General features: G+C 62.6%; 196 protein-coding genes, 3 tRNA genes and 3 pseudogenes (1 of these 202 cut by a window edge). 87 read left to right on the top strand and 115 right to left on the bottom strand.

Translation table 11 applies throughout. The annotated features are described in order from the left end of the window. Positions 1–33 precede the first annotated feature (33 nt). Together pntB and L8V00_RS03665 are read right to left on the bottom strand one after the other, a co-directional pair. Positions 34–1,527 carry a Re/Si-specific NAD(P)(+) transhydrogenase subunit beta gene (pntB, locus tag L8V00_RS03660; protein ID WP_035003435.1) on the bottom strand — a complete coding sequence of 498 codons (1,494 nt, stop codon included), beginning with the start codon at positions 1,525–1,527 and terminating at the stop codon, positions 34–36. Positions 1,528–1,530: 3 nt separating this feature from the next. Further along, a complete protein-coding gene (locus L8V00_RS03665) occupies positions 1,531–3,156 on the bottom strand; it encodes a Re/Si-specific NAD(P)(+) transhydrogenase subunit alpha (RefSeq protein WP_269944243.1) in 1,626 nt (541 codons plus the stop codon). Positions 3,157–3,446: 290 nt separating this feature from the next. Between L8V00_RS03665 and L8V00_RS03670 the strand changes: the two genes are divergently transcribed. Next, positions 3,447–4,310, top strand: coding sequence for a hypothetical protein (locus L8V00_RS03670; RefSeq protein WP_237746240.1), 864 nt, complete (start codon positions 3,447–3,449; stop codon positions 4,308–4,310). 103 nt (positions 4,311–4,413) lie between these two features. Here L8V00_RS03670 and L8V00_RS03675 read toward each other — a convergent pair. The 6 genes from L8V00_RS03675 to L8V00_RS03700 form a co-directional block, all read right to left on the bottom strand. Continuing rightward, positions 4,414–4,486: transfer RNA gene (locus L8V00_RS03675), tRNA-Glu, on the bottom strand. A 1-nt stretch (position 4,487) separates the two neighbouring features. Then, positions 4,488–4,559: transfer RNA gene (locus tag L8V00_RS03680), tRNA-Gln, on the bottom strand. 237 nt (positions 4,560–4,796) lie between these two features. Next, complete coding sequence (gltX, locus tag L8V00_RS03685; RefSeq protein WP_269944244.1) at positions 4,797–6,299, bottom strand: glutamate--tRNA ligase; 1,503 nt, start codon at positions 6,297–6,299, stop codon at positions 4,797–4,799. A 120-nt stretch (positions 6,300–6,419) separates the two neighbouring features. Further along, entirely contained in the window at positions 6,420–7,508 is a 1,089-nt protein-coding gene (locus L8V00_RS03690) for a CE1 family esterase (RefSeq protein ID WP_269944245.1), read from the bottom strand. Between the two features lie 116 nt (positions 7,509–7,624). After that, positions 7,625–8,593, bottom strand: a complete 969-nt coding sequence (locus tag L8V00_RS03695; protein WP_269944246.1) for a CE1 family esterase — start codon at positions 8,591–8,593, stop codon at positions 7,625–7,627. A gap of 209 nt (positions 8,594–8,802) precedes the next feature. After that, positions 8,803–9,678 (bottom strand): TIM barrel protein, encoded by an 876-nt coding sequence (locus L8V00_RS03700; protein WP_269944247.1) that lies wholly within the window; start codon positions 9,676–9,678, stop codon positions 8,803–8,805. 147 nt (positions 9,679–9,825) lie between these two features. On the opposite strand from L8V00_RS03700, the gene L8V00_RS03705 reads away from it, so the two are divergent. Beyond that, on the top strand, positions 9,826–10,968 hold the full coding sequence (locus tag L8V00_RS03705) for an isochorismate synthase (protein ID WP_269944248.1): 1,143 nt from the start codon (positions 9,826–9,828) through the stop codon (positions 10,966–10,968). Positions 10,969–11,023: 55 nt separating this feature from the next. On the opposite strand, the gene L8V00_RS03710 is transcribed toward L8V00_RS03705, so the two are convergent. Further along, the gene (locus tag L8V00_RS03710; protein WP_034985515.1) at positions 11,024–11,836 is read right to left on the bottom strand and encodes a fumarylacetoacetate hydrolase family protein; all 813 of its coding nucleotides are present in this window, start codon (positions 11,834–11,836) and stop codon (positions 11,024–11,026) included. Between the two features lie 184 nt (positions 11,837–12,020). On the opposite strand from L8V00_RS03710, the gene L8V00_RS03715 reads away from it, so the two are divergent. Beyond that, complete coding sequence (locus L8V00_RS03715; protein WP_269944249.1) at positions 12,021–13,727, top strand: alkaline phosphatase D family protein; 1,707 nt, start codon at positions 12,021–12,023, stop codon at positions 13,725–13,727. A 70-nt stretch (positions 13,728–13,797) separates the two neighbouring features. Here L8V00_RS03715 and L8V00_RS03720 read toward each other — a convergent pair whose 3' ends face one another. Then, positions 13,798–14,814, bottom strand: a complete 1,017-nt coding sequence (locus L8V00_RS03720) for a 3-isopropylmalate dehydrogenase (RefSeq protein WP_049048803.1) — start codon at positions 14,812–14,814, stop codon at positions 13,798–13,800. A gap of 81 nt (positions 14,815–14,895) precedes the next feature. Between L8V00_RS03720 and L8V00_RS03725 the strand changes: the two genes are divergently transcribed. Both L8V00_RS03725 and L8V00_RS03730 read left to right on the top strand, forming a co-directional pair. Beyond that, positions 14,896–15,786, top strand: coding sequence for an ABC transporter ATP-binding protein (locus L8V00_RS03725; protein ID WP_269944250.1), 891 nt, complete (start codon positions 14,896–14,898; stop codon positions 15,784–15,786). Continuing rightward, the gene (locus L8V00_RS03730; RefSeq protein WP_269944251.1) at positions 15,773–17,431 is read left to right on the top strand and encodes an ABC transporter permease; all 1,659 of its coding nucleotides are present in this window, start codon (positions 15,773–15,775) and stop codon (positions 17,429–17,431) included. The genes L8V00_RS03725 and L8V00_RS03730 overlap by 14 nt, the downstream gene beginning before the upstream one ends. A 114-nt stretch (positions 17,432–17,545) precedes the next feature. Here the strand turns inward: L8V00_RS03730 and serA are convergent, their stop codons facing one another. From serA to L8V00_RS03780, 10 genes are all read right to left on the bottom strand, one after another. Further along, a complete protein-coding gene (gene serA, locus L8V00_RS03735; RefSeq protein WP_269944252.1) occupies positions 17,546–19,135 on the bottom strand; it encodes a phosphoglycerate dehydrogenase in 1,590 nt (529 codons plus the stop codon). A 98-nt stretch (positions 19,136–19,233) separates the two neighbouring features. Further along, a complete protein-coding gene (locus tag L8V00_RS03740; RefSeq protein WP_274707082.1) occupies positions 19,234–20,589 on the bottom strand; it encodes a GTP-binding protein in 1,356 nt (451 codons plus the stop codon). A gap of 112 nt (positions 20,590–20,701) precedes the next feature. Next, complete coding sequence (locus tag L8V00_RS03745; protein ID WP_269944253.1) at positions 20,702–21,481, bottom strand: ABC transporter ATP-binding protein; 780 nt, start codon at positions 21,479–21,481, stop codon at positions 20,702–20,704. After that, positions 21,478–22,644: an iron ABC transporter permease gene (locus L8V00_RS03750; protein ID WP_269944254.1), complete on the bottom strand. Its 1,167-nt coding sequence runs from the start codon at positions 22,642–22,644 to the stop codon at positions 21,478–21,480. The genes L8V00_RS03745 and L8V00_RS03750 overlap by 4 nt, the downstream gene beginning before the upstream one ends. Next, complete coding sequence (locus tag L8V00_RS03755) at positions 22,644–23,552, bottom strand: FecCD family ABC transporter permease (RefSeq protein ID WP_269944398.1); 909 nt, start codon at positions 23,550–23,552, stop codon at positions 22,644–22,646. Before L8V00_RS03755 ends, L8V00_RS03750 begins: the two co-directional genes overlap by 1 nt. A gap of 126 nt (positions 23,553–23,678) precedes the next feature. Then, positions 23,679–24,575 (bottom strand): ABC transporter substrate-binding protein, encoded by an 897-nt coding sequence (locus L8V00_RS03760; RefSeq protein ID WP_269944255.1) that lies wholly within the window; start codon positions 24,573–24,575, stop codon positions 23,679–23,681. Between the two features lie 187 nt (positions 24,576–24,762). Beyond that, on the bottom strand, positions 24,763–25,620 hold the full coding sequence (locus L8V00_RS03765) for a cation diffusion facilitator family transporter (protein WP_172457308.1): 858 nt from the start codon (positions 25,618–25,620) through the stop codon (positions 24,763–24,765). 555 nt (positions 25,621–26,175) lie between these two features. Next, on the bottom strand, positions 26,176–27,192 hold the full coding sequence (ilvC, locus tag L8V00_RS03770) for a ketol-acid reductoisomerase (protein ID WP_269944256.1): 1,017 nt from the start codon (positions 27,190–27,192) through the stop codon (positions 26,176–26,178). A 156-nt stretch (positions 27,193–27,348) separates the two neighbouring features. Next, a complete protein-coding gene (gene ilvN, locus L8V00_RS03775) occupies positions 27,349–27,867 on the bottom strand; it encodes an acetolactate synthase small subunit (protein ID WP_034973946.1) in 519 nt (172 codons plus the stop codon). After that, a complete protein-coding gene (locus L8V00_RS03780) occupies positions 27,867–29,729 on the bottom strand; it encodes an acetolactate synthase large subunit (RefSeq protein ID WP_269944257.1) in 1,863 nt (620 codons plus the stop codon). The genes ilvN and L8V00_RS03780 overlap by 1 nt, the downstream gene beginning before the upstream one ends. A gap of 964 nt (positions 29,730–30,693) precedes the next feature. Here L8V00_RS03780 and L8V00_RS03785 point away from each other — a divergent pair. The 4 genes from L8V00_RS03785 to L8V00_RS03800 all read left to right on the top strand — a co-directional run bounded on the left by L8V00_RS03785 (position 30,694) and on the right by L8V00_RS03800 (position 38,605). After that, positions 30,694–32,889: a mechanosensitive ion channel family protein gene (locus L8V00_RS03785; RefSeq protein WP_269944258.1), complete on the top strand. Its 2,196-nt coding sequence runs from the start codon at positions 30,694–30,696 to the stop codon at positions 32,887–32,889. Between the two features lie 13 nt (positions 32,890–32,902). Continuing rightward, a complete protein-coding gene (locus L8V00_RS03790; protein ID WP_239317687.1) occupies positions 32,903–33,472 on the top strand; it encodes a PH domain-containing protein in 570 nt (189 codons plus the stop codon). 126 nt (positions 33,473–33,598) lie between these two features. After that, complete coding sequence (gene ilvD / locus L8V00_RS03795; RefSeq protein WP_035003479.1) at positions 33,599–35,446, top strand: dihydroxy-acid dehydratase; 1,848 nt, start codon at positions 33,599–33,601, stop codon at positions 35,444–35,446. A gap of 393 nt (positions 35,447–35,839) precedes the next feature. After that, the gene (locus tag L8V00_RS03800; protein WP_269944399.1) at positions 35,840–38,605 is read left to right on the top strand and encodes an excinuclease ABC subunit UvrA; all 2,766 of its coding nucleotides are present in this window, start codon (positions 35,840–35,842) and stop codon (positions 38,603–38,605) included. Here the strand turns inward: L8V00_RS03800 and L8V00_RS03805 are convergent, their stop codons facing one another. From L8V00_RS03805 to gatC, 8 genes are all read right to left on the bottom strand, one after another. Next, positions 38,606–40,138, bottom strand: a complete 1,533-nt coding sequence (locus L8V00_RS03805) for a DoxX family protein (protein WP_269944259.1) — start codon at positions 40,136–40,138, stop codon at positions 38,606–38,608. Between the two features lie 184 nt (positions 40,139–40,322). Then, the gene (gene gatB / locus L8V00_RS03810; protein ID WP_420840023.1) at positions 40,323–41,849 is read right to left on the bottom strand and encodes an Asp-tRNA(Asn)/Glu-tRNA(Gln) amidotransferase subunit GatB; all 1,527 of its coding nucleotides are present in this window, start codon (positions 41,847–41,849) and stop codon (positions 40,323–40,325) included. Between the two features lie 230 nt (positions 41,850–42,079). Then, positions 42,080–43,516 (bottom strand): HNH endonuclease signature motif containing protein, encoded by a 1,437-nt coding sequence (locus L8V00_RS03815; RefSeq protein ID WP_269944261.1) that lies wholly within the window; start codon positions 43,514–43,516, stop codon positions 42,080–42,082. Between the two features lie 312 nt (positions 43,517–43,828). Continuing rightward, complete coding sequence (locus L8V00_RS03820; RefSeq protein ID WP_035003488.1) at positions 43,829–44,857, bottom strand: ATP-dependent 6-phosphofructokinase; 1,029 nt, start codon at positions 44,855–44,857, stop codon at positions 43,829–43,831. Between the two features lie 121 nt (positions 44,858–44,978). Then, positions 44,979–46,412, bottom strand: a complete 1,434-nt coding sequence (locus L8V00_RS03825; protein WP_269944400.1) for a DHA2 family efflux MFS transporter permease subunit — start codon at positions 46,410–46,412, stop codon at positions 44,979–44,981. 32 nt (positions 46,413–46,444) lie between these two features. Continuing rightward, a complete protein-coding gene (locus tag L8V00_RS03830; protein WP_239317677.1) occupies positions 46,445–47,128 on the bottom strand; it encodes an NUDIX domain-containing protein in 684 nt (227 codons plus the stop codon). Positions 47,129–47,347: 219 nt separating this feature from the next. Beyond that, a complete protein-coding gene (gene gatA, locus L8V00_RS03835; RefSeq protein ID WP_269944262.1) occupies positions 47,348–48,850 on the bottom strand; it encodes an Asp-tRNA(Asn)/Glu-tRNA(Gln) amidotransferase subunit GatA in 1,503 nt (500 codons plus the stop codon). 157 nt (positions 48,851–49,007) lie between these two features. Continuing rightward, on the bottom strand, positions 49,008–49,313 hold the full coding sequence (gatC, locus tag L8V00_RS03840; RefSeq protein WP_035003499.1) for an Asp-tRNA(Asn)/Glu-tRNA(Gln) amidotransferase subunit GatC: 306 nt from the start codon (positions 49,311–49,313) through the stop codon (positions 49,008–49,010). A gap of 63 nt (positions 49,314–49,376) precedes the next feature. Between gatC and L8V00_RS03845 the strand changes: the two genes are divergently transcribed. Beyond that, positions 49,377–50,048: an ACT domain-containing protein gene (locus L8V00_RS03845; RefSeq protein ID WP_269944263.1), complete on the top strand. Its 672-nt coding sequence runs from the start codon at positions 49,377–49,379 to the stop codon at positions 50,046–50,048. A 97-nt stretch (positions 50,049–50,145) separates the two neighbouring features. Here L8V00_RS03845 and ilvA read toward each other — a convergent pair whose 3' ends face one another. From ilvA to L8V00_RS03860, 3 genes are all read right to left on the bottom strand, one after another. Further along, a complete protein-coding gene (gene ilvA / locus L8V00_RS03850; protein WP_269944264.1) occupies positions 50,146–51,849 on the bottom strand; it encodes a threonine ammonia-lyase, biosynthetic in 1,704 nt (567 codons plus the stop codon). 183 nt (positions 51,850–52,032) lie between these two features. Beyond that, entirely contained in the window at positions 52,033–53,631 is a 1,599-nt protein-coding gene (locus L8V00_RS03855) for a cation:dicarboxylate symporter family transporter (protein ID WP_269944265.1), read from the bottom strand. Positions 53,632–53,917: 286 nt separating this feature from the next. Next, entirely contained in the window at positions 53,918–54,592 is a 675-nt protein-coding gene (locus L8V00_RS03860; protein ID WP_049049745.1) for a 3'-5' exonuclease, read from the bottom strand. Between the two features lie 213 nt (positions 54,593–54,805). Between L8V00_RS03860 and L8V00_RS03865 the strand changes: the two genes are divergently transcribed. From L8V00_RS03865 to L8V00_RS03885, 5 genes are all read left to right on the top strand, one after another. Beyond that, positions 54,806–56,785, top strand: a complete 1,980-nt coding sequence (locus L8V00_RS03865; RefSeq protein ID WP_269944266.1) for a vWA domain-containing protein — start codon at positions 54,806–54,808, stop codon at positions 56,783–56,785. Positions 56,786–57,116: 331 nt separating this feature from the next. Next, positions 57,117–59,099 (top strand): vWA domain-containing protein, encoded by a 1,983-nt coding sequence (locus L8V00_RS03870; protein WP_269944267.1) that lies wholly within the window; start codon positions 57,117–57,119, stop codon positions 59,097–59,099. A gap of 112 nt (positions 59,100–59,211) precedes the next feature. Then, on the top strand, positions 59,212–61,104 hold the full coding sequence (locus tag L8V00_RS03875) for a vWA domain-containing protein (protein WP_269944268.1): 1,893 nt from the start codon (positions 59,212–59,214) through the stop codon (positions 61,102–61,104). 25 nt (positions 61,105–61,129) lie between these two features. Continuing rightward, entirely contained in the window at positions 61,130–63,187 is a 2,058-nt protein-coding gene (gene ligA / locus L8V00_RS03880; RefSeq protein ID WP_269944269.1) for an NAD-dependent DNA ligase LigA, read from the top strand. 23 nt (positions 63,188–63,210) lie between these two features. Further along, a complete protein-coding gene (locus tag L8V00_RS03885; RefSeq protein ID WP_269944270.1) occupies positions 63,211–64,041 on the top strand; it encodes an aldo/keto reductase in 831 nt (276 codons plus the stop codon). Between the two features lie 7 nt (positions 64,042–64,048). Here L8V00_RS03885 and L8V00_RS03890 read toward each other — a convergent pair whose 3' ends face one another. The 3 genes from L8V00_RS03890 to L8V00_RS03900 all read right to left on the bottom strand — a co-directional run bounded on the left by L8V00_RS03890 (position 64,049) and on the right by L8V00_RS03900 (position 67,756). Next, complete coding sequence (locus L8V00_RS03890) at positions 64,049–65,164, bottom strand: uroporphyrinogen decarboxylase/cobalamine-independent methonine synthase family protein (protein WP_269944271.1); 1,116 nt, start codon at positions 65,162–65,164, stop codon at positions 64,049–64,051. A gap of 7 nt (positions 65,165–65,171) precedes the next feature. Next, positions 65,172–66,422 carry a tRNA 2-thiouridine(34) synthase MnmA gene (gene mnmA / locus L8V00_RS03895; RefSeq protein WP_269944272.1) on the bottom strand — a complete coding sequence of 417 codons (1,251 nt, stop codon included), beginning with the start codon at positions 66,420–66,422 and terminating at the stop codon, positions 65,172–65,174. A 68-nt stretch (positions 66,423–66,490) separates the two neighbouring features. After that, positions 66,491–67,756, bottom strand: coding sequence for a cysteine desulfurase family protein (locus L8V00_RS03900; protein WP_420840024.1), 1,266 nt, complete (start codon positions 67,754–67,756; stop codon positions 66,491–66,493). Between the two features lie 302 nt (positions 67,757–68,058). On the opposite strand from L8V00_RS03900, the gene L8V00_RS03905 reads away from it, so the two are divergent. After that, entirely contained in the window at positions 68,059–69,258 is a 1,200-nt protein-coding gene (locus L8V00_RS03905) for an ATP-binding protein (RefSeq protein ID WP_269944273.1), read from the top strand. A 90-nt stretch (positions 69,259–69,348) separates the two neighbouring features. On the opposite strand, the gene L8V00_RS03910 is transcribed toward L8V00_RS03905, so the two are convergent. The 5 genes from L8V00_RS03910 to L8V00_RS03930 form a co-directional block, all read right to left on the bottom strand. Next, the gene (locus L8V00_RS03910) at positions 69,349–70,302 is read right to left on the bottom strand and encodes an electron transfer flavoprotein subunit alpha/FixB family protein (protein ID WP_269944274.1); all 954 of its coding nucleotides are present in this window, start codon (positions 70,300–70,302) and stop codon (positions 69,349–69,351) included. A gap of 21 nt (positions 70,303–70,323) precedes the next feature. Continuing rightward, on the bottom strand, positions 70,324–71,112 hold the full coding sequence (locus L8V00_RS03915) for an electron transfer flavoprotein subunit beta/FixA family protein (protein WP_034985575.1): 789 nt from the start codon (positions 71,110–71,112) through the stop codon (positions 70,324–70,326). Between the two features lie 92 nt (positions 71,113–71,204). Beyond that, positions 71,205–72,431, bottom strand: a complete 1,227-nt coding sequence (locus L8V00_RS03920) for a THUMP-like domain-containing protein (protein WP_035003526.1) — start codon at positions 72,429–72,431, stop codon at positions 71,205–71,207. Between the two features lie 9 nt (positions 72,432–72,440). Continuing rightward, the gene (locus L8V00_RS03925) at positions 72,441–73,352 is read right to left on the bottom strand and encodes an NUDIX hydrolase (RefSeq protein ID WP_005292956.1); all 912 of its coding nucleotides are present in this window, start codon (positions 73,350–73,352) and stop codon (positions 72,441–72,443) included. A 41-nt stretch (positions 73,353–73,393) separates the two neighbouring features. Then, on the bottom strand, positions 73,394–74,335 hold the full coding sequence (locus L8V00_RS03930; protein ID WP_141741141.1) for an ABC transporter ATP-binding protein: 942 nt from the start codon (positions 74,333–74,335) through the stop codon (positions 73,394–73,396). A gap of 68 nt (positions 74,336–74,403) precedes the next feature. Here L8V00_RS03930 and L8V00_RS03935 point away from each other — a divergent pair, with 68 nt between their 5' ends. Continuing rightward, positions 74,404–76,428, top strand: coding sequence for an alpha-1,4-glucan--maltose-1-phosphate maltosyltransferase (locus L8V00_RS03935; protein WP_269944275.1), 2,025 nt, complete (start codon positions 74,404–74,406; stop codon positions 76,426–76,428). An 11-nt stretch (positions 76,429–76,439) separates the two neighbouring features. Then, positions 76,440–78,575, top strand: coding sequence for a 1,4-alpha-glucan branching protein GlgB (glgB, locus tag L8V00_RS03940; protein ID WP_269944276.1), 2,136 nt, complete (start codon positions 76,440–76,442; stop codon positions 78,573–78,575). A 6-nt stretch (positions 78,576–78,581) separates the two neighbouring features. Here glgB and L8V00_RS03945 read toward each other — a convergent pair whose 3' ends face one another. From L8V00_RS03945 to rho, 17 genes are all read right to left on the bottom strand, one after another. After that, entirely contained in the window at positions 78,582–79,622 is a 1,041-nt protein-coding gene (locus L8V00_RS03945) for a tetratricopeptide repeat protein (RefSeq protein WP_269944277.1), read from the bottom strand. A gap of 98 nt (positions 79,623–79,720) precedes the next feature. After that, on the bottom strand, positions 79,721–80,446 hold the full coding sequence (gene nucS / locus L8V00_RS03950; protein WP_034985584.1) for an endonuclease NucS: 726 nt from the start codon (positions 80,444–80,446) through the stop codon (positions 79,721–79,723). 36 nt (positions 80,447–80,482) lie between these two features. Then, positions 80,483–80,902: a DUF2550 domain-containing protein gene (locus L8V00_RS03955; RefSeq protein WP_049049867.1), complete on the bottom strand. Its 420-nt coding sequence runs from the start codon at positions 80,900–80,902 to the stop codon at positions 80,483–80,485. Positions 80,903–81,005: 103 nt separating this feature from the next. Continuing rightward, on the bottom strand, positions 81,006–81,377 hold the full coding sequence (locus L8V00_RS03960; protein WP_034985587.1) for a F0F1 ATP synthase subunit epsilon: 372 nt from the start codon (positions 81,375–81,377) through the stop codon (positions 81,006–81,008). A 12-nt stretch (positions 81,378–81,389) separates the two neighbouring features. Next, a complete protein-coding gene (gene atpD / locus L8V00_RS03965) occupies positions 81,390–82,835 on the bottom strand; it encodes a F0F1 ATP synthase subunit beta (RefSeq protein ID WP_035003546.1) in 1,446 nt (481 codons plus the stop codon). A gap of 2 nt (positions 82,836–82,837) precedes the next feature. Then, the gene (locus L8V00_RS03970) at positions 82,838–83,818 is read right to left on the bottom strand and encodes a F0F1 ATP synthase subunit gamma (RefSeq protein WP_034985590.1); all 981 of its coding nucleotides are present in this window, start codon (positions 83,816–83,818) and stop codon (positions 82,838–82,840) included. 66 nt (positions 83,819–83,884) lie between these two features. After that, positions 83,885–85,522, bottom strand: coding sequence for a F0F1 ATP synthase subunit alpha (atpA, locus tag L8V00_RS03975; protein ID WP_034985862.1), 1,638 nt, complete (start codon positions 85,520–85,522; stop codon positions 83,885–83,887). A gap of 86 nt (positions 85,523–85,608) precedes the next feature. Further along, on the bottom strand, positions 85,609–86,427 hold the full coding sequence (locus L8V00_RS03980; RefSeq protein WP_034985591.1) for a F0F1 ATP synthase subunit delta: 819 nt from the start codon (positions 86,425–86,427) through the stop codon (positions 85,609–85,611). Positions 86,428–86,432: 5 nt separating this feature from the next. Next, entirely contained in the window at positions 86,433–86,993 is a 561-nt protein-coding gene (locus L8V00_RS03985) for a F0F1 ATP synthase subunit B (RefSeq protein ID WP_034985593.1), read from the bottom strand. 69 nt (positions 86,994–87,062) lie between these two features. After that, positions 87,063–87,305 carry an ATP synthase F0 subunit C gene (locus L8V00_RS03990; RefSeq protein WP_005292984.1) on the bottom strand — a complete coding sequence of 81 codons (243 nt, stop codon included), beginning with the start codon at positions 87,303–87,305 and terminating at the stop codon, positions 87,063–87,065. A gap of 93 nt (positions 87,306–87,398) precedes the next feature. Further along, positions 87,399–88,199 carry a F0F1 ATP synthase subunit A gene (atpB, locus tag L8V00_RS03995; protein ID WP_070488303.1) on the bottom strand — a complete coding sequence of 267 codons (801 nt, stop codon included), beginning with the start codon at positions 88,197–88,199 and terminating at the stop codon, positions 87,399–87,401. Positions 88,200–88,700: 501 nt separating this feature from the next. Further along, positions 88,701–89,171, bottom strand: coding sequence for a Cg1360 family ATP-synthase-associated protein (locus L8V00_RS04000; RefSeq protein ID WP_049049868.1), 471 nt, complete (start codon positions 89,169–89,171; stop codon positions 88,701–88,703). Positions 89,172–89,176: 5 nt separating this feature from the next. Continuing rightward, a complete protein-coding gene (locus L8V00_RS04005) occupies positions 89,177–90,349 on the bottom strand; it encodes an MraY family glycosyltransferase (protein WP_269944278.1) in 1,173 nt (390 codons plus the stop codon). Next, on the bottom strand, positions 90,349–91,008 hold the full coding sequence (locus L8V00_RS04010) for an L-threonylcarbamoyladenylate synthase (RefSeq protein ID WP_034985601.1): 660 nt from the start codon (positions 91,006–91,008) through the stop codon (positions 90,349–90,351). Before L8V00_RS04010 ends, L8V00_RS04005 begins: the two co-directional genes overlap by 1 nt. A 55-nt stretch (positions 91,009–91,063) precedes the next feature. Continuing rightward, positions 91,064–92,029, bottom strand: coding sequence for a N5-glutamine methyltransferase family protein (locus tag L8V00_RS04015; protein WP_269944279.1), 966 nt, complete (start codon positions 92,027–92,029; stop codon positions 91,064–91,066). 19 nt (positions 92,030–92,048) lie between these two features. Then, positions 92,049–93,125 carry a peptide chain release factor 1 gene (gene prfA, locus L8V00_RS04020; RefSeq protein WP_034985602.1) on the bottom strand — a complete coding sequence of 359 codons (1,077 nt, stop codon included), beginning with the start codon at positions 93,123–93,125 and terminating at the stop codon, positions 92,049–92,051. A gap of 3 nt (positions 93,126–93,128) precedes the next feature. Further along, a complete protein-coding gene (gene rho / locus L8V00_RS04025; RefSeq protein WP_269944280.1) occupies positions 93,129–94,877 on the bottom strand; it encodes a transcription termination factor Rho in 1,749 nt (582 codons plus the stop codon). Between the two features lie 270 nt (positions 94,878–95,147). On the opposite strand from rho, the gene L8V00_RS04030 reads away from it, so the two are divergent. Continuing rightward, the gene (locus tag L8V00_RS04030; protein WP_035003550.1) at positions 95,148–96,845 is read left to right on the top strand and encodes a long-chain fatty-acid--CoA ligase; all 1,698 of its coding nucleotides are present in this window, start codon (positions 95,148–95,150) and stop codon (positions 96,843–96,845) included. A gap of 151 nt (positions 96,846–96,996) precedes the next feature. Then, complete coding sequence (locus L8V00_RS04035) at positions 96,997–97,677, top strand: DedA family protein (RefSeq protein ID WP_269944281.1); 681 nt, start codon at positions 96,997–96,999, stop codon at positions 97,675–97,677. 23 nt (positions 97,678–97,700) lie between these two features. On the opposite strand, the gene thrB is transcribed toward L8V00_RS04035, so the two are convergent. The 5 genes from thrB to argS form a co-directional block, all read right to left on the bottom strand. Beyond that, positions 97,701–98,627: a homoserine kinase gene (gene thrB / locus L8V00_RS04040; RefSeq protein ID WP_269944282.1), complete on the bottom strand. Its 927-nt coding sequence runs from the start codon at positions 98,625–98,627 to the stop codon at positions 97,701–97,703. Continuing rightward, the gene (gene thrC / locus L8V00_RS04045) at positions 98,627–99,700 is read right to left on the bottom strand and encodes a threonine synthase (RefSeq protein WP_049049872.1); all 1,074 of its coding nucleotides are present in this window, start codon (positions 99,698–99,700) and stop codon (positions 98,627–98,629) included. Before thrC ends, thrB begins: the two co-directional genes overlap by 1 nt. Before the next feature lie 56 nt (positions 99,701–99,756). Next, positions 99,757–101,082 carry a homoserine dehydrogenase gene (locus L8V00_RS04050; protein WP_034985613.1) on the bottom strand — a complete coding sequence of 442 codons (1,326 nt, stop codon included), beginning with the start codon at positions 101,080–101,082 and terminating at the stop codon, positions 99,757–99,759. A 136-nt stretch (positions 101,083–101,218) separates the two neighbouring features. Then, a complete protein-coding gene (gene lysA / locus L8V00_RS04055) occupies positions 101,219–102,631 on the bottom strand; it encodes a diaminopimelate decarboxylase (protein ID WP_420840025.1) in 1,413 nt (470 codons plus the stop codon). A gap of 70 nt (positions 102,632–102,701) precedes the next feature. After that, a complete protein-coding gene (gene argS / locus L8V00_RS04060; protein ID WP_269944283.1) occupies positions 102,702–104,372 on the bottom strand; it encodes an arginine--tRNA ligase in 1,671 nt (556 codons plus the stop codon). Positions 104,373–104,499: 127 nt separating this feature from the next. On the opposite strand from argS, the gene L8V00_RS04065 reads away from it, so the two are divergent. Beyond that, a tRNA-Arg gene (locus tag L8V00_RS04065) sits at positions 104,500–104,572 on the top strand. Between the two features lie 32 nt (positions 104,573–104,604). Here the strand turns inward: L8V00_RS04065 and L8V00_RS04070 are convergent. After that, positions 104,605–105,237 carry a hypothetical protein gene (locus L8V00_RS04070; protein WP_034985619.1) on the bottom strand — a complete coding sequence of 211 codons (633 nt, stop codon included), beginning with the start codon at positions 105,235–105,237 and terminating at the stop codon, positions 104,605–104,607. Between the two features lie 83 nt (positions 105,238–105,320). Here L8V00_RS04070 and L8V00_RS04075 point away from each other — a divergent pair, with 83 nt between their 5' ends. Further along, positions 105,321–105,692 (top strand): hypothetical protein, encoded by a 372-nt coding sequence (locus L8V00_RS04075; protein ID WP_246816876.1) that lies wholly within the window; start codon positions 105,321–105,323, stop codon positions 105,690–105,692. On the opposite strand, the gene L8V00_RS04080 is transcribed toward L8V00_RS04075, so the two are convergent. From L8V00_RS04080 to L8V00_RS04095, 4 genes are read right to left on the bottom strand one after another with little or no spacing between them, the layout of a single operon-like run. Further along, complete coding sequence (locus tag L8V00_RS04080) at positions 105,689–108,451, bottom strand: AAA family ATPase (RefSeq protein ID WP_269944284.1); 2,763 nt, start codon at positions 108,449–108,451, stop codon at positions 105,689–105,691. The two genes, L8V00_RS04075 and L8V00_RS04080, sit on opposite strands and share 4 nt — an antisense overlap. A 20-nt stretch (positions 108,452–108,471) precedes the next feature. Further along, on the bottom strand, positions 108,472–109,728 hold the full coding sequence (locus L8V00_RS04085) for a metallophosphoesterase family protein (RefSeq protein ID WP_051876238.1): 1,257 nt from the start codon (positions 109,726–109,728) through the stop codon (positions 108,472–108,474). Between the two features lie 15 nt (positions 109,729–109,743). Next, on the bottom strand, positions 109,744–110,763 hold the full coding sequence (locus tag L8V00_RS04090; protein ID WP_070487172.1) for an SWIM zinc finger family protein: 1,020 nt from the start codon (positions 110,761–110,763) through the stop codon (positions 109,744–109,746). Next, a complete protein-coding gene (locus L8V00_RS04095) occupies positions 110,756–113,572 on the bottom strand; it encodes a DEAD/DEAH box helicase (protein ID WP_269944285.1) in 2,817 nt (938 codons plus the stop codon). The genes L8V00_RS04090 and L8V00_RS04095 overlap by 8 nt, the downstream gene beginning before the upstream one ends. A 445-nt stretch (positions 113,573–114,017) precedes the next feature. Between L8V00_RS04095 and putP the strand changes: the two genes are divergently transcribed. The 3 genes from putP to L8V00_RS04110 all read left to right on the top strand — a co-directional run bounded on the left by putP (position 114,018) and on the right by L8V00_RS04110 (position 116,855). After that, positions 114,018–115,607, top strand: coding sequence for a sodium/proline symporter PutP (putP, locus tag L8V00_RS04100; protein ID WP_269944286.1), 1,590 nt, complete (start codon positions 114,018–114,020; stop codon positions 115,605–115,607). A gap of 131 nt (positions 115,608–115,738) precedes the next feature. Next, on the top strand, positions 115,739–116,314 hold the full coding sequence (locus L8V00_RS04105) for an HNH endonuclease family protein (protein ID WP_269944287.1): 576 nt from the start codon (positions 115,739–115,741) through the stop codon (positions 116,312–116,314). A gap of 55 nt (positions 116,315–116,369) precedes the next feature. Next, positions 116,370–116,855 (top strand): hypothetical protein, encoded by a 486-nt coding sequence (locus L8V00_RS04110; protein WP_034985635.1) that lies wholly within the window; start codon positions 116,370–116,372, stop codon positions 116,853–116,855. A 275-nt stretch (positions 116,856–117,130) separates the two neighbouring features. On the opposite strand, the gene L8V00_RS04115 is transcribed toward L8V00_RS04110, so the two are convergent. After that, the gene (locus tag L8V00_RS04115; protein WP_269944288.1) at positions 117,131–119,206 is read right to left on the bottom strand and encodes a DEAD/DEAH box helicase; all 2,076 of its coding nucleotides are present in this window, start codon (positions 119,204–119,206) and stop codon (positions 117,131–117,133) included. A gap of 115 nt (positions 119,207–119,321) precedes the next feature. Next, a complete protein-coding gene (locus L8V00_RS04120; protein ID WP_269944289.1) occupies positions 119,322–120,638 on the bottom strand; it encodes an NAD(P)/FAD-dependent oxidoreductase in 1,317 nt (438 codons plus the stop codon). Positions 120,639–120,949: 311 nt separating this feature from the next. On the opposite strand from L8V00_RS04120, the gene L8V00_RS04125 reads away from it, so the two are divergent. Then, positions 120,950–121,468 carry a hypothetical protein gene (locus tag L8V00_RS04125; protein ID WP_035005625.1) on the top strand — a complete coding sequence of 173 codons (519 nt, stop codon included), beginning with the start codon at positions 120,950–120,952 and terminating at the stop codon, positions 121,466–121,468. 1 nt (position 121,469) lies between these two features. Here the strand turns inward: L8V00_RS04125 and L8V00_RS04130 are convergent, their stop codons facing one another. After that, a complete protein-coding gene (locus tag L8V00_RS04130; protein WP_035005623.1) occupies positions 121,470–122,258 on the bottom strand; it encodes a hypothetical protein in 789 nt (262 codons plus the stop codon). 188 nt (positions 122,259–122,446) lie between these two features. Further along, positions 122,447–123,961, bottom strand: coding sequence for a carboxylesterase/lipase family protein (locus tag L8V00_RS04135; protein ID WP_269944290.1), 1,515 nt, complete (start codon positions 123,959–123,961; stop codon positions 122,447–122,449). An 87-nt stretch (positions 123,962–124,048) separates the two neighbouring features. On the opposite strand from L8V00_RS04135, the gene L8V00_RS04140 reads away from it, so the two are divergent. Genes L8V00_RS04140 through L8V00_RS04150 form a run of 3 tightly spaced genes read left to right on the top strand, consistent with a single transcriptional unit; the run spans position 124,049 to position 132,071 of the window. Then, positions 124,049–124,816, top strand: coding sequence for a hypothetical protein (locus L8V00_RS04140; RefSeq protein ID WP_239317577.1), 768 nt, complete (start codon positions 124,049–124,051; stop codon positions 124,814–124,816). A 41-nt stretch (positions 124,817–124,857) separates the two neighbouring features. Next, on the top strand, positions 124,858–128,322 hold the full coding sequence (locus L8V00_RS04145) for an ABC transporter ATP-binding protein (RefSeq protein WP_269944291.1): 3,465 nt from the start codon (positions 124,858–124,860) through the stop codon (positions 128,320–128,322). Positions 128,323–128,375: 53 nt separating this feature from the next. Next, positions 128,376–132,071: a multifunctional oxoglutarate decarboxylase/oxoglutarate dehydrogenase thiamine pyrophosphate-binding subunit/dihydrolipoyllysine-residue succinyltransferase subunit gene (locus L8V00_RS04150; RefSeq protein ID WP_269944292.1), complete on the top strand. Its 3,696-nt coding sequence runs from the start codon at positions 128,376–128,378 to the stop codon at positions 132,069–132,071. Between the two features lie 97 nt (positions 132,072–132,168). On the opposite strand, the gene L8V00_RS04155 is transcribed toward L8V00_RS04150, so the two are convergent. Next, positions 132,169–132,768, bottom strand: coding sequence for a hypothetical protein (locus L8V00_RS04155; protein WP_269944293.1), 600 nt, complete (start codon positions 132,766–132,768; stop codon positions 132,169–132,171). Between the two features lie 101 nt (positions 132,769–132,869). Here L8V00_RS04155 and L8V00_RS04160 point away from each other — a divergent pair, with 101 nt between their 5' ends. The 3 genes from L8V00_RS04160 to L8V00_RS04170 all read left to right on the top strand — a co-directional run bounded on the left by L8V00_RS04160 (position 132,870) and on the right by L8V00_RS04170 (position 135,935). Beyond that, positions 132,870–134,195: a magnesium transporter MgtE N-terminal domain-containing protein gene (locus tag L8V00_RS04160; RefSeq protein WP_035005609.1), complete on the top strand. Its 1,326-nt coding sequence runs from the start codon at positions 132,870–132,872 to the stop codon at positions 134,193–134,195. A gap of 7 nt (positions 134,196–134,202) precedes the next feature. Continuing rightward, positions 134,203–134,739 carry a DUF1003 domain-containing protein gene (locus L8V00_RS04165; protein ID WP_070488151.1) on the top strand — a complete coding sequence of 179 codons (537 nt, stop codon included), beginning with the start codon at positions 134,203–134,205 and terminating at the stop codon, positions 134,737–134,739. 65 nt (positions 134,740–134,804) lie between these two features. After that, complete coding sequence (locus tag L8V00_RS04170; protein WP_070488153.1) at positions 134,805–135,935, top strand: Mrp/NBP35 family ATP-binding protein; 1,131 nt, start codon at positions 134,805–134,807, stop codon at positions 135,933–135,935. A 45-nt stretch (positions 135,936–135,980) separates the two neighbouring features. On the opposite strand, the gene tatB is transcribed toward L8V00_RS04170, so the two are convergent. The 3 genes from tatB to sigE form a co-directional block, all read right to left on the bottom strand. Further along, positions 135,981–136,568, bottom strand: coding sequence for a Sec-independent protein translocase subunit TatB (gene tatB, locus L8V00_RS04175; protein ID WP_269944294.1), 588 nt, complete (start codon positions 136,566–136,568; stop codon positions 135,981–135,983). A 36-nt stretch (positions 136,569–136,604) separates the two neighbouring features. Next, positions 136,605–136,973: a zf-HC2 domain-containing protein gene (locus tag L8V00_RS04180; RefSeq protein ID WP_035005604.1), complete on the bottom strand. Its 369-nt coding sequence runs from the start codon at positions 136,971–136,973 to the stop codon at positions 136,605–136,607. A 90-nt stretch (positions 136,974–137,063) separates the two neighbouring features. After that, positions 137,064–137,648, bottom strand: coding sequence for an RNA polymerase sigma factor SigE (gene sigE / locus L8V00_RS04185; protein WP_269944295.1), 585 nt, complete (start codon positions 137,646–137,648; stop codon positions 137,064–137,066). 205 nt (positions 137,649–137,853) lie between these two features. Between sigE and L8V00_RS04190 the strand changes: the two genes are divergently transcribed. Then, complete coding sequence (locus L8V00_RS04190) at positions 137,854–138,534, top strand: O-methyltransferase (protein ID WP_035005599.1); 681 nt, start codon at positions 137,854–137,856, stop codon at positions 138,532–138,534. A 112-nt stretch (positions 138,535–138,646) separates the two neighbouring features. Here the strand turns inward: L8V00_RS04190 and glgC are convergent, their stop codons facing one another. Next, complete coding sequence (gene glgC / locus L8V00_RS04195) at positions 138,647–139,864, bottom strand: glucose-1-phosphate adenylyltransferase (protein ID WP_035005597.1); 1,218 nt, start codon at positions 139,862–139,864, stop codon at positions 138,647–138,649. A gap of 146 nt (positions 139,865–140,010) precedes the next feature. On the opposite strand from glgC, the gene glgA reads away from it, so the two are divergent. Together glgA and L8V00_RS04205 are read left to right on the top strand one after the other, a co-directional pair. Further along, positions 140,011–141,195: a glycogen synthase gene (gene glgA, locus L8V00_RS04200; protein WP_049050332.1), complete on the top strand. Its 1,185-nt coding sequence runs from the start codon at positions 140,011–140,013 to the stop codon at positions 141,193–141,195. 27 nt (positions 141,196–141,222) lie between these two features. Then, a complete protein-coding gene (locus L8V00_RS04205) occupies positions 141,223–142,788 on the top strand; it encodes a GH32 C-terminal domain-containing protein (protein ID WP_269944296.1) in 1,566 nt (521 codons plus the stop codon). A gap of 43 nt (positions 142,789–142,831) precedes the next feature. On the opposite strand, the gene L8V00_RS04210 is transcribed toward L8V00_RS04205, so the two are convergent. The 5 genes from L8V00_RS04210 to dapE all read right to left on the bottom strand — a co-directional run bounded on the left by L8V00_RS04210 (position 142,832) and on the right by dapE (position 148,007). Continuing rightward, positions 142,832–143,707, bottom strand: coding sequence for a methyltransferase domain-containing protein (locus L8V00_RS04210; protein ID WP_035005593.1), 876 nt, complete (start codon positions 143,705–143,707; stop codon positions 142,832–142,834). A gap of 159 nt (positions 143,708–143,866) precedes the next feature. Beyond that, positions 143,867–145,345 carry a leucyl aminopeptidase family protein gene (locus tag L8V00_RS04215; RefSeq protein WP_269944297.1) on the bottom strand — a complete coding sequence of 493 codons (1,479 nt, stop codon included), beginning with the start codon at positions 145,343–145,345 and terminating at the stop codon, positions 143,867–143,869. A gap of 3 nt (positions 145,346–145,348) precedes the next feature. After that, positions 145,349–145,759 carry a DivIVA domain-containing protein gene (locus L8V00_RS04220; protein ID WP_080722714.1) on the bottom strand — a complete coding sequence of 137 codons (411 nt, stop codon included), beginning with the start codon at positions 145,757–145,759 and terminating at the stop codon, positions 145,349–145,351. A 49-nt stretch (positions 145,760–145,808) separates the two neighbouring features. Beyond that, positions 145,809–146,690: an LOG family protein gene (locus L8V00_RS04225; RefSeq protein ID WP_070488164.1), complete on the bottom strand. Its 882-nt coding sequence runs from the start codon at positions 146,688–146,690 to the stop codon at positions 145,809–145,811. Between the two features lie 162 nt (positions 146,691–146,852). Next, entirely contained in the window at positions 146,853–148,007 is a 1,155-nt protein-coding gene (dapE, locus tag L8V00_RS04230) for a succinyl-diaminopimelate desuccinylase (RefSeq protein ID WP_070488166.1), read from the bottom strand. A gap of 137 nt (positions 148,008–148,144) precedes the next feature. Here dapE and L8V00_RS04235 point away from each other — a divergent pair, with 137 nt between their 5' ends. Together L8V00_RS04235 and dapD are read left to right on the top strand one after the other, a co-directional pair. Then, the gene (locus L8V00_RS04235; RefSeq protein WP_070488168.1) at positions 148,145–149,614 is read left to right on the top strand and encodes an amino acid permease; all 1,470 of its coding nucleotides are present in this window, start codon (positions 148,145–148,147) and stop codon (positions 149,612–149,614) included. Between the two features lie 29 nt (positions 149,615–149,643). Continuing rightward, a complete protein-coding gene (gene dapD, locus L8V00_RS04240; RefSeq protein ID WP_049050337.1) occupies positions 149,644–150,666 on the top strand; it encodes a 2,3,4,5-tetrahydropyridine-2,6-dicarboxylate N-succinyltransferase in 1,023 nt (340 codons plus the stop codon). Positions 150,667–150,689: 23 nt separating this feature from the next. Here dapD and L8V00_RS04245 read toward each other — a convergent pair whose 3' ends face one another. From L8V00_RS04245 to typA, 7 genes are all read right to left on the bottom strand, one after another. Then, positions 150,690–151,565: a pseudouridine synthase gene (locus tag L8V00_RS04245; RefSeq protein WP_269944403.1), complete on the bottom strand. Its 876-nt coding sequence runs from the start codon at positions 151,563–151,565 to the stop codon at positions 150,690–150,692. A 78-nt stretch (positions 151,566–151,643) separates the two neighbouring features. Further along, entirely contained in the window at positions 151,644–152,780 is a 1,137-nt protein-coding gene (gene dapC, locus L8V00_RS04250) for a succinyldiaminopimelate transaminase (RefSeq protein WP_269944298.1), read from the bottom strand. A gap of 92 nt (positions 152,781–152,872) precedes the next feature. Beyond that, positions 152,873–153,190 carry a ferredoxin gene (gene fdxA / locus L8V00_RS04255; RefSeq protein ID WP_011273859.1) on the bottom strand — a complete coding sequence of 106 codons (318 nt, stop codon included), beginning with the start codon at positions 153,188–153,190 and terminating at the stop codon, positions 152,873–152,875. Positions 153,191–153,259: 69 nt separating this feature from the next. Continuing rightward, positions 153,260–153,709 carry a hypothetical protein gene (locus L8V00_RS04260; RefSeq protein WP_237746326.1) on the bottom strand — a complete coding sequence of 150 codons (450 nt, stop codon included), beginning with the start codon at positions 153,707–153,709 and terminating at the stop codon, positions 153,260–153,262. Positions 153,710–153,783: 74 nt separating this feature from the next. Further along, entirely contained in the window at positions 153,784–154,788 is a 1,005-nt protein-coding gene (gene mshB, locus L8V00_RS04265; RefSeq protein WP_269944299.1) for an N-acetyl-1-D-myo-inositol-2-amino-2-deoxy-alpha-D-glucopyranoside deacetylase, read from the bottom strand. 3 nt (positions 154,789–154,791) lie between these two features. Next, positions 154,792–156,537: an ABC transporter family substrate-binding protein gene (locus tag L8V00_RS04270; RefSeq protein WP_269944300.1), complete on the bottom strand. Its 1,746-nt coding sequence runs from the start codon at positions 156,535–156,537 to the stop codon at positions 154,792–154,794. A gap of 83 nt (positions 156,538–156,620) precedes the next feature. Then, the gene (gene typA / locus L8V00_RS04275; RefSeq protein WP_035005573.1) at positions 156,621–158,537 is read right to left on the bottom strand and encodes a translational GTPase TypA; all 1,917 of its coding nucleotides are present in this window, start codon (positions 158,535–158,537) and stop codon (positions 156,621–156,623) included. Positions 158,538–158,836: 299 nt separating this feature from the next. Here typA and L8V00_RS04280 point away from each other — a divergent pair, with 299 nt between their 5' ends. From L8V00_RS04280 to L8V00_RS04290, 3 genes are all read left to right on the top strand, one after another. Then, positions 158,837–159,523 carry an Rv1157c family protein gene (locus L8V00_RS04280; RefSeq protein WP_035005571.1) on the top strand — a complete coding sequence of 229 codons (687 nt, stop codon included), beginning with the start codon at positions 158,837–158,839 and terminating at the stop codon, positions 159,521–159,523. 137 nt (positions 159,524–159,660) lie between these two features. Further along, positions 159,661–160,281: a DUF402 domain-containing protein gene (locus tag L8V00_RS04285; RefSeq protein WP_269944301.1), complete on the top strand. Its 621-nt coding sequence runs from the start codon at positions 159,661–159,663 to the stop codon at positions 160,279–160,281. A gap of 282 nt (positions 160,282–160,563) precedes the next feature. Continuing rightward, complete coding sequence (locus L8V00_RS04290; protein ID WP_269944302.1) at positions 160,564–161,418, top strand: DUF3800 domain-containing protein; 855 nt, start codon at positions 160,564–160,566, stop codon at positions 161,416–161,418. A gap of 85 nt (positions 161,419–161,503) precedes the next feature. Here the strand turns inward: L8V00_RS04290 and L8V00_RS04295 are convergent, their stop codons facing one another. Together L8V00_RS04295 and L8V00_RS04300 are read right to left on the bottom strand one after the other, a co-directional pair. Continuing rightward, the gene (locus L8V00_RS04295) at positions 161,504–161,803 is read right to left on the bottom strand and encodes a hypothetical protein (RefSeq protein WP_269944303.1); all 300 of its coding nucleotides are present in this window, start codon (positions 161,801–161,803) and stop codon (positions 161,504–161,506) included. An 87-nt stretch (positions 161,804–161,890) separates the two neighbouring features. Continuing rightward, positions 161,891–163,060, bottom strand: a complete 1,170-nt coding sequence (locus L8V00_RS04300; protein WP_035005567.1) for an acyl-CoA dehydrogenase family protein — start codon at positions 163,058–163,060, stop codon at positions 161,891–161,893. A 222-nt stretch (positions 163,061–163,282) separates the two neighbouring features. On the opposite strand from L8V00_RS04300, the gene L8V00_RS04305 reads away from it, so the two are divergent. From L8V00_RS04305 to L8V00_RS04325, 5 genes are all read left to right on the top strand, one after another. Continuing rightward, complete coding sequence (locus L8V00_RS04305) at positions 163,283–164,011, top strand: DUF4232 domain-containing protein (protein ID WP_269944304.1); 729 nt, start codon at positions 163,283–163,285, stop codon at positions 164,009–164,011. Between the two features lie 31 nt (positions 164,012–164,042). Next, entirely contained in the window at positions 164,043–165,848 is a 1,806-nt protein-coding gene (locus L8V00_RS04310; RefSeq protein WP_269944305.1) for a hypothetical protein, read from the top strand. Between the two features lie 79 nt (positions 165,849–165,927). Then, the gene (locus L8V00_RS04315; RefSeq protein WP_269944306.1) at positions 165,928–166,644 is read left to right on the top strand and encodes an SDR family oxidoreductase; all 717 of its coding nucleotides are present in this window, start codon (positions 165,928–165,930) and stop codon (positions 166,642–166,644) included. 15 nt (positions 166,645–166,659) lie between these two features. Then, on the top strand, positions 166,660–167,610 hold the full coding sequence (locus tag L8V00_RS04320) for a DUF808 domain-containing protein (RefSeq protein WP_269944307.1): 951 nt from the start codon (positions 166,660–166,662) through the stop codon (positions 167,608–167,610). Positions 167,611–167,675: 65 nt separating this feature from the next. Next, positions 167,676–168,554, top strand: coding sequence for a patatin-like phospholipase family protein (locus tag L8V00_RS04325; RefSeq protein ID WP_269944308.1), 879 nt, complete (start codon positions 167,676–167,678; stop codon positions 168,552–168,554). On the opposite strand, the gene L8V00_RS04330 is transcribed toward L8V00_RS04325, so the two are convergent. The 4 genes from L8V00_RS04330 to L8V00_RS04345 all read right to left on the bottom strand — a co-directional run bounded on the left by L8V00_RS04330 (position 168,547) and on the right by L8V00_RS04345 (position 172,424). Beyond that, on the bottom strand, positions 168,547–169,203 hold the full coding sequence (locus L8V00_RS04330) for a hypothetical protein (protein WP_035005559.1): 657 nt from the start codon (positions 169,201–169,203) through the stop codon (positions 168,547–168,549). The two genes, L8V00_RS04325 and L8V00_RS04330, sit on opposite strands and share 8 nt — an antisense overlap. A gap of 100 nt (positions 169,204–169,303) precedes the next feature. Beyond that, entirely contained in the window at positions 169,304–170,497 is a 1,194-nt protein-coding gene (locus tag L8V00_RS04335) for an MFS transporter (protein ID WP_269944309.1), read from the bottom strand. 45 nt (positions 170,498–170,542) lie between these two features. After that, the gene (locus tag L8V00_RS04340) at positions 170,543–171,046 is read right to left on the bottom strand and encodes a 2'-5' RNA ligase family protein (protein WP_269944310.1); all 504 of its coding nucleotides are present in this window, start codon (positions 171,044–171,046) and stop codon (positions 170,543–170,545) included. Positions 171,047–171,089: 43 nt separating this feature from the next. Further along, positions 171,090–172,424, bottom strand: a complete 1,335-nt coding sequence (locus L8V00_RS04345) for a metallophosphoesterase family protein (RefSeq protein WP_269944311.1) — start codon at positions 172,422–172,424, stop codon at positions 171,090–171,092. Positions 172,425–172,585: 161 nt separating this feature from the next. On the opposite strand from L8V00_RS04345, the gene L8V00_RS04350 reads away from it, so the two are divergent. From L8V00_RS04350 to L8V00_RS04375, 6 genes are all read left to right on the top strand, one after another. After that, complete coding sequence (locus tag L8V00_RS04350) at positions 172,586–173,362, top strand: MerR family transcriptional regulator (RefSeq protein WP_269944312.1); 777 nt, start codon at positions 172,586–172,588, stop codon at positions 173,360–173,362. 62 nt (positions 173,363–173,424) lie between these two features. Beyond that, complete coding sequence (locus L8V00_RS04355) at positions 173,425–174,102, top strand: YoaK family protein (protein ID WP_269944313.1); 678 nt, start codon at positions 173,425–173,427, stop codon at positions 174,100–174,102. Positions 174,103–174,238: 136 nt separating this feature from the next. Further along, entirely contained in the window at positions 174,239–175,387 is a 1,149-nt protein-coding gene (locus L8V00_RS04360) for an ABC transporter permease (RefSeq protein ID WP_269944314.1), read from the top strand. After that, a complete protein-coding gene (locus L8V00_RS04365) occupies positions 175,384–176,091 on the top strand; it encodes an ABC transporter ATP-binding protein (protein WP_269944315.1) in 708 nt (235 codons plus the stop codon). The genes L8V00_RS04360 and L8V00_RS04365 overlap by 4 nt, the downstream gene beginning before the upstream one ends. Before the next feature lie 54 nt (positions 176,092–176,145). After that, positions 176,146–176,712 carry a TetR/AcrR family transcriptional regulator gene (locus L8V00_RS04370; protein WP_269944316.1) on the top strand — a complete coding sequence of 189 codons (567 nt, stop codon included), beginning with the start codon at positions 176,146–176,148 and terminating at the stop codon, positions 176,710–176,712. Positions 176,713–176,783: 71 nt separating this feature from the next. Next, positions 176,784–177,410, top strand: coding sequence for a hypothetical protein (locus tag L8V00_RS04375; RefSeq protein ID WP_269944317.1), 627 nt, complete (start codon positions 176,784–176,786; stop codon positions 177,408–177,410). A 13-nt stretch (positions 177,411–177,423) separates the two neighbouring features. Here L8V00_RS04375 and L8V00_RS04380 read toward each other — a convergent pair whose 3' ends face one another. Next, the gene (locus L8V00_RS04380; protein WP_269944404.1) at positions 177,424–178,074 is read right to left on the bottom strand and encodes a response regulator transcription factor; all 651 of its coding nucleotides are present in this window, start codon (positions 178,072–178,074) and stop codon (positions 177,424–177,426) included. A gap of 11 nt (positions 178,075–178,085) precedes the next feature. Then, a complete protein-coding gene (locus L8V00_RS04385) occupies positions 178,086–179,243 on the bottom strand; it encodes a sensor histidine kinase (protein WP_035012383.1) in 1,158 nt (385 codons plus the stop codon). A 74-nt stretch (positions 179,244–179,317) separates the two neighbouring features. On the opposite strand from L8V00_RS04385, the gene L8V00_RS04390 reads away from it, so the two are divergent. The 9 genes from L8V00_RS04390 to L8V00_RS04430 all read left to right on the top strand — a co-directional run bounded on the left by L8V00_RS04390 (position 179,318) and on the right by L8V00_RS04430 (position 186,266). Further along, positions 179,318–180,037 carry an ABC transporter ATP-binding protein gene (locus L8V00_RS04390; RefSeq protein WP_237746514.1) on the top strand — a complete coding sequence of 240 codons (720 nt, stop codon included), beginning with the start codon at positions 179,318–179,320 and terminating at the stop codon, positions 180,035–180,037. Continuing rightward, positions 180,034–181,242, top strand: a complete 1,209-nt coding sequence (locus L8V00_RS04395) for an ABC transporter permease (RefSeq protein WP_269944318.1) — start codon at positions 180,034–180,036, stop codon at positions 181,240–181,242. Before L8V00_RS04390 ends, L8V00_RS04395 begins: the two co-directional genes overlap by 4 nt. A 146-nt stretch (positions 181,243–181,388) precedes the next feature. Continuing rightward, positions 181,389–182,081: a class I SAM-dependent methyltransferase gene (locus L8V00_RS04400; RefSeq protein WP_070488206.1), complete on the top strand. Its 693-nt coding sequence runs from the start codon at positions 181,389–181,391 to the stop codon at positions 182,079–182,081. A gap of 10 nt (positions 182,082–182,091) precedes the next feature. Continuing rightward, positions 182,092–182,865 (top strand): class I SAM-dependent methyltransferase, encoded by a 774-nt coding sequence (locus L8V00_RS04405; protein ID WP_051876240.1) that lies wholly within the window; start codon positions 182,092–182,094, stop codon positions 182,863–182,865. Between the two features lie 152 nt (positions 182,866–183,017). Next, a complete protein-coding gene (locus L8V00_RS04410; protein WP_269944319.1) occupies positions 183,018–183,740 on the top strand; it encodes an ASCH domain-containing protein in 723 nt (240 codons plus the stop codon). 272 nt (positions 183,741–184,012) lie between these two features. Continuing rightward, positions 184,013–185,229 (top strand): IS3 family transposase gene (locus L8V00_RS04415; RefSeq protein ID WP_155270867.1). Its coding sequence is split into 2 segments (ribosomal slippage): positions 184,013–184,274 and positions 184,274–185,229, totalling 1,218 coding nucleotides; the frame shifts between segments, so codons are not numbered across the junction. Positions 185,230–185,306: 77 nt separating this feature from the next. Further along, positions 185,307–185,552: a CopG family ribbon-helix-helix protein gene (locus L8V00_RS04420; RefSeq protein ID WP_034985727.1), complete on the top strand. Its 246-nt coding sequence runs from the start codon at positions 185,307–185,309 to the stop codon at positions 185,550–185,552. An 18-nt stretch (positions 185,553–185,570) separates the two neighbouring features. Beyond that, positions 185,571–185,813: a hypothetical protein gene (locus L8V00_RS04425; protein ID WP_034978290.1), complete on the top strand. Its 243-nt coding sequence runs from the start codon at positions 185,571–185,573 to the stop codon at positions 185,811–185,813. Positions 185,814–185,915: 102 nt separating this feature from the next. After that, entirely contained in the window at positions 185,916–186,266 is a 351-nt protein-coding gene (locus L8V00_RS04430) for a VOC family protein (protein WP_034985729.1), read from the top strand. Positions 186,267–186,578: 312 nt separating this feature from the next. Here L8V00_RS04430 and L8V00_RS10015 read toward each other — a convergent pair. The 5 genes and pseudogenes from L8V00_RS10015 to L8V00_RS04460 all read right to left on the bottom strand — a co-directional run bounded on the left by L8V00_RS10015 (position 186,579) and on the right by L8V00_RS04460 (position 191,909). Then, positions 186,579–187,259, bottom strand: a pseudogene (locus L8V00_RS10015) (DUF305 domain-containing protein). 88 nt (positions 187,260–187,347) lie between these two features. Continuing rightward, positions 187,348–189,543: a copper-translocating P-type ATPase gene (locus tag L8V00_RS04445; protein WP_269944321.1), complete on the bottom strand. Its 2,196-nt coding sequence runs from the start codon at positions 189,541–189,543 to the stop codon at positions 187,348–187,350. Positions 189,544–189,594: 51 nt separating this feature from the next. Next, positions 189,595–189,921, bottom strand: a complete 327-nt coding sequence (locus L8V00_RS04450) for a heavy-metal-associated domain-containing protein (RefSeq protein WP_035005531.1) — start codon at positions 189,919–189,921, stop codon at positions 189,595–189,597. A 140-nt stretch (positions 189,922–190,061) separates the two neighbouring features. After that, positions 190,062–191,190 (bottom strand): annotated as a pseudogene (locus L8V00_RS04455) (sensor histidine kinase). Further along, entirely contained in the window at positions 191,187–191,909 is a 723-nt protein-coding gene (locus L8V00_RS04460; RefSeq protein WP_141747080.1) for a response regulator transcription factor, read from the bottom strand. The pseudogene L8V00_RS04455 and the gene L8V00_RS04460 overlap by 4 nt, the downstream one beginning before the upstream one ends. 405 nt (positions 191,910–192,314) lie before the next feature. Here L8V00_RS04460 and L8V00_RS04465 point away from each other — a divergent pair, with 405 nt between their 5' ends. The 3 genes from L8V00_RS04465 (at position 192,315) to L8V00_RS04475 (ending at position 195,209) form a co-directional block, all read left to right on the top strand. Next, positions 192,315–192,890 (top strand): CueP family metal-binding protein, encoded by a 576-nt coding sequence (locus L8V00_RS04465; RefSeq protein WP_269944405.1) that lies wholly within the window; start codon positions 192,315–192,317, stop codon positions 192,888–192,890. Positions 192,891–192,961: 71 nt separating this feature from the next. Beyond that, positions 192,962–194,437: a multicopper oxidase family protein gene (locus L8V00_RS04470; protein WP_269944322.1), complete on the top strand. Its 1,476-nt coding sequence runs from the start codon at positions 192,962–192,964 to the stop codon at positions 194,435–194,437. A 397-nt stretch (positions 194,438–194,834) separates the two neighbouring features. Beyond that, positions 194,835–195,209: a type IIL restriction-modification enzyme MmeI gene (locus L8V00_RS04475; RefSeq protein ID WP_332253768.1), complete on the top strand. Its 375-nt coding sequence runs from the start codon at positions 194,835–194,837 to the stop codon at positions 195,207–195,209. A gap of 102 nt (positions 195,210–195,311) precedes the next feature. Here L8V00_RS04475 and erm read toward each other — a convergent pair whose 3' ends face one another. Then, positions 195,312–196,166 (bottom strand): 23S ribosomal RNA methyltransferase Erm, encoded by an 855-nt coding sequence (erm, locus tag L8V00_RS04480; RefSeq protein WP_065422277.1) that lies wholly within the window; start codon positions 196,164–196,166, stop codon positions 195,312–195,314. 349 nt (positions 196,167–196,515) lie between these two features. After that, positions 196,516–196,749, bottom strand: coding sequence for a recombinase family protein (locus L8V00_RS04485; RefSeq protein ID WP_230580688.1), 234 nt, complete (start codon positions 196,747–196,749; stop codon positions 196,516–196,518). Between the two features lie 323 nt (positions 196,750–197,072). Here L8V00_RS04485 and cmtR point away from each other — a divergent pair, with 323 nt between their 5' ends. The 7 genes from cmtR (at position 197,073) to arfB (ending at position 201,263) form a co-directional block, all read left to right on the top strand. After that, complete coding sequence (gene cmtR, locus L8V00_RS04490; RefSeq protein ID WP_269944323.1) at positions 197,073–197,432, top strand: Cd(II)/Pb(II)-sensing metalloregulatory transcriptional regulator CmtR; 360 nt, start codon at positions 197,073–197,075, stop codon at positions 197,430–197,432. Then, a complete protein-coding gene (locus L8V00_RS04495; RefSeq protein WP_269944324.1) occupies positions 197,429–199,321 on the top strand; it encodes a heavy metal translocating P-type ATPase in 1,893 nt (630 codons plus the stop codon). The genes cmtR and L8V00_RS04495 overlap by 4 nt, the downstream gene beginning before the upstream one ends. A gap of 204 nt (positions 199,322–199,525) precedes the next feature. Next, entirely contained in the window at positions 199,526–199,690 is a 165-nt protein-coding gene (locus L8V00_RS04500; RefSeq protein WP_005293242.1) for a hypothetical protein, read from the top strand. Positions 199,691–199,852: 162 nt separating this feature from the next. Beyond that, a complete protein-coding gene (locus L8V00_RS04505) occupies positions 199,853–200,098 on the top strand; it encodes a CopG family ribbon-helix-helix protein (protein WP_080716819.1) in 246 nt (81 codons plus the stop codon). A 45-nt stretch (positions 200,099–200,143) separates the two neighbouring features. Then, positions 200,144–200,494: a VOC family protein gene (locus tag L8V00_RS04510; protein WP_035005743.1), complete on the top strand. Its 351-nt coding sequence runs from the start codon at positions 200,144–200,146 to the stop codon at positions 200,492–200,494. A 141-nt stretch (positions 200,495–200,635) separates the two neighbouring features. Then, complete coding sequence (locus L8V00_RS04515) at positions 200,636–200,800, top strand: hypothetical protein (RefSeq protein WP_237746330.1); 165 nt, start codon at positions 200,636–200,638, stop codon at positions 200,798–200,800. 19 nt (positions 200,801–200,819) lie between these two features. Further along, positions 200,820–201,263 carry an alternative ribosome rescue aminoacyl-tRNA hydrolase ArfB gene (gene arfB, locus L8V00_RS04520; RefSeq protein WP_035005746.1) on the top strand — a complete coding sequence of 148 codons (444 nt, stop codon included), beginning with the start codon at positions 200,820–200,822 and terminating at the stop codon, positions 201,261–201,263. Between the two features lie 7 nt (positions 201,264–201,270). Here arfB and L8V00_RS04525 read toward each other — a convergent pair whose 3' ends face one another. Together L8V00_RS04525 and L8V00_RS04530 are read right to left on the bottom strand one after the other, a co-directional pair. After that, the gene (locus L8V00_RS04525) at positions 201,271–201,531 is read right to left on the bottom strand and encodes a HigA family addiction module antitoxin (protein WP_070462086.1); all 261 of its coding nucleotides are present in this window, start codon (positions 201,529–201,531) and stop codon (positions 201,271–201,273) included. A 34-nt stretch (positions 201,532–201,565) separates the two neighbouring features. Further along, complete coding sequence (locus L8V00_RS04530; RefSeq protein WP_005290974.1) at positions 201,566–201,847, bottom strand: type II toxin-antitoxin system RelE/ParE family toxin; 282 nt, start codon at positions 201,845–201,847, stop codon at positions 201,566–201,568. Between the two features lie 121 nt (positions 201,848–201,968). Here L8V00_RS04530 and L8V00_RS10020 point away from each other — a divergent pair. Then, a pseudogene (locus L8V00_RS10020) lies at positions 201,969–202,214 on the top strand (LLM class flavin-dependent oxidoreductase); the annotation flags it as partial. Between the two features lie 46 nt (positions 202,215–202,260). Here L8V00_RS10020 and L8V00_RS04540 read toward each other — a convergent pair. Continuing rightward, positions 202,261–202,650, bottom strand: coding sequence for a heavy metal-responsive transcriptional regulator (locus L8V00_RS04540; protein ID WP_005290994.1), 390 nt, complete (start codon positions 202,648–202,650; stop codon positions 202,261–202,263). Between the two features lie 98 nt (positions 202,651–202,748). Between L8V00_RS04540 and merA the strand changes: the two genes are divergently transcribed. The 3 genes from merA (at position 202,749) to L8V00_RS10050 (ending at position 205,098) form a co-directional block, all read left to right on the top strand. Further along, positions 202,749–204,170, top strand: a complete 1,422-nt coding sequence (gene merA / locus L8V00_RS04545; protein WP_071057146.1) for a mercury(II) reductase — start codon at positions 202,749–202,751, stop codon at positions 204,168–204,170. Then, on the top strand, positions 204,167–204,517 hold the full coding sequence (locus L8V00_RS04550) for a hypothetical protein (RefSeq protein ID WP_034970986.1): 351 nt from the start codon (positions 204,167–204,169) through the stop codon (positions 204,515–204,517). The genes merA and L8V00_RS04550 overlap by 4 nt, the downstream gene beginning before the upstream one ends. Positions 204,518–204,708: 191 nt before the next feature. Beyond that, positions 204,709–205,098: a peptide chain release factor I gene (locus L8V00_RS10050; RefSeq protein WP_338027529.1), complete on the top strand. Its 390-nt coding sequence runs from the start codon at positions 204,709–204,711 to the stop codon at positions 205,096–205,098. Between the two features lie 3 nt (positions 205,099–205,101). Here L8V00_RS10050 and ychF read toward each other — a convergent pair whose 3' ends face one another. Next, positions 205,102–206,187 carry a redox-regulated ATPase YchF gene (ychF, locus tag L8V00_RS04560; RefSeq protein WP_269944326.1) on the bottom strand — a complete coding sequence of 362 codons (1,086 nt, stop codon included), beginning with the start codon at positions 206,185–206,187 and terminating at the stop codon, positions 205,102–205,104. A 320-nt stretch (positions 206,188–206,507) separates the two neighbouring features. On the opposite strand from ychF, the gene L8V00_RS04565 reads away from it, so the two are divergent. The 4 genes from L8V00_RS04565 (at position 206,508) to L8V00_RS04580 (ending at position 211,207) form a co-directional block, all read left to right on the top strand. Beyond that, positions 206,508–208,172: a sodium-dependent transporter gene (locus L8V00_RS04565; RefSeq protein WP_070488222.1), complete on the top strand. Its 1,665-nt coding sequence runs from the start codon at positions 206,508–206,510 to the stop codon at positions 208,170–208,172. Beyond that, positions 208,169–208,348, top strand: a complete 180-nt coding sequence (gene metS, locus L8V00_RS04570; RefSeq protein ID WP_035005767.1) for a methionine/alanine import NSS transporter subunit MetS — start codon at positions 208,169–208,171, stop codon at positions 208,346–208,348. The genes L8V00_RS04565 and metS overlap by 4 nt, the downstream gene beginning before the upstream one ends. Positions 208,349–208,420: 72 nt before the next feature. After that, positions 208,421–210,247: an AI-2E family transporter gene (locus L8V00_RS04575; protein WP_269944327.1), complete on the top strand. Its 1,827-nt coding sequence runs from the start codon at positions 208,421–208,423 to the stop codon at positions 210,245–210,247. Between the two features lie 27 nt (positions 210,248–210,274). Further along, entirely contained in the window at positions 210,275–211,207 is a 933-nt protein-coding gene (locus tag L8V00_RS04580; protein WP_035005771.1) for a DUF6542 domain-containing protein, read from the top strand. 47 nt (positions 211,208–211,254) lie between these two features. Here L8V00_RS04580 and L8V00_RS04585 read toward each other — a convergent pair whose 3' ends face one another. Next, on the bottom strand, positions 211,255–212,241 hold the full coding sequence (locus tag L8V00_RS04585; RefSeq protein ID WP_049049122.1) for a 4-hydroxy-3-methylbut-2-enyl diphosphate reductase: 987 nt from the start codon (positions 212,239–212,241) through the stop codon (positions 211,255–211,257). A 98-nt stretch (positions 212,242–212,339) separates the two neighbouring features. On the opposite strand from L8V00_RS04585, the gene xseA reads away from it, so the two are divergent. Next, positions 212,340–213,632 carry an exodeoxyribonuclease VII large subunit gene (xseA, locus tag L8V00_RS04590; protein WP_049049123.1) on the top strand — a complete coding sequence of 431 codons (1,293 nt, stop codon included), beginning with the start codon at positions 212,340–212,342 and terminating at the stop codon, positions 213,630–213,632. 4 nt (positions 213,633–213,636) lie between these two features. Further along, complete coding sequence (locus L8V00_RS04595; protein ID WP_049049124.1) at positions 213,637–213,924, top strand: exodeoxyribonuclease VII small subunit; 288 nt, start codon at positions 213,637–213,639, stop codon at positions 213,922–213,924. Here the strand turns inward: L8V00_RS04595 and L8V00_RS04600 are convergent. Next, the gene (locus L8V00_RS04600) at positions 213,921–214,502 is read right to left on the bottom strand and encodes a DUF4245 domain-containing protein (RefSeq protein ID WP_269944328.1); all 582 of its coding nucleotides are present in this window, start codon (positions 214,500–214,502) and stop codon (positions 213,921–213,923) included. The genes L8V00_RS04595 and L8V00_RS04600 overlap by 4 nt on opposite strands. Positions 214,503–214,693: 191 nt before the next feature. Between L8V00_RS04600 and glpX the strand changes: the two genes are divergently transcribed. From glpX to L8V00_RS04620, 4 genes are all read left to right on the top strand, one after another. Beyond that, on the top strand, positions 214,694–215,725 hold the full coding sequence (gene glpX / locus L8V00_RS04605) for a class II fructose-bisphosphatase (protein ID WP_034964419.1): 1,032 nt from the start codon (positions 214,694–214,696) through the stop codon (positions 215,723–215,725). A gap of 176 nt (positions 215,726–215,901) precedes the next feature. Continuing rightward, entirely contained in the window at positions 215,902–217,305 is a 1,404-nt protein-coding gene (locus L8V00_RS04610; RefSeq protein WP_049049125.1) for a class II fumarate hydratase, read from the top strand. Positions 217,306–218,391: 1,086 nt separating this feature from the next. Further along, positions 218,392–219,123 (top strand): TetR/AcrR family transcriptional regulator, encoded by a 732-nt coding sequence (locus L8V00_RS04615; RefSeq protein ID WP_269944329.1) that lies wholly within the window; start codon positions 218,392–218,394, stop codon positions 219,121–219,123. Beyond that, on the top strand, positions 219,120–220,709 hold the full coding sequence (locus L8V00_RS04620) for an MDR family MFS transporter (RefSeq protein WP_269944330.1): 1,590 nt from the start codon (positions 219,120–219,122) through the stop codon (positions 220,707–220,709). Before L8V00_RS04615 ends, L8V00_RS04620 begins: the two co-directional genes overlap by 4 nt. Positions 220,710–220,737: 28 nt before the next feature. On the opposite strand, the gene L8V00_RS04625 is transcribed toward L8V00_RS04620, so the two are convergent. The 4 genes from L8V00_RS04625 to L8V00_RS04640 form a co-directional block, all read right to left on the bottom strand. Continuing rightward, positions 220,738–221,475, bottom strand: coding sequence for a GNAT family N-acetyltransferase (locus L8V00_RS04625; RefSeq protein ID WP_269944331.1), 738 nt, complete (start codon positions 221,473–221,475; stop codon positions 220,738–220,740). 63 nt (positions 221,476–221,538) lie between these two features. Then, positions 221,539–222,930, bottom strand: coding sequence for a PhoH family protein (locus L8V00_RS04630; protein ID WP_035005789.1), 1,392 nt, complete (start codon positions 222,928–222,930; stop codon positions 221,539–221,541). A 254-nt stretch (positions 222,931–223,184) separates the two neighbouring features. Continuing rightward, positions 223,185–223,835 carry an LGFP repeat-containing protein gene (locus L8V00_RS04635; protein WP_269944332.1) on the bottom strand — a complete coding sequence of 217 codons (651 nt, stop codon included), beginning with the start codon at positions 223,833–223,835 and terminating at the stop codon, positions 223,185–223,187. Between the two features lie 132 nt (positions 223,836–223,967). Further along, on the bottom strand, positions 223,968–224,675 hold the full coding sequence (locus L8V00_RS04640; RefSeq protein ID WP_269944333.1) for a LysR substrate-binding domain-containing protein: 708 nt from the start codon (positions 224,673–224,675) through the stop codon (positions 223,968–223,970). Positions 224,676–224,712: 37 nt separating this feature from the next. Between L8V00_RS04640 and L8V00_RS04645 the strand changes: the two genes are divergently transcribed. Both L8V00_RS04645 and L8V00_RS04650 read left to right on the top strand, forming a co-directional pair. Further along, a complete protein-coding gene (locus L8V00_RS04645) occupies positions 224,713–225,081 on the top strand; it encodes a DUF5997 family protein (protein WP_035005793.1) in 369 nt (122 codons plus the stop codon). Positions 225,082–225,809: 728 nt separating this feature from the next. Next, positions 225,810–226,985 (top strand): acyl-CoA dehydrogenase family protein, encoded by a 1,176-nt coding sequence (locus L8V00_RS04650; RefSeq protein ID WP_035004419.1) that lies wholly within the window; start codon positions 225,810–225,812, stop codon positions 226,983–226,985. 9 nt (positions 226,986–226,994) lie between these two features. Here the strand turns inward: L8V00_RS04650 and L8V00_RS04655 are convergent, their stop codons facing one another. From L8V00_RS04655 to glyA, 3 genes are all read right to left on the bottom strand, one after another. Then, a complete protein-coding gene (locus L8V00_RS04655; protein WP_269944334.1) occupies positions 226,995–227,795 on the bottom strand; it encodes an enoyl-CoA hydratase/isomerase family protein in 801 nt (266 codons plus the stop codon). A gap of 123 nt (positions 227,796–227,918) precedes the next feature. Further along, complete coding sequence (locus tag L8V00_RS04660; protein ID WP_269944335.1) at positions 227,919–228,557, bottom strand: isochorismatase family protein; 639 nt, start codon at positions 228,555–228,557, stop codon at positions 227,919–227,921. Positions 228,558–228,593: 36 nt separating this feature from the next. After that, positions 228,594–229,904 carry a serine hydroxymethyltransferase gene (glyA, locus tag L8V00_RS04665; RefSeq protein ID WP_034985784.1) on the bottom strand — a complete coding sequence of 437 codons (1,311 nt, stop codon included), beginning with the start codon at positions 229,902–229,904 and terminating at the stop codon, positions 228,594–228,596. 176 nt (positions 229,905–230,080) lie between these two features. Here glyA and coaA point away from each other — a divergent pair, with 176 nt between their 5' ends. Then, on the top strand, positions 230,081–230,686 hold the 5' portion of the coding sequence (gene coaA / locus L8V00_RS04670; protein ID WP_239200284.1) for a type I pantothenate kinase. Its footprint extends 321 nt past the window's final position; the window shows 606 of its 927 coding nt (coding positions 1–606); it begins with the start codon at positions 230,081–230,083; its stop codon lies beyond the right edge, outside the window.

Genomic DNA, 230,686 nt, shown 5'->3' on the forward strand with positions numbered 1-230,686 from the left:
TAGCTCAGGCCCCTAACTCCTGCAAGGAAACCCCTACAGGTTCGCGATGATGTCCTCGACGGTCTTCTTCGCGTCCCCCAGCAGCATGTCCGTGTTCTCGTTGAAGAACAGCGGGTTCTGCACGCCCGCGTAGCCGGAGCCCATGGAGCGCTTGAAGACGATGACCTTCTCCGCCTCCCAGACCTTCAGCACGGGCATGCCCGCGATCGGGGAACCTGGCTCCTCGGCGATCGGGTTGACGGTATCGTTTGCACCGATGACCAGCACCACGTCGATGCCCTCGAAGTCATCGTTGACCTCGTCGAGTTCGAGGACAATCTCATACGGCACCTTGGCCTCAGCCAGCAGCACGTTCATGTGTCCTGGCAGGCGGCCTGCCACAGGGTGGATGCCGAAGGTGACGTCCACGCCTTGTTCCTTCAGACGCTCGACCAGCGTGGCCACCGGGTACTGCGCCTGCGCCACGGCCATGCCGTAGCCCGGGGTGATCATGACCTTCTTCACGCCCTTGAGCAGCTCCGCAGTCTCAGCCGCGGTGACCTCGGTGTGCTCGCCGTATTCTCGGTCGTCGGAAGCTGCAGCCTCGCCGCCGAAACCGCCGAGGATAACGGAGACGAAGCTACGGTTCATTGCCTGGCACATCACATAGGACAGGTAGGCACCGGAGGAGCCGACCAGCGCGCCCACGATAATGAGCAGCGGGTTGGCCAGCATGAAGCCCGCCGCTGCGGCCGCCCAGCCGGAGTAGGAGTTCAGCATGGACACAACCACCGGCATATCGCCACCGCCGATCGCCGCCACCAGGTGGTAGCCCAGGAACAGCGCCAGCGCAAGCATTACGCCCAGCGCAATCCACGCCAGGGTCAGGTTCTCGTGGCCGGCGGAGATGAACAGCACCATGCCCACGAGGGACACCACAATGACAGCCAGGTTCAGCAGATGGCGGCCCGGCAGCATCAGCGGCTTGCCGTCCATCTTTCCGGACAGCTTGAGGTACGCCACGATGGAGCCCGTGAGCGTCACTGCACCGATGAACACGCCCAGGTAAACCTCGCCCAGGTGGAAAGCCTCGATGGACTTCGTGCGCTCGTCCGGCTGGATAAAGGAGTTCACGCCGATAAGCACGGCGGCCAAGCCCACGAAGCTGTGCAGCATCGCAATGAGCTCCGGCATTTCGGTCATTTCGACCTTCTTGGCGCGCGGGATGCCAATCGCGGCACCGAGCAGCATCGCCACGGCGATCAACAGCACGGTCACGAGCGGGCCTGTGGAGGCATCTCCCCCGTTGATGGAGTTGACTACGGCCTTGACGATGGTTGCGATGAGCGCGATGGTCATGCCGGCGATGCCGAAGCGGTTGCCGCGCGATGCGGTCTGCTGCTTCGCCAGACCTGCCAGCGCCAGGATGAACAGAAGTGCGGCGACCAGGTAGGCCAGGTTGGTGATCTTGTCCGTCCACTCGAGGACGGTCGGGTTGACGAGGTTCTGCGCGCCCGTCTCGGCAGCGCTGAGAAGTTGTTGTTTCATGGCTTAGTTACCTCCGTCGAACATGGTCAGCATGCGACGGGTCACGAAGAATCCGCCGAAGATATTGATAGAGGCCACGACAATCGCCACAAAGCTCAGACCCGCGACAACCAGGTTGGAGCTGCCCACTTGCAGGATTGCGCCGACCAGGATGATGCCGGAGATCGCGTTCGTCTCACTCATCAGCGGCGTGTGCAGTTTGTGCGTCACCGCGGTGATCACGTAGAAGCCCACGACGATGGCCAGCATGAGCAGCATGTATTCGCCGGCGACCTGCATCGGGCTGGCGAGAATCAGCGCGATGCCGAGCAGCGCAGCAAGGATCTTCCATCCCGCACCCTTGTTCTTTGCCTCGCCTTCTTGGTTTGACGCCGACTGCTCCGCAGCAACCGCATCCGTATCGGCCTTAGAACCCGCACCTTGCGCGGCGGGGGCTGCAGAGACCTTCACGGGTGGAGGCGGCCAGAGGATCTCAGCGACCTCCCCGGCGGGCTGGGACGTGGCGTCATTAGAAGGAGCGCCGGAAGAAGCGACAGCAGACGGCGCAGCGGCGGTGGAGTGCGTGACGGTGATGCCGCGAACGATCTCGTCTTCCAGGTCGAAGGTCAGCTGGCCGTCCTTTCCCGGAGTCATGAGCTTGAGCAGGTTGACCACGTTCTGGCCGTAGAGCTGCGAGGCCTGGGCGGGCAGGCGGCCGGCGAGATCCGTGTAGCCGATGATGCTCACACCGTTGTCGGTGACAGTGATCTCGCCGGGGACGGTGAGCTCGCAGTTGCCGCCGTTGGCAGCGGCCATGTCGACGATGACGGAGCCGGGCTTCATCGCAGCCACGTCGGCGGCGGTGAGCAGCACCGGGGACTTGCGGCCCGGGATGTTCGCGGTGGTGATGACGATGTCGGCGGCGGCGGACTGCTCTGCGTAGAGCTTCGCGGCGGCCTGTGCCTGGTCGGCGGTCATCTCTTTGGCGTAGCCGTCTTCAGACTTCTCGGTCTCCGCCTGGATGGCGACGAACTCGGCGCCCATGGACTCGACTTGCTCGGCGGTCTCGGGGCGCAGGTCCGTGGCCTTGACGATCGCGCCCATGGAGTTCGCGGTGCCGATCGCGGCCAGACCGGCCACGCCCGCGCCGATGACGTAGACGACGGCAGGCGGAACCTTGCCGGCGGCAGTGACCTGGCCAGTGAACAGGCGACCGAAGGTATTGGCCGCCTCGATGACCGCGCGATAGCCGGCGATATTGGCCTGGGAGCTAAGCACGTCCATGGACTGTGCGCGGGAGATGCGCGGAACGGTGTCCATGGCCACGGAGGTCACGTTTTGGTTCGCAAGCTCTTGGATGAGCTGTTCGTTACGACCCGGTGCCAGGCGAGCGATAAGGGTGGCGCCGGGCTTAAGCTGTGCGCGCTGCTCGTCAGTTGGCGCGTCGAGGGCGGTGATGATGTCCGCGTGCCAAACATCGTCTCCGACGATGCGGGCGCCGGCCTCTTCATACAGGTTGTCAGGGTAATTGGACTGGTCGCCTGCGCCGGACTGGACCGCGACCTCGTAGCCAAGCTTGATGAGCTTGCCCACGGTGTCCGGTGTGGCTGAGACCAGGGCTTCTGGTTCTCTGGGGATACCGATTAGCAAGGGAGGCTCCTCACTGGTGTGTCTCTTGCATACTTACTTCTGCTCGCGTTTCTTAAGGCTGTTATGCCTGGTGAAGTCCTGGTTAGGACGGTGGTTACGAGCTCATTAACTACGTTTGGGTAGTTCTAAAACCATAGGTGATTATTTGGGCTCATATCACGATTTGAGAGAAATACCCCCGTACCTCTCATAATTTGGGAGTTGACGCCCTCAGCCTCGGCGCTGGGGAGGTGGCGACAATTAAAGCCATTCAGAGTTTCCGAGGCAAAGCCATGCGAAGCCTCCAAAACGTGCGTACTCTCACAGCCATGTTTGGACTATTCGGCAAGAAGAAGAACAACGACACCACCCCACAACAATCAGCAGCGCAGGAAGCTGCTGGTCAGCAGCAAACAGCGCAGCAGCCAGCAGCTCAGCACGGCCACTTGAAGTTTCAGCACAGCAGCGACGGTGACGCGACCTTAACCACTCCGAATGGAGAGCTTGTCTACGGCATCATCTCCCCTGCCCCGAAGGATGCCAGCAACTACTCATACGCAAAGGAGATCCTGCCGGGCGTCTACCGCTTCCTCGCCACCGTAGATTCCGGTTTCAAGCCACTCTCCGACGCTGATCTTCCGCAGGGCTTTGACCTTGACCTGCAAGTTCTGGGCGACGCAACCTTCCCGGGCCTGGACATGCCCGGGAGCAACCACACATTTTGGTCAGCGGCTTCTATGGCCACCACGCGTAAGTCTCTCGAAACGTTGAAGGTTGCAAGCGCTGGCGATGTCTTCTTCCAGGTTAAGTCCGACTTCCCATTCGGGGCGACGCTCGCCATCACGTTCGATCTCTTCCTGCAGATCACCAAGATTCCTGACCATGGCCACGGACACGTGGTCTCCATGCCCGGTGGCAGCACGGTTCTGGTTCACCCAGTGGTTCCGGATCAGCCAGCGGACAACATCATGCAGCAGATGGCCCAGACCCGCCACGAGCTGCGGCAGCACCCGGTGAACATCTCTCCCCTGACGTTCTGGGTGCACGATAACCACTGGGATGTTCTCACCGCCAAGGATGGCGTATCCCTCTTCCTGCCAGAAAGCTTCCCCGTGAAGCGCAATGCTGACGGCGCGCCTCTCATGTCCGACGGCAACGCGGGCACCCGCCCTTAGCGCTCGCGCATCTTCTTCCGGCACATATCCAGCGCGAAAGCGAAAACCTCCGGCCCGCTTCTGAAAAGTGAAGCTGACCGGAGGTCACCGTATTCAGTATTTGTACCCCGTACGGGATTTGAACCCGTGTTACCGGCGTGAGAGGCCGGCGTCCTAGGCCGCTAGACGAACGGGGCGCTGGCCTACCAGGACTCGAACCTAGAATGACGGTACCAGAAACCGTAGTGTTGCCAATTACACCATAGGCCATCGTTCGTCGAACAAAACCCGCAAGTGACACTCCCTAGATACCTAGGTCGTTGAACACTGCGAACCTCGCTCGCAACGAGGAATACTATAACCAGAACAGTGAATTACAAGCAAATCAGCTGGTAAACGCGCATTTTTCCGGCCATAGTATGCTCACTTCGCCGCCCCTCTCTCGCAGGAGGGCACGCGCAAGCGCACCTCCCCCCGCTGCTTCTACCGCCGCGCCCACCGCTGCCTCTACTGCTGTGTAGGCGCGAACGGCGTCTGCTCGCGGGCGGCCCGCAGGCGTGCCAGCGTGGACTCCTTGCCCAGCAGCTCCATGGACTCAAACAGCGGCGGGGACACAGCCGCACCACTGATGGCCACACGCAGAGCGCCGTAGGCCTTGCGCGGTTTCAGCTCCATCTCCTCGATCAGCTTCGACTGCAGCGCCTTCTCAATGACGTCGGTCTTGAACTCCCCGTCCGCGATTGCCTCCAGCTGAGCGATGGCAACCTCGAGAACCTCCACCGCGTCCTCCTTCAAGTTCTTCCTCGCGGCCTTCTCATCCAGGGACAAGTCGGCGTCAGAAGTAATCAGGAAGCGCAGCAGACCATCAGCGTCCGAGAGCGTCTTGATGCGCGTCTGCACCAGCTCCGCAGCGAAAGCGAACTTATCCGCGGGGTAATCCGCCGGGAAGCCCTTGTGCTCCTCCAGGTAGGCGCGCAGGCGCTCGGTGAAGTCGCCCAGCTCCAGCATGCGGATGTGGTCGGCGTTGATGGCCTCCAACTTCTTCTGGTCGAAGCGTGCCGGGTTGGGCTTCACGTCCGCCACATCGAAGTTGTCGATGAGCTGCTGCATCGTGAAGATGTCCTCATCGGCGGACAGCGACCAGCCAAGCAGCGACAGGTAATTCAGCATGCCCTCGGGGATGATGCCGTTGTCGCGGTGGTTGAACAGGTTCGATTCCGGGTCGCGCTTGGAGAGCTTCTTGTTGCCCTCGCCCATCACGAACGGTAGGTGGCCGAATGTAGGTACCTGTTTAGCGACGCCCACCCGTACCAGCGCCTCGTAGAGTGCGATCTGTCGCGGTGTGGACGGCAGCAGGTCTTCGCCTCGCAGGACGTGCGTGATCTCCATCAGAGCATCATCCACTGGGTTAACGAGGGTGTACAGCGGCTGGCCGTTCGAGCGAGCGACCACGAAGTCCGGCACGGTCTTGCCGTCCACGCTCATGTCGCCGCGGACGAGGTCGTGCCACTCGTAGATTCGATCGTCGGGCATGTGCAGGCGCCAGACCGGCTCGCGGCCTTCGGCCTTGAACTGCGCGATCTGCTCTTCAGTGAGGTCGCGGTCGTAGTTGTCGTACCCCAACTGCGGGTCGCGGCCTGCAGCCTTGTGGCGAGCCTGAACCTCCTCGTTGGTGGAATACGCCGGGTAGACGTCGCCGGATTCCTTCAGCTTCTCCAGGACGTCTGCGTAGATGTCCATGCGCTGGGACTGGCGGTAAGGCTCGTGCGGGCCGCCGACCTCGATGCCTTCGTCCCAGCCGAGGTTCAGCCACTTCAGGGAATCGATGATGGCCTGGTAGGACTCTTCGGAGTCTCGCTTCGCATCGGTGTCCTCGATACGGAAGACGAGCTTGCCGCCAGTGTGGCGGGCATAAGCCCAGTTGAACAGGGCCGTGCGCACCATGCCGACGTGCGGGGTGCCGGTGGGCGACGGGCAGAATCGAACGCGAACTTCGCTTACTTCACTCATGGTATTTAACTGTACCTTCCCGCGTGCTGGCCTTCGCGTTTGCTCTGTGCCGGCTCTGTGCGGGCAGAGCAACCCCCCCGCGCGGTGGCGCGGGGGGTTTGGGTGCCGTTAGGTCACCGTTTAGGCATGACGGTGGCGCGACAGGAAGTGCCACGCAGCCTTCGGAGCGTCCGGGGCGAAGGCGTGCCAGTTGTGGCCGCCGAAGTCCGCACGCCACAGGACGGTGGAAGCGCGGCAACCGTTATAGGTGAATCCGCTGGTAAGGGCGTGGGCGCGAACTCCATGCAGGGTACGCATGTCGCAGGAATTACGGCGTGCTGCGTTGTCGAAAGCAGCGCGGGCGCCGTAGTAACGCATGCCGTGGCGCTCGCCGCCACCGTAGTGCATCAAGGTGTCGTGCACACCGTGGATCAGCATGGTCGGTACGTTGCGCCCACGGCAGTTGTTCATGGTGGCGTCATAGTAAGCACCAGAAACAGACACGACAGCGGCGACCAGATCCGGAGCCTGGCAGGCCAGGTTCATCGCCATGCCGCCACCGTTCGACAGCCCGGCTGCGTACACGCGGCGGGTGTCGACGTTGTAGCGCTTAGACAGGGAGCGGACCATCTCGCGGACGAAAGCTACGTCCTCGCCGCGGCGGGTCTTGGAATACGGGGCGCCTTCCCAGGAGCGGCCGATGCCCTCCGCGTGGACTACGACGGCATCGCGGCCGGCCACCGCATTGAGGCGGGACGTGTTCTTCATGTCCGCCGCAGATTGGCCGCGACCGCCGAACACAAAGAGGATCGGCTTCTTGCGGCTACCGGAGTTCACCGGAACATCGACGATAGCCGTGCGGGTCTTCCCCTTGACGTTGAAGGTCTGGTAGTTGTTCCCCGGGCGCGGGCTCAGAGAGCCAGCGAGGCCGGTCAGACTACCGGAGAGGCTGCCCACCAGGTTGCTTGGGGCGGCGCTGGCCTGCGGAGTCGCGGACTCGTTGCCGGCAGCAGTATCCAGAGCCGGGCCAGCCAGGGTACTTGCGCCGATACCGAGGGCTACAGCCAGGGAGAGCGTGAGCTTGCGGAAGCGGCCGCCGCGGCGAGCCGAGCGGGAAGCGCCGGAGGCTGCAGAGACTACGGAACCTACGGAATCAGTGTGATCAGCCGCGGAAAGAGAGTGAGTGTTCGCGGCCTTCGTGTGAGTAAAACGTGACGAAAACTTTTGCACCGCTTTAACATACACCGGGCAGTAAAATTTAGGTACTTTTTCTTACAAAATCCTAAAAGCCGCCACAGTGGTGGCTCTAGCTAGCTCTGGCCGGTTTTAGCTAGATCTAGCTAGCCCTAGCTGGCCGCGCCCGGCAGCGTCTTGTTCTGGCGGGCCAGGAAGTTCCAGGCCTCGTTGGCTACGTCGGGCGCAAAGTGCCAGTTGTGTCCCTGGTCGTTGATCCGCCAAAAGACAGCCTCGTCGCGGCAGCCAGGGTAGCCGAACTGGGTGACGTTGTTGGGCTTCTGCTCCACCACAGGCTGTGGCGCGCAGCCGTTGCGCAGCGCACGCGAGTGGATCAGGCGGGGCGCCGGAAGGTAAGGCGCGTTGTGCAGCGTGCCGCCGTTGTAGTGGGTGAGCTCGTCCTGCTGGCCGTGGATCACGAACGTCGGCACGGACTCCGGCGCGCAGCCCTCGTTGACCGGGTTGTAGAAGGCGCCGGAGACGCTCACCACGCCAGCGATCAGGTCAGGAGCCTGACACGCTAGGTTCATCACAAACCCGCCGCCGTTGGACATGCCGACGGCGTAGATGCGGTTGCGGTCGACGTTGAACTTCCTGTCCAGCTCATTGACGATCTGTCGCACGAAGTCGACGTCCTGGCCGCGCTTGCTGGTGGCGTACGGTGCGCCCTCCCAGGCGTTATCAATGCCACGCGGGTAGACCACGATCGCTTCGCTGGCCGCGCCGGTGTTCGAGAAGCGGGAGTAACTGCGGTAATTCTCGGGCGTATCGTCGCGCCCGCCGAACCCAAACAGCACGGGCGTGGGCTTGTGCGGGTCGTAGTTGGAGGTCACGCTGACGATTGCGCTGCGGGTGCTGCCGTCGGGTCGGGTGAACTCGATGTTCTCCGGTTGTCCGGGGTGCGCCCTATCTATTGTTGACGCCGGCTTCGGCGCCGGTGCCGGTTTCGGTGCAGGCTTGGGCGCGGGAGCCGGTGCAGGCGCGGGCGCAGGGGCAGGCGCCTCCTGCGCGCTGGCCACGCCAGCTCCGCCGACGAGCACGGTGGCAAGCATTGCCAGCGTCATAGCAACGGATACCGCCATGAGCAGGGCAAAGCTCAGAGCACGGTTGCCAAGGTGGCGCCCGGCACCCGCAGCGTTTCCGGCAATTACAGAACTAACGGCTTTAACATTCTTAACAGCAGTCACATGAGTCACAAACGTAACATTAGACACAAGTTTCGCTGCGCATGTGCTGTAACACGCCGGAATGTGCGCAAATTCTTCAGCTTTTACTCAGCTGACCTCACGCACTAGATGTGCTCGAGGACTACTTCCCCCTCATAGCCAGACGCGCGCAGCTGGTTAATCCACTCCTCCAGCGGCGCTTCTCCAGTCCCCGGCGCCCCGCGGCCTGGAAAGTCCGCGATCTGCACGTGCTCCGGCCACAGCTCATTCCCCGGTCCCCGGTCGGCGAGCCAGGTCCAGTCTTCACCGTTAGCGGCGAGGTGGTAGGCGTCAAGAAGAAGGCGACCACCGGCAGCGACCAGGGGCGCAGCCTCCTTAATGCTGGTCACAGGGTAGTTTTCAATGCCGCTCAGCGGCTCGATCAGGGCCACGCCACCGAAGCGCGCCAGGCGCTTAGCCACTGCGGCGAACGCGCGCACCTGACGTCGCTGCAGCGCGCGACCACCGCGGCCGACCAGCACGTTGAAGCGACGCACGCCCGTCAGCCGGTGCAGGTATTCGACGGCGTTGAGGTGTTCAATTAGCTCCTCGGTGATCGCTGGATCGCCGTCGACAAATACGTCGTCGACCGCACTCCCGGCATCCTCAGCGTTCCCGACGCCAGCGTTACCAGCGTTCTTAGTGCTACCAGCATTCTCAGCACCGCCTTCTGGGCCGACCAGGTGCAGCACTCCCCGATCACCAGCCGCCAGGTCACCGGCCCACAGGTTCAGTGCCACGAGCTGGCGCGGGTTCTCCTGGCGCCCCTTGGCCAGCGCATCCACCAGCTGGCGCATCTGCTGCTCGGAGGGGTGGGGCGTATCCCACGGCCACCACAGCTCCACCTTGTCGTAGGGAGAATTCGCAACGGCCTCAAGGGCATCCGCGCCGGTCGGCGCGCCGAGGGAATGGTTTTTCGCGGTGGCGAAACTCACCTGATGTGCACCTGATTCTGTATTCATAGGCATCATCATTCCACGTAGAGGCACTAATCCAGAATTGAAGTCAGTTTCTTGCCGTGCACAGCCCAGGGCTTCTTGCCGCGCACAACCCGCGCGCAACCCAGGGCGAGGCAGCCCGCGGTCTTGCCGGGAAGTAAAATGGCACCCATGACCCACGAGCAGCGACCGGCCACCGCCCCGGATTTCCTGCTTTCCCGCCCAGATCGCAGCATCCGCACCCAGGGGCGCAAGGCGACCTTCCCGGACCCGTTCGAAGCATCCACTGCGCTTCGAAACAAGGAAGCAGACTTGATTGTCGGCGCTTTCCCCTTCGACACATCCCTCCGCGCGGCTCTCATGGAGCCCGAGACCGTCGTCCGCGCCGAAGGCCCGCTGGAGCCGCCGGCTTTCTTCCGTGGCAAGGATGCCGCCCGCACCCTGACGGTCGAGTCCGTCGAAGCGCAGACCACCGTCGAGGAGCACACCGCGATGGTCGCAGCCGCCGTCGCCACGATCCAGCAGTCCCGCCTGGAAAAGGTGGTGCTGGCCCGCGCCGTGGACATTACTTACGCCGAAACCGTAGACCCGCTGTTGATTGCCGCACGCCTGATCGACCTGTCCGCCTACCGCGACGGGTTCGCCGTGGACCTCTCCGCCACGGGCCGCTCTGAGTACCAGGGGGCGATGTTCGTCGGCAGTTCGCCAGAGATGCTGATTCGTCGCGATGGCCGCGAGATCTCGGCCTTCCCCCTGGCCGGTTCCGCGCCGCGCACCGGCAGCCTTTCTATTGATGACGCCACAGCTCGCGAACTCGGAAGCTCCGACAAGGATCTACGCGAGCACCGCTTTGTGGTGGAGCACTACCGCCGTGTGCTGGAGCCGTTGTGCGAGACGCTGGACATCCCGGCTACCCCGGAGATCCACGAGACAAACGAGATGATCCACCTGGGGACCCAGATCGCGGGCACACTAAAGGACGACGAGTATTCCGCGCTAGATCTGGCCTTGATGCTGCACCCCACCCCGGCTATCGGCGGCACCCCGACGGACGATGCGCTGGGGGTTATTGCGCAGGAGAAGTCTCCGCGGGAGTTTTACTCCGGCGCCGTGGGATGGTGCGATTCCAGCGGCGACGGGGAGTTTATGCTCTCTATCCGCTGCGCCATCGTGGAGGACAACACCGCCCGCGCCTGGGCCGGCGGCGGCATTGTCGTGGACTCGATTCCCGCCATGGAGGCGGAGGAAACGTCCGCAAAGCTGCAAACAGCGCTGCGGGCACTTAACGTGCCTGCAGCGCTGCGGGAAGTGTAGCGCCCGGGGCCAGCCATAGCCGGCCGGTGCTGAACACGCGGCTGGCGAGCTCCGCCTACTTGCCGTAGGCCTGCACCGGGTTGGCCAGCTTACCCAAGCCCGGGATCTCCACCTCAATGCGGTCGCCCGGAACCATCTCTGCGGTGCCTGCGGGCGAGCCCGTGCAGATCACGTCGCCCGGCAGCAGCGTGAATGCGGAGGAAACCCACTCCACAATCTCCGGGATGGACTTGATCATCTGGTTGGAGTTGGAATCCTGCTTGGTTTCCGTCTTCCCCTCGTGGGTGAGGTGCGCCAGGATCGGCTGGTTGTCGATGTCGATGCTATCCACAGCCGTTTCGATCCACGGGCCCAACGGGCAGAAGGAATCCAGGCCCTTCGCACGGGACCACTGACCGTCCTGGAACTGCAGGTCGCGAGAAGAAACGTCGTTGACGACGGTGAACCCCAGCACCACGTCCTTCCAGTTGTTCCGGTTGACGTCCTTGCACGGACGGCCAATAACGATCGCCATCTCGCCTTCGAACTCCACGCGCGTGGCCCACTCGGGGATACGGATAGGCGCCTCGGGGCCTACGACGGCTGTCGGGGGCTTCAGGAAGATCGTCGGCGGCAGGTGCTCGGCGCTCTTGTTGAACACCTCCTCGACGTGGTCAGCGTAGTTGCGCCCGACGGCAATAACCTTCGACGGCAGGATCGGGGCCAGCAGTCGAACGTCTTCGATAGGCCAGGATTTTCCGGTGAATTCGGGCTGTCCGAACGGGTGGCCTGCGATCTCGCGGAGGGTAGCGCCGGTGCCGTCCGGCTGGCCGCCCTCCACGATCGCGAAGGCCATGCCCTCGGGGTGTGCAATTCGAGCAATACGCATGTTTCCATACCCTACTCCACTGCCCCTTCTACCTCTTGCTATGCCCCTTCTTTGCGGTCTTGTCCTTGTATTTCTTTATGACGCCCCCTTCTCCCCGACCATTAACCATGAATTTAGTTTCACGTAATCCGCGATTAACGCGCTTGCCACGGCTCCGACAGGTTTGGCCGTTAGCTTGGCCGCTATGACGAATCGCAGCGTTAATCCACAACTCCCCAATCCCTCAACTCCTTCGAATTCCGCAGCTCCTTCCAACTCCCACACCACCATCCGCAGCACCACCCGCCGCACCTTCCTGGCCGGCGCCAGCGCCACCGGCGCCGCCCTACTGGGCACGGGCGTGGCGCACGCTCTCGGCTCGCAGGCCGGCAGCGTGGCTGGCTCCGCCGCCGGATCCTCAGTTGGTTCCAGCGGGGCGATCGGCTCGATTGATTTGCAGCGCGCCCGGCCGGTGATCACTCATGGCGTCGCTACCGGCGATGTGCGACCCGACGGTGGCCTGGTGTGGGCACGCGTCGATCGACCGGCTCGCATGGTCGTAGAGGCATCGACGGACCCGGCATTCCCGCGACACAAAACCAAGACCTTCCGCGGCGCCACCCTCACTCCGGATAGCGACGGCACCGGGCGGCTGCGCCTGGTTGGCATGGAGCCCGGCCAGAAGATCCACTACCGAGTGACCATGGAGGACCAGCACACCGCCGCGCGCTCCGTGCCGGTGATCGGTAGCTTCACCACCGCGCCTTCCACCAGCCAGGCGCCGAAGAACATCCGACTGCACTGGTCCGGCGACGTGGCGGGCCAGGGCTACGGCATCAACCCGGACATCGGCGGCATGTACTGCTGGAAGACGATGGCAGACCGCAACCCGGACCTGTTTATCCACTCCGGCGACACGGTCTACGCCGACGGGCCGATCGAGGAAAACCACAAGATGGACGACGGACGGGTATTCAAGAACCTCCCCAGCCCGTACAAGAACAAGGTGGCCGAAACCCTGGAGGAGTTCCGCGGACAGCACGCCTACAACCTGCTGGACGAAAACTACAAGCGCTTCAACTCTCAGGTCGCGCAGGTGGTGCAGTGGGACGACCACGAGACGACGAACAACTGGTACCCGGGCGAGATCCTGGAGGACGACAAGTACCAGGTCAAGGACGTGAACCTGCTGGCCCAGCGCGGCTTCCAGGCGTTCCACGAGTGGCAGCCGCTAGACCGGAAGATGGCCGTGGATGGCCGCGTGTACCGCAAGATTTCCTACGGCTCCCTGCTAGATATCTTTGTGCTGGATATGCGCAGCTACAAGGATCGCAACCCGGATAGCGGAGCTTCCGCCACCAAGCCGGGGCACATCCTGGGCGCCAAGCAGGAAAAGTGGCTCATCGAGGCCGTGAAGAACTCCACCGCCACGTGGAAGATCATTGCCAACGACCTGCCGCTGGGCATCGTGGTTCCGGATGGGGACGACCAGGAAGGTGTGTCCAACGGAGCGGGCGGCAAGGCCGTCGGCCGCGAGGCGGAGATTGGGCGCGTGCTTAGCGGAATCAAGGACGTGCGCAACGTGGTGTGGCTGACCGCCGACGTGCACTACACCGCCGCCCACCACTACTCGCCGGATCGTGCGGACTTCCAGGATTTCGCGCCGTTCTGGGAGTTCGTCACCGGGCCGCTGAACGCCGGTGGCTTCGGCCCGAACGACATGGACGGCACCTTCGGCCCGGAGGTCGTGTACGTGCACGCCCCGGCGAAGGATAAGCAAAACTCCTCGCCGCTGGATGATTTCCAGCACTTCGGAGAGGTGGACATCGACGGCGGGTCGAAGGACCTCACCGTCCGGCTGTTCACCACCCGCGGCAAGGAGCTGTGGTCGAAGACGCTGCGCGCGCAGTAGTCACAAGCTACAGGCGTGGCAGCAGGGCGCACCGCGAGCGGGCGCGGGCTGCCACCAGCTAGTTGTCGGCCTACTTAAGGTTTGCGACCACGCGGTCGCCGACCTCCGCGGTCTTCACCGGGCCGCCGTCGCGCGAGCCGGCCTCGGCCAGCACGGCGGCCTCGATGCGCTCAGCGTTGGCATCGTCACCCAGGTGGCGCAGCATCAGCGCCACCGACAGGATCGCCGCGCACGGGTCGGCAATTCCCTGACCCGCGATGTCCGGCGCGGAGCCGTGCACCGGCTCGAACATGGAGGGGTTCTTCCGCGAAGGATCAATGTTGCCGGAAGCCGCCAGGCCAATGCCGCCGGTGACAGCACCCGCCAGGTCGGTCAGGATGTCGCCGAACAGGTTGTCCGTGACGATCACGTCGTATTCCTGCGGCTTGGTGACCATGTAGATCGTCGCTGCGTCGATGTGGTTGTAGTCCACCTGCACCTCGGGGTACTCCTGCCCCACCGTCTCGATGGCACGCTGCCACAGGGAGCCGGCGTTCACCAACACGTTCGTCTTGTGCACCCAGGTCAGCTTCTTACGCCTGCTTTGCGCACGCTCGAACGCATCGCGCACCACGCGCTCCACGCCGTAGTAGGTGTTTTGGGATACTTCGGACGCCACCTCGTGGTCAGTGCCCGCGCGCAGTGTGCCGCCGTTGCCGCAGTAGAGGCCTTCGGTCCCCTCTCGCACGACGACGAAGTCAATGTCGCCCGGGTTGGCCAGCGGGCTGGAGGAGCCCGGGTACAACTTCGACGGGCGGAGGTTCACCGCGTGGTCCAGCTTGAAGCGCAGCGGCAGCAGCAGGCCGCGCTCCAGCACTCCGGCAGGCACGGTGCGGGGGTCGCCGATGGCGCCCAGCAGGATAGCGTCGTGCTCGCGCAGGGAGTCCAGGTCCTCGTCGGTCAGGAGTTCACCATTGCGCAGGTAGCGGCGGGCGCCGAGGTCGTAATCGGTGGTCTCCACGTCGTCACGCAGAGCGTACAGAACCTTCAGGGCCTCGGCGGATACTTCGGTGCCGATGCCATCACCGGCAATCACTGCGAGTTTCACTGTATGAACTCCTTTGTCTCACTAGTTGGTCACCTAGAACAATAGCATGTCGCCCGGACACCGCTCACGAACCAACATAAAATGGCGCGCATGACTTTTCAGCCATATCCCTCACACTCATCCCCCAACGCGGAGGTCGGCGACGCAGCGCTGGTCATCCGCAACCTAGTGAAGACATTCGCCGACAAAGTCGCGGTGAACAACCTGAACCTGACCGTCCCGAAGGGCAGCTTCTACGGCATCGTCGGCCCCAACGGAGCGGGCAAGACCACCGCCATCCTCGCAGCAACGGGCATCATTCGCCCCGATAGTGGCAACTCCTGGGTCGCCGGCCACCCACTGTGGGCAAACCCCGCCGAAGGCACCCGGGTGGAAGAGGAAGTTCTGGCAGCCAAGCGCAGCTACGGGCTGCTGGTCGACGGCCTCCCCGTCTTCGAACGCCTCAGCGGCAAGGAGTATCTGGAGTACCTGGGCTACCTGCGCGACATCCCCGGCGAGGAATTACAGCAGCGCATCGCAGACCTGCTGCAGGCACTCGACCTGGCGGATGCCGGCAAGAAGTACATCGCCGACTACTCCGCGGGCATGAAGAAGAAGATTCTGCTGGCCGGTGCCCTGCTGCACAGCCCGGAGGTTCTGATCCTGGACGAACCCTTCGAGGCCGTGGATCCGGTATCCGGCGAAGTGATCCGTACGATCCTGCGACGCTACGTGGAAGCCGGCGGCACCGTAATCCTCAGCTCCCACGTGATGGAGCTGGTCGAGGGGCTGTGCGACCACGTGGCGATCATCAATCAGGGCACCGTCGTCGCCGCTGGAACCACCGAGCAGGTACGTGCGGGCAAGTCGCTATCCGAGCGCTTCGTCGAGGCCGTGGGTGGCAAGCAGCTGGATACGGAATCCTTCGGCTGGCTCCGCGGCGGCGAGCAGCCGAGCGCGCGACACGAGGGGCAGGCCGGTGTCGAAGACTAAAACCCTCCTCAAACTCCACTGCAAGCTGTGGGCGCACGCCTTCTTGGGCAACCTGCAGATGATCATCGCTTCGGTGGCAGTAACCATCACTGCAGTGATGGGCTGTATCGGGCTAGGCTTCAGCAGCTACGGGGTGCTTGTCAACGATGGGGACCCATCGATGTTCGTGCTGACGATGGGGCTCGGCAGCGTGCTCTACCTGGCACTATCGGCCATCTTCCCCAGCGAGGAACGGATGCTGGACCCGCGCATGTTCAGCTCCCTGCCGCTGACCGACCGCGATATTCTGCCGGGCATGGTCACGGCGATGTTCATCAACTCGCGGGCGGCGATCTCGCTGGTGAACACCATCATCATGGCCGCCCTCGGATACCTCGCGTTCGCGGAGGTAGCCTCCGCGGGCGCGGGTGCCCTGTGGGTGCTGGCGTGCGTACTGCAGCTGGTGATCACCCTGCTGGCGGGTGAGGCGTTAGCCGCCGCGCTCAGCAGCATTGCCACCAAGTTCAGCGAACTGTGGGGCAACGTCGCCGGGATCATCGTCACCTTCGGCTTCCTGGCACTGTACCTCTTGCCGCAGTTGCTCACCGACGGAACCGACCCCACCGCGGCCATCAAAACCAGCGCCGACATCCTGTCCTGGACGCCCTTCGCCGCTGCGGCCGGAGCGGCTGCTGACATGGCCAACATCGGAGGCGACGGCGTCAATAATGGTGGCGGCGGCACCGACCTCGGTACCGGCCTCGCCAAGGGCGCGATCTGCCTCGCGGCGATACTCGCCGTGGCTTATGTGATGCGCGTGGCCGTCAAGCACGATCTCAACAATCCACTGCCGACTCAGCACGCCGCCCGCGCCGCGAAGGGCGACAGCCTACTGCTGCCGCGCGTTCCCGGCTCCCCCATCGGCGCCCTCTACTCCCGCGAGATCCGCTTCTGGCGCCGCGACAATCGCTTCATGATGAGCCTGATGGTCGTGGTCGTCCTCTGCGGACTGTACCTACTGATGGGAATGCTCGACGCGGCCAACCGCTGGATGCTGTGGTTCGCACTGTTTTTCGTATCCCTTGGTCCACAGCAGGTCGCGGGCAACTCCCTGGGCATGGACGGCCCATCCAACTGGGTGCACATGGTCGCCGGAGTGCGCGGCAAGCAGATCGTCGCCAGCCGCAGCCTCTCCACCGTGACGGTACTGGTACCGATCTGGCTGATCGTCTGCATCGCCGCCGGAGCCATCGACGGCTTTAGCGCCACCTGGCTGCTGGTTAGCCTTTTGACCCTGGGTTGCATCCTCCTCGCCTCCGCGATGGCGAACTTCAGCGCCACCCGCTTCCCCGCTCAAACCACCGCGCCGGGCACCAACTCCTTCAAGCAGCGCAACGGCGGCAGCAACGCAATAGTCTCCGCGCTGGTGACGATGCTGATTCTCACCGTCTCTTTCCTGCCGGGCGGGCTGCTCGCGCTGATCCCGCTGGCCATGGCGGACGGAGCAAACAACAGCATTGCAGACATTCCCCTGCTCAGCTGGGTGGGCGTGCTACTGCACTGGGTGATCGTCGTCGGCGCCGCCTGGATCATGAACCGCCGCGCCTCCCGCCGGCTCGACCTCGAATGGCCGGACATCGCGCAGAAGGTGCAGCAGTACCTCTAACCGCGCGGCCGGGGGGCGTCCATAAAAGATCAATCCATAAAAGAACGCAAGAAAAAGGCCGGGCAACGACTGCCCGGCCTCACACGTACTGGGCGTGAAGCCCAGCCTCGCGGTTTAGAGGTTCAGAACGAACGCGTTGGAGGCGTTCAGCTCTGCCTTGACCTCTTCGACTAGCTGCTGGTCCAGTTCCTCACTCACGCGCAGAACCAGAGTTGCCGTCTGCTCATCGTCCGTCGGGGACAGTGCAGCGGCGTCGATGTTGATGCCCTTATTGCCCAGCAGCGTACCGACCTTGCCCAGCGCGCCCGGCTGATCCGGGTATGCCAGGAACAGGTTCGTGCCGGTGGCGCGCAGGTCCAGGCCGCGGTGGTTGATGCGGACGATCTTCTCCACGTGCTCCAGGCCGGTCAGCGCGCCAGCGACGGTGGCGGTGGTGCCATCGGCTGCGACAACCTGAACCTCCAGGATGGAGCGGTGGCTGACGGACTCGTCCTGGGTCTGTACGTCCAGCTCCACGCCGCGCTCTTCAGCGATCTGCGGGGCGTTGACGAAGGTGACCTGCTCATCAATCACGCCGGAGAACACGCCACGCAGGCCAGCTAGACCCAGCGCGTCGACGGACTCGGTGGACAGCTCGCCGCGGGCGGTGACGGTCACGGTGTTCGGAGCGCTGTTCAGCAGCTCGGAGGCAACGCGGCCCAGGTTGGTGGCCAGGTTCAGCCACAGGGCAACTTCCTCGGAAACCTTGCCGCCGGAGACGTTTACGGCGTCCGGTACGAAGTCGCCGGCCAGAGCCTTCAGCACGGATGCGGCAACGTCGGTGCCCGCGCGGTCCTGTGCCTCCACGGTGGAAGCGCCCAGGTGCGGGGTAACGACGACCTCTTCCAGCTCAAACAGCGGGGAGTCGGTGCACGGCTCGGAGGCGTACACGTCGAAGCCGGCGCCGCGGATGTGGCCGGACTTGATGGCCTCCGCCAGGGCGGCCTCGTCCACCAGGCCGCCGCGGGCGGCGTTGATGATGATCTGCCCCTTCTTGGACTTTGCCAGCAGATCCGCGTCGAACATGCCCGCGGTTTCCTTAGTCTTCGGCAAGTGGATGGTCACGAAGTCGGAGCGGCTCATCAGCTCTTCCAGTTCCACCAGCTCCACGCCCAGCTGTGCGGCACGGGCAGGGTTGGCGTACGGGTCGTAAGCGATGATGTCCGTCTCGAAAGCGGCCAGGCGCTGTGCGAACAGCTGACCGATGTGGCCGAAGCCGACGATGCCGACGGTCTTGCCCAGGATCTCCACGCCCTTGAAGGAGGAGCGCTTCCACTCGCCGTCGCGCAGGGTCTTATCGGCGGCGGGGATCTGGCGGGCGGTGGACAGCAGCAGGCTGATTGCGTGCTCGCAGGCAGAGTGGATGTTGGAGGTCGGAGCGTTGGCGACCATCACACCGCGGGAGGTGGCGGTGTCGATGTCAACGTTGTCCAGGCCCACGCCTGCGCGGCCGACGATCTGCAGCTTCGGTGCTGCCTCGAGCACCTCGGCGTCGACTGTGGTTGCAGAGCGGACCAGCAGCGCGTCTGCGTCTGCGACTGCCTTCAGCAGCTCGGGGCGGTTGGGGCCGTCGACCCAGCGAACCTCGACGGAATCGCCGAGGGCATCGACGGTGGACTGGGACAGTTTGTCGGCGATGAGGACTACCGGACGGGTGTTACTCACGAATGTTTCTCCCTAAAGTGCGACATTGCCTCGCCCACGCCGAAACGACCGCGCCGACGCGGGAAGGGACCACGCCATCCAAATGTGACGTGCGACCCTTACAGCATAACTCTTACCTCTGCGTCACTCAGCATTGCCTTAAGGAATTGTTGTACCGCTCTGTCTGCATCGAAATTGACGCCAATCAGTACCACCTCACTGGAGGGGGTTAGCCCCACCTGGCTCCACCCGCCCGCCGGCTGTATCCGCAGGTCGGGACCAGCTTGGTGCCAGACGTGAGCAAGCTCCGGGCGGTCGGCGATCCAGCAGTATCCCTTGGAGCGCACCAGCCCGGTTGTGGAGCGCAAAGCCTTAATCAGGCGCTCCCTATCGAAGGGACGGTCCCCGCGGAAAACAACGGAGCTGATGCCGTACTCTTCCGTCTCTGGAGTGTGCGGGTTCTCCAACTCGTCGAGGTAGCCCTCGTAGGCGCGCGCCGTCGCTTCGTCGTAGAGGTGTGCGCCGAGAATGTCGTCGACCGCCGGCCGACCTGCGCTCGCAACACCAGGAGCTTCAACATTGCCAGGCTCACATGCGTTAGTCGCTGCGTTGCGCGCTGCATTACTCGCCGCACCGCTTGCCACTCCGCTTGCCACTCCGCTTGCCGAACTTCCGGACTGGTCGGTGACTATGCGGCCGTGAATGAGTTTTTCGGTGCGCGCCCGCGGGTTCATTCGGCGCAGCAGCGCTACCGTCGCGCGGTAGCGCTGCTCGCTGACGAGGTCCGCTTTGGTGACGTAGATGACGTCCGCGAACTCAACCTGATCGACTAGCAGATCAGCGATGGTGCGTTCGTCGTCCGCAGTCGCCTGCAGGTCCGCTTCTGTAAGCAGCTTCTTCTGCCCTATTTGCGACAGGAACTGGGCGGCGTCAACAAGAGTAACCATAGTGTCGATCGGCGCAACGTCGGCGAGGCGAGTGCCGTCCTCCCAACGCCATTCGAAAGTTGCGGCGACGGGCATGGGCTCGGAGATTCCCGTGGATTCGATGACGATGTGGTCGAAGCTGCCGCTGCGCGCGAGCGTGCCGACGGATTCCACCGGGTCTTCACGCAGTGTGCAGCAGATGCAGCCGTTAGTGAGTTCGACGAAGCGGTCTTCGCCGCGCGTGAGGTGGCCTTCGCCGGCGATGAGGGCGGCGTCGATGTTGATTTCCGAGAAGTCGTTGACGATCACCGCGATGCGGCGGCCGCCTCGGTTGGCGAGCAAGTCGTTCAGCAGTGTTGTCTTGCCCGATCCGAGGAAGCCGGAGAGCACCGTCACGGGCGTGGCGCTCGCGGCGGGCGCAGGCGCCACGGAGGAGGCAGGCGCGGCGCTGGCGACGGGCGCGGGCGCACTCCCCCGCCGTGGAGCATCGGCAGTGGGCGTGGCTTCAGAGGGCGTGCGGGCGGATGAATGACTATGTGCGTGTCTCATAGACCGCAACCCTACACGCTATTGCAACCTGTTTTCATTAGTGACGCTGGGAGTGCACTTCGAAATACCTCTAACGGCCCTATCTTTAGCACTTTTAGCGTCTTTAACGTCTTTAGCGATACGGAATCGGCAAGACTCTCCCCGTTTCCGGATCCTTAACCTCCAGGCAGGAAATTCCGAAAAGATCCTCAACGAGCTTCGCAGACATAACGTCTTCCGTCTCCCCCGCCGCTAGCACCTGACCGTCACGCATAGCGACGATGGAGTCGGCGAAACGGGCCGCGTGCGTCATGTCGTGCACGACCATCACGACAGTCCGGCCAGCAGTGTTGAGATCCCGCACCAAATCCAGAATCGCGATCTGATGGGCGGGATCCAGGTACGTCGTTGGTTCGTCAAGGAGCAGCACGGGAGTCTGCTGAGCCACGGTCATTGCTACCCACACTCGCTGGCGCTGACCGCCGGACAGATCCGTCGCTGGAACGTCGAGCAGGGCAGTAACCCCGGCGCGTTCCGCCGCCTCCTCCACCGCGCGGTGGTCCTCCGCTCCCAACGACGCAAACGCCCCGGTATACGGGTACCGACCGTACGCGATAACTTCCCGCACGCTCACCCCTTCGGGAGTAACGGGCTGTTGCGGCAAGAACGCAACGTGCCGGGCAAACTCACGCGCGCTCATCCTGCGGATGGAGCGATCGCCTAGGTAGACCTGTCCCTTCGAGATTGGTTGTTGACGCCCCAACGCTCGCAGCAGCGTAGATTTTCCGCAGCCATTCGGGCCTATGAGGGCGGTAATCTTCCCCTCCGGAACCTGGAGAGAAACGTCTCGCAAGACATCCGGGCCGCCGTAGCCTACCGTGATGGCCTCGGCGTGCAAGGCAGGTTCACTCATCGGGAGCTCCTTTCATCTGTCGTGGGCACCGCAGGCGCTCCCGCAGGGGTGCGAGACATACGCAGCAGAAGATAAATGAAGTACGGGGCGCCGACAACGGAGATCAACGCACCCACAGGGATTTCGGTGGGTGCAAATGCCCAGCGGCCAAGGGCGTCACAGAAAACGACCAACCCCGCGCCAGCCAGCGCAGACACTGGCAACACTCGCCTGGCAGCACCACCAACCAGCAGTCGAGCAGCATGCGGCACGATTAATCCTGCAAATCCCAACACTCCCGCCGCAGCCACTGCGGCGGCTCCCAACAGGATCGCGAACAGCACCGCCACAGTGCGCCACGCTCGCTCACTCACGCCTACTCCCGCCATGGCAGAAGAGTCCAGGTTCAGCATGTCCAAGTGCCTCGAGAGCACGATGGCTACCACTATGACCACCAACACCACTGGCCCAACGACTTGCGCATCCGCGAGAGTGCGGGCGTAAAGCGACCCCTTAAGCCAGGTCATCGCTGCGCCGGCTTCCGGCGCAGCCTTGACCAACAACAGTTGAGTCAGCGCACCGAGACCTACAGAAACCGCTACTCCAGTGAGGGTGAGCCGCACCGGATCCGTTGCTCCTCGGCCCGCGAGCACCAGCACCAGGCCTGCACCCACCAGTGCACCGATAAAAGCCACGGGAGTCAGTGCCTGCGCCGGCAAGGAACCGACACTCAACAGAGCTGCCACGGCTGCCAAGCCCCCTCCTGCGGTGACGCCCACAGTGTCCGGAGCCGCCAGCGGATTACGCAAGGCTAGCTGCAGCAACGCGCCGGAGACCGCCATCGCTGCACCAGCGAGGATCCCCACGAGCACACGGGGCATCCGGTAGCGCCATATGAGTTTCCCACCGGTGAAGATATCGTGGATGGTCTCTGCCGGGGGCTTCATGACAGCACCGACACTTAAGCCCAGGACGATCGCGAACGCCAGCAAAGCCAGCAGCGCTGCATACACCGCTACAACGCGGGCCACGCCGAAACCACTGCTTCGTCGCGGCGCCGCAGTATCACGCCGCGGCGCTGCAGTATTACCCTGCGGCGCTGGAGTGTCATTCTGCGGCGCCGCAGTTCCGGGCTGGGAAACGCCTCTCCGGAAGGTTCGTTTACGATTCAGCCTGCGGTTCATCAGCGCTCACCTCCCGGCTGCAAACGATTAATTCCCCACAGCAGCAAAGGCACGCCTGCAATGGCAGTAACCACGCCCACTGGAGTCTCCGCCGGCGCCCACAGAGCCTGCGCAACGGAATCCGCCACCAGCAGAACCACCGCGCCCACCACTGGGGCGATCACTAAGCTCAATCGGTGACGCGGGCCTGCCACCCGATACGAGACGACCGCCGCCATCAAGCCAAGGAAACCAATGGGTCCAGCAGCCGCAACTGCCGGCGCGATCAACAGCACTGCGCCCACCACTGCCAAAATGCGCAGCCGGTGGGGGTTCGCGCCGACGGAAGACGAGAGGGCGTCACCAGCAAAAAGCGTATCCAGCCCCCGACCAGCAGCAATGGTAAACGGCAGAACCACCGCCACCGCAATAATGCAGGGCATTATGTCTGGGAGACGAACCCCACCCAAGCGCCCCGAAAGCCAGGACAGCACGGTCGAAAGCTGAGCCTCATCGATGACCAAAATGATCGCGGTACACGCCGAGAACAATGCAGAAACGGCTATGCCGAGCAAAATCATCCGCTGCACCGACTGAGCACCAGTCGGATCCCCCACCGTCACACGCATCCCGATACCTACCGTGATCGCAGCTCCAAGCGCTGCACCACACAACGCCCCCGGCAACACAGCTGCGCCCGACACAGATCCCGTGATCGTCGTGCACAGCACAGCGCCGAAAGCCGCACCGGAATTCACGCCGGTGATTTCCGGATCCGCCAGCGGGTTGCCTGTAGCCGTGCGCAGCAACACGCCTGCCGCACCCAAAGCCATGCCGATCACCGTCGCCGCCAAGAGCCGGTCGCGCATAACGGAGTGCATCTCCCCCGCGAGTTCTGGCGCGTTAGTCGGCACCTCCACGCTGTTCATGCGCCAGACCCATACCGCAAGAATGACAGCCAATCCCAGCGCCAGCAGAATCGCTAGTTGTGTAAGGCGTGGTTTTAGCCCTCGTTGCACTTAAATTCCTTCGGTCGTAAAAGCACGAGGGTGCGCCTACTTACGAGCGTTCTCCGTTTCAATGATCTGATCCAGCATTGCCTCTGCGGCCAGCGGACCACGAGAACGAGACCAGGTGTCCTGCTCCACGTCCACGATATCCTTCACCACATCCTTATATGGGCTGGACTTAAAGCCCTCGATGTCGTTGTACAAGTACATCCGATCCAGCTTCATTGAGGGGAGCTTATCACCCGTCATTTCGGCAACGTCAGTCTTGGACTCGATAGCGGTACGGGAACCGTCGTAGCCGTAGACGTAGCCGGCGTCAGAAAGAAGAGAGCCTGCGAAAGAATCCTTGATCCAGGTGTAGAGAGTGCCCTTCGACCATCCGACCAGCGCTGCACGAGTGTTCGGCTTGACGAGCTTCTTTGCCTCTTCGACCTTGTCTTCGATACGCTCACGCAGTTCCTTAGCTTTATCCTCCTTGCCCAGCTTCTTTGCGATGTCATCCATGGAGTCAAGGACGTCGGTGTAGCTGGCGTCGCTGTAGGACTTCGTCTCTGCAATTTCCTCCAGCTGCGGCATGATCGATTCCTGTCGCGTTGGGCTAGCGAGGATCAGGTCGGGTTCAAGAGACTGAATGACCTCCAGGTTTGGCTGTTTTGCCTGGCCAACCGATTCGATGCCCTCGAGCTTGCCCTCCAGAGTTTTCGGCCCGGCGGACTTGCCGATCTCTACAATGCCGACAGGCTTTACGCCCAGCGCCTCAAGGATTTCCTCATATCGCCAGTCCAGCGCGACCACCCGTGGCTCGCCGTCTTTACCGCCTCCGCCGTTGTCACCGTCACCGGAGCCACAGGCAACGAGGGCCGTGGCTCCGAGAATCGTCGCGACGAGGAGAGCCAGGGCGCGACGTAAAGAGCCGCGCTGAGAGTTTCGAGAATTCATCATTCCGCAGACACTACCAGACTTAGGTTCACCTAAGCAAGGTAAACCTACCTTGCCAGGTCTAGGGCGATTGCCGAGATTCTTCCCACCTGTTAGCGAATGTTGCTGCCCCACCGTTGGCGCACGTTGCTTTCTCGGCCACTAGCAGACGTTGTTCCCCCACCGTTAGTGCACATTGCTGTCCCAACCGCTAGCAGACGTTCTGCGGGCCCTCGTGGTCGGCGTGGCTGGCGCGCTCCACCTGAATCGTGGCGTGCGCGATCCCCCGCTCCTGCAGAGCGGCCTGTGCCGCGCACAGCACCGCGGCCGGGTCGCGGCCTTCCGGAACCACCAAATGCACCGACGCCAACGCGCTCGTACCATCCAGCGACCACAGGTGGAGATCGTGCACGTCCAGCACACCGTCGACTTGTCGCAGCAGAGCATCGACCTCAGCGGGCTGGTAACCCGGAGGCGCCTGCTCGAGCAGAATGCGCAAGGCCTGCATCATCAGCTGCCAGGCGCGCGGCAACACCAGTGCGGCAATCACCAGCGAGGCGATAACATCCGCATACTGCCAGCCGGTCAGAATGATCACGCCACCCGCCACTAGCACCGCGACGGAACCCAACATATCCGCCAGCACGTGCAGGAATGCACCCTGGACATTGACGGAATGCTCCCGCTGGCGGTTCAAGATCCACGCGGAAATGATGTTGGCTAGCAGGCCGATCACCGCGACGATCATCATCGGGCCGGCCATAATCTCCACCGGCTCGCTGAGGCGCTGGAACGCCTCGACCACGATCCAAGCGGAGATTCCCAACACGGTGACCGCATTAACAAGCGCGGCGAGCACCTCCACCCGCCGATAGCCGAATGTCGCTTGCGCGGTTGCGGACCTGCGGCCGATGAAAATGGCGACGACCGCAATGATTAGGCCGGCGGCGTCCGAAAGCATGTGCATCGCATCGGCGAGCAACGCGACGGAGCCGGTGATCAGACCGCCGATCAGCTCTGCAAAGAAAACTGTGCCAGTGACGCCCAGCACGATGAGCAGCGCGCGCAGCGGAGCATCCGTCGGCGCGTGGGAGTGCGAATGCCCGTGCGAATGCCCGTGGCCAGAGTCGTGGGAATGTGCATGGCCGGAATCGTGCGAATGTGCATAGCCACCCTCAGATACGCCGGCGGGCGCGGGCGCGCCGCCAGCGGTCGACGCGGGCGCGCCGCCAGCGGTCGACGCGGGCGCGCCGCCAGCCGCGGACGCGCTGGAACGCAAAGAACCGTGGCGGTGCACGTCGGCACCACCACGGTCCTGTGGTTGTTGCTGAGCTGCACTTGCGGGGTCGTTCATACCCTCACTTTAGGCAGCCACATCCCTTATTGGCAACTTACTGAAAACAAAGACGGGGGCCAGAACGGCTCGCCATTGGCGGCCGGAACATGGGCTCCCCGCTAAACAGATTCCAAATTCAGAATCCCTAAACTTGGAAATCTAGAGCATTCAGTTATTCAGCCAGACCGCTTTACGCAGGCCGTTTCGGCCGAGCCGTTTCGACCGAGCCGTATCGGTCGGGTAGCTTCGGTCGGGCAGTTTCGACCGAGCCGCTTCAGCCGGGCCACTTTAGGCAGTCTCGGCGCGAGCGTCGACCTTGACCCAGCTCATCAGGTCGCGCAGCTTGGCGCCGGTCTTCTCGATCTCGTGATCGTTGTAGGAAGCGCGCAGCTCCTCCAGCTCCTTGTTGCCACCCTCAACGTTGGCAACCAGGCGCTTGGTGAAGGTGCCGTCCTGAATGTCGGTCAGGATGTCCTTCATGCGCTTCTTGGTGTCCGCATCGATGACGCGCGGGCCGGACAGGTAGCCACCGAACTCTGCCGTGTCAGACACGGAGTAGTTCATGTTGCCGATGCCACCCTCGAACATCAGATCCACGATCAGCTTCATCTCGTGCAGGCACTCGAAGTAGGCCATCTCCGGCTCGTAGCCAGCCTCGACCAGAACTTCGAAACCGGTCTTGATCAGTTCTTCGGTGCCACCACACAGAACGGCCTGCTCGCCGAACAGGTCGGTAACGGTCTCCGCTTCGAAGGTCGTCGGGATCACGCCGGCGCGTGCACCACCGATGGCGGCTGCATAGGACAGAGCCAGGTCGCGGCCGTTGTTCTTCGGGTTCTGCTCAACGGCGATCAGGCACGGAACGCCCTTGCCGTCGACGAACTGGCGGCGAACCAGGTGGCCCGGACCCTTCGGGGCAACCATGCCGATGATGATGTTGTCGGCCGGCTCGATCAGCTTGAAGTGGATGTTCAGGCCGTGGCCGAAGAACAGTGCGTCGCCGTCGTTCAGGTTCGGCTCGATGTCCTCGGCGAAGATCTTCGCCTGGGAGGTGTCCGGAGCCAGCAGCATGATCACGTCTGCCCACTCCGCAGCCTCTGCGTTGGTCTTCACGGTAAAGCCGGCTTCCTCAGCCTTGGCGCGGGACTTGGAGCCCTCACGCAGGCCGATGACGACCTCCACGCCAGACTCGCGCAGGTTCTGGGCGTGTGCGTGACCCTGAGAGCCGTAGCCGATGATGGCTACCTTGCGGCCCTGAATGATGGACAGATCAGCGTCGTCGTCGTAAAAAACATCAATTGCCATGGGGAGCTTCCTTTCGTTGACTGTCTACCTTTATAGCAGATTCTATTTCATTTAGTGAGACTTTTGCGTCCACATAGTGAACTGTTGCGGGCTGTTGCCCTCTTTCGTAGGTAGTGACGCCCACCCGGCTGCAAGCTGAAGGCGTCACCAAAGAACCTAGAGATTCGCCGGGTACATGGCGCGGGGACCGCGACTAATCGCAGTCGGAGACGCCTCGACAAGCTCGCGAATCCCGAACGGCTCCAAAACGTCCAGCAGAGCCTGCAGCTTCGACGGCGTGCCGGTGCACTCGATGATCACCGACTCCGGACCGACGTCCACCACGTGCGCGCGGAACAGCTTCGCGGACTCCACCACCTGCGTGCGGTTCGCGTTGTCAGCGGAAACCTTCACCATCATCAGGCCGCGGGAGACGATGGTCTCCGGGTCGTGGCGCGTGACCTTAATAACGGGGATCAGTTTGTTCAGCTGCTTCGTGATCTGCTCCACCACGTGATCCTCGCCCTCGACGATGATGGTGATGCGATTAATCCCCTCGACCTCCGTGCGACCAGAGCTGATCGACAGGATATTAAACGCGCGGCGGGTAAACATGCCGGAGATTCGCGAGATGATGCCGTCGACGTCCTCACACAGGACGGACAGGGTGTGGACCTGTACCTTGTTCGTGCTCATTAGTCTTCTTCACCTTCCTGGGTGACCTCGTGGATCTCCGCGGGCGATTCTGCCGCCGAGGATTCCTCGTCGAACAGCGGCCGCAGGTTGCGTGCGTACTGGATTTCCTCGTTGGACGTGCCGGCGGCGACCATCGGCCACACCTGCGCGTCCTCGCCGACGATGAAGTCGATGACGACGGGGCGGTCGTTGATCTCTTCAGCCTTGCGGATGGTCGGCTCTACATCCTCTGGCTTAGTGACGCGGAACGCCGCGCAGCCCATGGACTCAGCCAACATCAGGAAGTCCGGCAGGTAAGTCTCCCCCGGCTTCAGGTTGGTGTGGGAGTACCGCTGGTCGTAGAACAGCGTCTGCCACTGGCGGACCATGCCGAGGTTTCCGTTGTTAATGAGGGCGACCTTGATCGGCAGCTTTTCCACCGCGCAAGTGACGAGCTCCTGGTTAGTCATTTGGAAGCAGCCGTCGCCGTCGATGGCCCAGACGGAAGTGTCCGGCTTGCCGGCCTTTGCACCCATGGCAGCGGGCACAGAGTAGCCCATCGTGCCGAGACCACCGGAGTTCAGCCAGGTGCGCGGGTTTTCGTAGTCCACGAACTGCGCCGCCCACATCTGGTGCTGCCCCACGCCGGCGACGTAGATGGCATCCGGGCCGACGGTCTTGGACAGGGTCTCGATGACGTACTGCGGGGCGAGCTTGCCGTTGGGCTGCTCGTCGTAGCCGCGGGGGAAGTCCTGCTTCAGCTTGTTGAGGTAGTTCAGCCAGCCGGCGGTGGCGGGCTTCTTCAGGTCCAGGTTCCGCATCGCCTGGTGGAGTGCGGAGAGTACCTCGCGGGCGTCGCCGACGATAGGCACGTTGGCTTCGCGGATCTTGCCGATCTCCGCCGGGTCGATGTCGGCGTGGATGACCTTCGCGTCCGGGGCGAAACTATCCACGTGGCCGGTGACGCGGTCGTCGAAGCGGGCGCCGATGGTGATCAGCAGGTCGGAGCGCTGCAGGGCTGCGACCGCCGGGACACTTCCGTGCATGCCGGGCATGCCCATGTACAGCGGGTGGGAGGCCGGGAAGCTGCCCAGTGCCATGAGGGTGGTGACGACTGGGATGTCGTTGGCTTCTGCGAATTCCAGCAGTTCTGCGTGCGCTTCTGCCTTGATCGCGCCGCCGCCGACGTACAGCGTCGGGCGCTTCGCCGCGCTGATCATGCGCACGGCTTCCTCTACCTGGCGCGGGTGCGGGCTGGTGACCGGACGGTAGCCGGGCAGCTCGTACTTCGGCGGCCAGTTGAATTCCAGCTCTGCGTTCTGAACGTCCTTCGGGATGTCCACCAGCACCGCGCCGGGGCGGCCGGTGGAAGCCACATGGAAAGCCTCGGCGATAGCGCCGGGGATGTCCTCGGGGCGGGTCACCATGAAGTTGTGCTTGGTGATCGGCATGGTCACGCCGCGAATGTCCGCCTCCTGGAAGGCGTCAGTACCTAAAAGACCCTTACCGACCTGGCCAGTGATGGCGACCAGAGGCACCGAGTCCATGTTGGCATCGGCGATGGGGGTTACCAGGTTCGTTGCACCCGGGCCGGAAGTTGCGATGCACACGCCGACGCGGCCGGTGGCCTGGGCGTAGCCGGTGGCGGCGTGGCCGGCGCCCTGCTCGTGGCGGACAAGGATGTGGTTCAGCTTCTCGGAGTCGTACAGCGCCTCGTAGAGCGGCAGCACAGCACCTCCGGGCAGGCCGAATACGACATCGGTGCCTAGCTCTTCTAGGGAGCGGACTACGGCCTGTGCGCCGTTAATTCGCTCTGGCCGCTTGCCGCGGGGGTTGTTCGCCAAGGTGGCGGGGCTGGGTTGCGAGCGTGATGTGTGTGTCACGTTTTCCTTCGCTCCTTGAGTCCTGGAATCCGTCCTGCCTTCAATTCTCTGTCTCTTTCGCTTCCCGTTTGACCGCCACGCGCCGCGCCGTACGGCGCGCGCCACGCGCCTCAACGTCTGCCTCAGCAAGCGCTGCGCAGTTTGCGCCTCAGCGCTGCGCATCAACGCAGCGCCAAGCAGCGCTCTGCAGTGCCCCGCAGTGCCACGCGCATCAGCGCCACGCATTGCCACGCGGCGCACGCCGCAGCGTTCGCGCTTCGGCGAGCTGGCGTCACCAGGAAGCGATAGAGCCGAAAATCTTCGGTGTGGAATCGCTTGTTCGGTTAGGTGCATGTCCTCCACACAACAAAAGCCCCCAACTTGCCGACGCTGCTGCGTCAGTTGTCGGGGGCGCCGTGTCGAGCTCGACGAGGTAGCTATTGGCGCCCCTCGATAATGAGTACTCGTACTAGTTGCGTGAATTCCATGGCTCTAAATTTAGCGGCTTTCGCGAAAGTAGTCAAGCCGTTGACCACTCGTTTCCCAAAGTATGATGCCCCCGTCTCACCTACTGGACAGCCCAAAACGCCCCCGACCTGTACTTCATCCCTCCCGCACCCCCGGCCTCCCTCCGGTTTCTCTCTCCCCGATCTCCCCGGCTCCCCTGAGCTTCCCCCTCCAGTTCCCATCCGCGGCTTCCCTCCGGTTCCCCTCTGGCACTCAGCCTCAGCGCAACCGAAACTCCAATGTCCTCCCGGTCGCCACGCACCCGGCGGCGCGGTTACCCCGGTTGCTCCGGCGCAGAAGCCACGGTCGCCCCGGCGCGCAGTGCGCGCGTCTGAACGCGACCCGTGAATCCGACTGGGAACCCCGTCTGGAAACGAATCAGAATCGGGTCAGAATCTGGTCAAAACTTGGTCAGAATCCCGTCCGAATCCTGGCGGAGCACTCTCCCCGATCGTTTCCGGGACTACGGTGGGGAAGCATGTTGAAGTTCTATGCTTTCCAGCTCTGGGAATGGGTGGTCGTCCACGGCCTTCCCTTGACTGCACTGGTCATTATCGCAATTTTGATCCCCCGCGTGGGGCGTTTGGCGATTCGCATTGTCAGCAACCGCTTCGATGAGAGCGAGGAGGCCACCAAATCCCGCCTCGCCCTGGTCGGAGCGTTGGTGTACGTGCTGCAAGCGATTGCGTACTTCGCCATCATCATGCTGGGTCTGACGAACCTGGGCGTCCCCGCTATGGGTGCCGCCCTGCCCGCAACCGTCGTCTCAGCTGCTATTGGTTTCGGCGCACAGAACGTGATCGGCGATTTCCTCGCGGGGTTCTTCATCATCTCGGAGCGTCAGTTCGGCGTGGGCGACTTTGTTGCCTTCGACGGCACGTCCAGTGACATTTCGGGCACGGTAGTGGGGCTGACGTTGCGCGCGACGAAGGTCCGTACGGCCTCCGGCGAGGTGGTGACGATCCCGAACGGTTCCGCGGGTGTGATCACGAACTATTCCCAGGATTGGTCGCGGGCGGTGGTGGACTTGGCGGTTCCTCTGCAGCCGGGCGAGTCCATGTCGCAGCTGACGGATCGCGTGGAGGCCACGGCTGCGAAGGCTCTGGGGGATCCGACTATCGCCGGGGACGTCACCGGCGAGCTGGAGGTTCTGCCAGCTACGGATATCGTCGCCCCCACTGCGGCGGGTCAGTCGTGGCAGGTGAACTTCCGAGTGATGGTCGTGGTGAACCCGGCGCGCCAGTGGGCTGTGGAGCGTGTTTTGCGCTCGGCGCTGGTGAATGTGTTCTGGGATCGTTACGACATGCCGCGGGTCTTTCTCGAGGGTTCTGACGCCCACTCCTCCCCCGTCGCCGATCCCAGGAAGGCTGTGGCGGCGGAGTCCGCGCTGGCGCCTACGGAGGTCCTTCCCGCCCAGCACGCGTCGAGCGACCGGTCGGCCTCAACCACTGCTGCTTTGCAGAGCGGCTCCGCAGGAACCGCCGCTTCAGTGACCGGTGACGGCGACGGAGACAAGGAGCGCAGGGCCGCTTCTGCTAGCAGTTCTGCACCAGTAGGCCGATCCGCACCCGTGGACAAAGCTTTAGCGACACGCGGAACCGCGTCGGCGCACGAAACTGCCACCGTGGATACTGCCGCCATGGATGCGGTGCAGGCGGAAGGAGCTGACCGAGCCAGCCAGCTCGCGCAGCCCGGCCAGACTGCACAGGGTGAAAAAACTGGTCAGCCCACGGAGGCTCCCACGACTGACGGCCCTGGCCAGACTGAACCGGCTGACGGACCCGGCCAGGCGGCACCGGCCGACGGCCCCGGAGTCCGTCCCCTCGACAGCGATGGAACCATCGGGCGGACGCATTCGGTTCCCTCGCAGGACTCCCACTCCGCCGCAAGCCCCAACACCACCTCCAGGTCTGACGGCGATGCCGGCGCGGCAGCCGGCACTGACGGTGCAGGCCGCGCTGGCGATGGAAGCGGCGTGAATGACCGTGAAGAGAATGCAGGTGAAGAGGATGCCGACGAAGAGAAGGAGAAGTTCCAAGGCATCTGGCGCAACGAGGAACACTCCTCCAAGTTCAAGAGGATCATGAGCGTCGGTGGCCGCACCCGCCCCTCCACCACCGGGCTGATCCTGGCGCTGCTGCTAGTCGGCGGCCTGGCGCTAGCCTCCTCGAACCCAGAGGGGGGAGACACCGGCTGGCTCTCCCCCGACTACTGGCGCGACCGCCCCTCTAACAGTGCATCCACCGAAGACTCCGAGAACTCCGAAGCAAACGATCCATCCGGCGAAAACGCCACCGGCCAGAACAACCCCACCGCTGACCCGAACTCCGACCCGAACTCCAGCGGAAACACTGACGGCAACACCGACGGAAACGCCAACTCAAACCCTGGCGGCAACGCTGGCGGCAACACCGACGGAAACGCTGGCTCAAACTCAGGTGCAAACTCCGATCAAAGCGCCAACTCGAACCCCGGCGGAAACGACGGATCACCCAACGGGACAGCAAATGAGCCAAACAGCAACTCCAGTGGCAACAATCCCAACAGCGGAAATGGTGGCGTCCAGAATAATTCCAACAACAGCGGCACCGGCGGCAACAGCATGAACGGCGCTGCGCCCCGCGCTATGGGTGCGATGGGTGCGCCCAATGCGACCGACACCACCCATGGCTGATTAAATGAACACCATGAACTCGAAGGTTTTCCACCCCAGCCGCGAACACATCCTCGGCGGGTTCGTCATGTTCCTGATCTGCCTGCTATTCACGGGCTATAAGGTCGCCTGGTTTTTCTGGGTTCCGCTAGTGCCGCTAGTGTTTATCCTGTGGACTTTGTGGGTACGGACCACCGTGTCCGACAAAGCCATCACCACGCGCTACCTCTTCCGCGCAGGCAAAACCATGCAGTGGGAAGACTTCCGCGCGCTCCGCTTCAACCGAGCCGGACGCGCCTACGCCGTAGACAACCAGGAGAACAGCATCTGGCTGCCGGGCGTGACCTTTAACTCCCTGATCGACCTGCACAAGGTCAGCAGCGGACGAATCCCCGACCCCGTCAGCCCAGCCCGCGCAGCCACGGACGACAAGGTGCAAGTCGTCAACAAGGAGGGCTACGCCGTACTCATGGACAAGGACGAGTACAAGGAATACGAAAAGCAGCGCCGCCGCGAAGCGGGAGTCGATGCGCCGGACGCCGCCGCACCGGACGCCGACGCGCAAAACACAAGCGCCCCAGAAAGGGACAACACCAGCAGCTGACCGCCCGGCTCGTGCTTAAGCTTTGCCGCGCTAACCAGCAAACGGCAAAACAAGAAATCACAGGAAAAGACTTTTCCGGAATAAGAACTCCAGAGTAGGAACAACAAGAAGAGAGCCGTGAACAGTATGAACGCCATCCCATTGAGATCCGCCGTCACCACCCAGGGCCGCAACGCCGCCGGCGCCCGCGCCCTGTGGCGTGCTACAGGCATGACGGACCAGGACTTCGAGAAGCCCATCATCGCCATCGCGAACTCGTACACGCAGTTTGTGCCGGGTCACGTGCACCTGAAGGACGTGGGAGACATCGTCGCTGACGCCATCCGCGAAGCCGGCGGCGTACCCCGCGAGTTCAACACCATCGCCGTCGACGACGGTATCGCTATGGGGCACGCAGGCATGCTCTACTCGCTGCCCAGCCGCGAGGTTATTTCTGACGCCGTCGAATACATGGTCAACGGCCACGCCGCCGATGCGCTGGTGTGCATCTCCAACTGCGACAAGATCACGCCCGGCATGCTGAACGCCGCCATGCGTCTGAACATCCCGGTGGTGTTCGTCTCCGGCGGGCCGATGGAGGCTGGCAAAACGGTGGCAGTTGATGGTGTCGTACAGGCTCCGACGGATCTGATTACCGCCATCTCCGCCTCCGCGTCCGACAAAGTCGACGCGCAGGCGCTGCTGGAGGTTGAGTCCGCCGCCTGCCCGACGTGTGGCTCCTGCTCCGGCATGTTCACCGCCAACTCGATGAACTGTCTGACCGAGGCGCTTGGCCTGTCCCTGCCGGGCAATGGTTCCACCTTGGCGACTCACGCCAAACGGCGCGACCTGTTCACCAAGGCTGGCACCACCATCGTTGAACTGTGCCACCGCTACTACGGCGAGGGAGACGCCTCCGTCCTGCCGCGGAACATCGCCACCCGCGAGGCCTTCGAGAACGCAATGGCACTGGACATGGCCATGGGCGGATCCTCCAACACCGTGCTGCACATCCTCGCGGCCGCCCAGGAGGGTGAGATCGACTTCGACCTGCACTCCATCGACCAACTGTCCCGCGAAGTGCCGTGCCTGTCGAAGGTGTCCCCGAACTCCGACTACCACATGGAAGACGTTCACCGCGGAGGCGGCATCCCCGCCATCCTCGGCGAGCTCTACCGCGCCGGCAAGCTGAACGAAGGCGTTCACTCCGTTCACTCCGCCACGCTGAAGGAATGGCTGCTGTCCTGGGACATCCGCTCCGGGGCTGCAACTGAGGAAGCCATCGAACTGTTCCACGCCGCCCCCGGCGGAGTCCGCACGACCGAGCCGTTCAGCACTGAGAACCGTTGGTCCAGCCTGGACACCGATGCAGAGGGTGGCGTCATTCGCGATGTAGAGCATGCGTACACCGCCGATGGCGGCCTGGTTGTCCTCCGCGGCAACCTCGCCGAAGACGGCGCCGTAATCAAGGCCGCGGGTGTTGATCCGTCTATCTGGCACTTCGAAGGCAAGGCACTAGTCGTCGAATCCCAAGAAGAAGCCGTGCGAGTGATCCTGGACAAGAAGGTCAAGCCGGGTCACGTCGTGGTCGTGCGCTACGAAGGCCCCGCCGGCGGCCCGGGAATGCAGGAAATGTTGCACCCGACCGCCTTCCTCAAGGGTGCGGGGCTCGGCAAGGAGTGCGCGCTGATCACCGACGGTCGCTTCTCCGGCGGCACGTCCGGGCTGTCCGTCGGACACATCTCCCCCGAAGCCGCGCACGGCGGCCTGATCGGCCTGGTCCGCGACGGCGATCCGATCACCATCGACGTGCACGAGCGCCGATTGGAGCTGAACGTCTCCGACGAGGAGATCGTGCGCCGCCGCTCCGAGATGGAGGCTTCCGACAAGCCGTGGACTCCCACCACTCGCCAGCGGAAGGTCACCAAGGCGCTGCGCGCTTATGCCGCGATGGCAACCTCCGCTGACCGCGGAGCCGTCCGCGAGGTGAAGTAACCCCAGCGGGCGCGTGCCCTCCACACATCCAGCCGTACGCTGCAGCCAGCACGCCCCCTTAACGGTGGCGCTGCCGCCCCGCCCCGGCCACAAGATCTGGCTTCGAGCGCCCGGCCGACTTCTCCGGCGGCGCTGCCGCCCCGCCCCGGCCTACATCTCCGGAACACGGCCTTCCGCCCGGCCGGCAGCGCTGACGTCCCGCACAGCCGGTATCCCCGGGGTCGCGGCCTCCTGGACGGCCGTAGGCTGGAGGGCATGCATGATTCACACATCCAGCCCGAGGCAGAACGCGCAGAGACCAATGCAGTCGAGGCTGACAGCGCCCGCGGCGACAGCGCCCGCGGCGGCCGCGCTCGCGGCGACAGCGCTCGCGGCAGCGCTGGCGACGACGGGATGATCCACGTCCGCGACGCACACTTGCGCAACCTCAAGCACCAGGACGTCTCGCTGCCCCGTAACGCCCTGGTGGCGGTGACGGGCGTATCCGGCTCGGGGAAATCTTCGCTGGCGTTTGGCACGCTGCATGGGGAGGCTCAGCGGCGGTACCTGGAATCCGTCGCGCCGTTCGCGCGCCGGCTCATTGGCGGAGCCGTCGACCCACGCGTGGGGTCCGTGGAGGGGCTGCCGCCGACTGTCGCGCTGCAGCAGGGGGCGCAGGCGGGCGGGGCGCGCTCGACGGTGGGGACAGTTTCAAATCTGTCGAACACGATCCGCCTGCTGTATTCCCGCTGCGGCGATTACCCGGCGGAAGTGCGCGAACGCCACGGCGGGCGTCTGGACTCGGACAGCTTCTCCCCTAATACGACGGCGGGGATGTGCCCGGAGTGTCAGGGCACGGCAGTGGTGCATGAGCCGACGGAGGAGTCCATGGTTCCGGACCCGTCGCTTTCCATCGACGAGGGCGCTATCGCCGCTTGGCCCGGCGCGTGGTTGGGGAAGAACTTCCACGATATTGTCGCGGAGCTCGGCTTCCCTATGGACATTCCGTGGCGAGACATCCCGCGGGCCGACCGGGATTGGATCCTTTTCACGGACGAGCGGCCGGTGGTGACGATCCACCCCCACCGGGGTGCGGATCAGATTCAGCGGACGTATGAGGGCACTTGGCGTTCGGTGGCCTCTTATCTGCGGAAGACGTTGGCGGAGACGGGTTCCGATTCCACGCGACGCCGCGTCCTGTCGTTTATGAAGTCTTCCCGCTGTGGGGTGTGTGATGGTCGTCGCCTTATTGTCGACGCCCTTTCCGTGGAATACCTCGACCTTCCCATCGATCGCCTTGGGGCGCTTCCTTTGGAAGACGTTCTCTCTCGCTTCGCCGAGCGCCGCGGCTCTATGCTCGCAGACACTGCCCGCGGTCAGGCCGATCTCTACGCCACAACTGGGCGAAGAATAGCGCAGCACGCCCCAGCACAGCAAGAGGCCACGAGGCGAGAGGCAACCGAAACTTCAGTAACTTCAGACACTGAAGCCACAGAGGATGCTGCGGAATCCCCCGCCAGCGCGGAGGCCGAGCGGATTCTGCTGGAACAGGCGATCCCTACGCTGGAGTCTGTGGTGGATCTCGGTTTGGGGCACCTGAGCCTGGATCGTGCCACTTCCACCCTGTCGGCGGGTGAGCTGCAGCGGCTGCGGTTGGCGTCCCAGCTGCGGTCGGGACTTTTCGGAGTGGCATACGTTCTGGACGAGCCGTCCGCGGGTCTGCACCCCGAGGAGCGCCGCGCAGTGATGCGGCTAGTCCGAGGTTTCCTGGACGCGGGCAACAGTGTCCTACTGGTCGAACACGACATGCACCTGGTTGCGGAGGCCGACTGGATCGTCGACGTCGGCCCCGGCGCAGGCGAACTCGGCGGGGAGATCCTCTACTCCGGCCCGGCTAAGTCCCAAAACCCGACCAAACTCCGGGACCCGAACGCCTACCAGGCTGAGAGTTGCTGCCCGGCCCCATCCCAAGGCTCAGCGACCACTGCCGCTGCTGTCGGGGATCCCAGCCAGGGCACATTCCAGATCCCGTCCGAAAGCGCGGGCCTGGCGGGGCTGGACTGCCCCACCGGACGAGCCCTCGCCGCCGGGCCGCTGAAACTGACCACCGACGCCGAAGCGCGCACCCCCTCCGGCACACTCAGCCTCACGGACATCAACGAGCGCACCCTGAACAGCCTCGACGTGGAATTCGGCCTCGGCACGTTTACCGCTATCACGGGAGTCTCGGGCTCCGGCAAGTCCACGCTCCTGTACACGCTGGCCAACTCACTGCGCGAACGGGTGAAGACATCGGTCGACGACGGAGACGTGGCGTCCAAAAGTAAAGGCCCCGAAGAAGAAACAGACTCCGCAAGAGCAGCAACGGCCAAACTCAGCGCAGACCTTAACTCAGACATTGCCATCAACCGGTTGGTGCAAATCTCACAGAAGCCCATCGGCCGAACCCCCAGATCCTGCCTCGCAACGTACACCGGACTATTCGACCGCGTGCGGAAACTCTTCGCACAGACCGACGAAGCGAAGCGGCGCGGCTGGACCGTTTCCCGGTTCTCGTACAACGTCACCCAAGGACGCTGCCCCACCTGCAGCGGCGAAGGGCAGATTGAAGTCGAGCTAGTGTTCCTGCCCGGCAGCTACACTCCCTGCCCCGACTGTCACGGCGCGCGCTATAACGCTGAAACGCTGGAAGTCACCTGGAACGGCCGGACAATCGCGGACGTGCTGGAGCTCACCATCGCTGAAGCACGGGAGGTCTTCGCCGACGAAGAGGCAATCGCCCGAGCTCTGCGGGCTCTGTCGGCTGTGGGGTTGGATTACCTCCGGCTCGGCCAGCCGGCCACGGAGCTTTCCGGCGGCGAAGCCCAGCGGATCAAGTTGGCTACAGAGCTGCAGCGGGCTCAGCGGGGGCATACCGTGTACCTCATGGATGAGCCGACCACCGGCCTGCACCCGGCGGATGTGGATTTGCTTGTGACGGAACTCCAGCGGTTGGTCGACAACGGGAACACTGTGGTGGTTGTGGAGCATGACATGCGAGTTGCCGCGCAGGCGGACCGGGTGCTCGAAATGGGGCCGGGGGCCGGCGCGCGGGGCGGCCGGGTTGTCGCAGACGGAAGCCCCGCCACGGTGGCTCAGACGGACACCGCGACGGGGCGAGTATTGGCGGAAAGAAGCTAGCTAATTGAACGGGTTTCCTCCGCCGACGCCGAGCCATAGTCCGGCGGTGGCCGCCGCTGCGACTACGAAGAAAATCCAAGCGGACGCCAACGGTCGGGTTGCCCATCCCCTGCTGCGGTCGAGGCTGATCCGGCCGGGGCCGAGGAAGATGAGGCTTATTGACGCCACCGTCAGCGCCGCCCACAGTTGGATGTGAGGGCTCAGGCCGTATGGCCATAGGGTTCCCTGGAAGCTGTCGAGATTGTGGAATGCCATGAAACCGCCGACGACTGTGGCGAGTGCCGCGCCGAAAGGCGTGACGAGGCCGAGGAGCAGTAGCCCGCCGGCAACAACCTCCGCGACCGGGATGCCGATGGCGAGGATATCGGTGAAGTTGTAGTTGCCCAGTTGGCTCTGGAATACGTCGACGCCCGGGTCTCCGCCGAAGGCGAACAGCGTCTGCAGGCCGCGTACCAAGAGGTACGCGCCCAGCACTGCGCGCAGGATGAACAGTCCGAAGCTGGTGGTGCCGCGCTTAACTTCCGCGCCCGCGCCGGCACCCGCCGCGTCGCGGTCTGCGCTCACCGCGTCGTGATCTACCCCAGTCACGCCAGCATCAACAGCCGTGTCAGCGCTGCCAGCCGCGCCCGCGCCAACCACTCCAGCACTAGCAGCCCCAGCGGCCGTATCAGCGCCGCCAGCCGCGCCTGCACCGCCAATCTCAGAACCATCAGACGCGCCGGCAACACCCGCGCCCGCCGCACCCGCGGCAGCGTTGCCATTTTCAGAGCCATCGGTCGTGCCTGCAGCTCCCGCGCCAGCAGCCGCGCCGGTCACACCAGCGCTCGCGGCAGGGGTCGCGCCGTTCTTCGCCTGTCGGATGAAGGCCTGATCGTTGGTTGAAGTGGTGGGCCGCTCCGCCGGGTTGGCGTCATCAACCTTGCCCCAACGATCGGACGCGCCGTTGGCAGCGCCCACATCAGCACCAGCCCCAGCGGGCTGGGAGGCGTCCAGCTTCGACAGATCCACTTCCGGCTCCGGCGGGCGGCTTTCAATGCGCTGCGGACGCGCCCGGCCCAGAACCGCATAAATATCCCGCTTGGCCGGCTTCTCCTCTACAGGAGTTTCAGCCTCTGGAGCCTCTGTCCCTGGAATTTCAGCCGAAGCCTCGGCCGACGTGTCAGTCGACGCACGCTCCGATCCAGTGTTCTTGTTCGGTGCGCTCTCAGCCGTCACAGCGGCCGCAGCGTCCGACTCGGCCGGCTCTGACGTTTTCGCCGACTTCGCCCCTCCCCCGGAAGCCTTCCCCCTCTCTGGAGCTTCGGGCTTAGCATCCCCTGCTGCTGACGCTTCCGCAGTTTCTTCGCCGGCAGTCTCTTCGCCGGGCTTGTCAATCTTGGTCGCCTTGGCGGGAGGTGTGGCGTCCGTGGGCTTCTGCGCGTCCCGACGGTAGACGGGCACGTCGATGTCGTTGTTCAGGTCATCCGCCAGATCATCCGCGGAGTTGCCGAACAAAGCGTCGTCTGGACTGTTGGGCTTCGCGTTGTTATTCACGCACCCCAGACTATTCTGACCAGCGCGATTTCCGCGGGAGGTCGCTCGGCATGTCTTCGATGGCATACTCCATCGGCTGTGTGCCTGCCGAGTTTCCGCGCACCTTTCGACTCCGACGGTCCGGCATTCCGGCCCCCGGCTACGGCAGCGCTTCGCCTCCGCCGCCCATTGGGCTCGGGCGCTGCTAGCTGAGCTTCTTAGCGATCAGCTGGTTGACCTGCGCGGGGTCTGCCTTGCCCTTGGTGGCCTTCATGACGGCGCCGACAATCGCACCGGTGACCTTCTTGTTGCCCGCGCGGTACTTTTCGACGATGTCCGGGTTTGCAGCCAGGGCCTCGTCGACTGCCGCTTCGATGGCGCCGTCATCGCGCACAACTTCCAGGCCGCGCGCTGCGACGACCTCGTCGACGTCGCCTTCGCCCGCCAAGACTCCGTCGACTGCTTGACGTGCAAGCTTGGTGGTGAGCTTGCCTTCGTTTACTAGTGACGCCACCCGCGCCACCTGAGTCGGCGTGATGTCGAGACCGGTAAGTTCCACGCCTTGTTCGTTTGCCTTGCCTGCGAGGTAGGAGACCCACCAGGAGCGAGCTTCGTCGGGCTTGGCGCCTGCTTCGACGGTGTCGACCACTAGATCCAGGGCGCCGGCGTTGACGAGGTCGCGCATTTCCTCGTCCTTCAGGCCCCACTCCTCCTGGATGCGGGCGCGGCGGATCCACGGCATTTCCGGCAGGGTGGAGCGGATCTCTTCGACCCACTCGGCGGGTGCGAGTACGGGCGGCAGGTCCGGGTCGTTGAAGTAGCGGTAGTCCGCCATGGTTTCCTTCGGGCGTCCCTTGGAGGTGGTGCCGTCAGTTTCCTGGTAGTGGCGAGTTTCCTGAACGATCTCCACGTCGTTGACGAGGCAAGCTGCCTGGCGCTGCATTTCAAATCGCACGGCTTGCTCGACGGACTTCAGAGAGTTGATGTTCTTCGTTTCGGTGCGCGTGCCGTATTCGGTGGTGCCGACGGGGCGCAGGGACAGGTTGGAGTCCACGCGCATGGAGCCTTGGTCCATGCGTGCGTCGGATACTCCGAGTGCCTTGACGAGGTCACGCAGTGCGGAGACGTATGCCTTCGCAACTTCTGGTGCGCGTTCGCCGGCGCCCTCGATGGGCTTGGTAACGATCTCGATCAGTGGCACGCCTGCGCGGTTGCAGTCCACCAGGGATGCGGTGGCTCCGTGGATGCGGCCGTCTGCACCGCCGAGGTGGGTCAGCTTGCCGGTGTCTTCTTCCATGTGCGCGCGCTCAATCTCCACGCGCCATTCGGTGCCGTCCTCCAGCACGACGTCCAGGTATCCGTCGTAGGCGATGGGCTCGTCGTACTGGGAGATCTGGTAGTTCTTCGGCTGGTCTGGGTAGAAGTAGTTCTTGCGTGCGAAGCGGGACTTCGGAGCAATCTCGCAGTTCAGTGCCAGGCCGATCTTGATGGCCCATTCCACGCCCAGCTTGTTTACGACTGGCAGCGCGCCTGGCAGGCCGAGGCTGCATGGGTCGACGTTGCTGTTTGGTGCGTCGCCGAATTCCGCGGAAGACGTGGAGAACATTTTCGTCTTCGTGGCGAGTTCGACGTGAACTTCCATGCCCATTACCGGGTCGAAGCGCTCCAGCACTTCGTCGAAGTCCATCACATCATCGGAGTAATCGTAGACAGGCGCAGTCATGCCAGCCATCTTAATACGTCCCCGTATTCGTGTGGCGTTAGGGTCGCTGGGCGTCCACGATCGCCCGCTCACGCCGCGCGCCTGCGGCCGCCCGCTCACGCCGCGCGCCCGCCACGCCCTGCCTTTGGGTGCCCGGCAGCTCCCAACGCGTCCGCACCGCCACCGCGCCAACGCAGCAGCACGTCAACGCAGCCGCACCTCCGCGCACCTCTCTCGCATTTCAGCGCGCCAATGTCCACCTACGGCCCTTCTTTGGCCACTCCAACGTCTCCCAGGGCGGTCGCGCGCCTGAGCGGTTCCCCGTGTCCCGGCGCCCCCGGCGGTTCCCCGTGTCCCGGCGCCCCCGGCGGCAGCCAGGTGACGCGCCCGCCTTCGCGCGCCATCCGCCCGCGGCCGCGTTGCCCGTTCACGCCATTGTGATACGGACACAAAAGTGTCATGTTCTCGAGGTTTGTTTCTCCGCCTTTCGCAAATTCCTGCAGGTGGTGAACTTGGCATTCACTCGCCGGACGCCCACATCCCGGCCAGGCGCACCGCGTCGTTTCGGCTTCCAGCATTCGGCGCTGTTTTGATGACGCCAACCGCTTCACCCTGTACAAATTCACCGGTCCTCGCTCCGGGGCTATCAGCGTGATGCAATCTCCATCATTCAGCATCACGCCTGCCGCCCCGGCCGCCTCCGCAACAACTGCCACACCGACTGAACTCGCAGTAAGCGCCGCTTCCGCCGTAGCGGCCGCACCGGCCGCGCCCTCCGCGCGGGCCGCGTCGGCTGGACTCGCATTAAGCGCCGGCCCCGCCATAGTGGGCACACCGGCCACGCCTGCTACCTCGGCCGCACCAGCTGCCTCCGCCGTAGCGGCCGCACCGGCCGCGCCCTGCGCGCCGGCCGAGCCTGCCGAGGCGCTGCCGGCCACCCCGGCCGAGCCTGCCGAGGTGCTATCTGCCCCGGCCGCGTCGGCGATTGAAGCGTCGGCAATTGGCGTGGATAGCTGGCGGGGAAACACAGCGTCTTCTAAACGGCGGGCGACGTATTCCGCCCCGGTGAAGACGGCACCGTTGGTGGCCCGCAGCTCAATCTCATCCCCTTGGCCGCTGAGTACCTGAATGTAGTCATCCAGGCTGACCACGACATTGGTGGTCAGCGTGCTGCGTTGAATGGTTCGATTCTCCGTGAGCCACGCCAGTGGATCCAGGCGTGCGGACTCCCAAATCTCCGACATGCGGTGCGACGGCCCCGTGAACTGGATGGTGGTCTTCGTGCCGTGCATGATCCGGCGTCCTCCGTCGTCGGGCACCCGCGGCCCCTGCATTTCGCGCCGCAGTTGCGTCGCCCGGCGCGAAATGGCCGCATAATCTCCAGCGGTATTGCATAGCGCTTCGGTAAACACGTAACGCTGTTTGATCCCCAGCGTCCGTGCCCGCTCGGCGATCAGTATCAGCACATCCAGACCGTGCCCGTTGCGCTGGGCGGCTTCCAGCGCCCGCTTTTTATAGCGCGAGTACGCCGCCCCGGAGAAGTGTTCCGCGGCCCGCGCCACGCTCCGCGCATACTCGCGTTCCAACGGCAGCTGCTCGGCGGGCTTGCCCATGGCTTCTGTCAGCAGCTCCACGCCGTGGCGCTGCGCGTCCGCCACTTGACGCTTGAGCTCCGCGAGCTGCTGCAACTTATCCATGCCCCGAACGCTAAACCATGCGCAAAATTTCTGCCCCGCCCCACGCGACCACCTGTGGATAACTCGCCCTCTTCGCAAGCGTTCTCCACAGGCTTTTCAATTCCCTCTTGACAATTCTCCGCCAGGCATGCTGTACCGCATTTCAGCACCGCCCGGCGCTGGCTTAACGTCAGCCACACAGCGCGCCCTGCCTGTGGCGCTTGGCTCTCTCGCCAGTGCGCCGCGCCAGGCTGCTCGCGCGTCTCCGCCGCCCTGCACCTTTGCTGCGCCGCCTCACGGCGTCCGCGGCGTCCTCGGCGTCCGCGGCGTCCGCTAGCCGAACAGCGAGCGCGCCGTTTCGTAGCGCCTCTCAGGAACTTCCTTCAGCGTGCCGACGGCCTCTTCAAAGTCGATCAGCTCGATGCTGCCGCCCTTCAGTGCAACGACCTTGCCGAACTCTCCCCGGATGGCGGCCTTGGTGGCATTCACGGCAAAGCGAGTTGCCAGCACGCGGTCAAACGCCGTGGGAGTTCCGCCGCGCTGGATGTGCCCCAGCACGGTGGAACGCACGTCGGTGTCCAGGCGGTTTTCGATCTCCTTGGCAATCAGCGCGGACATGTCTTGGAATTTCTCGTGGCCGAACTGGTCCACTTCGCGTTCGGCAACATCCAGGGTCCCTTCCTTCGGCAGTGCGCCTTCGGCAACGACGATGATGCCGTACTTCTCCCCCAGCTGGAATCGGCGGGCCATCCGGCGGCAGACATCGTCGATGTCGAACGGGAACTCCGGGATCAGGATTTCGTGCGCGCCGCCGGCCATGCCCGCGTGTAGAGCGATCCAACCGACGTGGCGGCCCATGACTTCCACGATCATCACGCGGTCGTGCGATTCGGCGGTGGTGTGCAGGCGATCGATGGCGTCGGTGGCGACGGCGACGGCGGTGTCAAAGCCGAAGGTGTAGTCGGTTCCGTTGACGTCATTGTCAATGGTCTTCGGCACGCCGACAACCGGCACGCCGTTGTCGTGCAGGAAGCGCGCGCCCTTAAGGGTGCCTTCGCCGCCGATTGGGATCAGGGCGTCAATGCCTGCATCCGCGAGATTGGCTTTGACGCGGTCGATGCCGGCCATGAAGTCGTCGGGGTGTAGGCGTCCGGTGCCGAGGATGGTGCCTCCGCGGCGCAGGATCCGGTCGATGAAGTCGTCGTCGTACAGTTGCACGCGGCGGTCTTCCAGCAGTCCCTGCCAGCCGTCTTCAAATCCGACGACGGTATGGCCTTCCCCGGCCGCTGTCCGCACGATGCCTCGGATGACGGCGTTCAATCCTGGGCAGTCTCCACCACTGGTCAAGGTCGCAATACGCATGTTTTAAAGTTTAGCGATACCCCGCGGGATCTGCCGGGCGGGATGTTTTCGCGACGGTTTCGGGGGTTTTGCTGGTCTCTACTGGTCTTTTTTCCGGTCTTTTTGTCTTTATTATTGACGCCTACTCGTCTCCGCGGCTGCCCTGTGGCCGAGCCATGGCGGAGGCCACTGCGCCTAGCATCAGCATGATCACCGCGGGCAGCAGGGAGTCGCCGAAGGCCTGGGGGCCGACGGCGCTGACGCGCGCTTGGACGACGGCGGCGATAACGGCGGCTCCGGTGACGGCGCCGAGTTGGCGGGTGGCGTTGTACATTCCAGAGCCGGCGCCGGCGAACTGGGGCGGCAGGTCGCGCAGGGTCGTGGTGGAGTTCGGAGCCCAGACGAAGGAGTTTCCGAATCCGAGGATCACGAAAGCCCCGATCATCATCCACAATGGCCGCTCTGGCCGCATGGAGAACACCAGCGCGGCCACGCCCACAGCCATCAGGCAGAACCCGAGGACAGCGAAGCGCCTGGGTTCGTAGCGGTCGACCAGCCGGCCGACGAACGGCGCCATAATTCCAGCGATGATGGCCATGGGCGTCACTACGAAGGAGGCTTTCATCGGGCTGAAGAGGTGGACTTCCTGCAGGTACATCATCACTGGCACCATCATGCCGGCGACGGTGAAGCCCATGGTGAAGATGGATGCGTTGCCGAATGCGAAATGGTGGCGTGCGAACAGCGCAATCGGCACGAGCGCGCTGCCTGCGGGCAGGCGGGATTGCAGCCAGACGAAGGCCACCAGCAGCGCCACGCCTCCGAACAGCAGTCCCCAGATCCACGGCGCCCAGCCGGCGGGGTCGCCTTCTTGGATGCCGTAGATCACCATCGTCATCGCCACCATGGAAAGCAGGATCGACGGCACGTTGATGCGTTCCTCGGTCGGCTGGAACCGCGGTACCCAGCGGGCGACCATCACCACGGATAGCACACCGATGGGTACGTTGATGAAGAACACCCACTGCCAGGTTGCGTATTGGGTGATGAGGCCTCCGAGCAGTGGCCCGGCGAGCGTGGAGATTCCCGCCGTGGCACCCCAGATGCCCAGTGCTGCCCCGCGCTTGTCGCGCGGGAAGATGCGGTTGATCACGCTCATGGTCTGGGGCGTCAATAAAGATCCGCCAATACCTTGCACGGCGCGGGCGGCGATCAGCGTTTCGATGCTGCCGGCCAGTCCGCAGGCAAGCGACGAGAGCGTGAAGATCGTCATGCCCGCGATATAGAGGTTCTTCGGGCCGAAACGGTCGCCGAGCCGGCCGGTGACCATCAGAGGCACCGCGAACGCCAGCAGGTAGGCGCTGGTGACCCACAGCACTTGGCCGTAGTCGGCGTGCAGGTCGGCTTGGAATGCGGGCGTGGCGACGGCGACGATCGTTTGATCCAGCAGGATCATGAAAAAGCCGATGCACAGCGCCACGAGGGCGCGCCATGCCTGCGGCAGCGGGAGCGGCAGCGCGGGGTAACGCCCGTCGCTCAGCTGATCCCGACGGCCCTGCTGGCTCTGCCGGCGCATTTGCGCACGGCTCTGGGGCTGAGCTGAATTCATTAGAGGGAGTCTACTGCCGCCCGGATGGCGGGCAAACTGGCCTTAAATTCCGGCATCAGTGGTAGTTCTTCCAGCTGGTCGATGGGTTGCCACAGTAGCTCCAGTGATTCAGCGGTCGGGTGCAGTTCCAGGTGTTCGGAGCAGGTGGCCAGGACGGTGGTGTACGTCCACTCGTTGATTTCCGGGTTTTCGTATTGCCACCAGAATGTGCCGCCGAGTCCGAAGATTCCGTGGGCGTTCAGCGAGGCGTCGAGGCTAGGGTGTCGGACGGGGAAATCCTGCAGGGCCTTGCGGGGGTCTCCGCTGCGTTCGACCATTGTCTCGATGTCGGCGAAGAGGTGCCACTCATCGTCGCGGACGGGCAGGCGACAGTACGCAACCTTGACGGGCACGGTGGAGGTGACGATTTCTCGGTGTACCTTTACCGATGACGCCCCCACGCCCGTCTCTTCCCACGTTTCGCGGAGGGCGCCGTCGGTGGGTGATTCGCCGACGTCGATGGCGCCGCCGGGCAGAGCCCAGGTGCCGCCGCGGTTGGTCCACTTGGCGCGGTGCTGCATCAGGACGTGGCGGTCGTCGGTGACGAGGAACAGTCCTGCCGCGCCGAGGACTCCCCAGCGTCGGGACCCGTCGGGGTCTTCGACGAAACCGTCGCCTGTGTAAAGTTCGGGAATTTTACCCATATCCCCCACCATACGCGGATCCCCGGCCTCCGCCGCCGGCCGCCCGGGCCTGAACATTTCAGCGCCCCGACCTCGGCAAAACTATGCGGCTGGGTAACCGCAAGGCCAGACCGACCGCCTTGCCCGCCAACTCTGGGGACGCCAGACCGGCTGCGGGTGAGCCGGCCGAGGGGCTCCCCTACCCCGCCAGTTCAGGGTCAGCCAGCTATGTGTGGCCGATTAGTCGCGGCCGGCTTCGAAGGCCGCGCCTACGCGGTACAGGCGGTCGTCGCCGTGCGCCGGCCCCATGATCTGCAGGCCGGTCGGCAGGCCGGAGTCGCTAGCGAAGCCACCCGGCACGGACATGCCGCACACGCCAGCCAGGTTCAGCGGCAGGGTGAACAGGTCAAACATGTACATTGCCAGCGGGTCGTCGACCTTCTCGCCCAGCTTGAAGGCGGTGGACGGCGTCACTGGCGCGACGATCGCGTCGACCTGCTCGTAGGCCTTGGCGAAGTCCTGAGAGATCAGGTTGCGCACGCGTTGAGCCTGCAAGTAGTAGGCGTCGTAGTAGCCGACGGACAGGGCGTAGGTGCCCAGCATGATGCGGCGCTTGACCTCCGGGCCGAAGCCTTCGGCGCGGGTCATGCTCATCACCTGGTCGGCGGAGCGGGTGCCGTCGTCTCCGCGGCGCTGGCCGTAGCGCATGCCGTCAAAGCGGGCCAGGTTGGAGCTGACCTCACAGGGCAGAATCAGGTAGTAGGCGTTCAGCGCGTGGTCGAAGTTCGGGCAGTCGACCTCCACCAGCTCAGCGCCCTGGGACTTCAGCTGCTCCAGGTTGGCGTGGTAGGTCTCCAGCACGCCCGGCTGGAAGGCCTCGGCCCGCTCGAACTGCTTAACCACACCCAGCTTCACGCCGCTCAAGTCTCCAGAGGCGCCCTGCTTCGCAGCGTCGACAACCGGCGCGACGGCGTGGGAGGAGGAGGTCGAGTCGTTGGCGTCATGCCCCGCAATAACCTCGTGCAGCAGCGCGGTATCCAGAACCGTGCGCGCCGTCGGGCCACCCTGGTCCAGCGAGGAGGCGCAAGCCACCAGGCCGTAGCGGGAAACGGTGCCGTAGGTCGGCTTCACGCCAACGGTGTTGGTCAGTGCGGCGGGCTGGCGGATGGAGCCACCCGTGTCCGTGCCGATGGCCAGCGGAGCCATGCCGGCGGCCAGCGCTGCAGAGGAGCCACCGCCGGAGCCGCCTGGCGTGCGCTCCAGGTCGTAGGGGTTCTTCGTCGGGCCGTAGGCGGAGTTCTCGGTGGAGGAGCCCATGGCGAACTCGTCCATGTTCGTCTTGCCCAGGATCGGGATGCCAGCGGCGCGCAGACGCATGGTGACGGTCGCGTCGTAGGGGCTCATGTAACCCTCCAGCATCTTGGAGGCACACGTGGTCGGCGCGTCGGTGGTGGTGAAGACGTCCTTCAGCGCCAGCGGCACGCCGGCCAGCTTGCTGGTCGGCTGATCGCCGGCGGCCAGTGCGTCGTCAACGTTGGAGGCCGCCGCCAACGCTTCGTCGGCGCCGACGTGGAGGAATGCGTGGATGTCGCCGTCAACCTCACCGATGCGGTCCAGGTGGGCCTGCGTAACTTCCTGGGAGCTGATCTCGCGCGCGTGGATCTTCTCCGCCAGTTCGGCGGCGGTCCAGGTGGTGAAGTCCGAGTCGTCCCGGGAACCGACGATGTACTTGTTCTCAGCCATGAGTGTTCCTACAGTTCCTTTGGTTCTTTAAGTTCTTTAGTTCTTTAAAGCTTGGAGTTCTAAACGTTCGTTGCTCTAGCGGTCTTTTAGCTTTGTGACGCCACCCGCGACAGCTGTGCCGCAGCCCCAGTGACGCTAGCGTTCCTCTGAGGCTGGCCTAGTCAGCGAGGATCTGCGGCACCTCGAAGCGCTGCTCGCTCTGCTTCGGCGCCTGATCCAGAGCCTGCTCTGCGGTGAGGCTCGGAACGACCACATCTTCACGCATCACGGCGACATCACCGTCAACGTTCTGAGTGGGGTGGCTCAACGGCTCAACACCTTCGGTGTCTACCTTCCCGATCGCGGCCACGTGATCGACGATCCCGTCGATCTGAACTGCGTATTCATCCAATTCCTGCTCCCCCAGGTCCAGGCGAGCCAGGCGGGCCAGGTGGGCAACATCTTCGCGCGAAATCTCAGACATGGGTTCTACTCTAGCCAAGGCAAGTAGCCCCCGTGGACTTCAGGTGGCGCTAGTATCGGTGCCATGTCTTTCCTTATGCGTGTGCGTATGCCCGATACCCCCGGCTCCCTCGGCCTGCTGGCCATGGCACTGGGGACTGTCGGCGGTGACATTCGCGGTGTGGATATTGTCGGACGCCCAGAGCAGGATGAGCCCGACTTCGTCATGGACGACATTGTCGTCTCCTTGCCGTCTGGGCATCTGCCCGACAGCCTGATCACGGCCACGCAGGAGCTCGAGGGTTTCTATGTCGACTCGATTCGACCCTTTTCAGGTTCTATCGACCGACGCGGCCAGATTCAGATGCTGTCCGGGGTGGCGGAGAAGCGGCGTCACAAAGAAAAGGCGCTAGAGATCATGATGCAGGACCTGCCGCGCTCCATGACGGCAGGCTGGGCGGTCGTGCTGGATACGTTGCCGCGGACTCACCGGGTGGCGGCCTCCCCTGCCGCGCCGGAAGACAACGGGAAGGAGCTGGATCACCCGCCGCTGGACGAGGCGCGCGTGCTGAACCCAGAGCGCGAGGATTGGATCCCCGAGAACTGGGCGGTCATGGATTCTGCGCTGGCGGGCACGCTGATCGAGGGCACGAGCCTGCTGCTGATCATCGGGCGCCCGGGTGGGCCGGACTTTCTGCTCAGTGAGGTTGAGCATTTGCGCCAGCTCGGAGCGATCTTCGGCGCATTCTTCAGCTAACGCTGCGTTATGCCACACGCCAGTGCGCCGCAGCTCCGCGCGTACAGCATCGGCCCGGTGCGCCGCCCCGCGGCCGGCATTCCCGGCGCCCCGCTACTTATTCGGCGCTGATGAAAAAGTCGTAGGCCGGGCTGTCCGTCACGTCCGTGGCGTGATAGCCGAGCTGCTGCAGGTGCTCCTGGAATTCCGCGTCGCCGGAGACGTCCTCGAAAGCCGCCAGCACGCGACCGTGGTCCATGCCGAAACTGCGGTAGTGGAAGCCCGTGATGTTCCAGCGGGTTCCCAGGACTTCCAGGAAGTGCAGCAGGGCTCCCGGGTTTTCGGGGAACTCGAAGCTGTAGGCGGTTTCGTCGACGTGCTGGCCGGGGGTGCCGCCGATCATGTAGCGGACGTGTTCCTTCGCCACGTCGTCGTCGGACAGGTCGACCACGCCGTAGCCTGCCTCGCGGAGGTCTTCGGCGATGGCCTTGCGCTCGTCTTCGCCGTTTTTGAGCTTGACGCCCACGAAAATGCGGGCGGGCTTTTCCCCGTCGCGCTGGCCGACTCGGTAGCTGAATTCTGTGACGGCACGGTGGCCGAGGATTTTGCAGAACTCGAGGAAGGCTCCCTCGCGTTCGGGGATGCTCACGCCGAAGATGCCTTCGCCGCCCTCGCCGATCTCCGCGCGTTCGGAGACATAGCGCAGGGAGTGGAAGTTCACGTTCGCGCCGGACAGTACGTGTGCCAGGGTCTCCCCTTCGACCTGGTGGGTGGCGGCGTAGCGCTTCAAGCCTGCCAGGGCGACAGCGCCGGCTGGCTCGGCGATGGCGCGTGTGTCGTCGAAGATGTCCTTGATGGCGGCACTGATCTCGTCGGAGCTGACGGTGATGACGTCGTCGAGGTACTCGCGGCAGACTCGGAAGGTTTCGCTGCCGATCTGCTTGACGGCCACGCCTTCTGCGAAGAGGCTGACGTGGTCGAGGGCCACGGGGTGTCCGGCGGCGAGTGCGTGGGTGAGGCAGGCGGATTCTTCGGGCTCCACTCCGATGACCTGGATGTTGGGGTCTAGTTCTTTGAGAAGCACGGAGACTCCGGCGGCCAGTCCGCCGCCGCCGACCTGCACGAAAACGCGGTCTACGTCGGGGCGGGATTGGAAGATTTCCAGCCCGGCGGTGCCTTGGCCGGCGATGACGGCTTCGTCGTCGAAGGGGGCGACCCACACCATGCCCTCAACCTCGGAGAGTTCCATGGCCTTGGCTTTGGCTTCGTCGAAGTTTGCGCCGTGCAGCAGCACTTCCCCGCCGAAGCTGCGGACGGCGTCGATTTTGATGCTGGGTGTCACTTCCGGCATGACGATGACGGTACGGACGCCGAGTTCCGTGCCGGAGAGCGCTACGCCCTGGGCGTGGTTTCCAGCGGAGGCGGCGACGACTCCGCGGGCGCGCTCGTCGTCCGTGAGCTGGGACATGCGGTTGAACGCGCCGCGGATCTTGAAGCTGTGCACGGGCTGCAGGTCTTCGCGCTTGACCAACACTTCGTTGCCGATGCGCTTGGACAGCGTTTCCATGTTTTCGAGTGGCGTGTTCGTGGCCACGCGGTAGACGGGGGCGGAGACGATCTTCTTCAGATATTCCGCGCCGGAGATGGCCTCCGTGCCTGCGGTGGAATCAGCACCGGCGGTGGCTCCTGCACCAAACGTGGTTCCAGCACCGGCGGTGGTTGCAGCTGCGGTGGTCTCCGTGCCGGCGTTTTCTTCCGTGTTTGGGACTTGCCCTGCCGGGGCGTTCTCCTCGCTTACGGGACGTGAAGCTTCGTGTGACATGCGCTTCAGTATAGTCCTGCCGGTGATCCCCCTTACGCGGCAGTCCCCCGCTGCCGCGCCGGGCTCGACGCGCACTCGCCCGGGCCGCGGTCTCCGCCGCCGCCCGGCGGCCACCGTCAGCGGCCGGACATGCCCAGCGGCCACTGCGCGCTTGCCCGGGCCACGATCCCGCCACCCGCCGGGCTATTGCTGACGGTAATCGTCCAGGTTTACCTGCGGGGTGGGCTGCAGGTGTGCCGTAGCGGGGTTCTTCACCGACGGGTACTTGAGGTCGACGTTGTGGTCGTCCCCGGCATCCACGTACGGATCTTCACCGTTCAGCACGCGCTTGACCTGCTCCTTGTCGACGGTGTGTGTCCACTTGCCGACCAGCAGGGTGGCCACTGCGTTGCCGGAGAAGTTGGTCAGCGCACGAGCTTCGGACATGAAGCGGTCGATGCCGACGATGATGTCCACGCCGCCCAACAGCTCCGGGCGGTGGGACTGCAGGCCAGCGGCCAGCGTGGCGATACCCGCACCGGACACGCCCGCCGCTCCCTTGGAGGCGATGATCATGAACACCAGCAGGCTGATCTGGTCGCCGAGTCCCATGTGGACGTTCATGGCGTCCGAGATGAAGATGGCGGCCATAGTCAGGTAGATGGCAGTACCGTCCAGGTTGAAGGAGTAACCCGTCGGCACGACGATGCCGACCGTGGACTTGTCCACACCGATGTGCTCCATCTTGCGCATCAGGTTCGGCAGTGCAGACTCCGAGGAGCTGGTGGCGAAGATCAGCAGGTACTCGCGGCCCAAGTACTTCACCAGCTTGAAGATGTTGAACCCCGTGAATACCCGCAGGATCAGACCCAGGATGCCGAACACGAAGATCACACAGGTGATGTAGAAGCCGAGGATCAGCACGCCCAGCTGCAGAACGGCCTTGATGCCCGTGCCGCCGACTACACCTGCCATGGCGCCGAAGGCGCCGATCGGTGCAAGCCACAGGATCCAGGACAGGATCTTGAATACCAGCTTCTGCAGCGTGGCTACGAAGCTGAGGATCGGCTCGCCGGCCTTACCCATCGATTGCGTGGCGAAGCCCACCAGTAGGGCAATGAAAAGCACCTGCAGAATCTGGCCGCTGGTAAAGGCGCTGAAGAAGGTGTCCGGGACAATCCCCTGGACGAAGCCCACCAGGCCTTCGGCCTCCTGCTCTTCGCCGTTTCCGAAGGTGTTGCTTCCGCCGGTGCTCAGGTTCAGGCCATCGCCTGGCTGCAGGATGTTGCCGACAACCAGGCCCACTGCGAGGGCGAAGGTGGACATCGTAACGAAGTATGTCAGTGCCAGGCCGCCTGCTTTACCTACTGACGCCGCAGACCTCACCGAGCCAATTCCCAGCACGATCGTGCAGAAGATCACCGGTGCGATGATCATCTTGATCAGGCTGACATAGGTGGTGCCCAGCTCTTTAAACCCCTTGGCTGTATCTGGCGCCACGAGGCCAAAGATGATGCCGGCGATCACGGCGATGATCACGCCGATGTATAGCCAGTGGGTGTTGTCTTTCTTCTCCCTTTTAGACTCCGCGATCTGCGGAGCAGAAGCGACGGCGTAACCAGGAGCGGCCTGCTTCTCCTGGGAGCTCTGTCCGGCTGGAGCTTGTCCTGCCGAATGCTGTTCAGAGCCGTGCTGCCCACTTGTGTGTTGTGCAGCTGAGCGCTCGTCAGCTGAGTGTTGCCCAGCTCCGCTGAGTTCAGCGCCATTGTGCCCTGCGCCCTGGGGATTGCTTTTATCGTCCATGATCCCTAGTGCCCCATTTCGGTGTATTCAGATGTTTTCTGTACTCAGCTGTCTTCTTCAGGCGTCTGCCTTCTTCAGGGGTCGGCCTTGTTGAAGCATCTACTTTCTGGAAGCGTTGGCTCCCATCCCCTGCTGCGCCAGTGAATTCCCTTCGAGCTCGGTTGGAGACCCAGTGGGCGTCAATAAAAACGTCAGTGAGCAGCAGAGGGGAAGAACCTCTACACCTTTATTCTGCTCCTAGGGGGAGATAAGAAACAAATGGGCGCTGCGATAGGTTTTCTTAAAACTATTCGGCGAGCGGCCACGCGGTGTTGACCTGCACGTTCTTGCCTTTTTTCTGAAACCACTCTTGCAGTCCCTTCTGGGACTCGTAGAACCACGTGGCCTGCGAAAGCATCAGTTCATCTGCTGACATCTGTGTCACCTCGGGATACTTGCGCGCCAGCATCCACGCCACACGGGCGGCAGCCACCGCATCTGCCGTCGCCTCGTGGGCGTTGTCCAAATTCACGCCGTAGTGCTGGCACACGCTTTCCAAGGTGCGCTTGCCCTTGCGGTACTGATCCTTTGCCCTATCAACCACATAGGGATCGAATACGGGGCCGTCGACAGTGAAGCTAGGCTCCAAGGCGCGCAGAACGCTGAGGTCATAGGCGGCGTTGTAGACGATCAGCGTGGCGCCGGAGCGCCATGCCTCCCGGATGCCCTCGATGGTTTTGGCCAGCACTTCTCCATGATCCTGGCCGTGCTCGCGGGCGTATTCAGTAGTGATGCCGTGGACGTCGGAGGCCTGCTGGGGAATCTCCACGCCGGGATCGGCGAGCATCTCGATGTCGTTCCGCTCGCGCCCCTTGATGGTCACGAGTGCGCTGGTGACGATGCGGGCGGTCTTCGGGTCTACTCCAGTGGTTTCCAGGTCGAAGCTCAGCATGTGTGCCGGGTCAAAATGCGGTGCAGTCATGCTGACTACTTTATAGGCGCCCCCGGACACCCCTCGTTATCGTTCAAAACAGTACGTTCTTCATGCGGGTCAGGGCTTTGTTTCCTAGTATTTTCTACACAACAAAATTCTTTTATCGGGAACTTTTTCCGCGCTGGGAACATTACGCGCCCGCGTTGCGTCCCACCCTTGTAAAACAAAACCTCGCAGTACTTAGAAAGGCGCTGATCCCCCTTGCACCCCGCTAGCCACGCCCCCAAGGCCAGAGCGAAACAAACAAAACCCTGGCGCCTCACCCTCGCGCTACTCGCCTTCCTCACCATCATCACCCTCCTGCCCATCCTCGCCGTCAACGCCAACGCCGAAGACGACAACAACGGAGACGAACAAGGCAGCGGGAATAACGACGACAGCAAAGTAGCCGTCGTCCTCGACGCCTCCGACTCCATGGCCGAAAAAGACACCGGCGACGGCGGCACTCGCATGGACGCCGCCAAAAAAGCAGCCAACGACACCATCGACACCCTCGCCGATTCAGCCCAAACCGCAGTCATCGCCTACGGCTCCGAAGAATCCAACGCCCCCGACAACCGCGACAAAGGCTGCCAAGACATCACCACCCTCGCCTCCCTCGGCAACAACAAGCCCGAAGACCTCAAGGACAAAATCAACGGTCTAGAACCCAAGGGCTACACCCCCATCGGCAACGCCATCAAAAAGGCCGCCGAGGAACTCGGCAGTTCCGGCAAGCGCAACATCATCCTCGTCTCCGACGGCATCGACACCTGCGCCCCACCACCAGTCTGCGACGTCGCCGAAGACATCGCCGGCGACGGCATCGACCTAGCCATCCACACCGTCGGATTCAAAGTCGACGACAAAGCCCAAAAAGAACTCGAATGCATCTCCGACGTCTCCGGCGGCACCTACACCTCCGCAGACGACACCGAAGCACTCACCGAAGCCCTCACCGACGCCGCCCAACGCGTCGCCGGCAACTACGAATCCGCAGGCACCCCAGTCCAACTAGCAGACAACGCCACCGACGGGTTCTACCTCGGCGAAGGCCTCTACCAAAGCACCCTGCCCATTAACCAAGAAAGCGGAGAAGACGGCGACGACAAGTGGTTCAGCATCAGCGTCCCCGAAGGCAAGAAGGCTAGAATTTCCGCTAACCTCGTACCAACTGGGTTCGAGGGCGGTGATGACGTTTATTACGGCATCCGGGTGGAATACAAGAACGACAGCTGCAGCGACGAGGGCGGTGGCTACTCCTCGAGCACAAACTGGCCGGATCCGCCTGAAGGCCAATCAACGACGATCGAACCCGCCGAAGACTGCGATCCCACCAAATACCGAGTGAAGCTCAACAGTGTTGGTTCACCATCCACCGGTGAGCTTCCAGTCGAAATCATGATCGGGTTTGAGCCCCAAGTCGATGGCTCTGAAGCCGGTCCGGAAAACGATCGCGAAATTCCGGAAGGCGACGACAAGGATAAAGTCAAGGTGCCGAGCACCTCCCCGAAGCCGACTCCCGGCGGCAACTCCTACAACGATGCAACCGAAATCACTCCGGGCACTGTATCCGACACACTCGTCCCCGGTGAGACGAAGTTCTACCGCATGAACGTCGACTGGGGCCAGCGCCCCCTCGCAGAAGTCGAGTTCGACAAGAAAAACACGGATAAATACCGCGGTGGTGAAATCCACATCGCTTCCCCTCGCCGCACAATAACCTCGAACCCTTGGTCCGAATCTCTGGACGAAGACGTTCCCGTCACCGCACGTGCTGTGGGAACGCCGTACGTTTTCTACCGCAACCGCGAACAAAATGCGGCGCATCAGGAAGCTGCGGATGCTGGCCAATGGTACGTCATGGTCACCCTCGATGGAGGCAAAGACAACGGAATGCAAGCTAAAGACATCGAGTTCCGTCTGTCCACCGCTTTGGAAGGCAACAAGGTCGATGGACCGGAGTGGCGTCAGCCTCTAGAGCCCGGACCGGCACCCACCCCCGAGCCGCCAGGAACCAACGACGACGGCAACGGCGACGCGAAGGGCAGCAACTCTAGCGACGACGAGTCCGACGCCCAGGCCAAGGACATCGACAATGCCTCCCAGAGCAACACGATTCTGTACATCGGCCTGGGAATCCTGGCCCTCATTCTGATCGCAGCAGTGGCGGTTTACTTCACCGCCGTCCGCCGTAAGTAGCACCAGCTGTTACGGCTGCGGCTGCAACCACAGCGGCAGCAGCCGCAGAGACAGCCTCCAACGGCACAAAGCGCAGAGCCTCGCCACACTATTGGCGAGGCTCTGTTCGTGTTTCGGGGCTTGTGTCCCCACACCGGGGGGATGCCGTCCCGCATTTGTACGAAAAAGAGAATGCTTTTCATGCGGGTCAGAGCTTTGTTTCCTAATATTCTCTTCACCACAATTTTTCTCAGCGGGGAACTTTTTCCGCGCTGGGAACATTACGCGCCCGCGTTGCGTCCCACCCTTGTAAAACAAAACCTCGCAGTACTTAGAAAGGCGCTGATCCCCCTTGCACCCCGCTAGCCACGCCCCCAAGGCCAGAGCGAAACAAACAAAACCCTGGCGCCTCACCCTCGCGCTACTCGCCTTCCTCACCATCATCACCCTCCTGCCCATCCTCGCCGTCAACGCCAACGCCGAAGACGACAACAACGGAGACGAACAAGGCAGCGGGAATAACGACGACAGCAAAGTAGCCGTCGTCCTCGACGCCTCCGACTCCATGGCCGAAAAAGACACCGGCGACGGCGGCACTCGCATGGACGCCGCCAAAAAAGCAGCCAACGACACCATCGACACCCTCGCCGATTCAGCCCAAACCGCAGTCATCGCCTACGGCTCCGAAGAATCCAACGCCCCCGACAACCGCGACAAAGGCTGCCAAGACATCACCACCCTCGCTTCCCTCGGCAACAACAAGCCCGAAGACCTCGAGGACAAGATCAACGGTCTAGAACCCAAGGGCTACACCCCCATCGGCAACGCCATCAAAAAGGCCGCTGATGAACTCGGCAGTTCCGGCAAGCGCAACATCATCCTCGTCTCCGACGGCATCGACACCTGCGCCCCACCACCAGTCTGCGACGTCGCCGAAGACATCGCCGGCGACGGCATCGACCTAGCCATCCACACCGTCGGATTCAAAGTCGACGACAAAGCCCAAAAAGAACTCGAATGCATCTCCGACGTCTCCGGCGGCACCTACACCTCCGCAGACGACACCGAAGCACTCACCGAAGCCCTCACCGACGCCGCCCAACGCGTCGCCGGCAACTACGAATCCGCAGGCACCCCAGTCCAACTCGCCGACAACGCCACCGACGGGTTCTACCTCGGCGAAGGCCTCTACCAAAGCACCCTGCCTTCCCCTAAGGGATCCAACAAGGACGGCGACGATAGATGGTTCAGCATCAGCGTCCCCGAAGGCAAGAAGGCGCAGGTAACTGCAAACCTGGTTCCCGTTGGCTTCGAGGGCGGCGACCACATCTACTACAACGTCGACGTCGAATATAAGAACGACAGCTGCAGCGACAAGGGCTCCGGCCACTACAACGGCTCCAATTGGCCCGGCCCGCCAGAAGCGGAGACCGTCACTATCGAACCGGATGAGGACTGCGACCCGACGAAGTATCGCGTGAAGCTGAACCACTCCGGCACCGAAATTGACCACGACCTGCCGGTTGAAATCATGGTCGGGTTCGCGCCTCAGGTCGACGGCGCCGATGCCGGTCCGGAAAACGATCGCGAAACCCCGAAGGGCAAGGACAAAGACGAGGTCAAGGTGCCGAGCACCTCCCCGAAGCCGACTCCCGGCGGCACGTCCTACAACAACGCAACCGAGATCACCCCGGGCACGGTATCCGACACCCTGGTCCCCGGCGAAACGAAGTTCTACCGCATGAACGTCGACTGGGGCCAGCGCCCCCTCGCAGAAGTCGAGTTCGACAAGAAGAACACGGACGATTCCCGTAACGGCGACATTTACGTGGCGTCGCCGCGCCGCGAAGTCACGTCAGAGCAGACAATTCGGACCCTCGACAAGGATGTCCCCACCACCGCACGTGCTGTGGGTACGCCGTACGTTTTCTACCGCAACCGCGAAGAAAGCGCGGCCCATCAGGAAGCTGCGGACGCTGGCCAGTGGTACGTCATGGTCACTCTCGAGGGCTACAAGGACAACGGAAAGCAAGCTAAGGACATCGAGTTCCGCCTGTCCACTGCGGTGGAAGGCAACAAGGTCGATGGACCGGAGTGGCGTCAAACTCTAGAGCCCGGACCGGCACCCACCCCCGAGCCGCCAGGAACCAGTGACGACGGCAACGACGGACTGGAGAACAACGGAAACTCCAACGACGACGAGTCCGACGCCCAAGCCAAGGACATCGACAACGCCTCCCAGAGCAACACGATCCTATACATCGGCTTGGGTGTCCTAGTCCTCATCCTGCTCGCCGCCGTAGCCGTCTACTTCACCGCAGTCCGCCGCAAGTAGCGGCTCAGCCTCCGCGAAGTCCGGAACTAGAAAGGGCTGATTCCCCTTGCTCCCCGCCCATTCGGTGCCCAAGGCTCACGCCACTCAACCGCCACGAACTCGGCGAGCCGCTATGGCGCTGCTGGCTTTCCTCACTGTCCTCGCTCTTGTGCCGACCTTGGCAGTCGACGCACAAGCGCAGGATAAGGACAGTGCCGGCCAGCATGGCGGTTCTGGTCAGCGCCGCGGTGACGGTACCGATAGCCAGGTCGCCATTATTGTTGACGCCTCACGCCACATGACCGAGAAAAGCAGCGGAAGCGGTAGCGAAACCCGGATGGACGTGGCGAAGAAGGCCGCGAACGAAACAGCCAAAGCGGTGGCCGACAGGTCAGAGACCATGGTCTTGGGATATGGCTCCGAGGTAGCAAAAGCTCCCGAAAACGAAAACAGTGGCTGCCTCGATATCACTTCCCTTTCGCCTCTGGGGGACAACAAAGCTTCCGACCTCGAAGGTGACATCAACAAGCTGCAGCCCAAGGGCTATGCACCGATCACTAATGCCCTTAAGCAGGCCCAAAGGGAAATGGATTTCAGCAAAAAGCGCAGCATTGTTCTCATTTCCTCTGGCATCGACACGTGCCCGCATCCACCTGCGTGCGAACACGCCGAGACTTCATACAATGATCCAATGGAGACCATTCACACCATCGGTGTGGACGCTGATGACAAGGGGAAAAAGGTACTCGAGTGCATCGCCAAAGCCTCCGGCGGCACCTACTCCGACGCCGATAACATTCAAGACCTCCTGGTGGAACTCATCGACGTGAAAGGGCGCGTGCCGAACTACGGCACGCCCTCGGGCACGCCCGTCCAATTAGCCGACAACCCCGACAACGGGTTCTACCTCGGCGAAGGCCTCTACCAAAGCAGCCTGCCTTCTCCACCCAAGGGAAAAGAAAAAGGCGACGAGAAGTGGTTCAGCATCAGCGTCCCGGACAACACCCAAGGCCGGATCGCGATCACCCCAATCCCATTAGGATTCGAGGGCGGCAACTGGATCAAATACGGCACTGAAGCAGAGGTCAGGAACGACTCTTGTGAATATAGGGAGACCTACGAAGACTATTACATTTGGCCAGCCCCACCTTCAGCAGAGAACATCACAATCACTCCCGATCAGTCATGTGACTCGACGAAATATCGAATCAAGATTTCCGGCATTGGCGATTTACACGACACTGAACTCCCGGTCGAAATCCTCGTCGGCTTTGAACCCATAGCTAGCGAGTCCGAAGCCGGGCCAAAGTACGGCAGCGGGGTCCCTGAAGACGGGGACAAAATCGAAATCCCCGACACTTCTCCGCAGCCAACCCCCGGTGGCACGTCCTACGCCACTGCACCTGAAATCACTAAAAGCACGGTCTCCGACACCCTCGTCCCAGGCGAGATGAAGTTCTACCGCATGAACGTCGACTGGGGTCAGCGCCCCGTCGCGGAAGTCGAGTTCGACAAGAACGAGGAACCGGGAAGCCGTACCCGCAGGGGGAATCTGTACATTGCATCCCCACGCCGGGCGATTACGTCGAGACCTTTGTCGGACGAGCTAGAAGAGAATGCTCCCGTTACCGTTCAAGCTGTCAACACGCCATACGTGTACTACCTCAACCGCGAAGGAGCCGAGCAGGACTGGAGAACAGCGGATGCCGGCCAGTGGTACTTCGTGGTCTCCCTCGAGGGATACAACGACAACGGCAAGCCGAACAAAGAAGTCGAGTTCCGCCTGTCCGCCGCTGTAGAAGGCGAGCGAGCTGACGGGCCGGCGTGGCGCCAACCCCTCGAGCCTGGTCCGGCTCCTTCCCCCGAACCCCCAAGCAGCACCGGCGCGGACGGATCCGCCCCGCAGGCAAAGGACATCGACAACGCCCCCCAGAGCCAAACGATCATGTACGCCGGCCTGGGATTGCTGGCCATCGTCCTGATCGCAGGCGGCGCCGTCTACTTCACCACCGTCCGCCGCAAGTAGATCCCCCGCAAGTAGACTAGCGGGGGTGAGTACTCAATCCCGCTGGCAAGAACTCGCTGACCAGGTGCGCCACCACCGGCAGCTCTACTACTACGGCGAACCGGAGATCTCGGACGCGGACTTCGACGCCCTGCTGCAGGAACTCAAAGACCTAGAGCGGGCCCACCCGGAGGTCGTCACCGGCGCGTCCCCCACCGAGGAGGTCGCCCCCGCTCCGCCCACCAGCAGTCCGTTCCGCAACGTCGACCACCGCGAGCAGATGCTCAGCCTGGATAATGTCTTTGATACCGAGCAACTCGCCGGCTGGCTGGACCGCACCCCCGCGAAGACATACCTGACGGAGTTGAAGATCGACGGGGCGTCAATAAACCTCCTTTACATCGACGGCCAGCTGGAACTCGCGCTGACCCGCGGCGACGGTACGACGGGCGAGGACATCACCCACAACGCGCGGACCCTCGACGACATCCCGGATACCCTCCACGGCACCGACGAGTTCCCCGTCCCGGCTCTGGTGGAAATCCGTGGCGAAGTGTTCATCGACGTCGAGGATTTCGCCGCCATGAACGCCCAGCGCCAAGCCGAGGGGCTGAAGATGTTCGCCAACCCTCGCAACGCCGCCGCGGGCGCGATGCGGCAGAAGAATTCCGCGGACACGGCCAAGCGCCCACTGAAGTTGATTTGCCACGGGATCGGCGCGCGCGAGGGCTTCTCCCCCGCGTCCCAGCACGATGCGTATCGCGCGATTGCCGCGTGGGGGCTGCCGGTCAGTCCGTACACGAAGCAGGTTCACTCCGCCAAGGAGGTCCAGCAGCAGGTCGAGTACTGGGGTGAGCACCGCCACGACGCTGCGCACGAGATGGACGGGCTGGTCGTCAAGGTCGATTCCCTGGAAGAGCAGCTGGAGCTGGGCCACACCAGCCGTGCCCCACGCTGGGCGATCGCCTACAAGTACCCGCCGGAGGAGGCGATGACCACGCTGCACAACATCCGCGTCGGCATTGGCCGCACGGGTCGCGCCACGCCTTATGCCGTCATGGCGCCGAAGTACGTCGCGGGCTCCACGGTCTCGATGGCCACGCTGCACAACCCGACGGAGGCGCACCGCAAGGGCGTGATGCTGGGCGATACGATCACCATCCGCAAGGCCGGCGAGGTCATCCCGGAGGTGCTGGGCCCGGTTGAGGACAAGCGCACGGGTGCGGAGCGGCCTTTCCTGTTCTCGACGTTCTGCCCCGAGTGCGGCACCCGTTTGGCTCCTTCGAAGGTTGGTGACGCCGACTGGCGTTGCCCCAACACGCAATACTGTCCTGGCCAGTTGCATACCCGGTTGACGTACCTGGCTTCCCGCAAGGCTTTTGATATCGACGCCTTGGGGGAAAAGGGCGCTTATGATCTGATCCATTCCGGTGTGCTGGCCGACGAGTCGGAGCTATTCGACTTGAGCGCCGAGGATCTGGAAAAGACCAGTTCCTATGCGACGAAGGCCGGGAAACTGAATAAGTCCGGTGAGACATTGCTGGAGAAGCTGCAGACTGCGAAGGAGGCGGACCTGTGGCGGGTGCTGGTGGCTCTGTCCATCCGGCACGTGGGGCCGACTGCGGCGAAGGCTTTGGCGAAGCATTTCGAGTCCGTGGAGGACATCGCCTCGGCCTCAGTCGAGGAGATGGCCGGCATCGACGGTGTAGCAGAGACGATCGCGGAGTCGATCTCGGATTGGTTCACGGTGGATTGGCACCGCCGGATCGTGGACCGCTGGGCGGCGGCTGGCGTGCGGATGCGCCGGGAGGCCGAGGATGCTTCCGGCGAGGCGTCTGGCGTGGACTCTGCACTGTTGGAGGGCCTGACGATCGTGGTCACCGGCTCGTTGGAGGACTTCGACCGCACGGCTGCGAAGGAGGCTATCGAGGCTCGCGGCGGCAAGGCGGCGGGCAGCGTGTCGAAGAAGACGGACTTCCTGGTGGCAGGCGAAAAGGCTGGTTCCAAGCTGAAGAAGGCCGAGGACCTGGGTGTGCCGGTGCTGGACGAGGCAGGCTTTAAGGAGCTGCTGGAAAACGGCGCAAACCGAACGGCGCAAGACTGAACTGAGTAGAGAGGCAGGAACGAATGACTGAAACTACAGCTCTTTCCCTCCCGGAGATCGGGCTCGGCACATACAAGCTGCAGGGCCAGGCTGGCGCGGACTCCGTGTCCGCGGGCATCCGTGCGGGTTACCGTCTGATCGACACGGCCTACAACTACGAAAACGAGGGCGCGGTGGGCGCGGGTGTCCGCGCTGCGACCGGCGCCAGCGGAATCCGCCGCGACCAGGTGATCGTCACCTCCAAGCTGCCCGGCCGCTACCAGCGGCACGACGACGCTGTCGCCTCCGTCGAGGAATCCCTCTTCCGCTTAGGCGTGGACCGCATCGACCTGCACCTCATCCACTGGCCGAATCCCAATCAGGGCCACTACGTCGAAGCCTTCGAAACGCTGCTGGAGCTGCGCGAACGCGGGCTGATCCGCCACGTGGGCGTGTGCAACTTCCTGCCCGAGCACTTGGAGGCCGTCCACGCCGCCACCGGCGAGTACCCGGTGGTCAACCAGATCGAGCTGCACCCGCACTTCCCGCAGGCCGAGGCCGTCGCGGCACACCGCGAGCTCGGCATCGTGACGCAGGCCTGGTCGCCGCTGTTGCGCGGCGCGGTTCTGGAGGAGCCGGTCATTGCCGAGATTGCTGACGCCCACTCCGCATCCCCCGGGCAGGTCGTCCTAGCGTGGCACCGCGGCCGCGGGGTGCTGGCGATCCCGAAGGCTGCCTCTGAGGAGCGGCAGCGCGAAAACTTGGACTCGCTGAACGTGACGCTGACTGACGCGGAGATCGAGGCGATCACCGCGCTGGGGCGCCCGGACGGGCGCCGGAAGAACCAGGACCCGGCGGTCTACGAGGAGTTTTAGCGCGAAATCAGTTGCGCCAGAGCAGGGCCGCCGCGTGGCGCGCCCGAGCTGCCGCCACGGAGGCCTGCGCGGCGCTGCGCTTGCCCTCGGGCACCACAATGTCCACCAGCCCCGGCAGTTCGTCGGCGGGCAGGGTCCACTGCTCCCACTGGCGCAGAACGGCGCGGGCGATGTCGCCCGCGGCGGCCTCCACGTCGGCCCCACTGACGTCCTCGGCAGGGGCGCCGACACTCTCCCCACCGGCTGGCCCCGGATGCACAGCAGTATCCCCTGGGGCGCCGGGAGTCTCCCCGCCCACCGACGGCGCCGCCTGGGGCACCGCCCAGCCAATCCCCTGGCCGCGTCCGATCATCCCGCCAACCAGGTCCTTGCCGCTGGTTGTCTGCAACTGATCCGCGAGCACCACGATGCGGTGGAAGCCCGGCGCGTGCGAGAGGGCGTCATCGATGAAAGACCCCGGATCCAGCACCACCGGGCGCGCGACCTGCTGCTGGAAGCGCTGCCACACCCCGTAGATGAACTCGCGGTCGACGGCGGGGATGGTGTCGAAGCGGGTGGCGCCGGGCAGGCCGCCCATGACCTCGCGGACGCGCGGCTCGTGAAGTGCGATGACGACCTCGCAGCCGAGCGCCGCTGACAGCGCACCGGCGATCTGCTCCACGCCGAAACCCAGGTGCAGGGCGCAGTCCTTAAACGCCGGGCGGTCGCGCAGCACGGGGTGGCCGCGGAACTCCACCTCCGCACCAAAGGTCCACGGGCCGGTGACGTGCAGCATCAGCCGCTCGACCTTGCCCGTCAGCAGCTCCTCGGCGGCATCCGTGGCCTCGCGTACCCAGCCGTCCATGCGCCGGGATTCCAGGCTCGGGTGGGCAGTCAGCTCCCACCCGCGGGGATTAGCGCGGATCGGCAGCTGCGCGAAGCTGGCCGTCAGCGCAGTGAGATCTCCCGCCCGCCCGCAGCGGGGAAACGACATAACCGGCGGCACGCCTGTGTCCTCGTCCACGTCGCACGTGCGGGTCAGCGCGGACTGCATCGCGGCGCGCACCTCCGCATGGTCCGTGACGGTGCTCTCCCACCAGCCCAGGCGCCCGATCGGCTCCGACTGCTCGGTGTTGTCTGCCATCGCCGCGCTACGCCTCTGCCGGCGTTGCGCGCTCACCCGCGCTGCCAGCGGCTTCGGCGTCCGCAGTGCTATCCCGCGGCGCAGGCTCATCCGCGTCGTTCCGCGGCGCAGACTCACCCGCGTCGTTCCACGGCGCGGTGGCGCGGATGGTGCCGCTGCCCAGCAGGATGTCGCCGTCGGCGTCCGGCTGGTAGACCACAGCGGCCTGACCGCGCGCCACGCCCTGCAACGGCTCGTGCAGGTCTAGCTCCAGGCGCCACGGGCTCTCGCCCTCCTTCTTGACGCGCCCCGCCGGCGTGGTCCCCTCCGGGTCGTCCACCAGCCGTGCGGTGGCGGGCACTACCCCACCGTGGGCGCGCACCTGCACCTCACACTCAAACTCGCGGCCATGCACGGAAGGGTCCAGGCGCTTCAGCCGATCGGCCGTAATCCCACCGACCCGTAGATCGTCGCGCTGACCGATGGTCACGGTGCCCGTGGCGGCGTCAATATCCGTCACATAGCGCGGCTTGCCGTCCAGGCCCTCGCGCGGCAGCCCCAATCCCTTGCGCTGGCCGATGGTGAAGCCGTACACGCCGTCGTGTTCGGCAACAGTCGAGCCGTCCTGGTCCTTCATGAGCCCCGGCCGCAGACCGATCTTCTTCCCAAGAAATGCCTGCGTCTGCCCGTCGGGGATGAAGCAGATGTCGTGGGAATCCGGCTTGGAAGCCACGCCGAAGCCGCGGTCCTTCGCCTCCTCGCGGATCTCCGGCTTGATCGTGTCGCCGACCGGGAACATGCAGTGCGCCAACTGCTCGTCGGTCAGCACGCCCAGCACGTAGGACTGGTCCTTATTCGCGTCCACGCCGCGGCGCATCACGCCGTCGTGCAGGCGGGCGTAGTGGCCGGTCACCACGGCATCGAATCCCAACGCGATGGAACGGTCCAGCAGCGCCTCGAACTTGATCTTCTCGTTGCAGCGCAGGCACGGATTCGGGGTCTCGCCGATGGCGTAGGAATCCACGAAATCGTCGATCACGTCGGCCTTGAAGCGGTCGGAGAAGTCCCACACGTAGAAAGGGATCCCCAGCTTGTCGGCCACGCGCCGCGCGTCCGCAGAGTCTTCCAGGGAGCAGCACCCTCGCGACCCCGCCCGCACGGCCTCGGGAGACTGGGATAGCGCCAGGTGTACGCCGATCACTTCGTGCCCGGCCTCGAGCGCTCGGGAGGCCGCCACGGCGGAATCCACACCGCCACTCATTGCTGCTACTACTCGCATGTTTGGCACCCTACTCGGGTATCGGCCTCTTAGGCCATTCTGCTGCCCCGCCCAACTAGGCCGCCCAGCTAGGCCATTCCGGCGGCGCGGGCCTGCTCGACCACGCGCGGCAGGATGTCCGCCAGGTACTCGACCTGTTTTTCGGTGATGTCCGCACCCAGGGTTAGCCGCAGCGCTCCCCTTGCCACGTCCACTGGCACGCCCATGGCGGTCAGCACGTGGCTGGCGCGGTTCACCCCGGCGCTGCAGGCGGAGCCCGTCGATGCGTCCACCCCGGCGGCGTCCAAAAGCATGATCAGTGAGTCGCCCTCCGCGCCGGGGAAGCTCATGTGCAGGTGCCCGGGCAGTGCGCCGACCTCGGGGGTCCAGATCCGCACGCCGTCGATGCTCTGCGCCGCCGCCCGTAGCCTCTCGCGCGCCACGCGCATTCTGGCGGTTGCTTGTTCTAGTTCTTTAATTGATGACGCCAGCGCCGCCGCACATCCCACCGCACCCTGCACGTTCACTGTGCCGGAGCGGAGCTTTCGCTCCTGGCCGCCTCCGCGCACGGGGCTTAAGATGTCCGCGTCCCGGCGGGCGAGCAGCAGGCCCGTGTTCTTCGGGCCGCCGAACTTGTGGGCGCTGGCGGCCAGCGTGGTGGCGCCGAGGGCGTGGAAGTCGACGGGGATGTGGCCGACAGCTTGCACCGCGTCGGTGTGGAAGGGTACGCCGTTGTCGCGGGCGAAGCTGGCGAGACTCTCCAACGGCTGGATTGCGCCGGTTTCGTTGTTGGCCCACATGCAGGTCAGCAGCGCCAGGTCGCTGGGCGCGCCCGCGCTATCTTCTAGACCGGCAATCCAGTCTTCGGCGCGGATGCGGCCGGCGGCGTCCACAGGAAGGACCACACGGTCAAAGCCCAGATCGAGCGGCCCGGCCGTGAGCCAGTCGACGGACTCGACCACGGCGGGGTGTTCGATGTCGGAGCTGGCGATCACGTGTGCGCCACGGTGAGCCTTCGAACCAAACGCTAGCCCCTGGATGGCGATGTTGTCGGCCTCCGTGCCGGAGCCGGTGAAGATCACCTCTGCTGCATCCGCACCGAGGAGTTCGGCGATCTGTTCGCGGGCGTCCTCGAGGCTGCGGCGGGCATCGCGACCTGTCTTGTACTGGCCAGCAGGGTTTAGCAGCCCTGCAGCACGCTCCATCGCCTCCTGCGCTTCGGGCCGCAGGGCCTGGGACGCCGCGTTGTCCACGTACAGGCGCCCCCGCGCGCTCGCTGCACTACCTCCCGCGGCACCAGCTCCCGCGCCGCTAGTTCCCGCACCGTCGGTTTCTGCGCTGTTGGTCTTGTTCACGCCCCTACCCTACTTCTTGGGCACCGCACACCGCTCACGGGACCGTTGCCTCTTGATACTATTGAGGTAGCCAGAGTCGATAGCTACAAGAGCGATAACAATGGGTCTTGTCCTTGCAGTTCCTGGGATGCTCATCGCGATCATCTATTTGCTTCGGAAGAACAATAAGGGCAAGGACACGGACAGGGACACAGACAAGGACACAGCCGGATCGAAAGATCCCGGATCTAACACTTCTAACAAGCCCACTGAGATCTAACAGATCTAACAGAATCTAGCAAAGCTCCACTATGCTGTGAAGCATGACCGACTCCTCACGCCAGGCCGCCGAAAACGGCCAGCGCAACCCCTTCCGCCCCAGCTTCGGCACGTCGCCGTACTACCTGGCCGGCAGGGCCGAGCTGCTGCAGGATTTCGAGCTCAGTCTCGCCGAGGGTCCCGGCTCCCCGCACCGCACGATCTTAGCCAGCGGTCTACGTGGCGTGGGCAAAACGGTGCTGCTTAACGAGATCGAGGACAAAGCCCGCGCCCAGGGTTGGATCGTCCTGCGCGCCTACCCCAATAGCGACATGATCGCGGAGCTGGTTGAAACGACCATTCCCACCGCCATCACCAGCATCGAGCAGCCACCAGAGCGCAAGCTTTCCGGGGCCTCCATCACCGGCGTGGGCAGCTTCCGCACGGAAGCGCACTCGCGGGCCGAAGAACTCCGTAGCGTACCGACGCTCATCACCCGCCTGCGCGAACTCTCCGACGCAATCACCGGCACTGGCATCCTCATCACCCTCGACGAGCTGCAATCCGCCGACCTCGACCAGCTCCACCGCCTGGCCACAGCGGTCCAGGACCTCATGCGCGACGAGCGCGACATCGCCTTCGTCTGCGCAGGTCTGCCCCACGGCGTGGACACGCTACTGCAGCACGAGGGCACCACGTTCCTCCGCCGCGCCTTCCGCGTAGACCTCCACGCTGTGCCGACTGAGGAAGTCTCGAAGACCCTCGCCATCACCGCCGCGGATTCTGGCCGCCCTTTTACTGATGACGCCCTAGTCCGCGCCACCGACATTTGCCGCGGATACCCATACCTCATCCAAGTGGTTGGCGCACTGTCCTGGGCGGCCGCCGGGATCGACAGTTCGAACACCATCGAAGCCACACACGTGGAGACGGCCTCCCAGCGGGCTATCGACCGCATGACTAGCCACGTCCACCGGCCCGCACTCAGCCGCCTGCCGGAGGGCGAAATGAACTTCCTCCGCGCGATGGCTGCGATTAGTGCCAACGAAGGGGCGTCCGAACCAGAATCGGTGAGCGCAGCAGCACCGGCAACGAGAGCTGTCAAGACTGGCGACATCGCCACTCACCTGGGCGTGGAGCCGAGGGGCCTGTCCACGTGGCGGAGCCGCCTGATTACCCGCGATCTGATCGAGTCAGCGGGATTCGGTCGCGTGCGATTCACGCTGCCGTACATGGAGGACTACATCCGACAGCAGGACGCATAGCGCCGAACAGGGCACAAGAAAAACCGGCGCCCTCCCGCCTGCGAAAAGCTAAGCGAAAGGGCGCCGGCTGTTAAAGCCTAGGGCGAAGAACTACTTGCGGTTCTTCAGCTCCTCGGTAGCCTGCGGAGCAACCTTGAACAGGTCGCCGACAACACCGAAGTCTGCGATCTCGAAGATGGAAGCCTCTTCGTCCTTGTTCACAGCAACGATGGTCTTGGAGGTCTGCATACCAGCCTTGTGCTGGATAGCGCCGGAGATACCCAGTGCGATGTACAGGTTCGGGGAGACCGTAACACCGGTCTGACCAACCTGGAACTTGCCCGGGTAGTAGTCGGCGTCCACAGCCGCACGGGAAGCACCAACAGCGGCACCCATGACGTCGGCCAGCGGCTCGACAACGTCGGTGAAGCCCTCGGAGCCACCCACGCCACGGCCACCAGAGACCACGATGTTGGCCTCGGTCAGGTCCGGACGGTCGCCAGCCTCAGCCGGAGCGAAGGAGGTGATGGTGACGGCGGTCGGGCCAGCACCCGGCAGCTCAACCTGCTGGACGTTGCCAGCGGCAGCCTGCGGCTCCGGATCCAGGGAGCCCGGAGCCAGGGTGAAGACCGGGGATGCGCCAGCGGCGGAAGCGGTAACGGTGTAAGCGCCACCGAAGATGCTGATCTCAGCGGACTTCTCGGCGGTGATGCTGCTGGTGTTGTACAGAACACCGGAAGCAACGCGAGCGCCTACGCGGCCTGCAACCTCGTTGCCGGTTGCGGTAGCGGAGACGATAACCGGAACCTGCAGCTGAGCTGCCAGGCCGGACAGTGCGTCGACCTCCGGGGTAACCAGCAGGAACTCTGCCTGGTCGGACTCTGCGGCGTAGATGGTCTCTGCGCCAGCCTCGGCCAGTGCGCCCTGCAGCTTCTCGGTGGTGCCGGGAGCGCCAACAACGACGGCGCCGACGGTGCCAAACACACGTGCAGCGGTGATCAGCTCGACGGTGGAGTTCTTCAGCTGACCCTCACCGTGCTCAACCAGTACTAGTACGTTGGTCATGTCCTTAAATCCCTACTTCCCTTAAACCAGCTTTTCCTTGACCAGGAACTCGACCAGCTGCTTGCCGCCCTCGCCCTCGTCGTTGACGATCTCACCAGCCGACTTCGGCGGCTTCGGGGTGGAAGCGGAAACGGAGGTGGTGGCGTTTGCCAGGCCAACGTTCGCAGCGTCCACGCCAATCTCTTCCAGAGACAGCTCTTCGATGGTCTTCTTCTTGGCAGCCATGATGCCCTTGAAGGCAGCGAAGCGCGGGGTGTTGGACTTCTCAGTCACAGACACGATGGCCGGGGTCGGAGCCTCCAGGCCGAACACGCCCTCTTCGGTAACGCGCTTACCGGTGACCTTGCCGCCCTCAACGCTCAGCTCTTCCATGTGAGTCAGAGCCGGGATCTGGCGGTACTCAGCCAGCAGGCCCGGGATGGAGCCAGCGCCACCGTCGGTGGAGGCGTTACCGGCGATAATCAGCTCGATGTCCTCGATCTGGTTCAGAGCGTTGGACAGGGTCCATGCCGTGCCCAGTGCGTCGGAGCCAGCCAGGTTCTCGTCGACAACCAGCTTGGCCTCGTCGCAGCCCAGGGACAGTGCCTTACGCAGCGCCTCGGTTGCGCGCTCCGGGCCGACGGACAGAACGATGACGTTGCGGGAGCTGTCTGCTTCCTTCAGCTGCAGTGCAGCCTCAACAGCGTTTTCGTTAATTTCGTCCAGGACAGCGTCTGCGCTGTCGCGGTCGAGGGTGAAGTCATCGTCGGTGAGCTTGCGCTCGGAGTAGGTGTCCGGCACCTGCTTAACCAGAACAACGATGTTCGACATTCGTTGACCTTCCTGCTTGGGTATTGTGATTTGGCACCATAGTACCTACCACCAGGTGACCACCGCCACAAATTTCTTATATTGTTTTAGAACTACCCCCGCGAGCTGCGACGAGCCCGGCAAATAAATGCCACAGCCTTGGCAGCGCCGCCCTCGCCGATGCGCGTAACCACCACGGAGTAAGCAGTATCAGCCGCTCCGGCACCGCTTGCGCCACCGTTTCCGCCTGCGTTGCCCTTCTTCAGCTTCCACTTCTTCCGCAGCTCATCGGGGTCCACATCCACACCGCGCACGAGGATCTCCACGCTCTTCGCACCCAACCCCACCAACGCAGAACGCGCCTTTTTCAGCGGCACTTCTTCCACAACCTCAAAGCCTCGCACGCCCGCGGGCAGCTCGTCGCCGGTTAGGTACGCGATGTGGGGGTCCAGCTGCCACAGCCCATGCCGCGCCGCGTATTGGCGCACCAGCCCGGCGCGCACGATGGCACCATCGGGGTCCACGATGTAGCGCCCTACCCCGCCCACGCGGTCGGTCTCGGGCTCGTCGCTTGTCACTGTTTCTTTAACTGATGACGCCCCCATCACCACCGCCCGGCGCCCCCGCCCGAGGATCGCGGGTGAATACAGGCACGTCTCCTTTACTCCTCCGTCGACGGAAACGACCTCCACGTGGCCGTCGAACTCGGAGTAGTCGATACCCGGCGCGCATTTGACCACCAGTTTGTCGTAGCAGTCCATAAGTTCCGGCAGTGGCGGCTGCAGGTCGTCCAGCTTGGTGATGCGCCCCGAGGAGTTCCGGCGTGCGGGGTCCGCCACCACCACGCCGGATTTCAGTGCGCCGGATTTCAGGTCACCGGCGAACGCGGGTCGCAGCGCATCCATCCGCACGACCGGAACTTCCGGCACATTGAAGCGAGCCATCCGCAGGCGCTGGTGGTCCAGGTCCCCGCCCAGTGCCCGCAGCCCTGCATTGGCCAGCGCGTGCAGCTCGGTGCCGATGCTGCAGGTGACATCCACGGCAGCCTCCACCCCGGCGCCCTTCAACACCTCCGCGCGCCATGCGGCGACTACCGGCGGGGTGGCCTGCTGAACCGATTCGCTATCCATCAGCCAATTCTCCAGCAGCTTGCCTGCCCGGCGGGCCTGTACCAGTTCCACCAGGGCACGAGCGTGCTCGCCGTGTGCCTTTCGCAGGTGAGAAAGGTCCTGCACGAGAGATTTCTTGGTCAGCTGGTACGTGGTGGCGTCATTAATAAGGGGCGAGCCAGCGGCGCAATCGGCGAGCAGAAAATCCAGCTCGGCGGCAGAAAAGGCCATCTTTGCGCGCTACTGCTCGTAGGAGTGGGGACGAATGGCGAAAGGGTTCTCCGGCATCTCGGCGGGGTCTACGACGAACTTCATGCCCGGCGCGAACTGGCGAGCGGGCGCGCCGTACATCTGCTGTTCCATCAGGTAGTACTCGGCCATGTACGGCTCGTCGACGGGCTCCTCGAGCACCGGGTCGACGGAGAGACTGGAGGAAAAATCCAACACTTCCTCGACGGTGCGGAAGGTATCCAGCAACTTCAGCTGCGCCCACGTCGGCGGCATCAGGGAGATCTTGCGGGAGCGCCAGCCATCCAACAGCGTGGAGGGGCGGAACCAGCCCGTCGAGGTGGCCTCCGGAGTATCGGCCCTGGTCTCCTGCCCCTCCGGCATGGCGGCCACGAAGAAGGCCGTGTCGTAGCGGATCGGCTGCTCCACCGGAGTGACCCAGTTAGCCCAGGGGCGCAGCAGGTCGGAGCGCAAGACGAGATTGTTGTTGCTCATGAAGTCGGAGAAGCTCAGCTGGTGGTTTTCCAGCAGCTTGCGTTCTTCCTGGTAGGGAGTGGTGTCCACCACTGGGGAGCCATCGCGGTGGGTGGCCAGCAGCGTGCCGCACTCCTCGAAGGTCTCGCGCACCGCGGCGCAGACCAGGGCGCGGGCCATGGATTCTGGTTTCTGCAGGCGCTTGGCCCACCATTTGACCTCTGCGCCCTGCCAATTGATGGCCGGCGACATGTGGCCATCGCCGTCGACGTCTCCCGGCATATCTCGGGAATCCACCCCGCCGCCTGGGAAAACCGTCATCTCCGCGCAGAATTTCATGGTCGAGGCACGCTCCTGGACGTACACCTCGATCCCCGACAACGTGTCGCGCAACAGAATCACCGTTGACGCGTGACGTGGCTGCACTGGGCCCAAACGGTTTTCCTTCATGGATCAGAGTCTACCGATCTTCCTAGCGGCGGTCGCTGTCTTCACCGGGCTCCACTGGCTCCACCGGCCCCACCGGAACGGTGGCTACCCCGGCGCTGGCGGCTGCGGCGGGCGAACCAGCGGCCGTCTTCGTGCTTAACCTCGATCGGCTGGTGGAAGGTGCGGGTGAGGTTCTCGCTGGTCATTACGTCTTCCAGGATGCCCTGGGCAACAACCTCGCCCTCGTCCAGCAGCAGGGCGTGGGTGAACCCCGGCGGGATCTCCTCTACGTGGTGGGTAATCATCACGATCGCCGGCGAGTCCGCATCCGCCGCCAGGTCCGACAGCAGCGCCACCAGGTCCTCGCGGCTGCCGAGGTCCAGGCCGGCGCCCGGCTCGTCCAGCAGTAGCAGCTCGGGGTCGTTCATCAGGGCGCGGGCGATCAGCACGCGCTTGCGCTCACCTTCGCTTAGGGTCCTCCAGGTCTGCTCGGCCAGGTGGTAGGCGCCGACGCTTTCCAGGATCTCAATGGCGCGCTCGTAGTCCAGCTCGTCGTAATCCTCGCGCCAGCGGCCCAGCACGTCATAGCCGGCGGAAATCACGATGTCCGCGACCTTCTCATCCCCCGGCACGCGCTGCGCCAGCGCCGAGGAGCTCATGCCGATGGCGGTGCGCAGCTCGCGCAGGTCCACCTTGCCCACTTGCTCGCCGATGAGCTTCACGGTGCCAGTGGTCGGGAACATCTGCGCGGATGCCAGGCGCATCAGGGTGGTCTTGCCCGCCCCGTTGGGGCCGACGATGATCCAGCGTTCGTCCAGCTCCACCTGCCAATCCATCGGCGCCAGGATGGCTCGTCCGTCGCGCACGACGGAGACGTTGCGCATGTTTACGATCAGGTCGTCCTCGTCAACCTGCGCGGTGGCCGGGGTGGAAATCAAGTTCGTCACGTTCTCGCTCACTCCCCCATGGTGCCTCAAGATCCGCGCGAAGTGTGCCAACAACATAGGCTTGCTGTGTAAGCACCAACGCGAACTGCCAACGGATCCCCACTGCCATTTAAAGGAGCTTCCCCATGACCGGCCGCCTCGGCATCGACTGCATCTCCCCCGTCATCTCCCACGGAGCCACCCCCGCCAAGGCCATCGTCGGCCAGGTGTTTCCGGTCAGCGCGAGCGTCTGGCGCGAGGGGCACGACGCCATCTCCGCCACCCTCGTCGTCCGTCGCCCCGCCGGTGCCGAGGGTGGCCGCGCGAAGATCACGATGTCGCCTGACCCCGATGACGTCGACCGTCGCCATGCCGTGTTCGTTCCGGATGTGCCGGGTATGTGGACCTTTCGTGTTGACGCCTGGTCGGATCCAGCAGCCACATGGTTCAACGCAATCACCAAGAAGGTAGCCGCAGGACAGGATGCCCAGGCGCTGGCCAATGATTTTGAGCTCGGCGCGCGCCTGTTCGAGCGGGCGGCGGAGAAGGCCTCCCGTAAGCACCGGGAGCTGGTGGCTTCCGTGCCAGGCCAGCTGCGCGATGAATCCTTGAGCATCGACGAGCGCCTGGCCACCGCCCTGTCTCCGGAAATCAAGGAGGCCCTGGACAAGCGCCCGCTGCGCGACCTGCTGACCCGCGGCCCGGAGTTCCACGTGCTGGTGGAGGAAAAGACCGCCGGCGTGGGCGCCTGGTACGAGATGTTCCCCCGCTCCACTGGCGGTTGGGATGCCAACGGCAACCCGGTGCACGGCACCTTCGCCACCGCTGCCGCGGACCTGCCGCGCATCGCGGACATGGGCTTCGACGTGCTGTACCTGCCGCCGATTCACCCGATCGGCGAGATCAACCGCAAGGGTAAGAACAACACTCTGACCCCCACCCCGGAGGACGTCGGCTCCCCGTGGGCCATCGGCTCCAAGGACGGCGGCCACGAGGCCGTACACCCACGCCTCGGTACCGTCGAGGACTTCGAGAACTTCGTCGCCGCCGCCAACAAGCAGGGTCTGAAGGTCGCCCTGGACCTTGCGCTGCAGTGCGCCCCCGACCACCCGTGGGCCAAGGAGCACCCGGAGTGGTTCACCGTGCTGCCGGACGGCACCATCGCCTACGCCGAGAACCCTCCGAAGAAGTACCAGGACATCTACCCGCTGAACTTCGACAACGACCCGGAGGGTCTGTACCGCGAGGTGCTGAAGGTTGTGCGCCTGTGGATCGGCCGCGGCGTGCGCATCTTCCGCGTGGATAACCCACACACCAAGCCCACGAACTTCTGGCAGTGGCTGATCGCCGAGGTCCACGCCACCGACCCGGACGTGGTCTTCCTCTCCGAGGCCTTCACCCGACCGCCACGCCTCTACGGCCTGGCCAAGGCGGGTTTCACGCAGTCCTACAGCTACTTCACTTGGAAGACCACCAAGGAGGAGCTGGAGGAGTTCGCCGGGGACATCGCCAACTACGCCGATGTCTTCCGCCCGAACCTGTTCGTCAATACCCCGGACATCCTGCACGAATCCCTGCAGACCGGCGGCAAGGCCATGTTCGCTATCCGCGCCGCTCTGGCCTCCACCCTCTCCCCGCTGTGGGGCGTGTACTCCGGCTTTGAGATCTACGAATCCACGCCGGTTCACGCGGGCTCGGAGGAATACCTGGACTCCGAGAAGTACGAGCTGCGTCCGCGCGACTACTCAGTGGACAACTGCGCTGAATGGATCAGGGATCTGAACCTGTGGCGTCAAGAAAACCCGGCGCTGCAGCAGCAGCGCACCCTGCGCTTGCACGAGACCACGAGCGACGACCTCCTCGCGTACTCGAAGGTCGACGGTGTTACCGGCAACGCGGTGCTCGTGGTGGTAAACCTGAACCCCAACGCGATTGTCGAGGGCTCTGTGTACCTGGATACCGAAGCGCTAGGCCTGGGCGCGCCGGAGGAGGCGCACTTCGAGGTCACCGACCTGCCGACGAACCAGACCTACACCTGGGGCGCCAGCAACTACGTGCGCCTGGACCCGGACTTCCAGGTTGCGCACATCTTCCGGCTGCCCACCCTTGGTGAGGGTGAGCGCGAGCGCGTTTGCATGCGAGCCCAGGAAGAATACGATCCCCGCAGGTAGAATCGGCGGGTATGAACCACGATTACCACCGGCTCGCAGAACGTAGGCACCACGCCCCGCACGACGTGCTTGGGGCACACGAAAACGGAGACGGAACCACCACCATTCGCACGGTTCAGTGCGGGGCGGAGTCCGTCGCCGTGCGCATCAACGGCGGCGAGCCGGTGCCGATGGCGGCGGCCGAAGAATACCCGGCGCTGTTCACCGCAACCGTGGATTACTTCGTAGACACCTACGTCTTCGAAGTCACCTGGGCCGGCGGCACCACCGCCACCCTGGAAGACCCCTACCGGCGTCTGCCTACCGTCGGCGACCTGGATCGCTACCTCATCGGAGAGGGGCGGCACGAGGAGCTGTGGAAGGTGCTCGGCTCGCACGTGCTGGACGGCGGCGTGTCCTTTTCCGTGTGGGCGCCGCATGCCGCGGGTGTTTCCGTGATCGGCGACTTCAACGGCTGGAACGCTAACCAACACCCCATGCGCGCGCTGGGTAGCAGCGGCATCTGGGAACTGTGGATCCCCAGCGTGGGTGCCGGGGCGCACTACAAGTTCTCCATCACCACCGGCGACGGCGTACGCCTGGACAAGGCCGACCCGATGGCGCGCCTGGCAGAGCCCGCCCCCGCGACCGCTTCCATCGTCGTGGCGGACAGCGACTATGCCTGGGGCGACGACGAGTGGCTGGCTCACCGCGCCGCCGTGGGCGTGGACGAGACCATGAGCATCTACGAGATGCACCTAGGCAGCTGGCGCAAGGGGCGCAACTACCGGGAGCTGGCCGCGGAGCTGGTGGAGTACGTGCAGAAGCTGGGCTACACCCACGTAGAGCTCATGGGCGTCTCCGAGCACCCCTTCGAGCCCTCCTGGGGCTACCAGGTGACCAGCTACTACGCGCCGAACAACCGCTACGGCGGCCCGGACGACCTGCGCTACCTGATCGATTCGCTGCACCGCGCCGGCATCGGCGTGATTATGGACTGGGTTCCCGGCCACTTCCCCAAGGACGGCTGGGCTCTGGGCCGCTTCGACGGCGAGGCCTGCTACGAGCACCCGGATCCGCGCCGCGGCGAGCAGCCGGACTGGGGCACCTATGTGTTCGACTTCGGGCGCAACGAGGTACGCAACTTCCTGGTGGCGAACGCTTTGTACTGGTGCAAGGAGTTCCACATCGACGGCCTGCGCGTCGATGCCGTGGCCTCGATGCTGTACCTGGATTACTCCCGCGATGACTGGCTGCCCAACGAGTTCGGCGGGCGCGAGAACCTGGATGCGGTGGAGTTCCTGAAGGAAATGAACGCCACCGTGCACCGCGAGTGCCCGGGCTCGCTGACCATCGCCGAGGAGTCGACCTCCTGGCCGGGTGTGACCGCCCCCACCAGCGAGGGCGGCCTGGGGTTCAGCCTGAAGTGGAACATGGGCTGGATGCACGACAGCCTGGAGTACATCCAGCGCGATCCCGCCTACCGCAGCTACCACCACAACGAAATCACGTTCTCGATGGTCTACGCCTACTCCGAGAAGTACGTGCTGCCGATCAGCCACGACGAGGTCGTGCACGGCAAGGGAACCCTGTGGTCGCGTATGCCCGCCGGTTCCGCCTGGGACAAGGCGGCGATGGTGCGCAGCTACCTGGCGTTCATGTGGGCGCACCCGGGCAAGAAGCTGCTCTTCCAGGGCCAGGAATGGGGCCAGACCGAGGAGTGGAACGAGTCCCGCGGCCTGGACTGGCACGACCTCGAGGGCTGGGAGGGCGAGTTCCACCGCGGCATCAGCGCCCTGACCAGCCAGCTGAACAAGCTCTACCACTCCGAGCTCGCTCTGGGGCAGGATCACGCGCCGGAGGGCTTCCAGTGGATCGCCAGCGACGACTCGACGAATAACGTTCTTTCCTTTATTCGACGCCACCGTGGGCGCGAGCTGGCGTGTGTTATTAACTTCTCGGGCACCACCCAAGAGAACTACCGCATCGGCCTGCCGCAGGCCGGCACGTGGCGCGAGGTGCTGAACACCGACGACGTGCAGTACGAGGGCGCCGGCCGCGTGAACGGCGACCTGCACACGGAGCCCGCCGGCTCCCACGGTATGGAGGCCTCCGCCGTACTGCAGATCCCGGCGCACACCGCGCGCTGGTTCGTACTGGAGAGCTAAGCCCGGCTAGAACAGCGCCGAGGCCATGCGGGTGCGGCCCGCGATGACCTCCGGGTCCGCCGGGTCGAACAGGCTGAACAGCTCCAGCAGGCGAGCCTTCGCCTGCTTCTTGTGATCCGCGTTGCCCTCGGCGGACGGACGCAGCTCCTCGATCAGCAGGTCGAAGGCCTTAGGCTTGTCGTCCGCCAGCAGCAGGCGGTCGGATTCCGCGAACTCGTCCCCACCCGTGGACAGGCGCTGCACCAGCAGCGCGTTAGCACGCGCCGCGCGGGCCTCCCCTACGAGCTCTTCATCGGCCTGCGCGGGGTTGGCAAGGATGGCGTCATACTCCGCAATTGCGCCCGCGTAATCCTCCGCCTCGAGCTTCTCGGCAGCGGCAGCCAGGCGTGGGTCGCCCGCATCCTGGTTCGCATCAGCACTATCCGAGTCGGCACCCGCGCCACCGCCAGCCGCATTAGCCGGATCCTCCTCCGGGGCCAGGCCTCGCAGTTTGCCGTCTACCGCCTGCACGACAGCATCTACCCAGCCGTGCAGCTGTGCGGCGGGCTGGCCGCCTTCGAAGTTGGTTAGCGGGCGCCCGGCTGCCAGCGCGATGACGGTGGGGATTGCCTGTACGCCGAAGGCCTGGGCGACCTCCGGGGTGGCATCCACATCCACGTAACGGAAGAGCCACTTGGTCGGCGCCTGCTGGGACTCAGCCAGCTTGGTGAAGTCCTGGCGCATCTGCTCCGAGGCTTCCGAGCGGGCGGAACCCAACAGCGTAACCACCGGCACCTGAGTGGAACGAACGACGAGGTCCAGCTCGAAGTTCTCCGGGGTAATGGTACTTACGAAAGCTACGGAAGCTCCGGTGCCTCCTGCGCCGGTTCCACCGGCCGCACCCGGCTGACCTGCCTCGCCAGCACCTCCTGCGACTCCAGCGGCTGCGCCAGCCTGGGCAGCGCGAGCCTGCGCCTGTGCCCGCTGCTCCGCCTGCTGCTTCACCGCGCCCAGGTCCACCGCCCCGGCCACGAAACGGGACGGAGGAGTATTAGAAGGATTCGTCACCTTGAAAGTGTCCTTTCTCACTTGCCCTCCCACGCGCTGGCCGCGCGGGAGAAAATAATCGCCTTGAGGGCTAAAACCGACTAAGAGAGCTGAGTCTTCTAGAAAAGCCGCAGCTCCGAGGAGTCGGTTCCTCGCATTGCTTCATAGTCCAGGGTAACGCAACGGAAACCGCGGTCCTCCGCCAGTGTGCGAGCCTGTGGCTTGATCTCCTGGGCGGCAAACACGCCCGTTACCGGAGCCAGCAGCTCGTCCCGATTCAGCAGTTCCACATAGCGGGTAAGCTGCTCCACACCGTCGATACCACCACGGCGCTTGATCTCCACGGCCACCGTCGCGCCAGTCGAGTCCTTAGACAGAATGTCCACCGGCCCGATAGCCGTCGGGTACTCCCGGCGGATCAAGGAGTACCCCTCACCCAAAATCTCAATCTGCTCAGCCAGCAGCTCCTGCAGGTGTGCCTCCACGCCATCCTTCACCAGGCCTGGGTCCTCCCCGAGGTCGTGCTCCGTATCGGAGTAGATCTCGAAAATCTGGATCCGCAGCTGCTCCCCCTTTGGATTCGTGACGATCCACAACTGCTCGACCCCCTCATTTCCAAGCTCCGAATACTCCGTAGGGGCGTCATCAGCATCAAAAGAGCTAGCCTCGACGACCTCGAGGGAACACGGCGGCATCATCCAATTGAGCGGCTTATACGCACGATCGTCGGCGTGGATAGAGACCGAACCATCGGCCTTCACCAAGATCAGACGGTCGGCGGGCGGCAGGTGGGCCTCCAGGCGTCCGACGTAATCGACACAGCAGCGGGCAATGACTAAGCGCATGGTTGTTCAGCCTACGCTACGCAAGCCGGCGACGACTCAATGACGGGGTATGCGGCGTTCCGAAGGGGCGGATTCCAGCCAAGACACCAACGCGGTATCCCCTGCACTATCCAGGGCGATCTCCCAATGCGTCTTGCGGTGAACCACCTCGACGATGTGCACGTCGTCCTCCAAGAAGGCGGACTCTCGTAGGGTGATCTCGCGGCGAGAAACAATTGCGGTGCCCAGGCGCGTAAGCACTACATCCGAAGCGGGGCGCAGGCTACGCAGCTTGTAGAACTTGGCGGATTGGCCCGAATACTTCAAAATCCCGTGGCGCCAGTGCCTGCCATCAGAATTTGGCAGGCGCCGGACGACCACGGGATACCCCTGGGAACGCAGCGCAAAAAAGCGCCACACAACGGCGATGACGACGAACAGCGCCACCGCCGCAAGAAAATACAACAACCACGCCATATACCTAACTTACAGGCATGAAGTGGGTTTCGAAAAAGCAAAACGGGCCCCACCGTGAAAACAGTGGAACCCGTTTGTCGGGAAGTTTAAAGCTAGATAGCTCTTAAGCTTCCATACGCTTCACAGCGCGCAACTCGGACTCTGCGACGGCCTTGTCGTGCTCAGTCTCTGCAGACTGCTTGCGGGACTCGGCATCCGCAACGTTGACCTCGCTGGCCCACGTTGCAGAATCCGCCAGAATGGTGATCTTCTTGGAGGACACGGACAGGAACCCGCCCTGCACCGCGGCCACCAGCTTCTCACCGGTGTTCGTCCGAATGGTAACGACGCCGTTCTCGACCAGCTGGCCGAGCAGAGGCTCGTGACCAGGGAGCACGCCGATCTCGCCCTCAGTGGTCTGCGCGGTAACGGACGTTGCGGTACCAACCCACAGCGGACGTTCCACGGAGACCAGTTGTGCGGCAATCTCAGCCATGTGCTTAACCCCTTACTTTTCGGTCATCTTCTTGTAAGCAGCCTCGACATCGTCCAGGCCACCCAGACCGTTGAAGGCCTGCTCCGGGTAAGCGTCGAACTCGCCGTCGCAGATGCGCTCGAAGGCATCGATCGTGTCCTTCAGCGGCACGTAGGAGCCCGGCAGGCCGGTGAACTTCTCCGCAACGAAGAAGTTCTGGCCCAGGAAGCGCTCCAGGCGACGTGCACGCTGAACGGTGATCTTATCCTCTTCCGAGAGCTCGTCCATACCCAGGATGGCGATGATGTCCTGCAGCTCCTTGTTCTTCTGCAGGATGTGGATCACGCGCTGGGCAACCTCGTAGTGACGCTCGCCGACGATACCCGGCTCGAGGATACGAGAGGTAGAGGTCAGCGGGTTCACTGCGGGGTAAATACCCTTCGAGGCGATGGAACGATCCAGCTCGGTCGTCGCATCCAGGTGGGCGAAGGTCGTAGCCGGTGCCGGGTCGGTGTAGTCATCGGCCGGCACGTAAACGGCCTGCAGGGAGGTAATGGAACGACCCTTGGTCGAGGTAATACGCTCCTGCAAAACACCCATCTCGTCAGCCAGGGTGGGCTGGTAGCCCACGGCAGAAGGCATACGACCCAGCAGGGTCGAAACCTCAGAACCAGCCTGGGTGAAACGGAAGATGTTGTCGATGAACAGCAGCACGTCCTGGTTCTGAACATCGCGGAAGTACTCCGCCATGGTCAGACCGGACAGAGCCACGCGCATACGGACTCCCGGCGGCTCGTCCATCTGGCCGAACACAAGCGCGGTATCCTGCAGCACGCCCATCTCTTCCATTTCCAGGAAGAGGTCGGTGCCCTCACGGGTACGCTCACCAACACCGGCGAACACGGAGGTACCGGAGAACTCGCGGGCAATACGGGTAATCATCTCCTGGATGAGCACCGTCTTACCCACACCTGCACCACCGAACAGGCCGATCTTGCCGCCCTTCACGTACGGGGTCAGCAGGTCGATGACCTTAATACCGGTCTCCAGGATCTCGGTCTTGCCCTCGAGCTGGTCGAATGCCGGTGGCTCGCGGTGGATGCCCCACTGCTCGCCGTCGCGGCCCAGGCCCGGCTCGTCCAGGCAGTCGCCCAGAGCGTTGAAGACGTGGCCCTTGACAACGTCGCCGACCGGTACGGAAATCGGCTTGCCGGTGTCGGTAACCTCAGCGCCACGGATCAGGCCGTCGGTCGGCGCCATGGACACGGCGCGCACGAGGTTGTCCCCGAGGTGCTGTGCAACCTCCAGGGTGATGGTCTTTGCCACTGCCTCGAGGTCAACCTCGACGGTCAGTGCGTTGAACAGTGCTGGCTGCTGGCCGCGCGGAAACTCCACGTCGACGACCGGGCCGATAACTCGCACGACGCGGCCCGCAACAGCCGATTCAGCAGAAGGCTGAACCTGGTTTGCTGTAGTCATACTTAATCACTTTCTCCGCTATCGGCGAGCGCGGATGCGCCACCGACGATCTCTGTAATTTCCTGGGTAATCTGGGCCTGACGAGCCTGGTTGGCAACTCGGGAAAGCTGCTTGACCAGGTCGGTCGCATTGTCGGTTGCGGCGCTCATCGCGGTACGACGCGCTGCGGACTCCGACGCCGCAGACTCCAGCATTGCTGCGAAGATGCCTCGGGAGACATACTGCGGCAGCAAGGCCTTCAACAGGGTGTCTGGGTCGGGCTCGAAGTCGTAGTCGGCAGAAACCTGGTCAACCTTGTCGGAGACCAGATCCTCGCCGAGCTCGAACTTCTCTTCCTCAACCACAGTCTCGATCGGCAACAGTCGGTGTGCCTCTGGCTTCTGGCTCAGCATGGACTCGAAGCGGGTGTACACGATGTGCACCTCGTCGAATCCCTGTACAGCCTGCCCCTCTTCCGCGTTGAGGCCCTCGCGCCACTTAGCGGTTCCTTCGGAACCGGCGACGAAGCCGTCAATCAGGTGGCGGCGCACATCGTGGGTAGCCGCGTAGTCGGGGTCCTGAGAGTAGCCCGACCAGGCACCTGCGATGTCCTCGCCACGGAAGTTGTAGTAGGAGATGCCCTTGTTACCAGAGACGTACAGAACAACGTCCTTGCCTTCGTTCTCCAGGCGCTTGCGCAGCTCTGCAGTCTTTTTGAAGACGTTGTTGTTGTAGCCACCGCACATGCCACGGTCACTTGAAACCACGAGGATTGCGGCGCGGGAAGCATCCGTCGGCTCCTGCAGGATCTTGTGATCCAGGGTGCTGGCGGAGGCCAGGCGCTGAACCACGCGGGTGATTTCATCCGCGTAAGGCTCCGCATCGTCAACACGTGCCTGAGCCTTCGTGATCCTCGAGGTGGCGATGAGCTCCTGGGCCTTCGTGATCTTCTTAGTCGAGTTCACGGACTTGATGCGTGTCCTCAGTTCGCGAAGACTAGCCATAACTATCGCCTCCCTTCTGTTTCATTAATGGTCTTGGTGGTCACTGTGCTCACTTACCTTCCGCGCCTACTGGGTTTTGCGGGAGACAGTGATCTGAGACTTGGTGACCTCGTCGTCGCCAAGCGGGCGAGCTTCCGGCTCGTTGATGACGGGGGTGCCGTCGGTGGTCTGGAAGCCCTGCTTGAAGTCCTGGACTGCGCCAGCCAGCTCGGCCTTGGACTCGTCGCTGAACGGGGTGCCACCCTTGATCTGCTCGAACACGCCACCGTGGGAAGCGTGCAGGTTCTCCAGCAGCTCGGACTCGAAGCGGCGAACGTCCTCAACCGGAACGTCGTCGAACTCGCCCTCGCCTGCCAGGTAGATGGAAACCATCTGGTCCTCGACGGACTGCGGCTCGGTCTCCTTCTGCTTCAGCAGCTCGACCAGGCGCTTACCGCGCTCCAGCTGTGCCTTGGAAGCCGGGTCCAGGTCGGATGCGAAGGCAGCGAATGCCTCCAGGTCGCGGTATGCGGCCAGGTCCAGACGCAGGGAGCCGGACACCTTCTTCATGCCCTTGGTCTGTGCGGCACCACCAACACGGGAGACGGACACACCAACGTTGATAGCCGGTCGGACACCCTGGTTGAACAGATCGGACTCCAGGAATACCTGACCGTCGGTAATGGAAATAACGTTGGTCGGAATGAAGGCAGATACGTCGTTTGCCTTGGTCTCAATGATCGGCAGTGCCGTCAGGGAACCGCCGCCCAGCTCGTCGTTCAGCTTCGCTGCGCGCTCCAGCAGACGGGAGTGCAGGTAGAAGACGTCACCGGGGTAAGCCTCGCGGCCCGGCGGACGACGCAGCAGCAGGGAGATCGCACGGTAAGCCTCAGCCTGCTTGGTCAGATCATCGTAGATAACCAGGACGTGCTTGCCTTGGTACATCCAGTGCTGGCCCAGTGCGGCGCCGGTGAACGGTGCCAGCCACTTGAAGCCGGCGGAGTCGGATGCCGGTGCTGCCACGATGGTGGTGTACTCCAGCGCGCCGTGATCTTCCAGGGTCTTACGGATCGAAGCGATCGTGGAACCCTTCTGGCCAACCGCAACGTAGATGCAGCGAACCTGCTGCTTCGGGTCGCCGGTTGCCCAGTTGTCGCGCTGGTTCAGGATGGTATCGATGCAGACCGAGGTCTTACCGGTCTTGCGGTCGCCAATGATCAGCTGACGCTGACCACGGCCAATCGGGGTCATTGCGTCGATAGCCTTGATGCCGGTCTGCATCGGCTCCTCGACGGGCTGACGCATCAGAACGGAGGGCGCCTGGAGCTCGAGGGCACGTTCTTCCTCGGACTCGATGTCGCCCAGACCGTCGATGGCCTGACCCAGTGGGTTGATAACGCGGCCGAGGAACTTCTCCCCAACCGGAATGGACAGGACCTCGCCGGTCCTCTTGACCTCGTCGCCCTCCTTGAGGGTCTCGAAGTTACCCAGGATCACGACGCCGACGCTGTCGGTGTCGAGGTTCTGTGCGACGCCAATCACGCCGCCTGGGAACTCGAGTAGCTCGTTAGCCATCACAGAGGGCATGCCGCTTACCTGGGCAATACCGTCTGCAGCCGCCGTGACCACGCCGACCTCCTCACGGGAGGCCTCCGGGGAGTAGCTCGAGGTGTAGTTCGCAATCGCGCTACGGATCTCATCGGAGGAGATCGTCAGCTCCGCCATGTTCTTCCTGCTCTCGGTTTCGTCTTCCAGCATCTATTTTCTTGCTTGGTCTTTGTCGGTTCCTTGGGGCGCCTTTATATGACGCCCTAAGCGATCGACGCGCGGAGGCGCCGCAGGTTACCTGCAGTGCTGCCGTCGATAATCTCGTGTCCGACGCGGATCACGGCACCGCCGAGGAGGCTGGTATCAACCTCGGAGTGGACCGCAATCTTGCGACCGTAAATCTTTTCCAGCTTGTCCGACAGAGTCGACTTCTGCTGTTCACCCAGGGCAGCTGCGGCACGGACACGCGCTACGGTGCGTCCCTCCAGTGCAGCTACCTCGTCAACCAACGAGTCAAGTTCCTCGACTGGACGCTGGCGCAGACGGCCAATTGCCTGCAGCGCCAGTGCCTCGGTCGTGGAAGTGACCTTGCCATACAGGACCTTTGCCAGCAGGTCGCGGCGAGCATCCGGGGATGCGGCGCGGTCGGCCAGCTTCAGCTCCAGCTCCGGCTCACGTTCGATGATGCGAGCCAGCTGGAACAGTTCGTCTTCAACGCGGTCCTGCTGACCTTGAGCGTCGGCGGCGCGCAGCAGGGCCAGGCGGCCCAGCTTCACCAGTCCGTCGCGCAGGTCGCGAGTGTTGGACCACGACTGGGATACAGCAGCAGACACGATTTCTTCCGTCGAGGCAGATACCTTGCCGCCGAACAGGCTCTTGGCCAGTTCCACGCGGGTGTTGGCATCCCTCGCCGGGTCGATCAGCGCGACACGCAGGCCGCGGTCACTGTCGAGCAGCTCGACAACGTCGAACAGCTCGGTGCCGGTGGTTACACCGGTGCCCACTTTGTCGGAGGTCTCGTTAAGACCCTGATCCAGGGTCTGCTCGAGGCGCTCAATTGCCTCTCGGCTCGCTGCGTGCATACCGATCACTTCCCGGATGCGCCGACGTTGTCCAGTCCGGCGAGGAAGTTATCGATGGTGCCCGAGCGCTTCACGTCGTCCGACAGCTGCTCGCCCAACAGGCGCTCAGCCAAGTTGATGGAGTTTTCACCCATCTCCTTGCGCAGGTCGGTGACAACGGCGGAACGCTGTGCCTCGAGCTGCTTGTGGCCCGACTCGACGATACGGTTGGACTCTTCGGTTGCCTGAGCCTTCATGTCCGCGATGATCTTCTGCCCCTGAGAACGGGCGTCATCACGAATCTGCGCAGCCTCAGTGCGTGCCTCAGCAAGCTGAGCGTTGTACTTCTCCAAGGCAGCCTTAGCCTCTGCCTGAGCGGACTCGGCGCGCCGAATGCCGCCCTCGATCTGGTCCTCGCGCTGATTCAGCACTTCCTGGAACTTCGGAAGCACGAACTTCCAGAAGACAAACAGGATGACTGCAAAAGGAATGATGGACCAGACGATGTCGTACAGCGGAGGAAGCAGCGGGTTTACCGACTCCTCCATCGGCAGCTTCTCAGCTGCTAACAAAAAGGTGTTCGTCATAGTCTCCAGCTTTCGATTCTGGTGCGGTGGTTAGAAAGTGCTCTTAACGAGCGGCCAATCGCACTGAAATTAGAACAGGAAGCCGGCGACGAAGCCGATCAGAGCCAGTGCCTCGGCGAAAGCGATACCCAGGAACATGGTGGTGCGCAGCTGGCCGGCCATCTCGGGCTGGCGAGCCATTGCCTCAGCGGTCTTACCTGCAACGTTACCCACACCGATAGCGGAGCCGATAGCAGCCAGGCCGTAGCCGATGGTGCCGAAGCCCTGGAACTTGGTGGTGGTGTCCTGCGCGATGAGGAAGATGTCGTTCATTTGGTTTCCATTACCTTTCTGAGAACCAGCCGGTTGCAGCTTTTCGTTTGTCGTTGTCCGGCTTGGTCATTTGAGTACTTAAAAAGGGGCGAATTAGTGCTCGTCTGCGTGGAGGGACAGCTCGATGTACACGGCGGTCAGCAGGGAGAAGATGTATGCCTGCAGGAAGATCACCATGAGCTCGAACAGGGTGAAGGCGATCGCGAAGAGGATCGTGCCGCCAGCAGCCACAGTCCAACCGCTCATCTGCCAGAAGAAGAAGTTCGTGGCACTGAACAGCATGACGAGGATGATGTGTCCAGCCAACATATTCGCCATAAGACGAATCGTCAGCGTTACCGGACGGAGGACGAATGTGGAGAATGCCTCAATCGGCGCCACGATAAAGTGGAGCCAAGAAGGCAAACCAGGAATGATCAGCGAGGACTTGATGTACTTGCCGAAGCCATAGCGCTTCACACCCGCGTAAATGAATGCGATATACGCAACAACAGCCAGCACCAGTGGCAGACCCACTCGAGCGCTGGCTGAAATGTTCATGAACGGGATGATCGTCGACATGTTGACAGCAAGGACGGTGAAGAAGATAGCGGCGATGATCGGCAGGAACCGGCGCCCCTCCTTCTTGCCCAAGATATCCTCCGCGATGTGAATCCGAACGAAGTCCAAGAAGTACTCAGCAACGTTCTGTACGCCGCTCGGAATCAGCTTCGGCTTCCGCATTGCAAAGAAGAAGAATGCGGTAACCAGAAGAATCATCACAATACGGATGACCATGAGGCGGTCGAGCGCGAAGGCTCCACCAGCAAACTCACTGAACCACAGCTGGTTGCTATCCACTTGCCCCGGGAAGAATTCGTGTTCCAATGAAGGTACGTGAAACTCGCCCTTCATGGCCAAGGTTGTTACGCTCAGCGTTCTCTCCCGTGATTGGGCCGCAAGATTGCACAGAATCACTGCGGTGCGATGGAGGTCTCTTTTCGAAGAGTTAGGCCGACGCTGAGGGACTCCGTCGCACGTCCCTACATAATCAGCCGGTGCCGTATCTACTGTTCACACATACGTGTGCCAATAAATGGCCCGATAGAACAATATCAGCTTTATCTCGCGAATCGCTAAGTGAAACACGTTGCGGGTCCCCCCACTTGGTCGTGGTTTTCAACGTTTTTGGTTCCAGAATCATTTGTATGTGTTTAGGCCTACCTCCGCTCCCTCCCCGCTGCACTTACCCCAGCTCGCTACTGACAGTTGTCGCCTCTCCGCGTGAGGGCGTTATCTCTCTGCGCGCAAGCAGTGCCACCCGTAGCGCCACAACAAACAAAGAGCCCCGGCCTGCATTGGCTATGCAAACCGGGGCGTGGATTCGGGCACTAGCACTAGATGCCGTTAGCCTCGCTAGCTGATGTAAAGCTTCTGGGTGCGAGTAACTGCCAGCGTCTCGATGGCCAGTACGGCGACCATGCTCAAGATCACGGTTACGGCCAGCGCTGCGGTGTCGTAGAAAGTCTTGTCCTTCAGGAAGAACAGAATGCCCAGCAGCACCGCCGCCTTAACCAGCCAGCTGCCCAGGATCAAGCCCATCGTCATCGAGGGCGAAGTGTTGGAACTAAACAGCACGATCACTACCGTCAGCAGCATAAATCCGCCGCCGACCAGCCACCCAATACCTGCTCCCCACAGCCCCTCGGTGCCGCTGATAAGACCCCACACCAACAGGGAAAGCGCACCCAGCACCACCAGCGCCAGCGCTCCGGAACGCATGGCAGCCTTCAGCGGGCCGACGTGGTCGCTGGCTTGGGATACGTCGTTCAGCTCGGGCAGCTCTTTAGCGCCCGCAGCACCGTTGTTCTCAGTCGCCTCAGTCATGGCGATTAGCTTACCTGAGCCGTGTTCGACTTCCGATTCTCCCGCCACAGCGGCACCACCGTCGCCACGATGGCAACGATCACCAGCAAACTAAAGGAAATTGCCATCACGTGCAGAGGCAACACGGTCAGCCCCACCGCACCGAAGGCCACTACCCCAACCCAGGTGTACAAAACCAGAACCACGCGCTTCTGACTGTGGCCAATGTGCAGCAGTCGGTGGTGCAGGTGCTTCTTGTCTGGCGAGAACGGGCTCTTGCCCTGGGACACGCGGCGCACAACTGCCATCACCAGGTCCAGCAGCGGAATGGACAGGGCCGCCAGAACCACGATCATCGGCGAGAGCAGAGCCACCATATCCGCCGGCCCGTACAGCGCCGCGTTGATGCGCCCGGATGCCGACGTGCAGGCCGCGGACAGCAACAGGCCGATCAGCATCGCGCCGCTATCCCCCATGAAGATGCGCGCGGGCGAAAAGTTGTGAGGCAGGAAACCCATGCAGATTCCCACCAGCGCCGCAGAGATGATCGCCGGCGGGTAGGCCGCCACGGTGCCGCCCTGGTCATGCAGGATTGTCAGCGAGTAGATCAGGATCGTCCCGGCGGCGATCGCCCCCAACCCCGCGGCCAGACCATCCAAGCCGTCGACGAAGTTCATGGCGTTCACGATCGTGACGGTCAGCAGCGCCGTCAGGATCGTGGACTGGACCTGGTCCAGGATCAGCGTGGTCCCGTCCCCGAAAGGCAGGTAGAACAAGTACCAGCTCAAGCCCATCAGGCTCATCACCACGGCACCCACTACCTGCCCGCCGAGCTTCAGCACCCAGGAGATGTCGTAGAGGTCGTCCACCACCCCGACGACAACAATCACGAAGGCGGCCATCAGCACCGCCGTCATATCGGGTGTTACCGGCGGGAACCCGCGCGTCAACGCGGGCAGCTGGTTGGCCACCACTACGGCCACGACCAGCCCCGTAAACATCGCTACCCCGCCCAGCCGGGGCATCGGAACCTGGTGCACGTCGCGCTCGCGCGGGGCAGCCATCCGCCCGTAGCGCAAGATCACCGAGCGCACCACGCCCGTCACCAGATACGTCACCGCGCAGGCGACGAGCAGCACCAACACCAACTCGCGCAGGGGAATACCTGCGCCGATAGCCGGCTGGGCAAGGACTGTCATTAGACGTCTCCCCGCAGCTCCGCACTGCTCATTCCCAGAACCTCGGCCACGCGCTCGGTGGTGGCCGCGCCCTCGCGCAGGATGCGCGGGCGGCCGGAGGAAAGGTCAACGATGGTGGAGGCCACGCCGTGGTGCGCTTCCCCACCGTCGATGTAGGTCGTCACGTCCGCACCCAGCTGATCCTCGGCCATCTGCACATTCGTCGCCGGCGGCTGGCCGGAGATATTGGCGCTGGAAACGGCCATCGGGCCGGTGCGCTCCAAAAGCTCCAACGCTATGGGCTGGTTGGGCATGCGAAGCATCACGGTGCCGCGGGTATCCCCCAGGTTCCACGGCAGACTGGGCGCCTGGTGGACGACCATCGACAGGCCACCCGGCCAGAATGCCTCGACGAGCTTGCGCATGTTGTAGGTGTACTCGCGCACGAGCCCTTGGATGGTCGTCCAGCTGGGAACCAGCACGGGAACGGGCATGTCGGGGCCACGCCCCTTCGCACGCAGCAGGGCGGACACTGCCTCATTGTCGAAGGCATCGCAGCCGATGCCGTAGACCGTGTCGGTCGGCAACACGACCAGCCGTCCGCCCTTCACCGCATTCGCCGCGGCGTCTAGCGCGGCCTCGCGGTTCTGCGGATCGGTTGCGTCTACGGTTCTCGACATTGCGGCCCTTTCTTGCTCATTTATTACGTGCTCTACCTTAACCCCATCACCGGTACTACTGCGTTAGCAGGGCGGTGACGAAGCGCGGCCGGCCAGCCAGGTCGTGGTGTTGGGTGATCTCTCGCCAGCCGCGTTGCTGCATCATCGCCGCTACCTGCGCGCCGTTGGAGTCGTCGTGTTCTATTCCGACGCCACCACCTGCGCGCCCCAGCGCCTCAGCCCACTGCAGTACCCGTGGCATGAGCTCCAGCCCGTCGTCCCCGGAGAACACGGCTGCGTGCGGATCGGCTGCCACCTCGGGGGAAACCTCAGCGGATTCCGGCACGTACGGAGGGTTGCACACCACCACGTCCGCGGGCGCGAAAGCCTCGGAGAAAACGCCCGCCGTCGCTGGCAACTCCGCGGGATCGTCGACAGCCAGATCAGCCTGAACGAAAGTGGCTTTGGCCTGCGGAACAAGACGGGCATTCCTCTCGGCCAGCCGCAGTGCGTCACGAGATAGTTCGATTCCGGTCAGGGAGATGGGGGCGTCATAAAGAAAAGAAACCCCGAGCCCCAACGTGCCGGGTCCGCAGCAAAGATCGACCACGTGCGGCGCGGGGCGGCCATTGAGGAAGCGCGCGGCCCAGTCGGCGAGCAGCTCGGTTTCGGGGCGCGGGACGAAGCAGCCGGGCTCCACGAAGAGGTCCAGGCCGCAGAAGGGAGCGGAGCCGACGATGTGCTGCAGGGGTTCGCGCGCGGCGCGGCGGGCCACCCAGTCGGCATAGGCGCTGGGGGCGGGATCGTCGGCGCGCATAAAGAGAGTGCCGGGATCTACGGCGGCGCGGGGCGCGGCAAGAGCGGCGGTGTCAGCACCGGTTCCGGGAGCAGCAGGGCCAGTGCCGGGGTCGGCGAGCAGGTAACGCATCAGCAGGCGCGCGTCGACTGCAGCAGAATCGATGCCCGCCGCGCTCAACTGTGCGGTGGCCTCCCGGATCGCCTGGTTGATGTTCAACGTCCCACCGTTCTGCTGCTCTGCCACCGCCGAGGCGACGGAAAGACTAGTCTTCCGCCTCTAGGCGACGTGCGCGGTCGGCCTCCTTTAGCGCCGCGAGCAGCGCCTCCAGGTCGCCGTCCAGGACAGCATCCAGGTTGTTGGCCTTGTAGCCGATGCGGTGGTCGGAGACGCGGGACTCGGGGAAGTTGTAGGTGCGGATGCGCTCGGAACGATCCATGGTGCGGATCTGCGCTGCGCGACCCTCGGCTGCCTCTGCCTCGGCTTCTTCTTCCTTCATCTGCTGCAGGCGTGCAGCCAGAACCTGCATCGCGCGGGCGCGGTTCTGGATCTGGGAGCGCTCCTTCTGACAGGTCACCACGATGTTGGTCGGCAGGTGGGTAATGCGCACTGCGGAGTCCGTGGTATTCACGCCCTGGCCGCCCTTACCGGAGGAACGGTAGACGTCCACGCGGATGTCCTTGTCGTCGATGTGCACGTCCTCGACCTCGTCGGGCTCCGGGTACACCAGCACGCCCGCAGCGGAGGTCTGAATGCGGCCCTGCGACTCGGTGACGGGGATGCGCTGCACGCGGTGCACGCCACCTTCGAACTTAAACTCCGACCACGCGCCATCGCGGGAGGGCTGCTTGGAGCGAATGGACAGAGTCATATCCTTCACGCCGCCCAGGTCGGTCTCGTTCAGACCCAGGATCTCGGTGCTAAAGCCGTGGCGTTCAGCGTAGCGCTGGTACATGCGCGCCAGCTCGCCGGCGAACAACGCGGCTTCCTCGCCGCCGGCACCGGACTTGATCTCCATGACGATGTCGTCGCCGTCGTGCGGGTCGCGAGGAGCCAGCAGGTCGGTCAGCTGCTCCTCCAGCTCGCCGATCTCCTCTTCCAGGCGCTTGGCTTCCTCGGCGAATTCCTTGTCCTCGGATGCCATCTCCGACGCTGCCTCGTGGTCCTCGCGGGCCTGCTCGAGCTTCTGGTGCGTCTGGATAATCGGCTGCAGCTCGGAAAAGCGCTTGCCGACCTTGCGGGCGGCGGCCGGGTCGTTGTGCAGCTCGGGATCGCTCAGCTGCATTTCCAGGCCCTGGTACTCGGCCAGGATGTCGTCGATGACTGACGGTGATTGGCTCATGGTTTAATCCTCCTCGTCCTCGCCTGCCAGGGGCGCGGAGCTGGCAACCTGCAGCATGAACTCCCGGTTGGTCTTGGTCTTACGCAGCTGCTTGATCAGCAGGTCGATAGCCGCCTGCGAATCCAGGGCGGACAGGATGCGGCGCAGCTTGTGCATAATGCGCGCCTCCTCCGGGCTGAGCAGCAGCTCGTCCTTGCGCGTACCCGACGGGTTCACGTCCACAGCCGGGAACACACGGCGCTCGGAGATCTTGCGGTCCAGCTTCAACTCCGCGTTGCCGGTGCCCTTGAATTCCTCGAAGATCACCGTGTCGCCGGCCGAGCCGGTCTCCACCATCGCGGTGGCGATGATCGTCAGTGAGCCGCCGTTTTCGATATTGCGGGCAGCGCCCAAGAAGCGCTTCGGCGGGTACAGCGCGTTGGAATCCACACCACCGGACAGGATTCGGCCAGAGGCCGGCGAGGAGTTGTTGTACGCGCGCCCCAGACGGGTGATGGAATCCAGCAACAGAACAACGTCCTTGCCTTGCTCCACCAGACGCTTTGCACGCTCGACGGCCAGCTCGGCGACGTTGGTGTGCTCCCCCGGCGGGCGGTCGAACGTGGAGGCGATGACTTCGCCCTTGACGGAGCGCTGCATGTCCGTCACTTCCTCCGGGCGCTCATCCACCAGCACGACCATGAGGTAGCACTCGGGGTTGTTCGTGGAGATCGCGTTGGCAATGTCCTGCAGGATGGTCGTCTTACCGGCCTTCGGCGGGGAAACGATCAGCGCGCGCTGGCCCTTGCCGATGGGCATGATCAGATCGATCACACGGGTGGTCAGCGTCTTCGGGTCGGTCTCCAGGCGTAGGCGCTGGTTCGGGTACAGCGGGGTCAGCTTCGCAAAGTGCGGGCGCGCTGCCGCCTGCTCCGGGGTCAGGCCGTTAACGGTCTCTACCTGGTAGATCGGCGTGTACTTCTGGCGGTTCCGTCCGCGTCCGCCGCCGTTATTGTTGTTGTTCTTCGGGCGGATGGTGCCAACGATCGCGTCGCCGTGGCGCATGCCGTACTTCCGTACCGTGTTGATAGGCACGTACACGTCCGTCGGGCCCGCGTGGTAGCCGGTGGTGCGGATGAACGCGGTGTTCGCGTCCACGAAGTCGAGAATGCCCGCGACGGGTGTCAGCTCTTCCGGCTTCGGGTCGCGGTTGTTGTTACCGCCATTGTTACCACCGTTGCCGCCGCCGTTATTGCCATCACCGTTGTTGCCGCCGTTGTTGCGGTTGTTATCGCGGTTGCTGTCACGATTATTGTCGCGGCCACGGTTACGGCGGTTGCGGCGATTGCGACGGTTGCGACGGTTGCCGCGGTTATTGTCGTCTCGATTGTTATCGCCGCGCTCGTTATCGTGGCGGTTCTTCTCGCGATCTTCGTGGCGCTCTTCACCGCGGTTGCCACCGTTCTGCTCGGAGCTATCTGCGGTTTCTTCTTGGCGCTTTTCTTGGTGACGCCCCTCCCGCGCCTCCGCGACCGACTTTTCCGTCGGCTCCTTCGGCTCCTTCGGTGCAGTCTCTTCGGCAGGCTGCGGCTTCCGGGGCGCTCCACCGCCACTCGATGCACCGCCGGATTCGATAACGGCGATCAGCTCACCTTTGCGAAGACCAGAGGTGCCTTTCAGCCCCTGTGCCGCTGCAATCTGTCGCAGCTCCGGCAATTTCAACGAGGCGAGGCCATTGGCTTGGCCACGAGCCAAAATATCGGACAGGCTCACAAAAGTCCTTTCACGTCTGGCTTCTTCATCGACCCTTCAAAAAGCCTGCGAAGCCCCAGGGTTGGCCAGACATGCGTATTCGACAACAGTTTTTAATTTAACCCAAAGATTGCCGCCTTAACGTCCCACGATGCGACTGGCGGCGGGTGTAGCGCGGGGTGGCGTCGTAAAAAGAAAGAAAGAGAAAAAGAAACGAGCCTCACATCCGGCTTCCGTAGCTAACCATAGCACCTCCCACACCGCGAGTACCTAACGGCTAGGCTGAAATGCATGAAGTCGACGATGCAGGAGATCCCACTATCCGTAGCGAGGATCCTTGAATACGGGGCCAGCGTTCACCGAAACACCACGGTGACCACGTATTTTGACGAGACCGCGGAGCAAACCAGCTTCCTGCACATCGGCATCCGCGCAGCCGCTATGGCCAACATGCTGCGCGACGAATTCGGCATCGAACGCGGTGACCGCGTGGGCACTGTCCTGCCGAACTGCACCGAGCACCTGGAGGTACTGCTCTCCGTGGCGTCGATGGGCGCGGTGTTTAACCCCATCAACCGGCACCTCATGGACGCCCAGATCACACACATCATCAACAAAGCGGCGCCGAAAGTGCTGGTACTCGACCCGACCTGCAGCGAACAGATCGTCCCGCTACTAGCCGACTGCCCGTGTGTGGAGGCGGTGCTGGTGATCGGCCCGAACCTTGCGGACACCGAGGCGGTGCAACGGCTCGTCACAGCACAGGGTGAACAGGGCGAACAAGGCGAACAGGGCAAACCGGGCTTGAGCCACCTGCGCGTATTGAACCTGGAGGCCGCACTCGACGGGCGCAGTGCCGACTTCGATTGGCCGGACATGGAAGAAACCGACCCGGCGGCCATCTGCTTTTCCACCGGCACAGAAGGCCCACCGAAGGGCGTAGTCTACTCCCACCGTGCGCTGTGGCTGCACTCCATGCAGCTGCGCGCCGCCGATAGCTTCAGCATCCGCAACGGCACCAGCTTCCTGTGCTGTGTGCCGATCTATCACGTCCTCAGCTGGGGCGTGCCACTGGCCGCGTTTATGGCCGGCGCGCCGATCGTGTTCACCGGCCGCAGCGCCACCCCAGAACACCTGGCGCACGTGATCGCAGACGCCATGCCGCGCCAGGCCCACGGATCGCCAGCTGTGTGGACGGGTCTGCTGGTGCACTACGCCAAGAAGCACCCGAAGAAGATGAGCCTGCAGGAAATCTACGTCGGCGGCTCGCAGGTCTCCCCCGCCATGATCGATGCCTGGGAGGAGCGCTTCGGCGTGGACATCATCCACTCCTGGGGCATGACGGAGACCGGACCGGTGGGCACCGTCGCCCACCCACCCGCAGGCGTGGCCGGCGCTGCCCGCGCTAAGTACCGCGAAAGCCAAGGGCGCTTTCACGCGGGCATGCGCTACCGCATCGTCGACGACCACGACAATGTGCTGGAAGCCAACGACCGCAACGAAGGCGAGCTGCAGGTACGCGGCAACACGGTGACAGCCTCGTACTATAAGGACGACAGCCCGCGCTTTACCGAGGATGGCTGGCTGCGCACCGGCGACATCGCCACCGTAAACAAGGACGGCTACCTGACAATCCACGATCGCAAGGCCGACATCATCCGCTCGGGCGGCGAATGGATCTATTCTGCAGCGCTGGAGAACTACCTGCTGGAACCCACAGCGGTGATCGAGGCGGCGGTGATCGGCATTCCATCGGAGAAGTGGGGGCAGCGTCCGCTCGCGGTGGTAGTGGTTGCCGAAGGCACCCCCTGGACTGCGGAAACCGCGCAGGAGTTGGCCGACGATCTACGCAAGCGCGTGCCCGGCTGGATGGTGCCCGAGAACTGGACCTTCGTGGATCACATCGATAAGACCAGCGTGGATAAGTTCGACAAGAAGGACCTGCGCCAGTACTTCCGCGAGGGGAAGTTCGAGATCATCACGATCTAAGGGGCGCACCCGGGTGCCTGCTGAGGGGTAGGCTGGGGCGAACTGGACCGGGTAAGGGGGCACACCCCCTGGGTCGTCGGGGTAAATTCACCAGAATTTAACAGGAACGATTCCAACTATTGCGGGAAAAAGTAGAGTAGCGTTTTCCTGCATGACCGATGTAACTGTGCTGGCCCTCGGGCCGCAGTGGTTCGACCCGATGTATTTGCTTTCGGGCTCCGGACCTTTCGGCGCGGCGATCCTGCCCGCCATTTTTGCGATTATCTTCATCGAATCCGGGCTGTTCTTCCCTTTCCTGCCCGGCGACTCCCTGCTCTTCACCGCTGGTCTACTGGCCAGCCAGCCCGATGGCTTCGCACCCCTGTGGCAGGTATTGCTAATCACCCCGATCGCAGCGATCTTGGGCGACCAGGTGGGCTACTGGATTGGCCACCGCTTCCACCCCGCGCTGCGCAACCGGAAGGACGGGCGTTTCTTTAAGCAGGAGCATCTGCACCGTTCTGAGGTGTTCTTTGAGAAATACGGTGCGATTACGATCATCCTGTGCCGCTTCGTGCCCTTTGTACGCACCTATGCCCCGCTGGTGGCAGGGATGTCCGGCATGCGCTATCACACGTTCATTCTTTTCAACGTGCTTGGTGGTGTGCTGTGGGCCAGCGGCATCGTCTACCTGGGGTCGCTATTCGGCGGAGTGGAGTTCGTGCGCAACAATATCGACGCCATCTTCCTCGGAATTGTCGCCTTCTCGATTGTCCCGATGCTATTCGGGTTAATACAGAAAGCCCGGAGCGAGAGGAAGCAATCTCCCGCCCCGGCCACTATCGAAGAATAGTTTCCCAGGATTGGTTTCCGGCCTTATCCGGTGACGTCCACCTCGACCGGACCGGCGACATCCAGCTCCAGGACCTTCATCCCGCGGCCGCGGGCCTCTTCCACCAGTGCGTTGTCCACCGGCTCGGTGCTCAGCACCAGGATCGTCGGGCCCGCGCCCGAAAGGAACGCCGGGTAACCCAGGTTGCGCAGGCGGTTCACCCACTCGGCGGTCACCGGCAGAACCTCGGCCCGGTAGGTCTGGTGCATGCGGTCGCGGGTGCCCTCCCACAGCAGATCCGGATCGTCGCGCAGCGCGACGGTCATGACTGCCGTGCGGGATACGTTGAAGCGGGCATCCACGTGGCTAATGTCCGACGGCAGCACGCGACGGATCGCCTCCGTCGATGCGTGGAAGTCCGGGATGAACGCGGTGGCCTTGATGTCCGGGTGCACGTCGATGCGACGGGCGTGGTAGGCCGGTGCGGATACTCCGTCGATGGGCGTGTTCGTCCACGAGACCACGCCCGCGCCCAGCACGGAAGCGCCCGCGTTATCGGGGTGCCCCTCAAAGGTAGAGGCGATCTGCACCTGCGCCTGGTCGTCCAGCGTGAACCCTGCCAGGCCGTTGCCCGCGGCCACGCCTGCCGTCGCCGCGGCGGCCGAAGATCCCAGGCCACGGGACTGCGGGATGGAGTTCGTGCAGCTGACACGCAACCCCGGAACCGTCACGTCGGCTTCCTTCAGCGTTGCGCGCAGAGCACGCACCACCAGGTGGCGCTCGTCCAGCGGAACCTCGCCCTCGCCTTCACCGGTGACCTCGACCTCCAGGCCGGACTCAATGACCTCGGCAGTCACATAGTCGTACAGCCCCAGCGCCAGGCCGAGGGTATCGAAGCCAGGTCCCAGGTTCGCGGTCGATGCGGGAACCTTGACGGTGGCCTTGCGGCCAACGGGGATCTCGACGCCCATTACTTCAACCCCAGCTTGTCTGCAACGGCGTGCGGGTCCACGTCGGTGACGGTGGGCTCCGGCATCTGGGACAGGGCGGTCGTCGGATCCTTCAGGCCGTGGCCGGTGACGGTACACACGATGCGCTGTCCGGCGGTCAGTTCGCCGTTGGCGTGAGCGTCCAGCAGACCTGCAACGGAAGATGCAGAGGCCGGCTCGACGAAGATGCCCTCGCGGCCAGCGATGGTGCGGTAGGCCTCCAGAATCTGCTCGTCGGTCTGGGCGCGGAAGTCGCCACCCGACTCCTCCTTGGCTGCAACGGCCTGCTGCCAGGAAGCCGGGTTACCAATGCGGATCGCGGTGGCGATCGTCTCCGGCTCCAGCACAGGCTCGCCCTTGACCAGCGGGGCAGCTCCGGCTGCCTGCACGCCCTTCATCACGGGGCGCTGGGTGGAAACGCCGTCCTCCGCGTACTCGGAGTAGCCCTTCCAATACGCCGTGATGTTGCCCGCGTTGCCGACTGGCAGGAAGTGAAAATCGGGGGCGTCACCAAGACAATCCACGATCTCGAACGCGGCGGTCTTCTGCCCCTCGATGCGCATCGGGTTCACGGAGTTGACCAGGGCGATCTCCGGGAACTCGGTGGTGGTCTTGCGGACCAGCTCGAGGCAGTCGTCGAAGTTGCCGCGTACCTGGATGATCTGCGCGCCGTGCATTACTGCCTGCGCGAGCTTGCCCTGGGCGATCTTGCCTTCTGGGATCAGCACGGCGGACTTCAGACCGGCGCGGGCGGCGTAGGCCGCCGCGGAGGCTGAAGTGTTGCCGGTCGAGGCGCACATCAGGACCTTCTGGCCCTTGTGGTAAGCGTCCGTGACGGCCACGGTCATACCGCGATCCTTGAAGGAACCGGTGGGGTTGGCACCTTCGATCTTGAGGTAGACCTCGCAGCCGGTGAGTTTCGACAGGTAGTTCGCGCGCAGCAGCGGGGTGCCGCCCTCGTTGAGGGTCACCGGCTCCCAGTCCTTCGCGAACGGCATCCGATCGCGGTACATGTTGATCAGGCCGGTCCAGTGGTTCAGAACCTTGTTCGTCATAGCTTCCCTGTCGTTTCTTCCCAGTTGTCGGTCTTGGCTTAAAGCGCTCTTAGAGTTTAGCCTTCCATGCGGATGACGGAGTCAATCGCCTTGACAGCGTCGAGCTCCTTGAGCTTCGCCACGGTCTCTTCCAGGTTCTTTTCCTTCGCGCTGTGGGTGATGACGACGAGGCGCGCACCGTCGTTCAGCCCTTCTTGACGCACGGTCTTCAGCGACACACCCTGCTCAGAGAACACGGAGGCCACCTCGGCCAGCACGCCCAGGCGATCATCCACCTGCATATCCACGTGGTAGCGGGTACGAACATCACCAAAGTTGGCGATCGGCAGGGAGGCGTAGGTGGACTCCCCTGGCCCGCGGCCACCAAGCACGATGTTGCGGGCCACGGCCACGACGTCACCCAGGACGGCAGAGGCGGTTGGGCCGCCACCGGCACCGTTGCCGTAGAACATCAGGCGACCGGCGGACTCCGCCTCGACGAAGACTGCGTTGTAGGACTCAGAGACGCTGGACAGCGGGTGGCTGCTGGGGATCAGCGCCGGGTACACGCTTGCAGACACAGATTCCTTACCTTCCTCATCCACCAGACGCTCACAGATAGCCAGCAGCTTGATGGTGGAGTTTGCGGCCTTGGCCGCTTCGATGTCGGCGACGGTAATGTCGCGGATGCCTTCGGTGTGGACGTCCTCGCCGGACACGCGGGTGTGGAACGCCAGGGAGGCCAGGATGGCGGCCTTGCTGGCGGCGTCAAAGCCGTCGACGTCGGCGGACGGGTCGGCCTCCGCGTAACCCAACTCGGTGGCCTCTGCCAGCATCTCGTCGTAGCTGGCACCCCGGGTGTACATTGCGTCGAGAATGAAGTTAGTGGTGCCGTTGACAATGCCCATCACCTGGTTGACCTTGTCGCCGGCAAGGGAGCGGCGCAACGGTCCAACCACCGGGATGGCGGCGGCAACGGCCGCTTCGAAGAACAGGTCCACTCCGGACTCGTCGGCAGCGGCAGCCAGCTCGTCAGCGTGAGCGGCGATGAGAGCCTTGTTGGCGGTGACGACGGACTTGCCGGCACGCAGCGCCGCCAGCACGACCTCGCGCGGGTACTCGATGCCGCCGATGACCTCGATGACCAGGTCAATGTCGTCGCGGGCTACCAGAGACAGCGCGTCGTCGGTCAGCTTCTCCGGATCCACACCCGGGCGGGGCTTGGACAGGTTGCTGACGGCAATGCCTCGGACCTCCAGCGGGCCACCGATGCGAGCTGCGAATTCATCACTGCGCTCCTCCAGCAGCCGCAGCACTTCTGCACCAACGGTACCCATGCCCAGCAGAGCCACACCTACGGTCTGGCCGATTCCCTTGCCTGGCTTAAACTTCTGCTCGGTCATGTCGCTCCTTTGTCGCTCCTTTGTAAGGTCTCAAATGAGAGGAAAGTTGGTAATTTTTTCTTAGGTTATCGCACCAATCTACCGTGCGACTAGACAAAGCTGTCCATTACCCCTGTTTTGCCCTGTATCCAGGAGGTTACTCCTCCAAAGCCAGCACGTCGTCGATAGTTTCACGGCGAATCATCAACCGTGCCTCGCCGGCGGCCACTCGTACCACCGGGGGCCGGGTCATCATGTTGTACCGCGAGGCCATCGCATAGCAGTACGCGCCGGTAGCGCCGATCATCAACAGGTCCCCGGGACGAACATCCTCCGGCACCAGCGCGTCATTGACCAGCACGTCGCCCGACTCGCAGTGGGAGCCCACGATGCGGGTCGGCAGCAACTCTCCGTCGACCTCGCGATTGGCTACGCGGCAGTCGTATTCCGCCTGATAGAGAGCGGGACGAATGTTGTCGCTCATACCGCCGTCAACGGAGATATAGCGGCGGGTCATGCCCTCGGCCACCTCGACGTCCTTCACCGTGCCCACCCGGTAGAGGGTGATCATCGACGGTCCGGCAATCGCTCGGCCCGGCTCGACATTAAGCTTCGGCTCGGGCACGCCGGCCGCCTCTGCTGCCTTGCGCACCTTGCTCTTGAGTTCGGACGCCACCTCTTCCACGTCCAAAGCCTCCTGATCCGGCATGTAGGCGATACCGTAGCCGCCACCGAGATCGAGGGTATCCAGCGACGTGGGGGCGTCCGAAAGCGTCGCGGTGGAATCCAACAACTGCTTCCACAGGCCCAGTAGGCGCTCGGCGGCCAGGGCGAAGCCGGAGGCCTCGAACACCTGGGAGCCGACATGGCAGTGCAAGCCGCGCAGGCGAACGCCATCAGCGGCGTGGCACGCCATGGCCGCATGATGAGCCGCTCCGGAGGCCAGGGAGAATCCGAACTTCTGATCCTCGTGACTGGTGGCGATGAACTCGTGGGTATCGACGTGCACGCCAGGGGTCACACGCACCAGTACATCCTGGGACTTCCCCAGCTCGCCAGCGACAGTGGACAGCGTCTCGATCTCCTGCAGCGAGTCCACGACGATCAGCTCCGCACCCTCGGAAACTGCCAGGCGCAGAAACTCCGGGGACTTGTTGTTGCCGTGCACGGTGATGCGCTCGGCGGGGAATCCCGCGGCCAGGGCGACCTGCAGCTCGCCGAGGGAGGCAACGTCCAGGGATAGCCCCTCCTCCATCGCCCAGCGGGCGACAGTCTTCGACAGGAATGCCTTGGAAGCGTAGTGCACGAAGTGCCCGCCACCGAAAGCCTTCGCCAGGCGGCGGCAGCGGGTTCGGAAGTCTTCCTCGTCCATCACGAACGCCGGCGTGCCAAACGTCTCGGCGATCTCGGTGATCGGCACGCCACCAATTGTGACCTCACCCCGGTGCTCCCCTGCCGTCTCGCGGCGAAGGGTCAGCGGGTAGACGTGCGCGGGAATCGCGTTGAACTCCGCGGTGCTGGCCGTGCGACGGCGCAACGGCGTGGAGTTCAGGTGAGTCTCCGGATCCAAGGGAATCTCCTAGGTGAGTGAATTATCGGCAGGGGGCGGGAGGTGGTGGCGTCACAAAGAAAAACAACAACTACATACGCTCCGGGGCAGACACACCCAACAGCTCGAGCGCATTGGCCAGGGTCTGGCGGGACGCCGCGGCCAGGGACAGACGGGCGGCGAACAGGGCCTGGTTCTCAGCCACAGTCTGCTCGTCGTCGCTCGGCTTAGGCAGGATCTGGCAGGCATCGTAGAAACGGTGGAAAGTGCCGGCCAGAGACTCGGCGTAGCGGGCCACACGGTGCGGTTCGCGCAGCTCGGCGGCGGTCTTCACCACGGCTGGGAACTCGCCGAGGGTGCGGATCAGGTCGCCTTCGCGGTCGTGGGTCAGCAGGGAAAGGTCGGCGCCCTCGCGAGTAACGCCCAGGTCCGCGGCCTTGCGCGCCAGAGAGCACAGGCGGGCGTGCGCGTACTGGACGTAGAACACCGGGTTGTCGTTGGACTTCGAAGCCCACAGGTCCATGTCGATATCCAGAGAGGAGTCCACGGAGCTGCGGATCATGGCGTAGCGGGCAGCGTCCACGCCGATGGCCTCCACCAGGTCATCCAGGGTGATGACGGTGCCGGCGCGCTTCGACATGCGCACGGCCTTGCCGTCCTTGACCAGGTTCACCAGCTGACCGATGAGCACCTCCACCTGCTGCGGGTCGTAACCCATGGCGGCAGCCGCCGCACGCAGGCGAGCGATGTAGCCGTGGTGGTCGGCGCCCAGCATGTAAATACACAGGTTGTGGCCGCGATCGAACTTGTCGGCCACGTAGGCGATGTCGCCGGCGATATACGCTGCGTTGCCGTCGGACTTAATGACCACACGGTCCTTGTCGTCGCCGAAATTGGTGGAGCGCAGCCACCAGGCACCATCGGCCTCGTAGAGGTTGCCGTTGTCCTTGATCTTCTGGATCGCAGCTTCCACCGCACCGGATTCGAACAGGGAGTTCTCGTGGAAGTACACGTCGAACTCCGTGCCGAACTCCGCGAGGGTGCGCTTGATGTGAGCGAACATCAGCTCCACGCCCTGGGATCGGAACAGTTCCTGTGCCTCGTCCGCGCCGAGCTGCTGCCAATCCGGGTTGGCCTCCACGATCTGGGAGGCGATGTCCTGGATGTAATCGCCGCCGTAGCCGTCGTCCGGAGTGGGATCGCCCTTCGCGGCGGCCACCAGGGAGCGGGCAAAGCGGTCGATCTGCGCGCCGTGGTCGTTGAAGTAGTACTCGCGGGTGACCTTCGCGCCGCGGGCGGTGAGCACGCGCCCCAGGGAGTCACCCACGGCCGCCCAGCGGGTGCCGCCCAGGTGGATAGGACCAGTCGGGTTGGCGGAGACGAACTCCAAGTTGATGGCTGCGCCTGCGAACTCGTCGCCGTAGCCAAAGTCTGCGCCGGCGGCGAGGATGTCCTCGACGATCTTGCCCTGCGCAGCGGCGGCCAGGCGGATGTTAATGAAGCCCGGACCGGCGACGGTGGCTTCGTCGATGCCCTCGTGCGCGCCGAGGGATTCCGCCAGCCAGGTGCCGAATTCGCGGGGGTTCGTGCCGGCCTTCTTGGCCACCTGCATGGCGATGTTCGTTGCGTAGTCGCCGTGCTCCGGGTTGCGCGGTCGCTCCACCGTGGCGCTCTCCGGCACCACAGAGGAATCCAGACCGTGGGCATCCAGGGTCGTGCGGGCAGTTTCGGTAATCAGTTCAGACAATTCAGCAGGAGTCACAGCATTAAACACTAGCAGTGAGGCTGGACACCTCACGCAGTGGCGGAGGTGATTGAACTACTGCCCCGGTGCAGTGCTAGACTTTCAACCCGTATTGACGTGAACACAAAGTGAACCGCCGATACGCGCCTTCGTAGCTCAGGGGATAGAGCACTGGTTTCCGGTACCAGGGGTCGTGAGTTCGAATCTCGCCGAGGGCACTCTTTTCAAGCCAGGGGCACTCGGGGCGTTCTTATTCCTCCGATTTCCTCGGATCGAACTCTACCGAGTCGATGATCGCCTCGATCTCTTCCTCGGACAGGGTGAGCGCCAAGATCTCAACTCCAGCGGCTCCACCGCTTCCTGCGGAGACGAACACCCACGCGCCGTGCAGAGTCTTGCCGGACTTTTCGTTCGTCGTCCAGGTGGTCAGCTTAGCCTCGTCGGCGTTTTCGATATCCAGGTCGCGGGACTCGCCTAGTTCGAAGTCTCTTCCGTGGGTGGTTCGGAACTGGGCGTTCACTTCGAAGTACCCCATCGTGGCGGTTGCCGTAGGCCCTTGCCCCTGGTCAGAGCTCAGACGAATCACGTCCGTTGGCTCTTTATCGGCCTCTTTGTCCGCGTTAGACCAAGACGTGGTGAAACCATTCTCCGTTGGTTTGAAGTCCTCGGTCTCTTCCCAATCTGCTGGAACTTCGAGGGAGATTCGCCCTTCCTCAACCCGCTGCATTCCTTCGGTCACGGACTGTGCCGAGTTTTCGGCCTGATCCGAATCTTCGGAAGCAATGAGGCTGCACGACCCCAGTAGGGCGGCTGAGGTGATTACTGCAGCGATCTTTACTGCTAGCGAATGGGACTTTGAGCGAGGCTTTGAGTGAGACTTCATGGGAGCACTCCTAAGTGTTCTCTTCTGTGGCGATAATAACGTCGCTTTGGGGCACTCGCTGGGTATTCTTAAAGTAATTCTTATTGCCCTCAAAGGCCTCAAAGGACTCAGAGGCTAAGTCCCCGGCGCCTACTCCGGGCGGTTCGCAGCAGCAGACGAACACCACCGGCGAGGTGGTCATTGGCCACACTGAGGCGCCGGGGCAGGCGAACCCATCCGTCATGAATAAGACGATCGCCTCTTGCGGGGATCCCTCGATGCACGAGACCGGCACAACTTTCTTTACCGACGGAACGTCAGGGTGGACGTCGACGTGTGCCAACAAGATGATGGCCGCCCGCCCGGCCGAGCCTGCACCCGCGCCGGATGATTCTTACTACGAGGGATACCTCGACGGTTATGACGACGCGCAGTATGACTACTACGACTACTACGACGAGTACAGCGACTACTAGGAACTAGCTCCAGCTTTCTTTAAGCTGTCGATGCTCTGGAAGTCCACGCCCGGGATCCGGGAAAACCTATCCTTGTCGCAGGTCAGCACAATGATCTGATTATCCCGCCCCAAGGCGCCAAGCACCTTGTTCATGCTCTTGGCTCGGTCGGTATCGCTGAATCCCAGCACGTCGTCCAGGAATATCGGCACCCCGCTGCCGTCATGGCCCACCAGGCGGGCGATGGCGAGCAGCTGCAGAATCTCCACCTGCTCCTGGGCGCCGCCGGAGAGCTGCTCCTTTTCCAGCCGCACGCTGCCGATAGCGCGGCTCGAAACCTGGAACTTCTCATCGACGTCCAGATCAACATCGCTGCCAAAGACAATCCCGGAGAGCTTGTTCAGGGCCTTGCGATACGGCTCGGAGTACTTTTCCTGCATCCGCTTCCGCGATTCCTGAACCACTTGATGCAGTAGCTCCGCGGCATCCGCCTGCCTGCGCAGCCTAGCGACCACGCCCTCAAGGCGCACTACTTCCGCCTCTGCCTGTTCCCTGGTTTCTGCGGAACCGCGAGCCTGCCCGAGCTTGGCGTTCAGGGCGGCAATATCCACGCGGCATTCCTGCACCTGCTGGTTCAGCATGTTGACCCGGCTCCGGGCGCCCTCGAGGCTCGCCTGCACGTCCTCCACGTCGCCGAGCTCGCCTACTTCCCGGCGCTTGGAATCTAGCTTTTCGCGAGCCACATCCACGGCCTGGACAGCCTGGGTGTGCTTCGCATTTAGGTCTTCGTCCGAATAGCGCTCACGGGCTGCTTCCAGATCCTTCGCCGCCGCATCCAGCTGTTGGTGCAGATTATCCGCCTTCGCCTCGTGCTGGATCTTCCGCTCAATTGCGTCGCTGTTCTGTAGGGAAAGCAGCTTTTCGTTGGCCTCGTCACGGGCTCGGGTGGCTGCCTCCAGCGCAGTCGCTGCTTCTGCTTCATCAATGCTCTCATCAATGTTCTCGCCAGCCTCCGCGTTGGCGTCACTTCGCAGGGCGCTACAGGTTTCCCGAAGCCTTTCCACCTCGGCGGTGAGGCTTTCCACCTGACCGTTCAGGTCGGAAAGTGTTCGCTTGCCGAGGATGGCCTTGAGGCTCGCACGCTGATCGCGCAGGGTTTCCTCGTCCTCGTTCCGCGCCCGAACGGCACGCCCAAACTCTTCAAGGACTTCCGCGCGCGGATCCTCGAGCGCAATATGCTCGCGCCCGACCGCCGATAGTTCCGCATTGACTTTCTGCAGCGCCTCGTCGACGTTCAGGTCGAGGTTGCTGGAATCCTGCGCCGGGGTGACGCGCACCTCGTATTCACCCAGGCCAACGGTCCATTCGGTGGTGACCTTCTTTTCCAGGCCGCTCTCCCCCAGGGCGGCCTCCACTCCGTTGTCCACGATGGTGCTGTCGGCCGGCCCTGCGATATGCACGGAGGTCGCGCCCGCATCGCGGATCTTTATCTGCGCGTCCAGGTCCGTCATCGCCTCACGGATCCTCTGTTCCGCCTGCGGCGTGGCCGGGTTGCGATCCACCTTTTGAGCCAGCTCCGCTACCTTCGCATCCAGCTTCACCGCGCTATCCCGCTCCTCCGTCGCGGACTCCAGCCGCCCCTGGATGTCCGCCGTGTTCTTTAGCGCGGTGGCCAGCTTGGCACGCTTATCCGCACGCACGTACGCGGCGTGGGCACTATCGAAGGCTCTCTTCGCCTCGTCGCGCTCGGCCTGTTGTTCCTCTGCCCTTTTCTGGACGCCACGTAGCTCCTCCGTCGCAGTTTTGAGCGACTGTTCTAGCTCCCCCTGCGCTAGCTTCTGCTTCTCCCGCGCCTCGGATGCCTCTTGCCATCGCCCGACCTGGTCCTGTTTCAGTTCCAGCTCGTTTTCCAAGGCGCTTAAGGCCTCCGCGATCTTCTTCGCAGCCTCTAACCGCTCGGCGCATTCGTCGAACTCTTTCTGCGCATCCGGTAGATCGTCTTCGGCATCGGCGCGCTGAATCTGTTTGGATTCGATTTCGCGGATCGCTGCCTGCGCATTGTTGTACTCAAGCTTGGCGGTCGCTAGGGCTTCCTGCGCACTCGCCAAATCTGCCTCGGCGGCGGCCAGCTCTCCCTTGGAATTTCTGTTGGCTCGGCGGTCCCGCAGCTTCTTGTCTTCGTCGTCGATCAGGCGGACTAGCAGCTCCGCGGCACCCTGGTCATTTTCGCTGATACCACTGGCGGCGCTCACTGTGGCGTCATCACCGGCGGTGCGCAGGGCCGAGGACAGGGAGGGGATGGCCGTGAAGTCGAGTGCGTCCAGGCGCTGCCCCTGGCTGACGAAGAGTGCCTCGCGCAGGGCGGAGTCGATGCTCTCGTTCAGCAGCTCACTGAACTTCTCCATTGCCTGGTCGCCGGTGTAGTTGCGCACGGAGGGGCGCAGCACATCTAGGAGCACCTTCTTTTTCTCGAAGTCCTTGGTGTACTCCACCAGGTTCTCGCCCAACTGCATACGGGCGGTGATCTTTGGCTTGGTGCCGCTGCCCACGGGGAAAAAGCCACTGACTTTCTTGGAGGTCGTCGAGACTTTCCAATCCGAAAGCAGCAGGCCAAAGGCGTTCATCAAACTAGATTTTCCGGCCTCGTTGCTGCCGTGAACGACGGTCACACCCGTGGCGCTTGGGGCAAAGTGCGCGGACTCAATGCCCGCGAAATTCTGCACGTCCAGGCTCTCCAGCACGAAGCTGGCTTTTGGCGATGCCTTGGTAGAAGATGTCATTTCCTTGCCGTCCCTCTCCCCTAGTTAGCCTTCTCCGCCTGGTGTGCCAAGCGCACGAGCAGTCGCAGCGCATCCTGCGCCTGCTGTGCCCGCTCTACCCGTTGCGGATCCTTGCTATCGGAATTCGCCAGCTGCTGCAGTTCTTCCACCGCCTCGCCGACAAAACCTTGACTGAGCAGCCCCTCGGAAAGCTCGTCCTCGTCGGGAATAACATGCAGCTTCATTAGCCGCTCGCGCGCGTATAAAGCAGCGAAGGTCGGCGCGATCTTCGTGATCCGCTCGTCCAGGTAAGCGGCATCGTGGACGGACAGCGTTCCCTCCAGCGCGTACTTCACCACGGTGGTGCGCTTTGCGTCGATTCCCTCTAGCCGCTCCAGGAACTCGTCGATATCCGCCGCCGAGTTCACCGTCGCGTTCAGCGCCTTGAATGCCCAGCGCCCGACCGGAACCTCCTCTACCTGAACGTCCGCCTGTTGTGCTGGTCGCGCCGGATCCACCGCGATGTCCACCATCAGCACGTTTCCGGAGTTCGCTTCGCCACCCCCGTCTGGTTCAACGAAGGCCGTGACCTCCTGTGCGCCTGAGTACCACACCCGCGCCCGTGATGCGTCCGCGTCCAGCGGCATTGTCGAGTGCGTGTCACCCAGCGCCACGTAGTCCACCTTCCGCTCGCGGCACGCCCGGGCTGCGTTGTCTACGTCGATGCGGTCTAGATCATCCTTGTCGCCGAAGGAGCCTACTGCCCCGTGCCCCACCAGCACGCGCACACCCGCTCCCTGCACCGGCTCCAAATCTCTCAGCGCGGCTGCCACCAGGTCCTCGTCCGCGTTCTTCCCCCGCAGCGGGGCACCCACAATCTCGAGAGGAACACCAGCCGCGCCCGCGCCACCGGAGTTCGGCACCGCCACTGGAGCCGAATCCCTAAGCACATAAACATTCGCCAGTTCGGTGAACTCCTCCCGGTGGTACACGCTGGCCGCGTCCAGCGGATCATGGTTTCCAGGCAGAAGGAACACCGGCACTTTTGTGCGCTTTAGCACGTCCATCGCACGCCCGTAAATCTCTGGTTTCAGCAGGTTATCGTCGAAGACATCGCCTGCCACCACGATGGCATCACACTGCCTTTCCTCCGCGAGGTCCAACAGCGCCTCGACCGCCGTCAACCGCGATTCATCAAAACGCGACTGCGCCTCGCTGCTCAAGAAGCGGCGCTTCATCCCCAATTGCCAATCCGACGTGTGCAAGATCCGCACCCGGTGCGCCGATGTTGTTGCCATAGGTTGTGCCATGCCTTACCCCTGCCCGTTGTTGTTAGTGTTGCCGTTATCGCTAGCGTTGCCGTCTACTTCGCCACTTGTCTCGCCTGTAGTTCTATCAGCCCCTCCAGACAAGCCAGCTTCATAATAGAACAAAGGTTCGACAGCCTGCAGGGTCTCATAACAAACCTCCAGCTCATGCATAGCCTTGAGCTGATCCACCGCATGCCAGGTCACCGACCGCATGGCCTCTTTCAAAGCCTTTTGATCGCCCTGTTCCATGCCCGATTCCCACTGCAGAGGCTCCCATTTCACCGGCTCCGCCGCCGTCCCCCAGAACTCGGCCGAATCCACCTGCTCCGGTTGGTCGGTATGCTTCTCCGCGTTGTCTGGAGCTTGCTGTTGCCTAATTGGTGACGCCCCCACGCCCCCACCACCCCAGCCCTGAACTGGGCGCAGCAGCTCCTGCGCGTTAAGCCCCCGCCATTTCAGCAGAATACTGGCGTCCCTATCCAGCTTCTCCGCCGCAGAATAGGCCAGTGCCACCACGTGCTTACAGACCGCGGACTTATCCGGGCAGCTGCAGTACACCCGGTTGACGTGCCCGGGGTGCATCAGCACCGAGGCGACGTCCATGCCCGGCGCGCCGCCACTTAAGAGGGAGCGGATGTGCGAGCTGTCGGAGAGCATCTCGTGGTACACGAAATCCCGCTGGCGGTCCGTGAGCCTCCGCAGGTGAATGGACGTTTCAAAAGGCTCCAGCTGCGAGCCGTGGATCAGCCCTGCAACCACATTCTCCGCGAACTCAACGCTCAGCACTTTGCCGCCGCGGAAGTATTCGCGGCCGCGCGCCAGCCTGCCGGAGTCTGTGGACCTGGAAATAGACTCCATCAGTTGCGAGCTGGCCCAGCTGTCCTCTCCACGGATGTGGGTGCCGTGCTGATCCCGCAGGCGGTCCATTTCTTGGCGTCGCTTGGCTCCAAAGTCAGCGAGCACCACGTTGTCGCCCCAGGTCGCATCCGTGCGCGTGCGCTTCTTCGGTTGCTTGCTAACCATCGTTTTCCTCCAGCTGAGTGGACTCGCGCAGCTGCAGCAGCTCGCTCAGTTCCTCATCGTCGAGGTTGGCGATCCACCCCTCGCCTGCGCCGACGATATCTCCTGCCAACTCCCGCTTGCTCATGATGATGTCGTGGATTCTCTCGTCGATGGTGCCCTGCACCACCAGCTTATAAACCTCCACGGACTTGTTTTGGCCGATCCGATAGGCCCGGTCCGTGGCCTGGTCCTCCACTGCCGGATTCCACCAGCGGTCGATGTGGATCACCACCGAGGCTTCCGTCAGGGTGATGCCGGTGCCGCCAGCCCGTACTGAGAGGATCATGATCGGCGGCCCATCGGCGCTCTGGAATTCGCGGACCATCTGCGTGCGCTTCGCACGCGACAGCCCGCCGTGTAGCACGGGAACCTCCACACCGAAAGTGCTCTGCAACTCCGGCGCCAGCATCTTGCCGAATGTCGGGAACTGCGTGAACATCAGCACCTTCTTGCCCTGTTCCAGCGCCTGACTGGTGATCTCGAAGATGCGCTCGATCTTTGCCGAGCGATGCTTGCCATCGGCCAAGATTCCGGAGCCGTCGCCCGCGAAGTGCGCCGGGTGGTTGCAGATCTGCTTGATCTTTACCAGCGCTCCCAGGATGTTGGCCCGGCGCTTGCCGCCGGGTAGCTGCAGGCGCATCTCCATGTCTTTAATAAAGGTCTCGTACAGCGCCGCCTGCTCTCTAGACAAAGGTACTCGCTCCACGATGTCCTGCTTCTCCGGCAAGTCCAGACCAATCGCCACGTCGTCCTTCAACCGGCGCAGGATAAAGGGCTGCACCAGCCCGCGCAGGCGCCGTTTCGCCTCCTCGTCCCCATAGCGCTCAATGGGAATGGCCAGGCGGTTTTGGAAGGCTGCGGCGGAGCCGAAGATTCCGGGGTTAGCAAAGTCCATAATCGCGTACAGATCACTCAGCCGGTTTTCCACCGGAGTGCCCGTCAGTGCAATGTGGGTCTCTGCATTAAGCGAGCGCACCGCGCGGGACTGCTTCGTCGCCGGGTTCTTGATGGCCTGCGCCTCGTCGGCCACCACTCGGCCCCACTGAACCTGCTGGTAGCGCGCAGTATTCCTGGCCACGCGCCCGTAGGTTGTCACCACCAGATCCGGCTTCTTTTGCTTGCCCTCCAGCCCCTGGGACGTGGCGTCACCAAACTCCTTATCGGTGAGCAACCCCGAACCGTGATCAACCAAGACCTCCAGGCTCGGCACGTGCAGCGCGGCTTCGGCCCGCCAGGCTTCCACGACGGTGGTGGGAGCAACCACCAGTGTGGGGCCGGCGCAATCGTCGACCTCACGCTCCCAGGCCAACAACGCGAGCACTTGCAGGGTTTTACCCAGACCCATGTCGTCGGCCAGGATCGCGCCAATACGGTGACGGTGCATCCAGGCCAGCCAGCTTAGACCACGGCGTTGGTGGTCGCGCAGGGCGGTCTGCACCGCGGCGGGAGGCTCTACCGGCTCCGGCGGATCCACCTGTGCCTCGCCGTCGAGCAGTCGTTCCACCCAACCGTCAGCCACCACGCGGAATTCGTGGTCGGTATCTACCGTCTCGCTGGCGCTCAACAGGTCGGCTTCCAAGATGTCGCGCACGCTCACGGTGGTATCCCCCACCGGCTTGTCCTGCTCCTTGGTCACTTCCGCGAACCACTTGCGGGCGCTCGACAGGGCCTCCTGATCCAGGTAGACGTACTCGCCGTTGATGCGCACGATCGACTCGGCCGCGTTCAAAAGCTCCTCGCGGGTAGCCTCGTCCAGTTCCGCACCGGTTCCGTCGGCACCATCGGCACCGTTAGCCCCTGCTGCGCCGCCGTCGCCCAGGCTGACTTCCCAGGAGAAGTTCATCAGCTGATCCATGCCCAGCTTGCCCGAGCCCGGCCCCTGCCCCACCGGGGTGGCCTTCGCCTTTACCCGCGGGCGCACCTTGCCCCACCCGCGCGGAATCATCACACCAAACCCGGCTTCGCGCAGCGCCTCCGCCCCGTGCTCTAGGAAGCTCGCGAGCTCGGTGATGTCCAGGTTCGTTCCCAAGGTTGGCTGTGCGCTCGGCAGTTCTTCTGGACGCCACCATTCCCGCTCCAACCGATTCGAGCCGCTATTTACCCACGTCAGCAGGCTTCGTACGTGCGGATTGAACTCCTGCCACACGTCCTCCACCCTGTAGAGGCTGCGGATAACCTGCTCCCTCAGATCTTCGTTCATGGTGGCTGGGTTCAACGGCTCGAAGGGTCCACCGTTCTGGGAATAGGCAATCTGCAGCCACCAGGTTGGTTCGGAATCGACTTCTTCCACTTCGGAGGGCGTAGACAACAAGAACACCAACTGCCCCGCCTGGGCCTCAGCCTCGCGCCGCCACTGGCCGAGGCTTACCACGGTGCTGGCTCCGCCCCGCCGGGTTGCCGTGCCCGTCGCCAGGGCCCGCACGAAGTCCGAGGTGAAGTCACTCAGCTCGCGGCGCAGGTGGGTCACGGCGATCCAGTGCGCAAACTCGTCGGCCATGCGATCCACTACGTCTGCGCCACCGTTGCGTGTCAGCACTCCCGGCACGCGCTCACGGAACTGCTGCAGCACGCGCATGTGGTCGCCTGCGGGCGCAAGGGTCCAACGTGGGAACCATTGATCATCCACGCGCTCCATCCGCACCATCACGCGCCCGGCTCGCACGGCATCCTCAACAAAAGAGCATAAATTCATAAGAAATTTGAGCTCCGGCCCCAGTCCGTCAATCAGGCCACGCTTATCGGTAGTTTCAGTATCGATATTTTTATTCACATACTCGCATAATTCACCCATGAGCGAAACAGATTCTTCGGGTGTCAAAGCCACCGCCGGCACCGGCAATTTCTTAACTCTCCCCCGGGGCGTAGACAGCCAAATCCCACCCCTATTGCGCCACGGGCGCGACCCCAGAATATCCATACAAACAGCAGGTATATCGCCGGTTTCCAGTTCATCGATATCGAGTACCACCCCGTGCCCCTCGACACGCTCTACCCACAACCACAGCCCGCCCGACGTGGGTGCAACAACGTGCATCTGATGCGTGAATCCCATGCTGGAAGTTCTACCACGTACCCCGGACACCCTTCGCAACGTGAACGTCTTCGCTAACGTGGATACCGAGTTGTGCGCGTCACACATGCGCGCGCCTTCTGCACTTCGGAGCACAGAGAGCCCGAAAGCTGACGTATAGAACTTATACATTCAACTTGAGGAGATGATGTTTGTGGCCGACCAAACATGGTTTGTCATAGCCATGGTGATCTATCTGATCGCCATGCTGCTGATTGGACTTTATAGCTTCAACCAGACCGACGAGTATGAGGATTACATGCTCGGCGGGCGTAACCTGCACCCCTTCGTCGCCGCATTGTCGGCCGGAGCGTCAGACATGTCCGGCTGGCTCCTCATGGGCCTGCCAGGACTGATCTATGCGACAGGTTTCGGTGGCACGTGGATGGCCATCGGCCTGCTCATCGGCGCCGCAGTGAACTGGCTCGTCACCGCTCCGCGCCTGCGCTCCTACACCGAGGTGGCGAACAACTCCATCACGATCCCCTCCTTCCTGGAGAATCGCTTTAACGATCGCAGCCACTTCCTGCGCATCGCCGCCGGCATCATCATTCTGGTGTTCTTCACCTTCTACGTATCCTCCGGCATGGTTGCAGGTGGCGTCTACTTCGAGTCCACCTTCGAGGGCGACTACACGACCGGCATGATCATCATCGCCGCCGTTACCGTGGCCTACACCTTTATCGGTGGCTTCCTGGCCGTCTCCTTCACCGACACCGTCCAGGGTTGCATCATGTTCGTCTCCCTGCTGCTGGTGCCAGTCATGGCACTGCTGCACATGGATGACCCGAGCGCTATCTGGACCTACCAGCTGGAAAATGCATACGGCCTCGAGTCCATCGAGCCGAACCCGGAGTGGTTCTCCCTGTTCACCGGCGTTTCCTTCATCACCATCATCTCCAACGCCGCGTGGGGTCTCGGCTACTTCGGCCAGCCTCACATCATCGTGCGCTTCATGGCGCTTCGCAGCCCGTCCGATGCCCGCGCAGGCATGCGCTACGGCGTCGGCTGGATGTTCCTGTGCATGGTCGGCTCCGTCATGGTTGCCATCATCGGCCCGGCATTCTTCGGCATGGATCCCTCTATCGCCATCACTGACCAGGACAAATTCGAATCAATCTTCCTGGATATGGGCCGCATTCTGTTCCACCCGCTGATCGCTGGTCTGATCCTGACCGCAGTTCTGGCGGCTATCATGTCCACCATTTCCTCCCAGCTGCTGGTTGTTTCCTCCGCGCTGATCGAGGACATCTACAACGGCCTGATCAACAAGAACGCATCCGACCAGTCCCTGAAGAACCTCTCCCGCATCTCCGTGCTGATTGTCGCTATTTTCGCCGGCGTGATTGCTCTTAACCCGGAGTCCGGCATCCTTGGCCTGGTCGAGTTTGCCTGGGCGGGCTTCGGCGCCTCCTTCGGCCCGGTCATTCTGGCTTCGCTGTACTGGCGCCGCCTCAACGCTCCGGGCGCCGCCGCTGGCCTGGTCACCGGTGCTATCGTCGCCTTCATCTGGGGTGGCCTGCCCCAGTTCGGTGTCATGGACAAGCCGTTCGAACTGTACGAGATGATCCCGGGTGTCGCCCTGAACATCATCGTGATGGTCACGGTTACCCTACTGACCAAGGCACCGTCCAAGGAGGTCACCGACACCTTCGACGAGGCAGCCAAGCTCTCCAAGGTGGCCATCAAGAAGGACATCGACTTCGAGGAAGCCGCAGAGGTTACCGCCAAGTAGCTCACCCGCTTTCTTGAGCGAACCTTTCTAGCGCCGCTGCAGTCTAAGACTGCATGCGGCGCTTTTTCCTGTCTCAGCCCTTCACGTTCTATTGCCTGTTCCTGGTTGTCTTGGTCTGTGTTGTTTCTTGGGTGACGACGCCACATGGTCACCACCCACAGGACCAGAAAACAGTTAGGGCGTACCTGCAACAGATTCGCCAGATCTCCGCCCGCCCACGGGTGCTGGGGTACTCCCGCGCCCGCTTCGGCGACGGTTGGGGAATGCAGATCACTAACCGTGGCGTGTGCGATACTCGGGACTTACTACTGGTGCAGACCTTCGGAGGTACGGCCGGTGGGTGCGCCAACGACGATGGGGACGGAGCGGCGGGGGAACGAAGGGGCGTCGATCCCTATACACACCACCCCATGGACCGCCACGGGGTGGACATAGACCACATCGTCCCGCTGGCGGCCGCATGGGACCTGGGAGCTTATGCGTGGCCGGAAGCGCAGCGGCGGGCATTTGCAAACGACATGCAGCGAAATCTGGTGGTGACGGCGTCCGAGGTGAACCGTGAGAAATCCGATTCCACATTGAGCGAATGGCTGCCTCCGGTGGAGCGCTGTGGCTACTGCGCGCGCTTCGTGCGGGTTGTCGGTGACTATGGATTGGCACTTTCGGCAGCGGATGTGCAGACGGCTCGGGAAGCCTGCGATCTATAGGGCGCGCGGCTTTTAAAGGTGACAAAGCCCCTGTTCATCTGTGAGGATAGAGGACATGTCTACTTTTATTGTTGCGCTTCACGTCCTGGCGGCGATCCTGCTGATCGGCCCCGTTGCTATCGCTTCTTCCATGTACGCTCCCCAGTTCCGCAAGGCACAGTCCGGTGACCCATCTGCTGTCGGTGCCCTGCGACTGGTGCACCGCATTACCCGCTCTTATGGCTTCATCTCCCTGCTGGTGCCGGTGCTGGGCCTCATCGCATTCTTCGTCGTAGACGGCGCAATGAAGAACACCGCGCTGCACTTCGCCCTGCTGCTGGCCATCGCTGCCTGGGGTGTTCTGATTGCTCTGGTTATCCCCCGCCAGCGCCAGGGCCTGGTTGCACTGAACGCTGTCGAGGCCGGTGACGCTCCGGCTTCCGAGGCAGAGGCTGCCAAGGCCGCAGACGCCGACGTTTCCAAGATTCCGGGCCAGGCGGCGATGTTCGCGGGCATCTTCAACCTGCTGTGGCTGGTCACGGCGATCCTGATGTTCGTCTAAGCCCCTTCAGCTTTTAAAGCTTTAATTAGAACCCGCGGATAAGGCCGCGGGTACACGAAAAACGCACCCCACCCGGGGTGCGTTTTTATTTGATAGCCGCTGATATGGGTGCTTCAGCCTCAGCGGGCAAAGGGGCGGATGTCGTTAGAACGAGAATACGTAAATGAACGACAGTCCCATTAACAAGAAAGCGCAGGTCAGAGCGTTACAGAATTATGCTGTTCCTCGACCGGGCGTCCGTATTCTCGTTCTAACGACATTTGACCGCTTAGGGTCTAACGGCGACCTCCACGGTGCCCGCGGTCTGACTTAAAACCGCGTCCGCCACGATCATCTCGGCGGTTGCGCCCGCCACGGCCACCGTGACCGCCGCGTCCGCCACGTCCACCACGATCCCCGCGGTCATTGCGGTGCTGGCGCTTGTGGCTGCCCGGACGACCAGCCGGAGCACCCGGATCCGGCTCAATGTTGATCAGCTGGCCAGAAACGCGGGTCTGATCCAGCGCGTGGAACACTTCCATCGGCAGATCCGCCGGCAGCTCCACCAGGGAATGCTCCGCGAAGATGCTGATGCGACCGAAATCGCGGGAGTTCATGCCACCCTCGTTGGCCAGTGCGCCGACGATGGCACCCGGGCGTACGCGCTGACGGTGACCCACCGACAGGCGGTACACGGCTAGCTCCTTGCCGTTGCGATCCGTGATGCGCGGAGCTTCCTTATTGAAGCGCTCGTCGAAGGGCTTGTACGCTCCGCCTCCGCTGCGGTTATCGTCGCCATAGCGATCACGGCGGCGCGGGCGCTCCTCCTTCGGCTTCTCCTTCATCAGGAAGTCCTCGCCAGCTTGCAGCTGGGTAGCCAGGGCTGCCGCAATGTCCGACAGCTCGACCTCGTTGGACTCCGCGTACTCCTTCACCAGGTCGCGGAAGATACCGATCTGCGGGTCCGCTAGGGACTCCGTCAGGCTGTCGCGGAACTTCTCCTTGCGGGCCTCGTTCACTGCGTCCACCGTCGGCAGCTCAATCTCATTCAACCGAGACTTGGTTGCCCTTTCGATCGCCTTCAGCAGGCGGCGCTCACGGGGCGTCACAAACAAAATAGCGCGACCCTTGCGACCTGCACGGCCCGTGCGGCCAATGCGGTGCACATAGGACTCGGTATCGTGCGGAATGTCGTAGTTGAACACGTGGGTGATGCGGTCGACGTCCAGGCCACGGGCGGCAACGTCGGTGGCCACGAGGATGTCCAGGCGGCCATCCTTCAGCTGATCCACGGTGCGCTCACGCAAGTTCTGCGGAATATCGCCGTTAATGGCGGCCGCATTGAAGCCGCGGGCACGCAAGCGCTCCGCCAGCTCCTCGGTCTCGTTCTTCGTGCGCACGAACATGATCATGGCCTCGAACTCAGTGACCTCGAGGATGCGAGTCAGCGCGTCCAGCTTGTCGCGGTGGCTGACCAGCAGGTAATCCTGTTCGATGTTTTCGCTGGTCCGCTGGGTGGCCTTGACCGTAATCTCGCGCGGATCGTTCAGGTACTGCTTCGACAGGCGGCGAATGCCGGAGGGCATTGTCGCGGAGAACAGGGCAACCTGCTTCTCGCTGGGGGTATCTTCCAGGATGCGCTCGACGTCCTCCTGGAAGCCCATGTTCAGCATCTCGTCGGCCTCGTCGAGCACCATGAAGCGCAGCTCGGAAATATCCAGGCTGCCCTTCTCTAGGTGATCGATCACACGGCCGGGCGTACCAACCACAATGTGGGCACCTCGGCGCAGGCCGGACAGCTGCACGCCGTAGGCCTGGCCGCCGTAGATCGGCAGCACGTGGATGCCGCCCAGGTGCTCGGAGAAAGATTGGAAGCTCTCTGCAACCTGCAGCGCAAGCTCGCGCGTCGGTGCCAATACGAGGGCTTGGGGGTGACGCTTCGACACGTCAATACGCGACAGAATCGGCAACGCAAATGCGGCCGTCTTACCGGTACCGGTCTGTGCGAGGCCGACCACGTCGTGGCCTTCCATGAGCACCGGAATGGTTTCTGCCTGGATCGGAGAAGGTACTTCGAAGCCGACCTTCTTGACTGCAGCTAGTACGTTTTCGGGCAATCCCAGCCCGTCGAAAGAGGGCTGCTGCTCTTCTTTACCCTGCTCTTCGCTTTGCTTATTGTCGTTTTCTGGAACTTTCGCTTCGGCGTTCTCAGACTCCACTGCCTCATTAGTCACATCTTGTGGCTCGCGCTTTTCCACGGCAGAATCCTGGGAAGAATTCTCCGTGATACCACCCTGCAGTTCATTCTGAGATACCGACTCGTCATTAACCGGCTGGTTCACGTCGCCGGTGACGTTTTCAGTATCACTCATCGTTGTCCAAGCCTACGCTGCCTTGACCGATAAAGCGATTCACGAAAATACCCCGGAAAATACCCCAGGGTTCAGCTGCCCGTAACGCAAGCTGCAGCTCAGGCAGCAGCTCAGGCTAAAGCTCAAGCTGGGCGATCACGTGATTTGCCGCCCGCTGCCCGCTGCGGAGCACACCATCGATACTCGGCGTTGCGTGCTGGGCACCGGCCAAGGCGATGCGACCGCCTTGGAGTTCCCGCTCCCCCATTTCCTTGCCTATACGTTGCAGGCTTTGCGGGAGGATGAGCGGGATGGCGTCAATAAACTTCTGTTCCTTAACCAGCTCCCAACCGGAGGAATCTACGCCGAACAGCGACCCCAGACCGCGCTGCACCTCAGCCACCGACGGCCCGTCAGCTGGGTTAGAACCGCGCTGGTGCACGTGGTTAGCGGCCACCAGGTGCTTGCCAGGCGCATAGCTGGGGGCGGCGGCGGTGACCTCCGTGGCCGACGTAATGGGAGTGCCGCGAGTGCCGTCCACGGTCAGTAAACCTTCCTCCATAACCGGCTCGTCCGAGACAAACCACCAGGAAGAAACGCTGGTCGTGGGCACTTCCGGCGAGCCCAGTAGCTCGGTTTCCCGCCGCGGGTCAACGGCTACAATGACGTGCGAGAAGTGTTCGGTCTCTGCTCCGTTGACCGTCACCCGAACCCCGTCACCGTCCTCCTCGAGGGCTGTTACCGGCGAGTTCATCCGGAATTCGGCCCCCGGCACGCGCGCGAGCGCCGCCGATAGTTCGCCCATGCCGCTTTCCAGCACAGCCAGGTTGCCGCGCAGCATGGTGGCGACCATCCACTTGGCGAAGATCGCGGAGGATTCGTTCTCCGCATCGAAGAGGAAGGCGCGCAACAGCGGGTCGATGGCCACGGCGCGGGTACGTCGGCGCACGCCCCGTTGGTCCAGTGATTCGCAGGTCTTCACGTCCTCGGCGATGTACTTCTGCTTGATGCTGCGCAGCTCCAGACTGGAGCGGTGGGAAAGCTCAGACTTGAGCCAGCGCCGCAGAGCCAGAAGGTCCCGGAAAGATAGGGCGCTGCGTGCCTTTGAGCGCATGAGGTTGGGAATCAGGTGTGGCGCGCGGATCGGGTCGCAGATCAGAGCCAGACCGTCGTCCGTGAGCGTTTGGATCGCGGGCTGAAAGTAGCGGATCCCCAACGCGGCGTACTCCCCCGGCTGCAGGATTTCCTTCACCGCCGGGTACCACGAGTTGAAGGTCTGCAGCCCGTGATCAATGGTCACTCCGTCGATCTTCTCGCTGCGCACATGTCCGCCAAGACTGTCGCTGGCTTCAAAGACAGTGCAGCTCACGCCACTTTTGTGCAGGGTTCGCGCTGCGGCGAGTCCGGCTAGCCCGCCTCCTACGATGGCTACATTGGCTGTGTTTTCCGCCATGTCGCTGCTCCCTAACCTGTCTTTCCTCGCCTACTGTTTCCGCCTGCGCTAGCGCACCTGCTGCGCCCATGCTATCGCACCGGCTATTGTCGTCGGTCGCTCGCAACACCTCCCCTTATTCGATTGTGTGTTCTATTCTTTTTCTTAGTGACGCCACCTTGTCCAACCCTTTGCCTACTCTGCATCCCTGAACGCAGACCACTGCTGGCGGGTCTCCGCAGCGGAGGTCTGGCTCGGATGATCAACACACAGAAAAACTCAGCCAAGAATCCCCAAGTGCCAAGAACACCCAAGTAAGGAAGTGAGCAACCATGAAGTCCCGCATCACCACCCGGCGCACACCAATCCCCCGCTCAGCTATCCAGCGCCCGGCTAACCAGCGCCCGTCTACTCGGAGTTTCGCTTTGAGCGAGCCTCACCGCGCAGCGGCGGAAGCCCGCGCCATGTTGCGCCATCCGCGTAGCCTGATCCGCATTACCCCTGGTTGGCAGGCGCCTCGCTTCACAGTAGAGGCCGGCGATTCCACGGCAATGGTGCACGTCTCGCGGCGGCGCATGACCCCTCTACTGTGGCGCAGGCTCAGTGGGCAGCAGGCACCGGAGGGACAGGACTTGTTCCTGGTCACGGTATCGGTGGAGTGCCCACAGTGGATGCACAATGAGTCCACCCGCCTGCTGGAGTTCATCCTGGGGCAGGCGTGGACTGTGCGGGAGGATCCGCAGGAATTTCGGGATCGCAACCACCAGGCTCAAGTCAGCCTGACGTGGCATGCGCTGATGACGCAGGAGGATCTGCAGGCCGGCAAGGCGCCGGCTCCACGCGCCGCGTGAGCTAGTCCTCGTCCTCTGCTGCGACCTCGTCCTCGTCGTCAAACTCGTCGTCTTCAAACTCGTCGTCGTAGTAGTCGAACTCGTCCTCCAACGGGACCAACAGCTCTTCCCACTCGGTAGCCTGCACCTGTGCAACCGCCAGGGCGTCAAAGAGCTGATCGAAGTCCGTGAAGGTACCCAGCTCCAAAACCTCCTGGGTCATCTCGGCGGCATCTTCCAGGACATTCTGATACATCACTTCGCGCTCGAAGTCGCTTAGGGTCTCGTCGCTATCCAGCTCGGCCTCAGCCTGTGCCACCAGCTCGTCGTACTCCTCGCCGAAGGTCACAAAGGTCACGGTCGCTTCGGGCTCATCAGTACCGGAACCCAGCATCACCGTGATGAGGGAGCCATTCCCCACCTCTGCGCGTACCAGCATCGGCTCAATCAGATCTTGCTCAAACTCCAGGTCAGAGATGCGATCATCGGTGCCTTCCAGCAGGTCGTGCAACACAGTAATGCACTGGTCAGTCGCAATGTACTGTGCCACCACAGCGACGGCGGCCTCGACGGAGAACACCACTCCGACCAGGGTGTCCTCAAACTCTTCAATGCCTGCAACCTCGTCGAGCTCCCCCTTGGCCATGAACACATTCGCCGAGTTGATGCCTGCCGTAGTGCTCGTCTGCTCGATCTGCTGGAAATGAATCTCCAGCTCCGGGGCAATCGGTACGAACAGCATGTCATCGTTTACTCGTGACTCAATACCCTCAGTATCCAGCGCCTGAGCAATGTCCTCGTAGAAACCCACAGCCAACGTCTCCCTAGTATTTCCTAGTGCTATATGAGGTGTTTCAGTCCGAAGCGAACGTGCATTCCGAGACTTGGGCACCATAGTAACCCGATCCTGGACAACACGTCTCCACGCAAAACCAATCGGGTGCCTCTCCCCTCCTCACCCACTGTGCCGCTGCCGTGTCGGCCGCCCACACGCCCGAACTAGCGCCCCGGCCTCGGCATCGCCACGGAGCTCTCGTCCCCTTCCCAACCCCGCATGTCGAACTTCTCCCACACCCGGCGAAACTCCGCGCGAGGGTCTTCTTCCAGCCTCATTTCCCTCTCGAACACCTGCGTCGCCCGGGTGTCCAACGTATAAGGCTCCCAGCCCGGATCCGCTCCCCAGATAAACCTCTTCCAGGCCCGTTGCATGTGCTCGGAGACCACGGCCATCTCCCCTCCCAGGACGAAGCTGGCTTTCGAGGACTTGGCGTCACCAAAAAGAGCAGACAGCTCCATCGAGTGCATCGCACCCACCCCGAGCCGCCGCAACATCGCGGGGGCATAGTCGAAGCGATACATCCAGACGGGCGCCCCGGCCGCCTGGTGCAGCTCGGCGAGCCGGATGGACTGCGCCCAGAACACGGCGTCGGCGAGCATCTGCGCGAAGACCCCACGGCGCCCAATGTCCCCATAGGCGCTCTCAATCTGCTCGGCAAGCACCGGATCGTGTGCGCGTAGCATCGTCCGAGCTGCCCTTACCCGTGCCGACTTAGAGAAGAACAGCATCTGCGCGGCCGACAGTTCGTCGTTGTTAGTGCCGATGAGCAGGGGGATCCGCTGATGCTCGGCGCGTTCGAAGATTCCCAAAGGGTGGTCGGAGAGAAGTTCCCCGTCGATGGCGATGCCGAAGGCCATATTCATCTCCCGCAGCCCGCCGCCCCGCCACAGCATCTGCTGCCCGGCGCGCACTACGTCGGCGAAGTGCAAAGCGCGTAGCTCGGCGATGGAGGTCGTGCGCGGAACCAGTCCGGAATACTGCGTGAGCTTGCGCGCCCAGAGGTTCGACTGGGCGTTGGTGTGCACGCTCATTACGGGCGCGGACTGCAGAATCACCCGGTGGAATAGTCCCCGTGCGGCGGGAATGGTCATCAGCGCGGCGGCGGAGGTCCCGCCTGCGGATTCGCCCATCAAAACCACATTGTCCGGGTCGCCTCCGAAGCCCGCGATGTTCTTCCGCACCCATTCCAGCGCCAGGAGCTGGTCGCGGGTCGCGGGGTTGGGTTCGCACCCGGCGGCGTCGGGGACGTCCAGGGAGCTCATGTCCACATACCCCAGCGCGCCGAGCCGGAAGTTCAGAGCGACGTAAACTACATCCAGTTCTTTGGCGAAATTATGCCCACGTAGTACTGCGGTGTGGGAAGCCCCGGCGAAGAAGCCGCCACCGTGCAGGAACACGACAACTGGCAGTGTGGCATCCGTATCTGGTCGGACGATATCCAGGTTCAGGCAGTCCTCGTCGCCGATAACTTCGTCTTTCCAGTTGTAGGACGTCTGAGGTGCGACGTTCCCGTACTCTTCCGCCGACCACTCCCCCTGCCAGCGCACCGGACGTGGGGCTTTCCAGCGTTCCGCGGAGCCGAATGGGATGCCACGCCATGTCCGCACGCCGTCCATCCGGAAACCTCGGACGACCCCTCCCGTGGTCTCTGCCCGTACGCCGTCCTGATTCATCATTTCACCATCCTAAGCTCTAACGCCCGCCCGCGGTCGGGCGAGCGCCTTCCGTACCGTCGGCTCGGTTTTGGCCTACTGTTGATGCCCATGGGAATTCTCAATTTCGGCAAGTCCGATCAACCGCGTGACGAGGCCACCGCTACCTCTGAGCTCATCCAGCAGGCTCGGCGTGCGCCCTACCCTTCCGGCCCGTTCGCTCGCCGCTTCTTCGCGGCAATCGACCGCACGGTCTCTATCCAGGAGCCGCTCATCCGGTCCTACGTGGCAAAGATCGAGAAGAAGCATGGTGACGCCACGCCTCAGCGCCGACAGGAAGTTCTAGACACGCACTTTAAGAATCTGGCCACGGGCTCCGGCGCGGGCACCGGCGGCGTGGCCGCAGTCCCAGGCGTGGGTACGCTGCTCTCCTTGGCGGGTATCGCGGCGGAATCCGCGCTGCTCATTGAGGTGTGCGCCCTCTACGCCCTGGCCTCCGCCGAGTTGAATGGCATCGACATCTCCAAGGAGGAAACTCGCCGTGCGGTGGTGTACCTGGCGATCTCCGGGGCTACGGCCAAGGAGCTGGTGCAGGCGCTGGCCGAGGATCGAACCTTCAGCTCGCTGCAGGCCGCCAACCGGCTGCGCGGCGCGCGCAAGCTGCGCAAAGCCGGCTCTGTCGAGCTAAAGCAGGCCAACAACGTCCTGGGGCGCTTCGCATTCCGCCAGGTTCGCAAGAGCTTCGGCGGCGCGATGTTTAAAAAGGTTCTGCCGTTCGGCGTCGGCGCTTACCTGGGGGCTAAGGCCAACCGCAAGATCGCAGAGCGCATGGTCGACAACGTGCACGTCTTCATCCGCGAGGCCGACGAGATCTTCTAGCTCGCCGGGGGTTGTCCGACCCCCGCGTTAGAATCATCGGCGTGTTCAGAGTCATCCGAGAATCCGCCCGGCGCCACCGGTGGTTATTCGCTGCCGTGGTGGTTTTCTCCGTACTCTTGCCCACCATTGAGCTGCTATTGCCGCTGCTCGCGGGCGCTTCCGTGGATGGCAGCACGCGCGCGATCGGGTTACTAGTGGCGGTTGCCTGCGCGCGTTTCGTTACGCAGGCGTTGCGGCGTTTCCTCTCTGGCACGTTCAGCGTACGCACTCAGCACAGCCTGCGCACTCGAATGTTTGCGGCAATCCAGGCTGTCGACGAGAACGCAGCTCGGTCTTTCGGCACGGGCCAGGTGATCTCGCGCACCATCACGGACCTGACGAAGGTGCAGGGAATGGTCGCGATGCTCCCGCTGATGGCTTCCAGCATGCTGGAGCTGGTGCTAATCTTCGCCGTGGTGCTGTGGATCTCCCCGCCTATCGCCGGGATTGTCGCGGTGCAGATCCCACTTCTCTTCGCCGTGGCTTATGCCTCGCGTACAAAACTGTACGGCCCGTCCCTGGCTTCGCAGCGCCAGGCGGCGGTGGTTGCGGAGCAGGTTGAACGCACGGTGTCCGGTGTGCAGGTGATGAAGAGCTTCGCCCAGGAGCCACGCGAGATTGGCCGCTATCGGCGCGAATCCGCCCGGCAGTACGGCATTAACATGCGCGTGGGCAAGCTCAGCGCCATCTTCCAGCCCGCCCTTTCCGCCCTGCCGAACGTGGCGCTTGTGGCGGCGATCGCACTGGGCGGATGGTTGGCCATGCGCGGGGCGATCAGCGTTGGTGACTTCCTGGCGGTCTCCACGTTCATCACCATGCTCGCCCGGCTTACTCGCATGGCTGCAGGGATGCTGGTCAATGTGCACGTCACCCAACCGTGTGCGGATCGCATTTTCGAGATTATTGACGCCCCGCCGCGCCCCGCCGGCACCACTCCTGTGCGCGACCCCATGGGGTTTGTCGGCAGCGTGCCGGTCGCCCCGGGACAACCCCCGATCCGACTGAGCATCGCCCCGTCAAGCACGACGATCGTGGAAGGCCCGGTGGCTTCGGGAAAGACCCGCCTGGCGCACGCCTTGGCTGGCCTAAACACCCAGGATGCGGAGGAGATCCAGGTGGTTAATGCCACCGATGGCAGGCCGATTCCGCTGCTGGAGGTGCAAGAACCCGACCGGCCAGCGCTGGTAATGGACGAGGCATTCCTCTACTCCGGGACGATTCGGGAGAACATTCTCCTCGGCTTTTCAGCCACGGACGCGGAAGTCTGGGAAGCCGCCCGGCTGGCCTGTGCCGATCGCTTCATCCGCGAGGCGGGCGGGTTGGATGCCGTCGTCGGCGAGCGGGGCATCACGCTTTCCGGTGGGCAACGCCAGCGCATCGCCATCGCGCGCGTGCTGTTACGAGCCCCGCACACGATAATCTTCGACGACGCTACCTCGGCCATCGACCAAGCCACCGAGACCCAGATCCTTGCTAACCTCCGCACCGCGGTGTCCCGCCCCACGGTGATTTACATCAGCCACCGCGCGGACGGCGGCTTCCGCGATCCGGATCAGACGATTTCCCTGCCTGCGGCGCGGCCGAGGGCTGCAACGGAGGAAACCCCAGCCACGGCCGAAACCTCCACTGCCTCCGACAGCGCTGCCGATCCCGCGAGTTACCCATCCGTAGAACCTCGAATTGCAGATCTTCACGACGGCGGAAGGTTCCGCCTGCGCACCCTGTTTGCCATGGTGCCCGGTCTCATCGCGGCGGTGGTCGTCACGCTGTTCCTCTCCTCCGCCGCCGACATCGCCCTGCCCACCTTTATCCGCCACGCCATCGACGGCGGAGTGGCGAACAACGACATGGGCGCTCTGTGGATCACTTGTGGAGCCGCCCTACTCGTAGTGGCACTCTCCTGGGGCGCGCAGATCGCCAACACCGTGCTCACCACGCTGACCGGCCAACGGCTGATTTTCACCCTGCGCAACCGGCTGTTCCGGCACATCACGGGGATGGATCTTCTGTGGTTCCACCGCCAGTCGAGTGGCAGGATCATGACTCGCCTGACGACGGACATCGACTCTCTGTCCAACTTCCTGCAGTCTGGGCTTTCCCAAACAATCGTGTCCGCCACCCTGGCTTTAGGCATCCTCGGAATGCTTATCGGCACTGACCTCACGCTGGCCGGGATAGTCGCGCTGTTCCTGCCAGTCATCGTGGTTGCCACGGTGGCGTTCCGCGTGATTTCCCGCCGCCTTTACACTCGAGCCAGAAGTCAGATCAGCCAGGTCAATGCCACCTTCCAGGAAGCTCTCATGGGACTCCCCACTGGCCAGGCCTTCGGTTATGGCGCTGCACTGCAGACCCGCCTGGACAAAGAATCCCGCGAATACCTCCGCCTGCGCACCCATTCGCAAACGGCGGTGAGCCTTTACTTCCCCGGTATTAATCTGCTCACCCAGCTCGCGCAGGCTGCAATACTCAGTGCAGGCGGGGCCCTCATTGCCAATGGCCAGACCACGGAGGGCGCGCTAGTGGCATTCAGCCTCTACCTGACGATGCTTTTCGGCCCGATCCAACAGCTTTCCCAGGTATTCGATCAGTTCCAGCAAGCTAGCGTCAGCGTCTCCCGGATCCGCGAACTGCTTAACGAACGTCCGGCCGTTACCGCGCCAGCCGACGCAGCGCTGCCCACCTTCGTGAAGGGTCCGGCGATTCGGTGTGAGGGCGTCATATATAAATACAGCAACAATAAACACGGCGAACACGGCGAACACAGTGAAACCGGCGAGCCAACCTTGGACATCGACCACACCTTCCGCGGCACCACGGCGGTGGTCGGCGCAACGGGCGCGGGCAAGAGCACTCTCCTGCGGATAGTAAACCGGTTCATGGACCCCACGGAGGGGACCGTGCGGGCGGATGGAACGGACATCCGAACCTTCGACGTGCGCGCCTGGCGGCGCTGTATCGGCACCGTGCCGCAGGAACCGCATCTATTTGCCGGAACCGTGGCCGAGAACATCGCTTACGGCGCAGACGACGCAAACCACACCAACCTGGCTGAGGTGCAGGCGGCGGTCGAGCGAATCGGCGGCGAGAGAATCCTGCGGACAATTCCCGGCGGGCTCAGCGCCCGCATCTCCCCCGGAACGAGCACACTCTCGGCCGGGCAAAAGCACATGATCGCGCTGGCGAGGGCGGAATACATCCGACCGGCAATCATGTTGTTGGACGAGGCGACGGCCAACATCAGCGACGAGGAGGAAGCTCAGATCGTCGAGGCGATCAACCGCGTGACCCGCAACCGCACCGCACTCATCGTCGCGCACCGGCTGCGCACCGCCGCCCGGGCCGACACAATCGTCGTAATGGATCACGGCCGTATCGTCGAAATTGGTGAACATAACAACTTACTACAAAACGGCGGACCATATGCCGAATTGTGGAATGCCGTCCCAAGGCCAACAACGGGTTTGTAGTAGGGTGGAACGACGAGACTTAAAGTCATAAAGGAAAGAGGCGAGGACCTGCTGTGAGCAGCGCAAATTTCGGTCAAAACGAGTGGCTGGTCGATTTGATGTACCAGCAGTACAAGGAAGACCCAAAGTCTGTCGACGCTGAATGGCGCGACTACTTTGAGAAAAATTCCTCTCCGGTAAGTCCGTCGGGCAACACCCAGGCTGCGGCGGGCGACGGAGCACAGAAGACCACGGGCGGCCAAAGCTCCACTAAGAACACCGTTACCCCCAACCGGGATACGACGGCGGGTGGCAAGCAGCCTAAGGGTTCTGCATCCCAGAACCAGGACAGCAGCGTTAAGCCCACCCCGAAGCGCACCGCCCCGCCTGCTCCGAAGCAGCCGGTGGAGGCACCGGAGCCCGGCGAGTTCCCCATTAGGGGCGCCGCAAGGGCCGTAGTTAAGAACATGGACGCTTCCCTGGAAATCCCGACGGCTACGTCCGTGCGCGATATGCCGGCGAAGCTGATGTTCGAAAACCGTGCGATGGTCAACGAGACCCTGCGTGCGCGCGGTGGCGGCAAGATTAGCTTTACTCACATCATCGGTTACGCCCTGGTGCAGGCCGTCAAGGCCCACCCGGATATGAACAACTCCTACGAGGTTGTAGACGGCAAGCCGACCCTCGTTACCCCGGAGCACATCAACCTTGGTCTGGCTATCGACATGGTGGGCAAGAACGGTCAGCGTTCCCTGGTGGTTGCTGCCATCAAGGAAGCCGAGAAGATGTCCTTCGGCGAGTTCATCGAGAAGTACGAGGACGTTGTTCACCGCGGCCGCGAAGGCAAGCTGACGATGGACGACTTCACCGGCGTGACCATCTCCCTGACCAACCCGGGTGGCATCGGCACTCGCCACTCCGTGCCGCGCCTGACCAAGGGCCAGGGCGCCATCATCGGCGTGGGCTCCATGGACTACCCCGCCGAGTTCGCGGGCGCATCCGAGGATCGCCTGGGCGAGATGGGCATCGGCAAGCTGGTGACCATCACCTCCACCTACGACCACCGCATCATCCAGGGTGCGGAATCCGGCGAGTTCCTGCGCACCATGAGCCGCCTGCTGATCAACGACGAGTTCTGGGACGAGATCTTCCACGCCATGCGCGTGCCCTACGCCCCGACCCGTTGGAGCCAGGACCTGCCGAACATCGGCGTGGATAAGTCCACCCGTGTGATGCAGCTGATCGAGGCCTACCGCTCCCGCGGCCACCTGATCGCCAACATCAACCCGCTGCAGTGGACGCAGCCGGGTCTGCCGATCCCAGATCACTCCGACCTGGACATCGAGTCCCACGGCCTGACCCTTTGGGACTTCGACCGCACCTTCCACGTCGGTGGTTTCGCAGGCCGCGAGACCATGACGCTGCGTGAGGTTCTTGCCCACCTGCGCAAGGCCTACACCCTGAAGGTTGGCTCGGAGTACACCCACATTCTGGACGCCGAAGAGCGCACCTGGCTGCAGGAGCGCATCGAGGCTGGCCAGGAGGGATTCAGCCCGGCACAGCAGAAGTACATCCTGCAGAAGTTGAACTCCGCCGAGGCTTTCGAGAACTTCCTGCAGACCAAGTACGTCGGCCAGAAGCGCTTCTCCCTGGAGGGCGCCGAGACCCTGATCCCGATGATGGATGCTGCTATCGACCGCGCTGCCGACGCAGCTCTGGACGAGGTCATCATCGGCATGCCGCACCGTGGCCGCCTGAATGTGCTGGCCAACATCGTGGGCAAGCCCTACGCACAGATCTTCACCGAGTTCGAGGGCAACATCGACCCGGGCGCCGCTGGCGGTTCCGGCGACGTGAAGTACCACCTGGGCCAAGAGGGCCACTACCACCAGATGTTCGGCGACAACGAGATCGACATCTACCTGGCAGCCAACCCCTCCCACCTGGAGGCCGTGAACCCGGTCATGGAGGGCATCGCCCGCGCCAAGCAGGATCAGCTGCACGAGAAGCACACCGTCATGCCGCTGCTGCTGCACGGCGACGCTGCCTTCGCCGGCCTGGGCATCGTGCAGGAGACCATCAACCTGGCTCGCCTGGAGGCCTACGAGGTCGGCGGTACCGTCCACATCGTCGTGAACAACCAGATCGGCTTCACCACCACCCCAGATGCCGGTCGTTCCACCCACTACGCCACCGACCTGGCGAAGGGCTTCGACAGCCCGGTATTCCACGTCAACGGCGACGACCCAGAGGCAGTCGTATGGGTGGCACACCTGGCTGTGGATTACCGCAACCGCTTCGGCAAGGACGTATTCATCGACCTGGTTACCTACCGCCGTCGCGGCCACAACGAGGCCGACGATCCGTCGATGACCCAGCCGCTGATGTACAAGCTGATTGGTGAGACGAAGAGCTCCCGCGATCAATACACCGAGACCCTGCTGGGCCGCGGCGACCTGACCGAGGAAGACATCGAGCGCGTCCAGCGCGACTTCCACGAGCAGCTGGAGACCGTGTTCACCCAGGTACGCGAGGCCGAGAAGGGTGCCAAGCCGAAGGAGCAGAGCGGCATTACCGGCTCCCAGGAGCTGCCGCGTGGCCTGGATACCTCTGTGGATCGCGAGCTCATCGAGCACATTGGTGACCTGTTTGCCGATGTTCCTGATCACATCACCCCGCACCCGCGCGTAAAGCCGGTGATCAAGCGCCGCAAGGAAATGTCCCGCAACGGCAAGATCGACTGGGGCTTCGCCGAGCTGCTGGCCTTCGGCTCTCTGGTTGACGGTGGCAAGCTCGTGCGCCTGGTTGGTGAGGATTCCCTGCGCGGTACCTTCACCCAGCGCCACGCCATCCTCTTCGACCACGACGACCACGACCGCTACAGCCCGCTGGAGGAGCTCGCACGCGAGTCCGGTAAGGGCGGCGGCTTCGAGGCTTACAACTCCGCTCTGACCGAGTACGCGGGCATGGGCTTCGAGTACGGCTACTCCGTGGGTAACCCGGATGCCCTGGTGGCTTGGGAGGCACAGTTCGGCGACTTTGCCAACGGCGCCCAGACCATCATCGACGAATACGTCTCCTCCGGCGAGGCCAAGTGGGGCCAGGTTTCCTCCCTGGTTCTGCTGCTGCCACACGGCTACGAGGGCCAGGGTCCGGACCACTCCTCCGCCCGCATCGAGCGTTTCCTGCAGATGTCCGCTGAGGGCTCCTGGACCATCGCCCAGCCGTCCACCCCGGCGAACTACTTCCACCTGCTGCGCCGCCACGCTCTGGGCTCCCTGAAGCGTCCACTGGTCGTCTTCACCCCGAAGTCGATGCTGCGCAACAAGATGGCTGTCTCCTCCGTGGAGGACTTCACCGAGGTGAAGAAGTTCCAGTCTGTGATCGACGATCCGAACCAGAACGGTAAGAACGAGAACGTCAAGACCGTCCTGATGTGCTCGGGCAAGATCTACTGGGATCTGGAGAAGAAGCGTCAGGCAGATGGCCGCGACGATGTCGCCATCGTCCGCGTGGAGATGCTGCACCCGATTCCGTTCAACCGCATCAAGGATGCGCTGGAGAACTACCCGAACGCAGAGGTGCGCTGGGTTCAGGACGAGCCGGCCAACCAGGGCCCGTGGCCGTTCCTGGCTCTGCAGCTGCCGGAGCACATCCCGGGTATCAAGATGAAGCGCGTTTCCCGCCGTGCACAGTCCTCCACCGCAACCGGTGTTGCGAAGGTACACCAGCTGGAGCAGAAGCAGCTGCTGGAGGAAGCTTTCGAGTAAAGCGCTCCCCCGTCAGGCGTTAGCCCCGCGCTAGCGCCCAAGCGAGGTAAAAGCCCGCCATGAACCTCCAAGGTTCATGTGGCGGGCTTTTTCGTGTTTAGGCCCCGAGCATCTCCATCGACGTCCCCGTCGCAATGGAGTTCAACTGCCGGAGCTCGTCGCGCCCGATCACCCGCTTCGCGTATAGCACCACTGCGTCCTGCGGCAGCGAAGTATCCGAGCAGGGGGTGGCTACCCCGGGCAAAGTCGCTCCAACCTCCTGCGGAAGGGAGCTCAGCAGCTCGTCGTAGACGAGGTACTTCTCATCCACCTCTTCCCCACTGCCATCTTTCCCGCTGCCGGCCTTCTTCAGTTCCTGCCGCAGTTCCATTGCCCGGTTGCGGTCCAGCAGTTCCAGCAGTTCGCCCGTACAGCCGAAGGTAACGTTAATTTCCCCGGTGCGTAGCTGCCGTACTCGCAGGTCCGCCGGTACAGGCTGGCGCTCTCCCTTACGATCCTCACCGTTGAGCTCCCGCACCAGGTAGCGCGCGAAAGCATCGGCGTAGCGCTCGGGCATCGGTGCATCGCCCACTGGCTTCTCCGGCACCCCAATCAGGAAGGGCTCGGGCTGTTCTTCAGCACAGGCCGTCAGGCCGCCGATGGCTGCCAGGCAGGTTGCTGTCGCGATTATTGACGCCACGTTTCGCCCGCCCAGCATTCGCATCTCTATCTTGCCCCTTTGTTCGCCGTACGCTATCCACGCGCCTACTAACTCGCCACATTCTACCCCGTGGTGGCTATGAAGTAACCTAAGTACCCATGAGTACTAGTCGTGTTTATGCAGGACGTTTGGCCGGCCTTGTTGTGCTGGGGCCGGATGGCGAGTCCGTCGGCCGTGTCCGCGATGTCGTCATCACCATCCACGGCGACAATGCGACTGCCCTGGGCTTAGTGGTGGAGATTGCGAATAAGCGCAAGATTTTCCTCCCGATGCTCCGCATCGCAACAATCACCGGCACGGACATCACCACCACGTCCAGTTCGGTGAACCTGCGCCCCTTTAAGTCTCGCTCTGCAGAGCTGACGATCTTCGAGGACCTCATCGGTTCGAAGGTGCACACGGACGATCCAGGGCACGAGGAGCTGCATGGCAAGGTCGTGGAGATCACGGACGTGGAGCTCACTCGCAGCCGTCGCCGCGAGTGGAAGATCCGCAATCTGGCCGTGACTCAGCGAAGCCGTTTGGGCCGCAAGACGTCAATCGACGTCATCCCGATCGAGCACATCCAGGGTCTCCACGCCTCGGGCACGGGCGCGGTGAACCAGGATGCGGAGCTGATCGCCTCGTTCCAGCAGATGCGCAACGCCGACGTGGCGAACGCCCTGGTGGAGATGGACGATGCGCGACGCAACAAGATCGCTTCCGAGCTGGACGATGAGCGTCTGGCGGATGTGCTGGCCGAGATGCCGGACGACGATCAGGCGGAGATTCTTGAACATCTGAACATCGAACGCGCTGCGGACGTCCTGGAGGAGATGGATCCGGACGATGCCGCCGATATTCTGGCCGAGCTGCCGGAGGACACCTCGGACGTCCTGCTGGAGCTGATGGATCCCGAGGAGTCGGAGCCCGTCCGTCGTCTCATGGACTTCTCGCCCGAAACTGTGGGTGCGTTGATGACGCCCGAGCCGATCATTTTGACGCCCCAAGCCACCGTCGCCGAAGCTCTCGCCCACGCGCGCAATCCAGAGCTGCCGACTTCCCTGTCTTCCCTAATCTTTGTTGTACGGCCTCCCCAAGCCACCCCGACAGGCAAGTACCTGGGCTGTGTCCACCTGCAGAAGTTGCTGCGGGAACCCCCGTCCTCCCTGATCGGCGGCATCCTAGATCTGGAGCTGCCGGCGTTGTTCGCCGAAGACAGCCAGGAGACCGCGGCGCGTTACTTTGCGACATACAACCTGGTGTGCGGCCCGGTGCTGGATCACGACCAGCACCTGCTGGGGGCCGTGAGCGTCGATGACCTGCTGGACCACATGCTGCCGGAGGACTGGCGTGAGGAAGACTGGCGTGTGGATTCCCCAGCAGCGTCGGCGACGTCAACACCGTCAGCAACACCGGCCAACTCAGAAGTGAAGGAGGTATAGGCACACTATGGCTCGCAAGTTTTCCCGCGCGGATCTCGATACCCCAACCGATGCCACGCGCCAGAAGAAGAAGTTCAACCTGGATGGCGATGGAGTGGGCCGGGTAGCCGAGAACATCGCCCGCTTTCTGGGAACCGGCAAGTACCTCTTCTATCAGACCGTCATCGTGGTCGCCTGGATCGCCCTGAACCTGGGCGGCATGTGGTGGAACTGGGATCCCTACCCGTTCATTCTGCTGAACCTCGCCTTCTCCACCCAGGCGGCTTACGCCGCGCCGCTGATCCTGTTGGCGCAGAACCGCCAGGATGACCGCGACCGCGTCAGCCTGGATGAGGACCGTCGGCGCGCCGCGGAGACCAAGGCCGATACGGAGTTCCTGGCCCGCGAGGTCGCCAGCGTGCGCATTGCGGTGGGCGAGACCGTCACGCGCGATTATCTGCGCCGCGAGCTGGAGGAACTCAACGACATCCTGCAGCGCATCGACGACAAGATCGACGACTCCCGCCGCGATGAAGAAGCCCGCGGGGATGCGCGCGAGGACTAACCCCGGCACCCGCAGGCGAGGCCAAATTAGCGTCTCGCCGGTCGTTCGATAGACTTAAACCCATCATGTCCCAAGTCACTGAATCCGCTGTACGCAGCGCGCTATCCCGCGTAGAGGATCCTGAACTAAACCGCACGATCACGGATCTCGGCATGGTGAAGTCCATCGACATCAACGGTAGTGATGTCGCCGTGGAGATCTACCTGACGATCGCCGGCTGCCCGATGAAAAACCACCTGACGGAGAAGACGCGCGAGGCCGCGGCTTCCGTCGAAGGCGTGGAAAACGTCACGGTCACCACCGACGTGATGAGCGACGAGCAGCGCCGTAACGTCCGCCAGATGGTGCGCGGTGACTCGGCCGACCCGGTGATCCCCTTCGCCCAGGCCGATTCCACCACCCGAGTATTTGCAGTCGCCTCCGGTAAGGGCGGCGTGGGCAAGTCCAGCGTCACCGTGAACCTGGCTGTCGCGCTGCAGAAGCGTGGCCTCAAGGTCGGCGTGATCGACGCCGACATTTACGGCCACTCCGTCCCCGGCCTCATGGGCTCTACGGACAAGCCGCACCAGGTGGACGAGATGATCATGCCGCTGCAGGCGCACGGCGTGAAGCTGATCTCCATCGGCCACTTCATCGGCGACAACTCCCCCGTCGTGTGGCGTGGCCCGATGCTGCACCGCGCAATCCAGCAGTTCCTGGCCGACGTCTTCTGGGGCGACCTGGACATCCTGCTGCTGGACCTACCCCCGGGCACCGGCGACGTGGCGATCTCGGTGGCACAGCTGGTGCCGAATGCCGAGCTGCTTATCGTCACCACCCCGCAGGCCGCCGCCGCAGAGGTTGCGGAGCGCGCCGGCTCAATCTCCCAGCAGACCCGCCAACGCATTGGTGGTGTGATCGAAAACATGAGCTGGATGGACATGCCGGACGGCTCCCGCATGGAGGTCTTCGGCTCCGGTGGCGGTCAGTTCGTCGCCGACCGCCTGTCCCAGATCACCGGCGCTAAGGTGCCGCTGATGGGCCAGATCCCGCTGGATCCGAACCTCCGCGTCGGTGGCGACCTGGGCAACCCAATCGTTCTGTCCGAGCCGAACTCGCCGGCCACCATCGCCTTCGGTGGAATCGCCGATCAGCTGGCGGTGCGCCGCAGTTCGCTGGCAGGTAAGTCGCTGAACCTCGGCGTCACAAAGAAATAAACGAAACAGGCCACAGCGCCCAAGCACAGCGCCCAAACAAAGAGCCTAGGTCACGTCCTCCCACCCGTAGCCGGGTGCGGAGGGCTTTTCTTTAGCAGAATCCGTGTTCCCCGCATCCCCCGTCAGCTGCTCGGCAGCATCAGCAACCGGGGAATCCACACCAGAGCGGGACTCTCCTGCGTTGGACTGCTGGGTCACAGCAATCCCGCCGTTGTCCGCGCTACCACTGGCAGGGGCAGGCTGGAGCTGCGCAGAGTTCTTGTTCTTATCGGCTTTGAGGGATTCGCGCAGGTTCGGCTTGCGCACCGTATCGACGGTGTCCTTCACATCCTGCTTCGTCTCGTTGAAGGAGGTCAGGAAGCTATCGTCGTCATCCAGAAGCGTCTTGGTGATGAAACCCTTCGCGCCCATCTGGCGCACCGAGTTGAGTTCTTGCAGCGGCTTGGAAAACTCGCGGAAGTCCTCCCCCAGCTCCCCGTCGATCTGCTCCTTTGCCTGCGATACGGCCTTGCGCACCGCCAGCAACATCGCGCGGGCTTCCTTGATCAGCCCCGGCAAGCGCTCCGGGCCGATCAGGAACAGCCCAACGATCAAGAGTACGAGGACTTCGCCCCAACCTACATTGGAAAACACCTGTCTAACCTAACCTACTCTGCGGAGACTTTCACTTTACTTGCCGAGGAAGGGGAGCTTCCGCAGTAGCAGATCTACGCGGTCGACGAGAGTTTCGGGGCGACGGCAGCCATCGACGGAGAAGCGATGCGGGGCCTCGTCTTCGTCGCACTCATCCGGAATGCGCTGCAGCTTTTCCATCAGTCCGCCGGGGGTGTGCACGGCCGAGGCGTGCTCCCGCAGACGGTGCGCCGCGCTACGCTGGGCGCGCACCTCCGCCCGGCAGCTTTCGCAGTGCACCAGGTGGATCTTCGCGCGGTGTTCGGCGCGGCGGGAAAGCTCCCCATCAACCAGCGCGGCGATGGCTTCGGTGGACAGGTGGTCTACGGACAGCTCCCCCGGAAAATTCTCTACGAAAGATGTCACGTGCCCTACCTGCCTTTCTGCATGTCCCAGTTGCGTTTACGTTCTAAGTTTCTTAGCTACCGGTAGCAGCTAAGCCAGACCTAGACCGAGCTAGGCCTGGCCGGTGAAAACCAGTTCGCCATGGTTACGCTCCAGGTTACCCCGAAGTTGCGCGCGGGCGCGGTGGATGCGGGAGCGGACGGTGCCCATCTTGATGCCGAGCGTCTGGGAAATCTCGTCGTAGCTCATGCCCAGCCCGTCGCACAGGACGACCGCCACGCGGTATTCGGGAGCCAGCTGATCCAGTGCCTGCTCCAGCGCCGGGTCGAGATTGTTGAGCTCGAACGTGGCCGCGGGGTCGGCGATGCCGCCTTCGATACGGTCGTAATCCTCCGGCAGCGCCTCCATGCGGATCTTCGCGCGGCGCCGGACCATGTCTAGGAACAGGTTGGTGGTGATGCGGTGCAGCCAGCCTTCAAAGGTGCCCGGCTGGTAGCTCTTCAGGCTGCGGAAGACACGCATGAACGTGTCCTGTGTGAGGTCTTCTGCATCCTGCTGGTTACCCGCGAGCCGGTAGGCCAGGCGGTACACACTGTCGACGTGCTCTGCGACCAGTTCCCCCCAGGTCGGAAGCTCACCCGTCCCTGCGTCGAACTCGGCGGTGGTTCGCGGAACGGGGTTCTGGTCTGCGTTCATGACCGTAATTATGGCTAATCGTCCTCAAAAAGTTGTGCTGCTCACCTGGCAGTTTCCTGTGAGGATTTTACCCCTATCGGGGGAGCAAAGAAAGTTCGTCACTTCGGTCACTTCTGTTTACTCTCTTTTCTATTTTTGACGCCACCGTCTGACATGCCGAGGGTAAGTACAACATCGACGCATTCCTGGCCTATCGTGTGGAAGCGTGAATGCTGCATCATCTTCCCCCATTGAGGCCATCCGTGAGTACGTCCGGGCGACCACCGAGCCGGACGAGGTGACCACCGCTGCCGTCGAGGCCGCAGAAGAGTTCGGTCTGCTCACCCCCGATGCGATGACTGCCGAGTTTTTGGAGTTCATCGCCACCCGCGCTGGCGCGAACGCCGCTGCCCAGGGGCACACCCCCACCGGCATTATTGTTTCCCCCGCCAGCGGTGTGATTGGCCTGCACCTGTTTAAGGGGCTGAGTGCAGCCCAGGTGGAAGGCCACCTGACCTGCATCGAGCCGGAGGTGCAGCACCAGCAGCTGGCCAAGCAGGCTTTTGCCAACGCAGGCCAGCGCCCGAATACCTTCCGCTTCCTCCCCAGCGCACCGCTGGATGTTATTCGCCGACTGGCGAACGATAGCTACGACATCGCTGTCGCAGAGGCAGCCACGGAAGAGTTCACGGCCATCGTGGAATCCACGCTCCCCGCCCTGCGCACCGGTGGCGTGCTGATCCTGCTGGATAGCCTGATGGACGGCCTGGTCGGCGACGAAAGCCACACCGACCGGCAGACTATGCGCGCCCGCGAGGCAGATCAGTTCTTCCGCGAGCTGGACAACGCCAAGATCTCCCGCCTCCCCCTCGGCGCCGGCGCCACGCTGATCACCAAGACCAGCTAACAAGAAATCCCCGCGCCCAGTCTGCAGGGTGCGGGGATTCTTCCTGGCGCAGTTCTTCCCGGTGCGGTTCGCTTTTTACGACCACGCTAGACAACAGCGCTAGTCGACTGCGTTATACCACTACGTTCTTGCCGATGCAGACCACGCCACCCTTAGAGATGGTGAAGCGATCCTGGTCGCGGGCACGATCCACGCCGATGATCTCTCCTGCGGAAACCTGAACGTTCTTGTCGATGATCGCGTGGCGCACGACGGCTCCACGGCCGATGCGCACGCCCGGCATGATCACACAGCCTTCGACAGAGGCGCCCTCTTCCACGATCACGTTCTCGCTCAGAACGGAATTGCGCACCGTTCCGGCGGAGATGATGCAGCCCGCCGAAACCATCGAAGACTGAGCAATGCCGCCCTTGACGAACTTCGCGGGCGGCAGGTTGCCCGTCTCCGCGGTGTGGATCGGCCACTGCTGGTTGTACAGGTTGAACACCGGGTGCACGCTGATCAGGTCCATGTGAGCCTCGTAGAACGCATCGACGGTACCCACATCGCGCCAATAGCCCTTGTCACGCTCGGTCTCGCCCGGCACATAGTTGTTGGAGAAGTCATACACGTAGGCCTCTCCACGGTCGACCAGGCGCGGGATGATGTCGCCGCCCATGTCGTGGTTGGAGTTCTCGTCCTCGGAATCCTCCTTCAGCGCGTCAATCAGCGTCTGCGCAGTGAAGACGTAGTTACCCATGGAGGCAAAGGAGACTTCCGGGTCGTCCGGCACGCTCGGCGGCTCCGCAGGCTTCTCCAAGAACTGCTCAATCTTGTTATCGTCGTCCGCCTGGATCACGCCGAATGCCGTCGCTTCGTGACGCGGAACGCGCAGGCCGGCGACGGTCACTCCAGCACCGCTCTTGATGTGCTCCTGCACCATCTGCTCCGGGTCCATGCGGTAGACGTGATCCGCACCGAACACGATGATGTAATCCGGCTGCTCGTCGTACACCAGGTTGAGGGACTGCAAAATTGCGTCCGCAGAACCAGTGAACCAACGCTTGCCCAGTCGCTGCTGCGCCGGAACCGGGGTGATGTACTGGCCGGTCAGGCCGGACAGCTGCCACGACTGAGAGATGTGGCGGTCAAGGGAGTGCGACTTGTACTGAGTCAACACGCAGATCTTGTAGTAACCGGCGTTGACCAGGTTAGATAGCACGAAGTCGATCAGGCGATAGTTACCGCCGAAGGGGACGGCGGGCTTAGCGCGGTCAGCGGTGAAAGGGTAAAGACGCTTCCCCTCGCCACCGGCAAGGACAATGGACAGGACGTTCGATCTGCTCTTCACACTTTCCAACCTAGCGACACAGCTTTACTTTTGCTTGCCAAGCAGCCAATCGGGTAACCACCCGGTGCCCCCTAATTAGTTACCCGTCATGAACAGCCCGTTTGGTTGCCAGGACACGTAGCGCCTCGCGCGGTTAATCTGGAGGCATGCGTATCGCCATGCTGACAAAGGAATATCCCCCAGAGATTTACGGTGGTGCCGGCGTGCACGTCACCGAGTTGGTTCGTTACATGCGGAAGCTCGAGCACGTGGACGTGCACTGCATGGGCGGGCCGCGCGAGGAGCAGGATGTCTACGTCCACGGCGTAGATCCGGAGCTTGCCGAGGCCAACGGTTCCATCAAGACCCTCTCCACCGGACTGCGCATGGCGAACTCTCTGGGTGACGCCGAAGTTGTCCACTCCCACACCTGGTACACCGGCCTGGGAGGCCACGTCGGCGGCCTGCTGAACGGCATCCCCCACGTGGCCACCGCGCATTCCCTGGAGCCGCACCGCCCGTGGAAGCGCGAGCAGCTCGGCGGCGGATACGACGTCTCCTCCTGGTCGGAGAAGAACGCGATGGAAAACGCGGATGCTGTCATCGCCGTGTCCGCCAAGATGAAGGAATCCATCCTCGACGCATACCCGGCCATCGACCCGGACCGCATCCACGTGGTTCTCAACGGCATCGACTCCGAGCTGTGGCAACCCCGCCCCACCTTCGAGGCTGCAGTGGAGGCTGGCAATCGATCCGTACTCACGGAACTGGGCGTCGATCCCAATCGCCCCATCGTCTCCTTCGTCGGACGCATCACGCGACAGAAGGGTGTGCCCCACCTGCTTAAGGCAGTCGCTCACCTCGATCCAGAGATCCAGGTTGTCCTGTGCGCCGGCGCGCCGGATACCCCGGAGATCGAGGCCGAGGTCACCGCGCTGGTTGAAAAGCTGCAGGCGGAGCGCGACGGCGTTTACTGGGTGAAGGAAATGATGGAGAAGCCGAACCTGCAGGAGATCCTGTCGGCCTCGGATGTCTTCTTGTGCCCTTCCATCTACGAGCCGCTGGGCATCGTAAACCTGGAGGCCATGGCGTGCGGCACGGCCGTTGTGGCCTCCGACGTGGGCGGCATTCCTGAGGTTGTCGTCGACGGCGAGACCGGCACCCTGGTTCACTACGACGAGAACGACGCGGAGACCTTCGAACGTGGACTGGCCGACGCGACGAATGCGCTCGTGGCGGATCAGCAGAAGGTGCGAGCCTTCGGTGAGGCCGGCCGCCAGCGCGCGGTAACGACCTTCAGTTGGGCCACCATCGCCGAGCAGACCGTGGACGTTTACAGGTCTCTGCTTTAAACACAATCCGCTGGTATGAATGGGAGCATGCACTCTTCCTCCCATAAGCACCGCCCGGAACTGCACGTCACCGCAGAAACGGGGGTGCTGGAAGCCCCCGCAGGCGCCGTCTTCACGGGCCACGCCCTGCATGTTTTCCACCAGTTCCGTCCCCGCGCCGCTGAGGGATCGCGTTGGGCGCACCAGGTGGCCTCGGAGGCGACGTACGACTGGGACATCTGCGACGACGTCGTAGTTCCGAACCAGGGGTTCCCCGAGCAGGGCGATGCTGCTCAAGATGCCGGCAACAATGTCTCCAACGGCGCCGAGGTGGACGTCCTCGCCGGCGCGGCAGTCCCACTAGGCCTCGGAGCCGAGCTGTTCTTCGTCACCACCCGCGCCACGGACGAGGCATCCGCAGACCAGGCTCTGGCAGCGGACATCCCCCACGGTCAGCGCGGCCCGCGCACCTTCACTATCGAGCGCGCGGAAATCCCGAACTTGATGGAGGCCACGGAGGTTTCGGACGATCCGAGCCTGCCAGATCCCCACGTCCGCCGCCTGGGACCCATCGACATCGACGATTCCGCCTTCCCAGTGGAAAACCTGGTGACCCCCAGCGTGATTCGCCACGACGATCCCGCCAACCCCGACGAGGAATGGCTCATGGTCGCCCTCTCCCTCACCGGCGACAAGGACGCGCAGATTGTCGTCCTGCGCTCCGCCGACCGCCAGCACTGGCGCGTTCTGGGGCCCATCGAGCTGCCCGCCGAGGCCGCCCTACGCCCCGGCCGCCCGTTCGCGCCGCGCATTGTTTCTATGGTGGACGCCGGCTCTTCCGTCCGCCGCGACGTCCTGTTCGTGACCTTCCCCGGCGACGCTGGGGAATCCGATGAGGTCGCGGGCTACATCGTCGGCAACCTCAGCGGCACGTCGTTCAGCCTGACCAGCCCCTACACTGTCATCGACTTTGGCCACGACTTCACGCGCCCCCGCGTGATCGACCACTCCACCCCAGTGATGTTCGGCCTGGTGGGCGCCCACCCTTCGCTGGATGGGCAGTGGGCGAACTGCCTGTCGGCACCGCGTTACCTCACGCTGGTGGACGGCGAGCTTTTCCAGGACATCGTCGGCGCCCCGACCGCCGTGCGCACGTTCTCTGACTATGCATTCCTCTGGACCGCCCAGCTGGATGCGACCGAGGGCAGTGTCGACGTCGACGTGACGGACGATTCCGGGCAGGTCATCGCAACCATCAGCTACACCAACGACGCTGTATCCGTCACCCGCCTGGGCGTGGACACTCGCACCGCCCCGCTGAAGGATGCAGATTCCGATACGCTGACGATCTTCCTCGACGGCCCGGTGTGCGAGATCTTCGCCGACGGTGGCGCGGTGACGCTCACCAGCGCAATTCCGGCACACTCACAGATCTCCGACATCGACGTGCGCGCTACGGGCGGGGCAAAGATCATCTCCTCTATGCAGACCGCCGGCCGGCACCTGATGCGGATGCAGGCGGGCCTGACCTCCCCAGAGGAGCAGGAGCGCTACATGGCCGAGGCTCTCATCGCGGATCGCGACGTGGCCGAGGGAATCCTCGACGAGGACTAGCGGCCACTCGGCAGCGCGAGGCTAGCTCAGTGCTACCGCGGCACTAGCGGTTAGCCTTCGCCAGGCGCGTGATGGCTGCGCGGGCCGTGACCTCCATGGTCTCCGGCAGCGCGGCGATGCGCTCCTGCAGGACATCCGGGTGGATGTGGCGTGCAGAGGGGCTCATGCCGATCTGCGCGGCAATGGAAGCCTGATCCAGCTGCATCGGGAACTCGATGTGCTCCGGCTCCCCCACCGGCACCAGGTGGCCGGAAGCCTGGTTGATCATCCGCTCCACCTTGCCTTCCTCCACATCCAGAATGCCCAGCGGTTCACGCAGCTCACCCAGGTGGCCGACGTCCGCGGTCAGGACAACCACCTGTCCCTCCGGCGTAAGGATGCGGGCAAACTCTGCCGCATTACGCGGTGCGAAGACAACCATGATGGCGTCAACACTTTCCGAAAGAATCGGGAGGCGCGACCAGGCGTCGGCCACGACAGCCCCGACCCGAGAGTGCGACGTGGCCAGGCGCTTGGCCGCCGCAGTAGAAACGTCGATGCCTACGCCGCGAGAGCGCTCGATCGTGTCGAGGGTGTGCGCCAGGTAGTAGCCCGTACCAGCGCCGATCTCCACGATGGACGGGGCGTGCTCAGCGGCGACGTTCCCGTCGTCCAGCACATTCTCAACGTTGGCGGTCACGGCCTCCACGAAGGGGGCGAAGTGTCCGCCGGACAGGAAGGTCTCGCGAGCGTCAATCATCGACGCATCGTCGCCCGAATAACGCAGGCCGGAACCACCCGCGAGAGTCACATACCCCTGTCGCGCGACGTCATAGCTGTGGCCGGATTCGGAAACCAGAGTGCGCCACTCGTCATCACCGGCGCTCAAGCGCGAACCATCTACGGGGTCGGCAAGGAGGTCAATGACATCTGCAAGCACGAACAGATTCCTTCCTGAAAATTTTTAACGAGGCTCCCACTAGGCGGGAGCGAACAAACGACCACCCCATCGTAAACTGTCCACCGCCCGAAATGTATATCGGGCTGGTGCATACCCGCGGACAGTCTGGGGCGCCACTGGAACTAGCGCCTTAACCGGCTAATGCATCAACCACTGCACCAGCGTGCGCGCGCCGAAGCCTGTGCCCACCGGAGTGACTTCGTCGTAGGTGGATTCCGCGCGGCCCGGGCCGGCGATGTCCAGATGGATCAGCGGCACGCCACGAGTGAAGCGGCGCAGGATCATCGCGGCGGTGGTCGCGCCCGGCCCCTTCGGGGTCTGGCGCACGTCGGCGATCTTGGAGGTCACGTTTTCCTCCAGGTACTCCTGCATCGGCATCGGCCACCAGCGCTCTCCCACGATGGCGCCGCGACGGGCGAGCTTGACGCCCGCACCCCAGTTATCGGAGAACACAGCGCCCGTTCGCAGTCCCAGCGCCACCTTGGCCGCCCCTGTCAGCGTCGCTACGGTCACCACGGCGGCGGGCTTGTACTTCTTGGCTCCGTAGCTCACCGCATCGGCCAGGATCATGCGGCCTTCGGCATCGGTGTTCGTCACCTCGGAGGTCAGGCCGCCATAGTGCTCCACCACGTCGCCGGGGCGGTAGGACTTTCCATCGATCATGTTCTCCGCCGTCGGGATCAGCGCCACGACCTTGCGGGGAACCTGCTGCTCGGCCAGGGCACGGAAGGCGGCGATGACGCTGGCCCCGCCGGTCATGTCGGTACGCATCGTGTCCATGCCCGCGGCCGGCTTCACACTGATACCGCCCGTATCGAAGGTCACGCCCTTGCCCACCAGCACAGCGGTGCGACGGCGGCGGCGCTGATCCACCTTCTGCGGATCCCACACCAGCTCGATCAGCATCGGCGGGCGGGAGGATCCCCCGCCGACGGCCAAAATGCCACCGAAGCCCTTGTCCTTGAGCCAGCCCGCGTCGCGCAGGCGCACCTTCACACCGTCCAGGTCCTCCACGGCCTTCTTTGCCTGGGTGGCCAGCCACTCCGGGGACTTCACGTTGGCAGGTGCATTCGCCAGATCGCGGGACAGGCAGGTCGCCTTGCCCAAGGCCTTGCCCTCCTTCACCGCAGCGACGTAGTCGGCGGTGTCGAAGCCGTTGAACTCGTAGCCTTCCGGCAGCACGATGTGGACATCGCGCACGCGGGCGGGCTTGCGCTTATTGGTGGTGACGAAGCTGTGGTTGCCGACGATCAGGCCGATGACCAGGGAGCGGACGTTGGCGGGGGTGAACTCCTCCGGCAGGTGCACCTGCACAATGTGCTTCTTCGCGCGCACGGGGTGGCCGTCGACGACCTTGCCGATGCGGCGCACCAGCCGGGCACCGGCGCCCCGCCAGCCGTCTTCCAGGAACTCCCGGCCATCGCTGAGGTCCAGCGGGCGGCTCGGCTCGGTGGGCACCCAGGCCACAAACTGGCCTGAGGCATCCAGCTCGACCTCGCCCGGCGCGTTCGCGCCAGGTGCGACCTTCACCTGGGTTTCGATGATCTCGGAGCCCTCCGCGCGCGGGCCGATCGTCACACGGGTCACTTTCTGGGGAATGCTTGGGATCGGTGCCATTGCTTAACGCTCCTGTTCACGGGGTTCTGCGATGTATTCTTCGGCGATGTATTCTTCGGCAATGCTTGTGTCTGCAGCGCTATCTTCTGCAGCGTGGTTCTCCGGGGCATGGTTCTCCGGGGCGTGGGCCGCGCCGCCGACCTGCTGCTCCAGCTCCTTGATGCGTCCGGCGAGCCGGTCGATGTAGAAGTCCACTTCAGCCTGGTTGTAGCCGCGAATCTCCAGCGAGAATCCGGCATCCCGGATCCCCTCGGCGGTCAGCGGGCCGTTCTCCAGGTTCTCCCAGTGCTGTAGCTTTGCGTTCCCCGCGGTCACGGGCGGCAGCGCCTCACCGCGGCCGAACACAGTACCGAGTAGATAAACCAGGAGCGCGCCGACGAGGAACGCTCCGACGAGAGACAACAACCAAAACATACCTATTAATCTACCGCCTCAGAGGCTCGTTTCGGCGGCTTGTAGGGGCTTACTTGGTTCCCGGCTTCCCCTTCGACCCCTCGGCCAGCTCCGCCTCGTCACCGAAACGCTCCAGCTCTGCGTCGATCCGCTCTTGCTCCAGAGCCAGTTCCTCCTGGCGGATCTTCAACTTCCGCACGTGGTTATCGTGTGCGTCCACGCAGATCTGCACGGCCTCGGCCGGATCATCGGTGACGTGGAACAGGTCCACGTCCTCTGGGGAGATCATGCCCTCCTCGACCAGTCGATCGTGGATCCAGTCGACTAGCCCGCCCCAGAACTCCTTGCCGATCAGAACTATCGGGAATTTGCGGATCTTCTCCGTCTGCACCATCACCAGTGCCTCGAACAGCTCGTCCAGGGTGCCGTAGCCGCCGGGCAGGCAGATGAATGCCTGCGAGTACTTCAGGAACATGGTCTTGCGCACGAAGAAGTAGCGGAAGTTTAGCCCCAGGTCCACCCACTGGTTCATACCCTGTTCCATGGGGAGCTCGATACCCAGGCCGATGGACATGCCGCCGGATTCCTGCGCGCCGCGGTTCGGGGCTTCCATCAGGCCCGGCCCGCCGCCGGTGATCGTCGCGTAGCCGGCCTCGTTGATCAGCCGTCCTAGCTCCCGGCCCTTTTCGTAGTATGCGTGGCCCGGCTTGACGCGCGCGGAGCCGAACACAGTTATCGCCTTCGGGATCTTCGCCAGCGCACCGAAACCGTCAACGAATTCGGACTGGATGCGCATCACGCGCCACGGATCGGTGTGCAGCCAGTCAATGCTGGCCTGCTCCCCCAGCAGTCGCTGGTCCGTGGTGGACTTCTGCTTCTGGCTGTGCCTCTTGCCGCGCAGCAGCATCGGTCCGCGGAGTCGGAATTCTCGGTTGTTTTCGCTGGTAGTCATGCGTTCGTGTGCCTTAAATGTCTGGTCGATCTTTATACTTCTTTGTGCTTCTCACGCTACTGGTTGCAGGCTCGTGGCGCTCGTTATGGATGACGCCACCACCCCTCCACCCAGCACACGCCTTTCCCCTATGGCACTCGCGGGGAAACAGGTGGAGAGGATCTAGCGGGAGAGGAACTGGATCAGCTGTCGGCTGACCTCTTCGATCTGCGCCACCGGGCAGCGCTCGTCCTTCGTGTGACACAGCCCCGGGTCGCCGGGGCCGAAGTTCACGGCGGGGATGCCCAGCTCGGTGAAACGGGCCACGTCGGTCCAGCCATATTTCGGCCGCACCCGCCCACCGGTGGCTTCCACCAATTTCGCCGCGAAGGGTTGGTTCAAGCCTGGGGCGGCTGCGGCTGCGGCGTCATCAAGAAAGACAGAGAAACCCTCGGCGGGGCTATCGGGCGTGCCCACCTGCAGCACCTCGTACAGGTGCGCCAGAGCCTCGTCCACGCTGCGGTTCGGCGCGTAGCGGAAGTTGATGAAAGCCCAGGCCTCATCGGGAATGGTGTTGGTGGCCACGCCGGATTCGGCAACGACCGCGTTGAGGCCCTCCTTGTAGGTCAGACCGTCGATCTCCACGTCCTGCGGCTCATAATCCGCCACGCGCACCAGCACACGGGCCAGATCGTGGAGCGCGTTGTGGCCGAGCCAGCTGCGAGCGGAGTGCGCGCGAGCTCCCAGGGCGGTGACCTTCACGCGGATGGTTCCCTGGCAGCCAGCCTCGATCATCGCCCCGGACGGCTCGCCCAGCAGCGCCAGATCGCCCGCTAACAGGTCGGGGTCGGACTGCACCAGGTGGTTCAGGCCGTTGTACTTGGTGGCCACCTCTTCCCCCTCGTAGAGCACCAGCGTCAGTTCGCAGGCCAGCTCCGGGGAGTTCGCCAGAGTGGCGAAGGCATGCGCGTAGCAGGCGGCGCCCGACTTCATGTCCACGGAGCCGAGGCCGAAGATGGTCTGCTCCCCCGTCTCCGGATCCGGCCCCAGGCGCGAGGGCAGGTTATCCGCCGGCGGCACGGTATCTAGGTGGCCCGCCAGAATCACCCGATCCCCAAGGCCGCGATGGGTGCGCGCGACCAGGGTATTTCCCCGGCGCGTGACCTCTACGTTTTCGATGGCACGCAGGGCGGGCTCGACAGCGTCGGCGATCTCCTGCTCGTGGTGCGACTCGCTGTAGATGTCAACGAGCTGGCGGGTAAGAGGGACCGCCCCGGCGACCAAGTCGATGGAAGGCGCTGAAGTTTTGGAAGATTCTGAAGGTTCTGCAGTATTCATTGCTTGCGATCCTAGACCAGCTGGCAGCCCGCCGTCGGGGGCAGGCGGGTGTTCTGCAGGGTGAAAAACTACCCGCCACAGGGGCTAAAAGTACCCATGCTGGCCTTTAACAAGAACGGTTGTGTTCTAATTCTGGTATGAAGACTCGAAACTCCGATTCAGGTGCCGCGGAAGGCACCTCTAACCAGCTGGGTCACAGCCTAGAGACCCGCCACCTGACCATGATGGGCTTGGGCTCGGCTGTGGGCGCCGGGCTGTTCCTCGGCACCGGCGTGGGCATCCAGGCCGCAGGCCCGGCGGTGCTGCTTTCCTATATCGTCGCCGGCATCGTGGTTATCGCCGTGATGCAGATGCTGGGCGAGCTCGCCGCCGCCCGCCCGGCCTCGGGCACCTTCGCCACCTACGGCCAGATGGCCTTCGGCCGCTGGAATGGCTTCGCCCTGGGCTGGCTGTACTGGTTCATGCTGATCATGGTGATGGGCGCCGAGATTACCGGCGCGGGCGCGATTATGGGCGCGTGGTTCGGCGTAGACGGGTGGATCCCCGGCCTGGTGTGCGTGGTGTTGTTCACCATCGTGAACCTGGCGGGTGTGCGCGGCTTCGGCGAGTTCGAGTACTGGTTCGCCTTCATCAAGGTCGCGGTTATCATCATCTTCCTGGTTATCGGCACGGGTCTGCTGCTGGGGCTGTTCCCCAGCTACGACTCCCCTGGCCTGAGCAACTTCTCTGACTTCGCCCCCAACGGCATCTCCGGCATGGCGGTAGGCCTGCTGGCTGTGGCCTTCGCCTTCGGTGGCATCGAGATCGTGACCATCGCCGCCGCGGAGTCGAAGGATCCGGCGAACTCCATCGCCGCCGCCGTGCGCGCCGTCATCTGGCGTATCTCCATTTTCTACCTGGGCAGTGTCTTCCTGATCACCGCCCTGCTGCCTTTCGACACCTTGGGTGAGGCCGAGTCCGCTGAGGAGTCTCCGTTCACCCGCATCCTGGCCTTCGCCCAGATCCCGGGCATCGTGGAGATCATGGAGGTCGTGATCGTCCTGGCTCTGCTGTCGGCCTTCAACGCGCAGATCTATGCCACCAGCCGCCTGATGTACAGCTTCTCCCAGGAACGCAACGCGCCGCGCTGGTTCCGCAAGACCAACGCCCAGAAGGTGCCTTACCGCGCCGTGTGGTGCTCCCTGTTCTTCGCTTTCGTCTCCGTTGCGCTGCAGGTGTGGGGTCCAGAGGACCTGATCAAGATCCTGTTCAACGCCGTCGGCGGCACGCTGCTGGTGATCTGGATGGTTATCGTCTTGTCGGAGATCAAGCTGCGCCCGACCTTCGAACGCGACGGCAGCCTCTCCGTACGCATGTGGGGCTACCCTGTGCTGCCCTGGCTGACGTTCCTAGCACTCATCGCCCTGATGGTTCTGATGCTCTTCGACGAGGGCGCCCGTTTGCAGGTCATCACCGTCGCCGTCGCCTTTGTTGTCCTGAGCCTGATCGGCCTGGCGCTGCAGAAGACGCAGGGACCGCAGGAGGCCGAAGACAGTGCTGGCACCGCTGCGTCCACTACTACGGCCACTAACACGACCACCGCCGCAGACAGCGACTCCACCACATAGGTACAAACTCATATGTAGGATCGGCAACCATGACTTCTGCTTATGGAAATGGATTTGCCACTCTGACCGATTCCGGCGAGGTGCTGGACACCTGGTTCTTCGAGTTCGATCTCGGCTCGGCCGCTGCTGGTGCCACTGATGCTGGTACCGCTGAGGCGGGCACGCAGGTGCTCGATCTTACTGACGCCAGCACCTCCGCCCCTGATTCCTTCCGTCCCCTGGCCAACCTCGTCGGCACAGACGAGGTCCGTGGCACCCGCCGCGTAGCGGTGACCACTACCATCGCCGATCTGGATGCTCCGCCCGCCGATGCGCACGACGCCTACCTGCGCCTGCACCTGATCTCCGGCCGCAAGATCCAGCCCCATGGCTGCAACTTGGATGGCCTGTTCGGTCTGCTTAGCAACGTTGTGTGGACGAACCACGGCCCGTGCGCCGTCCCCGGTTTCGAGTCTGTCCGCGCCCGCCTGCAGGCCGAGCGCGGCCCGGTGACGGTTTACAGCGTGGATAAGTTCCCGCGCATGGTGGATTACGTGGTTCCCACTGGCGTGCGTATCGGCGATGCAGACCGCGTGCGCCTGGGCGCCCACCTGGCCGAGGGCACAACTGTTATGCACGAGGGCTTCATCAACTTCAACGCGGGCACGCTGGGCTCCTCCATGGTCGAGGGTCGCATCTCTGGTGGCGTGGTCGTGGGCGACGGCTCCGATATCGGCGGCGGCGCTTCCGTCATGGGCACTCTGTCCGGCGGTGGCAAGGAGGTCATCTCCATCGGCGAGCGTTGCCTTCTGGGCGCGAACTCCGGCGTGGGCATTTCCCTGGGCGACGACGTCACAGTCGAGGCCGGTCTGTACATCACCTTTGGCACCAAGATCACCCTGACCGACGAGGTGGCCAAGCAGTTGGGCAAGCAGGCAGGCGAATCCGTCAAGGCCTCCGAGCTTTCCGGCGCCAGCGGCATTCTGTTCCGCCGCAACTCCATCTCCGGCGCGGTCGAGGCCGTCGCAAACGCCTCCGCCGTCGAGCTCAACGAGGCCCTGCACGCCAACTAAGTTCCGTACCCCTAGCCCGTGCACTAACCAGGCTCAGCTCCCCACTGAGACCACGGGTCTTCCAGGCAGCGCTCGATTTCGATGCGCTGCCTGTTTCTTATTGACGCCTCCAGCGCCAACTCAATAGCGACGGCGCGCAAGCGCAACGCGCCCGCCCCGGGACGGTACTCCGGGTACGTGTCATCGCCGTAGATGGGAGCGCCCAGGTGATTCATCAGTACCCGCAGCTGGTGCGTGTACCCGGTCCGGGGCTGTAGCTCATACACGGCGGTGGGAGTGCCCGCATGGGTAGCATCCGCAGATATGGCTTCTACACAGGCACTGCTGGCGAGCTTCCGAATGCGCGTGACAGTCAGCCGTGCCTGCTCCCCGTCCACCACCTTCACCTGCGGGTCGTCCTTGATCTTCAGCATCGGCAGCTGCACCTCCCGCCACTGCGGCCCAATCTCCGGAATGTCCGCGGCCAGCGCCTGGTAGGTCTTAGAGACCTCCCGGCGCTGGAATTGGGTCTGCAGGAACCCACGGGTGGCCGGGTTGCGCGCGAGCACCAGCAGGCCGCGGGTGTCCCGATCCAGCCGGTGGGCTGCCACCAGCTCGGGTTCCTGCAGCCGTACGCGCATCAGGGACTGTGCGGTTGCGCGCAGCAGCTTGCCATTTGGAGTGGACGGCAAACCATGGGGTTTGTCCACTACCACGGCATCCGGGCCGGAGTACAGCACAGGAATGTCCGCCGCCAACAGCTCTGCGGGTTCTTCTGGGAAGTCGGGATAGACCCATGTGGGCGTCCGACCCGAAAGAACGAGCCCCGGGGCCAGCAGCGTGCCGGGTTCGTAGGGCGAATCGCCCGCAGCGGCCGCCAGGTAGGTGCGGCCATCGTCGGGAACGCGGCCGCTCAGCATGGCTTTCACAGCGGATACGCCATGGCGTGGCGGCGGGCGCCAGCGTTGCAAGGCCGGGATGAGGGCTCAGAGCTCCCGCTACTGGGCGGCTGCGGGATCTTCGCCGGTCAGGCGACGGACAGCGGCCTCGATCCGCTCGTCGGTGGCGGTGAGACCCACGCGAACGAAGTTCTTGCCCTTCAGGCCGTAGAAATCACCCGGGGCAACGAGGATGCCCTTACCGGCCAGCTCGGCGACAGTCTCGCGACCATCGCGGCCCTGCGTGGCCCACAGGTACAGGCCACCGTCGGAGTATTCGATGTCGAAGCCAGCCTGCAGCAGGGCTGCCTTCAGCAGGTCGCGGCGGTGGCAGTACAGCTGCTTCTGCAGAATCTCGTGACCATCCTCCACCAGGGCGGCCACCATCGCGGACTGAATGGGTCCGGGGTTCATTAGACCCGCGTGGCGGCGGATGCCCAGCAGCTCCTGGATCAGCTCGCCGTCGCCGGCCAGCCAGCCTGCGCGATAAGAGGCGAGGTTGGAGGTCTTCGACAGCGAGTGCACGGCAATTAGGTTGGTGAAGTCTCCCCCACACACCTTCGGATCCAAGATCGACACAGGGCGCTCCTCGCCCCACCCCAGGCCCAGGTAGCACTCGTCGGAGACAATGATCGTGCCACGTTCCCGGGCGAACTCCACGAACTTGCGCAGGTGATCCACGCCCAGCACCTGGCCGTGCGGGTTCGCCGGGGAGTTCAGGTAGATCAGCGCCGGAGTCTGCGGCCCCAGCTTCAGCAGCGAATCGCTGCGTAGCACGTCAGCCCCGGCCAGGCGGGCAGAGACCTCGTAGGTCGGGTAGGCCAACTCCGGGATCACTACCGTGTGGCCCGCGCCGATTCCCAACAGAGTGGGCATCCAGGCGATGGCCTCCTTGGTGCCGATCACCGGCAGTACCTGGGTATCGGCATCTAAGCCCCGCACCTGGAAGCGCCGCTCCATCGCCCCCACGATGGCTTCCCGCAGCTCCGGGGTGCCCTTCGTCTGCGGGTACCCCGGCTCCGCGGCGGATTCCGTCAGCGCCAGCTGAATGGCCGGGGAGACCGGATCTACAGGAGTGCCGACCGACAAATCCACGATCCCATCTGGGTGGCTGGTCGCCTTGGCCTTAGCTTCGGCAAGCGAGTCCCACGGGAAGTCGGGCAGTCGGTCGGCTACTTTGGTGCGCTTGAAGGTCATGCTTGTACTTTATACCGCCTGCTTAGTGCGCCCGGCGCTAACCGGTGCAAGTGTGGGCGTCAATAAAGAAAAAGCAGATAGGCGAATAAAACCTAAGCCTGCGGCGGCAGGTTGGCGATAAGCTCCGCGTCGAAGTCCTGCGGCCCCAGCTTGGCGGCGCCGCCCGGGGAACCCAGATCATCGAAGAAGGCGGCGTTCGCGTCGTTGTACTCTTCCCACTCGTCCGGCACGTCATCCTCGTAGAAGATGGCTTCAACCGGGCAGACCGGCTCGCAGGCGCCACAGTCCACGCACTCGTCCGGGTGGATGTACAGCATGCGCTTGCCCTCGTAGATGCAGTCAACGGGGCACTCTTCTACGCAAGCGCGGTCCAATACGTCTACACAGGGCTGCGCAATCGTGTAGGTCATCGTCTAAATACCTACCCTTTCTGGAAAGTTCGTCATACTCCACAGAGCTCTCTTCGAGCTTCTATTCTGTCACTTCAGCGGTTCCAGTGAAAACTGAGGGCGAAGCGGCCACGCGGCCGCTGCCATACCGACCACAAACAGCAGCATAGACCACACGGTCTGCGGCATTAGCGTCGCCTCGCCGAAAGGCAGCTCCGGCCACATCACCGCCAGCAGATAACCGGCCAGCCACACGAGCGCGGGAATGCCCGCAACCAGCTTGTTATCGGTCCACAGAAGCGCGGTTTTCGTCACCGCGCGGTTGAAGAAGAACGCAAACAGGATGGTCCACGGCAGCGGCACCAGTGTGTCCCCCACCGTGATGCGCGAGCCAATGTATAAAACGCTGATGAACAGCCCGAACAGCGCGCCGATAGAGAGCCAAACGATGCCGGAAATGCGCTCAGCGCGCGTTGTATCCTGGCGTGCCTGGCTCTTGGTGGGGTGTCCCCAGTTGGGCTCGTCCTTCTTCGCGTTCACGTCGATCCATCCTAGTGCCCTACCCCGCCGGACCTCCAAGGCAACGCGGTTTAGGGCTTAAGTCCCCAGCCGTCTCAGGCCGGCTGCTCCCCCAGCGCGCGGGCGAAGAAATCCTCGGGCACGCCGGGGGCCGTCCAGCCCAGACGATAGCTTTCGCTGTCCAGCAGCGGCTGGGTAATGAGGTTCGACAGACAGAACAGAGTGATTGCTGTGGATGCCGGCGGGTTAGAGTCCCGCACCTGGTCATTGACGTCCGAGGCCATGCCATCAGCCACCCAAATCTGGGTGGCGTGAGCGCGCATAGCGGCCTGCTTGGCCGCCACGTCCTCTGCGGTGCCATGAATCACCAGATCGACCTCCGCAGACGGCACGGTCGCGATCTCCCCTGCGGCAGGCAAAGTCCAGCCTTCGGGCACGGCCGCCGGGTCCTCCTCAAGGCCCTGCATCCCCTCGGCGAACTTCTCTTCCTCCGTCACGCACCACAGCACCTGGCTGGGAACGAAGACGTCTGCGCCAGCACCTTCCGCACCCGCGCCGCTCAGCTGCCGCACGGCCTCGTGCACAATGCGGTGCACCTGCTTGTGGTCCGGGTGCCCGTAGCCGCCGTCGGCGGCGTACGTCAGAATCACCTCCGGCCGGACGCGCTGAATCTGCTCAATCAGCTGCTCGACCTGCAGCTCCAGCAAATCTTGCGCGGCCTCATCTTCGCGTGCAAAAGCCCGCGGGTGGCGGATGGACTCGCTGCCTTCCATGCCCGAATCCCGCCAGGCACCGCAGCCGCCCAGAAGGTTTGGCCCGTGCTGCACACCCAGCGCACTGAGCGCCCGCTGCAGCTCAGCAATACGGTAACCACCGAGCATTCCCGTGCCGTGTTCGTACTGCTGGGCGTCCACAAGAGCTTGGTACTTCTCCCCGATAACCTCGCCTTCCTCGCCGAGGGTGCAGGTGACCACAGAAACGTCGTGGCCCAACCGCCGCGCCTTAGCCAGCGCCAGCCCCGTCCACAGGGTTTCGTCATCCGGGTGCGCATGCACCGCCATTACGGTGATCCTCTGCGTTTCGGCGGGGGTGCTGGTCACGGGTTAATCCTCCTTGAGAGCATTTTCTGCGGCGTTGCGTTTGTTTTCCTCGATGGGGCTCAGGGTCCACCGTGGCGCCGAGATCAGTACCGAGCTGCTGTTGTCCAGTGGCCAGTCTTCCAGCCCCGGGGTCGGTCCGTTGAGTCTGTCCGACGTCACCACGGTGAAGCGGTCGGACAGGATGGGCAGCACCGTGGAGATCTCCGCGATCCGCTCGTCCAGCTTCTCGCGCTCGTCGTTGAGCTCGGCGCGCCCTTCGCTAAGCTTGTTGAGGCGTTCTTCCAGGTCACGGTCGCAAGTGCCGCTGAGGTTGCCGCCCTTGGGGATGTTGGGGAGTGACGCCCCTTCGTCCCCGCTGTCGCTCCCCTCAGCCGGGTCCTTCGAATCGGCGTCGCCAGACGGCTTCGCGGAGTCTTCCCCTACGGGAGCGGTGGTGCAACCGTACTGTTCCACATAGTCGAAGGTGGCCTGCGGGCTGCGCTGCCACGTCACCACGCCATCGACTTCTCCCTGCTCCACAGCCGAGCCGAGAATCTCCCCCGCGTTACCAGTGCGCACGGTGGCGGGAATTCCGGCGTGCAGCAACTGGTCCACGACGGAGCGGGCGGCATCCACCGCCACCTGATCGTCAGTGACTGCGCCGATGACGATGCCGTCGGGGCGCTGGTCGGACTGCAGGCCACGCGGCATCTCCGCGGCGGTCTTCGGGGTGACGTTCCAGCGCGGGGCCTCTACCTCCGGATCCTGGGAGACGATCCGTGCGATCCTCTCCGCGTTGATTGCGCCCAGTACCCGGCGGCGGGTTTGCTGGTCAGCGAAAATCGGGCTGGCCTGGTTGAGCTGCAGGTTCAGCTGCACCCCCCGAGCGGTGTTGCGCATCTGCGTGTAGGGCAGCTGGTTAAGAGCCAGGTCGGTGGTGGCCGAACGGTGCGTCATGTACATCTGGATCTGCTCAGTGCGCATCATCTGCGCGCCGGCAGATTCATTCGGCACGGCGGTGAAGCGGATGATGTCTGTCTTGGCCGCCTTCGAACCCCAGTAGCGGTCGTTGCGCTGCAGTTCCAGCAGGCCGCGCCCCTCGTCCACGGACTTCACGGAGTACTGCCCTGCAGAAGCGACGGAGCCTCCGTCCATCATCGTGCTGAAGCTGCGCCCCTCCGCGCGGTAAATGTGGCTGGGCAAAAGGTGGGTGAACAGTCGCTTCCAGGAACTCAGAGGCTTATCGAAGGTGACTTTGAAGCTCTTTTCCTTCTTCTCCGGCTCGATGGAGGTGATGTGGCGGTACAGCCCCTTCGCCTCCGCGAGGGGCTCGTCCACAATCGCTTTATGCAGGTATTGGAAGTCGGAGATGGTGATGGGCGTGCCGTCGGACCACTGCGCCTCCGGCCGGAGGGTATAGACCACTTCCGTCGGATTCTCCCGGTCGTTTGGCTTGACCTCGCTGATCAGATCATCGTTGAGGTTCTCCCCCATCGAGCCATCTGTGTAGACGCTCGGCAGGGTCAAGTCGGCAACCGCCGCCACCACCGGGTTGCGGTTGCCCACCAGGTGCGGGTTGAGGTTGCCGGTGAAGCGATCCACGCCCACCGCGATCTCCCGCAGACTCTCATCAACCGGCTGCGGCTGCTGAGTTTGGGTGGAGGCGGAGGGGTCTTCCACCGTCGGAGCCTCGCCCGGATTCGCCTGGCAGGCGGCCAGCGTTAAGGCGAGTGTCGCCGACGTCAGGGCGGTCGCGGCGGTGGGCGTCACACCCCAAAAACCGCGACGGCGTGCGCCAGAGGAACGGCGCGCCGACGAGCTAGACAGTGGAAAGAGCGAGAACAAGGGCAACTTTAGGAGTTGTTATTGCGCTGCTTCTCGCGGGAACGGGCACGGGCGCGATCGGTGGCGTTCAGGGTCACCTTGCGCACGCGGATGACCTCCGGGGTTACCTCGACGCACTCGTCGAAGCCACAGAACTCCATGGCCTCTTCCAGGGTCAGGGTGCGGGCCTTGGCCAAGGTCACCGTCGCGTCCGCGGTTGCGGAACGCATGTTGGTCAGCTTCTTTTCCTTGGTGATGTTGATGTCCATGTCTTCGTCGCGGTTGTTCGCGCCGACGACCATGCCCTCGTAGGCCTCTGCGCCCGGCTCGACGAAGAAGGTGCCGCGGTCCGCCAGCTGGATCAGCGCGTAGGCGGTGATCTGGCCGGAGCGGTCGGCAACCAGGGAGCCGGAGGCGCGGCCCTTGATCTCGCCCGCCCACGGCTCGTAGCCAGCGGAGTAACTGTTGGCAATGCCGGTGCCGCGGGTTTCGGTCATGAACACGGTGCGGAAGCCGATCAGGCCACGGGCCGGAACGATGAACTTCATGCGGATCCAGCCGGTGCCGGTGTTGTCCATGGACTCCATGCGACCCTTGCGGGCGGCCAGCAGCTGGGTGACGGCGCCGAGGTGCTCCTCCGGGACGTCGATGACCAGGTTTTCGTAGGGCTCGTGAACCGTACCGTCGATGGTGCGGGTAACCACCTGCGGCTTACCGACGGTCAGCTCGAAACCTTCACGGCGCATGGTTTCCACCAGAACGGAGAGAGCCATCTCGCCACGGCCCTGAACCTCCCAGGCATCCGGACGTTCGGTGGGCAGCACGCGCAGGGAGACGTTACCGATCAGCTCCTGATCCAGGCGAGCCTTGACCATACGGGCGGTCAGCTTGTCGCCGCCGCCACGGCCTGCCATCGGAGAGGTGTTCACGCCGATGGTCATGGAGATCGCGGGCTCGTCGACGGTAATGCGCGGCAGGGCAACCGGGTTCTCGGGATCGGCCAGGGTATCGCCAATCATGATGTCCTCGATGCCGGAGATAGCGGCGATGTCGCCGGCGATCATTTCCTCGGCCGGCACGCGGGTCACGCCCTCGGTGCGCAGTAGCTCGGCCACCTTGGCGGTCTTGACGTGCTCCTTACCGTCCTCGTCGTAGTGGATCCAGGCGACCTGCTGGCCCTTACGCAGTCGGCCGGCGTGGATGCGCACCAGGCCAATGCGACCCAGGAAGGAGGAGGAGTCCAGGTTGGTGACGTGCGCCTGCAGCGGGCCGTCCACGTCTGCGGAAGGCTCCGGCAGGACGTCGTAGAGCACGTCGAACAGCGGCTGCAGGTCCTCGGAGTCCGGAACGTTACCGTTACCCGGGTTCTCGGTGGAGGCCTTGCCCTCGCGGCCGGAGGTGTACAGCACAGGAAGATCCAGCAGCTGCTCGGCGGCCTCTGCAGCCTCGTCGTCCTCCAGGGTGGAGGCCAGCTCCAACAGCAGGTCCTGGGACTCTTCGACGACCTCGTCGATGCGGGCATCCGGGCGGTCGGTCTTGTTCACGCAAATGATCACCGGCATCTTGGCAGCCAGAGCCTTGCCCAGCACAAAACGGGTCTGTGGCAGTGGCCCCTCAGAGGCGTCAACAAGAAGAACCACACCGTCCACCATGGACAGGGCGCGCTCGACCTCACCGCCGAAATCGGCGTGGCCGGGCGTATCGATCACGTTAATGATCAGGTCGCTACCCTCTTTACCCAGACCCTTGCGGTGGATGGCGGTGTTCTTCGCCAGGATCGTGATGCCCTTTTCCCGTTCCAGGTCGCCAGAGTCCATCACGCGCTCTTCCACTTCGCCGTGCGAAGAGAAGGCGCCGGACTGGTGCAGCATGGCGTCGACGAGAGTGGTCTTGCCGTGATCGACGTGCGCGACGATGGCGACATTGCGGAATTCAGTCAAAGACACAGATCCGAACTTTCCTTTACTTGGGTGTTTAGAGTCTTGAGTTCAAGCTAGTTGTGCAGCGTAGGCACTTCAGGGGAACCTTTCACAGCCTACTCCTTTAGTCCTCCACAATAACGCATAGGGCGCGAAGAAGTTTTTCCCAAAACCTTGAGAAAAGCTTGCAGACAGGTGTTATTGTTTACAAAAGGTTCCCAGCGAACGTTACTAGCGTGACAAATGTGACAGATGTGACTAATGTTGTTCCCATCTTCTGTTTAAACGCATTTGAGATGACTGAATAAAAACCCGAAAGGTTCACCGTGGCTTTCTCTCGACGCTTGACCCGTGCCGCCGCTGCACTGACCACTGCCTGCGCACTGGCAGTCCCGACCGTGGTGGCTCCTACTACCGCCGGCGCCCAGGTACAGGGCTCCATCGATCACCTGGGCCGCCCCGCGCCGCATGTCCTGGATCAGATCGAGGCTTTCGCCAACAACCCGCAGCTGCCGCCAAATGTGAAGGCTTCCCTGAAGAAGCTGGTCGGCTTCTTCCGTGGCGATGGCAAGCCGGGCGTTGACGTTCCGGAGAACGCCCCGGCGTTCACCCAGTTCGGCTGGCCGACCGTTTCCGGCCAGTGCATCGGCGGCAAGAACAAGGCTGTCGGTACCGCGATGGGCGTGCCCGGCCCGGCAAAGCTCCCGCTGCCAGGTATCGGCGCTGGCGAGGTCAACTTCGTCTTCACCGCAATGGGCACCGGCACGGTAGCTAAGAAGCAGACCACCGCGATGAACGTCCACTGGATCAACATCAACACTGGCAAGATGGGCCGCACCCCGCTGGGCTACACCGGCATCAACCCGAAGGGCCCGGCCACGGTTAACGGTGTTGCCAAGACTGGCAAGGGCACCGTCATCGCCCTGCTCGAGGGTGGCGTAACCACTCACGAGAAGGAGTCCGGCAACTCCAACTGCAACTTCCTGCCGACCGCGGCACTGCTGCAGGTCTAGTAGCTTTCGCCTAGATACCCCTGGGTTTCAGACCCCACGGCCGCGCTTTCCTGCGCGGCCTTTTTCATACCTTCGGCCTTTACCCACACATCCCCTTCTGGCCCCGCCCGCACTACTCACCACAAGCACACAAAGCCATGGCTGACCTGCATAAAGTAAAACAAGAGACCTTCGACCTCGCCCGCGCGACCAATATCGACCCGAAGGGCTTCGAGCGCGCCGTGGACGCCTACGAGCTGTCGCCCAACCAGCCCGCCACTGTGCAGTCTGACACTACCCACCCCAACCCGGTGCTTTACATGCGCCGCCCCACTCCCGGCCACCCGCGCTTCCACTACCTCGAATCCTGGCTAGTCCCCCACCTGGACATTCGCCTCAATAAGTTCCACTTCTTCGACGGTATCGAGCCCACGCAGGATCTCTATATAGACATAGCCTTTATCGAGATTGATGACGCCACCACCCCACCAACCTGGCGCACCCGCGACATTTACGTGGATGTGGTGACGCACCTCCCGGAGGCTCCCTCCCCAGAACAATCTCAGTCGAGCTCTAGCTACGTCCCGGGCACATCTTCAAAGACGAAAGTCCAGGTACTGGACCTGGACGAGTTGGGCGAAGCACTCCTGGCGGGTTACATCACCGCCGACGAAGCCCGCAGAGCGCTGGATTCCACGCAGCGACTGCTGGATGGGCTGCACGAGCACGGCAGCGTGGCCGATTGGCTGGCCACCCAGGGCGTGCGTTTGGGTTACTAGCGCCCTCGACAGCCATGCCATCAGCCCGAAATCGAACACCTTTACTCCTTCTGTCGGGTGCGGAGGACATAATCGTTATGTTCAGGCAACCCTGAAACTAAAGCTCTGCGAAGCTCTTACACAGCCCCGGACGAATGGCGATTTGAATACGCCATAACCCGCACTGCATATTGACCACAGATAGCTAGCCACACTAGACTCGGTAGAGGACGCACCTAGGTGCTCCACTTCCGAGGCTCGTGTGAACACCACACGGGCTTTCGTGCATATTAGGGGGAATCAATGCACATCGGATACTTCGACGAATTTGGGCACAACGGCGCATACGTCAATCGATACGATACGCATTTCAAGACCCACCCAGTTTTCGGCATCGGTGGATTCATAATCCCCGCTCAGAATGTCCGACGACTCTCCGGCTCTTTCAAACACCTAAAAGAAACGGGGCTCAGAGAGGAAATAGAAGCCAAAGTTAGGGCTAAAGGCAAGAAGGTAGAGCATTGGGAGAAGAAGGGTGCAGCACTACTCACCACCCGCAACGCCCAGAAATACTCTGAACTGCGCCGCCTTATTAACCGACTTCTCAACATCCTCGACAAGCTAGACGCCCAAGTTGTCTTCTACGGACAGGAGAAACCTCGAGGAACAAACGAAGATACTGGAGAGTATGAAAAGGATCGGTACGACCATGCTATGAAACAGCTGATCCAGCGTATTGGCTGGAGCCTCCCAAGCGATGAGAATTACCTCCTGATTCTCGATAAACAGGGCCCCAGAGAGCGTGCAGAGATTTTCGCGTCTAGCGCTGCTTTCATGTTCACCAATGAGAGCGCGGAAAAGCTCCTCGAACCGCCTCTCGAGGTGGAAAGTCACCTCTATCAAACTGTGCAGTGCGCAGACTGGCTGTGCGCGCTTCTGGGAAGAATTGCTGCTTACAAATACGACCCCGATTTTGATGAGTTCGAGTGGGCGGTGACATACTTCGGAAACCGCCTATCTCACATTTCCAGCAAGCACGCCAAGATCAGAGCCAATGGCGATGGCAAGGACATGTACTCCAACCATCTCGGAAGTAAGAGAAAGTGCTTTTCTCATACATCCACGCGGGGTGCAAAAGCCGTCCGGCATGGCGTTTAGTTCTCCTGGAACTCGAGCCAGGTATTACAACGACTCAGTTCAGATCACCGTCTGGTTGGGCGGACTACGGAACTGACAGGGCGTCTTACGGCACAGGTCGTTCTACGTAGTCAGGGCGGCATTCCTGCAGATGCTCGCGCAGGATCTCACCGTTTTCGCTCTGTGGGGAGAATAGAGAAAGAATCTTGTCCAGCATGTCAGGTGCGATAACCACCTCGGTGCCGTCGTTGAATAACACCGCATCCATCAACGCATACTCACATTCGCCGCCTAGATCTGCATCGAAAGCATCATCTAAGCCTGCTGCGTAATACTGCTGTTCGTAGCGCTCGAGGAATTCTTCGTAGATGTCCCGAGCAGGATCTTCAAATACCCCAAATTCCATCGTCTATCTCCAATCCTGCTCAGACCCTTTGTCGCTGTAGCTACATTGCGGGAGCCCTCCCCCCCCCTGGGAACGGGCTGCGGCCCGCTACGCCAGGATCTGGCGGCCCATCACCATGCGGCAAATCTGGTTGGTGCCCTCGTAGATCTGGGTGATCTTCGCATCGCGCATCATGCGCTCCAGCGGGAAGTCGCGGGTGAAGCCGTAGCCACCGAGCAGCTGGACAGCGTCCACCGTGACCTCCATCGCGATGTCAGAGGCGAAGGCCTTGGAGCCTGCAGCCATGAGCCCCAGCTTGGCACCATCCTCAGCCACGCCGCGCTCCGCGTTGGAGGCCGCGGTGTAGATCATCAGGCGGGCTGCGTCGATCTTCATCTTCATGTCAGCCAGCATGAACTGGGTGTTCTGGAAGTCGGCGATCGCCTTGCCGAACTGCTTGCGCTCCTTCACATACGCAACAGCCTGGTCGAACGCACCCTGGGCGATGCCCAGAGCCTGCGCGCCAATGGTCGGACGAGTGTGGTCCAGGGTCTGCAGAGCAGTCTTGAAGCCGGTGCCTTCCTCGCCGATCATGCGGGAAGCCGGAACGCGGCAGTCCTCGAACAGTAGCTCAGCCGTCGGGGAACCCTTGATGCCCAGCTTGTGCTCGTAACCGGAAACGCTGAAGCCCGGGTCGTCCTTGTTCACCATGAACGCAGAGATGCCACGTGCGCCAGCCTCCGGATCGGTCACGGCCATCACGGTGTACCAGGTGGACTTACCACCGTTGGTGATGAAGCACTTGGAGCCGTTAATAACCCACTCGTCGCCGTCACGGACAGCGCGGGTCTTCATCGCGCCGGCGTCAGAACCAGCCTCGCGCTCCGTGAGCGCGTAAGAGGCCATCGCACCGTTAGCAATGTCCGGCAGCACTTCCTTCTTCAGCTCCTCAGAGCCCTGCAGGATCAGGCCCATGGTGCCCAGCTTGTTCACAGCCGGGATGAGGGAGGAAGAACCACAAACGCGGGCAACCTCTTCGATGACGATAACCGCTGCGAGGGAGTCGCCACCCTGGCCGCCGTACTCCTCCGGAACGTGGATGGCGTTGAAGCCCGCAGCGTTCAGAGCATCCAGAGCCTCTTGCGGGAAGCGCTCCTCTTCGTCAACGTCCTTGGCGTGGGGAGCGATCTGCTGCTCGGCCAGGTCGCGGATGGCCTCGCGCAGTGCGAGGTACTCGTCGGGCAGACGGAATGGTTCGAAATCAGGGTTGAAGCCCATGGTTAATTCTTCGCCTCTCTAGCAGTGAAGTTGAGAACGTTCTTTCCCACCGAGTGTAATGCGCTCCGGCGATTCGGTGATTTAAAAGCGATATTTACATAAAGAACTTTACCTTCAGCGCTGCCCTCCCCGGATACGGCTACATCACTTTCCGCTCACCATTCGGTAACAAAACGCCAATCTCATTGGCCACATACACACCTTGTGTTTACAGTGTTATCCATGAAGAGCCTTCGCCGTCGTCCGGTTACCTCCCGATCCCGCGCTCCCCGCTCCGCCCTGGCCGCGGGTGCGGCCGCCCTGCTACTCGCCGGTGGTTCACTCACCCTGACCGCCTGCGACGACGAGGAGACCACCCCCTCCAACGCAGCGTCTACTCAGGAATCCGCAGACGAAAGCTCTGCCCAGTCCCTCACCGACCACAGCACTGCCAGCACCGGTGCAGCCAACAGCAAGGCCGAAGACGGCTCCGTAGGCAAGGGCGGCATGTGTGCCACCAATGATCTAGAGATCACCACCGCCGACTCGCAGGGCGCAGCCGGCTCCACGCTGGTCAACGTCGTTTTTAAGAACACTTCCTCCGAGCCGTGCTCGATGCGTGGCTTCCCCGGCGTATCCATGGTCGCAAACCACAACGGCACCCAGCTGGGCAAGCCCGCGCAGCGGGAGAAGGACGTGCCCAGCAAGGACGTAAAACTCGACCCCGGCGCATCGGCCATCGCGCCCGTAAAGATCACTCAAGTCGGCGCCCTGGATCCGCATGAGTGCAAGCCCCAGGATGCTGACGGCCTGCGCGTCTACCCACCGGAGCAGACCAAGGCCACCTATGTGCCGATGAAGAACCTGGAGGGTTGTTCCGGGGAGGTCGAGTACCTGTCGGTCCAGCCCGTCAGCATGGGCGATCAAAGCGGCCAGGCCGGCACCGGCCAAGGCAACCAAGACGGCGAGTAGCGCCGCCCACAAGCCCACGCCTGCCCCCACCGTGCCTTCCCCCCACAGCTCTTCCCGCGCCGCACCCCGCCGGTTCACCGCATGGCTGGGTGCGGTGGCTTTGCTCTCCCTCCTCGTCCGCGGCTTCCAGCTCAGCCAGCGCACGTTCTACTGGGACGATTTCCTCATCCCCGCTACCTTCAGCGGCGGTTCCCTCGGCGACTATTTCGCCAGCTACGACGGGCACCTCATGCCCGCCTCCGCACTCGTGCAGGTGCTGGCCCATCGAATTGCTCCGCTCAGTTGGTGGCTCCCCGCCACCGTGTTGATGCTGCTCAGCACCCTCGCCGCAGCACTCTGGGCGAAGGTATGCGTGCAACTCACCGGCCGCAGCCTCGCTACTCTGGGGCTTTACACAGCACTTCTTTTTAGTCCTTTCCTCATGGACGCCGCCGGTTGGTGGTCCGCAGGTGTCAACGCCCTGGCCTGGCAGATCGGCATGGCGGGATTCATGGTGTGTCTGCTCGCCGCGCGCCGGTCTCTCCTCCACTACTCCTTGTTCGCCACCGGGTTTCTGCTTGTAGCCCTGCTGTTCACGGAGAAAGCCCTCACGATCGTCCCGGCCGCCCTCGCCCTCGCGGTACTGGCAGGCATGGCCCGGCGCGACATCGCCCGCTTCTTCGCTGCGCCAGGCGCGCTCTTCGTTGTCTGGTCGCTGCTCTTCCTCACCCTCTCACCCCTGCCGCACGAGGAGTCGAATAGCCAGTCGCTGTGGTCGGCGCTGCCCAATAGCCTGTTCACCACCGTGATCCCCGGCGCGCTGGGTGGCCCGTTGTCGTGGGATCGTTGGTCGCCCTCCAGCACTTTCGCCACCGCTCCAACGTGGTGGAGCGTCGCCAGCGCTATCCTGCTGCTCGTCCTCGCTGCTTTCTGGCTGCGCCGCGATACTCGCCACCGTCTTCTCGGTTTGTTCCTGGTGCTCGGCTATCTAGCCGCCATCTACGCGTTGCTTGGCCGCGCCCGTAACAGCACCGGCACCTCTGGTCTGCTGTTGGCCTCTATGCATTACTTCGCGGACTGGTTTACTTTCGCCGTACTGGTGGTAGGTTGTTGCGCCCTTTCTTATGGACGCCCCCACGTCGCCAACCGCCCCACCCCCAGCTTCGCGGCCGCGCGCTCCCGCTGGGTTGGGGTGGGGGCGATTCTCGGTGCTGTGGCCATCAGCATCGCCTCTACCTACACCTGGGTGGACACGTGGAGCAACGACCGGACCGCCGACTACCTGGCCAACCTGCGCACCTCCACGAAGTTGGACGGTTCGGGGGAACCACCGCAACTGCTGGATCAGCCGGTTCCACTGGACATCCTCACCCCGGTGGTGCACCCGTACGACCGCGTCTCCACGCTGACGGGTCAGCCCGCGGTAACGCAGGTAGACGAGCCGCCACGGATCATCGACGAGTCGGGGAAGATTGTGGATGCGGAAGTGGTGGCGTCCGCAACAAGCACCGCAGGTAAAGAACCCGAATGCGGGGTGCGCATCGCCGCAGGGCGCTCCCAGGCCATCCTGCTGGATAACGCTCTGCCGTTCGGGGATTGGACGTGGCAGCTGAACGCGACGGCCAGCACGGATATGACGTTGACCATCACCACGCCCAACGGGCTCGAGGATGCCAAGGAGACCAAGAGTCGCGCCGTGGATGTGCGCGTTGGTACGGAGCTAAAGCCCCGCTGGGTGCGGGTGTCCGGCGGCGGCGGAATCCTGTTAGTGCGGGCGGAGACGGATTCCGGTGCGCCTGACGAGTACGTGTGCATCGGGGCGGGTGGCATCGGCCCCCTCGTGACGAAGGCGGACTAAAGCTGGAATAGTGTGCCTTTCCGTACCGTTGAGGGTGGCTAGGAACGAACCAAACCCACGCCGAGGAGGCACTGACAAGATGTCGACCCAGACACCTCAGAACGCACAGAACGTCATGATCCTCGGAGGCCACGGCAAGGTGGCCCTTCTAGCGGCTCCGCAGCTCGTAGAGGCCGGCCACACGGTAACTTCCGTCGTCCGCAACCCCGACCACGTCACAGACGTGGAGGCCACCGGCGCGAAGACTGTTGTGCAGGACATCGAACAGCTGGATGTGGCCGGTTTCAAGGAGCTTTTCGCCGATCAGGACGTGATCATCTGGTCCGCGGGTGTAGGCGGCGGCGACGATGAGCGCACCCTCCGTGTGGACCGCGATGCGGCGATCCGCTCCATCGACGGCGCCGGAACCAAGCGCTTTGTCATGGTCAGCTACTTCAATTCCCGCGCCGATCACGGCGTGCCGGAAGACCACTCGATGTTCACCTACTGCGAGGCGAAGGCCGCCGCGGACGACCACCTGCGTGCTTCTTCGACCCAGTGGACGATCGTCGGCCCGTCCGCGCTGACGATGGACGAGCCGACCGCTAAGATCGAAACACGCTCCCCGAAGGCTGATGGCACCGCCAACGGCGACGACGCACTGCAGGCCAGCCAGGTCTCCCGCGCCGACGTGGCCGCCGTCATCGCCGAGGTTGTGGATCGCCCGAACCTGGTCGGCCACTTCATCGAGTTCAACAAGGGCGACACCCCCATCACCGAGGCCCTCGACGCACACGCCGAGAACCGATCGGTCTAAGAGAAAGAGAATTTCATGGCAGCTGGCCTTGCGGCACTACTAGACGACATTGCGCTTATCGCCAAGAAGGCCGCGGCCACGACGGATGACGTCGCTGCCATCGCCGGGCGTACCTCGACGAAGGCGGCTGGGGTTGTTATTGATGACGCCGCCGTCACCCCGAAGTTCGTCGCTGGGGTATCCCCCGCGCGCGAGCTGCCGATCATTTGGAAGATCACCAAGGGCAGCCTCGTCAACAAACTGATCATTATCCTGCCGATCATTCTGCTGCTGAGTTGGCTGCTGCCCGGCGCACTGACTCCCCTGCTGATGCTCGGTGGCTTCTACCTTTCCTACGAGGGCGCCGAGAAGGTCCTAGAGAAGGTCGGCCTTGGTGGTCACGGCGAGGGTGAGGCCGGAGAGGATGAGGCCGGAGAGCGCGATGAGGAGAAAGATCAGTCGGAGAGCGCACTGGTGCGCGGAGCGATATTCACCGACCTGATCCTTTCAGCGGAGATCATGGTGATCTCCCTGAACGAGGTTGCCGACCAGCCGCTTTTAACCCGCGCCCTGGTGCTGATCCTGGTCGGCCTGATGGTCACTTTCGCGGTCTACGGCGTGGTGGGCGTGCTGATCAAGATCGACGACATTGGCCTGGCTATCGCCCACAAGCAGGGAGCCAGCGAGGGGATGAAGAAGTTCGGCCTGTTCCTGGTCAAGGGCATGCCGAAGCTGCTGACCGCCATCGGCATCATCGGCACCCTGGCCATGCTGTGGGTCGGTGGACATATCCTGCTGGTTGGCTTCGACGAGCTGGGGCTGCACTGGCCGTACCAGACTGTTCACCACGTGGTGGAGAACTTTGAGCACCTTGGAGGAGCGGTTACCTGGCTGATGGAGACCGGCTTTAGCTTGCTGTTCGGCCTGCTTGTCGGCGCACTCATCGCCGTGGTGGTCGGCGGGGTAAAGAAACTGCGTGCCCGCTAGGCGCTGCAGGTGCGCTACAAATGGACATAGGACAGACCCCCTAGAAGTCTAAGGAGATTTAACTCTTGTCTGCGAAGGAAGTAGCCCTCGTGCTAGAGGGCGGTGGCATGCGCAATAGCTACACCGCCGCCTGCATCGACCAGTTGTTGGAGCACGGCATCGAGTTCGGCTGGGTCGGTGGCATCAGCGCCGGCGCTTCCCACACCGTGAACTTCCTTTCCGGCGACAGGAAGCGCGCCCGCGAGTCCTTCGTGGAATTCGGTGGTCACCCGAAAACCGGCGGCTTCAAATCCCTGCTCCGGGGCACCGGCTACTTCAACGCCGAGTACATCTACGAGACCGCTGGCGCACCCGGCAACGATCTGCCCTTCGACTGGGAAACCTTCCAGAGTTCGAACTCCCAGATATGCATCGGCGCGACCCGTGCGGACAACGGCGAGTCCGTCTATTGGCGCCGTGAGGACATCAATGATCTTCCGGACCTCATGCGCAAGGTCCGCGCCAGCTCCACCCTGCCGGGCATCATGCCCGTACCAACCATCGACGGGGTGGACTATGTCGATGGTGCCCTCGGAGATTCCGGTGGGCTGCTGATCGATGCCGCCATCGAGGATGGCTTTGAGAAGTTCCTCGTGCTGCGCACTAAGCCCAAGGGCTACGTCCGCCCCGCACTGCGCAGTCCGCAGCTTGTTAAGACGCTACTGCGCTCACGCCCCGCTGTAGCTCAGGCAATGATCGACCGGCCACCGAAGTACAATCTGGCCTCTGACAAGATTGCGGAACTAGAGGCCAAGGGCCAGGCATTGGTCTTCTACCCGGAGAAGATGCACGTCAGCAATACCGAGCGTCGGATGGATCGCCTGGAGCAATCCTGGAACGACGGGTTGGAGCAGACCAAGCGCGAATGGGACACGTGGATGGAGTTTCTGGGCGAGTCTAAATGATGCTCAGCAGCCCCAGCACGATGAGCATCGCCGCCACCACGTAGCCCGCCAGCGCCACCATCTGTTCCTTCCTATGGCGCAGCCCATCGATGAACCGGGCCAGCCCGCTTTCCGGCTTACGCAGAACAAAACCCAACGCCAGGCCAGACAGTGCCGGCAGACTCAGCGCAAGCGTAGCGTAGAGGAATACCGCAAGGTACTTCGCCGCAGAGCTGATCCCCACGGTGCTCAAGTACGCCAGGCCGGCGAAGAAAGGCGCGGACGTCGCCGACTGGACGATTCCCAGGGCCATTCCCGAGAAGAAGGTTCCCCACGACGCTTGGCGGAGGGGGCGGGCCAGGCGATTGATCATGGGGGTGGGATCGCCGCCTCGTAGCGTCAAGAAGGCACTTAGAAGACCCACCGCGATGAGGACCAGGCCAAAGATCGGCGAGGCCAAGGCCGTCTGCACGGCATCCGAAATCCCGTTGAACAGCAGCAATACGGCCAGCGACAGCAGGAACACTCCGAACCAGTCCCCCGCCACCAGCACTGCGGCGATGGGCGCGTAGCGGCGCGGCTTCGGATGCATCACCGCGACAGCGAAAAGCACACCGATGAGCAGCACGTTGACGGAATCGGCCAACGCGAAGCTCACGGCGTGCAGCATACGGTGAATCCTTTCGGTGGCACCCGCAAGAACCTGAACGATCTACCTGAACGAACTAAGGTCAGGGCGCGGGAAGGAGGGGATGGAACTCTAGCGAACTCTAGCTAACCTTCCGGCCGTGAACAAGGAAGTACACGGCGGCGCTGACGACGACCAACCCAGCCAACATCATGTACATCGCCTGGTAGCTGGTGGCCGAAACGATCATGCCCAGCAGGATCGGGCCGAAGCCCACGCCGATGTCCAGTAGCAGGAAGAGCGTGGAGATGCCCGCGCCCATCTGGTGTGGCTCGACCGCCTTGACAGAGATCGCCTGTGCGGCTGGCATCAGCGAACCATAGCCCAACCCCGTCAGCGCACCGGCCAAAACCACCATCCAGTCCTGGGTGGAGAACGCGAGGACAACCAGAGCGATGGCGAAGGTAACCAAGCCCAGATAGATGACGATGTTGTCGCCCTTCTGGTCCTGAATCTTGCCCAGCACGAAGCGCATCACGAGGGTCACCAGCGCATAGGCCAGGAAGAAGTATTTGGCACCGGTGACCAGGTCGTTGTCCTCGGAGTAGCTGTTCAGGTAGGTGATCACACCTGCGTAGCACACACCGACCAGCAGCATAAAGAAGCCGATGGGGGCGACATTCGGGTGCACGATGGCCGACAGGTTAAAGGCCGGCCGATGGTGGTGCGCATCCGAGCCCTTGTGCTCTGGGGAACGCACCAGCAAAGACAGCAGGAAGGCCACGATGGACATGCCAATAACGACCTGGAACATGGTGGTGTAGCCGACGGAGCCCACCAGCCACAGGCCCAGCGCCGGACCGATCGCGGTGGCCAGCGTGGTTCCCAGGGCGAAGTAGCCGGTTCCCTCCGCGCGGCGTGCATTGGGAATCACGGACTGGGCGACGGCCATCACGGCGGTACTGGCGAAGGCATAACCGATGCCGTGGATAATGCGCACGGCGATCAGCAGCCCCAGAGAGTTGGCGGGGATGTAGAAGGCACAGGTCACGATGACCAACACCAGCGCGGTGAATAGCACGCGCCGCCGCCCCACCGCGTCCACCAGGAACCCCGAGAACACGCGAGCCCCCGTCGCGCCGATCACGAAGGCACTGGAGGCCAGGCCCGCGCTCGCGTTATTGGCCGCAAACTCCTTGACCGCGTAGCCAGCCATGGTCGTCACGAGGACGTAGAAGATCATGAACTGGGCGAAGTTAACTAACCATGCAAAGACAAAAGCCGGTGTTACAACCGGCTCTTTCGTTGGTGCGGACGTTAGGAACACCTTCTTCATTTAATTGTGTTTATGTTTTTATGCCGCGGAGCACGTTACCAGGCGTCAGGCCAGCACCACGCGCTCCCCCACGCTTGGCCTCCAATACGCCGCCTCAGCTGCGGTGATTGACTTTAGATCGCGCGGTGTGATCTGAGACAGGGCGTCAATATAAGAAGGAACAATATCCCGCGGCAACCTTAAACCGACCGTGAGGTGCGGCACCCAGCGCGGGCCGCGACCATCCGGGTTGAGCGCGCTGAGCTCGCGGGCGGCGTTTTCCAGCTCGTCCGTGGCTTCGAGCAGCCACGCCACGGTCTGCTTCTTGCCTGTGCCGAAGACGACCACGCCCCGGCGGCTGAGCTCCGAGGGCACGGCGGAAGGCAGGATCTCGCGGGCGCGCTCCACGACGTGCGGGGCCATATTCGGAGAGAACGTGACCGTGATGTGCGGAGTCTGCCGCTGGGCCGGGAACCCGCGGGTGGCGAGCTCGTCGAAGATGCCGCGGACGGTGGCGGCCTGCTCGTCGGGCAGGTTCAGCAGGATGTTCTCAGGGGAATTGACGGACATTGCTCCCTATCCTAGCTGGCTGCACCAGGAGCGCCCCGGCGCGCTACTTGAAGGACACGTACTCCGGAAGGTCGGCAGGCCTTTCCAACGGCTGCTTCTTCGGGTTCATGTCCAGCCCCAGCTCCTTGGCGAAAACCAGGCGGGTGGACTTGTAGACGCGCTCGTCGGATTCGTCCAACTCGAACACGCGGGCGCCGCGCAGGGTGTGCATGGACCAGGTGCCGTCTTTCAACCCATAGGGGCCGAAGCCGGTGCCCGGGCAGTAGCCCAGTTCTACCCCGAAGTAGTTGCCGTTGAAGGTATTGATGTGGTCGTGGCCGCAGTAGATACCCAGGACGTCGCCGCGCTCGCGGACGGCGGAGTAGATGCCGGGGTTGAAGGCCCCGACGTAGACGTCCTCGTTCTTCACTCCCTCGATGCTGTGGCGCTTCTTGGCTTGGCCATGCTTGATGAGGTCGTTGTTGTACGGGCCGCCGAACCACATGTCACGGTGCTCGTAGGTAGGGATGTGGAAGTACATCAGACCCGGGATCTTCTTGCCGTAGCGCTCTTCGTAGCCCCGGGAGGTATCGCGGTACCACTGGATCTGGTCGCTGTGGATGTAGTCGTAGCCGGGGATCTCCTTGGTCTCCTGCCCCGCCAGCTCCTCGCCGATGTAATTCCCGGAATCCAGCAGCCAGATGGCGAATGCCGGATCCGGCTTTGCGTTGCCCTGAACCAGCAGCGAAACATTGGATTCACCGTGAATCGGGTCGTCCGCGACGTTGAGGTTGTACTTGTACTTGCGCACGAAGTTCAGCAGCGCGATCTCGTCGGCTTGAGTGCCGTCCTCCATGGAGTCTTCGTCATGGTTGCCGAATGTGATGGCCCATGGGATCTGGCGGGATTCCATCGGCAGCACCACGTTGTTGACGGCTTGGAATGCCTGTTCGGTGGTCTTGGGGCCAGAGGAGATCACGTCACCGTTGATCAGCGCGAAGTCCGGCTTCTCCTGGTCCAACACCTTGCCCATGAACTCGATCGTGCGGCGATCAGTAAGGTGATCGTCTTGAGTGTCATTGAACTGGACGATCTTGAACTTGCCGTCGCCGTTGAACTTCAGCGGCATGTCCGCGCCGCCGTTGTTGTCGCCACCGCTGTTGCCGTCGTTACCGCTGCCGCCGTTGCCACGGCTCGGGCCGAAGCTGGAGCCGGCCAGCGAGCCTGCCGACGAGTTCCACGCCTGTGCCTGCGCAGCCGGCGCAAGTGCAGCGGTGACGCCCAACGCTCCAGTTCCCGCCAGGAAATTCCGGCGGTTTACATTGAACCACTTGAGCTTCTTCCGGCCTTCTGGCTGCTGAGAGTTAGACGGCGAATCAAAGGACGAATTATGGGACAAGGTGAGGGTGCTCCTTTTTCTGTTTCTGCGAGAATTGAACCTCCATAAGCTATCGCCAGCAGGTAAGCGCAGGGTTTCCTGAAGATGAATTCATAACAACTTCGCGTTTTCCCTCTCCACCGCTTGACCTTGCCGTTGCGGCAACCGAAAGGATGTAGCCCATGACCGAATACACGATTGGTGATGCTGCAGATTTTCTGGGAGTGACGCCCAAAGCCCTACGCCATTGGGATTCCATTGGGCTGCTCAGCCCACAGTGGCGCACATTGGGCGACTACCGCCTCTATACCGAGGAAGATCTGCGCGTCGGCGCGGCCATTGTGCTGTACCGGAACATGGGCTTCAAGCTGGCGGAGATCCCCGACCTGATTGAAGCGCCTTCCGATGCTGCCCTTGACCGTGCTCTCCGCTCCCACCGGGAAGCCTTGGCGCGCAAGCGCGACGAGGTGGAGAGCCAATTGCGTGCGGTCGAGGATTTGATAACAACAACCCGAGTGGAGGGATACACCATGGAACAAATGGACAAGATCAAGCAGTACTTCGGCGAGAAGATGCCCGCTTACCAGGAGGAAGCTCGCGAACGTTGGGGCGACACCCCGGAATACCAGCAGTCTCAAGAAAAGCTGGCCTCTATGACTGACGGCGACTTCCAGGAGGTTAAGGCCGACCACGACCGCTTCGTGGCGGATCTGGTAGCCGCCCGAGATGGTGGCGTCACCCCCGATAGCGAAGAAGCACAAGCCCTCGTGGAGCGGCACCGCGCCACGATTAACCAGTGGTACGAGGTTACGACCTCGCGGCAGCTGATTCTGGCGCGGATGTACGTGGCCGACGAGCGTTTTGCCGAGGCGTACCAGGGAGCACAGGATTACCTGCTTTCGCTGGTGGAACATCGTGCCCAGCAGGAGGGAATCACCAATCCCAACTGGGATGACTAGCTGAGGCAGCTAACCGAGCTTGTTAGGCGCCGGAGCTACACGCCGGTTGCTACGATTGCGCCATGAAAGGCTACCGCACCGGAGAACACGCACTGGCTATCTACTTATCCTCTATCGCAGGATTCGTAGATACGCTGGGCTTTTTGTATCTGGGCGGGTACTTCCTGTCGTTCATGTCGGGTAACACCACGCGCCTGACAGCCGCCGTGAATGCGGGAAAATGGGACGTCGCGATGACGGCCGGCGGGGTAATGGTTCTGTTCCTGGTCGGCGTGGGAATAGGGGCGCTGATCAGCCAGTTAGGGCGGCGCTATCTGCCCCGGACGCGTACACGCGAGGCAATTCTGCTATTCATTTGCGCCACCTCAACGATTGCCTCTGTACTTGTTTTGACCGAGCACGAGCAGTGGGCGGTTTACAGCCTGTCATTCACCGTGGGCGCTATGAATTCCACGTTCGAGCGCGACGGCGAGGTGAGTATTTCCCTGACATACATGACGGGCACGCTAGTGAAGATGTCTCAGCGGTTCGTGGCCGCACTCTTCGGCGGCCCGCACTTGGATTGGCTGCGCTATTTCGCTCTGTGGATGGCGCTTGCCTGCGGAGCGCTGCTGGGCGGCTGGATGTATGTCCAGGTGGGCCTGCACGCGGTTCTGGTAGTGACGGGCATGCTGTACGCGGGAACCGTGACTGCACTGGTGTACCGCCAATGGCGGCGCAACCGTGGGCTGGCAGTTTAGTAAAGGACTGATCAACACACACTCCACAAAGGTTAGAAACACCTTGTTTTCATGTTGGCAACACATTGTTGCTAAAGTCTGTGTAGCGACTGATCAACCGCTCACCTTCCCAACCCCAACCCCAGGAATTTTCATCATGTTTCTAGCCTTGCGCGAAATGCTTTTTGCGCGAACCCGCTTCCTTCTCATGAGCGTCGTGTTGGCGCTCATGTCCTTGCTGGTCGTAATCATCTCCGGCCTGACAGCCGGTCTGGTTAACGACGGCGTTTCCGGCCTGAAGGCAATGGATAGTGACGTCATCGCTTTCGCCGATGGCACCCAGACCGATTCCGCCTTCACCCGCTCCGTCATCGACATCACAGAGGCCGACAAGTTCGCCAACATCGACGGGGTGGAAGAGGCCGCCCCACTGGGCCTAACCATTGCAAACGCCCACAACCAGAACGGCAAGGCCGTCGACCTCACCCTCCTCGGAGTAAAGCCCGGCTCCTTCATCGCACCGGAGGGACTGCCAGAACAAAGCACCACCCCTAACGGCGGCGCCCCCACCAAAACCAAGCACGAAATCGTCGTGTCCTCCACCCTCCAAGACGAAGGCATCAAAGAAGGCGACACCATCACCATCGATCGCCTAGAAATCCCGTTGGAGGTCGTCGGCTTCACCGATGGCCAGCGCACCTTCGGCCACGTCGATGCCGCCTACCTGCCCCTCGACGTCTGGCAGGAAATCCACACCGGCGCACGTAAGGGCGAAAAGGTAAGCCCAGAGGCGTACAAGGAAATCTCCGTCATCGCCGCCCGCACACAGGACAAGCCAGACACTGAGGCGCTCTCCGACGCTTCCGGCCTGGACGTTCGCACCCTCAAGGAAAGCTTCGATTCCTCCCCTGGCTACACCGCCGAAATGATGACCCTTTCCATGATCAAGTGGTTCCTTTACGTAATCGCCGCCCTGGTTACCGGCGCCTTCTTCCTGGTGTGGACCATCCAGCGCGCCGGCAACATCGCCGCACTGCGCGCGATGGGTGCCACGAAGGGCTTCCTTCTGCGCGACAGTCTGGGCCAGGCGGTCATCATTCTGGGTGCGTCCGTCATCGTCGGTGCACTTATCGCTGTTGGCCTCGGGAGCCTCCTGGAAACCACGGCGATGCCTTACGCCACCGAACTCGGATCCGTCCTTAGCGGCAGCGCGATCCTCTTCGTATCTGGCCTGATCGGCGCACTGATCGCCGTCGTCCGTGTCACCCGCACTAACCCGCTCGCAGCCCTAGGAGAAAACCGATGAGCCCCACCCCGCACCTTCCCGCCCCGCACGTTCCCGCCCTGGAACTTAGAGACGTCACGGTGACCTACACCGACGGCGATTCCCAGATCACCGCGTTGGACAAGGTGAACCTGACCGTCGAGCCCGGAGAGTTCGTCGCCGTCGTCGGCCCCTCCGGTTCCGGTAAGTCCACACTGCTGGCCGTCGCTGGAGCGCTGACCAACCCGGCCTCTGGCAGCGTCAAGATCGGCGACGAAGACATCACCAACTACGACGACAAGGAACTAGCCCGCATTCGCCGCGACTACATCGGCTTCGTCTTCCAATCCTCCGGCAGTCTGCCGGGCGCCCTCACCGCCGAGGAACAACTGGAGCTCGCCGCGCGTGTTGTGGGTAAGCACGGTCGTTACTCTGGTGCGGAGCTTCTGGAGAAGGTTGGTATGACGCCCCGAGCTAAGCATCGCCCAGGAAATCTGTCGGGTGGCGAACGTCAACGTGTGGGCATCGCCCGAGCTCTCGTCGGCGACCCACAGGTGTTGCTGGTCGACGAGCCCACCGCGGCTCTGGATCGCAAGAGATCACAAGAAATCGTGGAGCTGTTGGCCCGCGAATGTCACGAATTCAACGTCGCGGGCGTGATGGTCACCCACGATCACGAGGTCTTGAACCACTGCGACAAGGTCTACGAAATGGTCGACGGACGCCTGAGCGCTGCCGCCGAATAGGCATCCAAATAGGCCTATACGCAGGCCGAAAAGCGGGTAGTAGACTAGGGAACCATGCCGAAGATCACGGAGACGACAGTGGCCGAGCACCGCGCGGTCCAGCACCGCGCAGTGCTGGAGGCCGCCGAGCGGCTGATCGTTGCTGGCGGCGGCAAGGTTCCCTCCCTGGCAGAGGTGGCGGCCGAGGTTGGCCTAGCCCGCCCCAGCGTCTACCGCTACGTCTCCTCCCAACATGATCTGATGGTTCAACTGCTGGTGCTTAACAGCGAAACCTGGCATGACCAGCTGGAAGACAAGGTCAAGGCCGCTCCGCCAGAGCCCGAAGAGCGCATCTGCGCTTACGTGGACGCGATGCTCGATCTTTTCGTCCACGGCTCCCACGGCCCGCTGATGGCCGCCGCCCAACACTTCCCGGAGGCGTTCGCCGAGGAAAAGGTGCAGAAATCACACGCCGGCTTCAAGGAAATCGTGGATAGCTTCTGCCCCGGTGTTTCCTCCATCGACATCGGATTGCTGAATGCGGCGGTGGTGAGGGCGTCAGAAATGGCAAAAACCCCCGAAGACCTCGAACAAGCGACGGCGACGCTGCACCACATGGCGCGCGCCATTGTGACAGGTTAATTCGCCGAACCACCTGCCTGATTCTGCTGTTTTACCTGGACAGGACCGGGCGACGTTGTACGCTTAACCTCATGCGAAATCGCCTTGTTGCACTCTCCGTTGCCACGTTGACGACCCTCTCGCTTGCAGCTTGTTCGGATAACGAGACTCCGCCTGAGCCGAGCGCTGCTCAGCCTTCGAAGGAATCCGGCGAAACTTCCGCCACCGCAGGACAAGAAGGCACTTCGGAAGAAGGGCAAGAAGATGAAGCCACAGATAACTCAGATAACAAGGCCAAGAAGCGCCCCAACCCCACAGCACCCAGCACTCCGAAGCCCGATAAGGTCGATCTTGCCCCGAATGAAACGGCTCTAGAGGGCAAGCTGATGAAGGTGCGCTTCAGCGATATGACTCCACCGGAGGACTTCGCACGTGTGGCGGACATCGTGGACGATAGCGTGGTCTACTACGCGATCAAGCTCGATCCGAAGAAGCCCGTGACGGCGAAGTTGGGGGCAGGCATTGGCACCCAGACTCCCGAATGGGCCATCGTTGGCAGCAGCAGTATGCCGAATGAAATGAACTGGGACTCTATGGTCGGGCGTAATATCCGCGCCATCGCGCACCGGGACAACATGACCTTCGCTACGGACCCATCCGCTCCCCCGACGGCGGTAACGATCGAGAACTCGGACTACAAGCCAGAGATCCTCGACTAATTGGCGCTTGCCCTCATCGCTCCGTATGCCGCAACCACGCAAGCACTGCCTTTACGCGGCGATTGGCATCCTCGGGTGCAAACCCTAGCTTCATAAAAACACTAGCAACGTGCTTGCTCACTGCTCCCGCGGTCAGCACCAATTCATCCATGATTTCCGAGTTGCTCAGACCACGAGCCATTAAAGCCAGAACTTCCTTTTCCCGAGGTGTCAACGCAGCCAAGCCAGTCCGTCGCGCCGAAAGCAGGGCAGATACAACCTCTGGATCAACGACGGTTCCTCCCCGAACAACCTCATTAAGGGAGTGAACGAATTCATCCACATCAGAGACGCGTTCCTTCAACAGATAGCCAAAGCCACCGTGCTCCAACAGCCGATCGAGATAGCTCGCCGCAACATACTGGCTAAGCACCATAACCGGTTGAGAAGGATACTGTTTGCGCAGATCATATACCGCGCGCAGACCATCATCAGTCATGGTGGGAGGCATACGGACATCGGTGATAATCACATCGTACTTCTGTCCGTTTTCATCACTCGCCATCGTGGCATTACGCAACTCTGACGCATCGACCACCGTCAAGACTTCATGCCCGAGTGCCATTAGTAACTGTTCTAGTCCGGCACGAAGCAATGCAGAGTCTTCTGCAAGCAAGACCTTCAAAATATTCTCCACTAGGTTGATTTGAGGGATTCCGACAGGGGCAATTCAAGAATCAACTGCGCACCAGATTCACTTTCAACCGAGCCTTCACCATCCTTAGTGTTCTGGAATTTCACCGTTCCACCAAGTGCAGCAGCACGCTCGCGCAAACCTGCAATACCCGTACCGTTCAAGTGGCGTAAATCCTTAGAAGGGGTTTCAATAAAGCCCACCCCATCATCTGTAATAGACACTCGTAGCCGATTCGAAAAGGCGACTCTCACGTCAACGTGCTGAGCTTCGCCGTGTTTCGTTGCATTGGTCAAAGCTTCGGCGACACAGTGATACGCCAGTAGGGCAATAGTCTCGTCCAATTCCTGAGAGTTACCTTCGACCTGCAAGGCAGCGTCAACCCCTGCGTGCGCAATGAGCTCTTCAAGGGCTGCAATCAGCCCCCTATCAAAGAGCACCTGCGGAGCGATCCCCCGCACAGTCGCACGTAATGCGCGTAATGCCTGGGAGGCATTGTGTTCTGCATCCTCTAATGCTGTCTCCATGACTTCAGAGGAAGCCTGATTCTTGTAATGCAATTTTGCAGTAGCGAGGTTGAGTTTTAGCGCTGTCAGATATTGTTGCGGCCCGTCATGAAGTTCACGCTCGATGCGACGGCGTTCGCCAGAAAAAGCGTCGATAAGAGTGGCACGAGAAGCAGCGAGTTCCTTATCGCTGGGAGACAGTACAAACCGAACTACAGCTATTGACGCCGCGGAAAGCAGCCGCGAGAAGATCATCAAAAGACCAATAGCAATGGCGGCCACACCCCAAGAAACAACGAAAATAAGAATTGGATTTGAGGTGGACCATTCGCCCAGGGAAAGCTCGCCGACAGGTAGGAATGGGATGGCAATTAGTACTCCTGCGAAGAAGCCCAAAGAAACCCATGCGAAGAAGGCAGCTGCAGAAAGCACAAGCTGCATCAACAGATGAAAGAACTGTGGCCAGTCGAACCAGTGGCTCGCTTTGCGAAACGGGACTTTTGCGCCCATCCACAACGCCCCACGTCTACAGATGGCATCTGCACCACGCGCAACAAGGGGAATCCAAGGCAGCATCAACAACGAGACAACGAATCCAGGTACGAAAAGGAGCGCGAGCACTGCACTCCACCCCAAACTCTTCAATGTCTTCATCGATTTCAACACTAGTAGTCGCCTTTAAGAAAAACGGTAGAGCCAGCTCTACCTTTATGTAGGTAGTTGGCTCCATGGCTTCCATACTGTGTGATTGCTCTGATGAGAGTATGCAGAAATCAGAAACAAGAAGTCATGTCGCCACTGCATCAGCTAACTCACCAGTCTCTCCGCGAGCGCTCCAAGCGCATAACCTTACGAAGCGATTCGGTAAGCACAAGGTGCTAGACGGTCTCGAACTGAGCATTAACTCTGGTGAATTCGTCGCCATAATGGGCCCATCTGGGAGTGGCAAAACAACACTACTCAGAATTCTATCTGGCCTGGACAAACCTTCATCGGGCACAGTAAATGCTCCGCACCGTACCGAGCGCGCCTTCGTCTTCCAGGATTACAACCTGCTGGAATCCCTCACCGCAATGCGCAATGCGACTCTTACCGCCAGGTTTAGTGGGCGCCGCTGCTCCAAGGCTCAGGTCAAGACAATCTTTAATTCACTGGGACTTAGAGGATTCGAAAGCTATCTTCCAAATCAACTCTCCGGAGGTCAACAGCAACGTGTAGCCGTGGCTCGTGCGTTGCTTGCAAACGCACCATTCATCTTTGCTGACGAGCCCACGGGAGCTCTCGACGATCAAACTGCTGATGTGGTGTTAAAGCATCTCAAAACAGCAACCCAATCAGGATCGACAGTGGTAATGGTTACCCACTCCCAAAGAGCAGCCGCATATGCGGACCGCGTAATTGATCTCGCTAAAGAACCTCTGGCCACTCCTGGGAGCAAAAACTCATGATTGTTTGGCTTAAAGATCTAAAGTCGAATTGGTTGTCATGGCTGGCGATTTCAATCACGATGCTCGTTTCTTCCGCTAGCTGCAGTCTGGCAATTTCGATGATCTCCGCAGATGGCAAAGACGCAATTCCCCTTGGCGGAACGATCCTTGGAATGTCAATCTGTGCCATCGTTTTAGTCACGTTTAGTCAGATGCGTTTGACCATCGAAGAACACCAACCGATTTATCAGAGTTGGCGCATGGTCGGCATGCCTGGGTGGATGATCAACCTCCTAATACTCGGCCAAGTTGCCGTAGTTAGTGCTACTGCCTCTTTAATCGGGGCACAACTCATTCGCCCAGCGCTGAGCCCAGCAGTCGAGGCTCTTCGTGGTGATGGTATCTCCATGCCTGACCTATCGGTTGATGCCTCTGTGGTGATGTGGGTCGTACTTGTTTGTGGTGGAGCCGCTATAGCTGGTGCGCTGCTACCACTAAGACAGATTTTTCGACCACAGACCGGCTCTCACCCTTTGTGGATCACAGTCCGGAGCGCGGTTGCTACGGTCGCTATCGCTGGATGCAGTATTGGAGGCGCCTACATCGAGAAAACAGAAGATGTACTCGCCTGGGCGATGGGAATGTCAGTCCTCATACCGCTACTACTGCCCTGGCTGCTCCCTCTTCTTGACCAGTGGACACGTGTACTCGGCATTGCAGGAGCCAACGTTCGCGTCCGACGCAACTTCTCCTCGCCTCATATCGTTCCATGGGTTCTATTCGGAAGCCTCATCATCGGTGTGGGTTCAGGGCTTCGATTAATCAAGGACGCAGAACCTGGAAGCTCAATGTCGGCATGGCAAGTTTTTGTAGTTGTCCTTGGTCCAGTTTTTGCCCCCAGCATCGCCGGCGCCGTTATGACTTCGCTCATCATGCACGCCCGAATCAAAAGTGATATCCGCGGGCTTCGCCTTGCAGGTGCGCCCGGTAGGTCGTGGATTCTAATTCAAATAGGCGAAGCCTTCGCGCTTACCGGAACGGCTGCACTGGTGGTTTTGGTGTTCACGGTTCTGACCGTTGGAATAATAAATGACCACCTCACCGGCTTTGTTTCTTTCCACGGGATTTGGTGGACAGCGTTTGGCAGCACCTTTGCTGCGATGTTCTTGGCTCTATGCAGTGTCAAACTGGCGGTGGCGTCGAGCTTAGAAACGAATCAGAAATGACAAACTCCTAGCTCCAGTTCACCGCGCCCCTAGTTCACCGCACTGAGTGGAGAATAGCGCAGCTGTTCCACAAGCCAAATGATGCCAACACAGGTCTCACTCATTACGAAAACACAAGGTCAGGCGTACCGCAGTAGACTGTCGGCATGTTGTCACATGTCTTGACAGGCACAACTCGGTTCGTACGGAGCTCACTAGATCACTTCAACGCACGCCACCCGTGGAGCCACAACGACGCATTCCACCCATGGATCTTTACCCAACTGCCGAACAATCGTGCCCGAGCGCTCGACGTCGGTTGCGGGCACGGCGTACTCGTAGCCAAGCTCGCGGAGCATTTCGAGCACGTGCACGGAATCGACCCGGATAGTTCGATGCGTCGGGCCTCAATTGACCGTTGCGCGGGCCTCTCTAACGTAACCATCGACGACACCACACTCGCCGACGCTTCCCCCGGGTTCGACCTCATCACCATGGTCGCAGTTCTGCATCACATGGATTTAATCACAGGATTACAGCAGGTGCGGGATCACCTTGCGGAGGGAGGGCGCTTCCTTTGTGTAGGACTCGCCCACAGCGATTCGATGGCCGATCACGTATGGGACATCGTCTGTGCCTTGACGAACCCATTGATTGGATTCATGCGCCACCCTTGGCCAAACTACGCACTATCGACCGCTCCCCTCCCTACACGCAACCCAGACCTGTCGATAGCAACAATCCGGACGGCGGTCGATCACGTTTTGCCAGGTGCGCGCGTTCGCCGTCGACTAGCGTTCAGGCACACTATCGAGTGGACCAAACCAGCCCCACAGCAAAAGAAAACGCTTTTCAGATAGGGTGGGCAACATGAGTTCCCCCAGCGATGTCTGGTCCGCCAGCGACTACGCCCCGACAGCTGCACGCCTACGACCGATCTCTGAACTGGTCGCCGCGGAATTGGCCCGGCGCTTGCCCACCCCTGCAACGGTTGTCGACATCGGATCGGGGCACGGCGATGGCGTCACAGCGCTCGTCACCGAAGGCTACACCGTGACCGCTATCGAGCCGACCGCCCGAATCCGCGCGATCGGGCAGTGCAACGCGCCAAACGCCACGTGGATAGATGCACTGGGCGAAGCCACCGGCTTGGAAGACTCATCCGTTGACGCCGTCACGAGTACCTTTGGGTCGATGTTCTGCAACCCAACCACCGGACCAGCAGAATGGGCTCGCATCCTAAGGCCGGGAGGCGAGCTGGTGATGACTGCTTGGAATCAAGAAGGCTTCCTCGCCACAATGACAGACGCGATGATGGAATCGGTAAACCCTGGAGGCTCGAAGCAGACCCCGCCACACATGGCCTGGGGTATCACCGAGGTGGCTCACGAACGCCTATCGCAGTGGTTCGAAAGCATCCACATCGAGAACCGCGAGCTGGAGTGGACATTCGACAGCGTCGAAGACGGTATGCAGCTCTACCGCGAGGGCAGTCCAACGCATGTATGGATGGCCGACCATGCCGGCTCCCGCCGAGAGGCTCTATGGGCCGCCTTGCGCGACCACCTCAAAGCTCATGCAGATACCTCAGGACGGATCGAATCCACGACCGGCTACGTACTCATCACAGCGCGACGGCGTTGACGTCCGGGACCCTTGTCGAAAAGACGAGGCGCCTAAACGCTGAACTTGAACACCACCGGGTTCAAGCACGTACTAAGCTCTAGGACGCACGCCCGCAGGCACGGATTCGCCGGCTTCGGCGTGGCTTGCTCTCCGGCTGATGGTGTCGAAACATGATCACCGCCACACTCCGACAGCTTGTAGAGACCGCCACTGCCCATGCGCAGCGGTGCAACGATGACCACGACCACACAGTCGCCGCCGCCTTGCTGACCAGTTCAGGCCAGACCGTACTTGGCTTGAACGCCTTCCACTTCCTCGGCGGCCCATGCGGCGAAATCTCCGCACTGGCCAACCACGCGGCCACATGCGCCGATGACCCCATTGTCGCCGTGGTCGCGGTATACGGCCCGACAGGCCAAGTGATCTCTCCGTGCGGAAAGTGTCGTCAAGTGTTGTTCGACATCGACCCCGCCATCCAATGCATTGTCCACGGCAGCAACGGGCTCGAAGCGCTGAGCCTCTCCGAGCTACTTCCCTGCGCCTATGACTGGCGTGCCATGGAACTCCCACAAAAGGTCTTCATGTGGGAAGGCTACGAGCCGGCCATCAGAGATGGATCCAAACGCCAGACCATCCGCGTCGACGATCCCTTCCGACCCGGGCCAGCCCAGCTCGTCTTTGAGAAGGAGACCGGCGAGGTCACCACCATCGACGCGAAAGTCACCTCCGTGATTGCTACACGCCGTTGCGACCTCACTGAGGAACAAGCACAGCGTGACGGCTTCGCCTCATTGACCAAGCTGCACAAAGCCCTCGACATGCATTATCCCGGCCTCGAAATGGAAGATAACGTCGACGTCGTGACCTTCGAATTGAGCAGCGCCGCAGAATGAGAATCTAACCCCCAAGGTTAGCTATTGAAGCGGAACTCCCCCATGTAGCCGCGGAGATGACCATCTGTGGACCACGGGAAACCCCATCCACCCGCTCAGGATTTGGACCACACCAAGAGGTAACGGAACAGCGGCAGCCCAGACGCCTAGCTAAACGTTGAACTTAAACTCCACTGAGCGTCGAAAGAAAGTAACCTCACCCTAGCCGATAGTGAGGTTACCCTCGTTTAGTGGACACCCAACTTGTACGGATGTTGTGTCCGTAGGAGAGGATGTTCATTGTGAGCCAACAGCGCAAGAAGTACACGCCGGAGTATCGGCGTGAAGCCGCGAATCTGGTGATTGAGTCGCAGCGCCCGATCGCCCATGTGGCCCGAGAGATCGGTGTCGCCCCGGGGCTTTTAGGCAAGTGGGTCAAAAATGAGCGGGAGCGCCGAGGTTCTGCCGATGGGATGAGCGAGGCGGACCTTCGGGCCGAGAATGCGCGCTTGCGCCGGGAGCTGGCAGAGGCTCGGATGGACAACGAGTTTTTGTCAAAAGCGACAGCCTTCTTCGCTGCGAAGCAACGCGAGCAGAAAAGTTCGAACTAATGTGGCGAGAGAAGGCAAACTACAGCATTAAACGTATGGCACGCTTGTTGAAGGTGTCTCGGTCTGGATACTACAAATGGGCCCATACGCAGCAGAAACGACTATCCGGCGACGATGATCGTGCAGCATTTTACGATGATGTTGACCGCAAGATTCACCGGATTTGGAAAGACTCCGATGAGGTTTATGGTGCTCCGCGCATTACCGCAGAACTTGCCGAGCGCTACCACATTGCGCTCAACCGTAAGACTGTGGCTAAACGGATGCGCATGATGGGCATTGAAGGGATTTCACCGCGGGCCTTTGTCCCGGTGACAACCATTCAATCCAAGCGTAAGTCCACGCTTCCTGACCTGGTCAAGCGCATGTTTGATGCCGGTGAGCTCAATCGGGTGTGGATGTCGGATATTACCTACCTGCGCACCGGTGAAGGCTGGTTGTACTTGTGCGCGGTCCGTGATGGTCATTCCCGCCGTGTGCTCGGTTGGGCTATGGATAGTGTGCAAGATACTTCCCTGGTCGAGCGGGCCCTGCGGATGGCGTATACGCTGCGCGGTGACGTTCCTGATGGCCTGGTGTTTCACGCTGACCGTGGGGCACAGTTTACAAGCGAGCAGCTCTGGGACGTCTGCCGCGACCTGGGCATTGCTCAGTCCGTGGGGCGTACCGGGGTGTGCTTTGATAACGCGATGGCTGAATCGTTCTGGTCGACGCTGAAGACCGAATTTTACGACCGGCAACACTGGCCTACCCGTGATGCTGCACGCGCGGGTGTCGCCCGCTGGATTGAAGTGGTCTACAACCGTCGACGGCGGCACTCCGCACTCGGGATGGTCAGCCCCGTCGACTTCGAGCACCACATCACCCAGACCACCAACGAAGAAGAAACAGCTGCCTAACTATGAGGTAGCTCCACTACGTGTCCACCATTTGCGGGCAACCCCAGATAGAACCTTTCCGTAATACGATTACGTTCATGAAAACTATCAACGGCAAGCCAGTCAGCGAAGAGCAAATCGACGCATGGGTAGCCGAAGCTGAAAACGGCTACGACGTGGAAACGCTTCATCGCCGAGGCAGGAAACCTCGCAACGAAGATACTGCGAAGGTTATCTCCATTCGGCTCTCTCCTCGCGAAATCTTGGACCTCGACAAATACGCAGCCGCCCACGGATGGTCCAGATCCCAGGCAATCCGCGAAGCGTTAAAGAACGCCATCTAGACATGGACACATGTAGGCATGGACGTACGGCGTAGCGCCACGAAACACGGCATCAAGCCGGAAGACTCAGTTACTGCTGCGACATCAGGTTGCGTTTTTGCGGCCCCGCTCGACGAAGAGAACCCTCAACGGGAATTACGCCTGGGTTTCGACGGTTCAATGAGGCTGCTCGAGCTCGTCATTCTCATCTGGGACGACGGCACCGAAACGATCATCCACTCAATGAAGGCGCGCAAACAATATCGCAGCCTGCTCGACTAGTCACGAATAGCTTCAAAGAAACCCGGTGGTCTTCGCAGATACAGCAATCATGCGCTCGCCAGGGCACTGCAAATGTCAGATCCCATCCTTAAAATGGAGACCATGAGTGATGCCAATCTCACGATCCGGCAGATCACCTTCGACTGCCACGATCCCTCAAAGCTTGCCGAATTTTGGTCCGCAGCAACAGGCTGCGAGATCGCTGCAGATTACGGCGACTTCGTTATGGTCGATTCCACCCCGACGTTGGGATTTCAGCGCGTTAAGGATCCGACGCGCGGGAAAAACCGCATGCACATCGACGTTGGCGGGGCGGAGCGCGAAGCCTTGGTGGAACTACTGAAGGGGCTAGGGGCAACCGAACTCGGCACCCACGAGGCGCCAGGACTCGTGTGGACCGTCATGCAGGATCCGGAAGGCAACGAGTTCTGCGTGGGCAATCCCGAAGCCTAGCTAAACGTTAAACTTGAACTCCACAGCAACGCCGTGTCCACTACTCGGGGGACACCCCCAACATTAATGCTGCCCTGCCGGCAGACCAGGGCGGCCGTGTGAGTATCGGACAATAATGCGTAGTCCTCCAAGGGTCTGGACACAGGGGCTTTCCCCCTTTCCTCAGTGGTGCGACCAGAGGGAGTAGAAACATCCACCCCGGTGCACCCGCTGCGGTGACAACGACCCATCGCCCGCAGCAGGTGGCAATCGTCACGGTTATCCCTCTTTTTCAGATTCCTGTCCTCGGGATCAGAAAAAGACGGGGACCTGTCATAGGTCAGTGAGCATTTGCTGCATCTGGGCGATCTCGGCCTCCTGGTCGTTGATAATTTGTTCGGCCAGGGTGGTTGCATGGGGATTCTGGCCGTCAGCCACCTCGTCACGGTCCATGTCGACCGCACCTTCGTGGAGGGCATCTGCTCCAGGTAAAGGCGGGCGGCGCCGGTGCCCTGGGCTTCCTCAAGGGCTGTCATGTCCTCCTGGCTCATCATCCAGCTCATGCCACCCATCTCGCCGTGATCCATTCCACCTATCTCATCCATGGTCCCCATGCCCCAGAGTCGGTGACCGGCTGCTGGCCCCAGGCCTCGAGCATGGCGTTCATCCGGTCAATCTCCGGTCCCTGGGCGTCAATAACCCCCTGGGCAAACTCCACGACCTGGGCGGGGATGCCCTCCTTGGCCAGGAGCATCTCACTCATTTCCACGGCCTGCTTGTGATGGGGGATCATCATCTGGGCAAACATGATGTCCGCGTCGTTGTGATCGGCGGAGATCTCCCCGTCCTCCTCAGTCGCCGCCCTGGTGGTCTCGGTCGTCTCAGCGGTAGTCGTCACAGTGCTGGTGCCGAGGTGGTGGCGTCGGTGTTGCCTGAGTCGGTGGCCTCACCGCTGGCGGCCAGCGCCAGGGTGGAGACTACGGCGAGAGCGGAAAGAACAAGGGTGCGCTTTATGGTGGAGCCCTTTCAGGGTCATATGGGGTCAGTGGAGAGAAGTGATGGATCAGTGGACGGCGGTGGATTTCGGAGTAGGCGTGGTGTGTTACTCCTTCGGACTGGTGGGAGCCAGGTGGGCCGGGTCCAGATCAATCCGGCGCAACAGCTGGGCGTTCAGGGCCACCACGATGGTCGAGGCAGACATCAAGATCGCGCCCACGGCCGGGGACAGCACGAACCCGATCGAGGCGAGCACTCCGGCGGCCAGCGGCACGGCAAGGATGTTGTAGCCAGAGGCCCAGACCAGGTTCTGGATCATCTTGCGGTAGCTGGCCTGGGACAGCTCAATCATCGACAGCACTGCCCGCGGGTCATCACTGGCTAGGACCACCCCGGCAGATTCCATGGCCACATCCGTGCCGGCACCGATGGCGATACCGACCTCCGCGCGGGTCAGAGCGGGGGCGTCGTTGACACCGTCGCCGACCATGGCCACGCTCAGGCCACGCTCCTGTAACTGGGTGACCTTGGTGTCCTTGTCCTGGGGCAGGACCTCGGCGAAGACCTCATCGATCCCCAGGTCCTGGCCAACCGCCTGGGCCACCTGCTGCGCGTCACCGGTGATCATCGCGACTTTCACCCCGCGGTCCTGCAGGGCTTTCACGGCGGCGTGGGATTCGGGGCGGACCTTGTCCTCGACGGCCACCGCACCGATGATCTGACCGTCGCGGACAATATGGAGCACACCGGCCCCACGCCCGGTCCAGGCGCTGGTGGTGTCGGTGAGCTCGGCCGGGGTGGTGAGGTTGAACTCGCGCAGCATGTTCGGCCCGCCCACGAGGATCTCAGCGCCATCGACAGTGGCCCGGACCCCCCGACCGGAGGCGGCGCTGAAACCAGTTGCACGGATTTGCCGACGGGAGGCCTCGGGATGGGCGGCCGCGGCCGCCACGATGGCGCGGGCCACGGGGTGCTCGCTGTCGGCCTCCGCGGCGGCGGCCAGGGCCAGCAGCTCGTCCTCGGTGACGCCGCCAGCTGCCGCGACACCGGTGACCGCGTGCGCTCCCTCGGTCAGGGTGCCGGTTTTGTCGAAGAGCATCACGTCGATGGTGCGCATCCGCTCGAGCGCCATCCGGTCCTTGATGAGCACCCCGGATTTCGCGGCCCGCTCGGTGGAGATCGCAATGACCAGCGGAATCGCCAGGCCCAGGGCGTGCGGGCAGGCGATGACCAGTACCGTGACCGTGCGCGCCACGGCATCGTCCGGGCTGCCGATGATGATCCACACCACCGCGGTGATCAGAGCGGAGATCAGCGCGAACCAGAACAATAACGCCGCCGCCCGATCCGCCAGGGCCTGGGCCCGGGAGGAGGACTCCTGGGCGTCGGCAACCAAGCGTTGGATCCCGGCCAGGGCGGTGTCCCCGCCGGTAGCCTCCACCCGGATGCGGACGGTGTTGTCGGTGGCCACAGTACCGGCGACCACCTTGTCACCGGTGTCGCGGAAGACGGGACGGGATTCGCCGGTGATCATCGCCTCATCGAATTCGGCGGCTCCGTCGAGGATGGTTCCGTCGGCCGGCACTCGGGCACCGGCCCTCACCAGCACGACGTCGTCGACGGCCAGCTCGGAGATGGCCACGGTGCGGGTGGTCCCGTCGATGACTTTCTCGGCCTCATCCGGCAGCAGGGCAGCCAGCGCGTCAAGCGCGGAGGACGCGGCCCCGAGAGCGCGCATCTCCAGCCAATGGCCCAGCAGCATGATGGTCACCAGCAGAGCCAGCTCCCACCAGAAGTCCAGGTCAAAACCGCCCAGCCCCAGAGTGGTGACCCAGGAGGCGACAAACGCCACGGTGATGGCCATGGCGATCAGGAGCATCATCCCGGGTTGGCGGGATTTCAGTTCGTTCCATCCGCCCTTGAGGAAAGGCGTTCCGCCGTAGACGAAGATGATCGTGCCCAGCACCGGGGGGATCCAGGTGGATCCGGGGAATGCCGGGAGATGGTAGCCGAGCAGCTGGGCGACCATGGGGCTGAAAATAACGACGGGAATGGACAGAATCAGCGACCACCAGAAGCGTTCCCGAAACATTGCGGTGCTGTGTCCGGCGTGTTCGCCGTGACTATGAACGTGGTGGTCGTCGTCCATGGCGGAGTGCGGGTGATCGTGGGGCATCGCCTGGCCGTGGGTGTCGGCATCTGCGTGGTGTTCGTGGCTGGCATGATGCGGGTGGTGGGTGTGGTCTGTTTCCGGAGCGGGGTGATCACCATGGTGGTCACCGGAATGGTAGGGAGTGCTCATGACGTTCCTTTCGCTCAACCCGGTCGGGGTCGAGATGATGGGTAAAACTGATCAGGATAAGACGGTGTAGCCGGCCTCTTCGATGGCCCGGCGAACCATCTCCGGAGGTACGACACCGGTGACCCTGACGGTAGAAACACCACCAGCAGCGAGATCAATCTGGACGTCGTCGACCTGGGGGAGGGCCTGAAGGGCCTGGGTCACGCTTTTCACGCAGTGCCCGCAGGTCAGGCCGGTGACCTGGTAGCTCGGGGAGGATCCTCCTGCTGACGAGTCGCTGGCGGCAGGGATGGAGGCGGTGTCGGCACGTGAGGCAGGTCCGCAACAGCTGCAGCCGTGGGAGTCCATCGGCAAGAGGCGGGGCGGGGAGGTGATCATAGGAAAGCTCCTTCGGTTCGGTAGGGTTCGGCGATACCGCTATCTAGCGTATACCCCCTGGGGGTATATTTTCAGCATACCCCCTGGGGGTATATTCTCAAGGGGTGGAGGGCACGGCCCTCACGCGGGGCAGGGTGTGGTCACCGAGCAGCCTCCTCACTGTCGGGAGGGGACAGCGGGAGGCGGAGGGCAAACACCGCTCCGCAACCGGGTCCGGGGGAGGTGGCTGTGAGAGCGCCGTCGTGGGCCTCGATCAATGCCTTGGAGATGGTCAGACCGATACCGGACCCGGCGGCGTCCCGGCTGCGGGCGGCATCTCCCCGGTAGAAGCGTTCGAAGATGTGTCCGAGCTGGTCAGGTGGGATGCCCTCGCCGTCATCGGCGACGTGGATGAGCGCGGTGGACGCCCCCTGTCGGTGGACGCTGATCCGGACCTGCCCGCCGGCCGGGGTGTGCCGTAGCGCGTTCGACAGGAGATTGCTCATCACCTGGCCGAAGCGTTGCCGGTCCACGAGCACCCGGGCGGTTTCTGTAATGGTCTCGACCTGTAAATCGACGCCTTTGTCAGCATAAGCTTCCCCCGCGGCAGCAGCGGCGGTATGGAGCAGATCCCCGAGCCCTTCCTCCGCCAGGTCCAAATCGATCCGGTGTTCCTGGCCCCGGGAGACATCGTCGATGTCTTCCATCAACCGGGTCAGGCGGGTGAGTTGGTCAGCCATGATCGTGTGGGTGGCATTATTCCAGTCCACGACCCCGTCCTGGAGACCATCGAGGTAGACCGTGAGCACCGATAAGGGGGTGCCCATTTCGTGGGCCAGATCAGAGAGCATCTGGCGGCGGACCTGTTCGGTGTGTTCCAGCCGGTCGGCCATGGTGTTGAAGGCATGCGCCAGGGTGGTGACCTCGGGGCCTGCTTTTCCGGCGGGCACGCGGATACGGGAGTTGCCGGCCGTTAGGCTGGTAGCGGCGCGGGTGAGATCCTGCAGGGGGGGTGCGCAGACGACGCGATAACCACAGGCTGGCCAGCAGGGCACTGATCAAGGCGGTGGGTAGGGCGACGGCCAGGGTGATCAGGTTGGCGCCCCGGTAGGCCTGCTCGGCATGGAACAGCTCCAGCGAAGGGTCCTCCCGGCCGGTCATCAACATATGATCGTGGAACAGGGGCGGGCCCACCATCGTGGCCACGGCCGCGGCCACCAGCAGGCTAATCACCACGACCAACACCTGGGCGGCCAGGAAGCGGAAGGTCAGGCCGGGTCCGTGATTCATGGCTGCCCCACCCGGTAGCCCACGCCACGCACGGTGTCGATAAACCCCCGGCCCCGGGTGTCGGTGCCGAGCTTGCGACGCAAGTTGCCGATGTGGACATCGACGATGCGTTCATCACCGACCCAGGTGGTGTCCCAGACCTCGGTGACCAGGTCGTGGCGGGTCAGCACCTGGCCGGGGCGCAGGGCCAGGGCAACCAGCAGCTCGAACTCCGTGCCGGTGAGCTCCACGGTCGTCTCCCCCACCCGCACCTGATGGGCGACGGGGTCAAGGATGAGGTCACCAACGATCAAGGGGGTGGTCACCTGCGGTGGGGTGGTGCTGGTGCGTGGACGGCGCAGCACCGCATGCACCCGGGTCACCAGTTCCCGGATGCTAAAAGGTTTGGTGATGTAGTCATCCGCCCCCAGGGTCAAACCGCTGATCTTGTCGTCCTCGCTGCCACGCGCGGTGAGCATGAGGATGTAGCAGTCCGAGAAGGTGCGGATGCGTCGGCACACCTCCAGGCCGTCGAGTTGGGGCAGCCCCAGATCCAGCACCACGACATCGGGGGAAAAGCGACGGGACTCGTCCACGGCCTGGGTGCCGGTGTGCGCCTGGCGGGTATCGAAGCCGGCCCGGATGAGGTAGGAGGCCACCATCTGAGCCAGGGGTTGTTCATCATCGACGACCAGCACCCGCCCCGGGGGCGTGGCGGTGGTCGGTGTGTGGTCAGCCATAGACCCCAGTATCGCTCCGGCCAAGGGGGAATACCATCCTCGCTCAGTGCCCGCCGGGGAATCTTCATCAAATCTTCAAACATCACCCTTCGACCGCCGTCACCCCTGTGCCCCGCCCCGGGCCGGCGGCATCGCCTCCCCTGGTCGGTTCAGCAGGCGCCACCAGGGATTTCACTGCTTGCACCGCATACCCGGGGCGGGTAGAAGGACATCGCCCACGGCTGTGGGGTGGTGTTCCGGTGGTGACCCAGCCCACCGAATTCACCCCCCCTTTTCGCCCTGTTATAAGACTGTGAGCAGGGTTTTTGAATTCTAGTCCGTCAGGCACCCGTGCTAGATAAAGGTATGGCATCGACCTTGAGGCGGTGTCTTCTCATGGCCCAGCCACGATCCAAGGAGATTGACGTGAAACGAGCAGCGATCGCAGCCGCCGCCCTTGCCCTCGCCCTCACGGGGTGTTCGGCCGCCGACCCGGAACCCACCGCCGATGAGACGGTGTCCCAGGACACATTCCTGACTACCCATGGCCTGGCCGGCATGGACGCGGTGGAGATTATTGATCACCTCGACCGGCAGAAGGTCACTGAGCGTCCCACGGATCTGATCGCCTCAGTGCGTAACGATGAACTGCTGCTCTCGAGCGATGACCAGGAAGTCGTGGTTGATCTTCCCGACAATCAGACGTATGTCTCGATCGCACCCTATCTCACCTCCACCCACGACTGCTTCTACCACAGCCTCACGACCTGCCAGGGGGAACTCGACAATGAGGATATCCAGGTCACGATCACCGATGAGGCGACCGGTGAGGTGCTGGTGGACGAGGCGACAACCACCTTCGACAACGGGTTTGTCGGCTTCTGGCTTCCCGATGATGTCACCGGCCTGATTGAGGTCAGCTACCAGGGGCGTACCGCCACCACGGAGTTTTCCACCACCGACGACGGTGCCACCTGTGTCACAGACCTGCGCCTGACGTGATGGCTCAGCAGGATCCTCACCTGCGCCTGTCTCCCGTGTCACTGAAATCTTGCACCAAGAAAGGTTAAATCATGACGAACGCGTTTTCCCGACGACAGTTTCTGCTCGGCGGGCTCGTCCTCGCCGGCACCGGGGCCTTGGCCGCCTGCACCAGCGACCCTGGACCCGCTGCCTCGGCACCAGGTTCCTCCCTTCGCCCCACCCCCACTGCGCTCGGTGAGCCGACGGTGCGCCGGACACTGACCGCCCGGCCCCTCTCCCTGGATATCGGCGGCATCGAAGCCAAGACGTGGGGATACGTCTCTGACACCGGGGATGCGGCCATTGAGGCCACTGCCGGCGACGTCCTCCAGGTCGATATCACTAACGAACTGCCTGAGAGCACCTCCATCCACTGGCATGGCATCGCACTCCACAACGCAGCCGACGGTGTGCCCGGCATGACCCAGGACCCCATTGAACCTGGCGCGTCTTTCTCCTATGTTTTTGAAGTCCCCCACGGTGGCACCTACTTCTACCATTCCCACACCGGCCTGCAGCTTGATCGCGGCCTCCACGCCCCACTGATCATCCGTGACCCGCAAGACGCTGAAGACCAGGACGTTGAGTGGACCATCGTGCTCGACGACTGGGTCGATGGCATTCAGGGCACTCCCGACGATGAGCTCGACAAGCTCACCGGAATGGGTTCGGGCGACCATAACGGGGGTATGGGAATGGGAGGTCACGGCCAGATGATGCACGGCACCCCGGACCGGGTACTGGGCGGGGATGTCGGCGATGTGATGTATCCGCACTACCTCATCAACGGACGTATCCCCCGTGCTCACCGGACCTTCGAGGCTCGCCCGGGCGACAAGGCCCGCCTGCGGTTTATCAACTCCGGCGGTGACACCATCTTCAAGGTGGCCCTCGGTGGTCACCGCATGACCGTCACCCACACCGACGGCTTCCCCGTCCAGCCCCGGGAGACCGAATCGATCTACCTGTCGATGGGCGAGCGTGTCGACGTCGAGGTCATCCTCGGCGACGGCATCTTCCCGCTCACGGCTTTGGCGGTGGGTAAGGACGACCGCGCCTTCGCCGTCATCCGCACCGCCGGCGGCCAGGCCCCCCACCCCGATGTCGACTTCCCCGAGTTGTCGTCCACCGGACTGCTCCTGTCCTCCCTGAAGCCAGCAGACCGTGCACTCCTACCCGAGGACACACCAGACCGAGAAGTCAGCATCGACCTGGGCGGGCAGATGATGCCGTATGAATGGAGCATTCTCACCGACGGCCAATCCTCCTCCGCGACCGTGCAGGAGGGCCAGCGCCTGCGGATGGTCATGCGCAACAGGACCATGATGCCCCACCCCATGCACATCCACGGCCACACGTGGGCGCTGCCCGGCAGCGGCGGACTACGCAAGGACACCGTCCTTCTCCGCCACGGTGAAACCATGATCGCCGACCTGATCGCTGACAACCCCGGTGAGTGGGCATTTCACTGCCATAACGCCTATCACATGGAAACCGGGATGCTCAGCTCGCTTCGCTACGAGTAACCCCCACAGCAGGGTATCGAGCGAGATGCGAAGGTAAATGGCAGCACGTGTTGTTATACGACTAACACTAGCGCGCCTTAGGTTACGTTGAACTTGAACTCCACGGAGTGTCGGCGATAACTAACCATTTGATGCGCGCGTGCGGAATTAACAACGAAATACCGCTAAAACAGACAACATATGGGGTGCACAGAAACACATATAGGTTCTGCGGAAAACCTATAGGGCGCGTCGCTAAAAACCGCTGTGCGCGGAAAACATAAAGGGTTTACGGACCCGGTCCCAGACCCCTCAATACTCTGAGCCGGAAGAATGGAAAGTGGAAGGTTGATGTATCCCCGCTATTTATTTTTTCCGTTTTTCGGAGTACATCGGGAGCTACAACTGCGGACCAGCTCTGTGTGAACTAGATGAGAAGGCGCAGCAGCGAATCATCGACGCTGGACAGTTGGTGCTGCGGGCACGCGAGCGGCACCCCCGGCGGTCACTCGCGGAGCACTACAACCCGTTATCGATGGACCCAATTCTGCTCAAGGCTCACAACAACTTGGACCAGGAAGTCGATAAGGCTTTCGGTGCGGCACGCAAACTCACCAACGAGCGCCACCGCCAGGAGCTACTGTTCGCCAGCTACGGGGAGTTGGCGAGGGGCTATGTCTCCTCGCTTTCATCAAAATCGAAACCACCAGCAGGGTCGTTCCCCGTGCGGGTGATTTTGATCGGCCCGCTGCCGGGTGTAGAACCCTGTCGCTGGCAACGCCGGGAACTATGACTGTGCCCGACGAGAACACGTCACTGTCATAACGCGGCTCACGGTAGACGAGCATGGGTCGTTCACTACTACTGGTGGATTTCGGTTTTGGTGGTGGGGGGATTACCGCCGCCGGCCTCGTTTTTTCCGTTGAGGAGGGCGTTGACTACTTCCCGATTGTGAAATGGGCCGATGGCGCGGTGGAGAGAAACCAGTCACCTGGAAGAGATCGATCCAGTCGCTGGTGCGCAATCTGGGAGGTAGGGTTGCGGGGTCGATTCCTCGCGAGCGCAACCATGATTGTGTCTCTGAACGTGATGAAAACAACCCTGCCCTTCGGAGAATTTCCCCTATCCCGCGTCCCCGGGCGGTGAAAACGGTGTGCACCATCGCCTGAAAGGCTTTGCGCTGCTCTATCGGGATCTTCGGGTCACCCACCCGGCGGATCACTAAGATCCCCCCGTCAACGTTTGGCTGTGGCCGGAAAGCAGACCTTGGTACTCGGGAACCAAGGTGAAATGTGAACCATGGGGACCACTGAGCCGTCATCATTGTGCTTGCGCCTACCCCGGCCCGGCGGCGAGCGACTTCCCACTGCATGAGGAGTACAGCGTCAGTCCATGCCGGCGCATGCAACAACTTTCGAAGAATGGCAGTGGTGAGGTGAAAGGGAATGTTTCCCACAATGACGCAGGGAGTGGCGGGTAACGGGAAGTTAAGGAAATCATCATGGACCACTTCGACCGACGCCGAGGCGGTCTTTTTTGTGAGTTTGGCAGCTAGTTTTGCGTCTACCTCAACTGCCGTTATTGGCCTCCCCAAGCGGGATAGCGGGTGAGTGAGGGCACCGCTTCCTGGCCCGATCTCAATGATGGGGCCAGAGGATTGTTTTACAAGATCGACGATGGAGTTGATGATCTTGTGGTCTGTGAGAAAATTTTGGCCATGTTCGTGACGGCCGTATCCGTATGTAGACATCAGGTGTGCTCCGTGGAGTTGAAACGAAGCCGGGCATGGCAAATGGCCGCCCGGCTAAAGGACCGGAGCGGTTTCTAACCTGCGGGAGGGAGAAAACCGCCTTAGCGGCTGGTGAGCGGCCGCATGAAAACGGAACCTGAAATCAACATGGGCCTATCGTATCCAATTAATTTCGCAGGGTCCAATACGGTGAGAAAGAAGACAACCGCACCGCAACAGTGCAAGACCTCTCTGGATTGGAATTTGTCCTACTTTCGGCTCGTCGTACAGACGCCACTGGCGTATTTTGTCTCTGGGCAACGAGGGGGAGTTACCCCCACCTCCGGATGTTTTTAAGGTGCACCCCTGATTACGCTGTGGTGCGGGAGTAATTTTGTCCGACCGATCGGACTATCCACCGACGTGGGGCGGGTAGTTCGAGGTCCCAGCAGATGATCGCGTCGATTTCGCCGCGTTCAAAGGACGCCACCATGGCGTCGTAGTCGGGGCGAGCCACATTCTTCTTTGACGCGGAAATGGACTGATCGACGTAGTTATGTCCTATGTCCAACGTGCAAGCCACGCTGCTTTGCAATGGCTTCACAGTCCTGACGCTGCCGGTCGATGGTGAGGCCATCCACGTCAGCGTCTCGTGAGATACGAAGGTAAATAGGAGCGCGTGTTGTCAAACGCTATTAATAAGGCCCTTAGCTACACATTGAACTTAAACTCGACGGTATGTAGTTGCAAAGTTACTTTCTCGAGAACCTCGCCGCCCACGTCGCTCCCGCGTTGGGTGGCAGCCGAACCACAAAGGATCAGTCATCTGCTATCCCATCGACTAATTCTTGCAGGTCGCAGGACCTTTGCGTAACTGTCAGTTCAGCGCATTTTGAATAGTTCAGCACACGATGTATTGTTCAGCACATGCTAACCATTGCTTCACGCCTCGACGTCATGAACCGGCTCGGCCGGGCCATGGCGGATCCGACGCGCTCCAGAATCCTGATCACCCTACTCGACGGCCCGAGCTACCCGGCCGTGCTTTCGCGCGACCTGGACCTGACCCGCTCGAACGTCTCGAACCACCTGACCTGCTTGCGTGACTGCGGCATCGTCGTCGCCGAGCCAAAGGGCCGCAAGACACGCTACGAAATCGCCGATCCGCACCTCGCGACAGCGCTCAACGCGCTAGTGAACGCGACGTTGGCTGTCGACGAAAACGCCCCGTGCATCGACCCTGAGTGCTCGGTGCCCGGCTGCGACGGAAAAGGAGCGGACGCATGAGTTCAGCATGTGGATGCGAACACGAACCAGCCACGGAGATCGAAGATCTCGATCGGCCCTGGTGGAAGGACCCCGAGTTGCTACTGCCGATCTTCTCCGGCGTAGCCCTCTGCATAGGACTGGCACTGGGCTGGTCTGGGCTAGAAACACCCGCGACAGTACTGTTCTGGGTCGGCCTGCTGCTAGGGGCGTATACGTTCGCGCCCGGCGCTATCCGGAACCTTGCCACGAAGCGCAAGCTCGGCATTGGTTTGCTGATGACGATCAGCGCGGTCGGCGCGGTGATCCTCGGTTACGTCGGGGAGGCCGCAGCGTTAGCGTTCCTGTACTCGATCGCCGAGGCACTGGAAGACAAGGCGATGGACCGGGCCCAGGGCGGACTGCGGGCACTGTTGAAATTGGTACCGCAGACCGCGACGGTGCTGCGCGACGGTACGGCGGTTGAGGTCTCAGCGAAGGACCTCGTGGCTGGCGAGCTGATGCTCGTGCGCCCCGGAGAGCGGATCGCCACGGATGGCATCATTCGGTCTGGACGTTCCAGCCTTGACACCTCAGCGATCACCGGAGAATCCATTCCGGAGGAGGTTGCACCCGGCGACGAGGTGCCCGCGGGTGCGATCAACTCCGCCGGTGTGCTGGAAGTAGAGACGACCGCAGCTGGAACGGACAACTCGCTGACCACACTCGTCGACCTCGTCGAGCAGGCGCAGGCGGAAAAGGGCGACCGCGCCCGGATCGCCGACCGAATTGCCCAACCCCTAGTGCCCGGGGTGATGATCCTGGCGGTGCTGGTCGGCGTGATCGGCTCGCTGCTGGGCAACCCCGAGACGTGGATCACCCGAGCGTTGGTGGTCCTGGTCGCAGCATCCCCGTGTGCGCTGGCAATCTCCGTGCCGCTGACGGTCGTAGCCGCCATCGGCGCGGCCAGCCAGTTCGGCGTGGTCATCAAGTCCGGCGCGGCGTTCGAGCGACTCGGTGGCATCCGTCACCTGGCGGTGGACAAGACCGGAACCCTTACCCGCAACCAGCCCGAGGTTACCGACGTGGTCCCGGCAGACGGATTCGATCCGGCGCAGGTGCTTGCCTTCGCGGCGGCAGTTGAGCAGCAATCGACGCACCCCCTCGCTGCGGCGATCGCGGCAGCGGTGCCCGAAGCGCCCGCCGCCCAGGACATCAGCGAGGAAGCCGGACATGGCATCGGCGGCACTGTCGAAGGTCGACGGGTGCTGGTGGGCAGCCCCCGGTGGATCGACGCCGGGCCACTAAAGGCAGACGTTGAGCGCATGGAGTCCGAGGGCCAGACCTGCGTCCTTGTCACCGTCGATGACGCCCTCTCTGGGGCGATCGGGGTCCGCGACGAGCTGCGGCCCGAGGTGCCCGAAGCCGTGCAGACCCTGCACGCCAACGACGTGGAAGTGAGCATGCTCACCGGCGACAACACTCGCACCGCCCGGGCGCTGGCTGAAATCGCCGGAATCGACGACGTGCGCGCCGAGCTTCGCCCAGAGGACAAGGCAAGCATCGTCGCCGAACTCTCCTCCAAGACGCCGACGGCGATGATTGGCGACGGCATCAACGACGCTCCTGCGCTGGCGAGCGCGACGGTGGGCATAGCGATGGGAGCGACCGGCTCTGACGCCGCAATCGAGTCCGCTGACGTCGCCTTCACCGGCCACGACCTCCGACTGATCCCGCAGGCGCTGCAGCACGCCCGTCGAGGCAGCAGGATTATTAACCAGAACATCGTGCTGTCTCTGGCCATCATCATCGTGTTGATGCCGCTGGCGATCAGCGGCGTGCTGGGTCTGGCCGCCGTCGTATTGGTTCACGAGGTCGCTGAAGTCATTGTCATCTTGAACGGCCTGCGGGCTGCGCAAGCGAAGCGCTGAGACACACCTTCGCCCAGCGCGCTGGCTCTCCAGCGCGGATCTTGGAAGGATCGAGCTGCTCAGGGACCAAGCGTCGCCTCAAAACTTTTGCTGCCGAGCTTCATCGACACGGTCCGCGACTACCTGGGCAGTGTGTTTGGCAAAGAGCCCCACCCCCATCAGGGTTGACGATCCGTCGCCGGTCCAGTTGCCATAACCGACTAGATGCAGATTCTTCACTGCGGTTTCGCGGCCACGCATGAGGTGGCGGAATGGACTGAGGGCCGGACGGAAACCAGTGCACCAGATCAGATGGTCGTGGTCGAGCTCGCTCAAGCTATCGAAGATGGGGGTAGCGGTGAGCTGGCCGGAGTCGCGGAGCTCACGTAAATGAGGAAGCGCGACAATGTCCCCGAGGTTCGGGCCGGAATCGCCACCGAGAATCCGGCGGTGGCTGCCCGCGTTAAACGTTGAACTTGAACTCCACGGATTGTCGAAAGACTATAACCTCCCCCGAGCCGCCAAGCCCTTTTCCGTATTACGATTATGTTCATGAAAACTATCAACGGAAAGCCAGTCAGCGAAGAGCAAATCGATGCGTGGGTAACCGAAGCCGAGAAAGGCTACGACGTAGAAATACTTCGTCGACGAGGAAGGAAACCTCGCAACGAAGATACTGCGAAGGTTATCTCCATTCGGCTCTCTCCTCGCGAAATCTTGGACCTCGACAAATACGCAGCCGCCCACGGATGGTCACGGTCCCAGGCAATCCGCGAAGCGCTAAAGAATGCTATTTAGAAATGCACGTAGCAAGCGTCAGATCCCATCCTCATAATAGAGACCATGAATGATGCCAATCTCACGATCCGGCAGATCACCTTCGACTGCCACGATCCCTCAAAGCTCGCCAAGTTTTGGTCCGCCGCAACCGGATGCGAAATCGCCGCGGATTACGGCGATTTTGTGATGGTTGATTCCACCCCGGCGCTGGGATTTCAGCGCGTCAAGGATCCGACACCTGGGAAAAACCGCATGCACATCGACGTTGGCGGGGCGGAGCGCGAAACTTTAATAGAACGCCTCAAAGACCTAGGCGCTACCGAACTCACCACCCACGAGGCGCCGGGATTGGTGTGGACTGTCATGCAGGACCCGGAAGGCAACGAGTTCTGCGTGGGTAACCCCGGGGACTAGCTACACTACGCGGAGCGTCTCTAGGTCCAAGGCTGGCGTCAATCTGTGATGTCGCTAGCGGGAGACACAGTCAATGTCGCGAACTGCGCCCGTCAGGCTGCGGTGGATCAGGCGCAGAAAGCCACCGAGAAAATTCGCGACATGAACGACGACCGGCTACTTGCGAAGGCCGCTGAAATCGAAGCCCGACGGGAGAAGGAAGAGCAAAAAGCACTCGACTCAACCGACGACGAGAATAATTCTGAGGCTGAACCCCGTCCGTCGCGACGCGGCCTCCGCTTCCGCCGAGACAAGAACGACTCGTAGGGCACCTAGACTGGGCTGCATGAAAGACCTGACCATCGCGCCCGGCCCGGGGATCCCCGACGGTGCAGTCATCGCCGCTGCCGACCTAACGGAGCGGTTCGCGAAGTCGTCGGGTCCGGGCGGCCAGGGCGTCAACCCGACCGACAGCAAGGTCCAGCTTTCCATCGATATCGCTGAAAGCGCATCGCTTACCGACGCCCAACGCCGCCGCATCTTGCGCAACCTCGAGCACCGCTTGGACGGCTCCGTCCTCACCGTGTCTGCGTCGACCCAGCGGTCGCAGGTGCGCAACCGAGCTGAGGCACGCGAACGCATGGCCGCCCTGTTGCGCGAGGCCCTAGCTCCGCCCCCTCCCCCGCGGCACAAAACGAAGCCGACGAGGGGCTCGGTACGGCGCCGTCTCGAAGCAAAGAAGCGGCGCTCGGAGCTGAAAGCGATGAGGCAACGGCCCCAAATTCCCTAGGTGCGGCCTACGCCGAAGCAGCTTGGACCGGCTGAATCCGCTCGATCTCGGCGAGGATTTTGTCTTCTGCCACATCCAGGTCGTACTGGGTCTGCAACCCGAGCCAGAACTGGGGGCTCATCTCGAAAAACTTCGCTAGACGAAGGGCCGTGTCAGCGGTTACAGCGCGCTTACCGTGAACAATTTCGTTGATCCGGCGGGGCGGAACGCCGATGGAGACGGCGAGCTTGTGCTGGGTGATCCCCATTTCCTTGAGAAAGTCCTCCATGAGGATCTCACCGGGGTGAACCGGAGGGAGCTTGTCAGTGGTAGTCAACGATCTCAACCTCCTCTGGCCCCGCAGCGGACCACCGAAAACAGATCCGCCACTGGTCGTTGATTCGAATGCTGAACTGACCCCGCCGATCACCTTTCAACGCCTCAAGCCGGTTTCCCGGGGGAATCCGTAACTCATCAAGAGTCTGCGCGTACCCAAGCTGGCGAAGCTTACGCAGCGCTACTGAGTGAATGCGGGAATCGATCGAGCGAACCCGCTCTCGATTCCACAGACGCTCAGTGTCCTTGTCAGCGAACGACTGGATCATGCTTCACCCTATCCCCCATAACGCGAAGCGTCAATAACGTTACACGTTAAATTTGAACTCAACGGTATGTCGTTGCAAAGTTACTCCCTCTCGTTAACACCATCAAAAGGAGTGTTATCCAATGAAAGCGTTCGGCTTCTTAAGCTTCGGGCATTACGCCTTCGGCAGCTAGTGCGGGCCATCTGCGGAAAAGATCGCCAAGACTCGTCTGGAGATCACCCAGGCTGCGGACGAAATCGGCGTGAACAACGCGTCCTTCCGAGTCCACCACTTCGCGCTGCAGGCCTCCGCCCCGATGCCGCTGCTGTGTGCTATCGCGGCCACCACCAAAATCATCGAGGTGGGCACCGGCGGCATCGACATGCGCTAGCGCATATCGGGGTTGTAGCGTTTGAGTCATTGACTCCCGCCGTCTACAAGTACCTACACACTTGATCGGTGCTGCACGTTTCAGGATCCGGGTGCGCGGCGTCCTGGCTAAGGTCCGCGATAGTGTCGCGCAGCACGGAGAGCTGCGCGATCTGCTGCTCGATCTCAGCGAGGCGCACGTCAAGCAGGTCGCGCACGTGCTCGCAGGGCGCATGGCCGCCGTCGCGGATGTCGAGGATCTGGCGGATCTGGGCGAGGGTGAGGCCCGCGGCCTGGCCGCGGTGGATGAAGTCGATCCGAGCGACCGTCTCGGGCGCGTAGTCGCGGTATCCGGACGGCGTGCGCTCGGTCGGGGGCAGAAGGCCCTGTTCCTCGTAGAAGCGAAGGGTCTTCGCGGTAGTGCCCGCCCTCTCGGCGAGTTCTCCGATCCACATTACTGTCTCCCTCCGTGGCCGCGCTTGACCTTCCCCTGCACTGGAAGGTCCAGTATGGCTGAGACAGAGCAGAAAGCCAAGAGTTGACAGGAGCAGCGATGCCTACGAAGTACGATCTCGCCATCATCGGATCGGGAGGCGGCGCGTTCGCCGCTGCGATCCGCGCCAGCACGCTCGGGAAGTCGGTAGTGATGATCGAGCGCGGGACGCTCGGCGGCACCTGCGTGAACACGGGCTGCGTCCCGTCGAAGGCGCTCATTGCCGCGGCCGGCGCGCGGCACGTCGCGGTCGACGCCGCAACCCGGTTCCCCGGGATCGCGACGACGGCGGATCCCGTAGACATGCCCGCGCTGATCGCTGGGAAGCAAGCGTTGGTGGAGTCGCTGCGCGGCGAGAAGTACGCCGACGTCGCCGACTCCTACGGCTGGCAGGTCCTCCGCGGCGACGCCTCGTTCGTGGGCACCCCTGATGCGCCGGTTCTCGATGTTGCCGGATCCGACGGAAGCGTCGAGACCATCGAGGCCCACCACTACCTGGTCGCGACTGGTTCTCGCCCGTGGGCACCGCCGATCGACGGCCTGGAGGAGACCGGATACCTGACCTCGACCACGGCGATGGAGCTGACGGAGGTCCCCGAGTCGCTGCTGGTGCTCGGCGGCGGCTACGTCGCCCTGGAGCAGGCGCAGCTGTTCGCCCGCCTCGGCTCGCAGGTCACGCTGCTCGTGCGGTCCCGGCTCGCCTCGAAGGAGGAGCCGGAGGTGTCGAAGGCGCTCCAGGAGGTGTTCGCCGACGAGGGCATCCGCGTCATCAGCCGCGCAGTGCCCACCCGGGTCTCCCGCGGCACGGGAGGCGAGGCCGTCGTGACCGCCGCCTTGTCCGGCGGCTCGCAGGAGTTCCGCGCCGACCAGGTCCTGGTCGCCCTCGGACGCCGTCCCGTCACCGATGGCCTGAACCTCGATGCGGTCGGGGTGAATACCGGAGACTCCGGTGAGGTGGTCGTCTCCGACCGGCTGCAGTCCTCGAACCCGCGGGTCTGGGCCGCGGGCGACGTGACCGGGCACCCCGAGTTCGTCTACGTCGCCGCCCACCACGGCACCCTCGTCGCCGAGAACGCGTTCGCCGACGCCGACCGGTCCGTCGACTACGCCCGCCTGCCGCGGGTGACGTTCACCGGGCCCGCGATCGGCGCGGTCGGGATGACCGAGAAGGACGTCCTCGCCGCGGGGATCCGCTGCGACTGCCGCGTCCTGCCCCTGCACCACGTGCCCCGCGCCTTGGTGAACCGCGACACCCGCGGGTTCATCAAGATCGTCGTGAACGCCGAGACGAACGAGATCCTCGGCCTGACCGCCGTCGCCAAGGACGCCGGGGAGCTCGCCGCCGCAGGCGTCCACGTGCTCGGCAGGACCGTCGCCGAGGTCGCCAACGCCTGGGCCCCCTACCTGACCATGGCCGAGGGCATCCGGATCGCCGCGAAGGCCTTCACCACCGACCCGTCGCTGCTGTCGTGCTGCGCATGAACGGCAACACAGGCAATCGGGGAGATCTCATCCTGAAGCAGACGATCAGCGCCGATCAGGACCGCGACGAATGGCGCGCCGGTCCCGTCGTCGCTGCAGTGACCGGGCTGCTCTTGCTGGCATGCTGCGCGCTTCCGTCGCTGCTCTGCTGCGGCCTGCCGTTCATCGCGGCGGGCGGAGCACTTGCAGGCGTCGGTGGGCTCCTCGGTAATCCCTGGATCATCGGTGCCGGGACCGCCGTCGTGATGGCCGTCATGGCGGGGATGCTCGTCAGGCTACGGCGGCGGCACCGGCGCCGCAGGTCCGGCTGCTGCGAAAATCCTTCGACCGCTGATCGGAACCGGTAGTTCGAGGGATCCAGCGATCACTGCCACCTACGGAGGCCGCTGAAATCGAAGCCCGACGGGAGAAGGAGGAGCAAAAAGCGTTCGAATCAACCGGTGGCGAGGATAATACTGAGGCTGGATCCCGGCCGTCGCGACGCGGTCTCCGCTTCCGCCGAGACGAGAAAGGGTTGTGGGCACCTAGGCTGGGCGGCATGAACGACCTGACCATAGCGCCCGGCCCGGGGATCCCCGACGGTGCGGTCATCGCCGCCGATCTCGCGGAGCGTGTCGCGAAATCGTCGACTCCAGGCGGCCAGGGCGTCAACACGACGGACGGCAAAGTCCAGCTTTCCATCGATGTCGCCGAATGCGCATCGCTTACCGACGCCCAGCGTCACCGTATCTCGCGCAACCTCGAGCACCGCCTAGACGGCTCCGTCTTTACCGTGACTGCGTCGACTCAGCGGTCTGTGTTTCGCTCCTGGTCCTCTCGCTTGCACCTGCGACACAGCCTCGTGTCCCCGGGCCATAGCGTTCGGGGGAGCACAATAGCCCCAGTCCTCATCACGTCCCGGGATCAAAGAGTTCATCGCAGAGGTTAAGCACTACACGTTAAACTTAAACTCCACCACGTCGCCGTCGGCCATCACGTAGTCCTTGCCTTCCTGGCGAACCTTGCCGTGGGCGCGGGCCTCTGCCATGGAACCGAGCTCGTCCAGATCCTCAAAGGCCACGATCTCGGCCTTAATGAAGCCCTTCTCGAAGTCCGTGTGGATCACGCCGGCCGCCTGCGGAGCAGTGTCACCCTTGTGGATCGTCCACGCACGAGCCTCCTTCGGCCCAGCGGTCAGGTAGGTCTGCAGCCCCAGCGTCGCGAAACCAGCCTTGGCCAGGGTCTGCAACCCCGGCTCGGTCTGACCAACGGATTCCAGCAGCTCAGCCGCCTCCTCGTCGTCCAGCTCCAGCAGGTCCGCCTCCGTCGCTGCGTCCAGGAACACGCAGTCCGCCGGGGCCACCAGCTCGCGCAGCTCCGCCTTCTTATCCTCGTCGGTCAGCACAGATTCGTCGGAGTTAAACACGTACAGGAACGGCTTGGCCGTCAGGAAGTGCAGATCGCGCACAGTTGCCAGGTCGATCTCCCCCTGCGCCGCGGCACTCGACAGCGTGCGGCTATCCTCCAGGATCGCCTGAGCCTTCTTAGCCCCCTCGACCTGCTCGGCCAGCTCCTTGTTCTTGCGCGCTTCCTTCTCCAGGCGCGGCAGAGCCTTCTCCACCGTCTGCAGGTCAGCCAGGATCAGCTCCGTCTCAATGACGGAAATGTCGCTGGCCGGGTCCACACGCCCATCGACGTGGATCACGTTGTCGTCGGAGAACGCACGCACCACCTGGCAGATCGCGTCCGCCTCACGGATGTTCGCCAGGAAGGCATTACCCATACCCTCACCGTCGGAGGCGCCCTTCACGATGCCGGCAATGTCCACGAAGGACACAGTCGCGGGCAGGATGCGCTCGGATTCAAAGATCTCGGCCAGGCGCGTCAGGCGTGGGTCCGGCAACTCCACCAGCCCCACGTTGGGCTCAATGGTCGCGAACGGGTAGTTCGCAGCCAGAACATCGTTGCGGGTCAGGGCGTTAAACAGCGTGGACTTGCCCACGTTGGGCAGGCCAACAATTCCAAGAGTAAGAGTCACGTGCCCCATCCTATCGCCCGGCCGTCGCTGCCTCCAATGCGCCCTTTCTATTGCCTCTATTGCCATACTTATTGCTTCTTATTGACGCCCACCGCTGCCCCCCACGCCCGCCCCAGTTACCCCCAGACACCCCAAAGAAACTACCCCCATCTCTTCATCGGTTAGTCAATCTCGGAAAAGAATTGTGGAAACCCACTATCAGAACCTTTCAACGGTCATATAGTGAATGCACCTTAGAAAACCTTGAGGCTTTACCACCCATTAAGCCTCTTCTGTTAACTCTTCGCCTTGCGAGATGCCTGCTAGAAAGTTGCACCTCAATGACCACTTCATCTTCCTCGCCTGAAGCCAGTCCCCGTCAGAGACGGGAAACATTCAACACCCGCCTCGTGTTTATCATGGCCGCAATCGGCTCCGCGGTCGGCCTGGGTAACATTTGGCGCTTCCCCTACGTCGCCTACGAAAACGGCGGCGGCGCCTTCCTGATTCCCTACCTGGTTGCACTACTCACCGCGGGCATTCCACTACTGTGGTTCGACCTCGCCATGGGCCACCGCTTCCGCGGTTCCACTCCCCTGACATTCCGCCGTACCAGCAAGTACGCCGAGCCGATCGGTTGGCTGAAGGTGGGCGTGAACTTTTTCATTGCGGTCTACTACGCTGCCATCATCGCCTGGGCGGGCCTCTTCACCTGGAAGTCCATTGGCAAGACGTGGGGTGAAGACGCAGAGTCTTACTTCATGAGCGACTTCCTGAAGGTTGACGATTCCTCCGCCTGGACAGGCGACTTCGTCATCCCGATTCTGCTGGTCATGGCCGCAGTATGGGTGGTCTGTATCTTCACCCTTGCCCGCGGGATCAACGAGGGTATCGGCCGCGTCACCATGTTCTTCGTACCGGTGCTGATCGTCCTTTTCGTCGTCATGGTGGTCCGAGCCCTATTCCTCGAAGGTTCCGCCGACGGCCTGAACACGTTCTTCACCCCGGACTGGAGCGTCCTGTCCGATACCTCCGTATGGATCGCCGCCTACGGCCAAATCTTCTTCTCCCTGTCCATCGGCTTCGGCATCATGATTACCTATGCGTCTTACCTCAAGCCGCGCACGAACCTCACCGGCACCGGTATGGTGACGGCCTTCGCCAACTCCTCCTTCGAAGTTCTGGCCGGCATCGGCGTGTTCGCCACCCTGGGCTTCATGGCTGCACAGTCGGGCACCTCCGTCGAGGAATCTGTCTCCGGCGGCATCGGCCTGGCATTCATCGCCTTCCCGACCATCATCAATGAAATGCCAGCCGGGCCCCTGTTCGGCGTGCTGTTCTTCGGCTCCCTGTTCCTGGCTGGTATTACGTCGCTGATCTCCATCATGGAGGTCGTTATCTCCGCCGTGAAGGACAAGCTAAACCTGACCCGTGAGGTCGCCTCCATCACCATCGGTGGCGTCATGGCCGTCGTCTCCTGCCTGCTGTTCTCCACCACGTCTGGTCTGATCACCCTGGACATCATGGACAAGTTCACCAACAACCTGGGCATCGTGATCTGTGCCGTCGCCGCGGTTCTGAGCATTGGCTGGATCCAGGGGCGCCGTAACGAGATGGCGCAGCACCTCAACGCTGTTTCGGAGCTGCGCCTGGGTGTTGTGTGGCAGGCCTGCGTGTTCGCCATCACCCCTGCGGTGCTGCTGTACTTCCTGTTCGAGGAGATCCGTACTCTCCTCTCCGAAGGCTACGAGGGATACGCATCCGGGACGATCTTCGCTTACGGCTGGTTGGTGCTCATCATCATCGGCCTCGGCGCGGTGGTATGGAGCTTCGTGCCTTTCCGCGGCAACCTGTTCCTCGATGGTCTGCCGAGTTCGGACTACGGCGTGCCTCCAAAGGGTCGGCCGAGTGGCACTCCGAACCCGCTCGTCAATGGCGCTGCCACCGCCGCTACTTCTGCCACCGGCTCTAACAATGGCCCTAACAATGGAAAGGAACTGTCATGACCGGCCCCGCAATTCTCCTGATGGCCCTGTTCATTATCGTGATCTGGGGTGGGCTCGTTGCAGCGATTCTTATGCTCGCGAAAACGGATGACGCCACCACCGGCGAGCTGGGATCCGCACCCGGCACGGACAACGAGTCTCTACTCCAGGTGAACACATCCTCCGCGGCGCGTTAAGCCGCTGATAAACACGCCCCGGGGTGCGTCATAAACTCCCGTTTTGGACCTGCGTGAGGCAGAATAGGGAGAATGAACTCCCAGAACCCCCACGACAGGTCCTTTCCTCGTAAGGATGGCCGTGATTTTGCAGACTTTATCGCGGGTTCCCATCGAATGGATACGGAAAACATCCCAATACCGGGCGACGATAGAGACGAAGAGCGCCTCGGCCATGGCCAATTCGCTGACGAACCGCAGGCAGCCAAGCACCCAACCGTAAGCCCCGACTCCCCCGAGGCCGAGCTGGTCGAGGACAAGCGAGCAGAAACTGCCCCCACCGTGGAGGAAAAGGGCGATGCCTACGTCCAGGAGCGCAACACTGCCCGCGCCACGACAGGAACGGAAAAGCCGTTGACTGAAGATCACGAGCCAGACGGAGAAACGGAAACCGACGACCGCCCCGGGCTTCGCTCGCACGCCGCAAAGGTCAAGAAGAAGGCCAAGAAGCCCGCTAAGAAGTCTCCTATCGATGAGGAGCTAAACCCTGAACTGCGCGACCGCGCGGAGGTCATCGGCACCACCGGTCGCTGGTTTGCAGGCTGGTGCTTGCGCTTTATCATCATCGCCGCGGCGCTATACCTGGGATTCCAAGTTTTCGGCAAGCTCTGGGCCGGCATTCTGCCGGTCTGCCTGTCGGTGATCGTATGTACCGTGCTGTGGCCGGTCGTGCGCCTGCTCCGCAAGTTGAAGATCCCCAACAGCTTGGCTGTGCTGATTTCTATCCTGGGCTTCTTCGCCCTCATCATCGGCACCTTCGCTGCCATCGCACCCAGTGCCGTGGAACAGGGCAAAACGATCGTCAACCAGGCCAGCGACGGCATCGGCCGGATCCAGGACTGGCTGCAAGGACCTCCCGTGAACTTGCAGGAAAGCCAGTTCAACGATGGTGTCCAGCAGATCACCGATTGGCTACAGAACAAGTCCGGCGACATCGCAACAAGCATTGCCGCCTTCGGCACGGAGACCGCCTCCCTGCTGGTCACTCTCTTCGTGATGCTGGTGCTGACGTTCTTCTTCCTGAAGGACGGAGAGAACTTCCTGCCGATGCTGCGCCGCGTGACGGGCCGCCGCGTCGGCTGGCACCTGACCGAGGTCCTGACTCGCTGCTGGAACACCCTGGGCGGCTTCATCCGCACCCAGGCCATCGTGTCCGCCATCGACGCTATCTTCATCGGCCTGGGCCTCGTCCTGCTGAACGTGCCGCTGGCCGGCCCGCTGGCTATCCTGACGTTCTTCGGCGGCTTCATCCCCATGGTCGGTGCATTCGTCGCAGGTGCTCTGTCCGTGTTGATCGCGCTGGTGGCAGTCGACTTCAACACCGCCGTTATGGCACTGCTCCTGGTCATTGCCGTCCAGCAGCTAGAGGGCAACATCCTGCAGCCGGTGCTGCAGTCCCGCGCGATGAACGTTCACCCTGTCATCATCCTGCTCTCCGTCACCCTGGGCTCCACCCTCTTCGGCATCATCGGTGCCTTCCTGGCCGTGCCGTGCGCCGCTATGATCGCCGTGATCCTGCGTTACATGGGCGACCTGACGGACCTCGCCACGGGCGAGAAAACCTCCCAGGACATCGAATTTGCTACCACCGCCGGTTCCCTCACAGGCGAACAGTCGGAGCGTGCCGCCCAACGCTGGCAGGAGCTGCGCAAGGCAATGATGCTGAATAGCTCCGACAAGACCGATTCTGCCGATTCTGCAGATTCTTCCGAGACCACGACCGCCACAGCAAGCAGCGACGATCCTGCGGAGGCGGCGGCCGACGGAGGCGAAGGGGCGTCATCCCTCAGCGACAAGAGGGCACAGATCCGCGATAGGGTGCAGTCAATCTATAAGTCCCTCCGTGGCAATAACGAGTAGAGCGAGCCAAAGAAGTAGCATTACCCCGTGACCGAAAGCAGCCGACACAGAAGCAATAGCCGCTCCGTGCAGCGTGGCGTACGCAACCGCGGCATGGCTGAGGTGACGCACGATGATTCACCGGCGCACTGGTTCCCCGTCTGGGCGCCCGCGCTGGTGATGCTGGCCATCGTTTTCACCGGCCTGGTTCTCGCCAATGGCGATACCACAATCCCGACTCTTTTCTTTGGACTCTTCGCAGTCGGGATGATTGCCTCTACCATCTTCGTCGAGCCGCGCGGGCTGTTCATCACCGTCGCGTCGTTCCCACTGTTTTACCTGTTCGGATCGCTTTTGATTGGCTGGTTCAGTTCCGGTAGGGCGACGATTGCCAGCCGGAAGACGAAGGTCATCACATCGATCTACCCCGCCATTGAGCACTACCTGTGGCTGCTAATCCCCTTCCTCGTCGCGCTGGGCATCGCGATTTTCCGCTGGTGGAACTTCCGCGAGTCCCTCACCCGCAAGGCCGCGAAGCTGGAGATGCAGCGCCGTCGTCGCAGCGAATCCGACCGCAGCAACATTGAGACCTACGGTCGCGCACAGGAGCGTTCGCATGCTCGGAGCCACGCGCGCAGAAGTACTCGTTCTTCTGATGACGCCCCCAGCTACGAACCGCGGAAGCGTTCAGAGCGGACGACACAGCGTATTACCCGCATCCCGCGGGGCGGGGATTCGGTTCCTGCCCCCTATCAGGAGCGCGCCGCCAGAAGCTTGGATAGGGATTCCGACAGGAGTTTCGATAGGGACGAGGAGTTCCTGCGGTTCGAAGAACGCTCCGGCAGCGATGACGTCCGTTCTAGCGCCAAGCGGGTAACCCGCAGCTCTGAAGAATTGCGCGAGAACGCTCAGCGCCGCCGGGTCCCCTTCCCGGAGCGGCGCATGTCCCCCAAGCGCTACCTCGATGACGAGCGCGACTAAACAGACGGGGGCTAGTTCTACCCCCCTTTGGCGATTTACATCGCGTTTTACTTCTGGGTGCGCGGCGGACGCAGCTCGCGTGGCAGGGAGAAGATCAGATCCTCCGTGGCGGTGGTGACTTCCTCCACTTCGCCATAGCCCTTCTCCGCCAGCAGCTCCAGCACACCGCGAACGAGGATCTCCGGCACCGATGCGCCTGAGGTCACGCCGACGTGCGTCACGCCATCCAGCCAAGCGGGATCGACCTGCTCCGCGTAGTCCACCAGGTGGGCATCCTGCGCGCCGTGCTGCAGGGCTACCTCTACCAGGCGCTTGGAGTTGGAGGAGTTCTGCGAACCGACCACGATCATGAGCTCCACCTTCGGCGCAATGGCCTTAACCGCTACCTGGCGGTTCTGGGTGGCGTAGCAGATGTCATCGGACGGCGGATCTTGGATGTGCGGGAACTTCTCGCGCAGCAGCTTCACGGTGGTCATGGTCTCGTCCACGCTCAGGGTGGTCTGGGAGAGCCACACCAGCTTCGTGCCCTCCGGGAAGTCCAGCGCATTCACGTCTTCCTCGCCGTCGACCAAGTGGACGACGTCCGGGGCTTCACCCGCGGTGCCCTCGACCTCTTCGTGGCCGTGGTGGCCGATCAGGATGATCTGGTATCCCTGCTTGGCGAAGCGCGTGACCTCGTGGTGAACCTTGGTAACGAGCGGGCACGTGGCGTCAAAAGTCTTCAGCTCGAGCTGGCGGGCCTCCTCGTGCACCGCGGGCGATACACCGTGCGCCGAGAACACCACGTTGGAGCCGCGAGGGACCTCCGAGGTCTCGTCGACGAAGATCACGCCGCGATCCTCGAAAGTCTTCACAACGTGCTTGTTGTGCACGATCTCCTTGCGCACGTACAGCGGTGCACCGTGCTTTTCCAAAGCCTTCTCGACGGACTCGACGGCACGATCGACTCCGGCGCAATAACCGCGCGGGGCAGCTAGATAAACCTTTTTAGTATCGGCAGTTGCCTCGGTAGTTGGGGTAGTCATGTGCCCCATCGTAATGGAAGTACCTGACAGTGCCCATCCCCTGCCCTTGCACAGCTCGTCCACTGGTCATCCATTGGTGTCCGAGCCTTCATTTAGAATGCTTAACCATGAGTGTTCCAAACTCCGCTGAGGCCCCGTGGGCGGTCGGGCAGCTAAACGACCAGGTGAAGAACTGGATCCAAAGGCTGGGGTTCATCTGGGTCGAAGGCCAGGTCACGCAGGTAAACATGAAGAGCACCTGGCGGTTTTCCTACATCACCCTGCGCGACGTGAACCTGGAAGCTTCAGTCTCCCTGACCGTGGAAACGAGCGCGCTAAAGAACCTGGCCACGCCAGTGAAGGACGGCGACCGCATTGTCGTGCACGGCAAGCCATCGTTCTATTCCAAGCGCGGCAGCTTTTCCCTGTGGGTCACGGAAATTCGGCAGGTCGGTATCGGCCAGCTGCTCGCACAGATCGAACAGCTGAAGAAGGCCATGTTCGCCGAAGGTCTTTTCGATCCCCGCCTGAAGGCTCCCCTGCCCTTCCTGCCCACCACCGTGGGTTTGATTACCGGTCGTGGTTCGGCGGCGGAGCGGGACGTGATGGAGGTGGCCAAGCGCCGCTGGCCCGCAGTGCGCTTTCGGGTGATAAATACAGCCGTCCAAGGCCCGAAGACGGTTCCGCAGGTCGTCGATGCTCTACACGAGCTGGAGCAGGACCCGGCGGTCGACGTAATCATCGTCGCCCGTGGCGGTGGTTCGGTGGAAGACCTCCTGCCATTCTCCGAAGAAGCACTGGTGCGCGAAGTATCCCGCCTGCGCACCCCTGTGGTATCGGCCATCGGGCACGAACCAGACAATCCCCTGCTGGACTACGTGGCCGACGTCCGCGCGGCCACCCCCACGGACGCAGCCAAGACGGTAGTCCCGGATGTGGTTCAAGAACTGCGAATAATCAGCGAAGCACGCCAGCGCGGCGCCGGAGCCCTGCGTAACTGGGTGGCGCACGAACGTAAGGGGCTGGCGCAGATCCGCACCCGGCCCGTGATGGCGGACCCCAGCCTGCCGGTCACTCGTCAGAAGGACATCATCGCGGAGGCTCTGCAGCGCAAGGATCGCGCTCTGGGAGTACACGTCCGCTCGCTGCGCTCCTCCATCGAGTCGCTGAAGGCGCAGGTCAATGCCCTGGGGCCGTCCCAGACCCTTGCGCGTGGCTATTCCATCGTGCAGGTCATTCCGCGCGACAAATCTGGAGCCCAGGTGGTCACCACGGTGGATCAAGTTAATCCCGGTTCGCAGCTGCGCATCCGTGTCCCCGACGGATCCATCACGGCCGCGGCGATGGGTGTGCAGGCGGCGCCTGGGGGCGTCATAAATAAGAACAGCAGCAAGACAGACAGCAGCACAGGAGAGGCATAAAACGATGGCGGACAACACCAATAACGGCACCAACAACACCAACAATGGCGAGCAGCAGAAGTTTCGCCCGCTCGACCAGCTGAGCTACGAGCAGGCACGCGATGAACTGGTGGAGGTCGTGAAGATCCTCGAGCTCGGGCAGATGAGCCTCGACGAGTCGCTGAACTACTGGGAACGCGGCGAAGAACTGGCCGCATACTGCGAGGACTACCTCAACGGCGCGTCCAAGCGCATCGAGCAGGCGCTACAGCAGCGCGAGGCACGCAACGCCGCGGCGCAGAACGAGGGCTAGCGTGCGTCGGTGACGTCAATTGGCTGCGTCGCAGCGATCTTCTCCGCGGCAGTGCGAGTCTGCTCGTGGGAGGCCATCGCCTCAATAGCCAAGCGCACATCCCCCAGGTCAGCAACCCACAGCGGGCGAGCATCCTCGCCGGTGAAGACGTGCCACTCGACATCCCCCGTGGTCTCCGTGCCAGTCTCTTCCCGCACGGAATCATCAGGCTTGGAGGCGGCCTTAAAGTCGGCTCCGGTTTGAGTCAAGGAAATGTAGCTCTCCCCGTTAATAACCCAACCGACCAGGCTCGACGGCTCGCCGCCGACCATCACGCGGCGGGCGGAATTGGCCACCCAGCCTTCCGGCATCTCCGGGTTACGGATGGGGAAATCGAAAGTGCGGGCATCCATCTGCAGCACAGTATCCGCATCGACCTCCTGCACAGGACCCGATCGATCAGCCTCTCCAGGGTTAAAGGAGCACAGGCCCGTGAACCCGACCGTCAGGAACATGGCAACCAACAGCACCACCAGGGAAAGCACAATGTCCTTGGTGGATTGAAACGCACGGGGTTTTTGAATCTGCACGCCCGCCATTATCGCATTGCCTCCGCTGGCCTGGCCAAATCAACCCTAGGTTGGGCTGGGCTTAACCCTGGGTTGGGCTGGACGGCGAAACTTAAGGCGCAGCATCAGACAGCGTCCGGGGTAAATGAGGCACAATGGAAGAAGAGTGGAAACAATTACCTATCAGCCACCAATCAGCAACAGAAAAGAGCTTGAAGATCATGTCTACTGAGCACATCCCTGCTGTCTCCCCCAACCCGGAGGCTCCGGACCGCAACCTGGCGATGGAGCTGGTCCGCGTGACGGAAGCCGCCGCCCTCGCCTCCGGCAAGTGGGTTGGCCGTGGACAGAAAGAATCCGGTGACGGCGCGGCCGTGGATGCGATGCGCCAGATGATCAACTCCGTGGAAATGGACGGTGTTGTCGTGATCGGCGAGGGCGAGAAGGACGAAGCCCCCATGCTGTTCAACGGCGAGCAGGTCGGCACCGGCAACGGCCCGGCGGTGGACATCGCCGTCGACCCGGTCGACGGCACCACCCTGATGGCCGAAGGCCGCCCGAACGCCATCTCCGTGATCGCCGCCGCCGAGCGCGGATCCATGTACGACCCGTCCGCAGTGTTCTACATGAAGAAGATCGCCGTTGGCCCGGAGGCCGTGGGCAAGGTGGACATCGACGCTCCAGTCGCTGACAACATCAACGCCGTGGCCAAGGCCAAGGGCACTGTCCCGGGCGACATCACCGTCGTCGTGCTGGACCGCCCACGCCACGAGGATCTGATCCGCGAGATCCGCGAGGCCGGCGCGAAGGTCCGCCTGATTGGCGACGGCGACGTTGCAGGTGCCGTGGCAACCGCCCAGGACACCGCCACCAACTCCGTGGACATCATGATGGGCATCGGCGGCACCCCGGAGGGCGTTATCGCCGCCGCTGCTATGAAGTGCATGGGCGGCGAGATCCAGGGCAAGCTGTGGCCGAAGGACGAGGCTGAACGCCAGAAGGCCCTGGACGCAGGCCACGACCTCGACCGTGTGCTGACCACCAACGACCTGGTGAACTCCGAGCACTGCTACTTCGTCGCCACCGGCGTGACCAACGGCGATATGGTGCGCGGTGTCTCCTACCACCAGAACTCCGCCACCACCCGTTCCCTGGTCATGCGCTCTCGCTCCGGCACGATCCGCTTCATCGAGTCGCAGCACCAGCTGGCGAAGCTGCAGTCCTACTCCGTACTGGATTACACCCGTAACTAGCTCTTTTTATGACGCCCCCACGCCGCCGCCGTACAGCAGGCCTTTTAGGTAGATTGGGCGGTGTCCGTGCGGGGCACGAAAGACAATCCGCTTTCCCACGGTTCCCGACTTTGAGCCCTTCGGTGGGTTCGAAGCGGGAGGCGTCAAAAAGCTAAGAAGATAAAGGTGATGAAAGAATGACCGAGCAAGAATTCCGCATTGAACACGACACGATGGGCGAGGTTAAGGTTCCCGCGAAGGCTCTGTGGCGTGCGCAGACGCAGCGTGCGGTGGAGAACTTCCCGATCTCCGACCGTCCGCTGGAGTCCGCACAGATCCGCGCGATGGGTCTGCTGAAGGCGGCCTGCGCGCAGGTAAACAAGGACCGTGGCCTGCTGACCGACGAGCAGGCGGATGCCATCATCTCCGCCGCCAAGGAAATCGGCGAGGGCAAGCACGACGCTGAGTTCCCGATCGACGTGTTCCAGACCGGCTCCGGTACCTCTTCCAATATGAACACCAACGAGGTCATCGCCTCCATCGCCAAGAACAACGGCGTGGAGATCCACCCGAACGACCACGTAAACATGGGCCAGTCCTCCAACGACACGTTCCCGACTGCTACCCACGTGGCCGCAACCCAGGCTGCCGTCAACGACCTGATCCCGGGCCTGAAGGTGCTGCAGGAGTCTCTGGCAAAGAAGGCCAAGGAGTGGGAGACGGTCGTGAAGTCCGGCCGCACCCACCTGATGGATGCCGTCCCGGTAACCCTGGGCCAGGAGTTCTCCGGCTACGCCCGCCAGATCGAGGCAGGCATCGAGCGTGTTGAGGCCACCCTGCCCCGCCTGGGTGAGCTGCCGATCGGCGGTACCGCAGTCGGCACCGGCCTGAACACCCCGGCTGACTTCGGCGCGAACGTTACCGCCGAGCTGGTGAAGCTGACCGGCGTGGAGCAGCTGCGTGAGGCAGAGAACCACTTCGAGGCACAGGCTAACCGCGATGGCCTGGTTGAGTTCTCCGGTGCTATGCGCACCATCGCTGTCTCCCTGAACAAGATCGCCAACGACATCCGCTGGATGGGCTCCGGCCCGCTGACCGGCCTGGGCGAGATCCACCTGCCGGACCTGCAGCCGGGCTCCTCCATCATGCCGGGCAAGGTCAACCCGGTTCTGTGTGAGACTGCAACCCAGGTTGCTGCACAGGTCATCGGTAACGACGCTGCCGTTGCCTTCGGCGGTTCCCAGGGTGCGTTCGAGCTGAACGTGTACATCCCAATGATGGCCCGCAACGTGCTGGAGTCTGCGAAGCTGCTGGCCAACACCGCCCGCGTTTTCGCAGAGAAGCTTGTCGACGGCATCGAGCCGAACGAGGAGCGTATGCGCACTCTGGCTGAGTCCTCCCCGTCCATCGTCACCCCGCTGAACTCTGCCATTGGCTACGAGGCTGCGGCGAAGGTTGCTAAGACTGCTCTGAAGGAAGGCAAGACCATCCGCCAGACGGTTATCGACCTGGGCTTTGTCGACGGTGAGAAGCTGACCGAGGAGGAGCTGGATAAGCGCCTCGACGTCCTGGCTATGGCAAACACCGACCGCGATAAGTAGGCGAAAACTAAGTACTGACGCTGTTGCGGGGCCAGCCGGCTAGTTGGCTGGCCACACTAGCTTCTGCGGCGCTGGCTCGGGTGGCCACACTTGCCGGGTCATCCTGGCTGGGTCATCCTGGCTGGCCTGCAAGCCGGGCCGACACACCCGCTGTTGTTTTCCGAAGGCACTAGTAGGCATTAGCGCTACTAGTAAGTACTAGCCACCGTCTTTGGAAGAGCGACAGCGGGTTTTCCTATGTCTGACCGCGGCCAGCCCCGCCTGCACCTTTCCTGTCCCTCCGCCTTACTTCCATCCCGGCCTCCTCTGCCCCTTTTAGTTCCCTTTCGCCGCTCCCATAGAGCCGAAATGTCGTTAGAACGGGAATACGCACGGCGCCGCAGCCGACTCCGGAAAATCAAACCCCTCTGACCTGGGCTTTTACTTTACTGGAATTTGATCCCATTAACGGATTCTCGTTCTAGCGACATTCAACCTCTCCAGCACCGACCAATACCCACTATCTGCCGTCACATCGTCAACCAACCACTATCCTTCAGAAGCTATTGGTCACACCAACACCACACGTTTCCTAGATGTCGGAAAAGTTGCAAAAGTCCTCCCCTCCAGAATTGACCCCTTCAGCAACACCCCCGTGACCTGCACTTTTACACTATTGAGAATTCGCCCCGACAAGGTTGTGCAACTTTTCCGACATTTAGCCCACCGGAGTGCAACTTTTCCGACAGTTACACCTCCGCAATGGAACTTTGTGACCACGCGAACAACCGCGTGCCCACCCACGCTCCTAGTCGCAGCACTCCACTCGCAACACCAGTCTCAGCACCTCCACCTGCAAAGCCAGTCGCAGCGCCTCCACCCACAGCGAAGACAGTTAACCACCGCACACCAGGCGAACCCGTATGAAAAATCACACAAATATTGCACTGGATATAACTTTGCACTGGGTGTAACTTTGTTCGAGTGATGCATTCGAACCGCTCCGATCCCCCAGCTCCCCCAGAGCCCACGGAACCCACGGACCACACAACTCCCCCAGACCCCACGGAACCTCCAGCTCCCCCAGAGCCCACGGAGCCTACAACCATGGGACTGCGCGAGCGCAAACGCCTGGAAACCAGGTTAAGGATCGAGGACGAGGCCACCCGCCTCTTCCTCGATCGTTCCTTCGATGGAGTCACCCTGGAGGAAATCTGCGAAGCGGCCGACATCAGCCGCCGCACCTTCTTCAACTACTTCTCCTCAAAGGAACACGTTGCGGTCGGCAAACAACCCCCGTTGCTCACCGAAGACGACTTCAACAAACTCGAAAGCTTCTCCCCGGCACGGGGCAGCCTGCCTCAATACCTCTACGCCATGCTGACCAAGAAGCGCATCGAGGAGGCTAAAAAATCGGACAATGCCAACCTCGATCCGGAACTGGCGGAGTCGATAAGGTGGCGTCGATCCCAAATAATAAAGAGATTCCCCAGCCTGGCACTTGCGAAGCTCGCCAGCTACGAAAAGCTACGCAGCGACCTCGCCGAAGCGGTGTGCAAGAACCTCGAAGACCACCCGGGCAACCGCAGCACCGACATGGAGGCGATGGAGGAAGCGCACCTCATCGTCACCGCGGCAACAACGGTGCAATGGGCCGCAGCAACCTCAGCCACACGGCGCGGCAGAACCCTGAACAGCACAAAGGACTTTGACGTTGCTTTAACCGGGCTACGGCAAGTCTTCAGTGCCATCGAACCGGCCACCCTCAAGCCGTCAACAGACTCAACCGCAGAAAACATCTCGCAGAAAGCACAAAAATCCAAGGAGAACCGCCCATGAAAGATACTCGCGAAGAAGCCGCAGCAGCCAAGGCGCGGCTCGACGCGGCGGAAAAGCAGCGCCAGGAAAACCACAACAACGTCCCCCTAGTCTTCGGCTGCCTGATGCTCGGCATGCTGATGTCTTCCCTGGGGCAGATGATCTTCTCCACCGCCCTGCCCACCCTCGTCGGCGAGCTCGGCGGCGCCAACAAGATGAGCTGGGTCATCACCAGCTTCCTGCTGACCATGACCATCGGCATGCCCGTCTACGGCAAACTGGGTGACCAGATGGGTCGTAAGCCGCTGTACCTGGTGGCGGTAACCCTGTTCCTGGTCGGCTCCGTCCTGGGCGCGCTGGCGCAGAGCATGGACATGATGATCGTCGCCCGCGGAGTGCAGGGCCTCGGCGCCGGCGGCCTGATGATCGGCGCGCAGGCCATCATCGCCGACGTGGTTCCCGCCCGCGATCGAGGCCGCTACATGGGCATCATGGGCGCCGTCTTCGGTCTGAGCTCCGTGCTGGGGCCGCTGCTGGGTGGCTTCTTCACAGACGGCCCCGGCTGGCGTTGGGCACTGTGGTTCAACGTGCCACTGGCTGTGATCACCATCCTGATGGTCTTCTTCAACCTCCAGCTGCCGAAGCGCGGCTCGGGCGCCCGCCTGGACATCCCCGGCACGGTTCTGATGGCTGGGGCCACTAGCTCGCTGATTCTGCTACTCACCTGGGGTGGCCGCGATTATGCCTGGTCCAGCCCGGTCATCATCGGCTTGGGCATCGCAGCGGCCGTGTTGGCCACACTGTTCGTGCTGGTGGAACGCAAGGCGGAGGTCCCGCTGATCCCGATGGAGCTGTTCACCGTTCGCAACTTCGTGGTCACTACTGCGGCGGGCACGATCACGGGTGTGGTCATGTTTGGCGTGCTGGCTTACATGCCGACGTACATCCAGATGGTGCACGGCATGACCCCCACCAAGGCCGGTCTGATGATGATCCCGATGATGGCCGGCATGATCGTCACCGCCACCGCCTCCGGCCAGTACGTTTCCCGGACAGGTCGCTACAAGTGGTTCCCCGTCGCGGGCCTGCTCGTTGCCGCCACTGCGGTTGGTCTTATGGGGCTTTTTGACGCCCACGATTCCCTCGTGCACCTCGGTCTTGTCTTGGCCCTGATGGGTGTTGGCCTGGGGCTTTCGATGCAGATCCTGGTGCTGATCGTGCAGAACTCTTTCCCGATTTCGATGGTGGGCACTGCGACGGCTTCGAATAACTTCTTCCGCCAGATTGGCGGTACGGCTGGCTCAGCTATCATCGGCTCGCTGTTCACCCACCGCGTGGCGGATCTCATGAGCCAGCGGGTGCCCGGCGCGCTGCAGGAGCTGGGTCCGCAGGGGGCTGAGTTCGCCAAGGACTTCCAGGGCGGCGGCAGTGCGCGACTAACCCCGGAGATCGTCGATACGCTGCCTGGCCCGTTGCATGACGCGATCACTACCTCGTATAACGACGCCCTCGTCCCAGTTCTCGGGGCTATGGCGCCGGTGGCCGTGTTGGCTGCGCTGATTCTGGTCTTGGTACGTCAGGACACCCTGAAGGAGACCATCGAGTAGTCCCCGTTGGGATCCTGCGCTTGGAAAGTTACTTGGTCTCTTCTGCCGATCCCTCAGCGTTGCCATCGTCGGAGCGCTCCAGGTTTTCCTGGTAGTACTTCCAGGCCGGGCCACCCTCAAGGATCTTCTCCATCACCATGTTGTGGCGCCACGTGCCCTTCTTCGGCCCGTAGTTCATGTGGGACATGCAGTGGAATACGCCCACTTCCTCGAATCCTCGGGAGACGTGCAGCCGCACGGAGCCCTCGTTCTCCGGGAAAATGCTGGAGTGCATCGCCCAGTGGCCCTGCTCGGCGGCGTCCTTGAGCAGCCTATCGAGCAGGCTGCCGGCCACACCCTTGCCTGCGGCATCCTTGTGGACGTAGATCGAGTCCTCCAGCACTCCGTCGAACACGTCACGGTGGCTGGCGGATGTGGCGGTGATCCACCCCAGGATCTTCTCCCCTTCCTCGCCCAGCCCTGCGGCTGCGGCGGCTGCGGGATCCGTGTCGATGGCAACGAAAGAGAGCTCGGGCAGGCGGTGGCGCATAAAGTCTTCCCACGCTTCGGGCGCGTTTTCCTCAAAGGTCGCCTCGCCCGTATCCATACCGGTCTGCAGGATCTTCTGGACTTGCGGATAGTCCTTCTCCTCCATCAGGCGGATGGAGATTGCCTGCTTGGCACTGTTCTGGGCGTTGTTGCCAGCGTTGCTATCTGCGGCGCTCCCTGCAGTGTTCACAGAGTTCCCAGTATTCGCAGTGTTCCCTGCGGTGTTCGCGGAAGTCATGGAAGAAATTGTGCCCTAAGACCCATCATTTACGCCACCTGGCTGCCGGCAGCTGTGAGCGAACTATCCTTTTTCCAGCAGGTTCGTCACCAGTTCAGCGATCGCGGAGCGCTCGGATCGGGTCAGCGTGACGTGTGCGAACAGCGGATTGTTCTTCAGCTTCTCAATTACTGCCTGAATGCCGTCGTGGCGGCCCACGCGCAGGTTATCGCGCTGCGCAACGTCGTGGGTCAGAACGACGCGGGAGTTTCGCCCCAGGCGCGAGAGCACGGTCAGCAGGACGTTGCGCTCGAGCGACTGGGCTTCGTCCACAATGACGAAGCTGTCGTTCAGGCTGCGGCCGCGGATGTGCGTCAGCGGGAGCACCTCCAGCAGCCCGCGGGCGTCGATCTCCTCCAGCACATTGTCGCTGACCACCCCTTCCAGGGTGTCGTACACAGCCTGCGCCCAGGGGTTCATCTTCTCCGTCTCGCTACCGGGTAGGTAGCCCAAGTCCTGGCCACCGACGGCATACAGAGGGCGGAAGACGACGATGCGCTTGTGTTCACCGCGTTCCAGCACTGCCTCCAACCCGGCGCACAGTGCCAGAGCGGACTTGCCGGTACCGGCGGAGCCGCCGAGGCTTACGATGCCAACCTCGTTATCCAGCAGCAGATCCAGCGCCACGCGCTGCTGGGCGCTGCGCCCCCGGATTCCAAAAGCTTCCAGGTCGGTGGGAACCTGGCGCACCATGCCGTCGCCCATCGAGCGTGCCAGAACGGACTGGCTGCCCGCGGTCAGCTGCAGGCCGCAGTGGATCGGCAGCTCGTCAACCTCGTCACCGTCTACCGTCAGGGCGCCGGAGATGTCGGCCTCCCCAACGTCGTACAGCTCGTCGATGATGCTGGAGGGCACCTCCGCGCGGGCCATGCCGTTGTATCCGGTGAGCACAACGTCCTGGGCGTGGTATTCGTCGGCGTCCAGACCAACGGCACCGGCCTTCACGCGCAGCGGCACGTCCTTCGTCACCAGTGTGACGTTGTGCCCCTCGGCCCGCAGGTTCAAAGCGCAGGCCAGGATGCGGTGGTCGTTTTGCTCTCCGCGCAGGCCCGTGGGCAGCACGGACTGGTCAACGTGGTTCAGTTCAACCTGGACGGTGCCGCCGTCTTCGTTGACGATGCTGGGCATGTCCAGCCGGCCGTGCTCCTGACGGAAGTCTTCGAGCATGCGCAGGGCCTGCCGGGCGAACCATCCGAGTTCCGGATGGTGGCGCTTGCCCTCTAGCTCACTGATGACGACAACGGGGAGGATGATGCGGTGTTCCGCAAACTTGATGAGTGCCCAGGGATCGGATAGCAACACCGAGGTGTCAAGGACATAGGTGCGTAGGCCGAGCTCTGCGTCGGAATGCGCGTTGAGAGCCTGTTCTGCCTGAAAGTTCTGATGTGCCTGATCGGTGGGCGCGGCGGAAGTCATGGAGGTGGTGCTCCTTGTAAGGGATTATGAGTCGATCAACCCGGACGTTCCACGCCGCAAAAGCTACGCTTTACATCCGGGAAACGGATGAGGTGGGTAGTTGTTACTTGCTTCGGACATCCTCGACGCTAGGCGCACCGCATGGAAATTACATTGTTGTCAGATGAACTCTGGGTAAACATAGAAAGCCCCAGGCTTCGGGGCATTTCCTGCCCCTCACCTGGGGTTATCAAGTTCTACTTGAAGGTTAGAACTTAGCGCTTCTCGATGGTCTCGGTGTACTGACCGGACTCATCCTTTGCCCACGTGATGGTGCCGTTTTCGAAGGACTGGGTCCAGCCGTTAGCTGCGTCGCCCTTCTCCGGAGCAGTCGGCAGACCCAGCTCATTGTCCAGACCGCCACCGTTGTTCCAGGTCTCGCCGATCTTGCCGATCAGCGGAACTGCACCGTGGCCCTTGGAGTTAGCGATCCAACCCTTCTCGAAGGTTGCCAGGGAGCCGTTCTCGCCCTCGGTGAACTCGGCCAACTTACCGAAGGAACCGGACTCGCCGCCCTCGTTATCCCAAGCGGTCTTGACGTCCTTCGGCAGCTCCACCTCTTCACCGCTAGCGGTCTGGACCTTCTCGGTCTCGCCCTCAGCATCTGCGCCCTCGGCGCCCTCTGCACCCTCAGCGTCAGCGTTCTCGGAGCCCTCGGCCTCGGACTCGCCGCCCTCGCCTTCACCGGCCTTAGCGGTAGCGGAGTCGGCAGCCTCGCCTGCCTTCTCGGTGGCGGAGTTAGCTGCGTCGCCAGCCTTGTCCTTGGCGTCCTCTGCATCGTCAGAGCACGCAGCAACGCCGAATACCAGGGATGCGCCTGCAGCCAGTGCCACTGCGGATCGACGGAAACGCTTGTTGGAGTTCATTACTAATACCTTTCTGTCAGTTCTTTTTCCGCTCTCGCTTTTCGCAAAAGCGCTACCCCTCCAGTCGTAATAGCCCTCCAGCGAAGAATGCACGCCCTGTTTAGGATTTTTAATCCAATCGAAATCAATCCTTTATTTTCGCCGCGCGCCTTGGGAGGTCTTTTTCTTCCCTCTTTTCTTTGTTTTATCTGCACTTTTATTGACGCCACCACGTCCCTGTTTAGCCACCTGTCGCGAGCTGCTCGCGGTGCGCCCTTTACATATCCCGACGAAGTCCTGGATGACGTCACTGTCGGATTCGGTGAGCCACATCAGGGCCACGCGGGTGCGGGGGCACGTGGTGGCGTCAATCCCTAAAAGATCCCGATGCACCACCCCGCGCTGGTTAATAGCCCGCAGCAAGGGGCGCGGCGCGACGGCGATACCAACGTTTGCGGCAACAACCTGCAGGGCTTCGCGCAGAGCTGCCACATCATCCCAGCCGGTAGGCGGGGTGACGTACATGAGTTTCTCGTCGGCCAGCTCCCGGAAGTTGATGGAATCCATGACCTTGACGGGATGCTCCTTGGGGGCGGCAACGCCGATCTGCTCCTCGTAGAGGGCAACCTCGTGCATGTCGGCCGGGCGTTCGAGCCCCTCCGCCGGGAGGCGAACCAATGCAACATCCGCCTGGCCTGCGCGAATATAGGGCAACGGATCGTCGGTGCCCGCGCTGGCGATCTTCCACCCGGGAACCCGCTCGTCGAAGCGCCGGAACCATTTGTCCGGCTGCACACCCGTGCTAAAGACAACTTTTAGGTGCTGGCGCGGCTTCGCGGCGCGGTTTTGCTGAGTGGGCATGGCACCAATAATAGAGCCGTTCATTAGAATGATGAACATGACTGACGCGAACCCGAGTTACAAGTCCGGCCCGCCAATGAAGCCCGCCACCGCCGCAAAGAAGCTGGCCATTTACCTTCCGGCTACGCCGCAGGAGTTTCAGGATTCCGCACTTACCCACGAGCAGTTTGTGGAGTTGCAGAAGAACCCGCCCGAGTGGCTGCAGACGCTGCGCCGGGAAGGCCCGCACCCCCGCCCCGAGGTGGCTCGCAAACTGGGCATTAGCATTACTTCACTAAAGAACAATGACATGGATAAGCCCCTCACTACTGCGGAGATTAAGGCGTTGCTTGAAAAGCAGCCGGAGTGGCTGCGGGAGGCTCGCCATAAGTTGGCTAGTGAGCGCGAGGAGACGGGGCGTCAATAAGTTCAGCTAGAGGCGGCACAAGAATAAGAAAAAGGCGAGGATAAGCCCGATATTTCGGACCTTTCCTCGCCTTTTCGCCTTTGGCCATTGACCTTCGGCCTTCGATGGTGACGAGCCATCAGAAGCTTTATCCGGTAAGCAACCTCCAGGTGACGAGACTGAAGGTTGCCGAGTAACCGGATGAACAACCACAGCACCTCGGAGGAGAAAGTGGCTACCGATGCTCATGCGCTTCGGGGAGAAGAGAGAAACCCTCATCGCATGAATACTGCGCCGGCAACTGAACTTTCGACAGGTGCTGCAACATATTCCACAACTGCAGTGCGCCTCAGGTGACTAGCCTGCGACACACCCAAGAGGTTAGCCAAGCCTCACCTGGCTTGTCAATATTTAAACAACAAAAATGTTGAATAAATCGCTGAGCTGGGCTTTTGCTTGGCGGGGGTAGCTAAATGGGCCCGCAGGGGTGAAGCAACAACCATGTGTGGCACATAACAGCGTGTTTTCGCCCAATATCGAGGGGTTTTCTTGTACTTTCGCCCCAAAGAAATGCTATTCTCATAAACAACGCAGAGATGCACGTCACAATAGCGATGTAACATCGAGCTGCAACACACAGAAATCTCTATAACCGACATTGCTGCCACTGGCGCTACGCACGCTACTGGTATTCCAGTAGTTCAAGTTCGGCAGTTCAAGCAGCCAACGTCTTGGTTTGAAAGGAACCCATGAAGAACTTCCTGCCACGCAACATTTTCGAAGAAGAGCACAACATGTTCCGCGAGGCCTGCGCGGACTTCGTGAAGGCCGAGATCGCCCCGAACGTTGACCGCTGGCACGAGCAGGGCTACTGCGACCGCGAGATGTTCCAGAAGGCCGGCCAGCAGGGCCTGCTGGGCATGATGGCTCCGGAGGAGTTCGGCGGCGGCGGTATGGAGAACGACTACCGCTTCAACGCTGTGCTGACCGAGGAGCTGGCTAAGGCTGACTCCGGTTCCGTTATCGTGGGCATCCAGACCATCAACGACCTGGTCATCCCCTACCTGCAGCGCTTCGGCAACGACGAGCAGAAGGAGCGTTTCCTGAAGCCGCTGTGTGCCGGTGAGAAGATCGCCGCACTGGCAATGACCGAGCCGGGCGCAGGTGCCGACCTGGCTGGCATCCGCACCTTCGCTAAGAAGGACGAGAACGGCGACTACATCGTCAACGGCGCGAAGACCTTCATCTCCAACGGTGTCCAGGCAGACTTCACCCTGCTGGTCGTCGTCACCAACCCGGAGAAGGGCCGCGCAGGCGTTTCCATGCTGATCGTTGAGGACGGCATGGAGGGCTACACCAAGACCGGCCCGCTGAAGAAGGTCGGCCTGAAGTCCCAGGACACCGCTGAGCTGTCCTTCGAGGACACCCGCGTTCCGAAGGAGAACCTGCTGGGCGAAGAGGGCGCCGCATTCGGCTACCTGCGCACCAACCTGGCACAGGAGCGCCTGTCCATCGCCGTCGGCTCCATCGCTACCTCCCGCCGCGCATTCGACCTGGTTTACAAGCACTCTCAGGACCGCAAGACCTTCGGTCAGCGCCTGATCGACCACCAGGCATACCGCTGGGAGCTGGCCAAGATGGCCACCAACATCCAGGGCTCCCAGTCCTTCGTTGATGCCTGCATCATGGAGAAGGTCAACGGCACCCTGGACGAGGTCACCGGTGCAATGGCTAAGTACCAGACCACCGAGCTGCAGATCGAGGTTGTCAACGAGGCTCTGCAGCTGCACGGCGGCTACGGCTTCATGCTGGAGTACCCGATCTCCACCCACTACCTGGACTCCCGCGTCCAGCCGATCTACGGCGGCCCGAACGAGATCATGATCGAGATCATCTCTCGCCGCCTGGCCAAGGGCGATAGCTAGGGTCTAGCCTTACTCCCCCTTAAACTGCGGTGGTCGCTTTCCTAGGAAGGCGGCCACCGCTTCGCTATGGTCGGCGGTGTTAAACAGGCGCAGCTGTGCCTCTGCCTCCGCTGCGGCAGCCTCGCTGATCGCCGCAGTGTTCTTCACCAGTGCCTTCATCTCCTTGTACGCCGCGGTCGGGCCGGCGGCGAAGTTGTTCGCCAGCTCCTCCACCGTTGCCTCGAGCTCCGTCGGCTCCACGAGCTGTTCTACCAGGCCCAGCTCTGCGGCTTCCTCGGCGGGCACCTTGCGGTCCAAGAGCAGCAACTGCAGGGCCTTCGCACGGCCCACGCAATCCACGAGGGTCTGTGACAGGCCCGAATCCGCCGCCAGCCCCACGCCTGTGAAAGCGCCCTTGAAAGAGGCGGCGGTGGACATCACGCGGAAGTCGCAGGCCATTGCCAGTCCCCAACCCGCGCCTGCCGCCGGCCCCTGCAGCGCGGCGATCGTCGGCACACTGATCCCGGCGAGGAGCTCAGTCATCGGGTTGTACTCCTCCACCACCTTTTCCATCCCCGTGCGGTTTTGCGTATCCCGCAGCTGTTCCTTCAGATCCTGCCCGGAGCAAAACGCCTTACCGTTGGCGCGCAGCACCACGGCACGCACCGCGGAGCCTAGTTCTTCGGAATCCTTTTGTGCGTTGCGGAAAGCCTCAATCAGCGCAAGACGCAGCTCTTTGTCTAGAGAATTGTATGCTTCCGCACGGTTGATGGTGATGTATCGTACGCCGGCCTTGTCCTCGACCAGCACAAGATTAGTGTTTTCGCTCATACGGGTTACGCTACGTGGAACACGTGCGTAAAGCTGCGTTTTGGCGCAGATGTTGTCGCGGTTTTTTGTTTAGCGACGCCCCCACGCCATCGACCGCCTCATGCCCCGCTGGCGCGGGGATGGCTAGCGGGGTTGGGCGATAACCTCGGCGCCGGAAGCCCTGAGGGCGTCCAGAGCCTGGGTAGCGCCGTCCTCGCTTACCGCAGCGCAAAGATCCTCAATGACCGTCACGCCGAAGCCCGCCTCGAGCGCATCTTCGGCTGTAGCGCGCACGCAGAAGTCGGTGGCGATGCCCACGATCGTTACGTTTTCTACCTCGTGGGAGTTCAGCCACTGCTGCAGTGTCTGCTCCTCGCCCGCGAGGTGGCCTTCAAAGCCGGAATAGGCGGCGGTGTATTCGCCCTTGTGGAACCAGACGTCCACGAGTTCAGGGTTCAGCTCGGCACAAACCTGTGCGCCGTGGGTGTCGGCTACGCAGTGGACCGGCCAGGTGTCCTTGTAGTCTGGCTCCTCCCCCTCTGGGGCAAAGTGGCCTTCGGGTTTGATGTGCCAATCCTTGGTGCCGACGATGAGCGGGCGGGCGGCAGCCGAGGAACCGTCGCCGGCTTCGGCTTCCTCCTCCTCGGCATGCACCAGGCCACCCAACCAGGCGTTGATCCCCCGCGCCACTTCTAGGCCTCGGTCGGTCCCCAGGGAACCATCGACGAAGTCGTTTTGAACGTCGACGACGATGATTGCATCCTTCGCCTGCGTGCTGACCATAGTGCTAAACCCCTTTTCTTAAGGTCGCTTGCCTTCTTAGACCAGCTTCCAGTCTTCCAGGCCCTCGTACAGCGGGAAGTCCTCGGCGATCTTGTCCACGCGGGCGCGCAGCGCAGCAATGTCCGCATTGCCGGCCAGAGCGGTACCGATGACATCTGCGACCTCAGTGAAGGCCTCGGTATCCAGACCGCGGGAGGCCAGAGCAGAGGTACCGATGCGCAGGCCGGAAGTGACCATCGGCGGGCGCGGGTCGAAGGGTACAGCGTTGCGGTTGACGGTGATGCCAACCTCGTGCAGCAGGTCTTCGCCCTGCTGACCGTCCAGCTGAGAGTTGCGCAGATCAACCAGCACCAGGTGTACGTCGGTGCCGCCGGTGAGAACCTGCACACCAGCGTCCTTCGTATCCTGAGCGTTCAGACGCTCCGCCAGGATCTTCGCACCCTCGAGGGTGCGCTGCTGACGGTCGCGGAATTCGTCAGTCTGCGCCACCTTCATGGCCACGGCCTTAGCAGCGACGGCGTGCATCAGCGGACCACCCTGCTGGCCCGGGAAGACGGAGGAGTTCAGCTTCTTGGCGTACTCCTGCTTAGCCAGGATCATGCCGGAACGGGGGCCGCCCAGGGTCTTGTGGACGGTGGTGGAAACCACGTCGGCGTGCGGAACCGGCGACGGGTGCAGGTCTGCAGCAACCAGGCCAGCGAAGTGCGCCATGTCCACCCACAGCTTCGCCCCGACCTCGTCGGCGATGGACTTGAAAGCTGCAAAGTCCTGGTGGCGCGGGTATGCGGACCAGCCGGCGATCAGCACCTGCGGCTTCTCCGCAATGGCCTGCTCGCGGATCTTGTCCATATCCAGGCGAAAGGTCTCCGGATCCACTTCATAAGCGGCAACCTCGTAGAGCTTGCCGGAGAAGTTCAGGTGCATACCGTGGGTCAGGTGGCCACCGTGGGCCAGGGACAGGCCCATGATCTTATCGCCGGGGTTAGCCAGGGACATTAGGACTGCAGCGTTGGCCTGTGCACCGGCGTGCGGCTGCACGTTGGCGAACTCTGCACCGAAGACCTGCTTGGCGCGGTCGCGGGCCAGGTCCTCGACGACGTCCACGTGCTCGCAACCGCCGTAGTAACGACGGCCCGGGTAGCCCTCGGCGTACTTGTTGGTGAGCACCGAGCCCTGCGCCTGCAGCACGGCGCGCGGCACGAAGTTCTCCGAGGCAATCATCTCCAGGGTGGTGCGCTGGCGGCGCAGCTCACCTGCGATGGCTTCTGCGACCTGAGGATCCAGCTCCGCCAGAGGAGTGTTGTGCTGTTGCGAGTTCTGAGTGGACGAATTCTGCGGAGAAGTCACGTCTACCAAGGCCTTCCATTGTGGATGAATCTAAAAAGATAAAACCGGTTGCTTATCTGCCTCACTATCATAGCGAGTGCCCGTGACACCCCATACCCAACCCACAGCCATCCCATTGCGGTCCTCCGGCCGACCGATGGCGATCCAATTTCACCTTGCCCCATTTTCGGGGCACAATGGGTGCTATGACTTCCCCCAGCCCTTACATTGAGCTGGACCGTACTCAGTGGCGCACCTTAAGAAAGTCGATGCCCCAGGTCCTCACCGAAGATGAACTGGAACAGCTCCGCGGCATCGGCGATGAGATCGACCTAGAAGAAGTCTCCGAGGTCTACCTCCCGCTGTCCCGCCTGATCTTCCTGCGCGTCGAAGCGCACCGCAGGCTCAACGCAGCCACTGAAACATTCCTCGGCGAGGCAATGCCGCAGATCCCTTACATCATCGGCGTCTGCGGTTCCGTCGCCGTAGGCAAGTCCACCACCGCTCGCGTGCTGCAGGTTCTGTTGCAGCGCTGGGAGACAAACCCGCGGGTGGACCTCGTAACCACCGACGGCTTCCTGCTGCCCACCGCAGAACTCGAGCGCCGCAAGCTCATGCACCGCAAGGGCTTCCCGGAGTCCTACGACCAGGCGGAACTGCTGAGCTTCATCACTAAGGTGAAGTCCGGCACCCAGAAGGTGCAGGCGCCGGTGTACTCCCACGAGGCCTACGACCGCATTCCGGACCAGACCATCACCGTCGACCGCCCGGACATCCTCATCGTCGAGGGGCTGAACGTTTTG

It is taken from the genome of Corynebacterium evansiae (assembly GCF_027570065.1).
In the GTDB taxonomy this organism is placed as follows: domain Bacteria; phylum Actinomycetota; class Actinomycetes; order Mycobacteriales; family Mycobacteriaceae; genus Corynebacterium; species Corynebacterium evansiae.

Bases quoted from the DNA above. Each gene is read 5' to 3' on its own strand.
- L8V00_RS03885 (WP_269944270.1), top strand. From the start codon at position 63,211: ATGACTGAAACTACAGCTCTTTCCCTCCCGGAGATCGGGCTCGGCACA.
- cmtR (WP_269944323.1), top strand. From the start codon at position 197,073: ATGCTAACCATTGCTTCACGCCTCGACGTCATGAACCGGCTCGGCCGG.
- L8V00_RS04620 (WP_269944330.1), top strand. From the start codon at position 219,120: ATGAAAGATACTCGCGAAGAAGCCGCAGCAGCCAAGGCGCGGCTCGAC.
- L8V00_RS04050 (WP_034985613.1), bottom strand. From the start codon at position 101,082: ATGACCGAGCAGAAGTTTAAGCCAGGCAAGGGAATCGGCCAGACCGTA.
- L8V00_RS03740 (WP_274707082.1), bottom strand. From the start codon at position 20,589: ATGAGACACGCACATAGTCATTCATCCGCCCGCACGCCCTCTGAAGCC.
- atpB (WP_070488303.1), bottom strand. From the start codon at position 88,199: ATGAAGGGCGAGTTTCACGTACCTTCATTGGAACACGAATTCTTCCCG.
- L8V00_RS04160 (WP_035005609.1), top strand. From the start codon at position 132,870: ATGAGTACTAGTCGTGTTTATGCAGGACGTTTGGCCGGCCTTGTTGTG.
- L8V00_RS04125 (WP_035005625.1), top strand. From the start codon at position 120,950: ATGAAGTCCCGCATCACCACCCGGCGCACACCAATCCCCCGCTCAGCT.
- L8V00_RS03750 (WP_269944254.1), bottom strand. From the start codon at position 22,644: ATGAACCGCAGGCTGAATCGTAAACGAACCTTCCGGAGAGGCGTTTCC.
- L8V00_RS04155 (WP_269944293.1), bottom strand. From the start codon at position 132,768: ATGCTGGGCGGGCGAAACGTGGCGTCAATAATCGCGACAGCAACCTGC.
- L8V00_RS03700 (WP_269944247.1), bottom strand. From the start codon at position 9,678: ATGAATACAGAATCAGGTGCACATCAGGTGAGTTTCGCCACCGCGAAA.
- atpA (WP_034985862.1), bottom strand. From the start codon at position 85,522: ATGGCGGAGCTGACGATCTCCTCCGATGAGATCCGTAGCGCGATTGCG.
- ilvD (WP_035003479.1), top strand. From the start codon at position 33,599: ATGAACGCCATCCCATTGAGATCCGCCGTCACCACCCAGGGCCGCAAC.
- L8V00_RS03710 (WP_034985515.1), bottom strand. From the start codon at position 11,836: ATGCGTATTGCTCGAATTGCACACCCCGAGGGCATGGCCTTCGCGATC.
- mnmA (WP_269944272.1), bottom strand. From the start codon at position 66,422: ATGCGAGTAGTAGCAGCAATGAGTGGCGGTGTGGATTCCGCCGTGGCG.
- L8V00_RS04390 (WP_237746514.1), top strand. From the start codon at position 179,318: ATGGCTTCCATACTGTGTGATTGCTCTGATGAGAGTATGCAGAAATCA.
- L8V00_RS04350 (WP_269944312.1), top strand. From the start codon at position 172,586: ATGACCGAATACACGATTGGTGATGCTGCAGATTTTCTGGGAGTGACG.
- L8V00_RS03820 (WP_035003488.1), bottom strand. From the start codon at position 44,857: ATGCGTATTGCGACCTTGACCAGTGGTGGAGACTGCCCAGGATTGAAC.
- L8V00_RS04505 (WP_080716819.1), top strand. From the start codon at position 199,853: ATGAAAACTATCAACGGAAAGCCAGTCAGCGAAGAGCAAATCGATGCG.
- L8V00_RS03725 (WP_269944250.1), top strand. From the start codon at position 14,896: ATGGCGCGCATGACTTTTCAGCCATATCCCTCACACTCATCCCCCAAC.
- L8V00_RS04655 (WP_269944334.1), bottom strand. From the start codon at position 227,795: ATGAGCGAAAACACTAATCTTGTGCTGGTCGAGGACAAGGCCGGCGTA.
- L8V00_RS04515 (WP_237746330.1), top strand. From the start codon at position 200,636: ATGAACGACGACCGGCTACTTGCGAAGGCCGCTGAAATCGAAGCCCGA.
- L8V00_RS04495 (WP_269944324.1), top strand. From the start codon at position 197,429: ATGAGTTCAGCATGTGGATGCGAACACGAACCAGCCACGGAGATCGAA.
- sigE (WP_269944295.1), bottom strand. From the start codon at position 137,648: ATGAACGCAGACCAGAACCCCGTTCCGCGAACCACCGCCGAGTTCGAC.
- fdxA (WP_011273859.1), bottom strand. From the start codon at position 153,190: ATGACCTACACGATTGCGCAGCCCTGTGTAGACGTATTGGACCGCGCT.
- gatA (WP_269944262.1), bottom strand. From the start codon at position 48,850: ATGGCTGAGAACAAGTACATCGTCGGTTCCCGGGACGACTCGGACTTC.
- L8V00_RS03755 (WP_269944398.1), bottom strand. From the start codon at position 23,552: ATGAACAGCGTGGAGGTGCCGACTAACGCGCCAGAACTCGCGGGGGAG.
- L8V00_RS03815 (WP_269944261.1), bottom strand. From the start codon at position 43,516: ATGGATAAGTTGCAGCAGCTCGCGGAGCTCAAGCGTCAAGTGGCGGAC.
- L8V00_RS04370 (WP_269944316.1), top strand. From the start codon at position 176,146: ATGCCGAAGATCACGGAGACGACAGTGGCCGAGCACCGCGCGGTCCAG.
- L8V00_RS03925 (WP_005292956.1), bottom strand. From the start codon at position 73,352: ATGAAGGAAAACCGTTTGGGCCCAGTGCAGCCACGTCACGCGTCAACG.
- L8V00_RS04365 (WP_269944315.1), top strand. From the start codon at position 175,384: ATGAGCCCCACCCCGCACCTTCCCGCCCCGCACGTTCCCGCCCTGGAA.
- L8V00_RS04385 (WP_035012383.1), bottom strand. From the start codon at position 179,243: ATGAAGACATTGAAGAGTTTGGGGTGGAGTGCAGTGCTCGCGCTCCTT.
- L8V00_RS04425 (WP_034978290.1), top strand. From the start codon at position 185,571: ATGGACGTACGGCGTAGCGCCACGAAACACGGCATCAAGCCGGAAGAC.
- L8V00_RS04565 (WP_070488222.1), top strand. From the start codon at position 206,508: ATGACCACTTCATCTTCCTCGCCTGAAGCCAGTCCCCGTCAGAGACGG.
- pntB (WP_035003435.1), bottom strand. From the start codon at position 1,527: ATGAAACAACAACTTCTCAGCGCTGCCGAGACGGGCGCGCAGAACCTC.
- dapD (WP_049050337.1), top strand. From the start codon at position 149,644: ATGACTTCTGCTTATGGAAATGGATTTGCCACTCTGACCGATTCCGGC.
- L8V00_RS04315 (WP_269944306.1), top strand. From the start codon at position 165,928: ATGTCGACCCAGACACCTCAGAACGCACAGAACGTCATGATCCTCGGA.
- ilvN (WP_034973946.1), bottom strand. From the start codon at position 27,867: ATGAGCACGAACAAGGTACAGGTCCACACCCTGTCCGTCCTGTGTGAG.
- thrC (WP_049049872.1), bottom strand. From the start codon at position 99,700: ATGACGAACAAGGTTCTGAACCACTGGACCGGCCTGATCAACATGTAC.
- xseA (WP_049049123.1), top strand. From the start codon at position 212,340: ATGAGTGTTCCAAACTCCGCTGAGGCCCCGTGGGCGGTCGGGCAGCTA.
- L8V00_RS04445 (WP_269944321.1), bottom strand. From the start codon at position 189,543: ATGAGCACTCCCTACCATTCCGGTGACCACCATGGTGATCACCCCGCT.
- L8V00_RS04135 (WP_269944290.1), bottom strand. From the start codon at position 123,961: ATGATGAATCAGGACGGCGTACGGGCAGAGACCACGGGAGGGGTCGTC.
- glpX (WP_034964419.1), top strand. From the start codon at position 214,694: ATGTCTACTGAGCACATCCCTGCTGTCTCCCCCAACCCGGAGGCTCCG.
- L8V00_RS03860 (WP_049049745.1), bottom strand. From the start codon at position 54,592: ATGACTGCACCGCATTTTGACCCGGCACACATGCTGAGCTTCGACCTG.
- L8V00_RS03855 (WP_269944265.1), bottom strand. From the start codon at position 53,631: ATGGACGATAAAAGCAATCCCCAGGGCGCAGGGCACAATGGCGCTGAA.
- glgA (WP_049050332.1), top strand. From the start codon at position 140,011: ATGCGTATCGCCATGCTGACAAAGGAATATCCCCCAGAGATTTACGGT.
- L8V00_RS04225 (WP_070488164.1), bottom strand. From the start codon at position 146,690: ATGACTACCAGCGAAAACAACCGAGAATTCCGACTCCGCGGACCGATG.
- L8V00_RS04090 (WP_070487172.1), bottom strand. From the start codon at position 110,763: ATGGTTAGCAAGCAACCGAAGAAGCGCACGCGCACGGATGCGACCTGG.
- L8V00_RS04245 (WP_269944403.1), bottom strand. From the start codon at position 151,565: ATGCTGAGCGGCCGCGTTCCCGACGATGGCCGCACCTACCTGGCGGCC.
- L8V00_RS04630 (WP_035005789.1), bottom strand. From the start codon at position 222,930: ATGACTTCCGCCGCGCCCACCGATCAGGCACATCAGAACTTTCAGGCA.
- L8V00_RS03760 (WP_269944255.1), bottom strand. From the start codon at position 24,575: ATGATGAATTCTCGAAACTCTCAGCGCGGCTCTTTACGTCGCGCCCTG.
- L8V00_RS03875 (WP_269944268.1), top strand. From the start codon at position 59,212: ATGGCGCTGCTGGCTTTCCTCACTGTCCTCGCTCTTGTGCCGACCTTG.
- L8V00_RS03825 (WP_269944400.1), bottom strand. From the start codon at position 46,412: ATGCGCCGGCAGAGCCAGCAGGGCCGTCGGGATCAGCTGAGCGACGGG.
- L8V00_RS03985 (WP_034985593.1), bottom strand. From the start codon at position 86,993: ATGACGAACACCTTTTTGTTAGCAGCTGAGAAGCTGCCGATGGAGGAG.
- L8V00_RS04450 (WP_035005531.1), bottom strand. From the start codon at position 189,921: ATGATCACCTCCCCGCCCCGCCTCTTGCCGATGGACTCCCACGGCTGC.
- L8V00_RS04330 (WP_035005559.1), bottom strand. From the start codon at position 169,203: ATGCTGCACGCCGTGAGCTTCGCGTTGGCCGATTCCGTCAACGTGCTG.
- L8V00_RS04335 (WP_269944309.1), bottom strand. From the start codon at position 170,497: ATGAAGAAGGTGTTCCTAACGTCCGCACCAACGAAAGAGCCGGTTGTA.
- L8V00_RS04640 (WP_269944333.1), bottom strand. From the start codon at position 224,675: ATGCCCACTCAGCAAAACCGCGCCGCGAAGCCGCGCCAGCACCTAAAA.
- ilvC (WP_269944256.1), bottom strand. From the start codon at position 27,192: ATGGCAATTGATGTTTTTTACGACGACGACGCTGATCTGTCCATCATT.
- L8V00_RS03955 (WP_049049867.1), bottom strand. From the start codon at position 80,902: ATGGCGTGGTTGTTGTATTTTCTTGCGGCGGTGGCGCTGTTCGTCGTC.
- L8V00_RS04470 (WP_269944322.1), top strand. From the start codon at position 192,962: ATGACGAACGCGTTTTCCCGACGACAGTTTCTGCTCGGCGGGCTCGTC.
- L8V00_RS03800 (WP_269944399.1), top strand. From the start codon at position 35,840: ATGATCCACGTCCGCGACGCACACTTGCGCAACCTCAAGCACCAGGAC.
- thrB (WP_269944282.1), bottom strand. From the start codon at position 98,627: ATGGGCGTCGAGATCCCCGTTGGCCGCAAGGCCACCGTCAAGGTTCCC.
- L8V00_RS04290 (WP_269944302.1), top strand. From the start codon at position 160,564: ATGCACATCGGATACTTCGACGAATTTGGGCACAACGGCGCATACGTC.
- L8V00_RS04295 (WP_269944303.1), bottom strand. From the start codon at position 161,803: ATGGAATTTGGGGTATTTGAAGATCCTGCTCGGGACATCTACGAAGAA.
- L8V00_RS03970 (WP_034985590.1), bottom strand. From the start codon at position 83,818: ATGGCTAGTCTTCGCGAACTGAGGACACGCATCAAGTCCGTGAACTCG.
- L8V00_RS03785 (WP_269944258.1), top strand. From the start codon at position 30,694: ATGTTGAAGTTCTATGCTTTCCAGCTCTGGGAATGGGTGGTCGTCCAC.
- arfB (WP_035005746.1), top strand. From the start codon at position 200,820: ATGAAAGACCTGACCATCGCGCCCGGCCCGGGGATCCCCGACGGTGCA.
- L8V00_RS04235 (WP_070488168.1), top strand. From the start codon at position 148,145: ATGAAGACTCGAAACTCCGATTCAGGTGCCGCGGAAGGCACCTCTAAC.
- L8V00_RS04540 (WP_005290994.1), bottom strand. From the start codon at position 202,650: ATGTGGATCGGAGAACTCGCCGAGAGGGCGGGCACTACCGCGAAGACC.
- L8V00_RS04500 (WP_005293242.1), top strand. From the start codon at position 199,526: ATGCAGATTCTTCACTGCGGTTTCGCGGCCACGCATGAGGTGGCGGAA.
- L8V00_RS04395 (WP_269944318.1), top strand. From the start codon at position 180,034: ATGATTGTTTGGCTTAAAGATCTAAAGTCGAATTGGTTGTCATGGCTG.
- L8V00_RS04170 (WP_070488153.1), top strand. From the start codon at position 134,805: ATGTCCCAAGTCACTGAATCCGCTGTACGCAGCGCGCTATCCCGCGTA.
- L8V00_RS04035 (WP_269944281.1), top strand. From the start codon at position 96,997: ATGACCGATGTAACTGTGCTGGCCCTCGGGCCGCAGTGGTTCGACCCG.
- L8V00_RS04355 (WP_269944313.1), top strand. From the start codon at position 173,425: ATGAAAGGCTACCGCACCGGAGAACACGCACTGGCTATCTACTTATCC.
- L8V00_RS04530 (WP_005290974.1), bottom strand. From the start codon at position 201,847: ATGATCCAGTCGTTCGCTGACAAGGACACTGAGCGTCTGTGGAATCGA.
- L8V00_RS03695 (WP_269944246.1), bottom strand. From the start codon at position 8,593: ATGGCGGTATCCGTTGCTATGACGCTGGCAATGCTTGCCACCGTGCTC.
- L8V00_RS04405 (WP_051876240.1), top strand. From the start codon at position 182,092: ATGAGTTCCCCCAGCGATGTCTGGTCCGCCAGCGACTACGCCCCGACA.
- L8V00_RS04645 (WP_035005793.1), top strand. From the start codon at position 224,713: ATGACTGACGCGAACCCGAGTTACAAGTCCGGCCCGCCAATGAAGCCC.
- L8V00_RS04140 (WP_239317577.1), top strand. From the start codon at position 124,049: ATGGGAATTCTCAATTTCGGCAAGTCCGATCAACCGCGTGACGAGGCC.
- L8V00_RS04635 (WP_269944332.1), bottom strand. From the start codon at position 223,835: ATGAACTCCAACAAGCGTTTCCGTCGATCCGCAGTGGCACTGGCTGCA.
- L8V00_RS04625 (WP_269944331.1), bottom strand. From the start codon at position 221,475: ATGACTTCCGCGAACACCGCAGGGAACACTGCGAATACTGGGAACTCT.
- L8V00_RS03980 (WP_034985591.1), bottom strand. From the start codon at position 86,427: ATGCACGCAGCGAGCCGAGAGGCAATTGAGCGCCTCGAGCAGACCCTG.
- L8V00_RS03705 (WP_269944248.1), top strand. From the start codon at position 9,826: ATGACCCACGAGCAGCGACCGGCCACCGCCCCGGATTTCCTGCTTTCC.
- L8V00_RS04005 (WP_269944278.1), bottom strand. From the start codon at position 90,349: ATGACAGTCCTTGCCCAGCCGGCTATCGGCGCAGGTATTCCCCTGCGC.
- gatB (WP_420840023.1), bottom strand. From the start codon at position 41,849: ATGGCTGGCATGACTGCGCCTGTCTACGATTACTCCGATGATGTGATG.
- L8V00_RS04205 (WP_269944296.1), top strand. From the start codon at position 141,223: ATGCACTCTTCCTCCCATAAGCACCGCCCGGAACTGCACGTCACCGCA.
- putP (WP_269944286.1), top strand. From the start codon at position 114,018: ATGATGTTTGTGGCCGACCAAACATGGTTTGTCATAGCCATGGTGATC.
- erm (WP_065422277.1), bottom strand. From the start codon at position 196,166: ATGTCTACATACGGATACGGCCGTCACGAACATGGCCAAAATTTTCTC.
- L8V00_RS03935 (WP_269944275.1), top strand. From the start codon at position 74,404: ATGACCGGCCGCCTCGGCATCGACTGCATCTCCCCCGTCATCTCCCAC.
- L8V00_RS04300 (WP_035005567.1), bottom strand. From the start codon at position 163,060: ATGGGCTTCAACCCTGATTTCGAACCATTCCGTCTGCCCGACGAGTAC.
- L8V00_RS04410 (WP_269944319.1), top strand. From the start codon at position 183,018: ATGATCACCGCCACACTCCGACAGCTTGTAGAGACCGCCACTGCCCAT.
- L8V00_RS04000 (WP_049049868.1), bottom strand. From the start codon at position 89,171: ATGACTGAGGCGACTGAGAACAACGGTGCTGCGGGCGCTAAAGAGCTG.
- dapE (WP_070488166.1), bottom strand. From the start codon at position 148,007: ATGAATACTGCAGAACCTTCAGAATCTTCCAAAACTTCAGCGCCTTCC.
- L8V00_RS04305 (WP_269944304.1), top strand. From the start codon at position 163,283: ATGAAGAGCCTTCGCCGTCGTCCGGTTACCTCCCGATCCCGCGCTCCC.
- L8V00_RS04420 (WP_034985727.1), top strand. From the start codon at position 185,307: ATGAAAACTATCAACGGCAAGCCAGTCAGCGAAGAGCAAATCGACGCA.
- L8V00_RS03830 (WP_239317677.1), bottom strand. From the start codon at position 47,128: ATGGGTAAAATTCCCGAACTTTACACAGGCGACGGTTTCGTCGAAGAC.
- L8V00_RS04285 (WP_269944301.1), top strand. From the start codon at position 159,661: ATGGCTGACCTGCATAAAGTAAAACAAGAGACCTTCGACCTCGCCCGC.
- ilvA (WP_269944264.1), bottom strand. From the start codon at position 51,849: ATGTCACACGAAGCTTCACGTCCCGTAAGCGAGGAGAACGCCCCGGCA.
- dapC (WP_269944298.1), bottom strand. From the start codon at position 152,780: ATGACCTTCAAGCGCACCAAAGTAGCCGACCGACTGCCCGACTTCCCG.
- L8V00_RS04320 (WP_269944307.1), top strand. From the start codon at position 166,660: ATGGCAGCTGGCCTTGCGGCACTACTAGACGACATTGCGCTTATCGCC.
- L8V00_RS03930 (WP_141741141.1), bottom strand. From the start codon at position 74,335: ATGTTGTTGGCACACTTCGCGCGGATCTTGAGGCACCATGGGGGAGTG.
- L8V00_RS04010 (WP_034985601.1), bottom strand. From the start codon at position 91,008: ATGTCGAGAACCGTAGACGCAACCGATCCGCAGAACCGCGAGGCCGCG.
- L8V00_RS04115 (WP_269944288.1), bottom strand. From the start codon at position 119,206: ATGAGTGATACTGAAAACGTCACCGGCGACGTGAACCAGCCGGTTAAT.
- L8V00_RS04525 (WP_070462086.1), bottom strand. From the start codon at position 201,531: ATGGAGGACTTTCTCAAGGAAATGGGGATCACCCAGCACAAGCTCGCC.
- L8V00_RS04360 (WP_269944314.1), top strand. From the start codon at position 174,239: ATGTTTCTAGCCTTGCGCGAAATGCTTTTTGCGCGAACCCGCTTCCTT.
- prfA (WP_034985602.1), bottom strand. From the start codon at position 93,125: ATGAGCCAATCACCGTCAGTCATCGACGACATCCTGGCCGAGTACCAG.
- L8V00_RS04585 (WP_049049122.1), bottom strand. From the start codon at position 212,241: ATGGGGCACATGACTACCCCAACTACCGAGGCAACTGCCGATACTAAA.
- L8V00_RS04575 (WP_269944327.1), top strand. From the start codon at position 208,421: ATGAACTCCCAGAACCCCCACGACAGGTCCTTTCCTCGTAAGGATGGC.
- L8V00_RS04600 (WP_269944328.1), bottom strand. From the start codon at position 214,502: ATGGCGGGCGTGCAGATTCAAAAACCCCGTGCGTTTCAATCCACCAAG.
- L8V00_RS04220 (WP_080722714.1), bottom strand. From the start codon at position 145,759: ATGTTTTGGTTGTTGTCTCTCGTCGGAGCGTTCCTCGTCGGCGCGCTC.
- L8V00_RS03915 (WP_034985575.1), bottom strand. From the start codon at position 71,112: ATGTCGAACATCGTTGTTCTGGTTAAGCAGGTGCCGGACACCTACTCC.
- L8V00_RS04610 (WP_049049125.1), top strand. From the start codon at position 215,902: ATGACCGAGCAAGAATTCCGCATTGAACACGACACGATGGGCGAGGTT.
- L8V00_RS03715 (WP_269944249.1), top strand. From the start codon at position 12,021: ATGACGAATCGCAGCGTTAATCCACAACTCCCCAATCCCTCAACTCCT.
- L8V00_RS03960 (WP_034985587.1), bottom strand. From the start codon at position 81,377: ATGGCTGAGATTGCCGCACAACTGGTCTCCGTGGAACGTCCGCTGTGG.
- L8V00_RS04595 (WP_049049124.1), top strand. From the start codon at position 213,637: ATGGCGGACAACACCAATAACGGCACCAACAACACCAACAATGGCGAG.
- L8V00_RS04085 (WP_051876238.1), bottom strand. From the start codon at position 109,728: ATGGCAACAACATCGGCGCACCGGGTGCGGATCTTGCACACGTCGGAT.
- L8V00_RS03920 (WP_035003526.1), bottom strand. From the start codon at position 72,431: ATGGCCTTTTCTGCCGCCGAGCTGGATTTTCTGCTCGCCGATTGCGCC.
- L8V00_RS04550 (WP_034970986.1), top strand. From the start codon at position 204,167: ATGAACGGCAACACAGGCAATCGGGGAGATCTCATCCTGAAGCAGACG.
- L8V00_RS03910 (WP_269944274.1), bottom strand. From the start codon at position 70,302: ATGACCAACGTACTAGTACTGGTTGAGCACGGTGAGGGTCAGCTGAAG.
- nucS (WP_034985584.1), bottom strand. From the start codon at position 80,446: ATGCGCTTAGTCATTGCCCGCTGCTGTGTCGATTACGTCGGACGCCTG.
- L8V00_RS03905 (WP_269944273.1), top strand. From the start codon at position 68,059: ATGACCGACTCCTCACGCCAGGCCGCCGAAAACGGCCAGCGCAACCCC.
- L8V00_RS04340 (WP_269944310.1), bottom strand. From the start codon at position 171,046: ATGTCCGTCAATTCCCCTGAGAACATCCTGCTGAACCTGCCCGACGAG.
- L8V00_RS04660 (WP_269944335.1), bottom strand. From the start codon at position 228,557: ATGGTCAGCACGCAGGCGAAGGATGCAATCATCGTCGTCGACGTTCAA.
- L8V00_RS04110 (WP_034985635.1), top strand. From the start codon at position 116,370: ATGTCTACTTTTATTGTTGCGCTTCACGTCCTGGCGGCGATCCTGCTG.
- L8V00_RS03990 (WP_005292984.1), bottom strand. From the start codon at position 87,305: ATGAACGACATCTTCCTCATCGCGCAGGACACCACCACCAAGTTCCAG.
- L8V00_RS04430 (WP_034985729.1), top strand. From the start codon at position 185,916: ATGAGTGATGCCAATCTCACGATCCGGCAGATCACCTTCGACTGCCAC.
- L8V00_RS04070 (WP_034985619.1), bottom strand. From the start codon at position 105,237: ATGAAGTCTCACTCAAAGCCTCGCTCAAAGTCCCATTCGCTAGCAGTA.
- L8V00_RS03790 (WP_239317687.1), top strand. From the start codon at position 32,903: ATGAACTCGAAGGTTTTCCACCCCAGCCGCGAACACATCCTCGGCGGG.
- L8V00_RS03845 (WP_269944263.1), top strand. From the start codon at position 49,377: ATGTCTTTCCTTATGCGTGTGCGTATGCCCGATACCCCCGGCTCCCTC.
- glgB (WP_269944276.1), top strand. From the start codon at position 76,440: ATGAACCACGATTACCACCGGCTCGCAGAACGTAGGCACCACGCCCCG.
- merA (WP_071057146.1), top strand. From the start codon at position 202,749: ATGCCTACGAAGTACGATCTCGCCATCATCGGATCGGGAGGCGGCGCG.
- L8V00_RS04165 (WP_070488151.1), top strand. From the start codon at position 134,203: ATGGCTCGCAAGTTTTCCCGCGCGGATCTCGATACCCCAACCGATGCC.
- gltX (WP_269944244.1), bottom strand. From the start codon at position 6,299: ATGAGTGAAGTAAGCGAAGTTCGCGTTCGATTCTGCCCGTCGCCCACC.
- gatC (WP_035003499.1), bottom strand. From the start codon at position 49,313: ATGTCTGAGATTTCGCGCGAAGATGTTGCCCACCTGGCCCGCCTGGCT.
- L8V00_RS04030 (WP_035003550.1), top strand. From the start codon at position 95,148: ATGAAGTCGACGATGCAGGAGATCCCACTATCCGTAGCGAGGATCCTT.
- L8V00_RS04080 (WP_269944284.1), bottom strand. From the start codon at position 108,451: ATGACATCTTCTACCAAGGCATCGCCAAAAGCCAGCTTCGTGCTGGAG.
- L8V00_RS04510 (WP_035005743.1), top strand. From the start codon at position 200,144: ATGAATGATGCCAATCTCACGATCCGGCAGATCACCTTCGACTGCCAC.
- L8V00_RS04215 (WP_269944297.1), bottom strand. From the start codon at position 145,345: ATGGCACCGATCCCAAGCATTCCCCAGAAAGTGACCCGTGTGACGATC.
- L8V00_RS04400 (WP_070488206.1), top strand. From the start codon at position 181,389: ATGTTGTCACATGTCTTGACAGGCACAACTCGGTTCGTACGGAGCTCA.
- metS (WP_035005767.1), top strand. From the start codon at position 208,169: ATGACCGGCCCCGCAATTCTCCTGATGGCCCTGTTCATTATCGTGATC.
- L8V00_RS04650 (WP_035004419.1), top strand. From the start codon at position 225,810: ATGAAGAACTTCCTGCCACGCAACATTTTCGAAGAAGAGCACAACATG.
- L8V00_RS04615 (WP_269944329.1), top strand. From the start codon at position 218,392: ATGGGACTGCGCGAGCGCAAACGCCTGGAAACCAGGTTAAGGATCGAG.
- L8V00_RS03745 (WP_269944253.1), bottom strand. From the start codon at position 21,481: ATGAGTGAACCTGCCTTGCACGCCGAGGCCATCACGGTAGGCTACGGC.
- L8V00_RS04120 (WP_269944289.1), bottom strand. From the start codon at position 120,638: ATGGCGGAAAACACAGCCAATGTAGCCATCGTAGGAGGCGGGCTAGCC.
- L8V00_RS03890 (WP_269944271.1), bottom strand. From the start codon at position 65,164: ATGGCAGACAACACCGAGCAGTCGGAGCCGATCGGGCGCCTGGGCTGG.
- L8V00_RS10050 (WP_338027529.1), top strand. From the start codon at position 204,709: ATGAACGACCTGACCATAGCGCCCGGCCCGGGGATCCCCGACGGTGCG.
- L8V00_RS04375 (WP_269944317.1), top strand. From the start codon at position 176,784: ATGCGAAATCGCCTTGTTGCACTCTCCGTTGCCACGTTGACGACCCTC.
- atpD (WP_035003546.1), bottom strand. From the start codon at position 82,835: ATGACTACAGCAAACCAGGTTCAGCCTTCTGCTGAATCGGCTGTTGCG.
- L8V00_RS04460 (WP_141747080.1), bottom strand. From the start codon at position 191,909: ATGGCTGACCACACACCGACCACCGCCACGCCCCCGGGGCGGGTGCTG.